Annotated in this window: 235 protein-coding genes and 3 tRNA genes (2 of these 238 cut by a window edge); 136 read left to right on the top strand and 102 right to left on the bottom strand. The window is 61.7% G+C overall.

The genetic code is table 11. From position 1 onward, the window contains the following. The 3 genes in view from KYK83_RS01495 to KYK83_RS01485 are tightly spaced (each overlapping or abutting the next) and all read left to right on the top strand, a layout consistent with a single transcriptional unit that may run on beyond the window. A protein-coding gene (locus tag KYK83_RS01495; RefSeq protein WP_196847212.1) for an endonuclease/exonuclease/phosphatase family protein crosses the window boundary here: on the top strand, window positions 1–780 show its 3' portion. It extends 156 nt beyond the left edge of the window; the window shows 780 of its 936 coding nt (coding positions 157–936); the start codon falls outside the window, past its left edge; the stop codon is at window positions 778–780. Continuing rightward, window positions 770–1774 (top strand): glycosyltransferase family 2 protein, encoded by a 1005-nt coding sequence (locus KYK83_RS01490; protein WP_196847213.1) that lies wholly within the window; start codon window positions 770–772, stop codon window positions 1772–1774. The genes KYK83_RS01495 and KYK83_RS01490 overlap by 11 nt, the downstream gene beginning before the upstream one ends. Then, window positions 1752–2186: a GtrA family protein gene (locus KYK83_RS01485; RefSeq protein ID WP_196847214.1), complete on the top strand. Its 435-nt coding sequence runs from the start codon at window positions 1752–1754 to the stop codon at window positions 2184–2186. Before KYK83_RS01490 ends, KYK83_RS01485 begins: the two co-directional genes overlap by 23 nt. Here KYK83_RS01485 and KYK83_RS01480 read toward each other — a convergent pair. Then, window positions 2119–3306, bottom strand: coding sequence for a glycosyltransferase (locus KYK83_RS01480; protein WP_248284187.1), 1188 nt, complete (start codon window positions 3304–3306; stop codon window positions 2119–2121). The genes KYK83_RS01485 and KYK83_RS01480 overlap by 68 nt on opposite strands. Beyond that, on the bottom strand, window positions 3303–4922 hold the full coding sequence (locus KYK83_RS01475; protein ID WP_196847216.1) for a hypothetical protein: 1620 nt from the start codon (window positions 4920–4922) through the stop codon (window positions 3303–3305). The genes KYK83_RS01480 and KYK83_RS01475 overlap by 4 nt, the downstream gene beginning before the upstream one ends. A gap of 51 nt (window positions 4923–4973) precedes the next feature. On the opposite strand from KYK83_RS01475, the gene KYK83_RS01470 reads away from it, so the two are divergent. Then, entirely contained in the window at window positions 4974–6293 is a 1320-nt protein-coding gene (locus KYK83_RS01470) for a lipopolysaccharide biosynthesis protein (RefSeq protein ID WP_255548747.1), read from the top strand. On the opposite strand, the gene KYK83_RS01465 is transcribed toward KYK83_RS01470, so the two are convergent. Further along, a complete protein-coding gene (locus tag KYK83_RS01465) occupies window positions 6211–7119 on the bottom strand; it encodes a nucleotidyltransferase family protein (RefSeq protein ID WP_222826943.1) in 909 nt (302 codons plus the stop codon). The two genes, KYK83_RS01470 and KYK83_RS01465, sit on opposite strands and share 83 nt — an antisense overlap. 63 nt (window positions 7120–7182) lie before the next feature. Then, window positions 7183–7722 carry a phosphatase PAP2 family protein gene (locus tag KYK83_RS01460; protein WP_222826942.1) on the bottom strand — a complete coding sequence of 180 codons (540 nt, stop codon included), beginning with the start codon at window positions 7720–7722 and terminating at the stop codon, window positions 7183–7185. Window positions 7723–7827: 105 nt separating this feature from the next. On the opposite strand from KYK83_RS01460, the gene KYK83_RS01455 reads away from it, so the two are divergent. From KYK83_RS01455 to KYK83_RS01440, 4 genes are all read left to right on the top strand, one after another. Continuing rightward, entirely contained in the window at window positions 7828–8352 is a 525-nt protein-coding gene (locus KYK83_RS01455; RefSeq protein WP_222826941.1) for an RNA polymerase sigma factor, read from the top strand. A 20-nt stretch (window positions 8353–8372) separates the two neighbouring features. After that, window positions 8373–9317, top strand: coding sequence for a FecR family protein (locus KYK83_RS01450; protein WP_222826940.1), 945 nt, complete (start codon window positions 8373–8375; stop codon window positions 9315–9317). Beyond that, window positions 9299–11686 carry a TonB-dependent receptor gene (locus KYK83_RS01445; protein ID WP_222826939.1) on the top strand — a complete coding sequence of 796 codons (2388 nt, stop codon included), beginning with the start codon at window positions 9299–9301 and terminating at the stop codon, window positions 11684–11686. The genes KYK83_RS01450 and KYK83_RS01445 overlap by 19 nt, the downstream gene beginning before the upstream one ends. Before the next feature lie 127 nt (window positions 11687–11813). Next, a complete protein-coding gene (locus tag KYK83_RS01440) occupies window positions 11814–12836 on the top strand; it encodes an IS110 family RNA-guided transposase (RefSeq protein ID WP_222826938.1) in 1023 nt (340 codons plus the stop codon). 366 nt (window positions 12837–13202) lie between these two features. Here KYK83_RS01440 and KYK83_RS01435 read toward each other — a convergent pair. Continuing rightward, window positions 13203–13279 (bottom strand) — tRNA-Arg (locus KYK83_RS01435). Window positions 13280–13574: 295 nt separating this feature from the next. Here KYK83_RS01435 and KYK83_RS01430 point away from each other — a divergent pair. Continuing rightward, window positions 13575–13973, top strand: a complete 399-nt coding sequence (locus tag KYK83_RS01430) for a hypothetical protein (RefSeq protein WP_222826937.1) — start codon at window positions 13575–13577, stop codon at window positions 13971–13973. A gap of 3 nt (window positions 13974–13976) precedes the next feature. Here the strand turns inward: KYK83_RS01430 and KYK83_RS01425 are convergent, their stop codons facing one another. Continuing rightward, window positions 13977–14498, bottom strand: a complete 522-nt coding sequence (locus KYK83_RS01425) for a Csu type fimbrial protein (RefSeq protein ID WP_222826936.1) — start codon at window positions 14496–14498, stop codon at window positions 13977–13979. Window positions 14499–14644: 146 nt separating this feature from the next. Here KYK83_RS01425 and KYK83_RS01420 point away from each other — a divergent pair, with 146 nt between their 5' ends. The 8 genes from KYK83_RS01420 to KYK83_RS01385 all read left to right on the top strand — a co-directional run bounded on the left by KYK83_RS01420 (window position 14645) and on the right by KYK83_RS01385 (window position 22458). After that, window positions 14645–15109 carry an MmcB family DNA repair protein gene (locus tag KYK83_RS01420; protein WP_248284186.1) on the top strand — a complete coding sequence of 155 codons (465 nt, stop codon included), beginning with the start codon at window positions 14645–14647 and terminating at the stop codon, window positions 15107–15109. A 48-nt stretch (window positions 15110–15157) separates the two neighbouring features. Next, window positions 15158–15874, top strand: coding sequence for a sterol desaturase family protein (locus KYK83_RS01415; RefSeq protein ID WP_222826934.1), 717 nt, complete (start codon window positions 15158–15160; stop codon window positions 15872–15874). Beyond that, entirely contained in the window at window positions 15871–16323 is a 453-nt protein-coding gene (locus KYK83_RS01410; protein ID WP_346729398.1) for a DUF2141 domain-containing protein, read from the top strand. The genes KYK83_RS01415 and KYK83_RS01410 overlap by 4 nt, the downstream gene beginning before the upstream one ends. 104 nt (window positions 16324–16427) lie before the next feature. After that, window positions 16428–18281 (top strand): PAS domain-containing protein, encoded by a 1854-nt coding sequence (locus KYK83_RS17510; protein ID WP_222826932.1) that lies wholly within the window; start codon window positions 16428–16430, stop codon window positions 18279–18281. Between the two features lie 58 nt (window positions 18282–18339). Next, complete coding sequence (locus KYK83_RS01400) at window positions 18340–19443, top strand: App1 family protein phosphatidate phosphatase (RefSeq protein WP_222826931.1); 1104 nt, start codon at window positions 18340–18342, stop codon at window positions 19441–19443. After that, on the top strand, window positions 19440–20360 hold the full coding sequence (locus KYK83_RS01395; protein WP_248284185.1) for an alpha/beta hydrolase: 921 nt from the start codon (window positions 19440–19442) through the stop codon (window positions 20358–20360). Before KYK83_RS01400 ends, KYK83_RS01395 begins: the two co-directional genes overlap by 4 nt. Window positions 20361–20371: 11 nt before the next feature. Continuing rightward, window positions 20372–21751 carry a M48 family metalloprotease gene (locus tag KYK83_RS01390; RefSeq protein ID WP_222826930.1) on the top strand — a complete coding sequence of 460 codons (1380 nt, stop codon included), beginning with the start codon at window positions 20372–20374 and terminating at the stop codon, window positions 21749–21751. A gap of 17 nt (window positions 21752–21768) precedes the next feature. Then, the gene (locus tag KYK83_RS01385) at window positions 21769–22458 is read left to right on the top strand and encodes a DsbA family protein (RefSeq protein WP_222826929.1); all 690 of its coding nucleotides are present in this window, start codon (window positions 21769–21771) and stop codon (window positions 22456–22458) included. A 4-nt stretch (window positions 22459–22462) separates the two neighbouring features. Here KYK83_RS01385 and KYK83_RS01380 read toward each other — a convergent pair whose 3' ends face one another. After that, window positions 22463–23077 carry an HD domain-containing protein gene (locus KYK83_RS01380; RefSeq protein ID WP_222826928.1) on the bottom strand — a complete coding sequence of 205 codons (615 nt, stop codon included), beginning with the start codon at window positions 23075–23077 and terminating at the stop codon, window positions 22463–22465. Between the two features lie 82 nt (window positions 23078–23159). Here KYK83_RS01380 and KYK83_RS01375 point away from each other — a divergent pair, with 82 nt between their 5' ends. The 5 genes from KYK83_RS01375 (at window position 23160) to KYK83_RS01355 (ending at window position 27284) form a co-directional block, all read left to right on the top strand. Continuing rightward, window positions 23160–24395 (top strand): sensor histidine kinase, encoded by a 1236-nt coding sequence (locus KYK83_RS01375; RefSeq protein ID WP_103025195.1) that lies wholly within the window; start codon window positions 23160–23162, stop codon window positions 24393–24395. Then, window positions 24392–25189: a LytR/AlgR family response regulator transcription factor gene (locus tag KYK83_RS01370; RefSeq protein WP_103025196.1), complete on the top strand. Its 798-nt coding sequence runs from the start codon at window positions 24392–24394 to the stop codon at window positions 25187–25189. Before KYK83_RS01375 ends, KYK83_RS01370 begins: the two co-directional genes overlap by 4 nt. Beyond that, window positions 25189–26049 (top strand): carboxylating nicotinate-nucleotide diphosphorylase, encoded by an 861-nt coding sequence (nadC, locus tag KYK83_RS01365; protein WP_222826927.1) that lies wholly within the window; start codon window positions 25189–25191, stop codon window positions 26047–26049. Before KYK83_RS01370 ends, nadC begins: the two co-directional genes overlap by 1 nt. Before the next feature lie 42 nt (window positions 26050–26091). Further along, entirely contained in the window at window positions 26092–26517 is a 426-nt protein-coding gene (locus tag KYK83_RS01360) for a hypothetical protein (RefSeq protein ID WP_103025198.1), read from the top strand. An 86-nt stretch (window positions 26518–26603) separates the two neighbouring features. Then, window positions 26604–27284: a ribonuclease T2 family protein gene (locus tag KYK83_RS01355; protein WP_248284184.1), complete on the top strand. Its 681-nt coding sequence runs from the start codon at window positions 26604–26606 to the stop codon at window positions 27282–27284. A gap of 56 nt (window positions 27285–27340) precedes the next feature. Here KYK83_RS01355 and KYK83_RS01350 read toward each other — a convergent pair whose 3' ends face one another. Beyond that, window positions 27341–27796 (bottom strand): nucleoside deaminase, encoded by a 456-nt coding sequence (locus KYK83_RS01350; protein ID WP_103025200.1) that lies wholly within the window; start codon window positions 27794–27796, stop codon window positions 27341–27343. A 157-nt stretch (window positions 27797–27953) separates the two neighbouring features. On the opposite strand from KYK83_RS01350, the gene rpmB reads away from it, so the two are divergent. Beyond that, a complete protein-coding gene (gene rpmB / locus KYK83_RS01345; protein ID WP_103025201.1) occupies window positions 27954–28241 on the top strand; it encodes a 50S ribosomal protein L28 in 288 nt (95 codons plus the stop codon). A gap of 54 nt (window positions 28242–28295) precedes the next feature. Here the strand turns inward: rpmB and KYK83_RS01340 are convergent, their stop codons facing one another. From KYK83_RS01340 to xseA, 4 genes are read right to left on the bottom strand one after another with little or no spacing between them, the layout of a single operon-like run. Further along, window positions 28296–29276: an esterase-like activity of phytase family protein gene (locus KYK83_RS01340; protein WP_222826926.1), complete on the bottom strand. Its 981-nt coding sequence runs from the start codon at window positions 29274–29276 to the stop codon at window positions 28296–28298. Window positions 29277–29320: 44 nt separating this feature from the next. Continuing rightward, a complete protein-coding gene (locus KYK83_RS01335) occupies window positions 29321–30226 on the bottom strand; it encodes a M23 family metallopeptidase (RefSeq protein ID WP_222826925.1) in 906 nt (301 codons plus the stop codon). After that, window positions 30223–30432: a DUF2093 domain-containing protein gene (locus KYK83_RS01330; RefSeq protein ID WP_196847237.1), complete on the bottom strand. Its 210-nt coding sequence runs from the start codon at window positions 30430–30432 to the stop codon at window positions 30223–30225. Before KYK83_RS01330 ends, KYK83_RS01335 begins: the two co-directional genes overlap by 4 nt. A 24-nt stretch (window positions 30433–30456) precedes the next feature. After that, window positions 30457–31914, bottom strand: a complete 1458-nt coding sequence (gene xseA / locus KYK83_RS01325; protein ID WP_222826924.1) for an exodeoxyribonuclease VII large subunit — start codon at window positions 31912–31914, stop codon at window positions 30457–30459. Between xseA and purD the strand changes: the two genes are divergently transcribed. Further along, complete coding sequence (gene purD / locus KYK83_RS01320; protein WP_222826923.1) at window positions 31913–33187, top strand: phosphoribosylamine--glycine ligase; 1275 nt, start codon at window positions 31913–31915, stop codon at window positions 33185–33187. The two genes, xseA and purD, sit on opposite strands and share 2 nt — an antisense overlap. 2 nt (window positions 33188–33189) lie before the next feature. On the opposite strand, the gene KYK83_RS01315 is transcribed toward purD, so the two are convergent. Next, window positions 33190–33987, bottom strand: a complete 798-nt coding sequence (locus KYK83_RS01315; RefSeq protein WP_222826922.1) for a COG4705 family protein — start codon at window positions 33985–33987, stop codon at window positions 33190–33192. Between the two features lie 84 nt (window positions 33988–34071). On the opposite strand from KYK83_RS01315, the gene KYK83_RS01310 reads away from it, so the two are divergent. Next, window positions 34072–34578 carry a helix-turn-helix transcriptional regulator gene (locus KYK83_RS01310; protein ID WP_248284183.1) on the top strand — a complete coding sequence of 169 codons (507 nt, stop codon included), beginning with the start codon at window positions 34072–34074 and terminating at the stop codon, window positions 34576–34578. Window positions 34579–34588: 10 nt separating this feature from the next. Here the strand turns inward: KYK83_RS01310 and KYK83_RS01305 are convergent, their stop codons facing one another. Then, a complete protein-coding gene (locus KYK83_RS01305) occupies window positions 34589–35584 on the bottom strand; it encodes an adenosine kinase (RefSeq protein WP_222826921.1) in 996 nt (331 codons plus the stop codon). 109 nt (window positions 35585–35693) lie between these two features. On the opposite strand from KYK83_RS01305, the gene KYK83_RS01300 reads away from it, so the two are divergent. Beyond that, window positions 35694–36386 (top strand): EI24 domain-containing protein, encoded by a 693-nt coding sequence (locus tag KYK83_RS01300; protein ID WP_222826920.1) that lies wholly within the window; start codon window positions 35694–35696, stop codon window positions 36384–36386. Beyond that, the gene (locus tag KYK83_RS01295; protein WP_103024775.1) at window positions 36379–36792 is read left to right on the top strand and encodes a hypothetical protein; all 414 of its coding nucleotides are present in this window, start codon (window positions 36379–36381) and stop codon (window positions 36790–36792) included. The genes KYK83_RS01300 and KYK83_RS01295 overlap by 8 nt, the downstream gene beginning before the upstream one ends. Window positions 36793–36860: 68 nt before the next feature. Here KYK83_RS01295 and KYK83_RS01290 read toward each other — a convergent pair whose 3' ends face one another. The 10 genes from KYK83_RS01290 to KYK83_RS01245 form a co-directional block, all read right to left on the bottom strand. Continuing rightward, window positions 36861–37226, bottom strand: coding sequence for a HesB/IscA family protein (locus KYK83_RS01290; protein WP_222826919.1), 366 nt, complete (start codon window positions 37224–37226; stop codon window positions 36861–36863). Then, window positions 37223–37744 carry an SUF system Fe-S cluster assembly protein gene (locus KYK83_RS01285; protein WP_103024773.1) on the bottom strand — a complete coding sequence of 174 codons (522 nt, stop codon included), beginning with the start codon at window positions 37742–37744 and terminating at the stop codon, window positions 37223–37225. Before KYK83_RS01285 ends, KYK83_RS01290 begins: the two co-directional genes overlap by 4 nt. Next, a complete protein-coding gene (locus tag KYK83_RS01280; RefSeq protein ID WP_222826918.1) occupies window positions 37741–38958 on the bottom strand; it encodes a cysteine desulfurase in 1218 nt (405 codons plus the stop codon). The genes KYK83_RS01285 and KYK83_RS01280 overlap by 4 nt, the downstream gene beginning before the upstream one ends. After that, window positions 38955–39707, bottom strand: coding sequence for a SufD family Fe-S cluster assembly protein (locus KYK83_RS01275; RefSeq protein WP_346729397.1), 753 nt, complete (start codon window positions 39705–39707; stop codon window positions 38955–38957). The genes KYK83_RS01280 and KYK83_RS01275 overlap by 4 nt, the downstream gene beginning before the upstream one ends. Beyond that, complete coding sequence (locus tag KYK83_RS01270) at window positions 39704–40096, bottom strand: hypothetical protein (RefSeq protein WP_222826917.1); 393 nt, start codon at window positions 40094–40096, stop codon at window positions 39704–39706. Before KYK83_RS01270 ends, KYK83_RS01275 begins: the two co-directional genes overlap by 4 nt. Continuing rightward, complete coding sequence (gene sufC, locus KYK83_RS01265; protein WP_103024770.1) at window positions 40093–40836, bottom strand: Fe-S cluster assembly ATPase SufC; 744 nt, start codon at window positions 40834–40836, stop codon at window positions 40093–40095. The genes KYK83_RS01270 and sufC overlap by 4 nt, the downstream gene beginning before the upstream one ends. A gap of 1 nt (window position 40837) precedes the next feature. Beyond that, on the bottom strand, window positions 40838–41368 hold the full coding sequence (locus tag KYK83_RS01260) for a DUF559 domain-containing protein (RefSeq protein WP_222826916.1): 531 nt from the start codon (window positions 41366–41368) through the stop codon (window positions 40838–40840). Then, window positions 41365–42846 (bottom strand): Fe-S cluster assembly protein SufB, encoded by a 1482-nt coding sequence (gene sufB / locus KYK83_RS01255; RefSeq protein WP_222826915.1) that lies wholly within the window; start codon window positions 42844–42846, stop codon window positions 41365–41367. The genes KYK83_RS01260 and sufB overlap by 4 nt, the downstream gene beginning before the upstream one ends. Further along, window positions 42843–43253: an SUF system Fe-S cluster assembly regulator gene (locus tag KYK83_RS01250; protein WP_196847973.1), complete on the bottom strand. Its 411-nt coding sequence runs from the start codon at window positions 43251–43253 to the stop codon at window positions 42843–42845. The genes sufB and KYK83_RS01250 overlap by 4 nt, the downstream gene beginning before the upstream one ends. Before the next feature lie 86 nt (window positions 43254–43339). After that, window positions 43340–44263: a helix-turn-helix domain-containing protein gene (locus tag KYK83_RS01245; RefSeq protein ID WP_222826914.1), complete on the bottom strand. Its 924-nt coding sequence runs from the start codon at window positions 44261–44263 to the stop codon at window positions 43340–43342. Between the two features lie 341 nt (window positions 44264–44604). Between KYK83_RS01245 and KYK83_RS01240 the strand changes: the two genes are divergently transcribed. From KYK83_RS01240 to KYK83_RS01230, 3 genes are all read left to right on the top strand, one after another. Further along, on the top strand, window positions 44605–45633 hold the full coding sequence (locus tag KYK83_RS01240; RefSeq protein ID WP_222826913.1) for a quinone-dependent dihydroorotate dehydrogenase: 1029 nt from the start codon (window positions 44605–44607) through the stop codon (window positions 45631–45633). Between the two features lie 10 nt (window positions 45634–45643). Then, window positions 45644–47359: a gamma-glutamyltransferase gene (gene ggt, locus KYK83_RS01235; protein ID WP_222826912.1), complete on the top strand. Its 1716-nt coding sequence runs from the start codon at window positions 45644–45646 to the stop codon at window positions 47357–47359. Window positions 47360–47423: 64 nt separating this feature from the next. Continuing rightward, window positions 47424–49250 carry an AMP-dependent synthetase/ligase gene (locus KYK83_RS01230; protein WP_222826911.1) on the top strand — a complete coding sequence of 609 codons (1827 nt, stop codon included), beginning with the start codon at window positions 47424–47426 and terminating at the stop codon, window positions 49248–49250. A gap of 80 nt (window positions 49251–49330) precedes the next feature. Here the strand turns inward: KYK83_RS01230 and KYK83_RS01225 are convergent, their stop codons facing one another. From KYK83_RS01225 to KYK83_RS01215, 3 genes are all read right to left on the bottom strand, one after another. Beyond that, window positions 49331–49855 carry a hypothetical protein gene (locus KYK83_RS01225; RefSeq protein ID WP_103024763.1) on the bottom strand — a complete coding sequence of 175 codons (525 nt, stop codon included), beginning with the start codon at window positions 49853–49855 and terminating at the stop codon, window positions 49331–49333. Between the two features lie 175 nt (window positions 49856–50030). Next, a complete protein-coding gene (gene thiS, locus KYK83_RS01220; protein WP_222826910.1) occupies window positions 50031–51014 on the bottom strand; it encodes a sulfur carrier protein ThiS in 984 nt (327 codons plus the stop codon). Window positions 51015–51024: 10 nt separating this feature from the next. Continuing rightward, complete coding sequence (locus tag KYK83_RS01215; protein WP_103024761.1) at window positions 51025–51429, bottom strand: MerC domain-containing protein; 405 nt, start codon at window positions 51427–51429, stop codon at window positions 51025–51027. Between the two features lie 144 nt (window positions 51430–51573). Here KYK83_RS01215 and KYK83_RS01210 point away from each other — a divergent pair, with 144 nt between their 5' ends. The 3 genes from KYK83_RS01210 to rpsI all read left to right on the top strand — a co-directional run bounded on the left by KYK83_RS01210 (window position 51574) and on the right by rpsI (window position 53889). Then, window positions 51574–52599, top strand: a complete 1026-nt coding sequence (locus tag KYK83_RS01210; protein ID WP_222826909.1) for a COX15/CtaA family protein — start codon at window positions 51574–51576, stop codon at window positions 52597–52599. A gap of 286 nt (window positions 52600–52885) precedes the next feature. Continuing rightward, a complete protein-coding gene (rplM, locus tag KYK83_RS01205) occupies window positions 52886–53365 on the top strand; it encodes a 50S ribosomal protein L13 (RefSeq protein ID WP_103024759.1) in 480 nt (159 codons plus the stop codon). Then, window positions 53365–53889: a 30S ribosomal protein S9 gene (gene rpsI, locus KYK83_RS01200; RefSeq protein WP_103024758.1), complete on the top strand. Its 525-nt coding sequence runs from the start codon at window positions 53365–53367 to the stop codon at window positions 53887–53889. Before rplM ends, rpsI begins: the two co-directional genes overlap by 1 nt. Before the next feature lie 75 nt (window positions 53890–53964). On the opposite strand, the gene KYK83_RS01195 is transcribed toward rpsI, so the two are convergent. From KYK83_RS01195 to KYK83_RS01170, 6 genes are read right to left on the bottom strand one after another with little or no spacing between them, the layout of a single operon-like run. Then, window positions 53965–54825, bottom strand: coding sequence for a metallophosphoesterase family protein (locus tag KYK83_RS01195; RefSeq protein ID WP_103024757.1), 861 nt, complete (start codon window positions 54823–54825; stop codon window positions 53965–53967). Next, window positions 54815–55669 (bottom strand): diacylglycerol/lipid kinase family protein, encoded by an 855-nt coding sequence (locus KYK83_RS01190; protein ID WP_222826908.1) that lies wholly within the window; start codon window positions 55667–55669, stop codon window positions 54815–54817. Before KYK83_RS01190 ends, KYK83_RS01195 begins: the two co-directional genes overlap by 11 nt. Before the next feature lie 39 nt (window positions 55670–55708). Then, complete coding sequence (locus KYK83_RS01185; RefSeq protein WP_221596770.1) at window positions 55709–55975, bottom strand: hypothetical protein; 267 nt, start codon at window positions 55973–55975, stop codon at window positions 55709–55711. Between the two features lie 57 nt (window positions 55976–56032). Beyond that, the gene (locus KYK83_RS01180) at window positions 56033–56782 is read right to left on the bottom strand and encodes a LytR/AlgR family response regulator transcription factor (RefSeq protein ID WP_103024754.1); all 750 of its coding nucleotides are present in this window, start codon (window positions 56780–56782) and stop codon (window positions 56033–56035) included. Beyond that, window positions 56775–58010: a sensor histidine kinase gene (locus KYK83_RS01175; protein WP_103024753.1), complete on the bottom strand. Its 1236-nt coding sequence runs from the start codon at window positions 58008–58010 to the stop codon at window positions 56775–56777. The genes KYK83_RS01180 and KYK83_RS01175 overlap by 8 nt, the downstream gene beginning before the upstream one ends. Window positions 58011–58070: 60 nt before the next feature. Beyond that, entirely contained in the window at window positions 58071–59588 is a 1518-nt protein-coding gene (locus KYK83_RS01170; protein ID WP_430298983.1) for a fumarate hydratase, read from the bottom strand. 161 nt (window positions 59589–59749) lie between these two features. On the opposite strand from KYK83_RS01170, the gene KYK83_RS01165 reads away from it, so the two are divergent. From KYK83_RS01165 to KYK83_RS01150, 4 genes are read left to right on the top strand one after another with little or no spacing between them, the layout of a single operon-like run. Then, window positions 59750–60346 (top strand): protein-L-isoaspartate O-methyltransferase family protein, encoded by a 597-nt coding sequence (locus tag KYK83_RS01165; RefSeq protein WP_222826906.1) that lies wholly within the window; start codon window positions 59750–59752, stop codon window positions 60344–60346. Next, window positions 60346–61863: a TolC family outer membrane protein gene (locus KYK83_RS01160; protein ID WP_222826905.1), complete on the top strand. Its 1518-nt coding sequence runs from the start codon at window positions 60346–60348 to the stop codon at window positions 61861–61863. The genes KYK83_RS01165 and KYK83_RS01160 overlap by 1 nt, the downstream gene beginning before the upstream one ends. 17 nt (window positions 61864–61880) lie before the next feature. Next, window positions 61881–62369: a DUF2497 domain-containing protein gene (locus tag KYK83_RS01155; RefSeq protein ID WP_103024751.1), complete on the top strand. Its 489-nt coding sequence runs from the start codon at window positions 61881–61883 to the stop codon at window positions 62367–62369. A 16-nt stretch (window positions 62370–62385) separates the two neighbouring features. Continuing rightward, a complete protein-coding gene (locus KYK83_RS01150; protein ID WP_221596776.1) occupies window positions 62386–62760 on the top strand; it encodes a (2Fe-2S) ferredoxin domain-containing protein in 375 nt (124 codons plus the stop codon). Here KYK83_RS01150 and KYK83_RS01145 read toward each other — a convergent pair. Beyond that, on the bottom strand, window positions 62757–63047 hold the full coding sequence (locus KYK83_RS01145) for a hypothetical protein (protein WP_103024749.1): 291 nt from the start codon (window positions 63045–63047) through the stop codon (window positions 62757–62759). The two genes, KYK83_RS01150 and KYK83_RS01145, sit on opposite strands and share 4 nt — an antisense overlap. A 112-nt stretch (window positions 63048–63159) precedes the next feature. Here KYK83_RS01145 and KYK83_RS01140 point away from each other — a divergent pair, with 112 nt between their 5' ends. The 3 genes from KYK83_RS01140 to xth are packed head-to-tail and all read left to right on the top strand — an operon-like array spanning window position 63160 to window position 64776. Then, window positions 63160–63591, top strand: a complete 432-nt coding sequence (locus KYK83_RS01140) for a CBS domain-containing protein (RefSeq protein ID WP_222826904.1) — start codon at window positions 63160–63162, stop codon at window positions 63589–63591. Between the two features lie 31 nt (window positions 63592–63622). Then, entirely contained in the window at window positions 63623–63952 is a 330-nt protein-coding gene (locus KYK83_RS01135) for a HesB/IscA family protein (protein ID WP_103024747.1), read from the top strand. Window positions 63953–63990: 38 nt separating this feature from the next. Continuing rightward, entirely contained in the window at window positions 63991–64776 is a 786-nt protein-coding gene (gene xth, locus KYK83_RS01130; protein ID WP_222826903.1) for an exodeoxyribonuclease III, read from the top strand. A gap of 56 nt (window positions 64777–64832) precedes the next feature. On the opposite strand, the gene KYK83_RS01125 is transcribed toward xth, so the two are convergent. The 9 genes from KYK83_RS01125 to KYK83_RS01090 all read right to left on the bottom strand — a co-directional run bounded on the left by KYK83_RS01125 (window position 64833) and on the right by KYK83_RS01090 (window position 70753). Beyond that, window positions 64833–65492, bottom strand: a complete 660-nt coding sequence (locus KYK83_RS01125; RefSeq protein WP_222826902.1) for a cell wall hydrolase — start codon at window positions 65490–65492, stop codon at window positions 64833–64835. Between the two features lie 202 nt (window positions 65493–65694). Further along, window positions 65695–66033, bottom strand: coding sequence for a DUF1491 family protein (locus KYK83_RS01120; RefSeq protein WP_222826901.1), 339 nt, complete (start codon window positions 66031–66033; stop codon window positions 65695–65697). Window positions 66034–66038: 5 nt separating this feature from the next. Then, entirely contained in the window at window positions 66039–66503 is a 465-nt protein-coding gene (locus KYK83_RS01115) for a PaaI family thioesterase (protein ID WP_103024743.1), read from the bottom strand. A 15-nt stretch (window positions 66504–66518) separates the two neighbouring features. Continuing rightward, entirely contained in the window at window positions 66519–67088 is a 570-nt protein-coding gene (gene hpf, locus KYK83_RS01110) for a ribosome hibernation-promoting factor, HPF/YfiA family (protein ID WP_103024742.1), read from the bottom strand. 78 nt (window positions 67089–67166) lie between these two features. Continuing rightward, on the bottom strand, window positions 67167–67862 hold the full coding sequence (dnaQ, locus tag KYK83_RS01105) for a DNA polymerase III subunit epsilon (protein WP_103024741.1): 696 nt from the start codon (window positions 67860–67862) through the stop codon (window positions 67167–67169). A gap of 41 nt (window positions 67863–67903) precedes the next feature. Continuing rightward, window positions 67904–68518: a dephospho-CoA kinase gene (gene coaE, locus KYK83_RS01100; protein ID WP_222826900.1), complete on the bottom strand. Its 615-nt coding sequence runs from the start codon at window positions 68516–68518 to the stop codon at window positions 67904–67906. Continuing rightward, window positions 68515–69369 carry a shikimate dehydrogenase gene (gene aroE / locus KYK83_RS01095; RefSeq protein WP_346729396.1) on the bottom strand — a complete coding sequence of 285 codons (855 nt, stop codon included), beginning with the start codon at window positions 69367–69369 and terminating at the stop codon, window positions 68515–68517. Before aroE ends, coaE begins: the two co-directional genes overlap by 4 nt. Further along, window positions 69366–69971 carry a Maf family protein gene (locus KYK83_RS17175; protein WP_248284181.1) on the bottom strand — a complete coding sequence of 202 codons (606 nt, stop codon included), beginning with the start codon at window positions 69969–69971 and terminating at the stop codon, window positions 69366–69368. Before KYK83_RS17175 ends, aroE begins: the two co-directional genes overlap by 4 nt. Then, window positions 69968–70753: a pyruvate, water dikinase regulatory protein gene (locus KYK83_RS01090; RefSeq protein ID WP_234003251.1), complete on the bottom strand. Its 786-nt coding sequence runs from the start codon at window positions 70751–70753 to the stop codon at window positions 69968–69970. The genes KYK83_RS17175 and KYK83_RS01090 overlap by 4 nt, the downstream gene beginning before the upstream one ends. Before the next feature lie 379 nt (window positions 70754–71132). Here KYK83_RS01090 and hemE point away from each other — a divergent pair, with 379 nt between their 5' ends. The 4 genes from hemE to KYK83_RS01070 all read left to right on the top strand — a co-directional run bounded on the left by hemE (window position 71133) and on the right by KYK83_RS01070 (window position 74527). Then, on the top strand, window positions 71133–72158 hold the full coding sequence (gene hemE / locus KYK83_RS01085) for a uroporphyrinogen decarboxylase (RefSeq protein WP_222826898.1): 1026 nt from the start codon (window positions 71133–71135) through the stop codon (window positions 72156–72158). 33 nt (window positions 72159–72191) lie between these two features. After that, window positions 72192–72635, top strand: coding sequence for a CopD family protein (locus tag KYK83_RS01080; protein WP_222826897.1), 444 nt, complete (start codon window positions 72192–72194; stop codon window positions 72633–72635). A gap of 160 nt (window positions 72636–72795) precedes the next feature. After that, on the top strand, window positions 72796–74061 hold the full coding sequence (rho, locus tag KYK83_RS01075; protein ID WP_103024735.1) for a transcription termination factor Rho: 1266 nt from the start codon (window positions 72796–72798) through the stop codon (window positions 74059–74061). Between the two features lie 67 nt (window positions 74062–74128). Beyond that, entirely contained in the window at window positions 74129–74527 is a 399-nt protein-coding gene (locus tag KYK83_RS01070) for a BLUF domain-containing protein (RefSeq protein ID WP_222826896.1), read from the top strand. Window positions 74528–74539: 12 nt separating this feature from the next. On the opposite strand, the gene KYK83_RS01065 is transcribed toward KYK83_RS01070, so the two are convergent. Genes KYK83_RS01065 through KYK83_RS01055 form a run of 3 tightly spaced genes read right to left on the bottom strand, consistent with a single transcriptional unit; the run spans window position 74540 to window position 77249 of the window. Next, the gene (locus KYK83_RS01065; protein ID WP_222826895.1) at window positions 74540–74938 is read right to left on the bottom strand and encodes a nuclear transport factor 2 family protein; all 399 of its coding nucleotides are present in this window, start codon (window positions 74936–74938) and stop codon (window positions 74540–74542) included. Continuing rightward, window positions 74935–76551 (bottom strand): FMN-binding glutamate synthase family protein, encoded by a 1617-nt coding sequence (locus KYK83_RS01060; protein ID WP_430298946.1) that lies wholly within the window; start codon window positions 76549–76551, stop codon window positions 74935–74937. Before KYK83_RS01060 ends, KYK83_RS01065 begins: the two co-directional genes overlap by 4 nt. Continuing rightward, window positions 76551–77249 carry a dienelactone hydrolase family protein gene (locus KYK83_RS01055; RefSeq protein ID WP_222826894.1) on the bottom strand — a complete coding sequence of 233 codons (699 nt, stop codon included), beginning with the start codon at window positions 77247–77249 and terminating at the stop codon, window positions 76551–76553. Before KYK83_RS01055 ends, KYK83_RS01060 begins: the two co-directional genes overlap by 1 nt. 97 nt (window positions 77250–77346) lie before the next feature. Between KYK83_RS01055 and KYK83_RS01050 the strand changes: the two genes are divergently transcribed. The 10 genes from KYK83_RS01050 (at window position 77347) to KYK83_RS01005 (ending at window position 87585) form a co-directional block, all read left to right on the top strand. Beyond that, window positions 77347–77610, top strand: a complete 264-nt coding sequence (locus KYK83_RS01050) for a DUF6489 family protein (RefSeq protein ID WP_222826893.1) — start codon at window positions 77347–77349, stop codon at window positions 77608–77610. Between the two features lie 14 nt (window positions 77611–77624). Then, window positions 77625–78890, top strand: a complete 1266-nt coding sequence (mnmE, locus tag KYK83_RS01045; protein ID WP_222826892.1) for a tRNA uridine-5-carboxymethylaminomethyl(34) synthesis GTPase MnmE — start codon at window positions 77625–77627, stop codon at window positions 78888–78890. A 58-nt stretch (window positions 78891–78948) separates the two neighbouring features. Continuing rightward, window positions 78949–80802 (top strand): tRNA uridine-5-carboxymethylaminomethyl(34) synthesis enzyme MnmG, encoded by a 1854-nt coding sequence (mnmG, locus tag KYK83_RS01040; protein ID WP_222826891.1) that lies wholly within the window; start codon window positions 78949–78951, stop codon window positions 80800–80802. Beyond that, on the top strand, window positions 80799–81425 hold the full coding sequence (gene rsmG / locus KYK83_RS01035) for a 16S rRNA (guanine(527)-N(7))-methyltransferase RsmG (RefSeq protein ID WP_222826890.1): 627 nt from the start codon (window positions 80799–80801) through the stop codon (window positions 81423–81425). The genes mnmG and rsmG overlap by 4 nt, the downstream gene beginning before the upstream one ends. Then, window positions 81422–82213 carry a ParA family protein gene (locus tag KYK83_RS01030; protein WP_222826889.1) on the top strand — a complete coding sequence of 264 codons (792 nt, stop codon included), beginning with the start codon at window positions 81422–81424 and terminating at the stop codon, window positions 82211–82213. Before rsmG ends, KYK83_RS01030 begins: the two co-directional genes overlap by 4 nt. Next, a complete protein-coding gene (locus tag KYK83_RS01025; RefSeq protein WP_222826888.1) occupies window positions 82210–83184 on the top strand; it encodes a ParB/RepB/Spo0J family partition protein in 975 nt (324 codons plus the stop codon). Before KYK83_RS01030 ends, KYK83_RS01025 begins: the two co-directional genes overlap by 4 nt. 75 nt (window positions 83185–83259) lie before the next feature. After that, complete coding sequence (locus tag KYK83_RS01020) at window positions 83260–83757, top strand: Csu type fimbrial protein (RefSeq protein WP_222826887.1); 498 nt, start codon at window positions 83260–83262, stop codon at window positions 83755–83757. A 170-nt stretch (window positions 83758–83927) separates the two neighbouring features. Beyond that, a complete protein-coding gene (locus KYK83_RS01015; protein ID WP_222826886.1) occupies window positions 83928–84413 on the top strand; it encodes a Csu type fimbrial protein in 486 nt (161 codons plus the stop codon). A 51-nt stretch (window positions 84414–84464) separates the two neighbouring features. Further along, complete coding sequence (locus KYK83_RS01010; RefSeq protein WP_222826885.1) at window positions 84465–85202, top strand: fimbrial biogenesis chaperone; 738 nt, start codon at window positions 84465–84467, stop codon at window positions 85200–85202. Between the two features lie 40 nt (window positions 85203–85242). Continuing rightward, window positions 85243–87585 carry a fimbria/pilus outer membrane usher protein gene (locus tag KYK83_RS01005; protein WP_222826884.1) on the top strand — a complete coding sequence of 781 codons (2343 nt, stop codon included), beginning with the start codon at window positions 85243–85245 and terminating at the stop codon, window positions 87583–87585. On the opposite strand, the gene KYK83_RS17170 is transcribed toward KYK83_RS01005, so the two are convergent. Both KYK83_RS17170 and KYK83_RS00995 read right to left on the bottom strand, forming a co-directional pair. Next, window positions 87582–88463, bottom strand: a complete 882-nt coding sequence (locus KYK83_RS17170) for a glycine zipper 2TM domain-containing protein (RefSeq protein ID WP_248284179.1) — start codon at window positions 88461–88463, stop codon at window positions 87582–87584. The two genes, KYK83_RS01005 and KYK83_RS17170, sit on opposite strands and share 4 nt — an antisense overlap. A 117-nt stretch (window positions 88464–88580) precedes the next feature. Beyond that, window positions 88581–89063 (bottom strand): GAF domain-containing protein, encoded by a 483-nt coding sequence (locus KYK83_RS00995; RefSeq protein WP_222826883.1) that lies wholly within the window; start codon window positions 89061–89063, stop codon window positions 88581–88583. On the opposite strand from KYK83_RS00995, the gene KYK83_RS00990 reads away from it, so the two are divergent. After that, window positions 89062–90594, top strand: a complete 1533-nt coding sequence (locus KYK83_RS00990) for a PQQ-dependent sugar dehydrogenase (protein ID WP_346729395.1) — start codon at window positions 89062–89064, stop codon at window positions 90592–90594. The two genes, KYK83_RS00995 and KYK83_RS00990, sit on opposite strands and share 2 nt — an antisense overlap. A 1-nt stretch (window position 90595) precedes the next feature. Here the strand turns inward: KYK83_RS00990 and KYK83_RS00985 are convergent, their stop codons facing one another. After that, window positions 90596–92335 carry an acyl-CoA dehydrogenase family protein gene (locus KYK83_RS00985; RefSeq protein ID WP_346729394.1) on the bottom strand — a complete coding sequence of 580 codons (1740 nt, stop codon included), beginning with the start codon at window positions 92333–92335 and terminating at the stop codon, window positions 90596–90598. Window positions 92336–92381: 46 nt separating this feature from the next. On the opposite strand from KYK83_RS00985, the gene KYK83_RS00980 reads away from it, so the two are divergent. Beyond that, complete coding sequence (locus KYK83_RS00980) at window positions 92382–93311, top strand: L-threonylcarbamoyladenylate synthase (RefSeq protein WP_222826881.1); 930 nt, start codon at window positions 92382–92384, stop codon at window positions 93309–93311. Here KYK83_RS00980 and KYK83_RS00975 read toward each other — a convergent pair whose 3' ends face one another. The 7 genes from KYK83_RS00975 to KYK83_RS00945 all read right to left on the bottom strand — a co-directional run bounded on the left by KYK83_RS00975 (window position 93312) and on the right by KYK83_RS00945 (window position 99498). Next, the gene (locus KYK83_RS00975) at window positions 93312–93638 is read right to left on the bottom strand and encodes a hypothetical protein (protein ID WP_222826880.1); all 327 of its coding nucleotides are present in this window, start codon (window positions 93636–93638) and stop codon (window positions 93312–93314) included. A gap of 55 nt (window positions 93639–93693) precedes the next feature. Next, window positions 93694–94434, bottom strand: coding sequence for a head GIN domain-containing protein (locus tag KYK83_RS00970; protein WP_248284178.1), 741 nt, complete (start codon window positions 94432–94434; stop codon window positions 93694–93696). A 197-nt stretch (window positions 94435–94631) separates the two neighbouring features. Then, window positions 94632–95369 (bottom strand): head GIN domain-containing protein, encoded by a 738-nt coding sequence (locus tag KYK83_RS00965; protein WP_222826878.1) that lies wholly within the window; start codon window positions 95367–95369, stop codon window positions 94632–94634. Between the two features lie 178 nt (window positions 95370–95547). After that, entirely contained in the window at window positions 95548–96081 is a 534-nt protein-coding gene (locus tag KYK83_RS00960) for a CarD family transcriptional regulator (protein ID WP_103024716.1), read from the bottom strand. A 252-nt stretch (window positions 96082–96333) separates the two neighbouring features. After that, window positions 96334–96672, bottom strand: a complete 339-nt coding sequence (fdxA, locus tag KYK83_RS00955) for a ferredoxin FdxA (RefSeq protein ID WP_103024715.1) — start codon at window positions 96670–96672, stop codon at window positions 96334–96336. A gap of 50 nt (window positions 96673–96722) precedes the next feature. Further along, window positions 96723–96980, bottom strand: coding sequence for an RNA-binding S4 domain-containing protein (locus KYK83_RS00950; RefSeq protein ID WP_103024714.1), 258 nt, complete (start codon window positions 96978–96980; stop codon window positions 96723–96725). A gap of 10 nt (window positions 96981–96990) precedes the next feature. After that, window positions 96991–99498: a helicase-related protein gene (locus tag KYK83_RS00945; protein WP_430298942.1), complete on the bottom strand. Its 2508-nt coding sequence runs from the start codon at window positions 99496–99498 to the stop codon at window positions 96991–96993. A 198-nt stretch (window positions 99499–99696) separates the two neighbouring features. Here KYK83_RS00945 and KYK83_RS00940 point away from each other — a divergent pair, with 198 nt between their 5' ends. From KYK83_RS00940 to KYK83_RS00915, 6 genes are read left to right on the top strand one after another with little or no spacing between them, the layout of a single operon-like run. Next, window positions 99697–101301 carry a peptidoglycan DD-metalloendopeptidase family protein gene (locus tag KYK83_RS00940; protein ID WP_346729393.1) on the top strand — a complete coding sequence of 535 codons (1605 nt, stop codon included), beginning with the start codon at window positions 99697–99699 and terminating at the stop codon, window positions 101299–101301. Between the two features lie 43 nt (window positions 101302–101344). Further along, complete coding sequence (gene hemB / locus KYK83_RS00935; protein WP_103024712.1) at window positions 101345–102343, top strand: porphobilinogen synthase; 999 nt, start codon at window positions 101345–101347, stop codon at window positions 102341–102343. Further along, window positions 102336–102899 carry a GNAT family N-acetyltransferase gene (locus KYK83_RS00930; RefSeq protein ID WP_222826877.1) on the top strand — a complete coding sequence of 188 codons (564 nt, stop codon included), beginning with the start codon at window positions 102336–102338 and terminating at the stop codon, window positions 102897–102899. The genes hemB and KYK83_RS00930 overlap by 8 nt, the downstream gene beginning before the upstream one ends. Further along, complete coding sequence (locus KYK83_RS00925) at window positions 102892–103449, top strand: GNAT family N-acetyltransferase (RefSeq protein WP_196847288.1); 558 nt, start codon at window positions 102892–102894, stop codon at window positions 103447–103449. The genes KYK83_RS00930 and KYK83_RS00925 overlap by 8 nt, the downstream gene beginning before the upstream one ends. Beyond that, a complete protein-coding gene (locus KYK83_RS00920) occupies window positions 103446–104033 on the top strand; it encodes a gamma carbonic anhydrase family protein (RefSeq protein WP_222826876.1) in 588 nt (195 codons plus the stop codon). Before KYK83_RS00925 ends, KYK83_RS00920 begins: the two co-directional genes overlap by 4 nt. Beyond that, complete coding sequence (locus tag KYK83_RS00915) at window positions 104014–104307, top strand: DUF167 domain-containing protein (RefSeq protein ID WP_222826875.1); 294 nt, start codon at window positions 104014–104016, stop codon at window positions 104305–104307. Before KYK83_RS00920 ends, KYK83_RS00915 begins: the two co-directional genes overlap by 20 nt. Here KYK83_RS00915 and KYK83_RS00910 read toward each other — a convergent pair. The 8 genes from KYK83_RS00910 to KYK83_RS00875 all read right to left on the bottom strand — a co-directional run bounded on the left by KYK83_RS00910 (window position 104304) and on the right by KYK83_RS00875 (window position 114150). Continuing rightward, window positions 104304–104972 (bottom strand): YoaK family protein, encoded by a 669-nt coding sequence (locus tag KYK83_RS00910; RefSeq protein ID WP_196847291.1) that lies wholly within the window; start codon window positions 104970–104972, stop codon window positions 104304–104306. The genes KYK83_RS00915 and KYK83_RS00910 overlap by 4 nt on opposite strands. Before the next feature lie 30 nt (window positions 104973–105002). After that, window positions 105003–106595: a cisplatin damage response ATP-dependent DNA ligase gene (locus KYK83_RS00905; RefSeq protein WP_222826874.1), complete on the bottom strand. Its 1593-nt coding sequence runs from the start codon at window positions 106593–106595 to the stop codon at window positions 105003–105005. Window positions 106596–106599: 4 nt separating this feature from the next. After that, window positions 106600–107637 (bottom strand): OmpA family protein, encoded by a 1038-nt coding sequence (locus KYK83_RS00900; RefSeq protein ID WP_222826873.1) that lies wholly within the window; start codon window positions 107635–107637, stop codon window positions 106600–106602. A 66-nt stretch (window positions 107638–107703) separates the two neighbouring features. Beyond that, the gene (locus tag KYK83_RS00895) at window positions 107704–108711 is read right to left on the bottom strand and encodes a ligase-associated DNA damage response exonuclease (protein WP_222826872.1); all 1008 of its coding nucleotides are present in this window, start codon (window positions 108709–108711) and stop codon (window positions 107704–107706) included. A 48-nt stretch (window positions 108712–108759) separates the two neighbouring features. Next, window positions 108760–110265: an ABC transporter permease gene (locus tag KYK83_RS00890; RefSeq protein WP_222826871.1), complete on the bottom strand. Its 1506-nt coding sequence runs from the start codon at window positions 110263–110265 to the stop codon at window positions 108760–108762. Then, window positions 110265–111203, bottom strand: a complete 939-nt coding sequence (locus KYK83_RS00885) for an ABC transporter ATP-binding protein (RefSeq protein WP_222826870.1) — start codon at window positions 111201–111203, stop codon at window positions 110265–110267. Before KYK83_RS00885 ends, KYK83_RS00890 begins: the two co-directional genes overlap by 1 nt. 232 nt (window positions 111204–111435) lie before the next feature. Continuing rightward, on the bottom strand, window positions 111436–113820 hold the full coding sequence (clpA, locus tag KYK83_RS00880; protein ID WP_222826869.1) for an ATP-dependent Clp protease ATP-binding subunit ClpA: 2385 nt from the start codon (window positions 113818–113820) through the stop codon (window positions 111436–111438). Window positions 113821–113949: 129 nt separating this feature from the next. Continuing rightward, complete coding sequence (locus KYK83_RS00875) at window positions 113950–114150, bottom strand: DUF1192 family protein (protein ID WP_222826868.1); 201 nt, start codon at window positions 114148–114150, stop codon at window positions 113950–113952. 83 nt (window positions 114151–114233) lie between these two features. Between KYK83_RS00875 and KYK83_RS00870 the strand changes: the two genes are divergently transcribed. From KYK83_RS00870 to KYK83_RS00850, 5 genes are all read left to right on the top strand, one after another. Next, window positions 114234–115271 (top strand): NAD(P)H-quinone oxidoreductase, encoded by a 1038-nt coding sequence (locus KYK83_RS00870; protein ID WP_248284177.1) that lies wholly within the window; start codon window positions 114234–114236, stop codon window positions 115269–115271. A gap of 100 nt (window positions 115272–115371) precedes the next feature. Beyond that, window positions 115372–116256 (top strand): UDP-2,3-diacylglucosamine diphosphatase, encoded by an 885-nt coding sequence (locus tag KYK83_RS00865; RefSeq protein ID WP_103024699.1) that lies wholly within the window; start codon window positions 115372–115374, stop codon window positions 116254–116256. Then, complete coding sequence (locus KYK83_RS00860) at window positions 116253–117335, top strand: glycosyltransferase family 4 protein (RefSeq protein WP_222826867.1); 1083 nt, start codon at window positions 116253–116255, stop codon at window positions 117333–117335. The genes KYK83_RS00865 and KYK83_RS00860 overlap by 4 nt, the downstream gene beginning before the upstream one ends. A 103-nt stretch (window positions 117336–117438) precedes the next feature. Then, window positions 117439–118173, top strand: a complete 735-nt coding sequence (locus KYK83_RS00855; protein WP_103024697.1) for a DUF1013 domain-containing protein — start codon at window positions 117439–117441, stop codon at window positions 118171–118173. A gap of 95 nt (window positions 118174–118268) precedes the next feature. Then, complete coding sequence (locus tag KYK83_RS00850; RefSeq protein WP_222826866.1) at window positions 118269–119942, top strand: long-chain-fatty-acid--CoA ligase; 1674 nt, start codon at window positions 118269–118271, stop codon at window positions 119940–119942. A gap of 106 nt (window positions 119943–120048) precedes the next feature. On the opposite strand, the gene KYK83_RS00845 is transcribed toward KYK83_RS00850, so the two are convergent. Together KYK83_RS00845 and KYK83_RS00840 are read right to left on the bottom strand one after the other, a co-directional pair. Beyond that, complete coding sequence (locus KYK83_RS00845; protein WP_222826865.1) at window positions 120049–120438, bottom strand: bactofilin family protein; 390 nt, start codon at window positions 120436–120438, stop codon at window positions 120049–120051. Window positions 120439–120454: 16 nt separating this feature from the next. Next, on the bottom strand, window positions 120455–121612 hold the full coding sequence (locus tag KYK83_RS00840; protein WP_430298937.1) for a M23 family metallopeptidase: 1158 nt from the start codon (window positions 121610–121612) through the stop codon (window positions 120455–120457). A 252-nt stretch (window positions 121613–121864) separates the two neighbouring features. Here KYK83_RS00840 and KYK83_RS00835 point away from each other — a divergent pair, with 252 nt between their 5' ends. The 10 genes from KYK83_RS00835 (at window position 121865) to wecC (ending at window position 130416) form a co-directional block, all read left to right on the top strand. Further along, window positions 121865–122530, top strand: a complete 666-nt coding sequence (locus tag KYK83_RS00835) for a nicotinate-nucleotide adenylyltransferase (protein ID WP_222826864.1) — start codon at window positions 121865–121867, stop codon at window positions 122528–122530. Between the two features lie 57 nt (window positions 122531–122587). Next, window positions 122588–123007, top strand: coding sequence for a ribosome silencing factor (rsfS, locus tag KYK83_RS00830; protein WP_103024693.1), 420 nt, complete (start codon window positions 122588–122590; stop codon window positions 123005–123007). A 132-nt stretch (window positions 123008–123139) separates the two neighbouring features. Continuing rightward, window positions 123140–123562, top strand: coding sequence for a 23S rRNA (pseudouridine(1915)-N(3))-methyltransferase RlmH (locus tag KYK83_RS00825; RefSeq protein ID WP_222827137.1), 423 nt, complete (start codon window positions 123140–123142; stop codon window positions 123560–123562). Between the two features lie 18 nt (window positions 123563–123580). After that, entirely contained in the window at window positions 123581–124792 is a 1212-nt protein-coding gene (locus tag KYK83_RS00820; RefSeq protein WP_222826863.1) for a murein hydrolase activator EnvC family protein, read from the top strand. A 103-nt stretch (window positions 124793–124895) separates the two neighbouring features. Next, a complete protein-coding gene (locus tag KYK83_RS00815) occupies window positions 124896–126236 on the top strand; it encodes a S41 family peptidase (RefSeq protein WP_196847303.1) in 1341 nt (446 codons plus the stop codon). Window positions 126237–126252: 16 nt separating this feature from the next. Then, complete coding sequence (locus KYK83_RS00810; protein ID WP_222826862.1) at window positions 126253–126729, top strand: disulfide bond formation protein B; 477 nt, start codon at window positions 126253–126255, stop codon at window positions 126727–126729. Beyond that, entirely contained in the window at window positions 126726–127253 is a 528-nt protein-coding gene (locus KYK83_RS00805; protein ID WP_196847305.1) for a demethoxyubiquinone hydroxylase family protein, read from the top strand. Before KYK83_RS00810 ends, KYK83_RS00805 begins: the two co-directional genes overlap by 4 nt. 90 nt (window positions 127254–127343) lie before the next feature. Next, window positions 127344–127916 (top strand): hypothetical protein, encoded by a 573-nt coding sequence (locus KYK83_RS00800; RefSeq protein WP_222826861.1) that lies wholly within the window; start codon window positions 127344–127346, stop codon window positions 127914–127916. Window positions 127917–127957: 41 nt separating this feature from the next. Then, the gene (gene wecB / locus KYK83_RS00795; RefSeq protein ID WP_222826860.1) at window positions 127958–129085 is read left to right on the top strand and encodes a non-hydrolyzing UDP-N-acetylglucosamine 2-epimerase; all 1128 of its coding nucleotides are present in this window, start codon (window positions 127958–127960) and stop codon (window positions 129083–129085) included. 65 nt (window positions 129086–129150) lie between these two features. Further along, window positions 129151–130416 (top strand): UDP-N-acetyl-D-mannosamine dehydrogenase, encoded by a 1266-nt coding sequence (wecC, locus tag KYK83_RS00790; RefSeq protein ID WP_283249897.1) that lies wholly within the window; start codon window positions 129151–129153, stop codon window positions 130414–130416. A 9-nt stretch (window positions 130417–130425) separates the two neighbouring features. On the opposite strand, the gene KYK83_RS17165 is transcribed toward wecC, so the two are convergent. From KYK83_RS17165 to KYK83_RS00770, 5 genes are read right to left on the bottom strand one after another with little or no spacing between them, the layout of a single operon-like run. Beyond that, entirely contained in the window at window positions 130426–130596 is a 171-nt protein-coding gene (locus tag KYK83_RS17165; RefSeq protein WP_248284175.1) for a GFA family protein, read from the bottom strand. Window positions 130597–130626: 30 nt separating this feature from the next. Beyond that, window positions 130627–130824 (bottom strand): GFA family protein, encoded by a 198-nt coding sequence (locus KYK83_RS17365; RefSeq protein ID WP_283249896.1) that lies wholly within the window; start codon window positions 130822–130824, stop codon window positions 130627–130629. A gap of 48 nt (window positions 130825–130872) precedes the next feature. Then, entirely contained in the window at window positions 130873–131676 is an 804-nt protein-coding gene (gene fabI, locus KYK83_RS00780) for an enoyl-ACP reductase FabI (protein ID WP_222826859.1), read from the bottom strand. Next, complete coding sequence (locus tag KYK83_RS00775; RefSeq protein ID WP_103024683.1) at window positions 131673–132695, bottom strand: YihY/virulence factor BrkB family protein; 1023 nt, start codon at window positions 132693–132695, stop codon at window positions 131673–131675. Before KYK83_RS00775 ends, fabI begins: the two co-directional genes overlap by 4 nt. A 3-nt stretch (window positions 132696–132698) precedes the next feature. Next, a complete protein-coding gene (locus KYK83_RS00770) occupies window positions 132699–133652 on the bottom strand; it encodes a DnaJ C-terminal domain-containing protein (RefSeq protein WP_221596876.1) in 954 nt (317 codons plus the stop codon). A gap of 191 nt (window positions 133653–133843) precedes the next feature. Here KYK83_RS00770 and pdxH point away from each other — a divergent pair, with 191 nt between their 5' ends. The 3 genes from pdxH to KYK83_RS00755 are packed head-to-tail and all read left to right on the top strand — an operon-like array spanning window position 133844 to window position 136178. Beyond that, a complete protein-coding gene (gene pdxH, locus KYK83_RS00765; RefSeq protein WP_196847309.1) occupies window positions 133844–134452 on the top strand; it encodes a pyridoxamine 5'-phosphate oxidase in 609 nt (202 codons plus the stop codon). Beyond that, complete coding sequence (locus KYK83_RS00760) at window positions 134449–135384, top strand: cation diffusion facilitator family transporter (RefSeq protein ID WP_222826858.1); 936 nt, start codon at window positions 134449–134451, stop codon at window positions 135382–135384. Before pdxH ends, KYK83_RS00760 begins: the two co-directional genes overlap by 4 nt. A 2-nt stretch (window positions 135385–135386) precedes the next feature. After that, complete coding sequence (locus KYK83_RS00755; RefSeq protein ID WP_221597429.1) at window positions 135387–136178, top strand: PhzF family phenazine biosynthesis protein; 792 nt, start codon at window positions 135387–135389, stop codon at window positions 136176–136178. Here KYK83_RS00755 and KYK83_RS00750 read toward each other — a convergent pair. Then, complete coding sequence (locus tag KYK83_RS00750; RefSeq protein WP_222826857.1) at window positions 136175–137305, bottom strand: serine hydrolase domain-containing protein; 1131 nt, start codon at window positions 137303–137305, stop codon at window positions 136175–136177. The two genes, KYK83_RS00755 and KYK83_RS00750, sit on opposite strands and share 4 nt — an antisense overlap. Window positions 137306–137337: 32 nt before the next feature. On the opposite strand from KYK83_RS00750, the gene KYK83_RS00745 reads away from it, so the two are divergent. After that, window positions 137338–137682, top strand: coding sequence for a hypothetical protein (locus KYK83_RS00745; protein ID WP_196847311.1), 345 nt, complete (start codon window positions 137338–137340; stop codon window positions 137680–137682). Here KYK83_RS00745 and mnmA read toward each other — a convergent pair. Beyond that, window positions 137679–138833 carry a tRNA 2-thiouridine(34) synthase MnmA gene (mnmA, locus tag KYK83_RS00740; protein WP_222826856.1) on the bottom strand — a complete coding sequence of 385 codons (1155 nt, stop codon included), beginning with the start codon at window positions 138831–138833 and terminating at the stop codon, window positions 137679–137681. The two genes, KYK83_RS00745 and mnmA, sit on opposite strands and share 4 nt — an antisense overlap. A gap of 82 nt (window positions 138834–138915) precedes the next feature. Between mnmA and KYK83_RS00735 the strand changes: the two genes are divergently transcribed. From KYK83_RS00735 to KYK83_RS00710, 6 genes are all read left to right on the top strand, one after another. Then, window positions 138916–139230, top strand: a complete 315-nt coding sequence (locus tag KYK83_RS00735; RefSeq protein ID WP_196847313.1) for a hypothetical protein — start codon at window positions 138916–138918, stop codon at window positions 139228–139230. Then, window positions 139227–139526 (top strand): CtrA inhibitor SciP, encoded by a 300-nt coding sequence (sciP, locus tag KYK83_RS00730; protein ID WP_103024674.1) that lies wholly within the window; start codon window positions 139227–139229, stop codon window positions 139524–139526. The genes KYK83_RS00735 and sciP overlap by 4 nt, the downstream gene beginning before the upstream one ends. A gap of 150 nt (window positions 139527–139676) precedes the next feature. Further along, the gene (locus tag KYK83_RS00725; protein ID WP_103024673.1) at window positions 139677–139940 is read left to right on the top strand and encodes a GlsB/YeaQ/YmgE family stress response membrane protein; all 264 of its coding nucleotides are present in this window, start codon (window positions 139677–139679) and stop codon (window positions 139938–139940) included. Between the two features lie 239 nt (window positions 139941–140179). Further along, entirely contained in the window at window positions 140180–141379 is a 1200-nt protein-coding gene (locus KYK83_RS00720) for an efflux RND transporter periplasmic adaptor subunit (protein WP_103024672.1), read from the top strand. Between the two features lie 14 nt (window positions 141380–141393). Continuing rightward, entirely contained in the window at window positions 141394–144864 is a 3471-nt protein-coding gene (locus tag KYK83_RS00715) for an efflux RND transporter permease subunit (protein WP_222826855.1), read from the top strand. A 65-nt stretch (window positions 144865–144929) separates the two neighbouring features. Then, entirely contained in the window at window positions 144930–146141 is a 1212-nt protein-coding gene (locus KYK83_RS00710) for a DUF445 domain-containing protein (protein WP_222826854.1), read from the top strand. A 7-nt stretch (window positions 146142–146148) separates the two neighbouring features. On the opposite strand, the gene KYK83_RS17505 is transcribed toward KYK83_RS00710, so the two are convergent. From KYK83_RS17505 to sucC, 4 genes are all read right to left on the bottom strand, one after another. Further along, on the bottom strand, window positions 146149–147042 hold the full coding sequence (locus tag KYK83_RS17505) for a TonB family protein (protein ID WP_222826853.1): 894 nt from the start codon (window positions 147040–147042) through the stop codon (window positions 146149–146151). Window positions 147043–147104: 62 nt separating this feature from the next. Further along, window positions 147105–148034: an electron transfer flavoprotein subunit alpha/FixB family protein gene (locus tag KYK83_RS00700; protein WP_222826852.1), complete on the bottom strand. Its 930-nt coding sequence runs from the start codon at window positions 148032–148034 to the stop codon at window positions 147105–147107. A 27-nt stretch (window positions 148035–148061) separates the two neighbouring features. Next, window positions 148062–148808, bottom strand: coding sequence for an electron transfer flavoprotein subunit beta/FixA family protein (locus KYK83_RS00695; protein ID WP_222826851.1), 747 nt, complete (start codon window positions 148806–148808; stop codon window positions 148062–148064). A gap of 198 nt (window positions 148809–149006) precedes the next feature. Continuing rightward, on the bottom strand, window positions 149007–150206 hold the full coding sequence (sucC, locus tag KYK83_RS00690) for an ADP-forming succinate--CoA ligase subunit beta (RefSeq protein ID WP_222826850.1): 1200 nt from the start codon (window positions 150204–150206) through the stop codon (window positions 149007–149009). Between the two features lie 116 nt (window positions 150207–150322). Here sucC and KYK83_RS00685 point away from each other — a divergent pair, with 116 nt between their 5' ends. After that, complete coding sequence (locus KYK83_RS00685; RefSeq protein WP_222826849.1) at window positions 150323–151099, top strand: 3'(2'),5'-bisphosphate nucleotidase CysQ; 777 nt, start codon at window positions 150323–150325, stop codon at window positions 151097–151099. A 60-nt stretch (window positions 151100–151159) separates the two neighbouring features. Here KYK83_RS00685 and KYK83_RS00680 read toward each other — a convergent pair whose 3' ends face one another. Next, window positions 151160–151855 (bottom strand): YiaD family glycine zipper/OmpA-like lipoprotein, encoded by a 696-nt coding sequence (locus tag KYK83_RS00680; protein ID WP_103024664.1) that lies wholly within the window; start codon window positions 151853–151855, stop codon window positions 151160–151162. 184 nt (window positions 151856–152039) lie between these two features. On the opposite strand from KYK83_RS00680, the gene KYK83_RS00675 reads away from it, so the two are divergent. After that, window positions 152040–153356 (top strand): hemolysin family protein, encoded by a 1317-nt coding sequence (locus KYK83_RS00675; protein WP_196847321.1) that lies wholly within the window; start codon window positions 152040–152042, stop codon window positions 153354–153356. A gap of 226 nt (window positions 153357–153582) precedes the next feature. Here KYK83_RS00675 and KYK83_RS00670 read toward each other — a convergent pair whose 3' ends face one another. The 9 genes from KYK83_RS00670 to KYK83_RS00630 all read right to left on the bottom strand — a co-directional run bounded on the left by KYK83_RS00670 (window position 153583) and on the right by KYK83_RS00630 (window position 161361). Further along, on the bottom strand, window positions 153583–153993 hold the full coding sequence (locus tag KYK83_RS00670) for a DUF3035 domain-containing protein (RefSeq protein ID WP_196847322.1): 411 nt from the start codon (window positions 153991–153993) through the stop codon (window positions 153583–153585). Further along, window positions 153993–154541 carry a signal peptidase II gene (gene lspA, locus KYK83_RS00665; protein WP_196847323.1) on the bottom strand — a complete coding sequence of 183 codons (549 nt, stop codon included), beginning with the start codon at window positions 154539–154541 and terminating at the stop codon, window positions 153993–153995. The genes KYK83_RS00670 and lspA overlap by 1 nt, the downstream gene beginning before the upstream one ends. After that, complete coding sequence (gene ileS / locus KYK83_RS00660; protein WP_222826848.1) at window positions 154538–157381, bottom strand: isoleucine--tRNA ligase; 2844 nt, start codon at window positions 157379–157381, stop codon at window positions 154538–154540. The genes lspA and ileS overlap by 4 nt, the downstream gene beginning before the upstream one ends. 153 nt (window positions 157382–157534) lie before the next feature. Next, window positions 157535–158467 carry a bifunctional riboflavin kinase/FAD synthetase gene (locus KYK83_RS00655; RefSeq protein ID WP_222826847.1) on the bottom strand — a complete coding sequence of 311 codons (933 nt, stop codon included), beginning with the start codon at window positions 158465–158467 and terminating at the stop codon, window positions 157535–157537. Continuing rightward, window positions 158464–158961 (bottom strand): dihydrofolate reductase, encoded by a 498-nt coding sequence (locus tag KYK83_RS00650; RefSeq protein WP_222826846.1) that lies wholly within the window; start codon window positions 158959–158961, stop codon window positions 158464–158466. Before KYK83_RS00650 ends, KYK83_RS00655 begins: the two co-directional genes overlap by 4 nt. Further along, window positions 158958–160013 (bottom strand): 5-(carboxyamino)imidazole ribonucleotide synthase, encoded by a 1056-nt coding sequence (locus tag KYK83_RS00645; protein ID WP_222826845.1) that lies wholly within the window; start codon window positions 160011–160013, stop codon window positions 158958–158960. The genes KYK83_RS00650 and KYK83_RS00645 overlap by 4 nt, the downstream gene beginning before the upstream one ends. Further along, complete coding sequence (purE, locus tag KYK83_RS00640) at window positions 160013–160495, bottom strand: 5-(carboxyamino)imidazole ribonucleotide mutase (RefSeq protein ID WP_222826844.1); 483 nt, start codon at window positions 160493–160495, stop codon at window positions 160013–160015. Before purE ends, KYK83_RS00645 begins: the two co-directional genes overlap by 1 nt. Before the next feature lie 2 nt (window positions 160496–160497). After that, window positions 160498–161184, bottom strand: coding sequence for a 2,3-diphosphoglycerate-dependent phosphoglycerate mutase (gpmA, locus tag KYK83_RS00635; RefSeq protein ID WP_221596901.1), 687 nt, complete (start codon window positions 161182–161184; stop codon window positions 160498–160500). 33 nt (window positions 161185–161217) lie between these two features. Next, complete coding sequence (locus KYK83_RS00630; protein ID WP_222826843.1) at window positions 161218–161361, bottom strand: hypothetical protein; 144 nt, start codon at window positions 161359–161361, stop codon at window positions 161218–161220. A gap of 112 nt (window positions 161362–161473) precedes the next feature. Here KYK83_RS00630 and KYK83_RS00625 point away from each other — a divergent pair. From KYK83_RS00625 to KYK83_RS00615, 3 genes are all read left to right on the top strand, one after another. Further along, window positions 161474–161548 (top strand) — tRNA-Thr (locus tag KYK83_RS00625). A gap of 105 nt (window positions 161549–161653) precedes the next feature. Then, window positions 161654–162121, top strand: a complete 468-nt coding sequence (locus tag KYK83_RS00620) for a PH domain-containing protein (protein ID WP_222826842.1) — start codon at window positions 161654–161656, stop codon at window positions 162119–162121. A 65-nt stretch (window positions 162122–162186) separates the two neighbouring features. Beyond that, window positions 162187–163653, top strand: a complete 1467-nt coding sequence (locus tag KYK83_RS00615) for a PH domain-containing protein (protein WP_222826841.1) — start codon at window positions 162187–162189, stop codon at window positions 163651–163653. Here the strand turns inward: KYK83_RS00615 and KYK83_RS00610 are convergent. Further along, window positions 163650–163946: a GNAT family N-acetyltransferase gene (locus KYK83_RS00610; protein WP_222826840.1), complete on the bottom strand. Its 297-nt coding sequence runs from the start codon at window positions 163944–163946 to the stop codon at window positions 163650–163652. The two genes, KYK83_RS00615 and KYK83_RS00610, sit on opposite strands and share 4 nt — an antisense overlap. A 54-nt stretch (window positions 163947–164000) precedes the next feature. Here KYK83_RS00610 and KYK83_RS00605 point away from each other — a divergent pair, with 54 nt between their 5' ends. Next, on the top strand, window positions 164001–164996 hold the full coding sequence (locus KYK83_RS00605; RefSeq protein ID WP_222826839.1) for a threonine aldolase family protein: 996 nt from the start codon (window positions 164001–164003) through the stop codon (window positions 164994–164996). Beyond that, window positions 164993–165937: a DMT family transporter gene (locus KYK83_RS00600; RefSeq protein ID WP_222826838.1), complete on the top strand. Its 945-nt coding sequence runs from the start codon at window positions 164993–164995 to the stop codon at window positions 165935–165937. Before KYK83_RS00605 ends, KYK83_RS00600 begins: the two co-directional genes overlap by 4 nt. Here the strand turns inward: KYK83_RS00600 and KYK83_RS00595 are convergent. Continuing rightward, a complete protein-coding gene (locus tag KYK83_RS00595; protein ID WP_222826837.1) occupies window positions 165921–166706 on the bottom strand; it encodes a Rossmann-fold NAD(P)-binding domain-containing protein in 786 nt (261 codons plus the stop codon). The genes KYK83_RS00600 and KYK83_RS00595 overlap by 17 nt on opposite strands. Window positions 166707–166910: 204 nt before the next feature. On the opposite strand from KYK83_RS00595, the gene pepN reads away from it, so the two are divergent. From pepN to KYK83_RS00550, 9 genes are all read left to right on the top strand, one after another. Continuing rightward, window positions 166911–169562, top strand: coding sequence for an aminopeptidase N (pepN, locus tag KYK83_RS00590; RefSeq protein WP_222826836.1), 2652 nt, complete (start codon window positions 166911–166913; stop codon window positions 169560–169562). Between the two features lie 7 nt (window positions 169563–169569). After that, a complete protein-coding gene (gene pgeF, locus KYK83_RS00585; RefSeq protein ID WP_222826835.1) occupies window positions 169570–170232 on the top strand; it encodes a peptidoglycan editing factor PgeF in 663 nt (220 codons plus the stop codon). A gap of 228 nt (window positions 170233–170460) precedes the next feature. Beyond that, the gene (gene petA / locus KYK83_RS00580; RefSeq protein WP_103024650.1) at window positions 170461–171033 is read left to right on the top strand and encodes a ubiquinol-cytochrome c reductase iron-sulfur subunit; all 573 of its coding nucleotides are present in this window, start codon (window positions 170461–170463) and stop codon (window positions 171031–171033) included. Window positions 171034–171056: 23 nt separating this feature from the next. Continuing rightward, the gene (locus KYK83_RS00575) at window positions 171057–172352 is read left to right on the top strand and encodes a cytochrome b (protein ID WP_103024649.1); all 1296 of its coding nucleotides are present in this window, start codon (window positions 171057–171059) and stop codon (window positions 172350–172352) included. Between the two features lie 18 nt (window positions 172353–172370). Further along, a complete protein-coding gene (locus tag KYK83_RS00570; protein WP_196847338.1) occupies window positions 172371–173222 on the top strand; it encodes a cytochrome c1 in 852 nt (283 codons plus the stop codon). An 80-nt stretch (window positions 173223–173302) separates the two neighbouring features. After that, window positions 173303–173833 (top strand): adenine phosphoribosyltransferase, encoded by a 531-nt coding sequence (locus KYK83_RS00565; protein ID WP_222826834.1) that lies wholly within the window; start codon window positions 173303–173305, stop codon window positions 173831–173833. Window positions 173834–173935: 102 nt separating this feature from the next. Continuing rightward, window positions 173936–175789 carry a cation:proton antiporter gene (locus KYK83_RS00560; protein WP_222826833.1) on the top strand — a complete coding sequence of 618 codons (1854 nt, stop codon included), beginning with the start codon at window positions 173936–173938 and terminating at the stop codon, window positions 175787–175789. A 4-nt stretch (window positions 175790–175793) separates the two neighbouring features. Next, window positions 175794–176405 (top strand): OmpA family protein, encoded by a 612-nt coding sequence (locus KYK83_RS00555; protein ID WP_222826832.1) that lies wholly within the window; start codon window positions 175794–175796, stop codon window positions 176403–176405. A gap of 46 nt (window positions 176406–176451) precedes the next feature. Next, window positions 176452–176525: transfer RNA gene (locus tag KYK83_RS00550), tRNA-Gly, on the top strand. A gap of 68 nt (window positions 176526–176593) precedes the next feature. Here KYK83_RS00550 and panC read toward each other — a convergent pair. Together panC and KYK83_RS00540 are read right to left on the bottom strand one after the other, a co-directional pair. Further along, window positions 176594–177442, bottom strand: a complete 849-nt coding sequence (gene panC, locus KYK83_RS00545) for a pantoate--beta-alanine ligase (RefSeq protein WP_222826831.1) — start codon at window positions 177440–177442, stop codon at window positions 176594–176596. A 75-nt stretch (window positions 177443–177517) separates the two neighbouring features. Further along, window positions 177518–178291: a CsgG/HfaB family protein gene (locus tag KYK83_RS00540; RefSeq protein WP_222826830.1), complete on the bottom strand. Its 774-nt coding sequence runs from the start codon at window positions 178289–178291 to the stop codon at window positions 177518–177520. A 225-nt stretch (window positions 178292–178516) separates the two neighbouring features. Between KYK83_RS00540 and KYK83_RS00535 the strand changes: the two genes are divergently transcribed. The 5 genes from KYK83_RS00535 to KYK83_RS00515 all read left to right on the top strand — a co-directional run bounded on the left by KYK83_RS00535 (window position 178517) and on the right by KYK83_RS00515 (window position 184431). Then, complete coding sequence (locus KYK83_RS00535; RefSeq protein WP_103024627.1) at window positions 178517–179326, top strand: division plane positioning ATPase MipZ; 810 nt, start codon at window positions 178517–178519, stop codon at window positions 179324–179326. Continuing rightward, window positions 179323–179625 (top strand): J domain-containing protein, encoded by a 303-nt coding sequence (locus tag KYK83_RS00530; RefSeq protein ID WP_221596917.1) that lies wholly within the window; start codon window positions 179323–179325, stop codon window positions 179623–179625. The genes KYK83_RS00535 and KYK83_RS00530 overlap by 4 nt, the downstream gene beginning before the upstream one ends. After that, window positions 179622–181025 (top strand): phosphoglucomutase/phosphomannomutase PgmG, encoded by a 1404-nt coding sequence (gene pgmG, locus KYK83_RS00525; protein WP_196847344.1) that lies wholly within the window; start codon window positions 179622–179624, stop codon window positions 181023–181025. The genes KYK83_RS00530 and pgmG overlap by 4 nt, the downstream gene beginning before the upstream one ends. Window positions 181026–181053: 28 nt before the next feature. Continuing rightward, window positions 181054–181899 (top strand): DUF2059 domain-containing protein, encoded by an 846-nt coding sequence (locus KYK83_RS00520; protein ID WP_222826829.1) that lies wholly within the window; start codon window positions 181054–181056, stop codon window positions 181897–181899. Window positions 181900–181962: 63 nt separating this feature from the next. Next, window positions 181963–184431 (top strand): ligase-associated DNA damage response DEXH box helicase, encoded by a 2469-nt coding sequence (locus tag KYK83_RS00515; protein ID WP_222826828.1) that lies wholly within the window; start codon window positions 181963–181965, stop codon window positions 184429–184431. A gap of 100 nt (window positions 184432–184531) precedes the next feature. On the opposite strand, the gene KYK83_RS00510 is transcribed toward KYK83_RS00515, so the two are convergent. The 4 genes from KYK83_RS00510 to KYK83_RS00495 all read right to left on the bottom strand — a co-directional run bounded on the left by KYK83_RS00510 (window position 184532) and on the right by KYK83_RS00495 (window position 187142). Next, window positions 184532–184969, bottom strand: a complete 438-nt coding sequence (locus tag KYK83_RS00510; protein ID WP_103024622.1) for an ExbD/TolR family protein — start codon at window positions 184967–184969, stop codon at window positions 184532–184534. 38 nt (window positions 184970–185007) lie between these two features. After that, complete coding sequence (locus KYK83_RS00505) at window positions 185008–185538, bottom strand: ExbD/TolR family protein (RefSeq protein ID WP_173830083.1); 531 nt, start codon at window positions 185536–185538, stop codon at window positions 185008–185010. Between the two features lie 83 nt (window positions 185539–185621). Continuing rightward, window positions 185622–186419, bottom strand: a complete 798-nt coding sequence (locus tag KYK83_RS00500) for a MotA/TolQ/ExbB proton channel family protein (protein WP_196847346.1) — start codon at window positions 186417–186419, stop codon at window positions 185622–185624. 57 nt (window positions 186420–186476) lie between these two features. After that, on the bottom strand, window positions 186477–187142 hold the full coding sequence (locus tag KYK83_RS00495; RefSeq protein ID WP_103024620.1) for a TonB family protein: 666 nt from the start codon (window positions 187140–187142) through the stop codon (window positions 186477–186479). A gap of 350 nt (window positions 187143–187492) precedes the next feature. On the opposite strand from KYK83_RS00495, the gene KYK83_RS00490 reads away from it, so the two are divergent. After that, window positions 187493–188338 carry a hypothetical protein gene (locus KYK83_RS00490; RefSeq protein ID WP_222826827.1) on the top strand — a complete coding sequence of 282 codons (846 nt, stop codon included), beginning with the start codon at window positions 187493–187495 and terminating at the stop codon, window positions 188336–188338. 72 nt (window positions 188339–188410) lie between these two features. After that, window positions 188411–189718 carry a homoserine dehydrogenase gene (locus KYK83_RS00485; RefSeq protein WP_222826826.1) on the top strand — a complete coding sequence of 436 codons (1308 nt, stop codon included), beginning with the start codon at window positions 188411–188413 and terminating at the stop codon, window positions 189716–189718. Here KYK83_RS00485 and KYK83_RS17150 read toward each other — a convergent pair. Then, window positions 189672–190259 carry a hypothetical protein gene (locus KYK83_RS17150; RefSeq protein WP_248284174.1) on the bottom strand — a complete coding sequence of 196 codons (588 nt, stop codon included), beginning with the start codon at window positions 190257–190259 and terminating at the stop codon, window positions 189672–189674. The two genes, KYK83_RS00485 and KYK83_RS17150, sit on opposite strands and share 47 nt — an antisense overlap. Window positions 190260–190358: 99 nt before the next feature. On the opposite strand from KYK83_RS17150, the gene glpX reads away from it, so the two are divergent. Together glpX and KYK83_RS00470 are read left to right on the top strand one after the other, a co-directional pair. Beyond that, window positions 190359–191333 (top strand): class II fructose-bisphosphatase, encoded by a 975-nt coding sequence (gene glpX / locus KYK83_RS00475; RefSeq protein ID WP_103024617.1) that lies wholly within the window; start codon window positions 190359–190361, stop codon window positions 191331–191333. Window positions 191334–191429: 96 nt separating this feature from the next. Then, window positions 191430–192365 carry a ribose-phosphate pyrophosphokinase gene (locus KYK83_RS00470; RefSeq protein WP_103024616.1) on the top strand — a complete coding sequence of 312 codons (936 nt, stop codon included), beginning with the start codon at window positions 191430–191432 and terminating at the stop codon, window positions 192363–192365. On the opposite strand, the gene KYK83_RS00465 is transcribed toward KYK83_RS00470, so the two are convergent. After that, window positions 192346–193305 (bottom strand): helix-turn-helix domain-containing protein, encoded by a 960-nt coding sequence (locus KYK83_RS00465; RefSeq protein WP_222826825.1) that lies wholly within the window; start codon window positions 193303–193305, stop codon window positions 192346–192348. The genes KYK83_RS00470 and KYK83_RS00465 overlap by 20 nt on opposite strands. 156 nt (window positions 193306–193461) lie before the next feature. Between KYK83_RS00465 and hisN the strand changes: the two genes are divergently transcribed. The 16 genes from hisN to KYK83_RS00385 all read left to right on the top strand — a co-directional run bounded on the left by hisN (window position 193462) and on the right by KYK83_RS00385 (window position 208903). Beyond that, complete coding sequence (gene hisN, locus KYK83_RS00460) at window positions 193462–194262, top strand: histidinol-phosphatase (protein ID WP_222826824.1); 801 nt, start codon at window positions 193462–193464, stop codon at window positions 194260–194262. Between the two features lie 25 nt (window positions 194263–194287). Next, the gene (locus tag KYK83_RS00455; protein WP_222826823.1) at window positions 194288–195043 is read left to right on the top strand and encodes an SDR family NAD(P)-dependent oxidoreductase; all 756 of its coding nucleotides are present in this window, start codon (window positions 194288–194290) and stop codon (window positions 195041–195043) included. 1 nt (window position 195044) lies between these two features. Beyond that, window positions 195045–195791: an SDR family oxidoreductase gene (locus KYK83_RS00450; protein ID WP_222826822.1), complete on the top strand. Its 747-nt coding sequence runs from the start codon at window positions 195045–195047 to the stop codon at window positions 195789–195791. Window positions 195792–195909: 118 nt separating this feature from the next. After that, window positions 195910–196113 carry a 50S ribosomal protein L35 gene (gene rpmI / locus KYK83_RS00445; RefSeq protein WP_050601380.1) on the top strand — a complete coding sequence of 68 codons (204 nt, stop codon included), beginning with the start codon at window positions 195910–195912 and terminating at the stop codon, window positions 196111–196113. 23 nt (window positions 196114–196136) lie between these two features. After that, window positions 196137–196496, top strand: a complete 360-nt coding sequence (rplT, locus tag KYK83_RS00440; protein WP_103024611.1) for a 50S ribosomal protein L20 — start codon at window positions 196137–196139, stop codon at window positions 196494–196496. A 117-nt stretch (window positions 196497–196613) separates the two neighbouring features. Then, window positions 196614–197486, top strand: a complete 873-nt coding sequence (locus KYK83_RS00435) for a helix-turn-helix domain-containing protein (protein WP_248284173.1) — start codon at window positions 196614–196616, stop codon at window positions 197484–197486. Window positions 197487–197570: 84 nt separating this feature from the next. Continuing rightward, complete coding sequence (locus KYK83_RS00430; protein ID WP_248284172.1) at window positions 197571–198491, top strand: helix-turn-helix domain-containing protein; 921 nt, start codon at window positions 197571–197573, stop codon at window positions 198489–198491. 103 nt (window positions 198492–198594) lie between these two features. Continuing rightward, window positions 198595–199716, top strand: a complete 1122-nt coding sequence (gene pheS / locus KYK83_RS00425) for a phenylalanine--tRNA ligase subunit alpha (protein ID WP_222826821.1) — start codon at window positions 198595–198597, stop codon at window positions 199714–199716. Continuing rightward, window positions 199713–202103 (top strand): phenylalanine--tRNA ligase subunit beta, encoded by a 2391-nt coding sequence (gene pheT, locus KYK83_RS00420; RefSeq protein ID WP_222826820.1) that lies wholly within the window; start codon window positions 199713–199715, stop codon window positions 202101–202103. Before pheS ends, pheT begins: the two co-directional genes overlap by 4 nt. Next, a complete protein-coding gene (locus tag KYK83_RS00415) occupies window positions 202100–203083 on the top strand; it encodes a hypothetical protein (RefSeq protein ID WP_222826819.1) in 984 nt (327 codons plus the stop codon). Before pheT ends, KYK83_RS00415 begins: the two co-directional genes overlap by 4 nt. Further along, window positions 203080–203835 (top strand): SDR family NAD(P)-dependent oxidoreductase, encoded by a 756-nt coding sequence (locus KYK83_RS00410; RefSeq protein ID WP_222826818.1) that lies wholly within the window; start codon window positions 203080–203082, stop codon window positions 203833–203835. The genes KYK83_RS00415 and KYK83_RS00410 overlap by 4 nt, the downstream gene beginning before the upstream one ends. Window positions 203836–203936: 101 nt before the next feature. Further along, window positions 203937–205460, top strand: coding sequence for a peptide chain release factor 3 (locus KYK83_RS00405; RefSeq protein ID WP_222826817.1), 1524 nt, complete (start codon window positions 203937–203939; stop codon window positions 205458–205460). Between the two features lie 37 nt (window positions 205461–205497). Next, window positions 205498–206370, top strand: a complete 873-nt coding sequence (locus KYK83_RS00400) for an alpha/beta fold hydrolase (protein WP_103022752.1) — start codon at window positions 205498–205500, stop codon at window positions 206368–206370. 4 nt (window positions 206371–206374) lie between these two features. Then, a complete protein-coding gene (locus KYK83_RS00395; protein ID WP_196847362.1) occupies window positions 206375–207076 on the top strand; it encodes an endonuclease/exonuclease/phosphatase family protein in 702 nt (233 codons plus the stop codon). 145 nt (window positions 207077–207221) lie between these two features. After that, window positions 207222–207560, top strand: a complete 339-nt coding sequence (locus tag KYK83_RS00390; protein WP_103022754.1) for a P-II family nitrogen regulator — start codon at window positions 207222–207224, stop codon at window positions 207558–207560. Between the two features lie 20 nt (window positions 207561–207580). Next, complete coding sequence (locus KYK83_RS00385) at window positions 207581–208903, top strand: ammonium transporter (RefSeq protein ID WP_248284201.1); 1323 nt, start codon at window positions 207581–207583, stop codon at window positions 208901–208903. Between the two features lie 163 nt (window positions 208904–209066). Here KYK83_RS00385 and KYK83_RS00380 read toward each other — a convergent pair whose 3' ends face one another. From KYK83_RS00380 to KYK83_RS00370, 3 genes are read right to left on the bottom strand one after another with little or no spacing between them, the layout of a single operon-like run. Beyond that, window positions 209067–210653 carry a GMC family oxidoreductase gene (locus tag KYK83_RS00380; protein WP_222826815.1) on the bottom strand — a complete coding sequence of 529 codons (1587 nt, stop codon included), beginning with the start codon at window positions 210651–210653 and terminating at the stop codon, window positions 209067–209069. A gap of 24 nt (window positions 210654–210677) precedes the next feature. Next, complete coding sequence (locus KYK83_RS00375; RefSeq protein WP_222826814.1) at window positions 210678–211616, bottom strand: sterol desaturase family protein; 939 nt, start codon at window positions 211614–211616, stop codon at window positions 210678–210680. A gap of 5 nt (window positions 211617–211621) precedes the next feature. Next, window positions 211622–212026: a hypothetical protein gene (locus tag KYK83_RS00370; protein WP_248284171.1), complete on the bottom strand. Its 405-nt coding sequence runs from the start codon at window positions 212024–212026 to the stop codon at window positions 211622–211624. A 60-nt stretch (window positions 212027–212086) separates the two neighbouring features. On the opposite strand from KYK83_RS00370, the gene KYK83_RS00365 reads away from it, so the two are divergent. Then, a complete protein-coding gene (locus KYK83_RS00365) occupies window positions 212087–213508 on the top strand; it encodes an amidohydrolase (protein ID WP_196847366.1) in 1422 nt (473 codons plus the stop codon). On the opposite strand, the gene KYK83_RS00360 is transcribed toward KYK83_RS00365, so the two are convergent. Continuing rightward, window positions 213509–213949 (bottom strand): protein tyrosine phosphatase family protein, encoded by a 441-nt coding sequence (locus tag KYK83_RS00360; protein WP_222826813.1) that lies wholly within the window; start codon window positions 213947–213949, stop codon window positions 213509–213511. Window positions 213950–213959: 10 nt separating this feature from the next. Beyond that, window positions 213960–214760, bottom strand: a complete 801-nt coding sequence (locus KYK83_RS00355; RefSeq protein WP_222826812.1) for a TerC family protein — start codon at window positions 214758–214760, stop codon at window positions 213960–213962. A 246-nt stretch (window positions 214761–215006) separates the two neighbouring features. On the opposite strand from KYK83_RS00355, the gene KYK83_RS17355 reads away from it, so the two are divergent. From KYK83_RS17355 to KYK83_RS00320, 7 genes are all read left to right on the top strand, one after another. Then, a complete protein-coding gene (locus tag KYK83_RS17355; RefSeq protein WP_222826811.1) occupies window positions 215007–215768 on the top strand; it encodes a cold-shock protein in 762 nt (253 codons plus the stop codon). Between the two features lie 144 nt (window positions 215769–215912). Then, a complete protein-coding gene (locus tag KYK83_RS00345) occupies window positions 215913–217100 on the top strand; it encodes an aspartate aminotransferase family protein (protein ID WP_196847370.1) in 1188 nt (395 codons plus the stop codon). Window positions 217101–217107: 7 nt separating this feature from the next. After that, window positions 217108–218037 carry an ornithine carbamoyltransferase gene (gene argF / locus KYK83_RS00340; RefSeq protein WP_222826810.1) on the top strand — a complete coding sequence of 310 codons (930 nt, stop codon included), beginning with the start codon at window positions 217108–217110 and terminating at the stop codon, window positions 218035–218037. A gap of 52 nt (window positions 218038–218089) precedes the next feature. Beyond that, window positions 218090–218995: an Hsp33 family molecular chaperone HslO gene (gene hslO, locus KYK83_RS00335; protein ID WP_196847372.1), complete on the top strand. Its 906-nt coding sequence runs from the start codon at window positions 218090–218092 to the stop codon at window positions 218993–218995. Between the two features lie 92 nt (window positions 218996–219087). Next, window positions 219088–219489, top strand: a complete 402-nt coding sequence (locus KYK83_RS00330; protein ID WP_196847373.1) for a hypothetical protein — start codon at window positions 219088–219090, stop codon at window positions 219487–219489. A 44-nt stretch (window positions 219490–219533) separates the two neighbouring features. Further along, complete coding sequence (gene queC / locus KYK83_RS00325) at window positions 219534–220250, top strand: 7-cyano-7-deazaguanine synthase QueC (protein WP_222826809.1); 717 nt, start codon at window positions 219534–219536, stop codon at window positions 220248–220250. A gap of 4 nt (window positions 220251–220254) precedes the next feature. Then, window positions 220255–221462, top strand: partial view of an MFS transporter gene (locus KYK83_RS00320; protein WP_248284170.1) — the 5' portion only. Its footprint extends 382 nt past the window's final position; 1208 of the gene's 1590 nt are visible here — the first part of the coding sequence; its start codon is at window positions 220255–220257; its stop codon lies off the right edge, out of view.

Raw genomic sequence — 221462 nt, 5'->3', positions numbered from 1 at the left:
GGGAAGACCGCAGAGGATTTTATCAGACGCTCGGGGTACCGCAATGTCGTGCGCGGACCTAGCGAAGACGACGCCGAATTTGCTTCATCGGACCTTTGGGATGAACAGTTCGCCGACAACTCAAGTGCATTTTTAGGGGAAGGCGCTGGTCGCTATCTCGATAGCGGTCTCGTAATTCTTTCGGACCGACCGATCGAGTTGGTCGCGAGCGGCGCGTTTCCCCAAAGCGCTTGCGCAGGATACGATTGTCTGGCCGCAAAGGGTGTAGTCCTGGCAGAAGTCTCGCTTGGCGAAGGCTTGCCCGCGCTCTTGATCGGCAACACGCACATGAATGCGAAGAAGAGCTCGGGGGCTCCTCCTGAGCGACAACTGGAAGCTTATCGCAGGCAAGTGGATGTGGCCTCTGCGTTCGTGATCCAGAACCGCGATGATCGGCTGCCTTTTGTCTTCGCCGGTGACTTCAACATGGGTTCAGTGGAAGAGCGGCGGGACTATCTCTTCGCATCACCGCTTGATGTCGGAGATCAAAACGACGGGCTGCGAGTTCTGGCTTCACAAGGTCATAGATCGCTCGGCATTGATGAAGTCATCAGCCACGGCGCGGATTATCAGTTCTATTTCTCATCACCGAAATGGAAGCTAGAGGCGACAAGAACCTCAATTCCCTTCGGCGCGGCCAACGCCGGCAAAGAGTTGTCCGATCACGTAGGGTTCGTTGTCACCTATCGGCTGACGCCTCAAGTCAGCGCTCAAGATGGGGAGGCAGAACATGCTTCTTGAGCGCGAAAAGGCAGAGCACCGTCCTGACCGCAGCTGGCCTGCGAACGACCCGGAAATTGCGGTCCTGCTTCCATGCTACAACGAGGCGGGCGGTATCGCAAAAGTCATCGAAGATTTCCGCAGAGCGCTGCCAAGGGCCACAATCTACGTTTATGACAACAATAGCTCAGACGACACGGTCCAGATCGCATTGGATGCGGGCGCAATTGTCCGGCGCGAACCACGGCAGGGTAAAGGTCATGTAGTCCGCCGGATGTTTGCGGACATCGAGGCTGATATCTACCTGATGTGCGACGCTGACGATACTTATGATGCGAGCGCCGCTGGCCACCTAGTCGAAGCGCTTCAGGCGCAAGGTCTGGATATGGTCGTCGGCGCACGGCAGCAGGAAAAAGAGGGCACGTACAGGCCGGGCCACGAGTTCGGCAATTGGATGCTGAGCGTGCTGGTGCGCAAGATTTTTGGCGATCAGTTCCGCGACATGTTGAGCGGGTATCGGGTTTTCTCGCGCCGGTTTGTGAAGTCGTTTCCGGTTATGGCTGGCGGCTTCGAGATCGAAACAGAGCTCACTATCCATGCCTTGGAGCTTGAAATGCCCGCTTGCGAAATGCCGATCCGATTTAGTGACCGCGCGCCCGGTTCCGAAAGTAAGCTGCGAACATTTCATGACGGCTTCAGGATCCTGGGGACGATCATCAACCTGCTGAAGCAAGAGCGCCCGCTGCAGCTCTTTGCTACCTTTGCACTGGTCTTTTCGCTGGTTTCGATTGCACTGGCTGTGCCGATTGTCGGAACCTATCTTCAAACCGGGCTTGTTCCGCGCTTCCCCACGGCAATCCTATCCAGTGCATTGATGCTTCTTGCATTCCTGTTCTTCTTCAGTGGCCTCATCCTCCAGACCGTGACAAGGGGCCGACAGGAGGCAAAGCGTATGCGATATTTGGCCGTGCCCGGCGTGCACACGACTTTGGGTGGCCCAGAAGGCCAAGACTAAGGTGCAGTTCGGACGGTTTGTGCGCTTTGCGCTCGTCGGCGCGGCGGGATTTCTCGTCGATGTTGCCGCGCTCTATAGTGCCTTTGCAATCGGCCTTGGACTCTATTCCGGGCGCGCTGCATCCTATCTGAGCGCCGCGACCTTCACCTGGGCCGTCAATCGGCGTTTCACTTTTGCCGCAAAGACGCCTCCCACCATCATAGAATGGTTACGATACGTATTTGCAAACACTAGCGGTGGATTGGTCAATTATCTGACCTATGTCGCGCTTGTTACATGGGGATCAGGATTGCTGTCTCATCCGGCGCTAGCAGTCGCATGTGGCTCGATCGCTGGTCTGGTTGTCAATTATATTGCAAGTGCGCGGCTGGTGTTCGGGGAGAGCGATGAGAAGGACGCTCAGCCAAACTGAGTTGCTCTGTGAACATTTGGCTGTACCTATCGAGTGTCGAGCTCAGACCGAAGTCACGTGCTCGTTCGATCAAACCATCTGAACCACGAGGTTGGCCAAGGCGTGTCTCGATAGCCCGTGCCAACGCATCTGGATCGCCTACTGGCACCAGAATGTCTCGGCCCAGGGGGAGCAAAACCTCTTCAATTCCGGTAGGGGCTTTCGTCGCGACAATTGGTGTCCCGCAAGCCAGCGCCTCTAGCACCGCGTTGCTGGCGCCTTCCCAGCGTGAGGATGAAACGAACAGGTCCGCGCGGCGCAAATGTATGGCCACATCATCGACATGACCAAGCAGTTCAAGTTGGTCTCCAATGCCCTTGCTCTTGGCATGATTTGTCAGTTTGGCCTTCCACGCATTGGTGCCTCTTCCAAGGATACGCAGGATTGGTCTTTGTGAGGTGCGCAACTTTGCCACGGCATCGATCAACGTGCCGAAATCCTTTTGTTTGGACAGTCGGCCAATGCCCAGAATGACTGGGCGTTCAATTGCTGCCGCTCCGTCCTGCCCGCCCGAAAACCGGTTCACGTCGATCCCGTTGGGAATGCACGAGACGCGCTCTGCTTCCAATCCAAGGCCTCCGACCAATTGATTTCGTAGTTCCTGCGAAACCGCCACGACATGGTTCATCGCCTGATACTGGAATCTCTCCTGCGGCTTGATGACAGCCCGAAAGAGCGGGTTTGCCTCTCCAAGCGAGACGACAGCATTGCTCACTCTGCCCACAACGCGGGGGCGGACATCGGACGGGAGTTTCTGGAGAGCTTTCGCCAAGTGCCAGTGCATCTGATTGCCCGCGGAAAAGACTAGAGCTGGAGCGCGCTTTCCAAGAGCTTCCGCCAACGCATCTTGATGGAAAAGTGAATCCAGATCGCGCTGTGCATTGACTGGCACAGACAGGATTGGGTTGACCGTTGCGGCGTCCTTGGCCTGAATCACAAATTCGCCCTGGGCTCTCAGAGGCCAGATTTCGAAGTCAAACCCATCGCTGCGGGCACGCTCAGCGATGCGCAGAAGATTGCGAACTACACCGCTCGCTCGCAAGTCGTAGACGACTGCGCCGATCTTGCCCCTTAGGGTCATTCCTGGTCGGTCCTCAACCAGAACACGGCTTCGCCGAATGGGCTTGCTACACGAAGATAGCCGTTCGCCTTGGCATAGGCCTCAATCGGGGTCTCCAATCCTAGGGCGTCGACATGATCGAAGTTCTCGTAGCCCGTTACGATGGTATCGGGCCGAGTTTGCTCAAGATAGGCCCGCACGCTTTCGACCGACGTCACCTTCATTGTCCGGCGATCTGCTGGCGCAATCATTGAACCAGTCCGATAAGCAAACGGGCCTGTGGCAAACGTGGGATCTAGCGGTAAGCCACTCGCCAGCACGACTTCAGGGCTCAGGCTCACACTCTCGCCGTCGAGACCTGCATTTCTAGCCTCCTTAGCGAGATAAGCTCCCTCTTTGCTGATCGTCAGTGGAGACACTTCGGAACCCAGTGTTCCCTGCCAAACTTGAAAAAGGGGCTGCCCAATTCCGACGATCGCAGCGATCAGCATGGCCGCTTTGGCGATTTGCAGCGTCTTAGACGGCTTCTTGCCAGCGTCCTGCCAAACGAGGCCAAGTCCGATGAATAGCGGCGGCAAAAGAGGCATCGCATATTGTCGCCAAGTCGGAGTGGGGGCGACGGTGGCAGCGAGCCCTGCCAAAACGAGCACATCGATAAAGATCAAGGATGGCGATTGCACATTCCGATTTCTGAACGAGCGCAGCCGCAGCCAGCCATAGATCGCTAGGGCAACAAGGGCCGGACCCCTGACAAGCGTGAGCAGTACGTCTCGTACCTTCGCCAGCAGTGTTAGCCGGTCCTCCAACCCATTGGCTGCGTACCAGGCCAGCGGTGCCTTAGCGTGGTATTCGAAGTTTCCGTAATCGAACGCAAGCGGTGCGATGTCGCGAAACCAGAGAAGTGGCAGGAGCGCGAGGACCAATCCAAACCCGATTGATGCTGATCGCGTAAGTGCTTCGCGAGGCGGAAAGGCTTTGAGCAGGAACGCCCATAAGGGGAACCCGACGAAAGCAAGAGCGGGAGCCAGATATGAGATCTTGGTGCCTGCAGCGAGGCCGAGCAGGGCACCCGCAACAAACCAGGGGACCGCACGTCTCTCGCCTTCGGATTTGTCCGATAGTTGGCTCGCGGCAATCCAGATGGCGATAGTGAGCAGGAATGCAGACAGCGCGTCATTGCGAACGACTGTCACGCTGAAAACAAAAGTGTGGCACAGCCACAGCAGAATGCAGCAAATGGCCGCTCGCGATTTTTCAACCCTCGCTGTTCGCAGCGCAAAGAAGGTGGTCGCAAGTATCCCAGCGCCCAGCATTCCCGACGCCACGCGCGCAGCGATAAAACCGCTTCCTCCGAATATGCTGAAAAGCGGCGCGAAGAGATAGATCTGATAGGGCGTCTGAAGATGGAGGAAGTCACGGAACGGGACCAAGCCTTCGCTCGCCAGTTGAGCGGCTGCGATGTACTGTGTCTCGTCGTGATTGATGGGCGAGATGATAGCCAGAAGCGGGAGCGCGGCAGCCAGAAAGCCTAGCCACCCGACCTTGTCACTCAATGCCGGAAAGTAGGAATCGTCAGTACGAACCGGTGCACTCTCAGATCCTCGCACCGCTTCACGCATTTCCATTTGCTTGCTCATGCTCGCGCACTCCCATAGTGCCCGAGCGTAGTTCGACTTTTGGAATCATTGATGCGCGTTTGGCTTAAGGATGATGTCTTACGCAGAGTGCTCCGTAACACCGGTAAGATGGGCGCCGGTAAAGTTGCCGGCGCAGTACTGCACCTTGCATCCATTGCGGTCACGGCGCGCATTCTCGACCTGACAGATTTCGGTCTGTTGATGCTGTTTCGGAGCGTCGCCCAGAGCGTCGCGGCAATCGCGAAATTCCAATCGTGGCAGGCACTTGTCCATTTTGGGGCCGAACCGTACGAGCGAGACGACCTCGGTTCAGTCCGCAGACTGTGGCTGAAACTTGCTGCTATCGATTTTGTCGTGGGCTTGGCAGCGATGGCGCTTGGCGGCGCTTTTGTACTAAGCTTCGCGTCGATCGTCAGCATACCGGCAGACGTAGCGCACCTTGCCGCCGCGTACTGTCTCATTGTTCCCCTGCAAGTGGCGGGGACACCGACAGGTATTCTCCGCCTCACAGATCGGTTCGATTTGATGGCTTGGCAAAGCCTGGTGACCCCTGGCGTACGATTGATCGGCGTGTGCATCGCGTATCTTATGGGCGCTCCGCTTTGGGCGGTTGTGATAGCCTGGGTGCTTTCTGACATCCTAGGTGACGCATTCCTATGGGTCTGCGCGCTTGCCGTCGCCAAGAGCAAAGACCTTTTGCGGAGCAAGGCGGGATCCATACGTTCCGCCATATCCGGCTCAGTCCTGTGGAGATATCTGCTCGGAACAAACTTTAACGCTTCTCTGCAACAAGGCGCTCTTCCTCTGATGACGCTGGTCATTGGTGGCGTTCTTGGCCCGTCTGCCGCAGGGGCATATCGGTTGGCGCAGACGCTGCTGGACGCCGTTCTTGCTCCCGCTGAACTGGCGATGCGCAGCCTCTTTCCGGAGATTTCAAAGCTCCAGGCGGCAAAAGGTGAGCGGCTCAAGGAAGTCATGCGCCACGTAGGGCTAACCTCTCTATTGGTCTCGGTCCCGGCGGGCGCTATACTTTTCTTGGGAGCAGGTATCTTTGTCAGCATTCTTGCCGGTGAAGAGTATCTGGGCGCTGGTTCTCTTCTGTCCGTCATTGCTTGGACGCTTCCCGCCCTGTTTCTCGCTGCAATCTGCGAAACCTTCATGCTGGGAAGCGGTCGGGCATTATCTCCGGTCCTGGCGCGAGCAACTATCGTGGGTTTGTCGGTGACGGCCATACTTACGCTCGGCGACCAGATGAGTCTCGGTGACCTTGGTCTTGCCCTCCTGATCGCTAGCTACGCTGGGCTACTCGTGCTGGCGGTGCCGACGCTGGCGATGTTGCGCCGGAAGCAAGAACCGGTTTCTTCTGACTAGAAGGAAGCAGTTTGGTTGGCCTTTGGGCAAGAATTCGCTCAACCAATTCTAAGTCATCATTCTTGTCGACATCGATAGGGGCTTCGGCGTCGAGCACGACGGTTTTGGCATCAAAGCCCATCTTCTTTCCCGACTTGGCCAAGCCATCCTTTAGGCCAATCGTGCGTGTCAGCACTCGCAACAAGAGGATCGGCCCAAAGCTAGCAATCAGCTTCAGTCCCTTCTTGCGGTCTTGCTCGACCGCCTGCCAATGCCGCAAGGCTGGAAGACAGCGCTCGGTTGTAAGTGCGAAGAGATTGGCTCCCGAAAAGTGCCCGTCAGAGAACTTGAGCCAAGTTCGCTTTGTGTCTGGGAAATCCTGTTCGACGATCGAACGTTCGCCCAATCCGACCGCAACATCGGCCCCTTCTGACTGGGTAAGAAAATCATCTACGCGCTCAGAGGTAAGCAGCGCGTTGTCTGCGGTGGTGACGAGAACCGGCCACGGCGCTTGGCGTGTGCCAATTACCGCCTCAATGCTTGTTGCAATGCCATTGCCGCTGCGCGCCGTGTCGACGCGAGGATCATTCAAGACATCGGATGGTTCCGACACTGCGATCTGATCGATCTGCTGTGCAAGGACCAAGACGCGCTTGATCTTCGGACTGTCCAACAGAGCTTGCAGGACCCTCGACAGCATTGTCTTGCCGCCAATTTCGATCAGTGCCTTGGCGGGGACGCCAAGCTCCCTTGCTAAGGGATCGCCGTCGGGCCTTTCGCCAGCGAGAACGATTGCTGTCCATTCTCCGCAATCAGTAGGGGCGTTTGTCTCTGTCCAAGATGCCAAGATGCGCTCCGAAAGTGTTGTTTCGGAGCAGAGACGACACGGGGCAGGTTTTGCCTCAGTCGTTCAGAGCAAGAGTTCGAGTGCCACAACCGAGTAAGCCAAGCCTAACGCGTATCCGGCAAGCACATCGCTTGGCCAGTGTATTCGAAAAATCAGACGAGTGCTTCCGACGAGCGCCGCCAGGACAGCACCGCAAGCCAGAGCGACACCGGCGTTTCCTTGAGAGGAAACAAAGCCAAGGGCGGTAAACAAGCAGGAGGCATTAAACGTGTGAATACTCGGAAAACTCGAAGTGAAGGTCTCGACGCCTGCCACTGGATCCGAGGGTCTTTTGCGCCGGAAAATGGCTTTGAGCGCCCATGCAGCGCCTCGTCCTAAAGCAAGAAAAGCGAACAGTTTTGCTGCCGCGACTGGACCTGCAAGCGTCGCTTGAAGCGCACAAGCTAGCAGTCCGCCGACAATGAGAAACGCATCTCCGCCTAGGGCCGTGATGTCGCGGACAGCCGTGAAGCGCTTGCGCTTTGCGACCAATCGGGCGCCATTCAGCCCATCAAGCAATGCCCGGTCAAACTTGCCCACAGTCGACGAGAATTTCTTAGGCAAAAGTGGCTCATTCCTGTTTGTTTCGCTACAGCTCGGATAGATGGCTGATCGTGCATTTTTTCAGGCCTCTAGCCACATTAGCGTGCCTTGCACAGGTGCGCGGTCGTGAACGCGCCGGAAAACAGCCTCCAAGCCCTTCTGCTCCTGAATAAGGACGCAATCATACGCTTCCTGAGGGTTCGCATGCGGGGCGAGACCGATGAAGTCGAAGATCGCTTTCACGACACCTGGATCAAGCTGGGTCGGATAGAGCCGAGCGGGCCCATACGCGATCCCTTGCCCTACATATACAAGGTCGCCGACAATGTCGTGCTGGATGCGCGTAAAATGCGCCAGCGGCGGGAGAAGCGCGACGAAGCATATGGGGAAACAACAAGTCAGCAGAATTCCGAAAGCGGTGAGCGGAGCATCGATGCAAATGTCGAGCTGCGCGAGGTTGAGACTGCACTGGAAGATCTGTCTGAGCGCACATTGATGGTATTTCGGAAAGCGAGAATCGAGGGATACACGCAAAAGGAGATTGCAGCCGAGCTGGAGATCTCAGTCAGCGGCGTGGAGAAGCACTTGCTGAAAGCTTACGCGCGCATTGCAGAACTTCGCACCAGACAAACTGAGGATTTGCCATCGTGATGGCGTCAAAAGACACAGATATGGCAAATCAGCGACCATCCGATGCAATCATGAAGCGCGCTGCTGAATGGCGCGCCAAACTCCATGCTGGCGAGGCCTTAGCCGGGGAATGGGCCGCATTCACGGACTGGATGGATGGCGCGCCCGAACATGCCGTAGCGTATGACATCGTCTCGGAAAACGAGAGCGCTTTCGTCGATTATCTTGAACAGTATCCCGAAGAGACAGTTGAGGAAGAATTTGCCGAGCCTCGCTGGAAGCCTTGGGCGATCGCCGCTTCCGTTGCTCTTATGCTGGTCGCTTCGCTTGCTCTGATACCTGGCGTTCTCCCATCGAAAGATGAACCAGTTCGCCTCGCAACAGGATCGGCAGAACTACGCGAGTTCGAGATTGCGAGCGGGCTGAATGTGACGCTTAACGGCGATACGGAGCTTGTCCAAGCATCGAGCGGTGCTTCCGAGTTTGAGCTCATCGAGGGTGAGGCGCTTTTCGCTGTGGGTCCGGAGTACTCGTCTGGCATACGCGTTATTGTAGGCAATCTAACAATTGTCGATCGTGGCACGGTCTTCAACGTTTCCAAGGGCACTAACGAGCATCGCATCTCGGTTTCGGAAGGCGCAGTGGACCTGCTCCATGCCGACCAGGCAATCAGCCTTGAAGCCGGGCAGATCGGGCTTTTTGACATAGTGGCGGGTTCGCTCGAGGTGGCCCGTTTTGATCCGGCAACGATCGGCGGTTGGACTGAGCAGCGTCTGGAATACACCGGGGCGAGCGTCGATCAGGTCTTGCTCGATGCCTCACGGATTGTCGGAGTATCCCTAGAGAAAGGAAGTTGTAGCCCGCCAGCAGACTTTGCGGGCACAATCCAGCTTTCCGGCGACCCAGAAGAAGACATCTCGTTGATCGCCGACTTGCTTGGCTGCACCGCACAAACTAGTCCCGATGGATGGGTCTTCGCCAGCTAATCCTAGGCTTTCTGAGCGCCTTTGCGCTCGCGTTTGTGCCGAGCGCTGCCAACGCCGGCCACGATGAACCGCGCCAGATCGATGTACCGGCAGGCAATCTCATCGCTTCGATCAACAGCCTCGCACGTCAGACCGGCGTGACGATTGGCGGCGCCCAGTCAGGCATGAGTCAAATCAGAACAAGGCGGGTCCGTGGTCGCATGACAGCGGAGACTGCGCTTCGCCGGTTGTTGAACGGTACTCCCTATACCTACCGGAGACTATCGGGGCATGCCTTTCGGATCGTCGAGCGTCCAAGGTCAGCGTCGCGTCGCGCTCCGTCACGGGCGACACAGACGCAGACGCCTCGTAGAACGGCGCCCGAAGTACGACAGACGGTCGGGCCACCGATCATTGTTACAGCTTCCAAGAGTGATGCGGAACTTCAGACCTACCCTGGCGCTGCGACGGTGCTCGATCTTGCTGATGTATCTCCAGCCAGGATGTCAGGAGGCATAGAAGACATTGCCGCTAGCCTTCCTGCCTTCACGACGACGCATCTGGGGCCGGGCAGAAACAAGATATTCATCAGGGGATTTGCCGACAGCAGCTTCAACGGCCCTAGCCAATCGACAACCGCAATCTATCTCGACGAATACCGCCTAGTCTATTCTGCACCCAATCCGGACCTTCGATCGACGGACTTGCGAGCCATTGAACTCCTCGAGGGACCGCAAGGCACGCTATATGGAGCTGGCTCGATCGGAGGGACACTACGGATCGGGCAAAATGGGCCTGACCCTAGTGACCTGTCTGCCTTTGCCAGCGCAGAGCTGACTTCGGTCGAAGGCGGAGGAACCGCCGGATCGTTCGCCGGGTCATTCAACCTGCCGATCGGCGACAGCAGCGCGCTTCGTGTGGTCGGCTACCGCCAGAATTTGCCTGGTTATATTGATGATGTTGGCCGTGATCTAGAAAATGTGAACAGCAGCACTGTCGGGGGTTGGCGGGCGAGCTTTGCAACAACCGCTTTTTCGGATTGGGATGTGCAGCTCGACGTCTTGCAGCAAGACCTCGACACGCAAGACGGGCAGTATTCACAGCCCGACATCGGCATCTATGTGCGCAGCTCGGCGGTGGCTCAGCCCTTTAGCAGCGATGTATCTCTCGCGGGTCTTACGATCTCTCGCAGCTGGGACAGCGTGGACCTCGTCTCTGCTACGAACTGGACAGAGAGCGACCTTGAGGCCCGCTTTGATTTCAATTCCGAGACCTCTCAGGGCCTGCCGGAACTGTTCGAAGAACAACGCAACGTGCAGCTTCTCAACCATGAGACCCGCATCAATGGCACAACCGGAAGTCTCAAATGGTTGGCCGGGATTTCGGCTCTTCAAAACGCTGACAGGCGCAGCCAGTTTATCGGCACTGAGGCTGATCTTGACAAGTTCGAAGTCCTGAAAGTCGGAACAAGAGAAATCGCAGGCTTTGGCGAAGTGAACTTCGAACCCCTCGACCGGCTCGATCTTACTCTTGGACTCAGGCTGGTTCACACCGAAACAGTCACCGAACTCGACTTGGGTGAGCAGGGGGATATCGAGCCAAGGCGCGGGCAATTTAGGGCCCTTCCGACTTTCGCATTGGGATATCGCCCGCGCGACGGTTGGTATGCCTATGGGCGCTATCAGGAAGGGTTTCGCGCAGGAGGCTCGACCATTGTCGTGGATGATATCAACGACCCTGACATTGAGAACTTCGATGCAGATGAAGTGACATTCTATGAAATTGGCATCCGTGGCACGTTCCCGGCTCTGAGCATTACACAATTCAACTTTTCGCTCTCATACGCTGACTGGGAGAACATCCAATCAGACCTCATCGATGAGAATGGATTCCCCTTCACTACTAACGTCGGAAATGGTGAGATTTACTCGGTCAACCTCTCCTTGACCGCAGAACCTTGGGACGGCTTCGAGGTCGAAACGAGAGCCTTCCTTTCACGTTCGGATACGATAGCGATTGAGCAAGGAGCAGTTGGCGAAGAGGGCGAGTTTCCAAACATCCCGGAGCTCGGGATTACACTGACCGCACGACAATCGCTGTTTGAACGCGAGCAATCAAACTTAAGGATCGGGGCGGATTACACCTTTGTGGGCGAATCTGTCTTAGCGCCTCAACCTAACCTGGAACTGGATCAGGGCAACCTCTCGATGGTCAGTGCTTGGCTTGATTACCGCCTCGGACACAATCGATTGACCCTCACAATCCGCAATCTTTTTGATGAATCCAACAACCGTTTCTCGTTCGGAAATCCATTCACTGTCTTGGAGCAGGAACAAGCCACACCGCTTCAGCCTCGAACATTTAGCATTGCAGTTTCGAGAGAATTCTAGCTTCGATTTTGTTGAGCGAGAAGCGAGCAGTCGCGGGCCGGTGCTGACGTCCGCAACTGTTGCCGTGGACGGCTCTCCATCCCTTGGGGGATAATTCCCTCGAGTGAGTCGGAAAAGGAGAGCGAAGATGGAGACAGTTGCGGTAGTAGGCGTGGACCTGGCGAAGTCGGTTTTCCAGATGCACGGGGTAGACGAGAGCGGCGCGGTGGTTCTGCGCAGGCGCGTCTCGCGGGGTCAGTTCGTGAAGCTGTTTACAAAGCTGCCGCCGTGTCTGGTGGGGATGGAGGCGTGTTCGTCCTCGCATCACTGGGCCAGACAGCTGATGGCGCTGGGCCACGAGGTGAAGCTGATGCCGGCCCAGTATGTGAAGCCCTATCTCAAGCGCGGCAAGAACGATGCCGCCGATGCCGAGGCGATCTGCGAGGCGGTAACCCGGCCCACCATGCGCTTTGTCGGCGTGAAGACGCCCGAGCAGCAGGCGGTGATGATGCTGCACCGGGTGAGGAAGATCCTGACCCGCCAGCGCACGCAGTTGACCAATGCCCTGCGCGCGCACCTCGCCGAGTTCGGGATTACGGCACCGGTCGGTCGGATCGGCCTCGATCGCCTTCTCGCTGTAGTGGCCGACCCCAACGATGACCGTCTGCCTGCACAGGCACGCGAGAGCCTTGCCGTGCTCGCCAGCCAGCTGGAGATGGTCAAGGAGCAGATCCTCGACAACGACCGGCGGATCATGGCCGATGCCCGCAAGAGCGAGGCAGGTCGCCGCTTGATGAAGATCCCGGGGATCGGACCTCTGCTCGCCAGCGCGATCCTTGCCTCGGTCGCTGACCCGGCGATGTTCTCCAATGGCAGGAGCCTGTCGGCGTGGATCGGGCTCACCCCGCGTCAGAACTCGAGCGGCGGCAAGGAGCGGCTTGGCTCGATCACCAAGGCGGGCAACACCTATCTGCGCGAGCTGCTGGTGGTGGGCGCGATGGCGGTCGTGCGCCATGCGCAGCGCAGCAGCGCCAAGCGGCCCTGGCTGGGACAGCTGCTCGAACGCAAGAAGCCCAAGGTGGCCGCGGTGGCGCTGGCGAACAAGAACGCCCGGATCATCTGGGCAATGATGACAAGAGGCGAGAGCTATCGCGAGATGCAGGCTGCCTGAAGACACGCGCCCGGTGGCGCTACCAGAGTTGGAAAGGGCATGAATGAACTGACGCAACAAGCCGGTTGAAACCGCCGGAGCAGGACAACCCGAACGACCCGAGCACTTTGAAGTGCGTGCAATTGGACAGGGACCTGAACCGCGCGAAAGGCATCAAGGCCAGCGGTCCATGTGAACCGCACACAAAGGCCGGACACATGGGCGCCTCAACACGCTACGCTAAGTTCAAACTAACCCTTGCCAACGGAGAGCCGTCCACACATGGGTCGTGAGCGGAATGTCTGCTTCGGTAATTTAGTCGTATGAAACCAGACGGTCTGCAATCGGCCCTCTTGCAGCTTAAGTTGGAATTTCAGAATTTGGGGGTGGCGCACCCGACAGGATTCGAACCTGTGACCTTCGCCTTCGGAGGGCGACACTCTATCCAGCTGAGCTACGGGTGCCTGTGCTTACGCGATGCTTACGCGGAAACAACGGCTGTGTGAAGCCGTTGTAGCGCGTTTCGGTAAGCTATTGAAATCTAATCCATTCCCTTCAAAAATCGTCATTCTTTAGGGCTTGACACCTGCCTTCGGAGGGCAGCGCTCTATCCAGCTGAGCTACGGGTGCTTTGTTCACCTTATGGCGAGCGGGGCGCTTAGCAAAGCGTGGGGCGGCTCGCCAGTCTTAAAAGGTCGGGTGGGTTCGTAGCGGCGTCGTTAGCGATTTGGCAAGACGGGGTTTGTACTCTTCGCAGCCATGAACGCATTGTCCCACGAATTCGACCTGGCGCATGCCATGATGCTTCCTCCGGAAAGCTGCGGGCCGCACGAACTGCCGGAACTGGGCAGGCTTTGCGAGCAGTGGGAAGCGGTGCACGAGGCCGCCGCGGCCGTGGCCAATCTGGCTCAGCTAGGTCGCGAAGCCGAGTCAGAGCAGATCGCCAAGCTGCCGCTTCGCGCTGCCGAACTGAGCGGCTGGCGCTTCGAGACGATTGCCCGCGGTATCGATGATCTGGCAGCGATCATGCAGCCAGGGCTGCGTGCCTTGCTGTCATTGACCGCGCGTGGCCAGGACACGACCGCAGCGGCGCTCACGTTGTGGCGCGAATTTCATGCTTCGCGTTCGGCGATCGTCGATCTGGCCTACGATCGCTGATTTTCAAAAATTGACGGTTACAACGACCGCGTCGGAATAGGTTCCGGCCGCCACGCGTTCTACATTCGCGAATGTTGCGCCATACGCGGTTAGCGTGGCTTTTCCATTCGCGTCTGCCGCACCTGCAACTGTATCGACGCCCGCGGCGTTGCCCCACCGCACACTGCGTGCTGCATCACAATAGATTTCGTAAGCGAGCGTCTGCCCGCTCGCTGAATCCAACATGCGCCGCGCACCGTTTTGCCCCGTATCCAAGGCTATCTCGAATGCGGTTGGTCCCGAACACGACAGGTCGATTGACGCTTGCCCATGTGCGCTTGCGCCAACGGTAGTATCGAGAACGAAGTCCAATGGATCGGCGCTCGCGCTGCAGCTTTCCTCTACCACTGCGCTGACGTGCAACACGGCTTCGGCCTGGCGCGCCTCGGCCGGTGTGCAAAGCGTCATCGCCGTGATGGCGGCGGAAAAGGCGAAAATCGGCTTCATCTCATTCCAGTTGTGCCCAAACGTGCTTTGGTCATCCATTGGTTAGAACGCTGCCGGTCTGTTTAACAGCTTGTTTACCACGTTGGACTGCTCGCTGTGCGATAAGCGGCCAGATATTTGCGCAACAATTCGATCTTGCGTGCGTTCGCGATCTGTTCCAATCACGGCGCATGATGGACTCGATAATGGAAGCGCAAAAAGCCGGAGTAGTCGCAAGGGGCATTGCGCGGCTCTTTGCGCGTAATGACATCTGGTGCCTGTCGGAAATGCCGCTCAGAAATGGGCGCAGAGCGGATCTGATGGGCGTGGATTCCAAGGGCCGCGTCATAATTGTCGAGATCAAGGTCCAGCGCGCAGATCTGCTGGGCGACGGGAAATGGCCCGATTATCTCGATTTCTGCGATCGCTTCTTTTGGGGGGTACCGCCGGGCTTGGATCGCAGTCCTCTGGAGGGCGAAGGCTACCGTCCGGATTGCTGCGGGATTATCGTGGCAGATGGTTACGATGGCGAGATCCTGCGGCCTGCTCCGCTACACCCGCTTGCCGCGGCGCGCCGAAAGGTCGAGGTCGAACGGCTTGCCCGTGCCGCGCTGCGCCGCGCGACCGTTGCACTCGACCCACAATGTGCACCTTGGGGTACACCGGAATAGCTTTTCGTTGTTTCCGGAAGGTGCATTGCCGCCTACCATCAACGCAATATGCTCGGCGCCATAATCCTTTCGGTACTCGCGATGACCGCTATCGTTTCGGTCCGCTACCTCGCCGCGAGCGGATTATTCGCTTTTGTAACCAACCGCGTCCGGCCCGGCTATCACGCCAAATTGGGGACGCAGATCCGCAAGGAGATCGGCTGGTCGCTCGCCTCTGCCGCGATCTACGGGATACCGGCAGGTGTGGTTGCCTGGGGCTGGCAGGCGCTCGGATGGACGCGGATCTACACAGAGTGGGACGCTTACCCACTGTGGTATTTGCCCGTCGCTCCGATGCTGTACCTATTGGCTCATGACAGCTGGTTTTACTGGACCCATCGCCTGATGCATCGGCCAGCGTGGTTTCGCACCATGCACGCCGTCCACCATGCCAGCCGCCCGCCTACGGCTTGGGCAGCGATGAGCTTCCATCCGTGGGAAGCGCTGACCGGCGCGGTGGTGATCCCGGCGCTTGTCTTCCTGATCCCCATCCACGTGGCCATGCTTGGCGTGGTTTTGCTCGTGATGACGGTAATGGGCGTCACCAATCACATGGGATGGGAGATGTTCCCGAAGTGGCTGGTTCATTCCAGGTTGGGAGGCTGGTTGATAACGGCGAGCCACCATCAGCGTCATCACGAAGAGTACAAATGCAATTACGGCCTCTATTTTCGCATCTGGGATCGGCTTTGCGGCACGGATCGCGGGCTAAGTCCGGACGCGTGAATCATGTCTTTGCACTGATTTCACTGGTCTTCGCACCGTTGCTCATCGCTTCAACTGCGCCAGCGCAGGAAGGGGCCACCGTGACGGTCACGGTTACCGATCTGCGCAATTCCAAAGGTATCGTCCGTGCCTGCATGACCGCGGGCGAAGCGACGTTTCCGCGCTGCCGCGGCGTGCCGGGCGCATATGGTGCGACGGCGCAAGCTAGAGAAGGCAGCGTCACCTTCACGTTTTCCGGCGTGAAACCAGGGCAGTATGCCATAGCCTTGCTCCATGACGAGAATTCGAACGGCAAGGCCGATCGCGCCCTGGGGATGATGCCGAAGGAAGGCTTCGGCTTTTCTCGCGACGCCAAGGTCCGGATGGGCCCGCCGCGCTTTTCCGATGCCGCAATCGATATCGGTGCGCAGGACCGCAAGCTGACCATCCGGATGCGCTACATGCTCTGACGCCGCTTTTGGCGCAGCCTCATGGTTAATTTCTTTAACCCGATCTTTACCGCACCCGCTTCATACCGCCTTCGATTGGGCAGAACTCTTCGGGGGCTAATGCAGTGATAGACAGGCTGGGCGGCTTTTTCGGCTTCCGTGATCGAGAGGAGGACTTCGACGACGATTACGTCGAGGAGGACGACACCGATCTCGATCCGCCGCCATCGCCGGTCGGCCAGGACGAACGCCGCATGCAGGTTCGCGCCTACAATCACTGGGCGACGCTTCTCGGCGATCTCAACTTCCCACACATTTCCGACCTCGAACCCGACACGCTCGACGACTTCGGGCCCTATTCGGTTCTGCTCGACCTGTCGGACGATATCGACGATCCAAAGGTTGCGTTCGTCGGCTCCGAACTGACGGTCGAGTCCGGTCAGGACAGCACGCTTTCCCGTCTGTCTGCCGTGCCCAGTCGATCGGTGCTGAGCCGCATTACCGATCATTACATGCAAATCATCGCCAATCAGGCACCGATCGGATTCGAAGCGGAATTCTCCAACGAACGGGGCGCGAACGTCCTCTATCGCGGTATATTGCTCCCCTACTCGAGCGATAACGAGACGATCGATTTCATCTATGGCGTGATCAACTGGAAGGAAATGGCCGACCAGCAGACCGCCGACGAACTGCTTCTGGCGATAGACCAAGCTCTCGGCCCGGTAGATGATGGCGAAAGCGATCTTGATACCATGGTCGAGACGGCCGAAATGCTCACGTCGGGCATGGACGCGGAACACTCCGACAGCATACTTGAACTCGGACACGACACCATGACCGACAGCCCTGCGCACAATGCCTTGCCACAACCTTCTTTCGGCGCGGCAGATGATGATGAAGACCGATTCGCAGAACCGAGCGTCGCTGATCAGCCCGCAACGCGTGTCGATGCATTGGGCAACCCGATCGGCAACTACGTTCCAGACGACATGGGCGAGCCGGAATACGAAGACGATTTCGATCATCCTATCAAGACTGCCGCAGATTATGGCTTGCCGGATTGGGACGACGAGGAAGAGGGCGACGAGGACGTTGACGCCGTGGTCGATCCGCTTGCCGACGATGAGACGTCGAGCAGTCTGATCTCGCTGGTCAGCCGTGGCGGCCGGACAAAGAAGAGCGTCGACCTTTCACATCAGGAACCCGCGCCTGCCATTCCGCAGGCTTATGAAGGCGAAGGCTTCGCCCCTCCGCCGCGCGTTCCCGAGCCCTACGAGGCACCTGCCGAAGAACCGCAGCTCACCGATATTCCACCAGAGGACGTCGAAGAAGTGGCGGCTGCGCCAGATGCCAACTCGGAGGACGCTTCGCCTGAGGGCCTCTACGATTGTCTCGCTGCGGCGCGCGAAATGGCGCAGGCTGCGCAGAACACCGAGGATCGCAGCCGCAAGACACTTTATTCGGCGGTCGCAAGGGCTTACGACTTCAGCCTTGAAGCGCAGAGCGCTCCCGGAGATTTCAACGAACTGCTTATCGACAACGGCCTGACCGTTCAGGATCGCGCGCCGATGACGCCGATCGTCAAGCTGGTTTTCGGTGCCGATTACGACAAGACTCGCCTGACCGAATACGCCGCCGTGCTGATGCATGCCCACCGTATCGGTGTGGAACGCGGCAAGCTCGCAACGTTCCTGCGCGAAGCCGAGGGCGGCCTCAAAGGGATCGTCAATGCCGAACGCGATGCGCGTAAGGAAGAGCAGGGTAAGGCCGTCGCGGACAAGAAAACCGTTCGCCCTGCCCTTGCGAAGAAGCTTCGCGCCCTGGAACCGCTTTCCCTCGCCGATCTAGACGAGGACGGCACGGAATTCGCATTGGTCATGATCCGGCGCACCGCTGCCGGTACGTTGGAAATCGTCGGCGAAATACCTGACGACGTGCCGCTGGTGGAACGCGCCGCGCGCAAGCTGCTCGCCTAGGACAACGCTGCTACAATTCGCTTGTCGCCCCCGCGCTCGATTGGCTAGCGCGGGGGCGATGCCGTTTTTCCCTACTGCACCCGTCCGCATTCAGCCCTATTTCGGCTATAGAAACCGTGAACGGCTGCGCATTTCGGCCAGGGCCTTGCGTTCGCGCGTCGGCAAGTTCGAGCAGCGCAGCAAGTGGCGTGCAGCGAAAACCATGCTGAGCCAGTTCGTCAGCCATGAAGTCCCCGATCTACCTGTCGAACTGGAAATCGCCCTTCCCGACGGAAAGGCTCAACGCCATCTGGGGCGAACGGACAGCGAAGGCTTCGTCAATTTCGATATCCCGCTCGAACCCTGCTGGGATTACGGTACCCACCCTGTGTGGGATACGGTCGTTTTCCACTGGCGAGCGGGCGAGGAAGAACAATGCGTCGATGCGCATGTGCTTGCGCCAGGGGCCGATACCGGTCTGGCAGTTATTTCGGACATAGACGACACAATCGTCGAAACCGGCATCACTGGCGATTTTCGCGCAGTATTGCGTAACTGGCGCAGGATCCTGATCCAAATGCCGGAAGAACGCATCCTCGTTCCGGGCGCCGACGTATTCTACAACGCGCTGGGCGGTGGAGAAGCGCTCACCAGCGGAGAAGGTCATGCCGGCGAGACGCAGCCTGCGACTCATCGGCCGTTTTTCTATGTTTCCTCGAGCCCGTGGAACCTGTTCAGCTATCTGGTGACCTATATTCGTGGCCGGGGCCTGCCATTGGGGCCCATTGCGCTGCGCGACTGGGGCCTTAACCGTGCTACCTTCGGATCTGCCAGCCACGGTGCACACAAGCGCGCCGCCATCGAAGCCATTATTGAAACCTATCCCGAGATAAAATTCGCGTTGATCGGGGATGACAGCCAGGGCGATCTGACCGCATTTGCCCAGATTGCGGTCGACCATCCCGGGCGGGTTCGCGCAATCTTCATCCGAAAGGTTGGCGATGCGATGAGCTCGGAGGAACTGACGGCTACCGCAAATCTCGAAGCGGCCCAAATACCGTTATGGCTGGGCGATGGCTATGATACTGGTCACGAATTCCTCGCCTCCATCGGCCTCCTTGGCGACGGAGAGGCAAAGGCGATCGTCGACACGGTAGAAGCAACGAAAAAGCGGAAGGCATGAAGCGCGCGATGAAGATCGGTCTCGGCATCGTTCTGTTCCTGTTGTTGGCCGGCGGCCTGCTGTTGTTGGCCATACGCACGAACGGTCCCGCAGTGTTGAATGGCATCGACCGGCTTACAGGTGGCGGCCGGGGCGTCACGCTGGTTTCGAACACCCAATATGGCCCGCACCGAGACCAGAAGTTGCGAATTTATGCGCCTGCGAAAGCCGACCATGACCAACCCTTACCGATCATCCTTTTTGTTCATGGTGGCAGCTGGAGCTGGGGCGACCCGGATGATTACACATTCATCGCGCGCGCTCTAGCTCCGGAAGGCTTCGTTGTTGCGCTGGCCGGTTACCGGCTGGGCGAGGACGGACGCTATCCCGCCATGCTGGAAGATACCGTAACCGTCATCGGCCAAACGGTTCGGATCGCGCCGCAATTCGGCGGTGATCCGGGCCGCGTGATCCTGGCCGGACATTCGGCAGGCGCGTACAATGTGGTTCAGGCGGCTTTGGAGGAAAAGTGGCTCTCCCGCATCGGAGTGACGCCGCGCGGCGTGGTCGGCCTGGCCGGGCCCTATGATTTTTACCCATTCGATAAGGATTCGAGTCGGGACGCATTTGGTTCGGTAGGCGCCGGACCCGAGAGCCAGCCGGTCAATCACGCGCGCGCCGACGCGCCGCCTATGCTGCTTATACATGGAGAGCGCGACACGCTGGTAAAACCGCGCAATACCCGCGGTCTGGCAAAAGCCCTGAGAGATGCGGGAGCGCCTGTGGAAACTCGGTTTTACGACAGCTTCGACCACAATGCCCCGCTCATTTCCTTCGCCAGCCCGTGGCGCAATTCGCGCGATGTGGATGATGCCGTGGTCGAATTCGCCCGCCGGGTGAGCAAGGTTTCAGTTCCGGTTCAGGCCGAAAGCCCTTAGGCTCGCCGCCAATGCGCCTATTTGCCCGCCTGCTCGCCATGCTTGCTGCCGCCATGCTCGCGGCGCAGCCGGTTGCTGCCCAGTCCATTCTGCGCGATGCAGAAACCGAAGCATTTCTTGATGAAATATCGGCTCCGCTAATCGAGGCGGCCGGACTGCAGCCCGACAACGTCGATATAATTCTAATCAACGATCCGTCGATCAACGCCTTCGTGGCGGGCGGTCAGGCGGTCTACATCCATTCTGGTCTGATCGACGCCGCCGATACGGCCGAAGAGGTTCAGGGCGTGATTGCGCACGAACTGGGCCATATCACCGGTGGGCATATCCTTCGTTATGGCGAAGGTATGGCGTCGGCCACCAAGATCACGGTGCTTTCGCTCTTGGCCGGCCTTGGCGCTGCGCTGGTAGGTGCTGGCGATGCGGCCATGGGCATCATGATGGCCGGGCAGCAGGCGGCGATGGGCAAGTTCCTTTCATTCAGCCGGACCCAGGAATCGTCTGCCGATTTTGCCGGGGCTGAATATCTGTCCAAGGCGGGTATTTCCGGACAGGGTTCGCTCGATTTCTTCGGCAAGCTGCTCAATCAGGAATACCGCTATGGCTACAGCCAGAGCGATGAGGCAGGTTTCTATCGCACGCACCCGCTTTCGGGTGACCGTATTTCGGCATTGCGCGGCGTGTATGAAAAAGACCCCGCATGGCAGCGTCCCGCGAACGCCCGCAACCAGGCGAATTTCGAACGGGTGAAGGCCAAGCTCATCGGTTACATATCGAAGCCGTCGACGACACTGCGCGATTATCCCGAAACCGACCAGACGATACCCGCGCTCTACGCCCGCGCCTATGCCTACCACCAGAATGCCCGCGTTGATCTCGCGCTCGAGACGGCGGACAAGCTGCTGGCAAAGGATCCCGACGACCCATATTTCCTCGAACTCAAGGGACAGGTCTTGCTTGAATCGGGCCGCCCTCGCGAATCGCTCGAGCCGCTGCGCCGGGCGACCGATTTGACCAATTCCGAACCGCTGATCGCCAGCCTGTTCGGTCATGCGCTGATCGCTACCGAAGACAAGAGCAATTACGAAGAGGCCGAGCGTGTGTTGCGAGCCGCCGTTGGGCGGGATCGTCGCAATCCCTTCGCCTGGTATCAGCTCGGCGTCGTCTATGCAGCGCGCGGCGATACCGCACGGGCCCGCCTCGCTTCCGCGGAACAACAGGTGATGAACGGCGAATACGGGCTGGCCATACGCAGCGCGCAGGCAGCGGAAAGCGGACTGGACCACGGCAGCCCGGACTGGATCCGGTCACAGGATATCGGGATGCAGGCACGCGCCCTGCTCGAACGGCAGTGCGAAATGCAACGCAAACGCAACTGTGCGCCCGGCTGACGAAACGAAGGAACGTCATGAAAAATCATCTGCTGACGGCGCTGATAGCGCTGGTGTGCGGTTTCGCCGGTGCAGGCCTCTGGTCGCTATCGGGCCTGGGTCACAATCAGACACGCAACTATCTGCTGTCGAACCCTCAGATCCTGCCGGACATGGCCGAGGCGTACCAGCGCGAACAGGCGAAAGATCGTCTTGCTCAGGCGCCTGAAGGGGTCAAGCAGCCCTTCCCTGGCGCGGTGCTCGGCAATCCCGAAGGCTCCCACGTCCTGGTCAAGTTCACCGATTACGGCTGCACCTATTGCCGTCAGTCGATCGCGGGAACGGACGAGCTGATCGCTGCGGATCCGGAACTGAAGGTCGTCGTGCGCGAATGGCCCATCTTCGAAGGCAGTGAAGCGGCTGCGCGCATGGCACTGGCCGCCGCGAAGCAGGGTAAATACGCCGCATTCTATCACGCCATGTTCGAACAGGGACCGCCCAGCGACGCGACGATTGCTCGCGCAGCGCAGATTGCCGGACTGGATCAAGCCGCGGCAAAGGCGTTCGCCCAGTCCGATGAAGCCACGGCAGAGCTGGACCGGAACATGGCGTTTGCCCGGTCCATGCAGTTCAGCGGCACGCCCAGCTGGATCGCAGGCGACGAAGTGATCGAAGGTCTGGTGCCGCCCGAACGGCTGGCGGAAGCGCTGAAATCGGCAGCCGGATAGTGGCTTAGCCCTCTTCCTCCATTGCCTTGGCGTACATGGAAGCCAAGGGGCGTTCCATCACGCGGCGCACCATCGGTTCGAAGAACTCGAGCGGTTCGCTTTCATAGTCGGGATCGAAGGCGGCCTGATCGTATTTCTCGCAGAATTCGCGGCACGCTTCGAAATGCGGATGCTCGGCAAACTTGTCCCGCGCGTTCTGATCCATCCCGAGGAAATGGAAGTAGTAATATCCCTGAAACGCGCCGTGGTTCTGGCATATCCAGTGGATTTCGTCAGTGACGAACGGCTTGATGATGGAAGCGGCGACTTCGGGATGATTGTAGCTGCCGAGCGTATCGCCGATGTCGTGCAGCAGGGCCATCACTACATATTGTTCGTCGCGCCCATCACGGTGCGCGCGCGTAGCGGTCTGCAGCGAATGCTCGAGCCGGCAGACGGGAAAGCCGCCGAAATCGCCATCGAGAAGCTTAAGATGGTCCAGCACACGGTCCGGCAGTCCCTTGGCAAAAGCGCGGTATTCGCCGCCGATGATCGCCCAGTCTTCGGCCGTGCCTTCCTTCATCTCGCGGAATTTTGCCCGTTCGGCGGCCGAATGTTCGATGTTTTCCTGAATGCCCATCGCGTCTCTCTCTCGTTTTGCCTGTTACGGTGAGTGTAGCGGCTGGTGCAATTCGTCGCAATTGCGCTAGAGGGGCGTTCCAATGGCAGTCTTGCCCATTCGCCCCACGCCGTTCTTCGCCAACAAGAACCAGGCGTTTTGGAACCTCCAGCTGGCCGGCTGGGGCGGTGCAGCCATGCTGCGCGCGATGTCTACCCTGGCGAACGGCCAGTCGCCCGACCGCCTGGTCATCATCCTGATATCCAGCATCACCGGGTTCTCGATCAGCCTGATCCTGGCGGTCATCTACAGCAAGCTGATAAAACAGCGGCCGGTCATCACCTGGAGCGCGACGGCAGTCGTGCTGGCCTTCGCCGTCGCCTTGCACGCTTTCATCGACAGCTGGGTACTCAATGTGGCGGGCGGCGCCACGGGCAGCGGCAATTTCGTCAGCCTGTTCGTCGGCATCTACTTCATCGACCTTACCCTGCTCGGCGCCTGGTCCGCATTGTATTTCGCGATCAACTTCTTCCTTCAGATCGAAGAACAGGCCGACCGGCTCGAACGGCTGGAAGCGCAGGCAACCAGCGCGCAGCTTGCGATGCTGCGCTATCAGCTCAATCCGCACTTCCTCTTCAACACGCTCAATTCGATCAGTACGCTGGTGCTTCTCAAGCAGAGCGAGACCGCCAACGCCATGCTCACCCGGCTGTCCAGCTTCCTGCGGCATACGCTGGTCACTCAGCCGGGCGGCAAGGTTTCGGTGGCGCAGGAAGTGGAAACGCTGAAGCTTTATCTCGGTATCGAGCAGATGCGGTTCGAAGAACGCCTGCGCTCCACATTCCGGATCGAACCCGAGGCGGCAGGAGCGCAATTGCCCGCCATGCTGCTCCAGCCTCTGGTGGAGAATGCGATCAAATACGGCGTCAGCCCGCAAGAAGAAGGCGCAGAGATCGCCATCGTTGCGCAGATCGTCGGCCCGCGCCTGCGCGTGACCGTCTCGGACACCGGGCCCGGCATGACCATGAACGGCACGGAAGAGGGCCTGCCTGCTGTCCGGCCAACCCATGCCCGCCGCGATTCGACCGGGGTGGGACTTGCCAATATTCGCGACCGGCTGGCGCAAGCATACGGTGAGGAGCACAGGTTCGAAATCCGCTCACCGGAAAGCGGCGGCTTTTCCGTGCTCGTCGAGCTGCCGTTCGAGCCCGATTCGGAAGATGCGTTAAGCCAGGGGCAATCAGCGCCCGCCCAGCAGGCCGCGTTTTCGCAGAAACCCACGCCCCCCACGGCCGTTATACCCCCACACCTACCCCCGAAAGCACCCCAGACGACATGACCATCCGCACCATACTCGTCGACGACGAGAAGCTCGCCATCCAGGGTCTCCAGCTTCGCCTCGAACCGTTTGAGGATGTCGAAATCATCGACACCTGCCAGAACGGCCGCGAGGCGATCCGCGCGATCAAGACCCAGAAGCCCGATCTGGTCTTCCTCGATATCCAGATGCCCGGTTTCGACGGATTCTCCGTGGTGCAGGGCGTCATGGAAATCGATCCGCCCCTGTTCGTGTTCGTTACCGCTTTCCAGGAACATGCCATTCGCGCCTTCGAGGCGAATGCGGTCAACTACCTGATGAAGCCGGTGGACGAGGACAAGCTGGCCGATACGGTCGAGCGTGTGCGCCAGCGTCTGGCGGAAAAGAAATCGACCGAAGAAGCTGAAAAGCTCAAGAACGTTCTGTCCGAAGTGGCACCCGAAGCAGCCGAAAATCTCGCTGGCGAGGATACCGAAGCGGCAAGCCGGTTCGAAAAGCTCATCAATGTGAAGGACCGCGGCCAGATATTCCGTGTGGAAGTCGGCACGATCGAACATATCGAAGCCGCCGGCGATTACATGTGCATCTACACGGGCGACAATTCGCTGATCCTGCGGGAAACGATGAAGGATCTCGAACGTCGGCTCGACCCGCGCAAGTTCCAGCGCGTCCACCGTTCGACCATCGTCAATCTCGATCAGGTGCGCCAGGTAAAGCCGCACACCAATGGCGAATGCTTCCTCGTCCTGGACTCCGGGGCGGAGGTGAAGGTGAGCCGTAGCTACCGCGACGTCGTGGCGCGTTTCGTCCACTGATGGCATTCGAGCTAGAGGGCTTCGACCTCATCAGGTTCGTGAACGACACCCTTGCCGAGGATCTCGGTACGGGCCTGCCGGGTGGTGGGCGCGATGTGACCAGCGAAAGCGTAATCCCTGCCGATGCAGGCTTTGCAGGCGTCATGGATACGCGGGATGCCATCCATGTAGCCGGTCTGCCCATCGCCGAAGCATTTTTTCGCGCTCTCGATCCTGACATGACGGTCGAGATTCTCGTCGAAGAGGGCGCGAGCGTACCTGCGAACACCGATCTCATGCGGTTCGAAGGCAATGCTCGCGCGATGCTGACCGCCGAACGCAGCGCGCTCAACACCGTTCAGCACCTTTCCGGCATCGCCACGATGGTTGCCCGATATGTTCGCGCGATGGACAATCCGGGCTGCACATTGCTGGATACGCGCAAGACCATTCCCGGTCTGCGCCAACTTGAGAAATACGCCGTGCGCATGGGCGGCGGGTCGAACCACCGGATGGGTCTGTGGGACGCCGCGATGATCAAGGACAACCACGTCCTTGTCGCAGGATCGGTCGCCGAAGCGGTGCAGCGTGCGGTCGCGGCAGGGGTGCAGGAAATCATTTGCGAAGTCGACCGGATCGACCAGATCGAACCGGCGCTGCAGGCGGGCGCCACGCGGCTGCTGCTGGACAACATGGGGCCTGCAGTACTGCGTGAAGCTGTCGCGCTTGTGGCTGGTAGGGTCCCGACCGAGGCGAGCGGCGGGATCGATCTCGACACCATTCACGCCAAGGCTGCGACAGGGGTCGATTACGTTTCCGTCGGTCGGCTCACGCAAAGCGCGCCCGCTGCGGATATCGGCCTCGACTTTACGCCGCTGTAATTTCGGATATTCCTGTCTCCGACATTTGCGAGAGGGGAATTCATGAAACCGGGCTCCATCAGAAAATTCGACTGGCTCTATCTCGGGTCGATCGCCGTCAGCCTGCTGGGTTTTGTCTTCAATTACGACACGATCGCCGCCCAGACCAATGCAGAACTCGCCGCCCAGGGTGTCGAGGGCCTGAGCACCGGAGTGCTGATCGGCGGCCTATTGTTCGGAACGGCGATCAGCCTGGCACTATGGTTCATGATCTCTATCTTGCGCATCGAACTGGCCAAATGGCTACTCCTCCTGCTGACGGCCTGGTCCGTCCTGACAACCGCCACTGCGGCCGCATCCGTTTTCGATTCCAGCGTGGCGTGGGGCCTGATCAGCACGATCATGACGATCGTCGCTCTCTGGTTCCTGTTTCAGCCGGATGCCAAAGCATGGTTTGCCGAAAAGAAGGGCGGCGACGGGCAGCCATAAGCTGGCCGCTGACGCTTCGCTTCGAGCGAAGCCCCGCCGAACTCATGCTCTCGTCAACCCGTCCAAGGATGCTGGCCGCCTTCGCAATGGCTGGCCTCGCGTATCAGGCGGCCCCGCTTGCGGCCCAGCATTACCAGTGCAGCCCGCCACGCACAGTGGCGGTTCCCCGTATCGAACGCGAAGCACGCCCACGCCCATTGCCGATAACGGGATACACGCTGGCACTGAGCTGGAGCCCCGAATTCTGCAAGCCGCGTAAGGGGCGCCCGCAACATGCGCGTCAATGCAACGGGCGGGACGGTCTGTTCGGCCTCGTGGTCCATGGATTGTGGCCGAACAGCGGACGCAGCTGGCCACAGTGGTGCACGGCACCGCGTCAGCCGCTTGCGCGCGAGATAGCCGCCAATATGTGCCTTTCGCCCTCGGCCGCGTTGATAGCGCGTCAATGGGCCAAGCACGGCTCCTGCATGGCGCAGCGACCGGCAACCTATTTCAAGGTCACTCGCATCTTGTGGCAGGGCCTGCGCTTTCCCGACTTCGATCGCGTGAGCCGTGAGGATGATCTGACCGCCGGTACGATCCGCACGCGGTTCGTCGATGCAAATCATGGCTGGAAACCAGACGCGGTTGGCGTGCTGTTGAACAGTCGCGGATGGCTGGAAGAATTGCGGCTGTGCTATGACAAACGCTTCATGCCCACCGCCTGCGACCGACAAAGGTTCGGCGCGCTAGACGAGACTCCGGCAAAAATCTGGCGAGGGCTTTGATACGCACTACAGTCGAACGCGCTCTCCAGGTACCGAGCGCGAACATATCCTGATGCTCACCGGCGCTGTCTGAAAAACTCCCGCAGGATTTGTGCCGCCTTTGCCTCCCCCATGCCCGAATAGATGTCGGGCTTGTGGAGGCATTGCGGTTGGTCGAACACCCGCGCGCCATGTTCGACCGCCCCGCCCTTGGGATCGCTCGCGGCATAATAGAGCTTGCCGATCCGCGCATGGACGATCGCACCGGCGCACATCGCGCAAGGCTCCAGCGTGACCCACAATTCGCAATCTGTGAGGCGCTCTTCCCCAAGCTTCCTTGCCGCAAGGCGAATCGCCTGAATCTCGGCATGGGCTGTCGGATCATGCTGTTCGCGCGGGGCGTTATGGGCTTCTGCCACGATCGTCCCGCCGCGCACGATCACTGCGCCCACAGGCACTTCGCCGACTCGGGCGGCTTCTTCGGCGAGGGCGAGCGCACGGTGCATGGGTTGCGGAAGGGTCCAGGAAGCCATAGCGGAACTGCGCTAGCTCGCGTGCACTTGGGGCGCAACGTGCTTGACGATTCGCACCCTCGCAGCTATGCGCGCCGCTTTCCGGGATTAATGAGCCCCGCAACCGCGCCGAGCGGCCAAGGGAACTCGCCCGTCCATTCGAACGAAGAGACTTATCATGTCGCGCATTTGCGAACTCACCGGCAAGGGCCGCCAGGTCGGTCACAATGTGAGCCACGCCAACAACAAGACCAAGCGGGTCTTCCTGCCCAACCTTCAGAACGTGACGCTGATGAGCGAAAAGCTCGATCGCAGCTTCAAGTTCCGCGTGTCGACACAGGGCCTGCGTTCGGTTGAACATAATGGCGGTCTCGACAATTGGCTGCTCAAGACCAATGACGACAAGCTTTCAGCCAACGCGCTCAAGGTGAAGCGCGAGCTGAAGAAAGCTGCCGCCGCCTCTTAAGGCATGGCGTTGCGCCTCGGCGCAGCAGCTTGAAAGAACGAAAGGCGCGCGGGACTACTCGCGCGCTTTTTCGCGTCTGTCCCAGCGTAGCTTGAGCAGCAGTGTGCGCTGGATCGCCATGAAATTGTCGTCGGAAATCAGCCAGACGAATTGGCCGTCTTCGTCCGTGGTGACGGCAATGCCCTCATAATTGTCGCGCGGAATCGCATCCCCGAATTCGGCGAGCAGGCGTGTGGGGATGGATCCATCGGCGTTGCGCCGGTCGATATCGATCTCGACAATTGCCGTCTCGAATCCCGGTGGAATGGACCAGGCAAGACGGCGCAGCAGGAGCAGTGCCCGGCCGCCGCCAATCGGGGTGGCATCGACCGGGCTGTAACTTTGCGGAATGTCGATCAACACGCTTTGCGGGCGCTTGTCCTCGATCGGGTCGGTCGCAAATATCAGCGCTTCGTGCTCACGCCCCATCCAGCGCTGGGCACTCTCCTCGATCACCAGAAAGCGGCCGTCGCTCAAGCGCGCCAGCGATTCGGCGCCGCCATTGCCTTCCCAATTGCGCATCTGCGGTGGCCGGACTTCGGCATTTCGGCGATGGTCGGCATCGAAGCGGACGATGGCTTCGCGGAACTCGTATCCCCCCCACAGGATGCCAGAGCTCGGATCGATGGCCAGCGATTCCAGATCGCGGCTTTCTTTCGGGCCGTCATTCGCATCGTCGAACGAACTCAGAACTGCTGGCAGATTGCTGCGGTCGGGACGGCCAAATATCAACTTCTGGCCGGTGTCGCTCCCGGCCAGAAAGCGCTCCTTGTCCAGTACGACCAGCGCCGAAAATCCACCGAACTGAGCCCTGTCGCCCGTCAGTTCCCACCCGGCCATCAAAGTGAATGGACCGCGCTGCGATTGCGTCACGTCGATCGGCTCGAGGGTGGCGAACCGTTGGAAATCCTGTGGGGGCTCGGCTGTACGAAGCCAGGTTCCGGGCACGATGGCCGCAGTCAGCAGGGCGGCCAGGACAAGACGCGTCGGGCGCATGGGAAAGGTGCTCTCCTGATTGCGCCGTTGTGCGCGTCACGCGCTCAGCGCATCGGTCCGGTGAACAGCAGCGGATCCAGTCGGGCATTGCGCCATTTCAGGCTCCAGTGCAGGTGCGGCCCGGTGGCGCGGCCGGACGAGCCGACATCGCCGATATGCTGCCCCTGCCTGACGCGATCGCCTTCCTTCACATAGAGGCGGGAGGAGTGCAGAAACGCGCTGTTGAGCCCCTGTCCGTGATCGATAATCAGCAGATTGCCTTCGAGGCTGTACCCTTCGACTGCCAGCACCACGACACCGTCTGCCGGGGCCACGTAGGGTACGCCATTGCCAGGCGCGATATCGATCCCGGAATGATAGCTGCCCGGTTCGCCGCGATACACCCGCTGCGAGCCGAACCGGCCCGAAATACGCCCCGTTACCGGCCAGATGAAATCCTGCGTCCAGCCGGTGCTGCCCGTGTCCTTCAGCCGCGCATCCCAGATCGCGTCCAGTTCAGGCTGGCGGATTTTCATGAAAGCGGCCGACGCGCCGCCGGGCGTGCGCGCTGCATTTATATGCTCGATATTCCATGCCCGCGGCGCAATCGTAAGGGGGCTTTCGATCATGCGCCCATCGGCCAGCCGCGCTGTCAGTGTCATCGCTGCCGGCGCATCGCGATTGAAGGCGGCGAAGAACCGCCCCTCGTCATCGAAGGTCAGCTTCTCCTCGCCCAGCTTCGCTTCCCTGGTCCCGCCGGGCACGGTCCCGCGCATCCAGCCGCCCTGTTCCAGTTCGCCGTCGAAGGTAAACACGGCGGGCCGCGAGGGCGTGGGCGTCGGGGAAGGCGCAGGCACGGGCGCGGCGCGCACCGGCTGCACCACTTCGGGCGATGCCGCCCGCTCCGGCCCTGCCGATGGCACACAGGAGGTCGCAAGCAGAAGAAGCGGCGCGACCCTCGCGTAACTCACGGCGCCAGCCGCTCCGTGGCGAGCTGCGCGCTGGCATAGGGCTCCTGATACTCCACCGACCAGTAGCGCAATTCGTCGAGCGCGATCGGCACCCCGCTCATCGCGCAGATTACGTGGCTTCCCGGGCGCAGCACCCGAAAGCCCGAAGGCCCGTACTGCAGCTTGGCCTCACCATTCGAGGGCGAAGAATTCTTGTTCATCAACATGGCGCGAATCCTAGCAGGTCCACCTTAACCGAACAAATCTTCCTGCTTGGGGGCAGTTCCGGACCTCGCCGGCTTGCGGCGCGGCGCTGTAGGCGCTGCCGCTCCACCGGTCGAAACGTCGAGATCGCCGTCGCGAAACTTCAGCGTCAGCGCCGCTTCCTTTGCCGCGCCCACCCTGTCGGTGATGGTCCTGCCCTCCGCATCGGTGACCCGGACATAGCCGCGCGCCAGCGGGCGGTCGGGATGCAGTTGCTCCGCCAGCCGCCCCAGCGCCGCCAGCCGCTCGCGCCGTTCGGCCAGCGGACGTTCGACCAGGGCAGGCGCCAGCTTCTGTCCCGCCAGCGCACGCTGCGCCTCGCGCAGGTTGCGTTCCAGCACCGCAGGCGCAAGGCGGAGGTTGGACAGCCTCTCCCGCCCCTGGGCCGCGCGGTCGCGCAGGCCCCGCCGCAGCCTCTCGGCCAGATCGTCGAGCCTTTGCGCATGCGGCTCTAACAGCGCCTCCCGCTTTGGCAGACGGTCCGCCCGTGCTTGCAGCCGCTCCCGGCCAAGCTGCACCGGGCGCAGGATCGCCCGCTTCTTGCGTGCCTCGAAATCCGCCAGCGCCGCAGCCAGTTCCGCTCGCACCGGCACTGCCATTTCGGCTGCCGCGGTGGGCGTCGGCGCGCGGCGGTCCGCGGCATAGTCTGCCAGAGTGGTGTCGGTTTCATGCCCCACCGCGCTGATCGTGGGGATCGGGCAATCGGCGATGGCGCGCACCACCACTTCCTCGTTGAAGCTCCACAGATCCTCGATCGAACCGCCTCCGCGCGCCACGATGACGAGGTCGGGGCGATCGGCATGGCCCTGTGGCAGGGCGGAAAACCCGCGCACCGCGCCTGCCACCTGTTCTGCCGCGCCTTGGCCCTGCACCAGCACCGGCCACACGATCACACGGCTCGGGAAACGGTCTGCCAGCCGGTGGAGGATATCGCGGATCACCGCCCCCGTGGGCGATGTAACCACCCCGATGGTTCGCGGCAGATAGGGCAGCGGCCGTTTGCGCGCGGGATCGAACAGCCCTTCTGCCTCGAGCCTTGCCTTGGTCTTTTCCAGCAGCGCCAGCAGCGCCCCTTCGCCGGCCAGCTCCATCCGTTCGATCACGATCTGGTATTTCGAGCGCCCCGGATAGGTCGTGATCTTGCCCGTCGCCACGACTTCCAGCCCGTCTTCCGGGCGGAACGGCAGGCGGCCCGCATTGCCGCGCCACATCACCCCGTCGAGCACGGCGTTCTCGTCCTTGAGCGCGCAGTACATATGCCCGCTCGCAGCCCGCTTCACGCCCGACAATTCGCCGCGCAGCCGCACGAAGCCGAACCGGTCTTCCACCGTTCGCTTGAGCGCCTGCGATATTTCGCTCACCGTCAGCGGCTCGGCGTTGTCGCCTGCGTAGGGCTTCGCTACCAAGCTCGCATCATCTGAATCTGACGGGAAATCGGCGGTCATGAATATCCTTTTGCTCGGCAGTGGCGGGCGCGAACATGCTCTTGGCTGGAAACTGGCGCAATCGCCGCTGTGCGACAAGCTGTGGGCGGCGCCCGGCAACCCGGGCATAGCACAGCTTGCCGAATGCACATCCCTCGATGCGACCGATCACGATGCCGTTATCGACTTCGCGAAGGACAACGCCATCGGCCTCGTCGTGATCGGCCCCGAAGCGCCACTGGTCGACGGGCTGGCCGATTCGCTGCGCGCAGCCGGGATCGATACCTTCGGTCCCTCGAAACTGGCCGCCCAGCTCGAAGGGAGCAAGGGCTTCACCAAGGAATTGTGCCAACGCGCCGGCATCCCCACCGCGCGGTATGAACGCTGCACCTCGCTGGAGGCTGCGTGGGGCGCGCTCAAGCGGTTCAAGCCGCCCTTCGTGCTCAAGGCTGACGGTCTCGCCGCAGGCAAGGGCGTGGTCATCGCCGAAACATACGAACAGGCGCAGGAAGCGCTGGGTGAGATGTTCGATGGCAGGTTCGGCAGCGCCGGCAGCGAAGTGGTGATCGAACAGTTTCTTACCGGCGAGGAAGCCAGCTTCTTCGCGCTGACCGACGGCACGGCCATCGTCCCCATCGGCACTGCGCAGGATCACAAGCGCGTGGGCGAAGGCGACACCGGCCCCAATACCGGCGGCATGGGCGCCTATTCCCCCGCCCCCGTCCTGACCGATGCCCTGCAGGCGCAGGTCATGCGCGAGATCGTGGAGCCGACCGTGCGCACCATGGCAGCCGAAGGCACGCCCTATTCCGGCGTGCTCTATGCCGGCCTGATGCTCACGAAAGACGGCCCCCAACTGATCGAATACAATGCCCGCTTCGGCGATCCGGAATGCCAGGTGCTGATGATGCGGCTGGAAAGCGATCTCGTCGAACTCATGCTGGCCTGTGCGCAGGGGCGGCTGGCCGAGGTCGACGCGCCCAAACTGTCCGATGATTTCGCGCTGACGGTGGTCATGGCGGCCGAAGGTTATCCCGATACGCCGAAGAAGGGCGGCCGGATCGATCTTGGCGAGGCCGAGGCCAATGGCGCCAGGGTCTTCCATGCAGGCACGAAGCTGGATGGCGATACGCTGACCAGCAGCGGCGGCCGCGTCCTCAACGTAACCGCCCGCGGCACCAGCGCCACCGAAGCGCAGGCCAGAGCCTATGCCGCGGTGGACGCCATCGACTTTGCCGACGGTTTCTGCCGCCGCGACATCGGCCAGCGCGAGGTGCGGCGGGAGCAGGGATAGGTCTAGGCCGCACTTTCCCTTCGTTCGGCCCGCTGCGGGAGAAGGACGATAAGTAATACGATCGCCACCGCCAGCACCAGAGATGCAATGGGGCGGCTAAGCTCCAGCCCTCCATGCGCCACTGGCTTGTCGAGAAAGTCACCCACTACCGCACCGAGGGGCCGTGTCAGAACGAAGGCGATCCAGAACAGCGTCACACGGCTGACCTGCGTCCAGAAATATGCCGCTGCGACGAGCGCCAGCAGGCTTCCGAAAATCACTGCGGCACCGAGATAACCCAGTCGGCCATCGGCGACCCAGTCGCCCAGCGCCGTCCCCAGCGTCTGTGAAAAAGTGATCGTCAGCCAGTAATAAAGCTCGGCACGCGGCTCGTGTACGGTGCCGACCGATATACTGCCTAGCGCCCTGCGCCAGACCAGTAGCGAGGCAACAACCATCGCCAGCAAGAGCGCGGAGCCGCCCGGATAGCCGATACCGAGCGAGCGAGTAGCGAAATCGGCCAGCGTCGTGCCCGCGGTCGTGGAAGCGATGATCGTGGTCCAGTAAAGGAAGGGATGGAACCGCCGCGCCCTGATTTGCGCGGCGACAAGCAGCGCCAGCAGTCCTCCGAACAGGGCCGTTCCCACAAGATACCCGTCGAACCCCGACTGACCGGCGTTTGCGGTCGTCTCGCCCAGCCAGCTCATGCTGACCGTATCGCCCATCGTTTCCCCGAAAGTGGTGGCCAGGATCTTTATGATCCAGAACCCCAAAGTGACCGCAGGCACTTTGGCCAGCGCATCTTTCACTTGATCGTTCATTCCTTTACTCCTGACGCTCGATGCGTGCGGGAGGGGTAAGACCGGCGCGCCGGATAAGGCCATAAGCGGAAGTCCAAAACAGCCATGACCAGCCAAAGTGCCATGTCCCGGAAGGCGGCCGATCGCGACCTCATCCCCATTGCACTCGTCATTGCCGTGCAATTCATTGCTGTGGTGTATTTCCTCTACGACGCGGTGCGCGAAGAAGCCGGCGTTCCCGCCATGCTCGACCTTCTGGTGGGTCTGGCGCTTTTCGCCGGAATTGCATTCGGCGCGCTGGCGATCCAGCGCCTGCGCGCCGAAGCACATCGACGCGAAGAAGTGCTCGCTATCGCGCGTGGGGCGCTGGGCGAGTTGATGCACAAACGCTTTGCCGAATGGAAATTATCGCGTGGCGAGGCCGAGGTCGCTCTGTTCGCCCTCAAGGGCTGCTCGATCGCCGAGATAGCCGCCATGCGTGGCTCGTCTGCCGGAACAGTCCGGTCCCAGCTCAGCCAGGTCTACACCAAAGCCGAGGTGACCGGCCAACCGATGCTGATGTCGCTATTCCTCGACGATCTGCTCGACGAACCGGCCAGGTTGGCAGACTGAGGCGCAGGCCTCAGCCCAGCTTATCGGCCATCAGCGCTTTCAGATCCACTTCCGGCCGCGCGCCGTAGTGGGAGATGATTTCGGCGGCGCAGATCGAGCCCATGCGCAGGCAGGTCTCTAGGTTTTCGCCGCGGGCATGGCCGGTCAGGAAGCCTGCCGCAAAAAGGTCGCCTGCACCGGTGGTGTCGATCACCTTTTCGACCGGCTCGGCGTTGACTTCGGCGCGCTGGCCATTGGCGATACCGACGGCGCCCTTGGCGCTGCGGGTCGCGACCAGCACCGGGATCTTGCCGTCGAGCGCGGCGAGGCCTGCTTCGAACTCGCTTTCGCCCGTCAGCGTCGCCAGTTCGGTTTCGTTGACGAACATGATGTCGATCAGGCCTTCCTCGATCATCTTGCGGAAGTCATCGCCATGGCGATCGATCACGAAGCTTTCCGAAGCGGTGAAGGCGACCTTGCGGCCGGCCTTGCGCGCAACTTCGATCGCACGGCGCATTGCGCTGCGCGGCTCTTCCGGATCCCACAGATAGCCTTCGAGATAGAGAATACCCGCGCTGGCGATGAGCTCGTCATCGAGCGCGGCAGGCGGCAGGAACTGGCTGGCGCCGAGGAAAGTGTTCATCGTGCGCTCGCCATCGGGCGTCACGAAGATGAGGCAGCGTGCGGTCGAGGGCTGGCCGTCGCGCGAAGGCGTGTCGAAATCGATACCGACGGCGCGGATGTCGTGCGTGAACACATCGCCCAGCTGATCCTTGGCTACCTGGCCCACGAAGGCGCACTGCGCACCCAGCGCGCTCATGCCTGCCAGCGTGTTCGCTGCCGAACCGCCCGAAATTTCCCGCGCCGGGCCCATCGCTTCGTAAAGCCGCTGCGCGCCGTCTTCGTCCACCAGCGTCATCCCGCCCTTGTTCAGATCGAGCTCGTCGATCAGCTCTTCGGTGCAGGGGGACATTACGTCGACGATGGCATTGCCGATGGCGATCACGTCGTAGCGGGGTTCGGTCATGGATACTCCGGGAGGGATTTCGGTATGTCGGGCGCCGTTAGCGGTTCGTCGCCCGCGCGCCAAGGGCGGCGTTGACTTGGAACGGCGGCGCGCGCATCCCCCGCCTCGCATGAATTCGCTGCCAGCCGCCCTCGCCCTGTCGCTACGCCAGCTCGGCGACCGGGCGATCCTCGGCGTCCTGGTCAAGACCGCCTTGATAACGCTCGGCATTTTTCTTGCCGGCGGCGCGGCGCTTTATGTCGGGGTGGAACGGGCGATCGACAGTTTCACCCAGGCCGATACATCTGCATTCGGTGCCCTTGTTGCTGCAGTCGGCATGATCATCGCAGGCTGGTTCCTGTTTCGCGTGGTCGCGCTGTTCGTCCTCCAGTTTTTCGCCGAAGACGTCGTGCGCGCGGTGGAGGCGAAACATTATCCTCACACCGCGCATGGCGTACGCGACATCCCTTTCACCGAAGAAATCGGCAATGCGCTGCGCTCGCTGGTGCGCACCGTGCTGGCCAATGCCGCGGCTTTGCCGGTCGCCGCGCTGCTGCTTTTCACCGGGATCGGTGCCGCCGCCGTGTTCTGGGCGGTGAACGCCTTCCTGATCGGGCGCGAATTGCGCGACATGGTATGGATCAGGCATCGCAGCGATCCAGCAGAACGCGCCCCCATGGGCGGCGTGAACCGCTTCCTGCTCGGCGGTGTCGTGGTCGCGCTTCTCGCTGTCCCTTTCATCAACCTGCTCGCCCCGATAATAGGCGCTGCCGCCGCGACCCACATGGTCCACCGCGCCCGACAGAGAGTTCCGAATGCGTAAATCTGCCCTCCTCCTGCTCCCCCTTCTCGGTGCCTGCGTCAGCACGCCCTCACCCTCTGGCCCCGGCCCGTCGCGTCCATCTGCCGGCACGCCGCCGCAGCAGGTCCGCCCCGCGCCGACGACGCAGGCCTTCCGCGCCCCGCGCATCATGAACATGCCAGGGCTGGAAAATGTCATTGGGAAGAATGAAACCGCGCTCGCCAATCTCTTCGGCGCACCGCGGCTCAATGTGAAGGAAGGCGACGCGAGGAAACTGCAGTTCGCCGGCGATGCCTGCGTGCTCGACGTCTATCTCTACCCGCTTCAACCGCGCGGAGAGCCAAGCGCCACCTATGTCGATGCCCGGCGGGCAAGCGACGGCATCGATGTGGACCGCGCCGCCTGTGTGCGGGCGCTCAGGCGGTAGGGACCGAATTGCGTACGGCTGGGACGCCGCGCTCCGGCCGCAGACGCCGGTAGCGATTTACCCGGTCATCAGACCATGAAGCTCTCGCCGCAGCCGCAAGCGCCCTTGGCATTGGGATTTTCGAACACGAAGCCGGCGGTGAAATCGTCTTCCACCCAGTCCATCGTGCTCCCGATCAGATAGAGGACGCTGGCGCCGTCGATGTAGAACACACCGCCCGGGGTCTCGATCTTCTCGTCGAATTTGGTTTCCTCGCTGACGTAGTCGACCGAATAGGCCAGACCCGAGCAGCCGCGGCGCGGGGTCGACAGCTTCACGCCGATCGCATCTTCGGGAGCCTTGGCCATCAGATCGGCAACGCGCTGCTCGGCGGCGGCGGTCAGGATCACGGCGGCCTTCGGTGCGGAGCGGGTTTTCGTTTCGGTATCGCTCATAGCATTCCTAACTCCAGCCGCGCCTCGTCGGTCATCTTGTCCGGGCCCCAGGGCGGATCCCAGACCAGATTGACTTCGGCATCGCGGACACCCGGCACGCTGGCAGCGCGCAGTTCAACTTCGCCCGGCATGGTTTCGGCCACCGGGCAGTGCGGCGTGGTCAGCGTCATGGTGACGGTCACGTCGCTTTCGTCATCGACCTCCACGCCGTAGATCAGCCCCAGATCGTAGATGTTCACCGGGATTTCCGGATCGTAGATTTCCTTGAGCGCGGAGATCACGGCCTCGTACAGATCGCCTCCGGGCGCACCTGCGGGCACGTTCTCCGGCTTCTTCTGCAGGAACCCTTCCAGATAATCGCGCTTGCGCTCCATCGTCTCGCGCGGGGATTCTTCCGTATCGACGGCATCCTCCACCCGCGCACGCGGGGGCTTGCCGCCTGAACTGTCGGCAGGCGCCACATCACCCGGCAGGGGCGCCGCGATGAAATCAGTATCGGTATTCGTTTCTTCGCTCATCCGAAGATCCTCTGGGTACGTTCGATGCCGCGCAGCAGGGCAGCAATGTCGCTTTCGTCGGAATACAGCCCGAAGCTTGCGCGGGCGGTGGCGGGGACGCCGAGATGGTCCATCAGCGGCTGCGCACAGTGATGTCCAGCCCGGATCGCGACATGTTCTTCGTCCAATATGGTGCCCAGATCGTGCGGGTGAACCCCCTCCATCGCAAAGCTGACGATGCCGGCGCTCTCTTCCGGCCCGAACAGACGGATCGAATTGTGTGCAGACAGTGCTTCACGCAGTGTTCGGGCGAGCTGACGCTCGTGATCATACGCTTGATCGACACCCATATCATCGATGTATTCGATCGCCGCATGCAGCGCGATCGCTTCCGTGATCATCGGCGTGCCGGCCTCGAACCGCTGCGGAGGCGGGGCGTAAGTGGTCTTTTCGAAGGTAACGCGGTCGATCATCGCCCCGCCGCCCTGCCACGGGGGCATGCCATCGAGGATCTCTTCGCGTGCCCACAGCACGCCGATTCCGGTGGGCCCGTAGATCTTGTGTCCGGAAAAAGCGTAGAAATCACAATCGATTGCGGCCATGTCGAGCGTCATGCGCGGCGCCGCCTGGCATCCATCCAGCATCAGCTTCGCACCGACCGAATGCACCAGATCCGCCGCGGCCCGCGCATCGAGCACGCTGCCAAGGACGTTGGAAACATGCGCCAGCGAAACCAGCTTGGTTCGCGGCGTGAGGATCGCTTCGAGCGCACCGAGGTCGATCTGGCCGTCTTCCGTCAGCGGACAGACATCGATCTGCGCTCCCGTACGCTCCGCCACCATCTGCCAGGGTACGATGTTGGAATGATGCTCGAGCGTGGACAACACGATCCGGTCGCCCTCGCCGATATTCACCATGCCCCAGCTTGCAGCGACCAGGTTGATCGCTTCTGTCGCGCCGCGCACGAAAACCACTTCGTTCTCGCTTTTCGCGCCGATGAACTCCGCAACCCGCCGCCGGGCGGATTCGTAGCCGAGCGTCATCTGCGCGCTGCGCCCGTACACGCCGCGATGTACCGTGGCATAGTCAACGCCGAGCGCGCGGCTCATCGCATCAACCACCGCCTGCGGCTTCTGCGCGGATGCCGCTGTATCGAGATAGTGCCAAGGCTCGCCATCGGCCGTGACAAGTCCCGGGAAATCGGCCTTGCGGGAAAGGACGGCTGTATCGCTCACAGGTACTTGTCCACCTTGTCGAGCGCGACTTTCATCAACTCCTCGCGCTTCGCCTCATCCGCCAGCGACACCAGCGCATCGCCAAGAAAGGCCTGCACCAGCAGACGGCGAGCCACATCGGGCGAAAGCCCCCGCGCCGCCATATAGAAGCGGGCCGTTTCATCGAGCTGGCCGACGCTGGCGCCATGCGCGCATTTCACGTCGTCGGCAAAGATCTCGAGCTGCGGCACGGCATTCACGCTGGCGCCCTTTTCCAGCAGCAAGCCTTTGAAATCCTGCGCTGCGTCGGTCTTCTGCGCATCGCGAACCACATCGATATTGCCAAGGAAATTCCCGGTGCCATGCCCCCAGTGCACACTGCGCACGGTCTGGTTGCTGGTCGCTTCGGCCTGGGCATGGATGGTACGCGTGACGAATTCGCGCACCGTGTCGCGCCCGCCAACCGTAATCCCGCCGAATTCGAAATGCGCGCCCTTGTTCAAGGTCACCTCGATTTCGAGGCGGGCGTATTCGGCCGAGGCAAGCACGGCGAACAGTTCACACGTCGCGCCTTCGCCGACGGTCACGCGCCAACGATGCAATTCCGTCGGGTTGCTGGCGCCGTCGGCAATCACCAGTATCTCGCGAAAGCTATCGCCAGCCTCGACTTTGATCTCGCGCCAGTCGTCCAGTGCTTCGCCCTGCAGCCTCTCGACCGCGGAATAGCGCCAGGCTTCATCCTTGCGGGTAGGAAGGGTTGCAGTCGTCACGATTTGGTCCTTTCCGCGGCCAGTCGGGCGATGGCAGCGTCTTCGTATTCGTCGAGACAAGGCTTGGTCCCGGCCAGCATCGCGTTGAACTTATCGCGCTTTTCCAGGCGGGAAACGTCGGAAGACATCAGCTTGTCGATCCGCGGCTCCAGCGGCTTGATGCAGGTCAGCATGCCCCCGCACCGGATTGCGTCGAGCTGCTTGTCGCCCGTGCTTTCCTTCGTGCGACACATGAGCCGCCCATTCTCTTTCGTGACGCCGCCCTTCCATGTCTTCAGCTTCTCGCCGATGACGACGATCTGGTCATCGACAGGGTCGGCCGATGGCGCTGCATCCTGTGCATGCGCGGCGCCGGCCATCAGCATCAGTATGATTGCAATGTTTTTCACGCCGCGACCGCCTCATACCCCTCGGCCTCGAGCTTCTGCGCGAGCTCGGGTCCGCCAGTCGTGACGATCCGGCCGCCTGCGAGAATATGCACCTTGGCCGGTGTCACGTAATCGAGCAGTCGCTGATAGTGGGTGATCAGGAGCACCGCTTTCTCCGGCGAGCGCATGATCGCGTTGATGCCGTCGCCGACAACGCGCAGCGCATCGATATCCAGTCCGCTGTCGGTTTCGTCCAGCACTGCGAACCTGGGATCGAGAATGCCCATCTGCACCATCTCTGCGCGCTTCTTTTCGCCGCCCGAGAAGCCGACATTCACATGGCGCTTGAGCATTTCCGGATCGAGCTTGAGCAGCGCGGCCTTGTCCTTGGCCAGCTTGAGGAATTCACCACCCGTAAGCGGCTCTTCGCCCCGCGCCTTGCGCTGCGAATTGAGCGCCTCGCGCAGGAATTGCAGGTTGGAGACGCCGGGTATCTCGACCGGGTACTGAAAGCCCAGAAACAGGCCGGCTGCGGCGCGTTCGTGCGGCTCCATATCGAGCAGGTCGATACCGTTGAACTCGACCGATCCCTGCGTAACCTCGTAACCCGGGCGTCCGCCCAGCACATACGCCAGCGTCGATTTGCCCGCGCCATTGGGGCCCATGATCGCGTGGACTTCGCCCGCGGGCACTTCCAGCGAAAGGCCGTTGAGAATGGTCTTGCCGTCGATTTCGGCGTGAAGATTATCTATTTTCAGCATGTTACTTCCTGTCGTCTCGACGCGGGGCGCGGGGGCGCTTGGGCGTCGGTCCGTATTTCGATTGATGGGCGCGGCGCGCGGTTTCCTTGTCGCGGTAGCGAGCATTCATGGCACCGAAGATCGGCTGCATTGCAGCGTCCACGTCCTCGAGGATAGTTGCTGCTGGTATCCGCAGCACTTCGATGCCGACGCTGGCGAGGCTCTTGTCGCGGCGCTTGGCCAGCGCATCGTTCTGGTCTTCCTCGTCGATCGCTATGGCGAGGCCAAGTGGGTGCGATACGAAATCGAGGATCGCCGAGCCGACCACCGTGTGGCGCGAAAACTTGTATTTCCCGAAATCTTCTTTTGCGAAACGGGCCGCCAGCGCCTTGTGCGCCGGAGAGGAGTGCCGGCGCATTTCGCGGGCGCGGTCGTGCAGCGCATCGAGCCGCTTTTCGGAGATTTCCCAACCGCGACCCTTCTTCTTGATCGCAGGCGCTTCGTCGCTGACCTCTGAGGGATCGCGAAGCTGGAGAGTTTTGCGTTCGGTCACCCCACGCTCCCTTCGAGAGAAATCGCCAGCAGCTTTTGCGCTTCGACTGCAAATTCCATCGGCAGTTCTTTCAGCACGTCCTTGGCGAAACCGTTGACGATCAGCGCCATAGCTTCCTCGTCATCCAGGCCGCGCTGCATTGCATAGAACAGCTGGTCGTCGCTGATCTTGCTGGTGGTCGCCTCGTGCTCGATCTGCGCGCCGGGGTTCTTCACCTCGATATATGGCACGGTATGCGCGCCGCACTGGTCGCCGATCAGCAAGCTGTCGCATTCGGTGCGGTTGCGCACGCCGTCGGCATTGGCCGCCACGCGCACCAACCCGCGATAGGTGTTGTTCGACTTGCCCGCCGAAATGCCCTTGGAGATGATCGTCGAGCGGCTACCCTTGCCGTTGTGGATCATCTTGGTGCCGGTGTCGGCCTGTTGGTAATTGTTCGTCACCGCGACCGAGTAGAATTCGCCCACGCTGTCTTCACCGTTGAGAACGCAGCTGGGATATTTCCACGTAACTGCGCTGCCGGTCTCGACCTGTGTCCAGCTGATCTTTGACCGCGCGCCCTGGCAGAGGCCGCGCTTGGTGACGAAATTGTAGATCCCGCCCTTGCCTTCCGCATTGCCGGGATACCAGTTCTGGACGGTCGAATACTTGATCTCGGCATCTTCCAGCGCGACCAGTTCGACCACGGCAGCGTGCAGCTGGTTCTCGTCGCGCATCGGTGCGGTGCAGCCTTCGAGATAGCTGACGTAGCTGCCCTTTTCGGCAATTATCAGCGTGCGCTCGAACTGGCCGGTATTTTCGGCATTGATGCGGAAATAGGTGCTGAGTTCCATCGGGCAGCGCACGCCTTCAGGCACATAGACGAAGGTACCGTCCGAAAAGACCGCACAGTTGAGTGTCGCGAAGAAATTGTCATGCTGAGGCACGACCTTGCCCAGCCATTTTTTCACCAGTTCGGGATATTCCTTGATGGCTTCGCTGATCGACAGGAAGATGACGCCAGCCTTCTTCAGCTCTTCGCGGAAGGTGGTGGCGACAGACACGCTGTCGAATACTGCATCGACTGCGACCTTGCGCGCGCCCTCGACACCGGCAAGCACTTCCTGCTCCGCCACAGGTATGCCGAGCTTGTCGTAAACCGCCTTGATGTCCGGATCGAGCTCGTCGAGCGAGGCGAGCTTTTCCTTCTTTTTCGGTGCCGCGTAATAATAGGCGTCCTGGTAATCGATGGACGGATAGCCGAGCTTGGCCCAGTCCGGCTCTTCCATTTCCTGCCACAGACGAAACGCTTTCAGCCGCCAGTCGAGCATCCATTCCGGCTCGCCCTTCTTGGCGCTGATGAACCGGACGGTGTCTTCACTAAGGCCCTTTTCGGCGAATTCGGTGTCGATTTCAGCCGACCAGCCGTGTTCGTATTCGGCGGCCTTTTCGGCAGCTTCCTTCGCTTCGCGATCCTGAATGTCGATATTTTCGCTCATGCAATCTCTCTTGTGCGGGCCAGCTGGGTCAGCGGAATCGCCGCCAGCGCGCCTCGCAACGCTTCGTTGACGACCGGCCAGTGAGGTTTGACGGTGCAGTCATGTTCGACAGAACAGTCCGTGCCTTCGACGCAGGCGGTCAGTGCGATTGGTCCTTCGACCGCCTCGACGATGTCGGCAACGGTAATCGCCGCGGCAGGTCGTGCCAGTTGCAGCCCGCCGCCGGCACCGCGCGTGGATCGCAGTAGCCCTGCAGCAGACAGCTTGCTTACCAGCTTTTGCACCGTCGGAACCGGCAATCCGGTCTCGGCGGCCAGCTCTGCCGCACTGGTGCGTGCACCGCCGCAATGGCGGGCAGCGGCACTCATCGTGACCACGGCATAATCGGCAAGGTTAGAAAGGCGCATATCAAATCGGACCAAATCGTTCCGATTGGTCAGCTAAGAGGCTTGCCTGGCCATTTCAACGGAAAACGCCTTGCTGCGAGTCGTTATCAATCGCCCCCATCGCGAGGTGTCGCATTCTCCGTGCGCGCGGTCGCGGCGAACGGATCGAGCGGCGTCCGACCATCAGGGCCCAGCAGATAATCGGCAAACGATCCTGCATTCTGCTGAAGACCCTTGGGAGTGAGCCCGGTGAAGTAGCGGATTTCCTTGATCATATGCGCCTGATCGTAAAACGCGGCCTGGATACCCGTTTCGATCGGCTCGGGTATGTCGGGCCGCAGCATATGGGCCGCCGCGCGAATGGCGCGGAACCGGCGGGCGAGCCTTACCGGCGACTGCCCGAAAAACCGCGCTACCAGCCGTTGTGCCTGGCGTTTCGAATAGGGCAGCGTCGCATAAAGGTCATTGATGTCCGGACGGATCGAGCTTGCCAGCCATTCGACTGTTCTTTGAATTACGGCCATCTGCCTGTTCGGCAACGGTCTTAGCGCCTTTCTGGCAACATCGCACATGGCGCCCGCCAGTCCCGCGTCGTTCAGCGTCCCGGCGTGCCAACGCGGTATCAGCGCTGTCAGTTCGTCGCTCAATCGTTCGCCCAGAACGTAGTCGGGTTCGAGAAAGCGATCCTGATGTTCGTCTACCGCAAGGCCTGTCAGCGTAGCCCAGCCCAGATGGTTCAGCGAAAGGCCGCATACGAACGCCGGGCCTTCAACCATGATTCGCCGCGACTCGCCCATCGGGGCAAGGAAACTGGCCACGCCGGCATCTTCCAGATCCCTTGAGCCGAACTGCATCCGACCGCGTCCTTGTGCGATCACAACCATCTGACCTGAATAGGCCGGTATGTGATCGTCGATCACGGTCTCGGCGGTACGCCAGACATATATCCCGTTCAGATAAGGCGCGAGATCAGTCGGCAGATCGAGATATTCGAGCGAGTGCGGAGGGTCGTCTTTTTGCAGTCGCGACAATACCTTCCCCCCGAAGTCCCAACTTTGCGGCCCCCTCGTATAATTACGCAGACGGGCTGCAATTCGTAATCACACCACTGTGCGAAGCGCCACCAAATATGGAAGCGGGCGACAAAAAAAGGGGGTAGCCCGTTAAGGCTACCCCTTTGAAGTCGAGAACTCGTTGCAGAAATGCTCCGAGCCCTTCGGGTCGCAAGGATGTGTTAGATCGAATCTCCGCGGGTTGATTGTATGCAAGCGACAGACCTTCCCGAAGCGGCCCACTTTTTCTCGGATTCGGCGCCCGCCAAGCGTCATGAAGCGTCTCGACATGGTATCTGCGCCGCGCCATGGCGCAGGGCATGATATTCGATCTGGCCCGCCCACTGCTCTTCAAGATTGATCCCGAGCTTGCCCACCGCCTTACTGTGAGGGCGCTTGCCGTTTCGCCCCGGGCCGGTCCGCCAAAAACAGGCCCCCTCGCAGTCGAGGTGGCAGGGCTGCAGTTTCCCAATCCGCTCGGAATGGCCGCGGGTTTCGACAAGGATGCGGAAGTACCCGACCAGCTCTTGGGTCTGGGTTTCGGATTTGCCGAAGTCGGCTCGATCACGCCTCGTCCGCAAGCTGGCAACCCCAAGCCGCGGCTGTTCCGGCTGGTGGAAGATCGGGCAGTCATCAACCGGATGGGCTTCAACAATCGCGGAGCCGATGTTGCCGAAACCCGGCTCGTAAGGCGATCGGGACGCCCTGGCATCGTCGGCGTGAATATCGGCGCCAACAAGGACAGCGAGGACCGGATCGCCGATTACGAAGTCATGGCGCGAACCATGGCGCCGTATGCTTCCTATCTCGCGGTCAACATATCGAGCCCCAATACGCCGGGCCTGCGGGCACTGCAGGACGAAGATGCCTTATCCGGCCTGCTGGACGCCGTGATCGATGCGCGCGGCGCGAACACCGTGCCCATTTTCCTCAAGGTGGCACCGGATCTGGAGCCAGCCGATATCGACGCTATTTCGCGGATCGCGATCGACAAGGGGCTGGGCGCTCTGATCGTGTCCAACACAACCATTTCACGCCCCATCCTCAAGTCGCGCCAGGCTGGTGAAACCGGCGGGTTGTCCGGTGCACCCTTGCGCGACCTTGCCCAGCAGCGGTTGCGCGATTTCCGCCGGGCAACCGGTGGGGCCGTGCCGCTCATCGGTGTCGGCGGCATTGCCGATGCGGCCGACGCCTGGGCCCGCATTCGCGCCGGCGCCAGTCTCGTCCAGCTCTACAGCGCAATGGTCTTCGAGGGGCCGGGGCTACCGCGCAGAATTCTGAAGGGTATGGAGCAATTGATGCAGCGCGACGGCTTCGCTTCAATTGCCGAAGCGGTCGGAAGCGAATAGCACCATGCGCATGACCAGAACCTTATCCACATCGCTACTCGCGCTGGCGCTTGCCGCCTGCACGACGAATAGTCCGCTTTCTTCGACGTCTACAGACGCGCCTCGCAATCTGGCTGGCGCTGTATCGGCCGCTGACCCACGCGCTCAGGCAGCGGGTGAAGAGATGCTCGCCCGTGGCGGCAGCGCAACCGACGCGGCAATCGCGGTCATGCTGGCACTGGGCGTCGTCGAGCCGCAAAGTTCGGGCATCGGCGGCGGCGGGTTCATGGTCCGCGGTACGGCAGACGGGTCGGTCGGCACGTTCGATGGACGTGAGACTGCGCCTGCCAGCGCCACGCCCGATTGGTTTCTGGATGAAAACGGTCAGTTGCCGCCCTTCATCGAATCGGTACGCAGCGGATTATCCGTCGGGGTACCAGGCAATATCGCTTTGGCCGCCAAAGCACATGCCGCCTACGGAAAGCTGCCCTGGGCCAGCCTGTTCGAGCCCGCGATCAAGCTCACGAGGCAGGGTTTCGAAATGAATCCGCGCCTTAACGGAATGCTCGAGTCAGCCAAGAACCGCTCCGCACACTCGGCACAGGCGCGCAGTATTTTCTTCGATGCCGAAGGTCAGCCCCTGCCGGTGGGCACCGTTGTGAAGAACGAACAGCTTGCCCAGACGCTTGAGACGATCGCCAGGCGTGGCCGTGCAGCCTTCTATTCAGGAGACACGGCCCGCGCGATCGCAACGACCGTCGCCAGCGACACGCCGCATGCTGATGCAATGACCTATGGCGATGTCACCTCTTACGACGCGAAAGCGCGCGATGCCGTGTGCGGAAGCTATCGCGAATACCGCGTCTGCACCATGGGGCCGCCGACCTCGGGCGGGGTGGCTGTGCTACAAATGCTCGGTCAGCTTGAGCGTTTCGATCTTTCCGCGCTCGGGCCGCGCAATCCTGTCACGTGGCACCTCTTCGTGGAATCCCAGCGGCTCGCCTATGCGGACCGCGAACTTTATCTTGCCGATACCGATTACGTGTCGGTGCCAGTGTCCGGCCTGCTAGCACCCGATTACATTACCAAGCGCAGTGCGCTGATCCACGAGCGCGGCACGCTTGCCCAAGCCGTTGCGGGCGTGCCTGTCGGCGCATCGACGGCATTGGCGGATGGCGACGAACCCGAAGAACACGGGACCACGCATTTCGCTGTGGTCGATGCCGACAATACCATGGTCAGCTATACGTCGACTGTGGAAGGGCCGTTCGGATCGGGCCTGATGGTGGGCGGATTCTTTTTGAACAACGAGCTCACCGATTTCAGCCGTTCGCCCGAGATTGACGGCAAGTTGGTCGCCAATCGCGTGGAAGGCGGCAAACGCCCGCGCAGTTCCATGTCCCCGACAGTGGTTTGGGATCCCCAAGGCAGGCCATTCCTCGCGATCGGCGCTGCGGGCGGCAGTACCATCCCCGTCCAGACGGCACGTAGCATCATCGGCGCGATCGATTTTGGCTTATCGGCAGAGGAGATGCTCGGCCTGCCGTTCATCATGGCCTATGGCGACCGCGTTATGCTCGAAAAGGGTACTTGGCTGGAAGGCGCACAGGCTGCGTTCCGATCACTGGGCCACAAGGATGTGTTTCTTCAAGAAGCGCCAGTCAAAGGCGGCGCCGTCTTATATGGAGCGTCCGGGTGGCAGTCCGCGCGTGACCCGCGTCTTGCCGGACAGATCGAGGCACCCTGAACACTGGTGCAGACCAACTTGCCGATGTCAGGGCAGGGGCCTAAGCCCGGCACATTGTTAAATAATGACGTGCGTTGAGGAGCCTGCCGTGCTGTCGGATATCGATTCCGCCAACAATCTTGTCGAACTTTTCCTGAAACGTGCTGACGAAAAGGGCGATCTGCCTTTTCTCGGCGCGAAATCGGGCGGGGTGTGGCAAACGACAAACTGGAGTGCAGCAGCCGAGCAAGTTTGTCTGCTGGCGGAAAGCTTGCGGGAACTGGGCCTGAAGAATGGCGACCGCATCTGTCTCGTCGCCGAGAACCGGCCCGAATGGTGCATCGCAGACTTGGCCATCATGGCAGCGGGGTGCATCACCGTCCCGACATACATCACCAACACAGAACGCGATCACGTTCATATTCTCGACAATTCAGGTGCCAAGGCGGTGATCGTCTCGACCGAAAAACTGCTGAGGCCGCTCCACGGTGCCTTGCAGGCGACGGGCGTCGCTGAACATGTCATCGGCATAGACGATCTGCACCGTCAGCAGTCCGGGAGCTTCGCCTATCACAAATGGGATCGCATGCTCGAGGGCGATGCGAGCGCGGCGCGCCGGGCGGTAGATGAGAGGATCGCAAGGGTTGGGCGCGGCGATACCGCATGCATCATCTATACGAGCGGCACAGGCGGAGCCCCACGCGGCGTCATGCAGCACCATGGCGCAATCTTGTGTAATGTCGCCGGCGCGGCCGAAATTCTCATGGAGGATTTCGGAATCGAGCAAGACGAGCGCTTCTTATCCTTCCTGCCACTGAGCCACGCCTATGAACATTCTGGCGGTCAGTTCTTGCCCATCGCGGTCGGCGCCCAGATTTACTATTCCGAGGGACTGGAAAAGCTCGCCAGCAATATCGAGGAAACGCGCCCGACCATCATGGTCGTCGTTCCGCGCTTGTTCGAGGTCTTGCGCACCCGAATACTCAAGCAGGTTCAGAAGCAAGGCGGCCTTGCCGAAAAGCTCATGAACACAGCTCTCGAGGTCGGTGAACGCCGCGCTTTGGGCAATCCGAAATTCGGCGACCAATTGAAGGATTTCGCGGTCGCTCGTTTGTTGAAACCCAAAATCCGCAAGCGTTTCGGGGGGCGCATGAAAGCGATGGTGTCTGGTGGCGCGCCGCTCAACCCCGACGTCGGGATATTCTTCGAATCGATGGGGCTGACCATGCTTCAGGGCTATGGGCAAACCGAAGCAGGGCCTGTCATAAGCTGCAACCGGCCCTCCGCCGGCATTGCCATGCATTCCGTCGGCCCGGCCTTGCGCGGTGTAGAGATCAAGATCGCAGAGGATGGAGAAATCCTCTGCCGCGGCGAACTCGTCATGCATGGATACTGGCAGAACGAAGGCGAAACTGCGCGGACGATCCAGGATGGCTGGCTGCACACCGGCGATATCGGACACCTCGACGACAAAGGCCGGATTGTCATTACCGACCGCAAGAAAGACATGATCGTCAACGACAAGGGTGACAATATCGCGCCGCAAAAGGTCGAGGGCATGCTGACGTTGCAGCCCGAAATCGGTCAGGCAATGGTGGCCGGCGACAGAAAGCCATACATTGTCGGCCTGATTGTGCCCGACGCGGAGTGGACGCTTGAATGGTGCCAGGCCCAAGGCAAGCAGTTCGATTGCAAGCAACTTCAAGAACTGCCTGAATATCGTAATGCTGTGCGCGCTGCTGTGGACCGTGTTAACAAGGATTTATCGGTCGTGGAGAAGGTGCGCCAATTCGCTTTTGCCGACGAGCCTTTCACCATCGAGAACGAAGAAATGACACCCTCCATGAAAATCCGTCGCCACAAGATCAAGGAACGTTATGGCGAACGGATGGATCGCCTGTATCGCGCGTGAAGCGCGAAACAGGCTCGACGGCAGGAGGCGGTCGGTGCGTAATTATCTACGCTGCAGTTCACGCCTGATTTCTGGGGATTTCAAGCGGCTTCTTCAATAAACTCCGGATAGAAGCTTGGTTCGCGATCGCTCCATCCAGGAGCAGTCGCCGCGGCTTCGCTGATACTTTGCAACAGCATCTTGCGCCGGTCCGGCCGGATTTGCGGCAGCGCGGCAGCGGCACAGAACGCACTTGGCAGCCAAGGTCGCGCATCGGCCGAAATCAGCCGTTCGTAAAGAAAGCGAAACGCCGAAAAACTGTCTATGCGCTCCTGCGCCAGATCGAACGCCGCGACGCGCGTCAGTTTGCCGACAAACCCTTCGATGCTGTCGAAACCCGATTGCTCCGGAATGGACTGCCGTAATGCTTTGAGTTCCTGGTAAGCGACATACTGGCTGCGAATGGCCGCGTTTTCACCTGCGTTGCGACCCCATATGCGGAACGCGTCACAGCGACCCAGTCCGATATCGAGGCTGCGGCGGATGTAGCGCTGTTCGGCGGCGGTAAAGCCAGCAAACTCGCGCATTTCGGCAATGGTCAGCGAAGCGGTTCCCGTGACAGCCATGATGGCGTTCCCCCTGTTACAAGAAGGAGTTTCACCCAAGATGGTTAACAAGCGGTTTGCGCAGTCGAAATTTCACCGCAGCGAGCCAACTGTTGTGCCACATGCCTGCGATTTGAAGACGGGGAAGGGGTTCACCTTTGAAAAGGTCAAGTTCCGCAGGGCAGCCCTTCTCGTGTTAGATAAGGCCCGCGAGCGGGCTCGACGGGTCGGCATATTTGCGGGTGCCCATGCGCCCGGCAAGATAGGCATCGCGGCCCGCTTCGACCGCCAGTTTCATGGCACGGGCCATGCGGATGGGATCCTTGGCTTCGGCAATCGCCGTGTTCATGAGGACACCGTCACAGCCAAGTTCCATCGCCACTGCGGCATCAGAGGCAGTGCCAACACCAGCATCCACCAGCACCGGAACGTTTGCGCCTTCCTTGATCAGGCGAATGGTCACGCGGTTCTGAATGCCCAACCCGGATCCGATTGGTGCACCCAGCGGCATGACCGCAACTGCACCGGCATCTTCCAGCTGTTTGGCCGCGATAGGATCGTCGACGCAGTAGACCATGGGCAGAAAACCGTCCTTGGCGAGCGTCTCGGTCGCAGTGAGAGTTTCGCGCATATTCGGATAAAGAGTGCGCGCTTCGCCAAGCACTTCCAGCTTCACCAGATCCCAACCGCCCGCTTCCCGCGCCAGGCGCAGCGTACGGATTGCGTCATCGGCGTTGAAACAACCGGCCGTATTGGGGAGATAAGTGACCTTCTTGGGGTCAATATAATCCGTGAGCATCGGCGCCTTCGGGTCGCTGACATTGACCCGACGAACGGCGACGGTAACGATTTCGGCACCCGAGGCTTCCAGCGCGGCGGCGTTCTGTTCGAAATCGCGGTATTTCCCGGTTCCGACGATCAGACGGCTGGTAAAGGTTCGCCCCGCGACGGTCCAGCTGTCGCTTTGCGGTTCGACGCCTTGGCCGCCGCCGACGAAGTGTACGATTTCCAGATTATCGCCTGAGGCAATGGTGTGTCCGCCCAGTTCGCTGCGCGGCGCAATCGTGCCATTATGTTCGACCGCGACCTTTGCGGGATCGAGATCGAGCTCACGCACGAGTTCGGCGATGGTGGTAGCGGCAGTTCGGCGGGTTTCGCCATTTACGGTCAGGGCAATCATGCCGCCCGACTTAGTCCCCGCAGCGATCCTTGCAAGCGGCGGAATGAACATGACGCAGATTGAGTATGTGACCAAGTGACACGAGCGCCACGCCGATGATCGTCAAAACGGCTTCCTTGATGCCATGCGGAACGGCCAGCGCACCGCCCATGAAGGTCAGGCCCGTCATCGCGACCACAAAGGGTGCGGCAACACGATGCCGCACCGCGCCCCAACCGATGGCAACACCGGCAATGAGGGTCGCAGCGACGAGGCCGATCCGATGGACATCGGGCGCAAAGAATAACTCGCCCCCGATACCGAAGGCCGACACAAGCAGGATCGAGAGCACGCAATGCACCGCACATGCCGCGGAAAGAAAAATCCCGGCACGGTCAAGCCTCCGACGAATCGGCGAGATTGCGCGTTGCAACATGACATTGCAGTTATGTTATGGTGTATCCTATTTCAAGGGAAACCGTCCGCGCCCGGCATCTTTCCTGTCTTTTGCGCGAACCGAGCGAACACTTTCCCTATTAGCGCTTGCACTGCGCGAATGGCGGAACCAGAGACGCTAGCCATGTCCAAGATTAGCAAGCATGCGCGCCCGAATGCGTTGGCCACCTGGCTCTTCATCGTCGCAGCCATGGTGGTTTTGATGGTTGCGGTGGGCGGCATTACGCGCCTGACCGAAAGCGGGCTATCGATCACACAGTGGAAGCCGATCACCGGTGCGATCCCGCCGCTTTCGGAAACCGCGTGGCAGACGGAATTCGACCTCTACAAGGCGACGGGCGAATACAAGAACGTGACCGGACCAGCGGGAATGGATCTGGAGGCGTTCAAGTTCATTTTCTTCTGGGAATGGTTCCATCGTCTTCTAGGCCGCCTGATCGGTCTCGCGTTCGCGCTCCCGCTCGCTTGGTTCTGGGTCAAGCAGGCGATTCCCTCGGGATATAAGTGGCGGCTCGTTGCTTTGCTGGCGCTGGGCGGTCTGCAGGGGGTGTTCGGCTGGTTCATGGTGCGCAGCGGCCTTGCCGGTACGATGACCGATGTGAGCCACTTCTGGCTTTCCATCCATTTGCTGACTGCATTCTTTACGCTTGGCGGTCTGGTCTGGACTGCGCTCGACCTCAAACGACTCGCTCACGGCCAGAGGAAACCATCCCGGTGGACCGGCCTGGCCAGCGTCGTCGGCGCCATCCTGTTCGTCCAGTTACTTCTCGGCGCCTGGGTCGCCGGCCTCAATGCCGGACTGGCATCGGACACCTGGCCGCTGATGCAAGGTCGCCTCGTTCCAGAATTCGGCAGTTCTCACGGAGCGCTCTGGGCAGTCACGCATGACCCCTTCCTGCTCCACTTTCTTCACCGCTGGTGGGCCTGGATCGCGCTTGTCGCACTGATCGTCTTGGCAAGAAGAGTTAAGCCGGTGGAGCGGAAGGCTTCCGTCGCGATACAGGCGGTCGTGGGAACGCAGATCATTCTCGGCATCATCACGGTTCTCACTGGCGTCGCCCTCTGGGTTGCGGTGGCACATCAGGTAGTGGGCGCCTTGCTAGTGGCGAGCTTCGCATGGGGCGTTCATGCGTTGGGCAGACGGACCTGACGGCGAATTATGCCCGCCAATAATGGCTGGGCATTGCTCTCCTGTAGCCAGGACGACGCGGATGTGGCTCGGGGCGGTATAGTTCCAAGGTAGAATTCCGGACTCTCGAGCCTTTAAATCCACTTGTGGTTTTATTTTACCTCACTCGAGAACCGCGGAATTGCTTGACTAACGAGCGATCTCCAGCCATTTGGCGCGCGCTTCGCGGGTCCACAACTGGGGATTCGCCGATTGGCGCCACCGCCTTTTTGGGGTGGGGCACGAACACTAGGAACGGAAACCAGCCATGAAGGCTCTTACGAAGGCCACCCGGTCGATCAAGCCGGCCGAGGTCGAAAAGAAGTGGCACATCATCGACGCCGAAGGTCTCGTCGTCGGTCGTGTTGCGGCGATCATCGCCAACCATCTGCGCGGCAAGCACAAGCCGAGCTACACTCCGCACGTCGATTGCGGTGACCATGTTGTCGTCATCAATGCCGGCAAGGTGAAGTTCACCGGCAAGAAAATGAATGACAAGGTTTATTACAAGCACACCGGTCACCCGGGCGGCATCAAGGAAACTACTCCGGCCAAGGTGCTGGAAGGCAAGTTCCCCGAGCGCGTGCTTGAAAAGGCTGTCGAACGCATGATTCCGCGCGGCCCGCTTGGCCGTGCGCAGATGCGTGCGCTGCATGTATTCGCCGGCACCGAGCACCCGTATGACGGCCAGAAGCCCGAAACGCTCGACGTTGCCTCGATGAACCGCAAGAACAAGGTTGTCGCATAATGGCCGACGAAACCAAGAACGAAACCGTTTCGGATCTCGCCGATCTGAAGGACATCGCCGGTGACGCGCCTGAAGGCGACGCTTCCGATATCGCGGCAACTGCCGACGTTCCGCTGCGTGAGCAGGAACTGGACAAGGAAGGCCGTGCGTATGCAACCGGCCGCCGTAAGGATGCGACTGCCCGCGTGTGGCTCAAGCCCGGCAGCGGCAAGGTCATCGTCAATGGCAAGGACCAGGAAGTGTACTTTGCACGTCCGACGCTGCGCCTGATCATCGACCAGCCTTTCACGATCACCGATCGCCAGGGCCAGTACGATGTCGTCGCCACCGTCAAGGGCGGCGGACTTTCGGGACAGGCAGGCGCCGTGAAGCATGGCATCAGCCAGGCTCTGACCAAGTACGAACCGGCCCTGCGCAGCACCGTCAAGGCTGCTGGCTTCCTCACCCGCGACAGCCGTGTGGTCGAGCGTAAGAAGTACGGCCGTGCCAAGGCACGCCGCAGCTTCCAGTTCTCGAAGCGCTAAGCTTTATTCGATCTTTGGATCACCAGGGGGGCGGTTCCGCAAGGAGCCGCCCTTCTTCTTTGTCCGCAACGCGCGTCAGTGCACTGGCGGATCGACGCGCGGGACCTGCCGCACAGGCGCCACCGGCTCGCCCTCGTGACGCGGCGGCATGGCATTTTCGGGGACGTCGTCGATTTGCATGTCGCGGGTTTCGATATGCTCGAGATTGCGCACGCAGACTTTCAGCGTGCTGCCATCCCATTCGATTTCGTTGAAACTGGGCGGTGTCGAACGGGTCCGCTTGGACAGGGTACCTGCCCCGACCATGCGTACCGCACCTTCCTGCGTTTTTTCCAGAATATCGAACGCGTCATGCACATGGCCCGACAGGACTGCCTCGACGTTCCGCTTCGCCAGTTCCCGCAAGGCGTGGTCACCATGCTTTGTAAGAGCCGTCCCCTCCGTACCGACTTCGCGAAGGGGGTGATGGACGGCAACCAGAACCCGCGTACCCTTCGGCAGGGAATCGATCTTTGCCAGGCACCGTTCCAGCGCGCGCGGGCTGACCCAACCCTTCGACCAATTGAGACGCGGCTGCATGCGAACCGCAGTCTTCAGCGGCACGATGGCAAGCGAGCCGAGATCCAGCTCTCGCTCGACCTTTTCCTGCATTCCGCGAAACCGCTTGTACGGTGTGGCAAACCGCTCAAACAGATTGAAGTAAGGCAGGTCGTGATTGCCCACGCCGACGGTAACGGGCGCATCCAATGAATTGATCCACCGCGTCGCCGCAGCAAATTCCCGATGACGCGCGCGCATCGTCAGGTCCCCTGTTATCGCCACCGCATCGGGGCATTTATCGGAGATTTCCTGCTTCACCCAGTCGAGTGCGCGGTTGTTCTCAAGTCCGAAATGGATATCGGAAAGGTGGAATATGCGGCGAAATTCAGTAGCCATGCGCAGTCGCTAGCAGATCGACCGGGCATTCAGCCACCGTGAATTCGGCACGGGATTCCAGCTGTGCCGGCTCCCCGTCGATAAGGATGTTCAAAGGTTCGCCGGCACAATTTTCGATCACGAGCCGGTCAAGCAGGCCAAGGCGTTCGTGCGGACCTTCGCGAAATCGGCGGCGCAACACGGCCCAGCTCTGCTGCAGGAATTCGCCTGCGTTCTCGAGCGGATAGCCATCGGTCTGCATGCCGCGGTGGCTGGGGGTCAGCTCGATCAGCGGGTAGCCTTCCTGATCGCCGATGGCGGGATCGACCATACGGACGCGCGCACCGCCCGTCGTTTCGGCCAAGGCATCACTGGCACCTTGTGCAAGGCTGGCGACGTCGAAATCCCGCATGGCTTCGCGCACGCCGGCCCAGGCCGTGCCCGGCCCGACAAGCAGACCGGCATGCGCCCGCCCGGCGTCGCAGCATGCCATTAGCGGCCGGATCGCCCGGTAAGCACCCCGCGCAATGCGATCGAGAACATCTTCGCAGGTGGCTTCTTCGCCGTGGAGCCTGACACTCAGCAGGTTCATCGTACCGCCGGGCAACACGAGGATTTCCCCATCCCAGCCGGAAGCGACCTCGATCACCGCATTGAGACTGCCATCGCCGGTAAAAACGATCAGACGCGATACGTTTCCGTCTTCGAGTTCACGGGCGGTCGGCAGATCATCCGCAGGAAATTCAATCCTTCTTTCTTCACCAAGACCGTGAGCAGCGAGGGATTGATCGAGAGCTCTCAGGCCAGCATCGTCATTGCTGCCACTGCGTGAATTGACCACCAGCCAGGTTTTATGGGACGACATGCCGAGAAAGCGCGGAACCGACGTCGCAGTTCCCGACGCTCAGACTCTACCGTTGAGTAGCAGCCATGCCGTTACCGCGTTGAGCGCGCTATAACAGCCATAGACCCATGCTGCAGCGGGCCAGCCATTATCGCTCAGGGCCATTGCGACAATCAGCACGCAGAACTCTATCACTAGGGACAGCTTTCCGCCGTTCGCAGTGAAAGATTGCGGCAGAGTATCGAGCATCGGGTGGTTCGATTCCAGAACCGCCTTGTGAACCGCAAAGTTCACGGTGCCGAGAACAAATAGGATGCCAAGCAGCATGACGGACGTTCTAGGCCATTCCGGACCGTGCTGCCAAATCCCTTCTTTTCGCGAGCCTTAGCGCCCGGCCATTGCCTTGACCTTTGGCAGATAGGTCCGCCCGATACGCAGGGTTTCGCCATCGTCCAGTTCGACCGACCACACGCCAAGACCGTCGTGGCGCAGGCCCGTTATACGATCTTTGCGAAGGATGGTGGACCGATGGATACGAATGAATTTGGCAGGATCGAGCCGTTTTTCCAGGCCCGCGATGGTTTGCAGCAGGAGATAGGTCCTGGCAGCGTCGTCACTACCGACATGCAGGCGGACGTAGTCGCGCTCGGCATCGATCCGATCGACTTCCGACGTCGCGATGCGAATGAGTTCGGAACGATGCGGAATCCATAGCTCATCCAGCCAGGCGCTTTCCGACCTGCTTCCTTCACCGCGCCGCCCTGCGGCCCGTGACACCGCCCGCTCCAGCCTTTCAGGCTTCACCGGCTTCAGCACATAATCGACCGCATCGAGATCGAAGGCTTCGACTGCGTAATTGTCATGTGCCGTCACGAAAACCACGGCCGGACGCTCCGTCTGTTTGGCCAATGATTTCGCCACCGAGATACCATCCACTTCCGGCATAGTCATGTCGAGCAGAATAAGGTCGGGCTTGAGGGCATCGACCAGCCGGAGCGCCTGCGCCCCGTCGCTGGCCGTGCCGACGACCTGAATGGCGGGGATCTTGGCGCAGATGACCTGCATCCGCTCCACAGCCAGAGGTTCGTCATCGACGATTAGCGTCTTCAGCGTTTCGACCGGATTTTCAGCCATGCTTCACCATCGGTAGTCTCAGTTCGGTTTCATAGCCGGTCAGCGTTGCACCAGACACGATCGTTGCGGCGTTGCCGAAGCGCGCCTCTATCCGATCCCGCACATTCGCCAGGCCGATACCGAACCCATGCTTATCGCCCGCGCTTCCCGGACCGTCGTCGCTCACCGTCAGTACGAGGCGCCCGTATTCTTCGCGTGCGGTAATCGAAATCGTCACGGGCTTGCTGGAAACCGAAACGCCGTATTTGACCGAATTTTCGACAAGGGGCTGCAGGATCATGCCTGGCACCTTGTAGCCTGCAAGTTCGCTGGGAAGATCGACCCTGACCCGAAGCCTTTCGGGGAAACGAACCGATTCGATTTCGAGGTAATGCTCCTGCAGATCGATCTCGTCTTCGAGGGTCACATCGCCGGTCGAATCGTCGGCCAGACTGTGGCGATAGAAACGGGAGATTGTCTGGATCATCTGTTCCGCCCGTTCGGCCTTGCCGGTCATCACCAGTGCGGACAGCGAATTGAAGGTGTTGAAGAGAAAATGCGGATTCACCTGATATCGTAACGAGCGCAGTTCGGCCGCCTTTGCCGCGCTGCGGAAGCGCTCGCCCCGGCGTTCGGCAGCGCGTGCCTGCGCCCCTGCGAGCAAGGCGAGAAACAGCGCGGCCCATGCCAGCAGCAGGAAGTAGCGCCCGATCGCGAGATCGAAGGTCATCTTCCATTGGTCGAGCGCCGTCGGCGCCGGCGCAATCAACACGCTCTGGGGCAGCACGTCCTCGACATCCTCGTTCATTTGCGTGCGCGGAAGGTCGATCAGGAGATTACCGGCATCGTCGCGCCTGAGAGCGATCCCCCGATCCTTGCCCATCTGCTGCTCGACCTTCTCCTCGATCGAATCGAAGACCCAGCGGTTGGCCTGCGCGATCATGATCGCGCCCGGCATCGAAGCGATAAGCGCCACCGCGATCTTGATGCCGAGTGATCGCTGCTCGACGACGCGCAGGCATAGCCAGAGCAAAGCGGTGACGCCTACCCCGATCAGACACACGAGGGCACGGCGCCACAGGAGCTCATCCTGGAATTCGAGGCCGACGATCGCGCCGCGCAAGGTGATGAGCAGGAAATAGCACAGCCACACGCCGACCATGGACGCGAACACGACCTTTACCGGTACGGGCTCGTCATCGGGACTTATCTGGGGTTCATTGGTCGACACGATTGAACGTGTGCCCATTCGCTCCCGCAATTGCCAGAGCCGCGGTCGACAGCCCTGTGTGGTTGGTCGACTGGCCTGCTATTCGGCAGGCTCGAATTCCCCTTCGGCGATCCGGCGACGCCATTCTGCCGGGGCAAGCGTGTGGACATTATTGCCCGCGGCATCGACCGCTACGGTGACAGGCATGTCCTCGACCTCGAATTCGTAGATCGCTTCCATGCCGAGATCTTCGAAGGCGACGACCCTGGCGCCCTTGATGGCGCGGCTGACGAGGTAGGCCGCGCCGCCGGTTGCCATCAGATAAGCCACCCTGAACCTGCTGATCACCTCGACTGCGTTATGGCCACGCTCCGCCTTGCCGATCATGGCGAGGAGGCCGAGGTCGAGCATCGTTTCAGTAAATTTGTCCATACGCGTGGCGGTGGTGGGGCCGGCGGGGCCGACGACTTCGCCCATGACGGGGTCGACCGGGCCGACGTAATAGATGGCGCGGCCCTTGAAATCGACCGGCAGCGGCTCGCTGGCATCGAGCATGTCCTTGATCCGCTTGTGCGCCGCATCGCGCCCGGTGAGCATCTTGCCCGACAGGAGAAGGCGGTCGCCATGCTGCCAGCTGGCGACTTCTTCCGGGCTCAGGGAGTCGAGATCGACGCGCTTGGCCGCGGCGTCCGGCTTCCATGTCACCTGCGGATATTCGTCCAGCCTGGGCGGCTCGAGATAGGCCGGCCCCGAGCCATCCAGCGTGAAATGCGCATGCCGTGTGGCGGCACAGTTCGGTATCATCGCCACCGGCTTGCCGGCAGCATGGCATGGCGCGTCCAGGATCTTCACGTCGAGCACGGTCGAGAGACCGCCGAGCCCCTGCGCACCTACACCCATGGCATTGACCGCATCGAATATGTCGATGCGCAGCTGTTCGATATCGCTTTGCGCGCCGCGCTGCTTGAGCTGGCCCATGTCGATGGGATCCATCAGGCTCTGCTTGGCAAGCTTCATGCAATGTTCCGCGGTCCCGCCGATGCCGATGCCCAGCATCCCCGGAGGACACCAGCCCGCGCCCATGGAGGGGATCTGTTCCAGCACCCAGTCGACGATATTGTCCGACGGGTTCATCATCTTGAACTTCGACTTGTTCTCGCTGCCGCCGCCCTTGGCTGCCACGTCGACGCCGATCGAATTGCCGGGGACCATCTCGACCGAGAGCACGCACGGCGTATTGTCGCGTGTATTGCGACGCGTGAACGCCGGATCGGCAAGGATCGACGCGCGCAGCTTGTTGTCCGGATGATTGTAGGCACGGCGAACGCCTTCATCGACGACCTCCTGCAAGGAGCGTTCGCTGTCGAGGCGGCAGTTCATGCCCCACTTGACGAAGACGTTGACGATACCGGTGTCCTGACAGATCGGCCGGTGCCCTTCGGCGCACATGCGGCTGTTCGTCAGGATCTGGGCGATTGCATCCTTTGCCGCAGGGCCTTTCTCGGCCTCGTAGGCATCGCCCAGGGCGCGGATGTAATCCATCGGGTGGTAGTAAGAAATATACTGAAGGGCGTCGGCGACGCTCTCGATAAGGTCGTTTTCGCTGATGACAGTCATGTCGCTCATCGCCGCAAATTCCCATGTTGCAGATTTGCGCTCCCCGATAGGCGCGTTACCGGCCATCGGTCAAAGCGCTTGGCCCAAACCGGCCATGCGCCTAAAGGCATCTGATGCTTGCACAAGCGTATTATTGATGTAATACAGTTCGCGGAATGACCATGACATTGACCTCTACCCGCCCCGATTATGCCGCCGCCCGGAAGGCGATGATCGATAGCCAGCTGCGCACGAGCGGCGTGAACGAGACTTTCGTGCTCGATCGTATGAAGGCCGTTCCGCGCGAAGATTTCGTACCTGAAAGCGCAAAGGCTACGGCCTATATGGATAGAGCCATCCGCCTTGAAGGTGGCGGCTTCCTGCCCGCTCCCCTGTTTCATGGTGCAATGCTGGCAGAAGCGCGGCCGGCATTGGACGACCGGGTTCTGATCGTGGACGCCGGTAGCGGATATCTGCCGGCGCTGGTCACACCGCTCGCCGGCAAAGTCGATGTGATCACTCCGGAAGAAGCCGCCAACGGTGACAAGCGTGGAAAGTACACGCTTATCCTGGTCGATGGCGCGATCGAGCATGTGCCCGCGGCGCTGGCCAAAATGGTCGAAGAAGGCGGCCGTGTCGTTACCGGCATGGTCGAACGGGGGGTCACGCGGCTCGCCACCGGGCGCAAGTCCGGCAAGGCGCTGGCACTGCTTCCACTCGCCGAAATGGGAATTCCGCGGCTCGGCGCGTTCGACCGGCCACAAAGCTGGAGCTTTTGATGCGCCGCGCCGGGTTTGTCAGTGTTCTGGGCATCGGGGCGAGTGCCTTCGCGCTCGCGGCATCCAACCCTGCGCAGGCAGACACACTGCAGGAAGCGCTGACCAGCGCTTACGAAAACAACCCGATCCTGCTGGCAGCAAGAGCAGGTCAGCGCGCGACCGACGAAGAAGTACCGATCCAGCGCGCCCAAGGCCTGCCCACCGTCAGCGTGGCGGGCGCCTACACCGAATTTCTCAAGCAGAGCGCCGTCCAGTTCGCCGCACCTGATCGAGTGGTCCAGATTGGCCCCACGTTAGAAGTACCGATCTATTCGGGTGGCGCCGTCAAGAACTCCCTGAAGGCAGCGAAGGAGCGCGTTTCGGCCGGACAAGCCGATCTGCGTGCAACCGAAAGTTCGGTCTTCAGCCAGGTCGTCGCCGCTTACATGGACGTCTTGCGCAACGAAGCGATCGTGTCGCTGTCGGCCAATCAGGTCGAAGTCTTGGGCGTCAATCTTCGGGCCACGAGCGACCGGTTCGAAATAGGCGATCTAACGCGCACCGACGTGGCGCAATCGCAATCCCGGCTCGCGCTGGCGCAGAGCGATCTGGAAAGCGCGCGGTCGAACCTGATCAGCGCCCGCGAAACATACATTCGGTTGGTGGGCGAGGCGCCGCAGGATTTGCAGGCGCCCCCCGACCTTCCGGGCATCCCCGCTGACGTGGAAACAGCGGTCGATGTGGCGCTGGCCAACAATCCCGACCTGATCGGCGACAAGGAACGCGCCGTAGCCGCGGGTTTCGACAGCGAGGTGGCGGGATCGGGACGAACCCCGCGTGTGTCGGTTTTTGCCGGCGGCAATTACACCGATTATCTGGGCACGCTGGGCGGCAATCTGGCCGGCGTGTCGCAATCCGAAACAACATCCAATGCCGGCGTCCGTCTGAGCATCCCGATCTTCCAGGGCGGTTTGCCCGCGGCGCGCCAAAGGCAGGCGCAGGCTCGCGAGTCGGCCGCGCTGGAACAGGTCATCGCTACCGAACGCGACGTGATCGCGCAGGTTCGCGCCGCGTGGGCAAGCTGGCAGGCATCGCTGGCGGTGATCGATAGCAGCCAGGTGGCCGTCGATGCCGCATCGCTCAGCCTGGAAGGCGTGCAAGCGGAAAATTCGATCGGTACGCGCCAGATTCTCGACGTGCTGAATGCCGAACAGGAATTGCTGAACGCGCGCGTGCAGCTCGTGACGGCCCGACGAAACGCCTATGTTGCGGGCTTTTCACTGCTTGCCGCCATGGGCCGGGCTGAAGCGCGCGACCTTAACCTGATGGGCGAAGGAATGCTGTATAATCCGGCGCTCAACTACGAACGCGTCCGCGGCAAGATCTGGGATTGGGACCGCGATCCGGACCCTGAAGCCGAAGCGACCCGCACAGTCGACGTGCCTGCGCCGGACGCAAGCTATCCGACCGATGGTGAAAACACTCTGGAATCAGGCTATCGCGTTCGTGTACCGAATCGGGAAGAACCGATTCGTTAACAGGGGCCTGACAGACAATGCAGCAACAGGGTGAACCGTCGGTCGAAGAAATTCTGGACTCGATCAAGAAGGTCATCGCACGCGACAATCGCGAAGGCATGATCCTCGAGCGCCGTCGGCGTTCTTCGACCGGAAGTACCGAAGAACGCGCATCCCCGTCTGACGAATGCGAAACGGACGAAGTCCTCGAGTTGGCCGAAGAGATCGCGCTCGACGATGCATCTGCAACCTCCGGCGATGATGGCGAAAGCGCCGATTCCGATACGGACGCGCTGACTCGCGGCGATACACGCGACGCGATGCGGCAGAATTTCGCTGCTCTGGCGATGCTGGCCAAGCCCGGTAAGCAGCCGCAGATCGTACGGTCCGGCGAAACGTCGCTGGAAGGTCTGGTGCGGGAAATGCTGCGACCGATGCTTGCCCAGTGGCTGGACGACAATTTGCCTGGCATGGTCGAAGACCTGGTGAAGGCGGAAATCGCGCGGATCGCCGGCAAGCGCAGTTAAGGCCATCAGTCTCCCTTTGACCGCCAGTTCCAAATCCACGCGCAAGGCCGAAAAGGCGCTGGCGAAAACCGGTGGCGCATCAGCAGAGCGTCAGATCTTCCTGTGCGCCATTTCGGAAAAGCAGAAATGCTGCCGCCGCGAAGAAGGCAAGGAAGCCTGGAACTACCTCAAGAAACGTTTGAAGGATCTTGGCCTTGTCGGGCGCAAAGGGACAGTCCAGCGGACCAAGGCCGATTGCCTGCAGATCTGCGAAGCCGGGCCTATTGCAGTCGTCTGGCCCGATAACGTCTGGTACCATTCCTGCGGACCGGAGGTGCTCGAGGCGATCATCCAGCGCCATCTGATCGCTGGCGTCCCGGTCGAAGAATACCGGCTGCGCCCGGCCGATTAATCGTCGTCGCGAAGACGGTCTTCGATGGATTCGTCGTGACCCGTCCCGGACGACAGGAAAACCAGGCCCATCAATGCGCTGGTCAGCAGCATGGTGAACCCGATCCCCAGGGCAGATGCGATGTAATAATGGATCGAGATTTCCTCGTGTCCATATTTGTACAGCAGGGCCAGGGCGATGGCGACGACGCCGACAGTCAGCAGGAACATGAACCGCATGATCCGCCGATAACGCGCCCAGGCAAACGCAGCCTGTTCAGGATCGTCGAGGGGAGATTTCTGAACCATCGCCACCGCACATGGCCGTCATCGCACCGCGATTCAACGCCCGCCTGCTTCCGATTCGCTTTTTGCCTGTGAAACTGGCATTCTAGGTGAACAGCAACGGAGGAGATCTCGCATGGAAATCAGCCGACTGATCGAGGGGCGGGCAAGTTCGAACGTCATATCCTCGACTGTGGACGCGCCGGTCCGCGAAGCGATCGCGCTCCTTGCATCGAAACGCATCGGCGCGGTCCCCATCATGGAAGGCGGCCGAATCGTCGGCATCTTTTCCGAGCGCGACGTGATCTATCGTCTGGCCGACGAAGGCGATGCGTGCCTCGAGCGCCCGATCGGCGAGGTAATGACCGCCCCGGCCATCACCGTCGAAAAATCGGCGACCGTTCTCGATGCGCTGGCACTCATGACGAAGCGCCGGATCCGCCATCTGCCTGTTGTCGACGGGGAGACGATGTGCGGGTTCATTTCGATCGGCGATCTGGTCAAGGCACGTCTGGACGAGATCCAGCACGAGGCGGAAGCCATGCGCGAATATATTCGCACCGCTTGAGACCGGGCTCGGGACAACCTACATCCTGGCCATGACAACAGCACCCACCCTGACCGACGCTGCCGCTGCCCGTATTGCGGCAATCGCCGAAAAGCAGGCCAAGCCTGCGATTCTGCGTCTGTCCGTCGAAGGGGGCGGCTGTTCGGGTTTCCAGTACAGGTTCGGGCTCGCCGAAGACATGGACGACGAGGATTCGATCAGCGAGAATGCCGGCGTGAAACTGGTGGTCGATGCCGTCAGTCTCGACCTGGTGGCGGGGAGCACCGTCGATTTCGTCGAATCGCTGGGCGGAGCCGCGTTCCGGGTCGAAAACCCGCAGGCGGCTGCCGGCTGTGGGTGCGGTTCCAGCTTCGGCATTTAGATTAGACCCGCGCTGGCGTTTCGGGCATCAGGTCCGCCATGCGTATCGCCAGCTTCAACATCAACGGTATCAAGGCCCGCCTGCCTCGTCTCAAGGAATGGCTTGAGGAAACCCGTCCGACCGTCGCCTGCCTGCAGGAAATCAAGACGATGGACGAAGGCTTCCCCGCGGACGAATTCGAGGCGATCGGTTACAAAGCCATCTGGCATGGCCAGAAGGGCTTCAACGGCGTGGCCATTCTGGCCGACGGTGTAGAGCCCAAGGAAATACAGCGCGGCCTCGGCATCGACGGCCCGAAAGAAGGGGAGGGTGAACAGGCCCGCTATCTGGAAGCCGACGTGAACGGCGTACGGATCTGCAACCTCTACCTGCCCAATGGCAATCCGCATCCGGGGCCCAAGTTCGATTACAAGCTGGTCTGGATGGAAAAGCTGCGCGAGCGGACACGCCAAATCTGGGACGAGGAAGTCCCGGCGCTCGTCCTCGGCGATTTCAATGTCATCCCCGAAGACAAGGATGTCTGGTCCGTCCGGTCCATGGCGGACGATGCGCTGATGCAACCCGAATCACGCGATCACTATGCGCGCTTTCTTTCCGATGGCTGGACCGATGCGATCGACACGCTCAACCCCCGCGGCGGCGTGTGGACCTTCTGGGATTACCAGGCCGGCGCCTGGCAGCGTGACCACGGCTTCCGCATCGATCATCTCTTGCTGTCGCCCGAACTGGCCGACCGCATGACGGCCGCAGGTGTCGACAAGGCCTATCGCGGCAGGGAAAAGTCCAGCGACCATACCCCGGTCTGGGTGGACCTGCGGGACTGAGGCTGCGCGAGGGGGCCCTGTTCGGGCTTCCCCTGCACAACAGACGTTACAGCCGCTCAGCGATAGAAGACATGCGTGTCGATGGTGGCGAGGGCGACCTTGCGGTGGCTCCAGCGCGGTCGCACGTAATTTGCATGGAAGAACAGCGCGTCGCCCGCCTTGCTGTCCCACAGACCGCGATGGGCAATGCGAGCGATCGCTTCTGCCCGTTTCCACGCGGCCGAGCCGGTGCGGACCTTGGGCATGCGGCCGCCCTTCACGAAGGAGAATTGCGAGCGCTGGTAGACCACACCGCAATAGCTGGAAGGGAACCGGCGATCTTCGGCGCGGTTGACGATTACCTGAGCGACCGCAAGCTGACCTTCGAGCGGTTCGCCGCGTGCCTCGAAATAGACGGCACCGGCAAGGCAATGCAGCTCGTCGGAGAGCCGGCCCGCGGTGGGTATGGTCGAAACCAGTTCGCGCAGACTGCTGGCACTGGAGGCGGAATCGGTTGAATCTTCAGCTGGGAGTTCCGCGTCGCCGGGAAGCTCCTGCACTACGGCCTTCTCTACGAAGACGGGCACCACTTCTTCGGTAAGCTGTGCCTCGGTAGCATTCTGATCGGTTGCATGTGCCGCAACCTGGGCATTGGCCCCGGAACCTTCGGCTCCGGCAAGAATAGTAAGGGTAATTGCCGCGATAATCGCGGTGAAACCGGTAGTCTTGCGAATCATTTGTCACTGACAACTAAGCGGTTGGCAGTCTGTCGCAGGTCGGGGTCCTTGGCGCGTTGGTTGCGTCCTGAAATGCGGATCCGTTTACTGGCCTGCCGACCACCCCCCGTCTGCGTGCATGCGTACCGACCCCATTGCCGTCCTACGCCGCCTGCGCATCGAAGTTGAGCGGCCAAATAGTCTCAATTGCAATCAAGTCAAGTTAATGCGCGCCCTGTGCGATGAAGCGTTCTGCGTTTTCGACGTCCAGCTCGATCACCCAGCAATCCGGGTCGGAATTGCGTCTGCGGGTAATATACTCATCAAAATCGGTTTTGTTTTCAGTATCTTGCTCACGGGTGCAAGTGAAGGCGCGGGAGCCGTCACGCTGCGGCATACGCTCCCAGAGCATTGTATTCGCGCCATTATGTGTGGTTAATACGAGGATGACGCCCGCGTCTTTTTCCCCCTTCTGGATAACCATTCCAAAGCCGCCCGCCGACTCCACGGTGCGCACGAGGCCGGATACTTCCAGATGCGCAGGCAGGCGGGCATCGGACATCGCCGTCAACCTTCGGCCAGATAACCGGGCAGGCTGGACAAGGGGATGTGCGAGCGCATGAATGTCCCGGTTCCCCGGCCGATCTCGTCGCCTTCGGCGTCGACCAGCCGCGATTCCGCCACGAATACCCGCTTGCGCCCGCTCACCCAGCGCCCTTCCGCGACCACTTCGCCGATCCGCACCGGCTTGGTGAAATGGAGATTGAACGATGTCGTCAGCAGGAAACGGTCGGAAACGAAGGTGTTCGCTGCATAGAAGCCGGCATCGTCGAGCATCTTGAAATAGATCGTGCCGTGGGCTGCCCCAGCGGCGTGATAGACGTCTTCGGTCACGTTGAAGGTAATGCGCGCAGCCCCTTCGCCCGTGATTTCGAGGCGGGATGCGAAGAGCGCATTGACCGGCGCCGAAGCGTAGAGGCTTTCCAGCGCCCGGTGATGGCGCTGTGCCCCGCTGGATGCGGCCCCGGTCATTGCTCCCTCTCTCCCCTAGCGCGGCTCGACCCAGCCGATCGACCCGTCGTGCCGGCGATAGACCATATTGTGGGCCCCGCTACCGGCATTCTTGAACAGCAGACCATTGGCGTTCTGCAGATCCAGCAGCATGACCGCATCGGCAACGCTGCATTCGGGTATCATGGCCTTGGTTTCGGCGACGATGGGCGGGCTGTCCGATGTGACTTCCTCGTCATTGTCGGGTTCGGGCGCTGCCAGGATCGTATAGGCAGCTTCCGTTTCGCGCACCGCGTGGGCGGCCTGTTCGTGACGGTCCTTTATCCGGCGTTTGTACCGGCGCAACTGCTTTTCGATCTTGCTCGCGGCGGCATCGAATGCCTGATGCACATCATGCGCTTCTGCATGACCCTTCAGGATGAGGCCCTGCATCACATGCGTCACGATATCGGAGGTAAAGGCGCCACCCGGCCCCTTGCCGAAGGTGACGTGCGATGAAATTGCGCGGTTGAAATATTTATCGACGATGGAGTTCAGTCGATCGTCGACATGTTCCTGCAGGGCGGAGCCAGTGTCGATCTGGTGGCCGGAAACGCGAATGTCCATCTTGTCGTTTTCTCCTTTATCGTCCCCCGTGCGATCCCAACTCTCCGGCCCGTCTGCCGGTTTCCACCTGCCGGGAATCTAGCCCCAAAGAGGATTTTCGATTCCCGCCATGAATTCCCGATGCCGCGCAAGTTCCGCCTGGCTGGCGAAATGCGGACGCGGTTCGCGCCGCGGCCCCGTGGGAGCTTTTCGCACCGCAACGATAGTCTGCTCGCCGGCGATCTCGGCCATCGCCGCTTCAGCTGCCAGTTCCAATCCGATCTGGCGGCCGCCCTTCAGTTCTACATAGACCTGCGCCAGCAACTCGGCATCGAGCAGCGCGCCGTGTTTGACCCGGTGGCTGCGATCGATCCCGTAGCGGCTGCACAGCGCATCGAGCGAAAGCTTGGCACCCGGGTGACGCTTGCGCGCAATAGCCACCGTGTCGACCATGCGCGTCGTACACACCGGTTCCATGGCGATCAGGGCCAGTTCCGCATTGAGAAAGCCGAAATCGAAACCAGCATTATGCGCGACAAGCGGCGAATCCCCGATGAAGTCGAGCAATTCCTGCGCCACTTCGCGAAACAGTGGTTTGTCCGACAGGAATGCTGCCGAAAGACCATGAACGGCTTCGGCGCCGGCCGGCATGTCGCGTTCGGGATTGAAATAGGCGTGATATGTTGCGCCCGTCGGCACGAGATTGACCATCTCGATGCAGCCGATCTCCACCATTCGGTCCCCCGTCTTGGGATCCAGGCCGGTTGTCTCGGTATCGAATACGATCTCACGCATCCATACTTCTATCGGCCCCGTGACCGCAGATTACAAGGGGGTTACAGCGAGCCTTGCCGCCTTGGCGCTGACTTCAATTCCTCGATCAGCATGCGGACCGCATCTTCCGTCTCGGCAAGGCTGGTGCCGGTATCGATCACATGGTCCGCCCGCTCGCGCTTTTCGCTGTCGGGAGTCTGGATGGCGAGGATCTGGGTAAATTTTTCCTCGGTCATGCCGGGCCGGGCAAGAACCCGCTGGCGCTGTTTTTCAGCCGATGCCGAAACGACCACCACCCGGTCCACTGCAGCGGCGCCACCTTTCTCGAACAGGAGCGGAATGTCGAAGACGACGACCGGCGCTCCCGAATGTTCGATCATGAAGGCCTGACGCTTCTGTGCGACGGCGGGGTGGACGATGGATTCCAGCCGAGCCAATTGTGCGGCATTGCCGAAGACCAGCGCGCCGAGCATTTCGCGCGAAACGCCGCTTTCTTCCGTAGTGCCGGGGAACGCATTCTCAATGGCAGCAACCAGTTCGCCGCCGGGTCCCTGCATGGCCCTCACTTCGGCATCGGCATCGAATACGGGCACCCCTGCAGCCTCGAACATGGCCGCTACGGTCGATTTTCCCATGCCGATTGAGCCGGTAAGGCCGATGATGAGGGGGCGGCTCATGCGATGAGTCTTTCCCGTAATTCCTCATCGAATTCACGCGGCGGCTCTATTCCGAAGAAGTGCGTAAATGCTGCGGCCGCCTGCCCGATCAGCATCGCCAGTCCATCGATGGTCTCGAACCCGGCTTCGCGAGCGGATTTCAAAAATGGTGTATCCACGGGGTCCGTGACGATATCGTAAGCAATCGAACCCGGCGGAGCATGACTCCAGTCGAAGGGCAGCGGCGGCTTGCCTTTCATTCCCAGGGGCGAAGCGTTGACGACCAGATCGCAGCAGCCCTTGCGGTCGTCGAAGACGAAGTCCGTGGCCGCAGCAAAGTGGTCGATCTGTGCTGCATGGTGTTCCCCGCTTGGGTCCAGTTCCTCCAGCAGGGCGTCGGCCTTGGCCCGGTCCCGTCCCGCGACGACGAGGGTGAAGCCCTCTCTTGCGAGACCCGAAACGATCGCCCGTGCAGCGCCGCCTGTTCCGATTACTCGCGCCATGCGGAAATAATGCTGCTGGCGAAGTCGATCGGTCAAGGGTTCGAGAAATCCCGCCACATCGGTATTGCGCCCAACCAGCTTTCCATCAGCCGCTTTTACGACGGTGTTCACCGCGCCAACCTGCTTTGCCAGTGGTTCGAGGCGGTCCAGCAGTGGCATGATTGCCTGCTTGTGGGGCATGGTAACATTGCATCCACACCAATCCGAGGCCGTGCGCCTGTCTGCAACATAGTCCGCAAGTCCGCCCGCATCGACTTGCGTCGCACGATAATCGGCGTCCAGCCCCAGCCGTTCTATCCAGAAACCGTGGATCGCGGGCGATTTGGATTGCGCGATCGGATCGCCGATCACCTCGGCATGGCGCGTCACGACAGCAAGGCGCCTTCTTCCCGCAAGGCATCGAGCACCTGCAGCAGGGGCATCCCCAGCACGGTGAACTGGTCTCCCATGATACCGTCGAAGAGCTGCGCGCCCGGGCCTTCTATACGGAATACGCCAACGCACTGGCTTACTGCGGGCCATTCCGCATCGAGATAGATTTCGATGAACGCGTCGCTCAATTCACGCACATGCAACCTTGCAAAGTCGGACCCGACCCAAAGGATCTGGCCATCACGCGCCAGCGCTGCAGCGCTGTGCAATGTCATCACCCCACCGGAAAAAGACCGCAGATGGTCTGCCGCGTTCTCGCGGCTGGTGGGTTTGTCGAACCGCTTGCCATCAATCTCGACCAGCGAATCCGATCCCAGCACAAGATCGCCGGGCCGGATTGCGGAAACCGAGGCTGCCTTCGCCGCGGCCAGCGCCTGTGCAATCTCGGCGGGGTCGGCATCGTCCATCTCCGCTTCGAGCGCGCGCTCGTCCACATCTGCCGCTTGCGCGGTAAACGACACGCCCGCTGCTTCGAGCATCGCCTTGCGCGACGCGCTGTTCGAGGCGAGCACGATGCCGGTTCCGCCGAGTTTCGTCATATGGGCTTTGCTCCCTGGCGCGTACCCCGCGCCTTTCGTTCGTTGTGGAGCCGAATAATCGCGGCGGCAGTTTCCTCGATCGAACGGCGCGTTACATCGATTACCGCCCAGCCATTATCGGCAAACATGCGGCGGGCGAACTTCAATTCGTCCTTCACGCGCTCGTTATCGACATAGTCGGTTTCCCGTTCCTCGTTCAGAGTAAGCAGCCGGTTGCGGCGGATCTGGATGAGCCGCTCGGGCGCGGTCGTGAGCCCCACCACCATCGGGTTCTGCAATTCGTACAGCTTGGGCGGCGGCGGGCTTTCCACCACCAGCGGAATGTTGGCGACCTTGTACCCGCGATTGGCGAGGTAGATGCTGGTCGGGGTCTTCGAACTGCGCGAGACGCCCGCCAGAACAATGTCCGCTTCCTCCCAGTTCTCCCACCCGATCCCGTCATCATGGGCGATGGTGAACTGGATTGCCTCGACCCGATTAAAATAAGCCTGGTCCATGGCGTGCTGCCGGCCCGGCCGACCATGCGCTTCCTGGCCGAGCGCCTTCTCCAGCGCCTCCGTCACCCGGTCGAGGATCGGGACGGCGGGCAGACCCAGTTGGCCGCATGCTTCTTCGAGCCGCGTGCGAGTGTCCAGATTGACGAGCGTGAACAATACGAGCCCCGGATTGCCCTTGAGCTCGGGCAGGATCCGTTCGAGATGCTGCCGGCTGCGGACCATCGGCCAAAAATGGCGTACGACATCGGCATCCTCGAACTGCGCGAGGGCCGCTTTGGCGAGCATTTCGAGCGTTTCGCCGGTCGAATCTGACAGCAGATGGAGATGCACGCGATTGGAGATTTTGGCGGTCCTGCAGCCTGTGGAGAACGGGTGGCATAAACCACGGGAGAAAGCTGGCGACAAGTTCGGGACGAAAAACCCTCCCCGAAACGAGTCTTTCACGGGCCGATTCCCGCACAGCAAATCCGATTTATGCGCAGGGGTGGGGACAGCGAGGATAAGTTTGACTCGACTCAACACGGCGGGCGAGTCGCATTGCAGAGGTTGCCCTTTGCAGCGCGGGAGAAATCGGGCAGGGGCCAGTTATCCCTGAAATCCACAGGGCCAACAGACTCCTTCAACCTCTATATAAATAATATTATTTATTGGATTGGACTCATCGATGCCCGGTCTTCTTCTCGATACGCTTAACGGCAAGCGCGGTGCGCAGGTGCCTCTCTGGCTCATGCGCCAGGCTGGTCGTTACCTGCCCGAATATCGCGCGCTGCGGGCGGAAAAGGGCGGCTTTCTCGCCATGGCCTACGACAGCGAAGCGGCTTGCGAAATCACCTTGCAGCCGATCGACCGCTTTGGCTTCGACGGGGCGATCCTGTTTTCCGATATCCTGATCGTGCCGCACGCTCTGGGGCAACATCTGGAATTTCTGGCGGGCGAGGGTCCCAAGCTGTCGCCGCCGCTGGTCGATGCAGCACTCGATGCCCTGACCTGCGACCGTTCGCGCTACGATCCGATCTACGAAACCGTCCGGCGCTGTCGCCAGCGACTTCCCGATGGTGTGACGATGCTTGGCTTTGCAGGCAGCCCCTGGACGGTTGCGACCTACATGGTGGCGGGCGAGGGCAGCCGCGACCAGCACGATGCACGAGCCATGGCTTATCGCGATCCAGCCAAGCTCGACGCGATCCTGGATGCGATCGTGGGCGAAACGATCGAATATCTTTCGGGACAGATCGATGCTGGCGCCGAAGCGGTCCAGCTATTCGACAGCTGGGCAGGCAGTCTTGCACCCGACGAATTCGAACGGCTGGTGATTGCGCCGAATGCGCGGATCGTCGCCGCACTGCGTGCGCGTCATCCCGATACGCCGGTGATCGGTTTCCCGAAGGGGGCAGGGGAGAAATTGCCGGCCTACGCCCGCGAAACCGGGGTGCGGGCGGTGGGAGTGGATGAAACGATCGACCCGAACTGGGCGGCCCGCGAATTACCCGCCGGCATGCCCGTGCAGGGCAATTTCGATCCGCTGCTGCTGCTCGCCGGCAGCGATCGGCTGGAGCCACGCGTCCGGTTGATCCTCGAAGCCTTTGCAGACCGCCCGCATGTCTTCAATCTCGGTCACGGGATAGACCGGCGCACCCCGATCGAACATGTCGATCGGCTGATTGCGACGGTTCGTAGTTTCAAGGGGTGACGAGGGCGTGAGCGGTCATTACATGTTCGGGCAATGCAGGATGTCCTCGCCATGACCTACTACTGGCTGAAGGCCGGCCACATCATTTTCATGGTGTTCTGGATGGCCGGTCTGTTCATGCTGCCCCGCCAGATGATCTATCTGCATGCAGCGGCGCCCGGATCCGAAGAATCGGCTCTGTGGGCGAAAAGGATGGGTCTGCTGCGCAAGGTGATCCTCACACCCAGCCTGATCGTTGTCTGGGTTCTGGGCCTACTTCTGGCGATGTCGATCGGTGCATGGGACCAGGGATGGTTTCACGCCAAATTGTTCTTTGTGGTGCTTCTGACGGCGTTCCACGGCATAATGGTCGCACGATCCAAGAAAATGGCAGCGGGCGAGCGCCCGATGACGGAAAAGCAATTGCGGATCTGGGGTGAATTTCCCGGGATCGCGCTCGCCATCATCGTCGTGCTGGTTGTCGTCAAACCGTTCTGAGCTTCGATACGTCGCTTTGTGAATTGACGCCCCCCTGACGCGGGCGTAACTGCGCATCATCAACCGGCTACGGGCTTCGCATCCTGACGAGGCCGGGTCTGCTTTCTCCAAGCCCCTACCGACCCGCCGGCCATCCCAACCGAATACCGAGTATAACCACATGCATCTTAAAGACCTCAAAGCAAAAGCTCCGGCAGATCTGGTCGCGATGGCCGAAGAACTGGGCGTCGAAGCGGCGGGCACAATGCGCCGCCAGGATCTCATGTTCTGCATCCTGCGCGAACTGGCGGACGATGAAGAATACAATGAAGAAATCATGGGCATCGGCACGATTGAAGTGCTGCAGGACGGCTTCGGCTTCCTGCGTTCGCCCGAAGCGAATTACCTTGCCGGCCCGGACGATATATACGTTTCGCCCAACCAGATCCGCAAATGGGGCCTGCGCACCGGCGATACGGTCGAAGGCCAGATCCGCGCACCTCAGGAAGGCGAGCGCTATTTCGCCCTGACCGGCCTCACTTCGGTCAATTACGAAGATCCGGCCAATGTGCGCACACGCACCAATTTCGACAATCTCACGCCGCTCTATCCCGAAGAAAAGCTGACGCTCGATACGCTCGATCCGACGGTGAAGGACAAGAGCGCGCGGGTGATCGACATCATCTCGCCGCAGGGCAAGGGCCAGCGCGCGCTGATCGTTGCGCCGCCGCGTACCGGTAAAACCGTGCTGCTGCAGAACATCGCCAAGGCGATTACCGACAACCATCCGGAAGTCTTCCTGCTGGTGCTGCTCGTCGACGAGCGCCCGGAAGAAGTCACCGACATGCAGCGCAGCGTGAACGGCGAGGTCATCTCCTCGACCTTCGACGAACCGGCCAATCGCCACGTCCAGGTTGCGGAAATGGTCATCGAAAAGGCCAAGCGCCTGGTCGAACACAAGAAGGATGTCGTCATCCTGCTCGATTCGATCACCCGTCTCGGCCGTGCCTACAACACCGTGGTTCCCAGCTCGGGCAAGGTGCTGACCGGCGGTGTCGATGCGAACGCCCTGCAGCGGCCCAAGCGTTTCTTCGGTGCGGCCCGTAATATCGAGGAGGGCGGCTCGCTTTCCATCATCGCCACGGCGCTGATCGATACCGGCAGCCGCATGGACGAAGTCATCTTCGAAGAATTCAAGGGCACGGGTAACTCCGAAATCGTGCTCGATCGCAAGGTCGCCGACAAGCGCATCTTCCCCGCTCTCGACGTCGGCAAGTCCGGCACGCGCAAGGAAGAACTGCTGGTCGAGAAGGACAAGCTCTCCAAGATGTGGGTCCTGCGCCGTATCCTCATGCAGATGGGCACGATCGACGCGATGGAATTCCTTCTCGACAAGATGAAGGATTCCAAGACCAACGAAGATTTCTTCGCCAATATGAACCAGTAAATACAACCATTTGCGGTTAACGACCTGTTAGACACGTCGGACGTATCAGTTGCTGCAAGGAAGATTTATGCAGCAACTGATTTACGTTTCATACGCGAGCGACGATTTCCAGTCGGGCGATGTTTTCAAGATTATCGAGACGTCCGCGCGGAACAATCCCACGCGGGATGTGACCGGTTTCCTGGTCTACGCCCACGACACATTCGTTCAGTTCGTCGAAGGTCCCGCCGCGTCGCTCGACGCTTTGCTTAACGATCTCAAGGCCGACAGCAGGCACGAGCGCCTCGAGGTTCTGGAACGCCGGGAAGGGCGCGGTCGCTGTTTCCCGAACTGGCGGATGGAGCGGCTGGCCGTATCTGGCGGTGACGCCCGGATACTCGAGCAGAAACTGCGGCAGACCGAAATTTCGCAGGCGACGATAGCGCGTCTGGTCGAAACCATCATGACGCCGCGCATGGCTGCGTAAGAGCTTGATAACTCAGACTTTCTGGCGCTCCAACATCGCCGCCATCTGTTCCCAGACCTTGTTGACGGCCTTCAGGGGCCGCACCATCACCTTGAAGTCGGCAATCATGCCATCCTTATCGAAGCGGATGAGGTCGATGCCGTTCACATGGATGCCATCCATCTCAGTCGTGAATTCGAGCATCGCGTTATCGCCATCGACGAGCTCGCGTACATATTCGAAACTGTCGTTGCCGAGCGTCTGCCCGGCCGCCGCTAGATAGGCGACAACGATCTGCCGACCTTCCTGCGGCGTATGCACGACCGGCGAATGGAATACCGCATCTTCGCGGATGATCGTTGCCAGCGCGTCCGGCGCGCTGCCTTCTTCCATGGCCGTGTGCCACTTCTGCAGTCCGAGTTCTGCGCTCATGCTACCTCCCTGAACGTGTCCGCACGCGCGGCTGCCCAGGCTTTGGCATAGGGGGTGGATTCCGGAGAGTCGAGCAGCTCGCCGGGTTCTAGGAAGCGATAGAGATGCTCGAAACTGTCCGACTGCACCCCGTTGATCCGCTCCGACATCAGATGCGGCGCGATCTGCCAGGGATTATCGAGCCCCATGGCGATCACCATTTCGCGGAAGGAATGCAGCGTGTGGCGCTGGAAGCGCGTTACGCGTTCGGCCTTTTCCATCGGCACGAGCCCGCGCTGCCGGGTCGAATCCTGCGTGGCGACGCCGGTAGGGCAGGCATCGGTATGGCATTTGAGCGACTGGACGCAGCCAAGCGCGAACATGAAGGCGCGGCCGGCATTGCAGAAATCCGCGCCGAGCCCGAAATTCATCGCCATGCCCGCGCCGGAATGCACTTTTCCCGCCGCCGCCAGCTTTATCTCGGGCTTCAGCCCAGACCCGACCAGAGCGTTGCGAACCAGGATCAACCCTTCGCGCAAAGGCATGCCAACCCGGTTCGAAAACTCGACCGGCGCCGCACCCGTGCCGCCTTCTGCGCCATCGACGACGATGTAATCGAGCACGATGCCGGTTTCCCGCATCGCCTTGATCACGGCAAAGACTTCGTGCGGCTTGCCGACACACAGTTTCATGCCGATCGGCTTGCCTCCGGAAAGGTCGCGCAGTTTTGCGGCCCACTCCAGCATGCCGGTCGGCGTCGAAAAGGTCGAATGCGCCGCGGGCGAGATGCAATCCGTGCCCACGGCCACGCCGCGTGCTTCGGCGATTTCTTCCGTTACCTTGGTGCCGGGCAATACACCGCCATGACCCGGCTTTGCGCCTTGGCTGATCTTGATTTCGATCATCTTGACCTGGTCGTCGCGCGCATTGTCGGCAAACCGGTCCGGGTCGAACGATCCGTCGTCCTTGCGGCATCCGAAATAGCCGCTGCCGATTTCCCAGACGAGGTCCCCGCCATGCGAACGGTGATAGCGCGAAATGCCGCCTTCGCCCGTGTCGTGGTAGAAATTGCCCGCCGCTGCGCCTTTGTTCAGGGCCATGATCGCGTTGGCCGACAGCGATCCGAAACTCATTGCCGAGATGTTCAGCAACGCTGCGGAGTAGGGCTTGGCACACTGGCTGCTGCCCACATTGACGCGCCACTCGGCGGGTACGTCGGCATTCGGTGTCATCGAATGGGCAAGCCACTCGTATTCGTCCGAATATACGTCAAGTTCCGTGCCGAACGGGTGGCTGTCGAGCTGGCCCTTCGATCGCGCATAGACCAGCGCACGCTGCTGGTGGTTGAAGGGCCGCCCTTCGAGGTCACCCTCCACCAGATAGGCCCGCGCATAGGGGCGCAGGTCCTCCATCATCCAGCGCACATGGGCGAGCAGCGGATAATTCCGCCACAAGGTATGGCGGCGCTGACAGAAGTCATACACGGCTACGACTAGTAACGGGATCGTGAAGACCAGGCCCCAGCGCAGCGATCCGACCATACCGAACAAGGCGGTCAGCAGCACCACGACCAGCGTCGGGCCAAACCGCATGAACAGTTCGGACGATTCGCGCATATGCGCGAGATTGCGCATCAGCCGAGGTGTTCGGCGAAGAACTCTGCCGTACGCTTGTCGGCCAGTTGGGCGGCTTCTTCGCTACGCCGCTTGCCGAATTCGGTAGCAAAGCCGTGGTCCAGCCCTTCATAGTCGTAGAGCGTCACCTTGGGATGATCGTCCAGACCGTCATGCATCGCTTTCTGCGTGTCCTTGGCGACGAAGCCGTCTTCGGTCGGAATATGCAGCATCAGCGGATTGGCGATGGCATTCTTCTCGCGCAGCAATTCGTCGATACCAACCCCGTAATAGCCGACCGTGGCGTCCGCATCGGTTCGCGCTGCGGTCATATAAGCCAGGCGGCCGCCAAGGCAGTAGCCGACGGCACCGACCTTCTTCACACCTTCGCGTTCGCGGATGTGATGAATGGTCGCCTCTATATCGCGAATGCCCTGATCCTGGTTGAACTTGCCCATCAGGTCGAGCGCGCGCTGGAATTCCGGTTCGACGTCGGGGTCGAGCTCGATGCCCGGCTCGAGCCTCCAGAACAAATCCGGCGCAACGGCAAGATAGCCGTCTTCTGCCAGCTTGTCGCATTTGCGCCGGATGCCGGCGTTCACCCCGAAGATCTCTTGAATCACGACGATGGCCGCCTTCGGCGTGTCCGCAGGACGCGCGACATAGGCGTCGAATTCTTCATTGTCGGTCAGGCTCGTTACGGTGACGGTTTCGCTCATGGGTGGGGGGCTCCCTCGATTTGATTGGTGTCTGTGCTTGCGTGACGCGGTGTGCGGACCCAAATAGGATCTCGCATACCATAACGGAGGAAACGCGATGAAGGTCCATGTCGAAATCGATTGCACGCCTGAAGAGGCGCGGACTTTCATGGGTCTTCCCGACGTGGGAAAGGCGAACGCCGTTTATGTCGACATGATGTCGAAAGCGATGAAGGGCGTGAGCAGCACCGATCAGCTGCAGGAATATGCCAAGCAGCTCGCCCCGATGGGGCAGGCCGGCTTCAAACTGTTCCAGAGTTTCATGGAAGGGGCCAACGCCGGTCGATCTTCGTCGCAAAGCAAGCATTCAGATAGCGACTGAGGTAAACTTGCCTGATGGCTGACACGATTTACGCGCTGTCCAGCGGCGCGCCACCTGCAGGCATCGGCGTAATACGGATCAGCGGTCCTCGGGCAGGGGAAGCTCTGTCGCGAATGGCAAATGGTCTTCCGCCAGCCCGCTCGCCCCGGTTGCGGATAGTGCGGAATGGCGAAGGTGCAGCGCTGGATCAGGCGCTGGTGATGTGGTTCGCGGGTCCGAATACGGCCACGGGTGAGGATCTTGCGGAAATTCATTGCCACGGGGGGCGGGCGGTGGTTGCGGCCCTTCTTGCGGCATTGTCCAGTATCGACGGGCTACGGGAAGCGGAACCGGGTGAATTCACCCGCCGCGCCTTCAGCAATGGCCGTATCGATCTGGCTGAAGCCGAGGGTCTGGCCGATTTACTTTCAGCTGAAACCGAATTGCAGCGCCGCGGTGCGCTGCTCGCAGCTGGGGGAGATTTGTCCCGCCGGATTGAAGGATGGCGCGACCGTGTACTTGGCCTCGCCGCGTCGATCGAAGCGGTGATCGATTTCGCGGATGAGGATGATGTAACGCTTCCCGCAGCCTTTTCACGTGAACTCGACGAACTGGTTCGCGAAATCCGGGCGGCATCGCAGCGACCGGCGACCGAGCGGTTGAGGGACGGCATTCGCGTCGTACTTGCGGGCCCACCGAACGCCGGAAAATCTTCGCTATTCAACGCATTGCTGTCCGACGATGCGGCGATCGTGACGAGTGAGGCGGGGACCACGAGGGATGTCCTTGAACGCCCGGTGTCTATCGGTGGCGTACCCCTCATTTTGGTCGATACAGCTGGTATGCGCGATAGCGGTGCGGGTGCGATCGAAGAGCTGGGCATCGAACGCGCGCGCAAGGAGGTTGCGAATGGGCACATTGTTCTGTGGCTCGGCGCTCCGGATGATCTGCCCGTTGGCGCGATCCAGATCAGCGCGAAATCCGACCTTGGGGCAGGGCAATCGGAGGGCTTGGAAGTTTCGGCTGTAACTGGATTTGGCTTGTCTGAACTGACGGACATGCTGGTTGAGAAGGCGCGGGAAATTTTACCTCCGGTCGATCAGATCGCCTTCAATCGGAGGCAGCGGGAATGGGCCCAGACCGCGGCGCAGAGCCTGGAGGCTGTAGATACACATTCGGATTTGTTGATCGCTGCCGAGAATCTTAGGGCCGCGCGTAGGGCGCTTGATCGTCTGGTCGGTCGGGATTCCACGGAAGAGATGCTCGACGCGTTGTTCGGTCGGTTTTGCATCGGTAAATAGTGTTTCACGTGAAACATGGGCCTTTGACGCGCAAGCGTGCCTTCATTAAAGCGCCAGCATGCACCAGTTCGATGTAGTTGTAGTCGGTGGCGGTCACGCCGGCGTCGAAGCAGCCTGCGCTGCTACGCGCATGGGTGCGCGCGTTGCGCTTGTCTCGCTTGATATCGACAAGGTCGGATCGATGAGTTGTAACCCTGCTATCGGCGGCTTGGGCAAAGGTCATCTGGTTCGGGAGGTGGATGCTCTTGACGGAGTCATCGGACGGGCCGCGGATGCTGCGGCGATTCATTATCGCATGCTCAATCGGTCCAAGGGCAGTGCGGTATGGGGCCCCCGTGTACAGGCGGACCGGCATCTGTTTCACCAGGCCGTCCAGCAGGTGGTTCGCAAGGACCCCTTGCTCGAACTGGTAGAGGGAGAGGTAGCCGCACTTCGGTTGGAGGGAGATCGTGTTGCCGGAATTGATCTGGCGAGTGGCGACAGGCTCGAGGCTTCCGCGGTAATATTGTGCACGGGCACGTTCCTCGGCGGCGTTCTTTATCGAGGGGAAGAGCGGTTCGAAGGCGGCCGTATCGGGGAGGGCGCAGCGCACCGGCTCGCTTCACAGATGCGGGATGCAGCGCTTCCCATGGGCCGGCTAAAGACTGGCACACCGCCCCGGCTGGATGGTCGGACCATCGACTGGGCGCGTCTGGAAGAGCAAGCTTCGGACGAGGAAGTCTGGACGATGAGTGCGCTTTCTACTCGGCGCGTCAATCCGCAGATTTTCTGCGCTATCACGCGCACCAACGAACGCGCTCATGAGATTATTCGCGCCAATCTCGATCGGTCGCCGCTTTTCTCTGGGGCTATCGGCGCTGCGGGGCCCCGCTATTGTCCGTCGATCGAAGACAAGATTCACCGCTTTGCCGATCGGGATGGTCACCAGGTTTTCCTCGAACCGGAGGGGCTGAATACCAGCCCCGTTTATCCCAACGGCATCTCTACCTCGCTGCCCGCGGACGTGCAGCTAGCTATGTTGCGGGAGATGGATGGTCTGGGAAGGGTCGAGATGGCGGTTCCAGGCTACGCCGTCGAATACGATCACATCGATCCGCGCGCTCTCACGTCATCCCTTGAGTTACACGCGATTCCCGGTTTGTATTGTGCGGGCCAGATTAACGGGACGACCGGTTATGAAGAGGCGGCCGCGCAGGGTCTGGTAGCCGGAATGCACGCCGCCGCGTGTGTCACTGGCGGCGAAGCCGTCCAGATGGATCGGTCCAATTCTTACATCGCGGTTATGCTGGATGATCTGACCCTGCAGGGCATTACCGAGCCATATCGTATGCTGACGTCGAGGGCGGAATATCGCTTACGGCTCCGTGCGAGCAATGCGGATACGCGGCTGACTCCCTTGGGTATTGCCAGTGGCATCGTTGGCGCAGAGCGGGCGGAGTGGTATGAACGACGTGAAGAGCGCAGGGTGCGCTATTCCCGGCAGTTCGAGGCTCCGCTTCATTCGAAAACACTGGCAGATGCGGGGTTTCACGTGAAACGTGATGTGGGTCCCCGTCCAGTTTCGGAATGGATTGGCGGCGGTCATGCTACTCTGGAAGAACTGCGCCCATGGATCGGCGAGGTTGATGCGTCGGATCCTCTGGCCGTGGAGATGGCAGAAGACGCTTTCTATGCCCCCTACCTTTCGCGACAGGATGCAGAGTTGGCCGATTTGCGCGCAAACGAGGCGCAATTTCTGTCCAGCGACTTTCCCTTCCATCAGGTTCCTGGCCTGTCGAATGAAATGATAGAGCGGCTCTCACGGGCGAAGCCGGAATCGCTGGCAGCAGCCGGTAGGATTCGCGGCGTAACGCCCGCAGCCATGGCAGCTTTGCTCGTTCATGCGCGCAAGCTGGAAAGCAGAGCGGCATGATCACCAACGAAGATCAGGCAAAGCACTACGTGTCCGATCTGTGTGACGCCGCTGCTATGGATAAGCTCGAAACGCTCACGGCTGAACTGGCTCAGGAAAATGAGCGCCAGAACCTTGTTGCACGTGCAACACTACAAACAGTGTGGCAGCGGCACATCGCGGACTCCGCCCAACTCCTGAAATGGGGCGGGGAGGGTTCGGCATGGCTCGACCTCGGTAGTGGGGCCGGGTTCCCCGGTCTCGTCATTGCTGTCATGCGCCCTCAACTTTCGGTTGTGCTCGTTGAATCCCGCAAGCGACGGGTGGAATGGCTTGAGCGCATGATTGCCGAGCTCGACCTGCAGAACTGTCGTATAGAAGGCGCTCGTCTCGAGAGTGTGGGGGCCTTCCCTGCCGGCACAATCTCTGCCCGCGCTTTTGCGCCTTTGGATCGGTTGCTCGCGTTATCCGCACGCTTCTCCACAAAGGATACCTTTTGGGTGTTGCCGAAAGGGCGGTCTGCATCGCAAGAAGTAAAAGACCTGCCGAAGAATCACGGTAAGATGTTTCACGTGGAACAATCTCTCACCGATCAGGACGCAGGAATTGTCGTCGGCCGCGGACAATGGAGCAAGAATCAATGATCACCATCGCCATAGCCAACCAGAAGGGCGGGGTCGGCAAGACGACCACCGCGATCAATATCGCCACGGCGATGGCGGCAACCGGGTGGAAAACGCTGCTGATCGATCTCGATCCCCAAGGAAATGCTTCGACGGGCCTCGGGGTTGCCAGTTCCGCACGTGAAAACACCAGCTATGATCTACTCCTTCAGCAGGCGACATTGTCCGAATGCGCCCAACCCACCGAAATTCCCGGTCTCGACATCGTCCCGGCCACCCAAGACCTTTCCGGCGCCGAAGTCGAACTGGTTTCCGTCGACGATCGAACCGCTCGCCTTACGCATGCACTTCATCAACAAACTGCCGGTAGTTTCACCGGTTACGACGTTTGTTTTATCGATTGCCCGCCGTCGCTGGGGCTTTTGACACTCAACGCCCTATGTGCTGCCGACACCCTGCTCGTACCCCTGCAGTGCGAATTCTTCGCCTTGGAGGGGCTCAGCCAGCTCCTTCAGACGGTCGAGCGGGTTCAACAGGGTTTCAACTCCTCGCTGGGCATCGTCGGTGTCGTTCTGACAATGTTCGATCGACGCAATCGCCTGACCGACCAGGTTGCCGACGATGTTCGCGATTGCCTCGGCAATCTCGTGTTTGAGAGTGTAATCCCGCGCAACGTCCGTCTGTCGGAAGCACCGAGCCACGGCATGCCGGCTCTCGTCTATGACCACAACTGCCCGGGCAGCCGTGCTTATATCGGTCTCGCTCGTGAACTCATCGGGCGTTTGCCTGAAAATCGGAAAGCCGCATGAGCCAGACACACGCTGAACGAGGAGCGCATCCTATCGACCGCAAGAAGAAGCTCGGCAAAGGTCTTGGCGCCCTGCTCGGGGAAACGCGTCGTGAGGAACCGCTGGTGGCGCGGGAATCAAGTAACGACAGTAATCAGTCGTCGATCTCGGACAGTTCCGGGCGCACAACCATGTCGGAAGGCCTGGCTTCGATCCCGGTGGCCGACATCGAACCGCTACCCGGACAGCCAAGAACCCGCTTCGACGAAGAAGCGCTAGATTCGCTCGCGTCGTCGATCGCCGAGAGGGGTGTCATTCAGCCGATCATCGTATCGCCGCTGGGCAGGGGGCGTTACCGCATCGTCGCCGGCGAACGCCGCTGGCGCGCTGCGCAGAGAGCGCGGTTGCACCAGATTCCGGCACTCGTCCGTGAACTCGACCAACGCGAGGTCATGGCTCTCGCACTCATCGAGAACCTCCAGCGCGAAGACCTCAACCCTGTCGAAGAAGCGCGGGCCTATCAGAAACTAACCGACGACGAGGGCATGACCCAGGCTGAAATTGCCAAGCTGGTCGACAAGTCACGCAGCCACGTCGCAAACTTTCAACGTCTTCTGGCGCTTCCGGATACCGTGCTCGCCTTTCTGGCAGAAGGTTCGCTCTCCATGGGCCACGCGCGCGCGCTTATCGGACGTGAAGATGCGCCGGAGATGGCTCAAAAGGCTGTCTCCGAAGGCCTGTCCGTCCGTCAGATGGAAGCCCTGACGCGAAAACCGCGTAAGAGTGGCAGTGGCGAAAAGGCGCGACCGGAGCAGACAGCGGAGGGAAATGCGGATATCTCGGCCGTGCAGGGGCATCTCGAAGAATTCCTCGGCATGCCGGTAAAGATTACCACGGATGCCACACCGAACACCGGAAGCGTGACAATCCGGTATCGCACGCTAGATCAATTAGATCTGATCTGTCAGAGACTTACGGGCGGAGACATTTAGCAGGCCTGCGCGCCAACGCGCCGTCAAACCCTTTGTTTACCTTAATGGTGCAGTACGGGTCACTACTGACCCGCTATGGCACTTCCCTTTCGCCTTTGCCCGATACTGATCGGCATGGCAGCTCTTGGCGCTGTCCATACTCCCGCTGAAGCGCGGGAAAATGCAGCAGATCTCCAGGTCAATGTGGCAATCGTCGACGGGTGCACCGTCACGACCACAGACGTCGGATTTGGCTTGATCATCGGAACGAGAGGTACCCTTCGATCGACAGGTGCGGTCGATGTCCAGTGTACCGCCAATCTTGATTTTGCGATTTCCATGGATCGTGGCCAGCACAGCCAAGGCATCAACCGCCGAATGCGCAATGCGGCGAGCGGTGCGTACATGCGGTACAATCTCTACTCCGATCCAGCCTATTCCCGCCGCTGGACCGATCAACGTGCAGGGCAGGTTCGCGGAAATTCAGGCGCGACCGGATCGATCGCTTTTCCCGTCTATGGCGAACTGACCTTCGACGGGTCTGCTGTGACCGGACGCTATGAAGACAGCGTCACAGTAACCGTCGAATTCTAGCGCATCTCTTGCGCCGCACCTTTCTCCACTCGTAGAATCAACAATTTAATGGAGAGATGCACTCGGACGCGCTGTCATTCCGAACCCCCGCGGCCTGCTTAACGGAATCTATACCGCCAGTAAGTATTTTCCGAATCACCCGCTTGGAACAGGGTTTAGGAGATCAACAAATGCGTAAGATTATTCTGGTCGCCGCCAGTGCTGCCGGTGTGGTCGCTGCAACGCCCGCCGTTGCTGGTACCAACTCGGCCACTCTGACCGTCACTGCCGAAGTCCTCGAATCATGCGAGGTAAGCGACGCTACACTGGCTTGGACTGGACTGGGCGTGCTCAACGGCGCCAACCACGACACCAGCACCTCGATGTCACTCACATGCACCGACGGTTCCGACTTCAACGTAACTATGGGGGCCGGCGGAAACGCAAATGCGGGCCAGCGCTACATGGCTGGCTCGGGCACGGACAAGATCCCGTACAGCCTCTATCTCGGTGTTCCAGCTTCGGGCACGCTTCTCGCGGTCAACACTGCAATCGCCGCTGGAACCGGGACTGGCAGCGCGCAGACGCTCACCATTGGCGGACGCATTCCTTCGACTGCAGGCAACGTAGCGGCCGACACCTATTCGGACTCGGTTGCCGTCACGGTTACCTTCTGATCCTCGTCCGGCGGGTTTCGGCCCGCCGGTCGCCACTCCGGATAGCCTATCATGAAAATATGTCTCGCAGCCATACTGGCTACGGCTTCCCTCATACTGTCTAGCGGAGTGCTTGCCCAGGAGGCGCCAGCCAACGCTGCCTCATCGGCTCCGTCGGCGCGCGTAACGGTAGCGCCGCTCCGCCTCGAGATGGACGGTGAGAAAATGCAGGAGACGCTCCGGGTTATCAATCCTTCGGATCGACCGATCGGTATCCAGGTCAGAGCATTCGACTGGACACAATCCCATGGCGAAGATGTCTATGCTCCCACGACGGATGTACTCGTTTCACCGGCGATCGTGGTCATTCAGCCCGGCGATACGCAATTCTTTCGCGTACAACGCCGCGCGCTCCCGCCTGAGGGTGAACGCCGTTATCGAGTGGCGATTGATCAGCTACCTGATCCCGAGCAGGCGCAAAGCGGTACCGCGATGACGCGTATCCGTTTTACTATTCCAATGTTCGTGGACCGAGCGGCGGCAAGCCCCGCCGATCTAGAATGGACCGTTAAGGGCGATACGTTGCGCGTCGCAAATCGCGGTCAGCAATCCGCTCGTATGGTTAGTTTGGCCCTTACCAATACGGTTAATTCACCGGTCGAAATCGATGGAGCATCGCTCCATTACGTGCACGGCGGCTCATGGCTCGAATGGAAGCTGCCAGCGGGGTGTCCCACAGGACCGCTAACCCTTCAGGCGCGTATCGAGGGCGACACGCAGCGTGTCCAGGTCCCTGTTATCTGCAGCTAAATCATTCGCTGCGGCTTGGCTGGTTGCGACGGGCGTCTTCATGGCGCCCGTCAGCCTGTTCGCCCAAGCGAACGATCCGTTTGCGATCGAAAGGGATCTCACTCTCAAGAGTGCCGTGGAGGCCGAAAAAGATGGGCCCGGGCTGAGTGCGATCTTCGTCGACGGCGTTGAGCAAAAACGCATGGTCGACCTCAAGTGGATCGATGGTGAGCTTGCCATTCTGGCCGAATCCGCGGTGGCTGCTGGCCTACCTATAGAAGAGGAAAGTAGCGGATATCTCAAACTCAAGACAATGCAGATAGCTCGGTTCGAATTCGACCGGATTACCCAGCAGCTCACGGTAAAGAGATATCGAAAAGGCGATGGGCCCAACGACGTAAATGTTGCGCGGCGCAACTATGACCTCGGAGAGATGTCGCCTCTCCTCGCCGGGATCGTCGATTACAGCCTGACCGCCACCCGATCCGGTGGCAAAAGCGATTTGGGCGCATATGTCGCGCCACGGGTGACTTACGGAAATCTCATCCTTGGCAGTGCCTTCACCTATCGCACGAACGTAGACGCTTCGGAGGACAAATTGGTTCGCCTCAACACAACGGCGACACTTGCCCTGCCCGAAAAGGCTCTTCTGATCAGCGCTGGCGACGTGATCACCCTGGGTAGCGAAGTGCAGCGCCCGCTCCGAGTTGGCGGCATACAGATCGGCTCAGATTTCGCGCTCAGGCCAGATCTCATCACCAATCCGCTGCCACAATTTCAAGGGCAGGTGGCAGTACCGACATCCGTCGATCTTATCGTCAACGACCGCCGCTTCCAGTCTTCGGAGATCGAGGCGGGCGAGTTTCGCGTCCACAACATCCCGATGGCCGCGGGGCGTGGCGAAGTGTCCGTCGTCTTGCGCGATGAACTTGGGCAGGAGACGGTCCAGACAGCGCGAATATATACCGCCCCGGAAATGCTGGACAAAGGCCTCAGCCAGTGGGGGGCGGCCGTAGGCTGGATCCGACGAAGATTCGGTACACGTAGCAATGACTATCGAGACCTTGTCGGAACGTTCTACGTCCGAAGAGGACTGACAAGGTCACTCACCGTCGGCATGTCCGGCGAAGCAGGGGTAGGACTGTGGAATGTGGGCGCCCACGCGCAAGGCACGATTGGCGCGCTAGCCATGCTCTACGGCGAGGCGCGGTACAGCCGCACTTCGCATGATCGGGGGGCTCTGCTGAAGCTTGGCGCTGAATCGGTCGGGAGGGGTATTTCCGGCCGCTTAGAAGCGGTTCTGCCGACCAAAGGATATCGCGACATAGCGGCCCAGTCCGGCGATGGCCCGGTCCCCAGACAATTCATAGGGTCTCTGGATTTCGATCTTGCCGATTCAACGCGATTTCAGCTCTCTGTGGCTCGCCTGTCGAGGCCTTCCGATCCGTCGCAACTGATTTCGGCGGAGAACACATCCGTTCTGCGCGCGGCGGCGCGTCATGAACTGACCGACCGGATGACGCTCGCAGCCGATGTCAGCTTTCGCAAGTCCGCGGGTCGTAGTGAACTTGTGGCGGGGCTCAATCTCAACATGAGGTTCGGGCCGCGCACGAGCGCCAGCGCATCGTTGCAGCACACTGCGGCGGAGACTGTGGCCGCGCAGCTCAGCTATTTCCGGCCAGATACCGAAATCGGCGAGTTCGGCTATGCCGCACATGCAAGGGTCGGCGAGCGTTCGCGGTATGCGGGGACGGTTGCGTATCGCGCGCCGTTTGCGCGCGTGGCAGCGGATGCCGAATATGCGGCGGGGAATGTTGCCGCGCGCGTGCGCGCGGAGGGGTCGCTGGTCATCGCCGACAAGCGGATCTTTGCCAGGGACAGGGCATCGGATGCCTATGCGCTGGTGCGCACCGGCAATGTTGGGGGCGTTACGGTGACCCATGAGCATCGGGAAGTCGGCCGTTCGGACGACAGTGGGCGGCTGCTCGTTACGCGCATCACCCCTCTCGTACCGATGCAGTTCGATATCGCCCCTGACAAGCTTCCTTCGGCCGCCGTAGCAAGGTCCACATTCCGCAGGATGCAGGCATCGCGCGGTGGCGTGGTTCTGGTCGATATGGAGATAGAGGCGTATCGGTCCGTGCTGCTGCGAGTAGTCGATGAACACGGCGAACCGTTACCGGTCGGCAGCACCATCGTGGCCTTGCCATCGGGCCGTGAATACATGGTCGCGTTTGATGGACTGGTGGACTTTAACGGCCTGTCCACTGATGACTGGATAGCCCCTGGTGCAGATGTGCGCGACAATTGCCGGACTGCCTTACCGAAATTGGATCCCGACAGCTTTGAAATGCCCGAACTTGTGGCGCATTGCACATCACGCGCCATCGCGCTCAAGGATTAGTTGCCCGCCGTACGCTCGCGGTAAATTACTCGTTGAGGCACCGAAACGGTAACCGGCACCAGCATGTACTGCCCGGGCTGAACGTACTGAACGCTTCCCGCTTCGGCGGTTACACTGCGCATGTAATCGTCGAGATAGGCTTCACATTGCCCGTAGCTGTCGCTGCGCGATCGGTTGCGATCGTCGATGGCATCGCCAACGGCCATGCCTGCGGCAACGCCTGCGCCTGCACCGATGAGCGTACCTGGGGTGCGATTGCCCGCGCCGGCGATGCGGTTGCCCAGAACGCCTCCGGCGACACCTCCGATCAAGGCACCCATAACCTTTCCGCGCTCGCTTTCATTGTCATACGTGTCCAGGCGAGCGCGGCATTCATCCAGCCAGGCTAACCGATCGAAGGCAACAACCTGACCACCCGCCGGCAGATAGGTCGCGGCATTGTAAGTGGTCGTCCCCGGGACATTTTCCGTCCGACGGGCACTAGGCATCGGCGCGCTACGGGACGCATCGCGATAAATCACGGGAGCGGACCCTGCTGCCGGTGTTGGCGTGGTAACGAAATCGGCACCTGCGCGGGCAGGGATGGAGCGAGCCGCCGGCACGGTTTCATTGCCAGCATAGGCTGAATCCGACGGATCGATCGTCTGGATCGTCGGATTGCTCACGAAGACGGGGGCTGCGTTGCTCTGCACAGCTTGTTCGGCTTCCGCTGCGTCCTCTGTCACCGTTTCCGTGACGACATCATCATCGAGTTCCGGCAAGGGCTGTGCGAATTCATACTGCCCGACCTCATAGGGTATGGTGTTCTGTGCCAAGGCGCCGAACGGAATCAACGCCAGACTGGAGACGGTAAGAACAATGGCGGCGCGGGCGTTCATGATGCGTGCTCCTTCGGGCGACTCGGCTCGAGCCCGTTCGTGATCGCCATTCGTTAGCAGCCGCTAACCCGCGCGCAAAAGCGCGCTCGCGGGTGTGCCGTGATGGGGCAGGGGTCGTCAGATCCGCGTAGATAACATGGCTGCGACGGCCTCGATGCCCGCGGCGTCTTCAGCGTCGAAGCGGGCCGGTTCCGGACTGTCGAGATCAATCACCGCAATGACATGGCCATCGCGCGCAACGGGCACAACGAGCTCGGAATTGGTTACCGCATCGCAGGCGATGTGGCCGGGGAAGGCGTGCACATCTTCTACGAGCTGAGTCTTGCCTTCGCTCGCAGCTATGCCGCAGACACCCTGACCGAGCGGAATGCGGATACAGGCCGGGCGACCCATGAAGGGGCCAAGCACCAATTGCCCGTCCACGACCCTGTAAAAGCCCGACCAGTTCAGATCCGGCAGGAAATCCCACAACAAGGCCGCGATATTCGCCATATTGGCCACCGCGTCCGGTTCGCCCGCGGTCAGCGCATCGGCTGCATCGAGCAGCTGGCGGTAGGTTTCGGGCTTGGGCGTATCGGGAGCAGGGCGAAAATCGTACATGCCGGGCGATGTAGCGGCGAACTGGCGGCTCGCAAGCCCCATTGCTCCGCGGCGCGCGGTCGCTTATCCGGTGCGCATGAGTATTCTCAAGAAACTGGGCATCGCGCTCGTTGTCATCCTGCTGGTCGTTGCCGTCGCAGGTTATTTCCTCACACGCGGCGATACGGCTGATGTTCCGTTCGATGATGTCGTCGGGACCGACCCGACATTGCAGGAAGCGAATGCGGAAAGCATTCCCACTGTCGCGGTCGCCAAGCCGGTGGGATGGGCTGCCAACGAAGTTCCCGCTGCTGCGGAAGGGCTTGCAGTCAACCGGTTTGCGGAAGGGTTGGATCATCCGCGTACCCTGCAGGCGCTGCCAAATGGCGACATCCTCGTTTCGCTGACCCGCGCCCCGAAAAGCGAAGAGAGCGGCGGTATCACCGGATGGATTGCCAATCTGCTGATGTCGCGCGCAGGTGCCACTGGAGAATCGCCGAACCAGGTCGTTCTGCTTCGCGATGCGGACGGCGATGGCAAAGCCGAAATTCGCCAGGTACTGCTGGATGGCCTCAACTCTCCATCTGGTCTGGCTTGGGGTGATGGCACGCTCTACGTCGCCAACAACGACGCTGTGCTTGCCTATGCTTACGAGCTGGGGGCCACTCGTGTATCGGGCCAACCACGCAAGATCGCCGATCTTGCGCCTGGGGGCGGACACTGGATGCGCAACCTGGCGCTGCATCCCGACGGCAACCGCCTCTACGCGGCTGTCGGGTCGGATACGAACATTGCCGACAAGGGACTCGAGGCCGAAGAAGGCCGTGCGTTGATCTGGGAAATCGACCTTGAGACTGGCCGCCAGCGCATGTTCGCAGGCGGCTTACGAAATGCCAATGGGCTCGATTTCAGCCCATGGTCGGGAGAATTATGGACCACCGTCAACGAACGCGACATGCTCGGTTCCGACCTGGTGCCGGATTATCTAACCAATGTGCCGATCGGCGCGAATTACGGTTGGCCCTGGGTCTATTACGGCAACAACTTCGATCGCCGCGTGAAATATCCGATCCCCGAATATATCAATTACGTACGTACCCCCGAATATGCCCTGGGACCGCACGTGGCTGCCCTCGGCTTTGTCTTCAGTAAAGAAGGCGCAAAGATGGGCGACAGGTTCGGCAGCGGGGCATTCGTCGCCCAGCATGGATCCTGGAACCGCAGGCCGCCGTCGGGTTATGACGTCGTCTATGTTGCATTCGACGAGCGTGGGAACCCTACCGGCAAGCCCGTGCCCGTACTGACCGGTTTCCTCAAAAACGACGGGACGACGCGCGGCCGCCCGACCTGGGTCGAATGGGCGGGCGATGGGTCTCTGCTCGTGTCCGACGACACCGCCGGAATCATCTGGCGTGTCTTCGCCCCCGGTGCACAGGGGCAGGGCGCAATCGGTCGGATCACCGGTGACCGTTTGCCCCCGCAGCGCGAACTGCGGGGACAGGAAGCTACCTTCGGTGCAGACGATTACGCGCGCCGGGTGACGGCGGAATAGCCTACCCCGCCAATTGTTCGGCGGTCAGCGTGTAAAGCGATTCGGCTCCTGCGGTCGCTGCCGCGGTCAGGCCACGTGCTTCGGGCACGATCCGGTCGAGAAAGAACCGAACGCTAGCGGCCTTGGTGGCCGCCAACTCCGGCGCAGCACCGTCCTGTATCGCCCGCAGCTGGCGCAGCAATTGCCACCCGGCAACGGCCACCGCGAGCATGGTGCAGAAGGGAACCGACCCGGCAAGGCGATCGTCTACGCTGGCATCAGCGCGCATCCATTTCGCCACTGTGTCGCAATCGGCAGCAAGCGCAGCAAGCGTCGGTTCGTCCTGCGCATCTCGGGCAATGTCGGCCGTCAGCGTCGCCAAGGCAGCACCATCGTCGAGCGCGAGCTTGCGGGTGACGAGATCGGCGGCCTGAATACCGTTCGTGCCTTCGTAAATCGGCGCAATGCGCGAATCGCGCCAGTGTTGTGCGGCCCCCGTTTCCTCAATGAATCCCATGCCGCCATGGACCTGGACACCCAGACTTGCCACCTCGATTCCGATATCGGTTCCCCAGGCCTTGATCAGCGGGGTGAGAACCTCGCCGCGCGTACGCGCGCCGGCATCGCCCAGCGTCCCGCGATCGACCTGTCCCGCCGTATAATACAGCAGCGCACGCGCGCCTTCGGTGAGGGCCTTCATTCGTAGCAGCATGCGGCGGACATCGGGATGATCGATGATGGCCACCGATGATCTGTCGGGCGATCCTGCGCGTGCGGATTGCACTCGTTCTTGCGCGTACGCAAAAGCTTGCTGCGTCGCCCGTTCGCCGATCTGGACCCCCTGATTGCCGACATTTATGCGCGCATTGTTCATCATGGTGAACATCGCCATCAGCCCGCGATTTTCAGCGCCAACCAATTCACCGATGCATTCGTCATTGTCGCCATAGCTCATGACGCAGGTGGGCGAGGCGTTGATGCCGAGCTTGTGTTCTATGCTCACGCATCGCAAATCATTGTGGGATCCGAGCGACCCGTCCTCCTTCACATGGTACTTCGGCACCACGAACAGCGAAATACCGCGCGTACCTTCAGGCGCGTCGGGCAGCCGGGCGAGCACGAGGTGGATGATATTCTCGGCAAGATCGTGTTCACCCCAAGTGATGTAGATCTTCTGACCCTTGATCAGATATTTGCCTGCGTGCTCTCCCTCCGAGATGGGTCTGGCGGTCGTACGCAGTGCACCAACATCCGAACCAGCCTGAGGCTCGGTCAGGTTCATAGTTCCCGACCATTCGCCGCTCACCAGTTTGGGAAGGTATTTTTCCTGAAGTTCCGCAAAGCCATGATGGTCGAGCGATTCGATCGCGCCAACGCTCAGCATTGGAAGCAGGTTGAAGGCCATGTTCGCCGTGCCGAGGTTTTCGAGAACATTGCATGACAGGGTAAACGGCAGGCCTTGTCCGCCGAACGCCACGGGTCCGGAAATGGCATTCCAGCCCTGTTCGACATAATGTGCATAGGCTTCGGCAAATCCGTCAGGAAGGCGGACCACGCCGTTCTCCAGCTTTGCGCCCTCGATATCGCCGATGCGATTGAGCGGCGCCCATTCCCCAGCAGCAAATTCGCCAATGCCGGCCACGATGGCCTCGACCATATCCGGTTCGGCGGCGGCAAATTTTTCGCTGTTCGCCAAATCGTCGATTCCGGCGTTTACGCGGATGGCGAGCAACTGGTCCTGGGTGGCGGGGGTGTAGGTCACGGGTAATCCTCTTGGCTTTGTGCCGAACGAGATATAGCGCGCGGGCATGAGCGGCAAATACGTTACGGAAACGATAGGGACCGATGCGCACGAAATTACACGCGCTGCACGGATATTGCGCGATGGAGGTCTCGTCGCCGTACCTACCGAGACGGTCTATGGCCTTGCCGCGCGCGCAGATAACGACGAGGCGGTGTCGCGGATCTATGGCGCAAAAGGTCGACCCGATTTCAATCCGCTCATCGTCCATGTGGCATCGCTGGAACTGGCGCGCAAGCTGGCCGACTTTTCCGACGTAGCGGAGAAGCTGGCGGCAGAGCACTGGCCGGGACCGCTCACCCTTGTGCTCCCGCGCCGCCGAGATGCCGGTCTTGCCGAGGCCGTGACAGCGGGGCTTGAAACGGTCGCGATACGCATGCCCTCACACGCCGTGATGCGCGCCTTGCTCGAGGAAAGCGGCCTGCCGATCGCCGCGCCATCCGCGAATCGCAGCGGTTTCATCAGCCCGACCTCGACGGCACATGTACTCGCATCGCTCGACGGCAGGATCGACGCGGTGATCGACGGCGGCATGTGCGAGCAGGGCCTGGAATCGACGATTGCGGCGGTGCGTACGGATGGATCTGTTGTCGTTTTGCGCCCCGGGCCCATACTTCTCGCGGCCTCGGCGGCAGATGGAAAGAATATCGAAGCGCCGGGGCAGCTTGCAAGCCATTACGCACCGGGCAAGCCCGTTCGGCTAATGGCTTCAGAAGTTGCGCCAGACGAGTTCTTGATCGGCTTCGGTGATCTGGCTGGCGATTGCTCGTTGTCCGAGAAGGGCGATCTCACGGAAGCGGCGTCACGCCTCTATGCCTGCCTTCACAATGGCGCCTTGTCGGCCAAACCCCGCATTGCGGTTGCAGAAATTCCGGAAGTGGGCGTGGGAATTGCGATCAACGACCGGCTACGCCGTGCCGCCACTCCGCCCGATTGATCACTCGGGCTCGACCGGTATCGATGGAATGATCTGCTGCATCTCGGCATAACTGTTGCGTGCATCGTCGCAGGCCCGGCGATTGCCATCCTTGCAGCGGTCGAGCTGCTTGTCATAGTCCCGTTCCAACTGGGCAAGCCGGGCTTCCCGACGCCGAATTTCGCGGCCGCGCTTCTCGTCGGCTTCAGATTGGCTGGTAGTGGCCATATCGACACCCTTGCCAACTGCCTTCACCGGCAGCGTGGCAACATCCACCACGGTCTTTGCAAAGCAACCGGGCAACGCAAGGGTTACAGGCAACAGAATGATTAAGGCTAGGCGGCGCATGGCGAAATCCTCTCGCCGCGCCGCCTAGCCTAAATAGCGTGAGCCGTCGATGAACTTACGTATCGGGCGCTGCGGGAGCATCCGGCGCAGTCGGGCTCGAAGGGGCGTCAGGTGCAGGGGGTGCCTGTGTCGCCGTCCGGATATCGCGGCAGTTGAGCGTGCCCGACCCCATCGCGCTTACCGTGCAGTCTGCGCGGCCGTTTACCGTGATCGTTCCCGAGCCCATGATGCTCGCATCAACCTTGCCGTCCGAGGCGAATTCGGCATCGCCCGAACCGGCGACGGATATGTCGGCATTGCCGACCTTGAGGCCGGCCATATCGGCCTTCCCGGATCCGGCTACGGTCATATCCAGCATATCGACGGTTCCGGCGCCTTCGAAGCTTCCCGATCCAGCAATGGTCAGATCCAGTGAATCAGCGTCGAACCGGGCAACCTTGGCTTTCCCCGATCCAGCGATGGTGACATCGGCTTTGCCTCGCATAGAGGCTGCCTCGATATCGCCCGATCCTGCAAGCACCATCGCCGTAAGGCTGGGCATCGTCACCCGAACGGTGGCCACACCACCAATTTTTCCCATATCCTTGGCGCGGCTTATGCCCAAAGAGCCCTCGTCGAGCGAAAAACGCACCGCGTCGACTGCCGCGTCTTCTCCGGACACGGCAATGTCCAGCTTTTCGCCTTCGGTCACAATAACCTTGTCCGGTCCGGCAAGAACAAGTTCGGTCGGCGCCGCACCGCTCATATCCAGCTCGGCCAGCGGCACACCGTCGCCATCGCCGATGTGGATGTTCATGTTGTCGCACCCTGTTACAAGTGCTGCTCCAGCCAAGGCTGCGAGCGGGGCAAGGCCTTTCAGAATTCGGTGGATCATCGGTGTAGTATTCCTCTCGCTGCGGCAGTCCGTATTGCTGATATAATACAGTACTCGATCATCATCAAGGCAGGAAAGATGTATTCGGTCATCCGAGCCCATTCGGTGATCGATGCGGCTCAGCGTGAGCAGGTCAGACGTCCAGATCCCATGCGGGTCTGGGAGCAGTCAGTGGTACCCGTAACGATGGCGCTGCCGCTACCCACGATACTTGCCTTGACCGGGCCGTCGGCGCGGAACCTGGCACCGCCCGATCCCGCGATCGATACGGCCGATCGACCGACACGAAGGCGCGTTGCATCGATATCTCCGCTCCCGGCGATATTGATACTGCTGTCGTCTGCATTGCCGGCGATCTTCAGGTCGCCTGACCCTGCAATTGCTGCTGACAGATGCGAAGCTTTCACCCGGCCGATCTCCAGCGTACCGGAGCCTGCGACCGTGGCGCCGATATCCGATCCGCTCATACTATCGACAATGAGATTGCCCGATCCAGCAAGCGTGGCAGAGGTGACCGACGGCGCGGTGACTTCGATTCTGGCTGTGCCCTTTATCGGTTCGCGGCGCCAGCGGCGGCCAATGACCAATTGCCCGTCGTCGACGACATAACGTAGTTCGGCCACCACGGCTGGGCTGCCGGAGGCGCGAATTCGCCACTGATTGCCTCGCGTGACCGACACCGTGTCGTTGCCTGCCAGAGTGACCTTTTCGAAGCGCTGCGTGGCAGTGCTCGTCTCGCCGATCGAGCGGCCGTCATCCAGTGTCGAGCGCCATGTCTTTTCTGCAAGCAGGGGCGTTATCGGGATGGCGGTAACGGTTGCCAGCGCGAGTGCAGCTATCGTCAAAGTGCGTACCATGTGCAGTCTCCAAATTGCAGACTGCATCATTCGCACCGCCGAATAACCACGTCCAACGCGTTCGTCGACAAATGTAATCGTTTGGCGGATTATTGGCCGGAGTGGCGCCAACGAAAAGGGGCGCCAACGAAAAGGGGCGCCGCATGGCGCCCCTTACGTGTTCGATTAATCAAGCGCGTTACGCGTCTTCGGCATTCTCGTAATATTGCGGCGCATGTTCGCGCAGCACGTCGAGGATTTTCTCGAGCGCAGTCGGCTCGTCCGTCTTCTCCATCGCGGCGAGTTCGCGCGCGAGCCGGCTGGACGCGGCTTCGAAGATCTGCCGTTCGGAATAGCTCTGTTCCGGCTGGTCGTCCGGACGGAAGAGGTCGCGAGTCACTTCAGCGATCAGCACGATTTCACCCGAATTGATCTTGGCTTCGTATTCCTGCGCACGGCGGCTCCACATGGTCCGCTTGACCTTGGGTTTGCCCTTGAGAGTTTCCATCGCTTCCTTGAGCGTCTTGTCGGAAGACAGCTTGCGCATGCCGATGGATTCGACCTTGTTGACAGGAACGCGCAGCGTCATGCGTTCTTTTTCAAAGCGGAGGACATAAAGGTCGAGCTGCATGCCGGCGATTTCTTCGCTCTGGAGCTCGATGACACGGCCCACACCGTGCTTGGGGTAAACAACGTAATCGCCAACGTCGAAGGCATCAGGCTTGCTAGCCATGCAATCTTTCCTTTCGTCGGAGCGCGGCGCGAAGGCAGCAGCGTCAAGAAAGGCCCGACTGCGACCCATGCGAGGGTGCAGTGTAAACCCGGTTGTGACGTTGCTGGAAGCGGCGTGCCCTTTCAATTATCTCACCTGGCCGGGAGCAAGCCGGCTCAGTTGTTGCATTATATAGCACAGCCGCAACAAAATTGCGAATCGCAATTGGCAAGGATGCAGCGTTCAACTGAGAGCGGCCACGGCCGCGAGCGATCAGTCGCCTTCGCCGGGCTCGGCCGAGAAGTACTTGTCGTACTTGTCTTCTTCGTCCTTGTGCTCGTCGGCATCGGCCGGCGGTTCTTTCGACTGGGTGATGTTGGGCCATTCGGCGCTGAACTTGGTGTTCAGCTCAAGCCATTTTTCCAGGCCATCTTCCGTGTCGGGGAGAATCGCTTCAGCGGGGCACTCGGGCTCGCAAACGCCGCAATCGATGCATTCGCTGGGATTGATGACGAGCATATTGTCGCCCTCGTAGAAACAATCGACCGGACACACCTCTACACAATCGGTGTACTTGCACTTGATGCAGGCGTCGGTGACGACATAGGTCATTGGTGGCGTGATCCCTAGAACTGTTTGCCTGATCGCGCTGCTAGGGCGGATTATCCGTTGGGGTCAAGCTCCCGATAACAGGCTTGTGCTTCCCGGGGCGGCCCGCGGCGTTCCGGCAACGCGAGGATTTCGATCAGTTTTACTGTATTGCCGAGCGGCAAGGTGAGGATGTCGCCCTCGACGATGTCGCGCGAACAACGCCTGACTCGTTCGCCGTTGCGGCGAATATGGCCCTCGTCAATCAGCCGGTGTGCCGCGCTCCTCGTTCGTGTGAAGCGCAAATGGCACAGCAGCCTGTCGATCCTCACACGGGCCCCGTCATGTACGCACCAGATCGGCAAGTGCGGCAAAGGCACTTCCTTCACGGGGTTTCACGGGAGTAGGCCGCTCCTGTTTGCGGCGCGATGGCCGCCATTCCCAGCGATCGGGTCGCGGCGGACCGAATTGGCTTTCGGGCAGCGGCTTCGCTTTCTGCACCCGAAAACCAGCATTCCCCAGCAAGCGGGAGATGTTATCTTCCTCCAAACCGATGGATATCGGCAGGGCATAGTCGAGCACGAATTTGCGTCTGCGGTCCTTGCTTTGCGCCTTCGCCCGCGTTTCATGCGCCGCGCGCAGTATCTTCTCGGCCAGATCGATACGGATGGCCTGCGTACCCGCGGCGCGATAGCCAGAGGGGAGTTTCTTGGTCTCCGCAATCACCGGCAGCATCGCTTCCTGCAAGGGTCGGCGATCCACGCCGAGCATGTTTAGCAATTGCCGCGGAGCGGGTTTCAGCAAGGCTGGCGCGAAGACGTCCAGGGCTCCGAAGGTCACCCCTATCTTTCGCAGGAACGGTCGCATCTCCTTGGGCAGATGCTCGATCCCCGCCCTGTCACGCGTAACGTAACCATGCCCCGAAATAAGATTGAGCAGCAGAGCGCGCGCTTGCGACCCGGCATCCGGATTGCTTGCCGCATGGTGCATCTTTTCGAGCGGCTCCAGAGGCTCGAGCTTCTTGTCGAGCCATTTTTCCAGCCCGGTCATCAAATTGGTGCGCGCATTTTCGGGCAATGCAGACACTTCACGACTGGGTTTCAGCAGTGGCTTTATGCTCCCGTCGCGACGTTCGAGTTCGGCCAGAACCTCGCCCTTCCACCGTATGGCGCCGCGTGCAAGCTCGACGCCTTCCATGTCTGCAGCCACCAGCTGGTCAGCCTTCGTCCCAAGCAGTTTGGGCAGCGCCTTTTCCGCGGCCGCGAGAAGCATGCGCCGGTCTTCGTGGCGGGCAGAGGAATCCACCTTGAACCGCAATCCTTCAACGTGGCCCATCACTTCGCCTTCCACGCTAACCTCGCCACTGTCATTCAATTCAATCGGCAGCATGCCTGCATCCTGTCCTAGCGACTTCATCAATATCGCCGTCCTTCGGTTCACGAATCTTTCGGTCAGCCGCGCATGGAGCGCATCCGACAATTTGGCTTCGACGGCGCGCGCCCGCGACGCCATTTCGTCACGCGCCAGCACCCAATCTGGTCGCTGGCAAATATAGGCCCAAGTGCGAATCGCCGAGATCCGCCCCTGCAGCGTATCGATGTCCCCGGACATGTTGTCGAGTTCGCTGATGCGCGCCGCGACATAATCGGCGCCGAGATAGCCTTGCGCAAGGTCCTGCCATAATCGCGCGACGAAACGGGCGTGAACATCGGCGCCTCGTTGACGGAAGTCCGGCAAAGAACAGGCTTCCCAGAACCGGCGCACCATGCCTGCGCCCCGGACATTGGCTCCAATCGGCTCGTCCGCCAAGCGCTTGAGCGTGGCCAGGTCGATGGCTTCCGGGGCAAGGCGCAATGCAGGATCGCCCGGTGGCGTCTCCAGGTCCGTGATCAGCGTCGCAAGCGAATCGAAGCGCGGTTCCGGCTCGCGCCAGTAGAGGTGGGTGAGCGGCGCGAATCGATGTTCCTCGATCGCATAGACTTCTTCTTCGGTAAATTCGGGCGCCGTGCCGTGCTTGTTCGTCCCGGCGAGCGTGCCGAAAGTCCCGTCACGTTGGTGACGGCCAGCCCGCCCGGCGATCTGGGCCATTTCCGCAGGGAAAAGCCGGCGCATCCGGACCCCGTCGAATTTTGACAGGCCGGCAAAGGCGACATGGTTGACGTCAAGGTTCAGCCCCATGCCGATCGCATCGGTGGCAACGATGTAGTCGACTTCGCCATTCTGGAACAAGGCGACCTGCTTGTTGCGCGTCTCCGGGCTGAGTGCACCCATGACCACTGCGGCGCCCCCACGAAATCGCCGCAGCATTTCGGCCACGCCGTAGACCTGCTCGGCACTGAACGCCACGATCGCGCTTCGGGGCGGAAGGCGCGACAGCTTGCGCGGCCCGATGTGAGTAAGGGTGGAGAACCGGGGGCGATCGGAAATCTCTGCCTCGGGCACCAGCTGGCGGACCAGCGGTTCGAGCGTGGCCGCGCCCAGCAGCATCGTTTCCTCGCGCCCACGCGTATTGAGCAAATGATCGGTAAAGATATGCCCCCGCTCGCGATCCGCTCCGATCTGGGCTTCGTCCAGAGCAACGAAGGCAGCGCCCGCTCCATCGCGCGGCATCGCTTCGGCGGTACAACACATGTAACGCGCCCCTTTGGGCTCGATACGCTCTTCGCCGGTTATCAGCGCCACGGCGTCATCGCCCTTGATCGCGCGAACGCGGTCATAGACTTCGCGAGCAAGCAGACGAAGCGGGAAGCCCATACAGCCGCTGGAATGCGCGGCCATGCGCTCGATCGCCAGATGCGTCTTGCCGGTATTGGTGGGTCCGAGGACTGCCTTGATAGCGCTTCTCTGCACGCGCCCTAGGTGGCAGTGCGCGGGCGTCAGGGCAACCGTGCGGCGTGCCGGAAGTTCGATTCACCGCAATCCGGACTCGCGTGGCCGCAAGTTAAGCCCGTCTTTACTTTGTTTTGGCAGGCAAAGCGGGCACAGGCTCTTTAAGCGGGATTGGGTCGCACCGAACACGCATCGGGCGACCAACACGGAGGGACAGGCGTGTATACGTCCCATACGGACAGTAACGAAGCGGATCTGCAGTCGGCGACGGGTGGGCGAAATGGCTCGGCCGCGGCGCTTGCGCACGACCAGATTCTGCCTAACCTGCCTCTTCCCAAGTTTTCGTGGTCCGCCATGCGCGAACGCCTTTTGGGTCGCATCGCCGGACTGGACTTGGCACCCGACCTTGGCAGCGAAATCGGCAGCAAACGCTGGTTCCGCGGCCTAGGAACCTTTCTCGGCCTGAGTGCGGCCGCTCTAGCTTTCTGGCCGACTTTCGCGCCGCTCGAGGCTGCGCCGCCTGCGCATATCGATGACGCCGTACGCGACGAGTTTCGTAGCCAGATGATCCTGCCACTGGGGCTCGGTGCAGACAGTGGCCGCCACATGGGGGCGACCGCTCTCGTCGCGCCGCTTGCCGCAGCGCCGGAGCGACCCACGATCGAGATGGTCGCGACGCTGGCCAAGGGCGATAGCTTCGAGCGCATGCTGCGCCGGGCAGGTGTCGGTGTGGGAGACACCGATCGCGTAGCCGCGCTGGTCGCAGGGGCAATCCCCCTGTCGGACCTGGAATCGGGCACGCAGTTCGACATCACCTTGGGGCGCCGTACGGCCCCTGGCCAACCCCGGCCGCTGCAGTCGATCGCATTTCGCGCGCGGTTCGATCTCGAACTGGACGTTGGCCGCCTTGACGATGGCGCCGATCTTTCACTTACCCGCAAGATTATACGCGTTGACGATACGCCTTTGCGGATACGCGGTGTGGTGGGCGACAGTCTGTACCGCTCGGCGCGAGCGGCGGGAGCACCGGCGAGCGCCGTTCAGGCCTATCTCAAGACGCTGGGCCAGCACGTGAACCTCGACCGGGAAGTACGGTCCGGAGATACATTCGATTTCATCGTCGCGCATCGCCGTGCCGCCACGGGCGAACGGCAGGCGGGCCAGTTGCTCTATGCAGGTCTGGACCGGGGCGAAAAACCTGCCGTCCAACTGATGCGCTGGGGCAAGGATGGCGAGTTTTACGAGGCATCGGGCGCCGGGGAGCAACGCGGCGGCCTGATGGCGCCCGTGCCGGGTCGCATGAGTTCGCGCTTCGGCATGCGCCGCCATCCGATCCTCGGCTATCGCCGGATGCATTCGGGGCTCGATTTCAAGGCGGGCCACGGCCAGCCCATCGTCGCAGTCACGGATGGCCGCGTGCTGTCGGCAGGGCGCGCTGGCGGATGCGGCAATGCGGTGAAGCTGCGCCACGGTGGCGGCATCGATACGCGTTATTGCCACATGAGCCGCATCGCCGTGGACCGCGGGCAGAATGTACGGCGTGGGCAGGTGATCGGCTATGTCGGCTCGACCGGCCTGTCGACCGGGCCCCATCTTCATTACGAGATGTATCGCAACGGTCGCGCCATCGATCCCGCATCGGTCCAGTATGTGACGCGGGCGCAGCTTGCGGGGGCTGAACTGCAGCGGCTCAAGGATACTCTGGCCAAGATGAAGACGGTCGAGCCCGGGGCTGCGCTTGCCGAGCTGGAACAGACGGCCACCGAGGTCGCTGCCGAAGCGCCCGTGCGCGAAATCGACAGGCTTGCGCTGCCGAAGAAGTAGCCCGGCGATTGCGCCGCGTGCGTGCTTGCGGCAGAGCGCGTGTATGACAAACGCAAGCTATCCCAACACCCGCATGCGCCGTACCCGTGCGAGCAGCTGGAGCCGCGCGATGTATCGCGAAACCGTGCTGACGCCGGCGGACCTCATCTGGCCGCTGTTCGTCACCGACGGCAAGGGGGTGGAGGAGCCGGTCGCGAGCCTGCCCGGAGTATCTCGCTGGTCCGTCGACGGTATCGCAAAGCATGCGAAACAAGCGTTTGATCTGGGGATTCCATGTGTCGCATTGTTCCCGAACACCCAGCCGAACAAGCGCAGCGACGATGGGGCCGAGGCGTTCAATCCCGACAATCTGATGTGCCGCGCCATCAAGGCGATCCGCGATGCCTGCGGATCGGACATCGGTATTCTGACGGACGTCGCGCTCGACCCCTATACCAGCCACGGGCAGGACGGCCTGCTGGACGACAGCGGCTATGTCCTCAACGACGATACGGTCGCGGTCCTGGTGGACCAAGCCGTGAACCAGGCGAATGCCGGGGCCGATATCATCGCGCCGTCGGACATGATGGACGGGCGCGTGCGGGCAATCCGCATGGCGCTGGAGATGAACCAGCATCCCAATGTCCAGATCATGGCTTACGCGGCCAAATATGCCTCTGCTTTTTACGGCCCGTTCCGTGACGCCGTGGGGTCGGGCGGCCTGCTGAAGGGCGACAAGAAAAGCTATCAGATGGATCCCGCCAATGGCGACGAGGCCATGCGCGAGATTGCGATGGATATTGCCGAGGGAGCGGATAGCGTGATGGTCAAGCCGGGGCTGGCCTACCTCGACATCATCTGGCGCGCGAAGCAGGAATTCCACGTCCCCGTTTTCGCCTATCAGGTGAGCGGAGAATATGCGCTGATCGAGGCCGGTGCGGCAGCGGGCGTGGGCGACCGCGATGCCTTGCTGATGGAAAAGCTGCTCGCCTTCAAGCGCGCCGGATGCAGCGGCGTGCTGACCTATCACGCCCCGCGCGCCGCACAGCTCCTCAATGGCTGAGTTCCGTCTGGAGACCGAAAGGCTGATCCTGCGCGACTGGCGCGGCGATGCCGACTGGGACGAGTTCTTCCGCGTCACCAACACCCCCGCGGTCATGCAATGGCTGGGCGACGTGCTCGACGATGCAGGCTGCGCCAAGCAGCGCGCCCGGGTCGAGGCCTGCCGCGCGAAGAACGGATTCTGCTTCTGGGTCGTCGAGCGCAAGGAAGACGGCGCCATGCTCGGCTTCTGCGGGATCAAGCGCGCCGACGCGCCGGGATCGACGCTGACGGGCGAGTTCGAGGTGGGCTGGCGCCTGCGCGAAGATGCCTGGGGCAGGGGCTATGCCAGAGAAGCGGCCACGGCGACGCTGGATGCCGCTTTCGACACATTCGGCTCAGAAGAAGTCTTCGCCCTGACGGTTCCTGGCAACACGGCGAGCTGGGGCCTGATGAAACGGCTGGGCATGACCCGGCGCGAAGAGCTCGACTATGTCGACAACCGCTATGAAGAACCGTGGAACCCGACCATCGTCTATTCGATCGACCGCGATGCGCGGAGCACGGACCGTGGCTGACATCATTGCCGAAACGGACCGGCTGATCCTGCGCACGATCGAAGAAGGCGATGCGGCGGAACAGGATCGCGTGCTGAATACGCCGACCGTAATGGCGCGTCTCGGCGGCGTGAAAGAGCTGCACGAGATCGAAGCAAAACATGCGAAATCGCGCGCGCTCTATGCGCAGCATGGTTTCAGCTTCCTGTTCATGATCGAAAAGGCCAGCGGTGAAATGGTCGGCCACTGCGGCATCAAGCAGGTCGACAATCCGCTGGCGCAGAACCAGGGCGATCACGAGATCGGCTGGCTTGTGCGGGAGGATCGCTGGCGGCGCGGCTATGCCGAAGAAGCGATGCATGCCGTGCTCGACTGGGCTTTTACCCGTGTCGGGGCGCCCCATGTGGTCGCGCTGACCAGCCATGCCAACATCGGCAGCTGGAAACTGATGGAAAAGCTCGGCATGGTGCGCCGCGAAGATCTGGATTTCTCCGACCCCGCCTATCCGGCCGAGGACAATCCGACGATCCAGTATTCGCTTTCACGCGAGCAATGGGAGAGCACACGATGACCGCGAGCCGCCCCCCTGTGTCCCGACCGGGCGTCACCATCATTCCGATTCACGGCCACACGCCGAAAATCCATGACAGCGCCTTCATCGCGCCCGGCTGTACCATCATCGGCAATGTCGAGATCGGTGCCGACAGTTCGGTGTGGTACAATTGCGTGCTGCGCGCCGATGTCAGCCGGATCGTCATCGGCGAACGGACGAATATCCAGGACGGCAGTGTCTGCCATTGCGATCCGGAGCGCCCGGGCGACCCTGACGGATCGCCGCTGATCATCGGCGACGACGTGCTGATCGGGCATATGGCCATGGTGCACGGCTGCACGATCGAGGACCGCGGCTTCGTGGGACTGGGTGCCATCGCGATGAACAAGGCGGTTATCGCCAGCGATTCGATGCTGGCTGCAGGCGCCATGCTGACCGAGGGCAAGGTGATGGGGCCGCGCGAATTATGGGGCGGGCGGCCTGCACGAAAGATGCGCGATCTCGACGATGCGGCAATCGCGGGCATGCGGATGGGCGTGGCGCATTACGCCGAAAACGCCAGGCATCACGCGGCAGCGGTTGATGAAGCGCTTACCCGCTGACCTGCCCGACGCGGACGCCCTGCGCGCCCTGATCGACGAGCAGGGACGCCTTGCCGTTCGGGCCACCCCAGGCGCACGAAGCGAAACCATCACGATCATCGGCACCGGCACCGGCACCGGCGTCGGCGTGAAAGTACGCGCCAAGCCGCAGGACGGGGCCGCCAACACGGCCGTGATCCGGCTGGTCGCGCGCGCGCTCGATCTGGCGCCGTCACGTGTGGAACTGTTGCGCGGCGCAACTTCGCGCGAGAAACTGCTGCGGATTGCGCTCTAGATCCCCTCGTCCGCAGGCGGATCGTCCGTTCGACCTTTTTCGACCAGGGCGGCGTAGCAAAACAGCAGGAAGGCCATCGCGCACAGGATCGCCGGCGAGTGATCCTGCGCAAGCTTGTGGAGCATCCCCCCGGCAATCGCGCCCAGCGCGAGCGCCATCCAGAGCCACCCGTAGCCGCGCGAACCTTCCTGAGAACGGCCCGACATGCGCGCGGCAAGGCCTTGTCCGAACCGGACCAGTGCGCCGGTCATGTAGGTCACGCCGACGGTCACTTCGCCATCCTTGGTAAAGACGTTGTTCGCCATCCCCATCGCGAGCGCCGATGCGGCGAGAAACCCGACCGTCGATCCGAGCATGCTGGCGATCGCACCGGCGCCGAGGACCAGGGTGACGGCGGCGAGCAGCGCTCTCTTGCGCCAGTCGGGCCAGCGCGATGCGAGCAGCGATCCCAGCACCACGCCGGTGACGAAGCCGCAGATCAGCGCAAACGGGATGTAGGCGATCGACGGTTGCCCGGCGATATGCAGACCCAGCCGGGTGGTGTTGCCCGACATGAAGGAGGCGAAATATCCGCCGGTCCTGATGAAGCCTGTCGCATCCACCGTGCCTGCCAGAAAGGCGAGGCCGAGCGCGAGTTTCCTGCGGGCGGGATCGTAACGGTGCACGCCGGCACCATGCCCACCGCAGGTTTGAAATCAATCCTTGATCAGCGCCTTCAGCGCTTCGATGCGATCGGCTTCGTGCGGCGGTTTGTCCCAGCGGATGCGGTGAATGCGGGGAAATCGCATGGCCAGGCCGGATTTGTGGCGCTTGCTGTCATGCACGCTGTCGAAGGCAACTTCGAAGACCAGGCTCTTGTCCGTTTCGCGTACCGGCCCGAAGCGGTTGACCGTGTTCTGCCGCACATGGCGATCTAGCTTCTTCAGTTCCTCGTCCGTAAAACCGGAATAGGCCTTGCCGACCGGGAGGAGATCCGCCCCGGCATCGGGATCGCCGTCCCAGCATCCGAAGGTGTAATCGGAATAGAAACTCGATCGCTTGCCGCTGCCGCGCTGGGCATACATCAGCACGCAATCCACCAGCAGGGGATCGCGCTTCCACTTGTACCAATATCCCACGCGGCGTCCGGCGATATAGGGGCTGTCCTTGCGTTTCAGCATCAGCCCTTCGATGGCGTCGTCCCGGCTGCCTTCGCGGATTTCGCCCAGATGTTCGAAATCGCGCGCGTCGACCACCCGGCTGAGGTCGAAATGGCTTTCGGGCAGGCGATCCATCAGTTTTTCCAAGCTTTGGCGTCGCTTGGTCCAAGGCAGGGCGCGCAGATCTTCGCCGTCGAGAAGCAGCACGTCGTAAAGCCGCACGAACGCGGGTGCTTCGGCCAGCATCTTCTTGGACACCGTCTTGCGGCCGAGTCGCTGTTGCAGCGCGTTGAAGCTGGCTGCGCCCCCTTCTTTCCCACCCTGATGCGTTCCGCGCACCAGCAGTTCACCATCGAGAACGGCGGGAAAGGGCAGCACATCGAGCAGTTCGGGGAAGGTTGCGGAGATATCGTCGCCCGAGCGGGAGAACAGTTTCGTTTCGTCCCCCGCCCGTACCAATTGCACGCGGATACCGTCCCATTTCCATTCCGCCGCATAATCCGCCAGATCCAGCACCGTTTCTTCGAGCGGGTGGGCCAGCATGAAGGGGCGGAAGGTCGGCAGGTTCGCCATGTCGGGCGGCGCTTCGCCATGGGCGGCCCAGTCGAACAGTTCGGGGTAGGGCGGGGCGAGGCCGTGCCAATATTCCTCCACCTCGTCGACCGAGACGTCGAAAGCCTGCGCAAAGGCAGTCTTGGATAGGCGGCTGGAAACGCCGATCCGCATACCCCCGGTGGCGAGTTTGAGCAGGGCGTAGCGGCCGGATGCGTCGAGCCGGTCGAGCAGCCGGGGCAGTTCGGTGACGACGGTCTTGCGGTTCATCGCTTCGAGCAGTTCGACCGTTTCGGTCACGCCCGGGGGCGAGGGGGGATGTTCGGGCGCGGGCCACAACAGGCTGGCCGTTTCCGCGGTATCGCCCACAAAATCGCGGCTCAGCGTCCATAGCACCGGATCGATCCGATCCTTGAGCAGATTGCGGATGGTGGAAGATTTGACGGCCGAAAAATCCAGCCCGTCGGACAGGGCGGCCAGTGCCCAGCCGCGATCGGGATTGGGCGTCGCCTGAAGATATTCGGCTATCAGCCGCAGTTTCTCGTTGCGGCTGCGCGTATAGACCAGCGCATCGATAAGGGCGGCGAACTGCTCCAAGCCGTCAGCTCTTGGCTATGACCACTTCGACGCGGCGGTTCTTCTGCATGCCACTGGCATTTTCCTTCCCGTCCGGCGTCATGTTCTGCGCCACCGGCCGGCTTTCGCCTAGGCCCTTTACGGTCATCCGGTCTGCCGGGACCTGGCGCACATCCTTCAGATAGTCGCGGACCGCCTGCGCCCGCCGTTCGGACAGACGCTGATTGTAGGCATCGTCGCCCTGGCTGTCGGTATGGCCTTCCACGGCCACCTTGGCCGAGGAATCGGATTTGATCAGTTCAGCCAGCTTGTCGAGCGTGGGCCGGGCGGCAGCGCGGATTTCGGCCTTGTCCGTATCGAACAGGACGTCGCCGGGCAGCGACACGAGCGTACCGCGATCGGTTTCCTTCGCTTCCAGTTCGGAGCGCAGCGTGGAGACCGAACTGGCCGATCGCGCGGACGCGCCCGGCGCGGAGCCGATCAGCCGAAGCGAACTAGATTTTTTTTTTGCTCCGTCTTCGGTGAAGGCGGCGCTGGTCAGCTGCATCGGAATGCGGAAGCCCGGATAACGCGAATCGTCGTCTTCCAGATACTTTGCTTCGTTGAAGAAGAGAGTTGCGGGCCCACCCTGGCTCAGACGGCCCTTGAAGACGAGTTCTGCCCGAACCTGCTGGCCGGGAGGAATCTCGAGCCTTTCGTTATTGGCGGGGGCCTGGACTTCGAGCTTTCCGCCATCCGGACCGAACAGATAGGCGCCGCCGAAGCCGTTCAGCGTCACCGGAAAATCGGCGCCATTGTTGATCGTCATGGTGACCAGCGTTTCGGTAGGCGTTGCGCGGATCGATTCGAGCGCGATGCTGGTGCCGGTGGGGTGCGTCTGTTCGATATCGAGCGGCATTGCTTCGCCATCGGCATATAGCGCGCCATCGTCGGAGGCGGATGCTTCGTCAGCCTGATCGCTTGTCGAAATGGTGGAGCCTTCGGCCTGGTTGTCGTCTTCCTTTACCGAACAACCGGCCACCAGAGTTGCGGCCATCGATAGTGTTGCCAACGTCTTACGCATCGCAATCTCCCTTTTTCGCCTTACGCGAATGGTTGGAAAAACTGTCGAACCGCGTGCTCGTTCCGGTCAATCGTCCTCGTCCTCGTAGCCGACCATGGCAAGCGCGCGTGCGCGCTTCTGGTGCAACTGGCACCAGCGCAGCAGGGCATCCTCGCGCCCATGGGTGATCCAGTTCTCCTGCGCGCCGACTTCCTGGATCGTGCGGGTAAGCTCGCCCCAGTCGGCATGATCGGAAATGATCAGCGGCAGTTCGACATTGCGCTGGCGCGCGCGCTGGCGAATGCGCATCCAGCCGCTGGCCATGGCGGTGATCGGTTCGGGCAGACGGCGCGACCAGCGATCGTTCAGGGCCGACGGCGGGCAGATGACGATCGATCCGCGCATATCGTCCTTGGCATGATCGGCAACCAGTCGCAGCTCGCCGAGGTCGATCCCGTGTTCTTCATAGAGCCGGCACATCTTTTCCATCGCGCCGTGGAGATAGATCGGGTCCCTGTGCCCCGCGCGCCGCAATTCGGCGATGACACGCTGCGCCTTGCCCAGAGCGTAGGCGCCGACCAGCACGCAACTGTCCGGGTGCGCGGCGAGGCGATCGAGCAGCTTGGCCATCTCGTCCTTGATCGGCGGATGGCAGAAGACCGGCAGGCCGAACGTCGCTTCGGTGATGAAGATGTCGCACGGTGTGACTTCGAAAGGCGGGCAGGTGGGGTCGTGGCGTCGCTTGTAATCGCCGGTGACGATCACGCGCTCTCCCGCATGTTCGAGGAGGATCTGCGCGCTGCCGAGGACGTGCCCTGCCGGAATATAGGTCGCATCGACGCCGCCGGGGAGGCGGATGGTCTCGCCATAGGCGACTGGCGTCGCTCCGTCGCGAGTCGCGTAGCGCAACTCCATGATGGCCAGTGTCTCGGGTGTGGCGACGGTCTGCCCATGCCCGCCGCGCGCATGATCGGCATGGCCGTGAGTCACCAGCGCCCGGTCGACCGCGCGGCTGGGATCGACCCAGCAATCGGCAGGGACGATATGAATACCGTGCGGTTCGGGCTTGATCCAGGAGAAGGGGGCGGCGGCCATCCCCGATTCAAGCGCGGGAACGCACAAGCGTTCCCGCGTAGGTGCCCGCTATCGAGCAGGAGACGCGCGCAGACGCTCGATAACGCGCTTCAGGCTTGGTTTCTGGCCGGTGGACAGCAGGCTGGCCCGGAACAGTCGGCCGATCAGCACCAGCTCGATTACGATGGCACCGGCAAGCAGCACGCCCGAACCGACCATTTCCCACCACTCGATGCCCATGCCGAGGCGCGCCAGTACGGTGAACGGCGTCCATAGCGGAACCCAGGTGAGAACCTGTACGATCCAGCCCGAATTACCCGCCAGGATCGCCTGAATCAGGAAGGTCACCGGCAGCAGGATCAGGAGCATTACGGGCATGAGGTAGCCTTGCGCCTCGCTCATCGAATCGACCATCGCGCCGATTGCCACGAACAGGGCTGAAATCGCGATATATCCGGCGATGAAGAAAAACAGGATCGCAGCGATGATGCCGGGGCTGGAGACCGGATCGAGCGCGGGGCGGATCATATCCGATATCGCGCCCTGCGTCGCATAAGCGGCAACGCCTGCACAGGCGCCCCAGACGAGGATCATCAGCAGACCGACGCTGAGCGAGCCCAGGAGCTTGCCGTACATGAGGTCTTCCGGTCGAATACAGGCAAGCAGCGATTCGAGGAGCTTGTTTGAGCGCTCCTCCACCGAGCCCTGCAGCATCCAGCTGCCCGAGAGCATCAGGCTCATCACGAGGATATAGGCGAGGGCCAGCGGCACGATCGAGCGTACCAGCAAAGCCTCGCGCGCGCCGCCGCCGGGAGGAGGTGTATCGACCGCGATGACGGGGGCTGCGCTCTGCACGGCCGCCGCATTCGCAGGTGAGACGCCCTGAGCGGCCAACAGGCGCGCCCGCAGATCGGTTGTCAGCACTTCCTGCATGGTAGTGACGAAGCTGCCGCGGGGCTGGTTGGCGGAGAAGAGCTGGATACGCGGATCGGCGGGGTAATTCTCGCCGATCAGAACAACGATTTCCGGGGAAGTATCGTCATCTGCATCGAACAGGGCACGGGCCTCGGTACCGAAATCCTCTCCCCTTGCGGCAGAGAGTTCTGCTGACGGAGCGGAAAAGGCATAGGCGGGCGGATCGGGCTCGAATTGGGGGACGCCCTCTGGCCGGACGGCAGCGATCTTTTCAAGAGCGGCGTCCAGCCCGCCCGCACGCTCGAACGCCGCGATGTCCGCGTCGGTATACCAGCGGTCATATTGTGCCCAGCTTGCTTTCGGATCGGCCTGTTCCAGTCCGTAGCGCTGGACGTAGCGCGACAGGTCGCGCAGCAGCCATTGGGCATCTTCGGCCGCAAACCGCGCCTCCAGCGCCTGCGCCGCGCCGCCCCCTGACCGATCCACCACAGTCACCCGGGTTGGTTCATCGTCATCCAAACTCTCGGCAAAGATCGGCCCGAGCGCGAATGCGACGGGCAGGATCAGCAGCGTGAGCCAGAAGCTCTTCATCTTGAGGATCTGCCGAATTTCCCGACCGGCTACCAGCAGCACATTATTCATGTCGATCGACGGGCTCATCAGGCGGCCTCCCTTTCCATCGCCGCTTGATCGGGATCCGCCCCAACCAACTGAACAAACACATCGTGCAGGCTCGCCCGGTGTTCGTCCCAGCGGCGTAGGGCAATCGCATTGGCACTGCAGTGTTCGAGGACCGAAGCGGGATCGACGCCATCGGATAGATGCAGGGTCCAGTCGTGCCAGCCATCGCCATGTGCCTCGCCCCGTTCGGCGCGGGCGACGCCGGGGATCAGCGAAAGATCCGATTTGGCCATGGCGACCAGCCGCGCGGGCAAGGCCGCGCGCGCTTCATCCAGCGTGCCTTCGAACCGCTTACGGCCCTTGCGCAGCAGCAGCAGGCGATCGCACAGGCGCTCGGCGTGCTGCATCACATGGGTCGAGAAGATCACCGCTGCGCCCCGATCGGATGCGCGCAGGATTTCGTTTTCCAGCAGCCCCTGGTTCACCGGGTCGAGACCTGAAAACGGCTCGTCCAGCATCAGCAGTTCGGGATCGTTGACGAGCGAAGTGGCAAGCTGGACCTTCTGGGCCATCCCTTTCGACATGTCGCCGATATCGCTCTTGGCGCGGTCGGCGAGATCGAATCGGGAAAGAAGTTCCATTCCGCGATTACGGGCATCGGCGGGCTTCATCCCCTTCAGTCGTCCGAAATACACGATCGTGTCGATCGCGCTCATTCCGGTGTACAAGCCACGCTCTTCCGGGAGGAACCCGACGGCTTGCGCATTGCGTCGGTCGGGCGGGCTGCCCAGCACACTGATCGTCCCTGACGTCGGACGGATGATGTCGAGCACCATGCGCAAGGTCGTTGTCTTGCCGGCGCCGTTACCACCGAGAAATCCGAAAATCTCGCCTGGGGAAACCGAGAACGACAGGTCGTCGACAGCGACCACGCCTTCGAACCGCTTGATCAGATTGGATATTTTGAGAACCGACATGCACTCCCCCCGACTATGTACCGGTAGGGCGTAAGTGAAGCTGTCCACCTTCACAAGCGTGGCTCGGTGAACGATCAACAGAGCCCCATCGAGGGGTCTCGCTAGCTGGTATTTGCGCCGAAAAAATTCCCGACGGCCCGCCCTCGGAAGATATTTACCCAATGACCGTCGCGGATAGAAAAAAGGGCACCGACCGTTCCCGGTGGTGCCCCTTCATCGATTGCAGGCTTGATTAGCCCTTGGTTTCGTCGGCGCCTTCCGGCGTATCGGCTTCGGGTTTTTTCGGAGCCGACTTGCGTTTCGGGGCCTTTTTCCTGGCCGCTGGTTTTTTCTTCGCCTTGGGCGGGGCGGGGGTCAGTTCGAAGGACGGTTTGCCGTCTTTCATCGTTACCGACACCTCGCCGCCATCGGCCAGTTTGCCGAACAGCAGTTCTTCGGCGAGAGGCTGCTTGATCTTTTCCTGGATCAACCGGCCCATCGGACGGGCTCCATAGAGGCGGTCGTAACCCTTGTCCGCCAGCCAGGACCGGCTTTCCTTGTCGAACTGGATGTCGACATTCTGTTCTGCCAGCTGGAGTTCGAGCTGGAGAATGAACTTGTCGACCACGCGGCCCACCGTCGATTTGCCGAGATAGGCAAACGGCACGATCGCATCGAGACGATTGCGGAATTCCGGTGTGAACATCCGCTTCACCGCTTCTTCGCTCGCATCTTCCTTGCTGACATCGCCGAAGCCGATACCGCTGCGCGCCATGTCGGCTGCCCCGGCATTGGTGGTCATGATCAGCACGACATTGCGGAAATCGACCGTCTTGCCGTGATGATCCGTCAGGCGGCCATTATCCATGACCTGCAACAGTATGTTGAAGAGATCCGGATGCGCCTTTTCGATTTCGTCGAGCAGCAGCACGCAATGCGGGTTCTGGTCGACTGCATCGGTCAGCAAACCGCCCTGATCGTAGCCGACATAGCCCGGAGGCGCACCGATCAGCCGCGAAACGCTGTGACGCTCCATATATTCGGACATATCGAAGCGCTTGAGTTCGATCCCCATGATGGAGGCAAGCTGGCGGGCGACCTCGGTCTTGCCGACGCCGGTGGGGCCGGAGAACAGGAAAGAGCCGATCGGCTTGTCTGGATCCCGCAGCCCTGCACGGCTGAGCTTCATCGCGGTGGACAGCTTGTGCACCGCCGCATCCTGCCCGAAAACCACATGCTTCAGGTCGCGTTCGAGATTCTCGAGCGCCTTCTTGTCGTCGCTCGATACCGACTTGGGGGGAATGCGCGCCATGGTCGCGATAACCGCTTCGATTTCCCTGGCGGTGATCTTCTTCTTGCGGCGGCTGGGCGCCACGAGCATCTGCATTGCGCCGACTTCGTCGATCACGTCGATCGCCTTGTCGGGCAGTTTGCGATCATTGATGTAGCGCGCCGACAATTCCACCGCCGTTTTCAGCGCATCGACCGTGTAGGTCACCTTGTGGTGATCCTGGAATGCGGACTTCAGACCCTTCAGGATCTTGATCGTATCCTCGATCGTGGGTTCGTTTACATCGATCTTCTGGAAGCGCCGCAGCAGGGCGCGGTCCTTTTCGAAGTGATTGCGGAATTCCTTGTAGGTGGTCGATCCGATGCAGCGGATCGCACCGCTGGACAATGCGGGCTTGAGCAGGTTCGAGGCGTCCATCGCCCCGCCGCTGGTCGCACCGGCACCGATCACGGTGTGGATTTCGTCGATGAACAGGATCGCTTCGGGCATGCCTTCGAGTTCGTTCACGACCTGTTTGAGCCGTTCTTCGAAGTCGCCGCGATAGCGGGTACCGGCAAGCAGAGCGCCCATGTCGAGCGAATAGATCACTGCATCCTGCAGCACTTCGGGCACGTCGCCTTCCACGATCTTGCGGGCGAGACCTTCGGCGATCGCCGTTTTGCCGACACCCGGATCGCCGACATACAGCGGATTGTTCTTGCTGCGGCGGCAGAGAATCTGGACGGTGCGGTCGACTTCGGGTCCGCGGCCGATCAGCGGATCGATCCGCCCGTCTTCGGCCTTCTTGTTGAGATTGACGGTGAACTGGTCGAGCGCGGTTTCCTTCTTGCCCTTTTCGCCGGCCTTTTCCTCGGCCTGCGATTCGCCGCCTTCCGCGCCGTCGGGCGGCCGGTTTTCGATCTGCTTGCCGCCCTTGCCGATGCCGTGGCTGATGAAACTGACCGCATCGAGCCGGCTCATGTCCTGCTGCTGCAGGAAATAGACGGCGTAGCTGTCGCGTTCGGAAAACAGGGCGACGAGTACGTTGGCCCCGGTCACCGTATCCTTGCCGGAAGACTGCACATGCAGGATCGCGCGCTGGATGACGCGCTGGAAACCGGCGGTCGGCTGCGGGTCGGCGCTCTCGTCCGACTGCAGCGACTGATATTCCTGTTCGAGATACTGCTTCACCACGGCCGTCAGTTCGCTCAGATCGACGCCGCACGCATTCATCACCTGCGCGGCATCGTCATCGTCGATGAGCGCGAGAAGGAGATGCTCCAGAGTCGCGTACTCGTGATGGCGCTCGCCTGCGTCGGTGAGCGCTGCGTGGAGGGTCTTTTCGAGGTTGGCTGCAAAGCTGGGCATTCAGTTGTCTTTCTTGGGCGACTCGCTTGGGGCGAACTGGAAACAGCCTACGGGCCGGAGGTTAGCCATTGCTGTATGCATGGCGAATATGGGTGCGGAGCCGGAAAATATCAGCCCCCGCATCGCCAACTATTCCTTTCGCCCGAACAACGCTTCTGCCGCATCGCGGTGGGCAGCGGCGGAGAGGCGGTGTTTCTCGACGCGGACGATTTCGGATTCGAGAAACCTGATCCGCTCCTGCAGTTCGTCCTGCGAATAAGGGCCGAGGTCTTCGGTGGCGAGTTTGCTCGCGGCATCGCCTCGGGGGCGTGGACGGTCATCGTCATCCATCGATTGGCAATCTCGCAAGGATGCCCGGTTGCTGTCAACGGGTACGAACGGTATTGCACCGCAAAAGTGGCAGTAGCGCCACTATGACCAGACAGATAACGGGGGCGCGAGTGGCAGCAGATTTGCCCGAGACGATGACCGCAATGGGCTTTGACGATCCGGGAGGCCCGGATGTTTTGCGTCCCGAAACATTGCCGGTGCCCGAACCGGGCGAGAATCAGGTTCTCATCCGCGTTTCCCATGCCGGCATCAACCGGCCCGATGTGATCCAGCGGCAGGGCTTCTACCCGCCGCCGCCGGGCGCTTCGCCCATTCCTGGACTCGAAGTGTCAGGCACGGTGGTGGCCGTCGGCGAGGGCGCAGCGCCCGAACTGATCAATCGGCCGGTCTGCGCGCTGGTGTCGGGCGGCGGCTATGCCGAATATTGCCTCGCCCATTCGGCCCATTGCCTCCACGTTCCCGAAACGATGAGCATGGCCACCGCTGCGGCCATTCCGGAAACGCTGTTCACGGTGTGGCACAACGTCTTCGAACGCGGCTGGGCGAGCGATGGCGACACGCTGCTCGTGCATGGCGGCACCAGCGGGATCGGCACCATGGCGATCCAGCTCGCCAAGGCATTCGACATCACGGTGATCGCAACCGCGGGGAGCGAGGAAAAGTGCCAGGCGATCCGCGACCTCGGGGCGGATCTCGCCATCAATTACAAAAGCCAGGACTTCGTGGAGGAGGTCAAGGCCTTCACCGGCGGCAAGGGCGTCAATGTGGTGCTGGACATGGTGTCGGGCGACTATGTGGCGCGCAATATCGAATGCCTGGCCGATGATGGGCGCCATGTGACCATCGCCGTGCTGGGCGGCCTCAAGGCCGAAATCAACATGGCGACCGTGATGCGCAAGCGCCTGTCGCTGACCGGCTCCACGCTTCGGCCGCGCTCCGACGATTTCAAGGCCCTGCTGGCCGACGAGATCCACAATCACGCTTGGCCTCTGTTCGAGGATGGCACCATCGCGCCCGTCATGGACAAGACTTTCCCGCTGACCGAAGCGGGGGCGGCCCATGCCCGTATGGAAGGCGGCGATCACATCGGAAAGATCGTGCTGGAGGTCGCCGAAGGCTGACGCGCAATCGTCGCAATGTCGCCATTCCGTAACGGCACTGTGAATCGCCTGTAACAATCATGGGCTAGGGCATACCCGACAGTGATCGGGGGTCTGGCCCATGAACGATTTGCCCAAACACTTCGACGCCGCCCACAAGGTGGCGAATTTTCCATCGATCAGGCCCAGCGTGCCGGAGCGCACGCTGGGGGAACGGCGCCGCTTCCGCACGATCTGGATAAGCGACGTCCATCTCGGCACCAAGGGGTGCAACCACGAACTGCTGATCGACTTTCTCGACCACACCGACAGCGAAACCATGTATCTGGTCGGCGACATCATCGATGGCTGGCGGCTGAAGAAGAAGTTTTACTGGCCGGCCGAACATAACGACATCGTGTGGCGCATTCTCAAGCGCGCCAAGCGCGGTACGCGCATCGTCTATATCCCGGGCAATCACGACGAGATGATCCGCCCCTTCGCCGGCATGAACTTCGGCGGGGTGGAGATCATGCGTGCCGCCTTCCACGAAACCGCCGACGGTCGGCGCCTGATGGTGCTGCACGGCGATGAATTCGATACCATCATGCTGGCGCATCGCTGGCTCGCCTTCATCGGCGATGCCGCATATCACCTGATGATGAAGCTCAACAATTGGGTGGCCAGCCTGCGCAAACGGCTGGGCCTGCCCTATTGGTCCATTTCCCGCGCGGCCAAGCACAAGGTCAAGAACGCGGTCGAGTTCATTTCCAAATACGAGGAAGTGGTTGCCCGCGCAGCCGCCGAACGCGGCGTCGACGGGGTGGTATGCGGCCACATTCACACCGCGGAATTTCGCGACTTCGACGGCGTCGAATACTGGAACGACGGCGATTGGGTCGAAGGATGCAATGCACTGGTCGAACATTTCGACGGAAGCATGGAAATCCTCAACTGGCCCGAAGAAGTCGCGCGGCGCGACGCCGGGCGTCATGACGTCGCCGTGACGGTGCCCGAGGCTGCATGACCCTGATGCAATCCATTCCCGGGCCGGCCCGGTCGATTGCTCCCCAGACCCCGCAGCGCATCGCCATCGTCACCGATGCCTGGCACCCGCAGATGAACGGTGTCGTGCGCACGCTGACGACGACGTGCGAGCAATTGCGGGAGGATGGCCACGAGGTGATTGTGGTCTCTCCCGATCAGTTCGCCAGCATTCCCTGTCCGACCTACCCGGAAATCCGCCTTGCCTTCACCAGGCCGGGGGCTGTCGCCAGTCTTCTGCGATCCTTCGCGCCGGAGGCCATCCATATCGCTACCGAAGGCCCGCTCGGCATGACGGCACGGCGCTATTGTGCCAGGCATTCGATCTGCTTCACCACGGCCTATCATACGCAATTTCCGGATTATCTGGCGAAACGCACGCGCCTGCCCGCGCAATGGTTCTGGCGCTATATCCAGTGGTTCCACCGCCCGGCGAAACGGGTGCTCGTCGCTACAGAAAGTATCAGCGACGAACTGCGCGCGCATGGCCTGACACGCCTCCATCGCTGGAGCCGCGGGGTCGACCTGTCCTGCTTTACGCCCGACGCGCCGCCGCCGCCCGAATTCGCCGATCTCCCCAAGCCGATCCAGCTCTATGTCGGCCGGGTCGCCGTGGAAAAGAACATCGAGGCATTTCTTGCAGGCAGCTATCCCGGCACCAGGGTGGTGGTCGGCGATGGTCCGGCGCTGGCTTCCCTGAAGGCGCGATATCCCGATGCGCATTTCCTCGGGCGCCGCACGGGCCGCGAACTGGCCGGCTGTTATGCGGCAGCCGACGTCTTCGTCTTCCCCAGCCGAACGGATACGTTCGGCCTCGTGATGATAGAGGCGCTGGCCTGCGGCACGCCGGTTGCCGCCTATCCCGTGGCAGGGCCATGCGACATCATAACGGACGATGTCGGTGCAATGTGCGAAGATCTCGACCGCGCCATAGCCGCGGCGCTGTTCTGTGACCGGAAGGCCTGCGCTGCCTATGGTGCGGGCTTTACCTGGGCTAGTGCGACAGGGCAGTTTCTGAACGGTCTCGCCGCGTTCGACGCGGAAGAACTGCCCATCGTCTAGCGAAACGCTTGCCGAATCCGGGACTGTCGCCTACATCGGCAAGGTAACGGCCGTCCCGCGAGGGGCGGCCCTTCTATTTTCGGATACGAGAAAAGGCACATTCATGGCCGACCAACCCAAACCGCTGATGCCGCATGCGACCGCCACCTGGCTGGTCGACAATACCGGCCTCTCCTTCGAACAGATCGCCGAATTCTGCGGTCTGCACATCCTCGAAGTACAGGCCATGGCCGACGATCTGGCGGGCAGCAAATATACCGGGCGCGATCCCGTCCATTCGGGCGAACTGACGCTGGCCGAAATCGAAAAGGGCCAGGCGGACAGCGACTATCGCCTGAAGATGCAGCGCGCACCGGTGGCAGTCAGCCGGACCAAGGGGCCGCGCTACACCCCCGTTTCCAAGCGTCAGGACAAGCCCGACGGCATCGCCTGGATCCTTCGCAATCATCCGGAAATCTCGGATGCGCAGATCGGCAAGCTGATTGGTACCACCCGCAATACCATCGGCGCCATCCGCGAACGCAGCCATTGGAACATCCAGAACATCCAGCCCAAGGATCCGGTTACGCTGGGCCTTTGTTCGCAGCGTGAACTCGACGCCGTCGTTGCCAAGGCCGCGAAAAACCTGCCGGTCAGCGAAGAAGAAGACGATGCGCTGCCCGTTGAGGTCAAGGGTTCGAGCGATCGGGAAAAGCTGATCGAAGAACTGCGCGCCGAACGCGATGCCAACGAAAAGGCCGCTGCCGAAGCCGCGCAGGAAGCGGAAGCGGCAGCCTGGCTCGAAGCGAAACGCGTGTCGCAGGAAGCCGGCGAAGGCGAGCCTACCGACGAAGCCTGAGCTCGTCTTTCTGAAGAGTTGACGAAGGCGGGGGAAGCAGCGGCTTCTCCCGCCTTTTTGCTTGCCTTTATAGCACAATACTCCATGCTACTGACATGGATGTAAGCAAGCTGCCGAACCATCACCCGACTGCATGGGATACGCATTTCGAAGCGATGTCCCTGCCCGATATGTTCGGGCGCAGCGCCAAGGCATCGCCGCAGGCACCGCTGCTGCATTTTCTCGGGCGTACCTATCGATATTCCGAACTCTATGCCGATGCGCAGGCATTTTCACGCGCGCTGCACGCACGCGGTATCGGCGAAGGGGATCGCGTCGGCCTGTTTCTGCCCAATGTGCCGAGCTACGTCGCTGCCTATTACGGAGCGATGATGGCCGGTGCGGTGGTGGTCAATTTCTCTCCACTCTACACGGTGGACGAACTCGCGCAGCAGGTGGCGGATTCGGGCACGCGGCTTCTGGTGACCGTCGATGTGCCTGAACTCTATGCCACCGCCACCAAGGTGCTGCGCGGATCGGCGCTCGAAACTCTGGTTGTCAGCTCGCTGGCGAAGATGCTGCCGACGCTGAAGGGAATTGCGCTGCGGCTCTTCGCGCGTAGCAAGGTTGCCAGGGTCGACTATGGTCGTGACATTCTACGCTGGAACGACTTGCTCGACGAAGGGGCGCGGCTGGAGGGCGGCGTTGCTGCGCAAGATCCCCACGCGCTGGCGCTTCTGCAATATACCGGCGGGACAACCGGGACCCCGAAAGGGGCCATGCTCACCCATGCGAATCTGTCCATCAACGCCCAGCAGACTGCGGGCCTGAACCCGTTTGGCGATCCGGCAGGCGAAGTCCTCATGGGGGCGCTGCCCTTCTTCCATGTTTTCGCCAATACCACGCTCCTCAACCATGCCGTGCTGACCGGCGCGTCGATCGCCATGGTCCCGCGCTTCGAAACCAGACAGGTCCTCGAAACCATCGAAAAATACGGCGCAACCGGGTTTCCGGGCGTGCCGACCATGTTCCAGGCACTGGTCGATCATCCCGATCTGGCCAAGACGGATCTCTCGACGCTTAAGGTCTGCATATCGGGCGGCGCACCGCTGCCCGGGCCATTGCGCGAGAAATTCGAAGCGGCCACCGGCGTGCGGCTGGTCGAAGGATATGGCCTGACCGAAAGCTCCGGTGTGGTTTCGGCCAATCCTTACGAAGGCATGCGCAAGCCGGGCACGATCGGACAGGTCGTGATGCGCACCGAAGTCCTTCTGCTCGACAAGGAAGATCCCACAGTCATCGCACCCGACGGGGAGCCGGGCGAACTGGCGATCAACGGCCCGCAGGTGATGCAGGGCTATTGGAACAGGCCCGAAGCGGCAAAGGACGTATTCGTCGAACACCACGGCAAAAGCTGGCTGCGCACCGGCGATGTGGCGACGCTGGATGAAGACGGCTTTCTGGAAATCGTCGATCGCATCAAGGACATGATCGCCGTGGGCGGATTCAAGGTGTTTCCCAGCCAGGTCGAAGACGTCCTGCTCGAACATGAAGCCGTCAAGGAAGCGCTCGTGATCGGGCGGCCCGATGGGTATCGCGGCGAAGTGCCCGTGGCCTATGTCACGCTTGAAAACGGGGGTGAGGCAACCGGGCCACAGCTACGTGAATGGCTCAATGCGCGTGTCGGCAAGCATGAACGCGTTGCCGAAGTCGTCATACGGGACGAACTGCCCAAGACGATGATCGGCAAACTCGATCGCAAGGCATTGCGGGCCGAAGTCCTCGACTGACGCGTCGCCAACCGTAAATCCGCGCTGACGCGTGTCTGCGGTCAGATAAGAAAAGGCCGCCCCACGTCTGCGCGGGCGGCCTTTCTGCTTTTTGGGAAATAAGGTCTCAGCCGGCGACGGTGAGCTCGGGCTTTGTGCCACCTTGCGGGGTTGCGGCCGCCTTGGCTTTCGTATCGCGGTGGGCGAACCGGCCTTCGACCTGGGCTCCCTGTTCGATGGTCAGCGCGTCGTAGAAAACGTCGCCCATGATCCGCGCGGATTTCAGGATTACCAGTTCGCGTGCGGTGATCGATCCCTCGACAGTGCCCGCCAGCCGGGCTGACTCGGCCTTGATCGCGCCTTTAACGGTGCTGGTTTCGCCCTGCACCAGAGAGGAACAGGCGATGTCGCCTTCGACCGAACCATCGATGTGCAGATCGGCCGATGCCTGGATGTCGCCGGTGATCGTCAGATCGGACCCGAGGACGGAGAAGGTGGAATTGCTCTTGCTGGCCATACGATCTCTTCCCGGATTAGCTGGCGGAGTCGAGCTGGGAAGTTCGTCGGATTTCTTCGAGAACATGGGGGGCTGTCTCCAGAAAGGTGCGCGGATTGACCGCGCGGTTGTTGATTCGCACCTCGAAGTGCAGGTGCGGGCCGGTGGAGCGGCCGGTAGACCCGATCGCACCGATCGTCTGCCCGGCTTCGACCGTCTGACCGACCTTCGCGTTGAATTTCGACATATGGGCGTAACGGGTCATCAGCCCGTTACCGTGGCTGATTTCCACCACATTGCCATAGCCCGACTTGCGACCGACAAAGCTGATGCGGCCATCGGATGCGGCGTAGATCGGCGTACCTGTCGGCCCGCGGAAATCGAGACCCTTGTGCATGGCGGCGACGCCGGTGAACGGGTCGCGGCGATAGCCGTAGCTCGATGTTACCATCTGGACATTGGCCGGGGCGACCTGCGGTACGCCGTCAAGGCCGCGCTCGAGCGCATCCATACGGGCAATCGAAAGACCGAGACGTTCGAAGCGCGGATCGATGGTATCGCCGGCACCGGTCGTCAATTTCTCGAGCGGACCACCCATCGCGCCGCGATCGGCATTGCGGATCATCGAATCGGGATTGAGGCCCAGTTTCTTGAGCGCGGCTGCGGCGCGCTGTGAACGCCAGTCGGCATAACGCGTAAGGCCTTCGACAAAAGCCAGCTGACGCGCTTCGATCCGCGCCAGCCGTCCGGCTTCGGGAATGGATACGCTGACCTTGTCCACCATAGCCGCCGCTTCACCCGACGAATCGCTGACGTTCTGTACCGCTTTCACGTCCTCTGGCAGCGAGGCGACCATGTCTTCGATGAATTCCTGCCGTTTGACGAGGTCGCTGGCGACGGCGTCGATATCGTTGCGATAGGCGTCCACGCGCTCGGTCGCAGTTGCCACCTTCGCTTCGCGGTCCAGCAATGACAGCCGGTCGGCGGTGGCGCGATATTGGGTCCAGCCCGCAACGGCCATCGATGTCATCCAGATAACGAAGACGGCCAGCGCAATAGCGGCGGCCGTCATCTGCAATCTCGACGATATGGTGATGAAGCGGACCTGGCCTTCCGACCGCATGAAAAATTCGCGGTCCGGGAACCAGCCGCGCACACGATTCCCCAAGCCAGTGGTGGCAAATGGTTTGCTCAAAACGACCCGTCCCTTATGGTCTTTAACGTCCCGGGCGTGTCGCTAGCGAAAGATGTTAATGAAATCGAATCGAGGTTCCCGAAGAATCCACGAGTCGAACCCTGAACGGGACGAGTCGTTTCGCCGCGCACAAATTTTCGAACGAGTGCGGGAACTAAACCCCATGCCTTTGCTTTTCGCTCCCCATCGATTCGCTGGGCGCAGGGCTGTTTTTCGCTCGCATGTGTTTCCTGAACGAGACAGGCTCCCGGTTTGACCGGCATCAACAAACGGATCGGCCTGCTGGGTGGCAGCTTCAATCCGGCACATGGCGCCCATCGTCGTATTTCGCTGTTCGCGCTGCGCTCGCTGCGGCTCGATGAGATCTGGTGGCTGGTATCCCCCGGCAATCCGCTCAAACCGGCAGAAGGGATGGCGCCGCTCGCCGCCCGTGTGCTCTCGGCGATGGCGCAAGCGAAACGGGCGCGTATCCGCGTGACGGCGATCGAACGCGAACTGGGCACGCGGTACACCGCGGACACATTGCGAGCCCTCACGCGGCGATACCCCAAACGGGAGTTCGTCTGGCTGATGGGCTCGGACAATCTGGCGCAGTTCCATCGCTGGCGCGACTGGCGCGGCATTGCACGCACGATGCCGATTGCGGTTATCGCCAGGCCCGGCTATGATGCTGCTGCTATCGCGAGCCCCGCGATGGCCTGGCTGAGGCGCTTTTCCGTACCTCTTCCCAGCTTTGTGAATAGGGGCGAATGGAGCGCACCGGCACTGGTGACATTGCGTTTCGATCCCGATGAAAGATCGGCCACGGCCATCCGCCGTGCTGATCCCGATTGGGCTTTACGCTATGCCGGGCCGTCTCCGAGGGACCAGCTGACGCATCGAAGGATACCGTCCGGGGAGGAAACCACCGCGCCATGATGCGCGTTGTATCCTTCATGGCCCAAGCCTCTCAAATCAGGAGTAACATATTCGCCTATGACTCAGGCGCAAACCAGCCCGGCTTCGTCCGGGACTGCTTCGGCAAAGGTGATTGCCTTGGCTGATGCAAAATCCGATCCGCTGCTCAAGCTTGTGCTTGAACAGCTCGATGACGATCAGGCTCAGGAAGTCGTGACCATCGATCTCGAAGGGAAAAGCTCCATTGCCGATCACATGGTGATCGCATCGGGCCGCTCGACCCGTCAGGTCGCCGCGATGGCTCAGAAGCTTGCCGAAAAGGTGAAGCAGGAAGGCTTTGGTCCGGTTAAGCTCGAAGGGCTGCCTGCTGCCGACTGGGTGCTGATCGATGCAGGCGATGTCGTCGTCCACATCTTCCGCCCGGAGGTTCGCAGCTTCTACAATCTGGAGCGTATGTGGGCATTCGGTGATGCGCCGCCCGTCGCCGGGATGGCGTAATCATTTTCCCGTTCTCGAGATAGAGAGCGGGGGCCTTAGACCGTCCTCGAGAAATGGCTCCGCGCGGGCCCTTACCTTGGCTTTGCCGGGATCGACCGAGCCGAGCCTGCCACCATTTCGGGAGCGTTGATCATTCTGCTTCATGTCATCGCTCGCGGGAAAATTGCGCGCTCGCCAGAGGCGGAGTTGGTGGCACGCTATGAGAAGCGGCTGACATGGCCGGTGAAATTCACCGAACTGCCCGAAACCGGGGGCCGCATTCCCGAGCCGCAAACGCCGTACAAGACCGTCCTGCTCGATGAGCGCGGGAAAGATCTCCCGTCCGAAGATCTGGCGGACATTCTCGGACGCTGGCGGGACGACGGTATGCGCGAATGCCGCTTCATACTGGGCGCCGCCGACGGGCATTCGGAAGACGAGCGCCGCCAGGCCGACTTGCTCCTGGCTTTCGGCAAAGCGACCTGGCCGCACCTGCTTGCTCGTGCCATGCTGGCGGAGCAACTCTACCGCGCTACGACCATCATTGCCGGTCACCCCTATCATCGCAGCGGCTGATCGGGCAGGACGGACGCCATGAGGTGCCGCTTCGCCGTCATTGCTGCATTTGCCGTCGCAGGTCTGTTGGGCCTGCCTGCGATTGCGCAGGCACCCTCTCGGTTCGACAGCGCGGATGAAGCGCGCGCGGCGCTCGATGCTGCGCGCCAGCAGCAGCGCAACGCCCGCGCGCGCAGCGAAAGACTGGAACGCGAGGCGGCCAGTTCGCGCGAGACTTCGGCCAAGGCCCGCGCCGATGCGGCTGCTCTGGCCGCGAGGGTGCAGCAGGCAGAGGCATCGATTGCTGCTGCCGAAGCCCGTCTGGCGCTTACCGATCGCGAAAGGCGACTGCTGGATCGGCGCCTGTCTGCGCGGCGGGCTCCGCTCGTTCGCCTGACCGGGGCGCTCCAGTCGATGTCGCGCCGCCCGTTGGCGTTATCCGCGCTCCAATCCGGTTCATTGCGCGACCTCGTCTATACGCGCGCCGTGCTCGACAGCACGATACCTGTAATTCGCAACCGCACAGCGGCATTGCGGGGAGATCTCGACAGAGCCAAATCGCTTCAGGCCGAAGCACGCCAGGCGGTGGCCGATCGGCGCGACAGCGAAGCCGCCCTGATCCAGCGCCGCAAGCAACTCACGGCCTTGGCGGAAAGCGAACGCCTGAAGGCAAGACGCGCTGCCGGTGGTGCCGATCGTGAAGCGCAGCGGGCCCTGGTCCTGGCGGAACAGGCGATCGATCTCGATCAACTCGTAGGGCGGCTCGAAGTGGCCGGATCGCTCCGCACGCAGCTTGCTGCTTTGCCGGGGCCATTGCCGCGGCCCGCCGATCCACGGATGGCGCGCGTTTCTTCTGCCCCGTCGCCGCGGCCAAGCGCCACTGAACCGCCCACGCAGTACCAATTGCCGGTCGCGGGCAAGATCGCGGCCGGTTTCGGAGAGGCAGCGGCCAGCGGACAACGGCAGACGGGGATTGTATTGTCGGCGCGCCCACGCGCGCTGATCGTCGCCCCGGGCGCGGGCAGGATTGCGTTTGCCGGCCCTTATCGGGGATTCGGTAGGATCGTGATTGTCGAGCATGCAAATGGGTGGATCAGCCTCGTGACGGGTCTCGGGACGCTCGATGTCGATGTGGGGCAAAATGTGGGTGCAGGGTCGCCGCTCGGCCTTGCACCGACAGCGCCGGGCGAGGTCACCCTTGAGCTCAGGCAGAATGGGGAACCGGTGAACCCGCTCGACCATTTGCGGTGACACGCTGGCGATAAATCGCTCCATGCCGGGTTGGTAGCAATGCTCATCTGGCATTCAGCGCAGACAGACTATAGATTGCGCGCCCAAAGGAGTTGTTCCGCCAATGAAATTCGCCGCCCTGGCCCGTTCGGCCGCCCTCGTGACCGCCGTGGCGCTAATCCCTGCGACTACCGCCAGCCTTGCGCAGGTCGATGGCCGTGCCGGTCCCGAATTCGCCAAGGTTCTGGCGGTGTATCAGCGCATCAAGGCCAGTTATGTGGAGCCGGTCGAAGACGACGTGCTCATTCGCGGCATGATCGATGGCATGCTGTCCTCGCTCGATCCGCACTCCGGCTATCTCGACGGCAGCGATCTCCAGCGCCTCGAAACAATGATCGACGGTAATTATTCCGGCCTCGGACTTTCCGTTGTCGAGGACGATGGTGCCGTGAAGATCATCTCGCCGTTCCGCGGCAGCCCCGCCGACAAGGCCGGTCTCAAGGCGGGCGACTACATCACTCATCTCGATGGCAAGTTCATCGTTGGCCAGTCGCTCGATGAGGCAGTGGCGCAGATGCGGGGTCCCGAAGGTTCGTCGATCCAGCTGACGATATTCCGGCCCGGTCGGGATGAACCTTTCGATGTGTCGGTGACTCGCGGCGTGATCGAGCTCGAGCCGGTCACCTGGGAGCTTGAGGATGGCAATATCGGCCACATCATGGTCAATGAATTTTCGCGCGATGTTGGCAGCGATGTGTTCGGCGCATGGGAAGACCTTCAGAAGAACGCTACGGGCCGACTGAACGGCCTGGTGCTCGACCTGCGCTCCAATCCAGGCGGTTCGCTGGATGAGGCGGTCGCGCTATCCGACCTCTTCCTCAGCGACGGCCGTATCGTCTCTCAGCGCGGCCGGGCGCGGGGCGAAAACATTTCCTACGATGCGGAAACGGTCTTCCGCGGCGATATCGCCGAGGGTCTGCCCATCGTCGTGCTGATCGATGCCGGTTCGGCTTCGGCCTCCGAAATCGTCGCCGGGGCGCTGCAGGATCATCGCCGGGCCGTCGTCATGGGGCAACGCAGCTTCGGCAAGGGCAGCGTTCAGTCGTTGCTGCCGCTCGGCAATGATGCCGCGCTCAAGCTCACGACGGCGCGCTATTACACTCCCTCGGGCCACTCGGTTCAGGAAGGCGGGATCACGCCCGATATCGCTGTGCCGCAGCTTTCCGATCCCGATCTGGCAAAGCGCGCACGTTTCCAGATGCGCGAATCGGACCTGCGCGGGCACCTGGTCAACGAAATCGGTCTTGCCGACGAGGCGATCGAAAAGGACATGCGCGAAGACCCGCGTTTCCAACAGACCGCCGAAGAGCTGAAGGAAAAGGGTATCGAGGATTTCCAGCTGCATTACGCACTGGAAACACTGCGCCGTACCAGCCCCAAGAGCATTGCCGCCCGCGCCAAATAAGGTACACCGCGGCTCCATGAGCCTTTCGCAGCACGTTCGTCTCGCCCGCGTCCTGGCGCTCGCCGTTCCAGCCTTGCTGCTGGGCGGCGCCTATCTGTCGCAATATGGTTTCGGGCTATATCCTTGCGAGATGTGCTGGTGGCAGCGCTGGCCACATTTCGCCGCCGTGGCGCTTGCTTTGATGGCTTATGCCATTGCCCCAGTTCGTTTGTGGACCGGTCTTGCCGCTTTGGCCATTCTGATTTCGGGCGGGATCGGGCTGTTTCATGCGGGCGTCGAATATGGCTGGTGGCAGGGTGTGACATCCTGTGCGGTGGTGACGGGGGGCGGCACAGGCAACGCGCTAGACGACATCATGAACACGCCGCTGGTCCGATGTGACGAGCCTGCGTGGACCCTCTTCGGCATCAGCCTGGCGGGATTTAATTTCCTCATCTCGACTGTGGCGGGGCTCTCCATTCTGGCGCTGCTTGGCAAGGACCGACGTGTATGACAGCTGTTCCCGACCATATCGAACGTATGATTCGCGTCGATCAGGCAGGCGAATTTGGCGCCACCCGCATTTACGCGGGACAATTGGCGGTCATGGGCGACCGTGGCCCGCACTCTGCCGAAATCGCAGGAATGGCCGAACAGGAGGCTGGTCACCGGGCGAAGTTCGATGCGCTCATGGCCGAACGCGGTGTCCGCCCGACGGTGCTTCAGCCCTTCTGGGACAGGGCAGGGTTTGCCCTGGGCGCAGTTACCGCCCTGATCGGACCGGAAGCCGCCATGGCCTGCACCGCGGCAATCGAAACCGAAATCGACGAACATTATTCGAAGCAGCTCGACCGCCTCCACGAGACCGGCGAGGATCCCGAACTCGCGGGAATGATCGAGCAATTTCGCGATGACGAGCGCGAACATCGTGATGCCGCACTAGCCGCCGGAGCGGAACGCGCTCCAGCCTATCCGCTGCTTTCCGGGCTGATTCGATTGGGGTGCCGGACTGCAATCCGTATCTCCGAACGCGTATAACGGGAACCGGCAGGGCCCGGCGCGCGCTTCATAGACAGTTCACCCCGCAGAGCGCTAAGCTCTGCGTACCTATTCGCCGAGAGGACGACCATGTCGAAGCCCCTGATTGCCATCGCCAGCCTTGCGCTTGCTTCCCCCCTAGCTGCACAGGAGCAGGTACCGGAAGCGTCGGATGACAATTACAATATGGTCATCGTCTATGGCGATGATGAATGTCCGCAAAGCACGGCGGATCAGATCGTCGTCTGCGCGCGCAAGGCGGAGAGCGAGCGGTACCGCATTCCTGAAAATCTCCGCTTTTCGGACAGCCCCGATAACAAAGCCTGGGCCGAACGCGTAGAGAGCTTCGAAATGGCTGGGGCGTTCGGAATCATGTCTTGCTCGCCAACGGGCGCCGGCGGCTTCACCGGTTGTACGCAGCAGATGATCGACGCTGCTTATGCCGACAAGGCGAACAACGCCGGTGTGCGCTTCGGTGAAATCATCGCGGCAGAGCGTGCCAAGCGTCTTTCGACGATCGATGAAGACGCCGCCTCTGAGCAGGAACGCGTCGAAATGATCGAGCGTGACTACATGGAACGCCTCGAACGCGAGCGTGCCGCCGAAACGCCGGACGCCTCCGCGTTACCCCAACCGAGCACCAGTGAAGAAGACCCGCTGTAATTTCTATCGCCATTTAACCTTTTGCGGGTAGGCATGCGCGCATGACCGCGCGCCAGAAAATCCTCACCGTCTTCGGCACTCGACCCGAAGCGATCAAACTGTTTCCCGTGATTCACGCCTTGGCCGACGATGCGCGATTCAAAAGCCGCGTCTGCATTTCCGCTCAGCATCGCGAAATGCTGGACTTGGTGCTGGATATCACGGGTGTCATCCCTGACCACGATCTCGATTTGATGCAGCCGGGCCAGACCCTCGATGAGCTGACCGCACGTGCTCTGCTCGAAATCGGCAAAGTGCTTGATGACGAACAGCCTGATTGGGTGGTGGTGCAGGGCGACACGACCACGGTCTTGGCGGGGGCACTTGCCGCCTATTACCGCAAGATCCCGGTTTGCCATGTCGAGGCAGGCCTGCGCAGTGGCGATATCTACCAGCCATGGCCGGAGGAGGTTAACCGACGTGCAGTCGGGACCTTTGCCACCCTCCATTGTGCGCCGACAGCGACCGCGCAGGCGGCCTTATGGCGTGAGAGCGTCGACCCGAAGAGCGTGCATGTGACCGGGAATACGGTCATAGACGCTCTGCATTGGGTCACGAAACATGCCCAGGCGCACCCGGAAATTGCCTCCGGTCTTGCTTCGCTGGAATCCCGCTTCGCCGGCAAACGCATAATCGGCGTAGCGAGCCATCGCCGCGAGAATTTCGGTGACGGGATGAGGAGCATAGCTCGAGCTGTTGCACGGATCGCCGCGCGACCCGATGTGGCGGTCATCTTTCCCGTGCATCTCAATCCGAACGTCCGGGCAGTTATGAACGATGAGCTCAGTGGGCTCGACAATGTCGCTTTGATCGATCCGCTCGACTATCCGCATTTTGCGCGTTTGCTCGATATCAGCCATCTGATGCTTACCGACAGCGGGGGCGTTCAGGAAGAAGCGCCCGCGTTGGGAAAGCCGGTGCTGGTCATGCGCGAAACCACCGAACGGCCCGAAGGCGTGGAAGCCGGAACGGCCAGGTTGGTGGGCACAGACACAGATAAGATTGTCTACGAGACCGAACGGCTGCTTGACGACGACGCGGCTTATTCGGCCATGGCCCGTGCACATAATCCTTTTGGCGATGGGCACTCGGCAGGAAGGATCATCGACCTTCTGGTGCCACGGAAATAGCCGTTACTGTTAAATTTACCACCCGACGCTAGGCATGCTCGGCAAAATTCAGGGATTGAAATACCATGCGTGGTGACATGAAGCCGGACGTCTGTGTGATCGGGCTGGGATATATTGGCCTGCCGACTGCTGCGGTCATCGCGCGTGCTGGTTGTCCGGTGCATGGTGTCGACGTGGCGCAAGGCGTCGTCGATACGATCAATCGGGGCGAAATTCACATTGAGGAAGTCGATCTGGATGGTCTGGTACAGGCCGTTGTCCAGCGTGGCCTGCTCAAGGCATCGATCGAAGTGGCGTCTGCCGACGTGTTCGTCATTGCGGTGCCCACGCCTTTCGCAAAGGACGGCAACCACACGCCTGATACGAGTTACGTCATGGCGGTGGCAAGAAAGGTCGCTCAAGTTCTTAAGCAGGGTGACACGGTTATTCTCGAATCGACGTCGCCCGTCGGCACGACCGAAGCGGTGCGCGATGCGATCGCCGCAGTGCGCCCCGACCTGGCCATGCCGGGAATAGCAGAAGGTCGCCCCGACATCAGCATCGCCTATTGTCCGGAACGGGTGCTGCCGGGCAAAATTTTGGAAGAACTGACGCATAACGATCGGTCGATCGGCGGAATTACGCCTCGCTGCGCACGGAAGGCGCTCGCCTTCTACAAACGGTTCGTGAAAGGCGAATGCGTCACGACGGATGCGCGCTCTGCCGAAATGACCAAGCTGGTCGAAAATGCCTTTCGCGACGTCAATATCGCCTTCGCTAACGAGCTTTCCATGATCGCCGACCGGCAGGGGCTCGATGTTTGGGAGGTGATACGTCTCGCCAATCGGCATCCGCGAGTTAATATTCTTACGCCCGGACCAGGCGTGGGTGGTCATTGCATCGCCGTGGATCCGTGGTTCATCGTTCACGGCGCGCCCGAGGAAGCGCGGATTATTCGCCAGGCTCGCGAAACGAACGACATGAAGATGCATCATGTGCTTGCCCGTGCAAGAGCACTGGCCGAAGCCAATCCGAGTGAGAAAATTGCCTGTTTGGGCCTCGCCTTCAAGGCGAACATCGATGATTTCCGTGAAAGCCCCGCGCGTTACGTGGCGGCATCCCTTGCACGCGAATATGGGGACAGGGTGTGCGTTGTGGAACCTTATGCAGGCGAACTACCGCAGGAATTTGCCGGCACGAACGCGGAACTGGTCGATATCGACACCGCGCTCGAGGAGTGCGGCGTACTCATTGCTCTCGTCGACCACGACGTGTTCAAGGTGATACCCGCCGAGGAACGGCAGGGCAGGATCATTTATGACACGCGCGGGATATGGCCTGACGTGGCCTGATCGCGGGATTTACGGGCCCGGGTACCGTTCGAACTGGGGCATGGCCGCGAGATCGGACATGTAATCGAGGCGTTCGGCCGTCTGGATCTGCGCTGCCGGGGGATGAGCCTGCGCGTCATCGAGGGTAGCGGACTGGATGTCCACGATACCCGGCAGCATCTGTTCGTTGATGAAATACATACCGGTGCCGCATTGGCCGCAAAAGTGCCGCTAGGAGGCCCCGGACGAGTTGTAGGAAACTGCTTTCCCCTTGATTACATTGAATTTTTCGGCAGGAAAGGCCATCCAGGCTGTTGCCGGAGCACCGGACGAGGCGCGGCAATCCCTGCAATGACACAGCGCATGATGCGCCGGATCGCCCGACACCCGATATCGTACTTCACCGCACTGGCATCCACCTTCGAGCATCGCACGTCCTCCTCCGAGTCGAGGCAGAACATACGATGAACGAAAATATCAGACAAGCCCGATGTCGGGCGCGTCTTCCTGCTTCATGCCGACGACATGGTAACCGGCATCGACGTGATGGGTTTCGCCGGTGACGCCCGAGGAAAGATCGGACAGGAAATAGAGGCCGGATCCGCCGACATCGTCGATCGTGACATTGCGGCGCAGCGGCGAGTTGAGTTCGTTCCACTTGAGGATGTAGCGGAAGTCGCCGATGCCGCTGGCGGCCAGCGTCTTGATCGGCCCGGCGCTGATCGCGTTAACGCGAATGTTCTGCGGACCCAGGTCGTTGGCGAGATATTTCACCGACGTTTCCAGGGCGGCCTTGGCGACACCCATGACGTTGTAATGCGGGATGACCTTTTCCGCGCCGTAATAGGTCAGGGTAAGGATCGAGCCGCCATCGGGCATCATGGCCGCAGCCCGCTGCGCGACCGCGACGAGCGAATAGGCCGAAATGTTCATCGTCATCAGGAAGTTGTCGAGACTGGTGTCGACATATTTCCCGCGCAGTTCGCTCTTGTCCGAAAAACCGATGGCATGAACGACGAAGTCGATCGTGTCCCAGCGCGATCTGAGCGTGTCGAACGCCGTGTCGAGCGCGGCCATGTCCGACACGTCGCATTCGATGAGGAAATCACTGCCGAGCTGTTCGGCAAGGGGGCCCACGCGCTTCTTCAACGCGTCACCCTGATAGGAAAACGCCAGTTCGGCGCCGTGTTCGCGCAATTGCTTCGCTATTCCCCAGGCCAGCGATTTGTCATTGGCCAATCCCATGATCAGCCCACGCTTTCCTGTCATCAACCCGCTCATTCGGCGTGCTCCTCTTCTTGCATTTCACGGGCCAGAGAAGCCCGGCGGCGTTCGTCTTCCCGCCCGATAAAGTTCATTTCTTCCTCGGGCGTTTCGGCCAAGGCGGCGTTCAGTTCGGCGCCGATAACCACACCCAGCCCGACAAGCCAGAAAAAGAACAGCGCAATCATTACCCCTGCAAGCCCGCCATAGGTCAGGTCGTAGGAGAAGAAGTTGCGCAGCACCGCGGGCATCAAGGTCGTTACGGCGATCCACCACAAAGTGGTGAGCAGGACGCCGGGCCATTTGGGATAGCGCTTGCGCCGGTATTTCGACGGCGTGAGCGAATAGAAGATGAGGTAGAGCGAGCCAAACAGTCCGAGCGCTGGCACGATACGCGACAGGCGCAGATCCGACACACGATCAACGAGCTGCGGGAAATAGGCTTCGATCACTTCCTGCGCGGTACCGATGAGGAACTGCGCGATGAGGCTGAGCATCAGCAGGAATACCGCGCCGAGAATCACACCCGAAGAAAGCAGGCGATATTTCCAGAAGGCATGTTCGGCATGGGTGCCGTAGGCACGGCGCAGAATATCGCGGATCGTCTCGATCAGGCTGCCCACCGTCCACAGGCCGACCAGCCCGCCGACCCACAAAAGCCAGCCGCTGCGCGCTTCGATCGCGTCGCGGGCGACAGGTTCGATGACATTGCCGACCACGGGCGGCATGGCGCTGAGGACGGCATTGATCGTGGCCGCGCGTTCGGCTTCTTCACCGAAGGCCGAAAAGACCGCCGCCCCCAGGATGAAGAAGGGGAAAATGGCGAGCATCGAGAGGTAGGCGAGGTTGCCCGCGTGGATGAAGCCATCATTATAGGTGCCGACGAGCGTACGCTTTGCCACTTCCCATGCGCGCGTGCCGGGCCCGACCTGATCTTCCAGACGATCGCGCAGGTGGCGTGCGTCCTTGCGCCGCTGTTCGGGCGACAGCGAACGAACCTCGCGGTCCTGATCTTCTACCAAGTCCTGCTGCGACAAAAACTAAATCCCGAGCTTGCTGCGCGGATCCCCATCGTCCTTCCACCCATCGAGCCGCTTGGCAAGTTCCGCGAGATCGGCGGGAAGGTGGATTTCGAGCGTCACGAGCTGATCGCCCCGGCTTCCGTTCTTGCGGGTAAAGCCCTTGCCCTTCAGGCGCAGCACGGTGCCGCTGTCGGTGCCGGCCTTGATGGTCATCATGACCGGGCCATCGACCGTGGGCACCCGGACCTTGCCGCCGTTCACTGCCTCGTCGAGCGTGATCGGCAGATCGAGCCGCACATCGTCGCCTTCGCGCCGATATACCTTGTGCCGGTCGATCGCGATGGTGACGAGGCCATCGCCCGCGCCGCCGGGACCCTGCTGACCCTTGCCCTTGAGGCGCATCTGCGTGCCGTCTTCGACACCCTTGGGCAGCTTGAGATCGATCGTCTTGCCGTCTGCCAGCGTAATGCGCTGATCTTTCAGCGTCGCTGCATCGGTAAAGGGGACGCGCAGCTTGTAGCCGATATCCGCGCCCTTCTGGGGTGGCTGACGGCGCTGCTGCTGGGCGCCGCCGAATGGTCCGCCTGCGCCGCCGCGCGGTCCACGCCCGCCGAACAGGCCTTCGAAGATGTCGCCCAGATCGACTTCTTCACCGCCGAACCCCTGGAAATCTTCCGTCCGGTATCCGCGCTGACCGCCATTGGGGCGAAATCCGCCACCGCCGCCCATTCCCGCAAAGGGATTGGCCGGGTTGCCATCGCCATCGATTTCGCCGCGATCGAATTGCGCGCGCTTGTCCTTGTCGGACAGCAGATCATAGGCGTTGGTCACCTGACTGAAGCGTTCGGCCGCATTGGGATTATCCTTGTTGCGGTCGGGATGCAGTTCCTTGGCGAGCGTGCGATACGCGCTCTTGATGTCTTTTTCGGACGCGTTACGCGCTATGCCAAGTGTGGAGTAGGGATCGGCCATGGTGTGTTAGCTAATTGCTACGCCATGCGCATGCAAGCGCGCGTGGTTTCCTGCAGAACATATTGGCGATAGAGAACATCCCATGGTCGATGGCTATTTCCTGTATATAGGCCCTGTCGGGCAAAAACGGGCTCCGGTGAATTTTGCTCCTGAACCCAGTTCCAACTTCTTCCCAGTGTAGGAAACGTCCGATGCAGAACGACACCAGCGCCATTCCGCAGAGCGATCCGTTCATGCTGTTCGAAGTGTGGTTTGCCGAGGCGAAGGAAAGCGAGCCCAACGATTCCAACGCCATGGCACTGGCCACCGCATCGCCCGACGGATTCCCGTCCGTGCGCATGGTGCTGCTGAAAGATCATGGCAGCGACGGCTTCGTATTCTATACCAATGCCGAAAGCCGCAAGGGTGAGCAGATCCGCGCCAATATGCGCGCGGCCCTGCTGTTTCACTGGAAAAGCCTGCGCAGGCAGATCCGGATAGAAGGCCCGCTGGAGGAAGTCAGCGCGGAGATGGCCGACGCCTATTTCCATTCGCGCGCCCGGGTCTCGCAAATCGGTTCCGCTGCCAGCGACCAGTCCCGCCCGCTGCCGGATCGCCAAGTCTATCTCGACCGGGTGGCCGCTCTGGAAGAACATTATCCCGAAGGCAATTTGCCGCGCCCACAACACTGGACGGGCTTCCGGCTCAGTCCACGCCGGATGGAATTCTGGCAGGATCGCGAATTCCGCCTTCACGACCGGCGACTGTTCTCGCGCGATAGCGCGGAAGAAGCGTGGTCCAACACGCTGCTTTATCCATGACGGCGCCCACCGCCAAACTCGCCCGTTCCGCGGCGATGGCGTCCATCACCGTGGCGGTGATACTGGTCGCGCTGAAGACCTGGGCCAGTTGGCGCACCGGATCGACGGCCATGCTCGGCAGTCTGGCCGATTCGGCACTCGACCTGATCGCCAGCCTCGCCACGCTGACCGGCGTATGGGTCGCCTCCATGCCCGCCGACGAGGACCATCGGTTCGGTCATGGCAAGGCGGAGGCGCTGGCGGCGATCTTCCAGGTCATGCTGATTGCGCTTTCCGCATTCGGGATCGCGGTGCGCGCCATCATGCAGCTTGCCGGGCAGCACCAGACCGCTGCTGCAGGGGACGGTATCGCCGTATCGGTGATTGCCATTGCGCTTACCCTGGCCCTGCTCGGCTGGCAGCGTTATGTGATGAGCCGGACGCGCAGCCTGGCGATCCAGACCGATCACCTGCATTACAAGTCCGACCTGCTGCTGAACCTGTCGGTGATCGCAGCCCTGATGCTGGATCAGTATGCGGGCCTGGGCCTGGCCGATCCGCTGTTCGGCCTCGCCATTGCCGCCTGGCTCGCCTTTGGGGCGTGGCGCGGCGCGAGCGAGGCGGTGGATGCGCTGATGGACCGCGAATGGCCCGAATCGCGCCGGATCGCCTTCGTCGAGGCGGCGGCCAGGCATCCCGAGCTTTCCAACCTGCATGACCTGCGTACACGGACCAGCGGCAACCGCGATTTCGTCCAGTTCCATGTCGACCTGCCGCCGGCAATGACGATCGAGCAGGCGCACGCGATCATCGAACGGGTCGAAGAGGATTTGTGCGGACAGTTTCCGGGCATGGAACTGCTCATCCATATCGACCCGGAAGGCCATGTGGACAAGCCCGGCAATCCGCTGGTCGAGGATGACGAATTCGCCAAGCTGGAGAAAGATGCGTGAGTTTGAAGCTGCCCTATTTCCATGTCGATGCCTTTGCCGAGCGCCCCTTTACGGGCAATCAGGCTGCGGTGATGCCGCTGGAGCGCTGGCTGGACGATGCGACACTGCTGGCCATCGCCGAAGAGAACAATTTCGCCGAGACCGCATTCGTCGTGCGCGATGCGAGCGGCGAGGCTGACTGGGAACTGCGCTGGTTCACCCCGACGGAAGAAGTACGCCTGTGCGGCCATGCGACGCTTGCCAGCGGACATGCGCTGCTGATGCGCGATGGCGGCGATAAAGTGACGTTCCGTACGCGCCGGGCAGGGCTGCTCGCGGTAACCCGCGGGGCTGCCGGATATGAGCTGGCGCTACCGTTGATCCCGACCGAGCCGGACGCCTGGGCGCAGGCGGTAGACCTGTTGCGCGCGAAGCCGCAGGACGTCTGGCTAAGTCCCGATCGGTACGGCATCTATCTGTTCGAAAACGAGGAACAGGTGCGTGCGCTGGACCCCGATCTGCGCGGTCTGGCCGCGCTGGGGAACGACCAGTTCATCTGCACGGCGCCGGGGCTGGAAACCGATGTGGTGAGCCGGGTCTTCGTGCCGGGCGGCGGCGTGGATGAAGACAGCTTCACCGGGTCGGCCCACGCCGCGCTGACCTATTTCTGGACCGAGCGGCTGGGGCGGAACAGCTTCACCGCGTTCCAGGCATCGAAACGTGGCGGGCATGCCGTTTGCCGCCGGGATGGGGACCGGGCGATCCTGTCCGGATCCTGCATCACCGTGGTCGAAGGCAGTTTCGTCCTGCCCTAGCTTGCAGGATAGAGTTCGATCACGTCGGCCAGCTGCTGGAGCATGGCCTTGCGTTCTTCGGCGTTGGAATGGCCGAGCCGTACGACGGTGAGTTTCTGCGACGGCGAGACGAAGACATACTGACCCATGTGACCGATCAGCGAGAAGGCGCTGTGGGGAGCGCGGTCGGGAAAGAGCGGGTGTTCCTCGCCTTCGGAAAGGGGGCGGTTGAGCCAGGTCTGGAGCCCGTATTGCGGGCTGCGCGGGCTGGGTTCGACCATTTCGTCCACCCACTGGCGCGGGACGAGCTGCTCGCCGCGATAGGATCCCTTGTTGCGCAATAACTCCCCGAATTTCGCCCAGTCGCGCGCAGTCGCATGGATCAGACTGCCGCCGATCAGCGTTCCCGCACGGTCGAATTCGGGCACGGCGCTGGTCATGCCGAGCGGTTCGAACAATCGCGCCTTGAGATAGTCGGCCACCGCCTTGCGGCGCACGTCGGGATCCTTGCTGTCGGTGAGGGCGCGGGCCGCGATCGCGGCGAGAATCACGGTGGTGTTGGAGGAATATTCGAATTTTTCGCCGGGTTCCGCCTCCAGCGGCTGGGCGGTGGCGTAATCGGCCATGTCGTCGCGCCCGTCGAGGAACAGCATGCGCACTTCGCCGCTTTGCCACGGCGGATCGCCGGCTTCGGTGTGTTCGAGGCCGCTGCGCATCTGGAGCAGATGGCGCAGGGTAATCTCGGCACGCGGATCGCCGGTGCGCTGCCAGCGCGGGACCGGGGCGGGGGCATCGAGCCGCAGCTGCCCGTCCGCCACCAGCATGCCGATCATCACGGCGGTGACCGTCTTGGCCATCGACCAGCTGACGAAGCGCGTATCCTTGTCATAGCCCGGGGCGTAGCGTTCCAGCGCCAGCTTGCCGCCATGATAGACCACCAGCGCGCGCGTTTCGCCGAGCCCGTCCAGCGTGAACAATTCGTCCGCCGCGCGGGCGAGGGCCTTGGTCGGGGCGCCGGGATCCTTGCTCACCGCGGCCAGAGCCTCTTCGCTCAGCGGGGGTTCTTCGACCGGACCCGGCGAGCCGCAGGAGACGAGGCTTGAGGTGGCGAGGGCAAGCGCGATAAGGGGGGCGAAACGCAGGGTCATGGCCCGGCGTCACTCGCACGAAGGAATCCCGCTTGGCAACGGCCAAAACACACTCCCGCAACCCGCGCCGCTGGCTGTGGCTGATCCTGCTGGTCGCCGCGCTGCTGGGCGCTGCCTGGCTGGCGTGGGGCGATGGCCTGCGCAAGACGGGCGCCACCGGATCGGCCTATGCCGCGCGGGTCGCCTGTTCGTGCCGCTTCGTGGCCGGACGCAGCCTGGACGATTGCGCCAAGGACAAGCTGGACGGCATGGAACTGATCTCGCTGAGCGAGGATGCCGAAGCGAAAAGCGTTACGGCGTCCATCCCGCTCATCGCGTCCGACACCGCCACATACCGCGAAGGCTATGGCTGCCTGTTGCAGGAGTGGCAGGACTAGGCCGCGACCTGCTTGGTCGAATCGATCCAGCCGCCACCGACGACCCTGTCGCCGGCATAGATCACCGCCGCCTGGCCCGGGGCCACGCCGAATTCGGGCTGGGCGAAGCGTATCGCCACGGGCTGTCCGTCGCCCAGCGAACCGTCGAGCACGATCGGCACCGGCTTGGCGAGACTGCGGACCTTGGCCGTCAGCGGCACGTCGGGAAGCGGGCCGATGCGATTGGTCTCGATGATATGCGCTTCGGCCACCGCCAGCATGCGCTTGGGGCCGACCTTCACCTGCGCTTCGGCGGCGTCGATGCCAACGACATAAAGGGGTTCGGGCTGGCCGCCGATTTCGAGACCCCGGCGCTGGCCGACCGTGTAATGGATGACGCCCTTGTGTTCGCCCAGGGTTTCGCCCGTGGCGGCATGGACGATCGCGCCCGGCCGTGCGCCTTCGGGCCGCATCTTCTTGACGATCTTGGCGTAATCGCCGTCGGGCACGAAGCAGATGTCCTGGCTGTCGGGCTTGGCTGCATTGCGCAGACCCGCCCCTTCGGCAAGATCGCGAACATCGGTCTTGGGCATGCCGCCAAGCGGGAAGCGCAGGAAGTCGAGCTGGTCGTCGGTCGTGGCGTAAAGGAAATAGGACTGGTCGCGCGCAGGATCGGCCGCGCGGTGCAATTCGGCCCCGGCCGGACCGATGACTCGCCGGACATAATGGCCCGTCGCAAGACAGTCCGCCCCCAGTTCGCGCGCCATGTCGAGCAGATCAGTGAATTTGGGGCCCATGTTGCACCTGATGCAGGGGACCGGCGTGCGGCCGGCGAGGTAATCGTCCGCGAAGGTTTCCACCACGTCTTCGCGAAAGGCGCTTTCGTGATCATGCACGTAATGCGCGATGCCGAGACGTTCGGCGACCGCGCGCGCATCGCGAATGTCGTCCCCGGCGCAGCAGGCACCCTTGCGCCCGGTGGCCGCGCCGTAGTCGTAGAGCTGCAGCGTGATGCCGATGACTTCGGCCCCGGTGCGCGCGGCCAGCGCTGCCACGACGGAACTGTCCACGCCGCCCGACATGGCGACGACGATACGGCATTCGGAAGCCGGCCGCGGCAGGTCGAACAGTGCAGCGGCCTGGTCCGGCGATAGGGTTTCGGTTGCGTGCATTGCCGCCCCATACACGGCTTGCGCGCCTGCCACCAGTAGGACCCCGTAAGGCCCACAATCATGGTTTCACGGATCGTTTACCATGGCGCGCTATCCATCCTGCATGTTCGAGGGGCACATCAACAGGGCGCAGGTCCAGGATCAGCGTGAAACTACGGTTTTGCGGCAGTTCCGCTGGACCGATCTGGTCGCAAAACTCGCCGCGACTCGCGATTTGCGAGACGAATTGGGCAAGGTCGACGGCGGCTTCAACGCATTCGGCGAAGCTCGCCGCGAGGTCGGCGAGGAAAGTAAACCGGCGTTTAACCATGAAGATTTAAGCCATGGCAAACCCACCGGGTTAAGTGCTGCGGATGCCGCAAGCGATGCGGTGCACGGCGATAGAGAGAACAAATGATCGAAAACCAGGACATCCGCCCTGCACAAGTTATCGGCCCGCTCGGGGAGCCGCTGACCGTTGACGACTTGCCTTCACCCAAGACGAAGCGCTGGGTCGTGCGCCGCAAGGCGGAGGTCGTGGCTGCCGTGAACGGCGGTCTGCTGACCATCGATGAAGTGCTCGAACGCTATTCGCTCAGCCTCGAGGAATTCGCGTCATGGCAACGGTCGGTCGACCGTTCGGGCATGCAGGGTCTGCGGGTAACGCGCATCCAGCATTATCGCGACCTCTACGAGCGTCAGCTGAAATATTGATCCCGGCCGGTTCCCCGGGATCGCTCCGCGGGAACCAAACACCCATCCACACGCTCATCTTGCATTCCTGCACCCAACGCAGGGAACCGTATGACACGACGGTCCGTTGAAGGACCAAAGGGTTTGACGGGGTAAACAGGAGGAATTGTAATGGGTTGGATTATCGCAATCATCGTCGGCGGTATCATCGGCTGGCTCGCAAGCCTTGTGATGAACCGTGATGCCTCGATGGGCATCTTCTGGAATATCATCGTTGGCATCGTCGGGTCGTTCATCGGCGGCTTCATCGGCTCGCTCATCGGCATCGGCGCGACGCTGACCGAATTCAGCGTACCGGGCCTCCTGATGTCGCTGCTGGGCGCTATCGTGCTTCTCGGCATCGCCAATATGGTTCAGCGCGGACGCGTCCGCTAAGCCGAACGATACACTTATTCCGCGAAGGGCGGGGCGCTGCCAGGCGCTCCGCCCTTTTCGTGTCTGCTCCCCGTTGTGGTTTGACGGTGACATTCGTCAAGCCATGCATGCCATCGGTCGAACCCTAGATTGCCCTAATCATGACCCGGGTATATCGCCCGGATTGCGAAAATCTTGCGCTAAGTGATATAGGCATGTAATACACCGCATATCCGTGGCGCTACTGGGGCAGGGAAAAGATGAACTACGAATCTGGAGTGATGGCTGAAAAGGGCGAGCCGATTGCGGTCGAACTCGACCGTGAGTCCGCCGAATTCGAAGGGTCCGCGCGCAAGAAGCGCCGGATCATCATCATTGCTGCTCTGCTCGTTCTTGCCGTGGCGATCGTGGCGTTCTTCGTCCTGCGCGGCGCGGGCACGACGACGCCGGCGGGTGACGAAAATGCACAGGCGCCGACCGTGACCGTGATCACCCCCGGCCGGACGACGGTCGATGGCGAAATCACAGCCACGGGTACTTTGTCTGCGCGCCGCGAAATGCCTGTGGGCGTTGTCGGTGAAGGCGGCCGCGTCGTGTCCGTTCCGGTGGAAGCCGGCGACTGGGTCCGCAAGGGACAGGTGCTCGCGAGCATCGACCAGTCCGTACAATCTCAGCAGGTCCAGAGCGCCGCGGCCAATATCCAGGTGGCCCAGGCCGATGCAAATCTGGCGCAGGCCAATCTCGACCGTGCGCTCCAGCTGGTCGATCGCGGCTTCGTTTCGAAGGCAGATGTCGATCGTCTGACGGCCACACGCGATGCTGCGGTCGCCCGCGTCCGCGTGGCGCAGGCACAGCTCGGCGAATTGCGCGCCCGCAACGCCCGCCTCAATATCGTCGCACCCGATTCCGGCTATGTCTTGGAGCGCAGTGTCGAAACCGGCCAGACGGTCAGCGCAGGGGCTGCCCCCCTGTTCCGCATCGCGCGCGGCGGCGAAATGGAAATGCTGGCTCGTCTGAACGAAGATGCTCTCAGTTCCATCTCCGTCGGAACGAGGGCGCAGATCCGCCCTGTCGGCACCAACCAGCTTTATACCGGTCAGGTCTGGCAGCTTTCGCCCACGATTAGCCCTGAAGACAGGCAAGGCACTGTGCGCATAGCGCTGTCTTACGCTCCCGGGCTTCGGCCGGGTGGATTTGCTACCGCGACCATCTCCAGCGGCACCGTCGTTGCCCCGATCCTGCCGGAAAGCGCCGTCTTGTCCGATCGCGAGGGGCCATACGTCCTGATCGTCAATGCCGAAAACAAAGCGGAGCGTCGTCCGGTCACGACCGGTACGGTTACTTCGAAGGGCATCGTGATTACCGACGGTCTTACGGGCAGTGAAAAAGTCGTGCTGCGTGCCGGTGGGTTCCTGACCGAAGGCGAAACCGTGAAGACGCGCGCGGCCGAGGCCGAGTGAGCGGAGACAAGTAGATGAGCTTCCGGAACATTTCTGCCTGGTCGATCCGCAATCCTGTCATTCCGCTGGTCGCGTTCACCGCCCTCCTGCTTGCGGGACTGATCAGCTTTGCCCGCATGGATGTGGTCAACAATCCGGACATCGAATTTCCGGCGGTCAGCGTATCGATTTCCCAACCCGGCGCGGCACCGACCGAAATCGAAAACCAGATTACGCAACTGGTCGAATCCGCCGTTCGCTCGATCAACGGGGTCAATTCGATCAATTCGACGGCGAGCGAGGGTAATTCCAATACTTTTATCGAGTTCGAGATCGGTACGGACCCGAACGACGCCGTTGCCGAGGTTAAGAACGCGGTCGACCAGATCCGCGGGTCCCTGCCTGACGGGATTATTGAACCGCGCGTAACCAAACAGGAAGTCTCCGGCGGCTTCCTGGCGATCTATGCCGTCGAAGCGGACGACATGACGATCGAAGGCTTGAGCTGGTTCATCGACGATAATGTCGCCAAGCAACTCCTGAGCATCGAAGGCATGGCGGAAGTCAGCCGGTTCGGTGGAGTGGATCGCGAGATAGAAGTCATCCTCGACCTGCCTAAGATGCAGGCGTTGGGTGTTACCGCGAGCCAGATCAACGGAGTGCTGCGGCAAAGCAATATCGACGCCGCTGGTGGCGCGACCGAAGTCGGCGGCACCAAGCAGTCGGTTCGCGTACTCGGCAATAGCGAAGACGCCTATGCGCTGAGCCAGCGCCAGATTCAGCTGGGTGGCGGCCGCACCGTCAAGCTCGCCGATGTCGCCAAGGTGCGCGACGGATATTCCGAACGGACGTCGATCAGCAAGGTCGGGGACAAGGAAGTCGTCAATTTCGCCATGAGCCGCGCCAAGGGCGCTTCGGACGTCACCGTCTATGAAGACGCTCTCGAAAAGATCAAGGAGATCGAAGCCGAAAATCCGGGTGTGAAGTTCATCCCGCTGTTCAACACGGTAAAATACACCAAGGAACAGTACGAAAGCGCCATGGCCGCCATGATCGAGGGCGCCATCCTCGCCGTGGTAGTGGTGTTCTTCTTCCTGCGTGACTGGCGTGCAACGGCGATTTCCGCCGTCGCCATTCCGTTGTCGGCTATCCCGACATTCTGGTTCATGGACCTGCTCGGGTTCAATCTGAACCAATTGTCCCTTCTCGCCCTGGCCCTGGTGGCAGGGGTGCTGGTGGACGATGCGATCGTCGAGATCGAAAACATCGTCAGACACATGCGCATGGGCAAGACGGCCTATCAGGCATCGATCGATGCTGCCGATGAAATCGGCCTGCCGGTGGTCGCCACCAGCTTCTGCATCGTTGCGGTCTTCTTCCCGGTGGGCGCCATGCCCGGTATTTCGGGCCAGTTCTTCAAGAATTTCGGCTTCACCGTCGTCGTCGCCGTGCTCATGTCGCTGGCGGTCGCACGTATGATCACGCCGATGCTCGCGGCCTATTTCCTCAAGGCGCATGGCGAAGCCGCGCACGGTGAAGGTCCGTTGATGGACCGCTATATGGACGTGCTGCGGTGGTCGCTCGATCGGGGCAAGATGTATGCTGCGCGCGAAGGGCTGGAAGGGCCGCGCCATCGCTGGCTCTACGTTCTGTCCCTGTTGCTGGTCGTGCTGCTCGCCCTGGCCGTTTCCGCTGGTGTCACGATGACGGTCTCGGGATTTTTGCAGGGGTTTGGCATTTCGGCAATGATCGCTGGCCCCAATGCCAGCCTGCCTGCTGAGATCCTTTCAAAATTTGTCGGCGTGATCCAGCTGGCGCTGGCCCTCGCTGCCGGACTGCTGGCCACACTGGCCGCCTTCGCAATCCTGGGTTTCATTGTCCGGCGTTTCGGCGATCACATGGCGCAGGTGTGGCAATATCTCCGTGCCCGCTTCCTTGATCACCGGGTGTGGATGCTGGGTGTCGGCTATTTCGCGCTGCTGCTGACCATCCTGCTGTTCGGCATCGTGCCTTCACAGTTCCAGCCGAATATCGACGATGACAATAGCCGGATCGAAATCGAGATGGTCCCGGGGACCACTCTCGAGACGACCGAACGGGTAGCCGATCAAGTCGCAGCGATCCTCTATCAGCAGCAGGAAGTCGACCGGGCGCTTGAACGCGTGCGCGAAGGGCAGGCGACGATTTACATCACGCTGCGCCCCGACCGTGAGCGTACCTCCATTCAATTTGAGCGTGCCCTAGCCCCGACCTTTGCGCAGATCGCGGATGCGCGCGTCCGGTTCGCGTCGCAATCGGGTGGGTTCGGGTCTGGCCGCGATATGACCGTCATGCTTGCCGGGTCGGATCCAGAACTTCTCAACGAAACCGCTGCCAAGCTGGTCGAACAGATGAAGGGCATCGACATGCTGGTCGCGCCGCGCATCAGCGCGGACATCAACCGCCCCGAATTGATCATCACCCCGCGCGAGAATATTGCCGCGGAACTCGGTGTGACAACCGTCGCGCTGAGCCAGACGATCCGCATCGCGACCATGGGTGAGATCGAACAGAATGCCGCCAAGTTCTCGCTCTCCGATCGCCAGATTCCCATCCGGGTCAAGCTGCCGGAGCAATCGCGAGAAGACCTGACCACCATCCGTAATCTGCCGGTCCAGACCGCCAGCGGCGGGTCGGTGCCGCTATCCCGCGTTGCTGACATTACCTTCGGTTCGGGTCCGACCACGATCCAGCGTTACAACCAGAACCGCCGCGTTCTTGTCGGCGCCGATCTGGCGCAGGGCGTGGTGACGGGCGAAGCGCAGGCGAAGATCGATGCCTTGCCGATCCTGCAGGATCTCCCGCAGGGGGTGAATCGCGACGTCGTCGGTCAGGATGAATGGCAGGCCGAGCTCATGACCAGCCTGACAATCGCAATCGCATCGGGTGTCCTGCTGGTGTTTGCCGTCCTAGTGCTGCTCTACAAGCGCCTGATGAGCCCGCTGGTCAACATGACCAGTCTCGCTCTGGCTCCCCTCGGCGGCATTCTGCTGGTGTGGCTGTTCGGCCAGCCGCAATCGATGCCGGTCTACATCGGCATCCTGCTGTTGCTGGGTATCGTCTCGAAGAACTCGATCCTGCTGATCGACTTCGCCATCGAGGAAATGGACAAGGGCACGCGCAAGCTGCACGCCATCATCGATGCCGGGCACAAGCGTGCACAGCCGATCGTCATGACGACGGTCGCGATGACGGCCGGCATGGTGCCGACAGCCCTGTCGGGCGTGTTCGGCGGAGGCGACGGGGCATGGCGTGCGCCGATGGGTACCGTGGTGATCGGCGGACTGATCCTGTCGACGATGCTTACGCTGCTTATCGTGCCGGCAGGGTTCAGCCTTGCCGACGGCTTCGAAAAGCGGGTCGGCCCATGGCTGCGCACCCGCATGCTGACCTACAAGGAAGGCGATGATACGCGCGGGATCGTGCGGAACGGCTCGCAAGAGCCGGGGGTCGAACCCGCGGAGTGAAGGGCCGCTCGCCAGCGGGTCTGCCTTCCGGAGACCCTCCCATCGCGGCAGACCGTGCGCGCACCATGCGGCGCACGGCAACCGGGCTCATCGTGCTGATGGCCGCGCTGTTCCTGTGGTCCGGTCGCTTTCTCGAGGCGCATCCGGCCTGGGGCTATCTCCACGCCTTTGCCGAAGCGGCCATGGTCGGCGGCCTCGCCGACTGGTTCGCCGTGACCGCGCTGTTTCGCCGCCCTCTCGGCCTGCCGATACCGCATACGGCGATCATTCCGGAGAACAAGGACCGCATCGCCGACACGATGGCCGGCTTCCTGCGCGAAAACTTTCTGACGCCAGCCGTTGTCGGCCGGCGGATGGGCTCGATGAACCTGGCACACGCCGTCGGCAGTTACCTGGCAGATCCCGGGGCGATGAAGGATTCGCGTATCCGTTCGGGGGCGGGGGAACTTGCCGTCGAAGTACTCGAATCGCTCGATCCGGAACGGCTCGGCACACAGGTCCGCAGCGGGATAAAGACCCAGCTCGGCAAGCTCGAAGTGGCACCGTTACTGGGCGGCATGCTCGACGCGATGATCGCCGACGGGCGCCACAAGCCGCTGATCGACAAGATCATCCGCTGGGCCGGGCTGGTGCTCGAAGACAACGAAACGATGGTGCGCGACATGGTGCACAAGCGCGCCAACGCCGTACTGCGGTTCACCGGCCTCGACGAACGGCTCGCCAATTCTGTGCTCGACGGGCTCTACAAGCTCCTGGCGGAGGTTCTGGTCGATCCCGAGCATCCTCTGCGCAGCAAGGTGGAGGAAGGCCTGCACGAGCTGGCCAGGGGCCTGCGCGAAGATCCGGAGATGCGGGACCGTGTCGAGCGGATGAAGAACGAACTGCTCGACAATCCTGCCATCGGCGAATGGTGGCAGGGTGTGTGGGAAAGGCTGCGGGCCAATCTGATCACGTCGATCCGCAATTCCAATGGACCGGGCGGTGGCTATCTCGGTGAGACGCTGGGCGAACTGGGCGCCGCCCTGCGCGACGATGCGCGGCTGCAACGCCAGGTCAACCGCTTCGCCCGCCGTACCGCGGTCGGCGTCGCAACCCGCTATGGCGACCAGATCGTGCGGCTGGTATCGGAAACCGTCCGCCGCTGGGACGCCCGGACGATCACCGACCGGGTCGAGGGCGCCGTGGGCCGCGACCTCCAGTTCATCCGCATAAACGGTACGATGGTGGGCGGCTTGGTAGGGCTCACCATCCATACCGTCGACATGTACGTCATTTAGGGACGTATCAATGCAGCCGGTACGACACGCGTACCGTGTAATAAGATGGAATGGGTCGATCCTGAAGGTCGGTGGCGGGCTTGAACTTGGCGTTCTCAACGAAAACCACACACGCCGTGTTATCGAATCCTTCCGCTGCGGTCATCGATTCCATATGGCATCTCGCAACCGTTCCATCAGCTTCGACCATTACCCTCACGAGCAAGTTTGCCTGCGCGCCTTTTCTTTCAGCTTTTCCAGGGTAGTGTTCCTGAATAAGCCGTGCCACCCTTTGAAGGTTAACGATTTCAGGTAAAGTCTTGCGAGTTTTCAATATCTCTGGGTTTGCCCCCCAATGGGTTACGAGATCCGCCATGCACGCGTTTAGCGCTTCGTACACCGGCCCAAGGTTGCCTGTCTTCAAGCGATAAGAACGACCGGAACGAGAGAGTTCGACCCAGTCGATCCCCGCGCCTTGTTCGACCGGGAGGCTTGGAAGTCCGACTGGACCGGCGTAATTCTCGCCTTTTTTCTCGTCCTTCTCGCTTGAAGCATCCTCAACACTTCCTCCGCCAATTCCAGTGCCGAAATCACCCAAGGTCAAAGAAATTTCCGGCCTGAAAGCGTACGGCAATTGGCCGGGCCCAAATTGTACGCCGATTTTTTGGCCAGAAGAGTAACGATGTAACAAGGGTCCAGCAACAACCCAATCAAACTGCTCCGATGGAGAGTATTGCTCGAAGTACAAGACGCTTTGTTGGTCGTCTTCGCCAAAAGTCCGGAGGATGCGGCAACGTGTTTCGCCGTAATCAAGCTGCCAATTCGAACTAGGCTCTAGTACCACGGTTCCACTTGCTCCAGCGAAGCCCGACTGTGCGGCAAGCGCAAATGATAATATAAACGAAACTATACGACCAAGCACTGAAAAACCCTCCCGCCCCAGATAAGGGCGGAAGGGTTACAGAATTGCTAGAGCATTGCAATTCAAAGCTTTTCGGTCAGCTCCGGCACCGCCTTGAACAGGTCGGCCACCAGGCCGATGTCCGCGACCTGGAAGATCGGAGCGTCCTCGTCCTTGTTGATGGCGATGATGGTCTTGGAATCCTTCATGCCTGCAAGGTGCTGGATCGCACCTGAAATACCGATGGCGATATAGACTTCCGGCGCTACGATCTTCCCGGTCTGACCGACCTGGTAATCGTTCGGCACGTAGCCTGCATCGACGGCTGCACGACTGGCACCGATCCCGGCTCCGAGCTTGTCGGCGAGCGGGGTGATGATCTGTTCGAAGGTTTCGGAATCCTTCAGCGCACGGCCACCCGACACGATGACCTTGGCACTTGTCAGTTCGGGACGATCGCTTTCGGCAATTTCTTCGCTGACGAAGGTCGAAAGACCGGCATCGGTGGGGCCCGAAACTTCTTCGACGCTTGCCGAGCCGCCTTCGGCAGCGGCCTTTTCGAAGGCCGTACCGCGCACGGTGATCACCAGCTTCTCGTCGGACGATTCGACAGTCGCGATCGCGTTCCCGGCATAGATCGGGCGGGTGAAGGTCTTGTCGCCTTCGACCGAAAGGATGTCAGAAATCTGCATCACGTCGAGCAGCGCGGCGACACGCGGGGCGATGTTCTTGCCCGTGGTTGTTGCAGGCGCCACGAACGCATCGTGATGGCCCATCAGATCGGCCACCAGCGGGGCGACGTTTTCCGGCAGCGCATGCTCGTAGGCCGCATCGTCGGCGAGATGGACCTTGCCCACGCCTTCGATCTTGGCAGCTTCGTCGGCGACCGCGCGGCAGCCCGAGCCTGCGACCAGCAGGTGGACTTCACCCATCTTGCCGGCAGCGGTTACGGCGGCGAGCGTCGCATCGGCGAGGCTCTTGTTGTCGTGTTCGACCCAAACGAGGGTTTTCATATCTGTCTTCCTTCTCGTCTGTCTGGCTTATGCAATGCCGAGGGCTTTGATCTTGGCGACCAGCGCGTCGACGTCCTCGACCTTTTCGCCTGCCTGGCGAACCGGCGGTTCGGAGACGTTGGTGGTCTTGAGGCGCGGCGCGGTGTCGACACCGAAATCGGCCGGAGCCTTGGTATCGAGCGGCTTCTGCTTCGCCTTCATGATATTGGGGAGCGACGCATAGCGCGGCTCGTTCAGGCGCAGGTCGGTGGTGACGATTGCCGGCATGGTCAGCTTGACCGTCTGCAGGCCGCCATCCACTTCGCGCTTCACGGTAACGCTGTCGCCGTCGACTTCGACGGTGTTGGCGAAGGTGCCCTGCGGACGGCCCATCAGGGCCGCGAGCATCTGGCCGGTCTGGTTCGAATCGTCGTCGATCGCCTGCTTGCCCAGCATCACGATGCCGGGCTGTTCCTCGTCCGCGATGGCCTTGAGGATCTTGGCAACGGCGAGCGGTTCGACTTCGTCATCGGTCTGCACCAGAATGGCGCGGTCGGCGCCCATGGCCAGCGCGGTGCGCAGCGTTTCCTGCGCCTTTGCCGGGCCGATGCTGACGGCGATGATCTCTTCGGCCTTGCCTGCTTCCTTCAGGCGGATCGCCTCTTCGACGGCGATTTCGTCGAACGGGTTCATGCTCATCTTGACGTTCGCAAGATCGACGCCCGAACCGTCGGCCTTGACGCGCGGTTTGACGTTGTAATCGATCACCCGCTTGACGGGGACGAGGATTTTCATGGGTTCTGCCTTCCTCTCGACTGGAAACTGTGGCGCCCGCCTATCTTGCGTTTACGTAAACGTCAAGTGAGCGTTCGACGGGCTTTCGCTTAGATAAGGCTGGCCGCGAACGAGTGTTCCCTGGCGCCGGAAATAGAAAGGCGGGCCGCGTTTCCGGGGCCCGCCTCTCAAAAGCTGCAGATCATCTGTGCCGGGCGATCATGCCGCCTTCTTGACCTCGGCAACGATCTTCTTCGCCGCGTCGCCCAGATCGTCGGCGCTGACGATGGCGAGGCCAGAATTGTCGAGGATGGCTTTGCCTTCTTCGACATTGGTGCCTTCCAGGCGTACGACGAGGGGCACGGAAAGGTTCACGTCCTTGGCCGCCTGCACAATGCCGTTGGCAATCACATCGCATTTCATGATGCCGCCGAAGATGTTGACGAGGATGCCCTCGACCGCCGGATCCTTCAGGATGATCTTGAATGCGGCCGTCACCTTCTCGGTGGTGGCGCCGCCGCCAACGTCGAGGAAGTTGGCCGGAAACGCGCCGTTCAGCTTGATGATGTCCATCGTCGCCATGGCAAGGCCCGCGCCGTTCACCATGCAGCCGATGTTGCCGTCCAGCTTGATGTAGGCGAGGTCGTATTCGCTCGCTTCGACTTCGGCGGGATCTTCCTCGGTCACATCGCGCAGCGCTTCCACGTCCTTGTGGCGGAACAGCGCGTTGCCGTCGAAGCTCATCTTGGTGTCGAGCACCAGAAGGTTGCCGTCCTCGGTTTCGACGAGCGGGTTGATCTCGAGCATTTCGCAGTCGAGATCCATGAAGGCGGTATACAGTTGCTTCGCCAGCTTCTGCGCCTGCTTGTTCAGATCGCCCGTCAGCTTGAGCGCGAAGGCCATCGCCCGGCCGTGATGCGGCATAAAGCCCTGTGCCGGATCGATGGTGATGGTGGTGATCTTTTCAGGCGTCGAATGGGCAACCTCTTCGATGTCCATGCCGCCTTCGGTCGATACGATCATGGCAACGCGGCCGGTAGCGCGGTCGACCAGCATCGACAGATAATATTCGCTGGCAATGTCGACGCCGTCGGTCACGTAGAGGCGGTTGACCTGCTTGCCGGCATCACCCGTCTGTACGGTTACCAGCGTATTGCCGAGCATTTCCTTGGCATTGGCTTCCACGTCTTCGATGCTCTTCGACAGGCGTACGCCGCCTTTCGCATCGGGACCCAGTTCGGTGAACTTGCCCTTGCCGCGGCCGCCGGCGTGAATCTGTGCCTTCACGACGTAAAGCGGTCCGGGCAGTTTCTTCGCACCCTCCACGGCCTCTTCGACCGTCAGCGCGGCATGCCCTGCAGGGATGCCGATGCCGTATTTCGCGAGCAGTTCCTTGGCCTGGTATTCGTGGATGTTCATGGTGGAGCGTCGTCCTTCGCGTCATGCGTTGGGGAAAGTGAGTTGCGAGGGCCCTAAGCATGTCTGGACGCGCTTGAAAAGGCCCGCTTTCGGGTGCAGGCAGCAGGCATTCTTTCATGATCGATAGTCAGCGCCTCGAATCCATCGTCTCCGAAGCAGGAAGGATCGCCTACGACCTCTGGCCGGGGGCGGGGAACGATCTGAATGCGTGGGAGAAAAAGCCCGGGGATCCCGTGTGCGAAGCCGATCTCGCAGTGGACGCTTTTCTCAAGCGGGAACTGGGGGCGCTGCTGCCGTCGGCAGGCTGGCTGTCGGAAGAAACCGCCGACGATCCAGCGCGGCTGGACAATGATCTCATCTGGCTGGTCGATCCGGTCGACGGGACGCGCGATTTCATCCGCGGCCGTACCGGCTGGGCGGTTTCCGTTGCCCTGATCAGTGGCGGGCGCCCGCTCATCGGCACCTTGTGCGCCCCCGCGCGCAAGGAAACCTGGCAGGCGGTGGCGGGGCAGGGCGCCTATCGCAACGGCGACAGGCTTGCTGCCAGCACGCGCCAGGAATTCGCCGGCTCGCGGGTGCCCGCGCATGTCTTGCCGAAAGCGGATGCCGATCTCGTGACGGTCGATCAGCCCAACTCCATTGCCTTGCGCATCGCGATGGTCGCTGCAGACGAAGCGGACCTCGTGGCGACGGTACGCTGGGGTTTCGAATGGGATATCGCCGCAGCGGGCCTGATCGCGCGCGAAGCAGGGGCGGCGGTCAGCGATGCCTTCGGCAAGAAGCTCGACTATAACAAACGCGATCCCCGCGCTTTCGGCATACTCGCCAGCGCCCCCGGCATCCACGCCGCCGCGGTGGCACGGATCGCAACACGCGTCGCGGCTGCACAATGAAAAAGGGGCCGGCGTAAACCGGCCCCAGTTGGTTGCGACAGCTCGAAGGGTTGTGGAGTATTACATTCCCTGCGATTGCGCGGCTTCGATGTCCCGCTGATCGAACGGAACGATCTTGATTTCGACGCGCCGGTTCAGCGGTTCGTTCACATTGTCGCCGGTCGAGACCTTGAGGCGGGTTTCGCCGAAGCCCATCCAGCGCACGCGCGAAGAGCTGACGCCCTGGGAGATCAGGTAGTTGGCCACGGCCTGAGCGCGCTGTTCCGACAGGCGCTGGTTCGTGGTGGCCGAGCCGGTCGTGTCGGTGTGACCGTATACGTCGATCAGGCTGTTGGGATACTGGCGCAGGCTGCCGGCCACGCGGTCGAGCAGATCGCGGAAGCCCGGCGAAATGGTGTAGCTGCCGGTCGAGAATGTGACGCCGTCGGGCAGGTTGACGAGAATGGCTTCGCCGCCATCGGTTTCGGAAACGTCGACGCCGGTGCCGGCGGTCTGTTCTTCCAGTTCCTTGATCTGCTGGTCCATCTTGTAGCCGATGACGCCGCCACCGATGCCGCCTGCTGCGGCGCCGATGATGCGGCCGGTCTTGCCGCCGATGAGACCGCCGAGCAGGCCGCCTGCAACAGCGCCGCCGGCGCCGCCGAGTACGGTGCGCGAGACCTTGCGTTCGCCGGTGTTCGGATCGGTGACACAGGCCGAGACGGTCAGCAGCGAAACGGCTGCAAGGCTGGCTGTGAGAATGCGTGAGTTCTTCATCTATTCTTCCCCTTTTCTGCGCGGCATCCGACCCATGGGGCGGCTCCGGGCGAGTGGTACCGGACGCGCCCACCCGCGTCGCTGTTCCTCAAACCTTTCAACGCCCCTGCCGTTCCACAGCCATGTCAGATAAGTTTCACGCGGGGCGCTGGCAGCGGCGCACTTTTGTGCTAGCCGTTGCCGCGTGACACCCTTTCCCTGGACAGACCTGCTGATCATCATCGGGCTGATCGTGCTCAACGGCGTCTTCGCCATGAGCGAGCTTGCCATCGTGTCGGCCAAGACATCGCGCCTCCAGCAGGCCGCCTCCAAAGGGAGCAAGGGCGCCGCCACGGCCATCTCCCTGGCATCCGATCCGGGCAAGTTCCTGTCGACCGTGCAGATCGGCATCACGCTGGTCGGGATCATTTCGGGTGCCTATTCGGGCGCGAGCCTCGGCGGACCCACGGGCGAACGGCTCGCCATGCTGGGCGTGCCCCAGCAGTATGCGGCGGAAATCGGCTTCGCGTCTGTCATCGCCATCACCACCTATGCCACGCTGGTCATCGGCGAGCTCGTTCCCAAGCAGATCGCGCTGCGCGCGGCGGTGCCCATCTCGCTGGTCATGGCGCGGCCCATGGCGATTCTGGCGCGCGTGGCGGCGCCGCTCGTGTGGCTGCTCGATGCGTCCTCGGGCGTGCTGATTCGCCTGCTCGGCGTGCGTCCCTCGGGGCAAAGCTCGGTCACGGCGGAAGAACTGCACATGCTCTTTGCCGAAGCCACCCGCAGCGGGGTGATCGAAAGCGAACAGCACCAGATGCTGCAGGGCGTCGTGCGCCTCGCCCAGCGGCCCGTACGCGAACTGATGACCCCGCGTACCGAAGTCGACTGGATCGATGCCGATGCGGACGCGGCGGCCATTCGTGCGGCGATCGACACCAGCCCGCATTCGCTTATGCCGGTGGCGGAAGGCTCGGCCGACAGGGTGCTGGGCGTGGTCAAGGTGCGCGATATCCTGACGCGCCTGATCGCCAAGGAACCGATCGATCTGCGCGCCCTGATGGTCAAGACCGAGGTCGTGCCCGATCAGCTCGATGCGGTCGATGCGCTGCGCGTGCTGCAGCAGGCTGAAATAGCGATGGCCATGGTGCATGACGAATACGGCCATCTCGACGGCATCGTCACTCCGGTCGATCTGCTTACTGCGCTGGTCGGCAATTTCCTCAGCGATCAGGACGGTGCCGAAGGGCCCGGCGTGGTCGAGCGGGAAGACGGCAGCCTGCTGGTCTCCGGCTCGCTCTCGGCCGATGTGCTCGCCGACCGGCTGGGCCTCGAATATGGCGACGATCGCGAATTCGGCACGGCGGCGGGTTACGCGCTGCATGTGCTCAAGCGCCTGCCCGGCGAAGGCGACTATTTCACCGATCAGGGCTGGCGTTTCGAAGTGGTCGACATGGACGGTCGCCGGATCGACAAGCTGCTGGTGAGCAGCGAAACGAAAGCCAAGAACCCGGCCGCCTAGAGGCTCCCAGGATTATCCGCCGGCGCCTCCGGTTTTTCCTTCAGACCCTCAAACGCCAGGCGTTCGTCCTTGCCTCGCCCTTGGCTCGGAAACTTTCGCCACGTTTAGATCTCGCGCGATGAATCCGGGCCGGCGGAGGGCCGGCAAGGGCGACTGCCCGCCCGCAGCGGGTGCAGCTTGCTGCACATCTAGCGAGGACGCACCGACGGAGGTCGGTGCGAAAAACTTAGGAAGGTATCACCGCGCTTGCGGTTGCGCCGTCGCCTTCGGGGGCGGCGATGATGTCGCGGGTCACTGCGCCCTTGGCGACGGTCGCGGTCTGCGGGTCGCCCACAGCGCTGCGAATGCCGGGTTCGGCGGCACCGGCGCGTTCCAGCATGCTGGTTTCCACGCCGCTACGGGCCTGCGGACCGCCGAACAGCACGTCCAGCGTCTGGGCAGCGGCGCTGCCTTCGCTCGGGCGCGGGGCGCCGGGCTGCGGCGGCTGCAGGTTGAAATCGGGCGGAACCACCAGCGGCGCCTGGCGCTGCACGGCGAATTCATCGGGCCGGTTGCGGTCGAGAAGGCCCCCGCTGCCGCAGGCTGCGGTCATGGCGCCGAGGCCGGCCATCAGGGCGATTCGGGCGAATTTGATCATCACTTGCTCTCCGCGGCATCGGCCGCCTTGCTGTTCATGAGGCCATCGACCTCCGCCTTGTCCTTGTCGCCCATGAAGAAGGCACGCGCAAGGACGATGACGACACCGATGGTGATAGCCGCATCGGCTACGTTGAAAATGAGGAAGGGGCGGAATTCCCCGAAATGCAGATCGGCGAAATCGACGACATAGCCGAGATCGTAGCGATCCTTGATATTGCCCAGCGCCCCGCCAAGGATCAGCGACAGTGCCAGGATGTCCGCCAGCAGCTTCTCGCGCATCATCCACACCGTCACCACCAGGGCGATCAGCGCGGTCACCAGCACCAGGCCCCAGCGCATTTCCGGGCTGGTCGCTTCGAACATGCCCAGCGACACGCCGAAATTGCGGGTGAAGCGCAGGTCGAAGAAGGGCAGGATTTCCATCGCATCGCCGACACGGTCGATGCCCAGCCCCTTGGTGACGTAATTCTTGGTCAGCTGGTCCACCACGAAGATGGCCAGTGCCGTCACGCAGCCGATGATGCGGTTCTTCATGATCGGGTTCATCGGGCGGCATCCAGTTGGGCGACGACGGGCTCGCAGCGGTCGCATAGATCGCCGTCTTCCGTCACGGAAGGAAGCAGGCGCCAGCAGCGCCCGCACTTGTTTTCGGATGTCCGTGTGACCGTCACATCCGCGCTATCGCTACGCGTCACTGACGCGGTGATGAACAGTTCGGCCAGATCATCGTCGCTGAAACCGTCCGGCACAGCGTCGGCGGGAACGATTACATCGGCTTCCAGGCCGGACCGGATGACCTTTTCGCGCCGCAGCGGTTCGATCGCTTCCATCACGTCTTCGCGCAAGGCGCGCAGCTTGTCCCACTTCGCCCCGTCCGCGGTGACGCCCGGCACGCCCGGCCATTCCAGCAGGTGGACGCTGCCGCCATCCGGATAGCGCGTGCCCCACACCTCTTCCGCCGTAAAGACCAGCACCGGCGCGGCATAGCGGACCAGTGCGTGGAACAATATGTCCAGCACGGTGCGATAGGCGTTGCGGCGCACCGAATCCGGTCCGTCGCAATAAAGGCTGTCCTTGCGGATATCGAAATAAAAGGCCGACAGGTCTTCGTTGCAGAAATCGACCAGCAAACGGGTATAGGCGTTGAAGTCGTAATCCTCGACGGCCTTGCGCAGCTTGCCGTCGAGATCGGCCAGCAGGGCGAGGACATAGCGTTCCAGCTCGGGGATTTCGCCGGCATCGCCCATGTCGCCCACGAAACCGTCCAGCGCACCCAGCAGATAGCGGAAGGTATTGCGCAGTTTGCGATACTGGTCGCCCACGCCCTTGAGGATTTCATCGCCGATGCGGTGATCCTCGGTGAAATCGACGCTCAGCGCCCACAGGCGGATGATGTCGGCGCCATATTGCTCCATCACCTTCAGCGGGTCGATGGTATTGCCCAGGCTCTTGGACATCTTGCGCCCGTCGCTGGCCATGGTGAAGCCATGGGTCAGGATCTGGTCGAAGGGCGCGCGGCCGCGCGTCGCGCAGCTTTCCAGCAGGCTCGACTGGAACCAGCCGCGATGCTGGTCGCTGCCTTCCAGATACAGGTCGGCGGGCCATTGCATGTCCGGCCAGCGTCCCGATTCGAGGACGAAGGCATGGGTGCAGCCAGAATCGAACCAGACGTCGAGAATGTCGGTGATCATCTCGTAATCGTCGGGATTGTGTGCGGAACCGAGGAATTCGGCCTTGCGCGCCTCGTCCCAGGCATCGACGCCTTCTTCGCGCACGGCGGCGATCACGCGGGCGTTCACGTCTGCATCCTGCAGATATTCGCCCGTGCCGTTCTTTACGAACAGCGTGATCGGCACGCCCCAGGCGCGCTGGCGCGACAGCACCCAGTCGGGGCGGCCCTCGACCATCGAACCGATGCGGTTGCGGCCCTTTTCGGGGACGAAGCGCGTGTCGGCGATGGCTTGCAGGGCGCGGCTGCGCAGCGTGCCGCCACCGGCAAGGTCCTTGTCCATTGGCACGAACCATTGCGGCGTGCAGCGATAGATGACCTTGGCCTTGCTGCGCCAGCTATGCGGATAGGAATGCTGGTAATCGTCGCTGGCGGACAGCAGCCCGCCCGCTTCGCGCAGGTCCGAACAGATCGGGCCTTCGGGCGAATTGAACGGCTTGTTGATGACGCTGCGGCGGCGTTCCCTGCCGTCCGCGTCCACATCGCCCGCACCCAGCCATTCCCAGTCGTCGCGATAACGCCCGTCGGCCATGACGGCGAACACCGGTTCGATGCCATGCTTGCGGCACAGCAGGAAATCGTCCTCGCCGTGATCGGGCGACATGTGGACCAGACCCGTACCGCTGTCGGTGGTGACGAAGTCGCCCGGCAGGAAGGGGCGGGGCTTGGCGTAGAATCCGCCGAGCTTGTGCATCGGGTGGCGCGCGACCGTTCCGGCGAGGTCGGGGCCTTTGAATATCTGGAGATTCTCATCCCACTTATCGGCGTCGGGCCATGGTTCGGACGGTTGTCCACTCGGAACGGTGGTTATGCGAGTGATAAACTCAGTAGCGAGCTCGCGGGCCACCAGATATTTGGCGTTCGGCCAGCTGATAAGCGCGTATTCAATGTCCGGCCCATAGGCCAAAGCCTGGTTGACCGGGATCGTCCAAGGCGTCGTGGTCCAGATTACCGCATGCGCGCCGACCAGTTCCTCGATCGGGCTCTCGGTGATCTCGAACGCGACATCGATCTGCGTGCTGGTGATGTCCTCGTATTCGACTTCGGCCTCGGCCAGTGCGGTTTCTTCCACCGGGCTCCACATCACCGGCTTCGACCCGCGATAGAGATTGCCCGCTTCGGCAAATTTCATCAGCTCGGCCACAATGGTCGCCTCGCTGTCGAACTGCATGGTCAGATAGGGATTGTCCCAGTCCGCCATGATGCCCAGCCGCTTCAGCTGTTCGCGCTGCACATCGACCCAGTGCTGCGCATAGGCGCGGCATTCGGCGCGGAATTCCTTTGCCGGGACCGCTTTCTTGTCCAGCTTCTTCTTGCGGTACTGTTCTTCGACCTTCCACTCGATCGGCAGGCCGTGGCAGTCCCAGCCCGGAACATAGGGCGCGTTCCTGCCCAGCAGGTTCTGCGTGCGGCAGACCATGTCCTTCAGCGTGTGGTTCAGCGCATGGCCGATATGCATGTCGCCATTGGCGTAAGGCGGGCCATCGTGGAAGATGAACTTCTCGCGGTCGGCGCGCGCTTCGCGCAGCTGCTGATACAGCCCGTCCGATTCCCAGCGTGCGGCAATACCCGGCTCCTTCTGGGGAAGGCCGGCCTTCATGGGGAAATCGGTCTTCGGCAGGAAGACGGTATCTCGGTAATCGCGCTTTTCGGACATAGGTGCTGGCCGTTAGGGCAAAGCAGCCGTGTAGGAAAGTGCGGAGTGGCCTGCCCGCCCGCCTCTCACCGTCATCTCCGCGAAGGCGGGGATCCGGCGCGGGGCCACGGCATTTCCAAGCTGGATTACAGCCTGCGCGCAAATGACGAATCGCTAAACCTGCGCCAGCAGCCGCCGCGCTTCGTCGCAATCCCTGTCCATCTGCGCCACCAGCGCGTCGAGACTGTCGAACTTTGCCTCGCCGCGCAGGAAGTGGTGAAACGCGACTTCGATCTCCTGCCCGTAGAGATCGCCCGAAAAATCGAAGAAATAGGGCTCAAGCAGTTCCTTGGGCGGATCGAACTGAGGCCGCACGCCGATATTGGCCGCGCCCTTCAGCTCCTGCCCGGTCGACAGGATGCGCCCGGTCACGGCGTAAATGCCGTATCTGGGGCGCAGGTAATGTTCCACCGGCAGGTTCGCCGTGGGATAGCCGATCTCGCGCCCGCGCTTGTCGCCATGCTGCACCACGCCGCGAATGGCGAAGGGGCGGGTCAGCAGCCGGGCCGCTTCCTGCGGATCGCCTTCGCGCAGGGCATCACGCACGCGGCTCGACGATACAGCCTCGCCGCCATCCAGCACTGGCGGCACCGCACGCGCCTCGATCCCGACGTCCTTGCCCAGGCTGACCAGTCTGTCGAAATTGCCGCCGCGCGCCTTGCCGAAGGTGAAATCCTCTCCCGTCACCACCCCTGCCACGCCCAGATGGTCGCCCAGCAGGCGTTGCACGAAATCCTCTGCGGTGGTTCCGGCCAGTTCGCCGTCGAAATGGAACACCAGCATCGCGGTCGCCCCGGCGGCGAGGTACAGTTCCTGCCGCTGTTCCAGCGTCGTCAGCCGGAAGGGCGGGGCATCGGGCTGGAAATGGCGCACGGGATGCGGATCGAAAGTGGCGATGATGGCCGGGCGGCCTTCCTCGCGTGCCCAGCGGATCGCCTCGCCGGCCACGGCCTGGTGGCCCAGGTGAAAGCCGTCGAAATTGCCCAGCGCCACGATCGCGCCGCGCAGGCTTTCGGGCAATGGCTCGCGGTGGTCGAGGAACCTCACGCGGCATACTCCCGCGCCCGTTCCAGCGTGACGAAGCTGTAGGCGGGGGCATCGCCTTCGGCAGCGTGGTCCTCGCGGGCGATCTCGCGCCATTCGGGTCCGGGGGCGGGCATGAAGGTGTCGCCTTCGAAATCGGCATGGATGTCGGTCAGCTCGATCCGGTCGGCCAGCGGCATGAAGACATCGAAAATCGCCGCGCCGCCGATCACTGCCGCCTGTTCGGCAGTGTTCGACGCCAGATCAAACGCTTGATTGACATCCCTCGCCAGTTCGGCGCCGGTCGAATCCCAGCGCTCCCGGCGCGTCAGCACGATGTGCCTGCGACCCGGCAACAGGCCCGGAAGGCTCTCGAAAGTCTTGCGTCCCATGATCATCGGCTTGCCCATGGTCAGCGCCTTGAACCGCTTCAGATCGGCCGGCAGATGCCACGGCAACGCCCCGTCCCGACCGATGCAGCCATTGGCCGCGCGGGCATAGATCAGGAACAGCTTCACCGTTCCAGCTTCGTTACATGGCCCATCTTGCGCCCCTCGCGAACCTCGGCCTTGCCATAGTCGTGCAGATGCGTGTCGGGCTGGCTAAGCCATTGTTCGGTTTCGAGAATATCGCGCCCGATGATGTTCGTCATGGTCACCGACCTGGCGACCGTGGCTGTGCTGCCCAGCGGCAGTCCGGCCACAGCGCGGATGTGATTTTCGAACTGGCTCGTGGCCGCGCCTTCGATCGTCCAGTGCCCCGAATTATGGACCCGCGGCGCCATCTCGTTGAACACCGGTCCGTTCCGCGTGGCGAAGAATTCCAGCGTCAGCACGCCTACATAGCGCAGCGCATCGGCCACCTGCCGCGCCAGCTCCCGCGCCCTATCGACCTGCGCCGCAATCGCGTCGCCAGCGGGCAGGGAGGACGTCGCAAGGATGCCATGATCATGCGAATTGCGCGTCGAATCCCAGAAGCGGATTTCCCCGTCCTGCCCGCGGACCAGGATAACCGAAAACTCGGCCTCGAATTCGACGAACGCTTCGTAAATCGAGGGCATGTCCGGCAGGTTCAGACCTTGGGCATCGCGGTCCGAACCGATGCGCCACTGGCCCTTGCCGTCGTATCCATCGCGCCGCGTCTTGAGAATGCCCGGTGCACCCAGAGTGTCGATCGCGGCTTCCAGATCGGCGCGCGAATCGATACGCGCATACGCCGCCGGTCTGCCGCCGAGCCCTTCTACGAAGCGCTTCTCGTTCAGCCGGTCCTGCGCGGTTTCGAGCGCGCGCGGATGCGGGAATATCCGGTCTTCGGGGATAGACGCCGCCGTTGCGACGGGCACGTTCTCGAATTCCCAGGTGACGGCATCGCATTGCGCCGCGAAGGCAGCGACTGCGGCTGCATCGTCCCATTTGTTGGTGAAGATGTCGTCGCACACGTCGCTGACGACATTGTCGCCCTCGGGCGCGTAGGCGATGCAGCGATAGCCGAGCTGGGCCGCGCTGACCGCCATCATCCGGCCAAGCTGGCCGCCACCCAATATCCCGATCGTGCTGCCCCGCTTCAGCATCAACCGACGGGACGCTCGGTCACGGCCGCACTGCGGGCCGCGCGCCAGTCCTGCAGGCGCTGCGACACGGCGGTATCGTGATTGGCAAGAATGGCCGCGGCGAGCAGCCCTGCATTGGTCGCCCCTGCCTTGCCGATGGCCAGCGTCCCCACGGGAACCCCGGCCGGCATCTGGACGATCGACAGCAGGCTGTCCTGCCCCGAAAGCGCCTTGGACTGCACCGGCACGCCGAGCACGGGAATATGGGTGAGCGCTGCGATCATGCCGGGAAGGTGGGCCGCACCGCCGGCGCCGGCGATGATGACTTCGAAACCAGCGTCCGCCGCACCCTTGGCAAAATCGTACATCCGCTCGGGCGTGCGATGCGCGGATACGATGCGCACGTCACTTTCCACGCCGAGCTCGTCGAGCACTTCTGCGGCGCAGGTCATGGTTTCCCAGTCGGACTGGCTACCCATGACGATGGCAACTTTGGCGCCCATCCTTACGAATCCTTGAGGTAGTAGCGTTCGCCCGACACCTTCGTGCCCTCGAACTCGTAGACGATCGGCTGACCGGTCGGGATTTCGAGCCCGGTAATCTCGTCATCCGAGATGGCGGACAGGTGCTTGACCAGCGCGCGCAGGGAATTGCCGTGGGCGGAGATGATGACCGTCTCGCCTTTGCCCAGCAGCGGCAGAATAGCTTCTTCCCAATAAGGCAGGACGCGTTCGATCGTCAGCTTGAGGCTTTCGGTGCGCGGTACGTCGATCCCGGCATAGCGCGGATCCTCGGCAAGATCGAATTCGCTGCCGGCTTCCATTTCCGGCGGGGGGACGTCGAAACTGCGGCGCCAGACGTGGACCTGTTCATCGCCGTGCTTTTCGCGCGTCTGCTGTTTGTCGAGCCCGGTCAGACCACCGTAATGCCGCTCGTTCAGGTGCCAGTCGCGCGTCACCGGGATCCACAGACGGTCGCAGGCTTCGAGTGCGATGTTGAGCGTCTTGATCGCCCGCTTCTGAAGGCTGGTGAAAGCCGTGGTGGGCAGGACGCCCTTGGCTTTCATCAATTCGCCGGCTTCACGCGCTTCGGCTTCACCTTTTTCGGTCAGGTCGACATCCCACCAGCCGGTGAAACGGTTGGCGAGGTTCCACTCGCTCTGTCCGTGGCGAACGAGGATCAGTTTCGACATGATTACTCCGGTTTCCCCTAGGAGCAGTGCGCGTTAGCGCTCTGTTTCTTCATTGGGAAGGCCTGTCTGGCCCGATTCGCTGATTTCGCGTCCCTGCGCTTTCCTGCGTCGCAGGTTCTCGCGAAGTTTTGCGGCGAGGCGTTCCTCACGGCTCGATTTGTTTTTCTCACTGGCCATGCCGAAAGCCTTCGCCAATTTTGCCTCCGGGCTCAAGCGAAGGTTGACTTATGCTCCGCGTCTGCCAATAGCGCGCGCCTCCACCCCGCGAGCCTTTCTCGCGGCGACATGTGCTGCTGTAGCTCAGTGGTAGAGCGCACCCTTGGTAAGGGTGAGGCCGGGAGTTCAATCCTCCCCAGCAGCACCATTTTCCCGGAAAATGGAATGTCCAGTGTTCGTCCCCCCCGCAGGGATGCCGGCGCGATGCGAAAGCCGATTGTATCGGCGCGCTGTATTGCCTAGCTAGCACGGTATGGATGAAGCCGACGATCTGATCCCGCTCGACCCTGCTTACAAATCGATGCTGCGCGTGCAGTTCGCGATCGTGGGGGTTGTATTGCTGTTGGCCGCCACCATTGCGGAATTCGCAATCCCGGGCTGGACCGGGGCGGTTTGGATCCCGGCTCTGCTCCTTGTCACTTATGCGCTCGTCCGCGTGCCGTTGAGGCGTTACAATGCGCGCGGATATTCACTGGCACAGGAAAGACTGCGCGTGGTGCGCGGCGTTTTCTTCCGTGCCGATACGGTCGTTCCGTTCGGCCGCGTCCAGCACATCGATGTAGGGCAGGGGCCGCTGGAACGCGCTTACGGCCTTGCTACCCTGACCGTCCACACGGCGGGCACGCACAACGCCTCCGTATCGCTTCCCGGCTTGCGCCATGCAGATGCGACAGCCATGCGGGAAGATATCCGCGCGGCAATCAGGCGCGACACGCGGTGACCGAACCGTTGGAGCACACGCCCCGCAGGACAGACCCGCGCACGTTTGCTGTGCGGGCTGTCGCCATGTTTTCCCAGCTTGTCCTGCCACTCGTCGTCGGCGGATTCACCATCCTAGACAAAGGCGATTTCGGTGATGCCTTGCTCTATTTCCTCCCCCTCGTCGTGCTGGCGGTCGGAGCGAACATATTCTTCGCCTATCTGCGTTGGGCGCGCTTCACCTATACGGTCGGAGCAGACGACATCCGGGTTGAAAGCGGGGTTCTGTCGCGCGAGGCGCGGTCGGTACCGTATGAGCGAATTCAGGATGTCAGCATTGAACAGAAGTTCGTGCCGCGGCTGTTCGGGCTCGTGGAGGTAAAATTCGAGACCGGGGCGGGCGGGGGCGACGACCTGAAACTTGCCTATCTGCCGGAGGTCGAGGGCGAGCGCCTGCGGGAACTCGTCCGGTCCCGGCGCGATGGCAGTTCGCTACCCGAGCAGGATATCGACACCGACATCGCGCCCGAGCCGGATGCCCGACTCCTCTATGAAATGGGGCCGGGGCGCGTGCTCACTTTCGGCCTGTTCGAATTCTCGCTTGCCGTCGTGGCGGTCGTCGCGGGCGCCGCGCAACAACTCGATTTCCTGCTGCCGTTCGAAGTCTGGGACTGGCGCTCGTGGCGCGAACAGATAGCCGGACCGGGCCAATGGCTGGCTGGCCTTGGAGTGCTCGCCCAGCTTGTCGGGGGTGTGATCGCCGTGGGTTCGCTGATCTTCATCGGTGTCGCAACGGGAGTGGTCCGAACGGTCCTTCGCGAATGGGGCTTCCGGCTGGAGCGAACCGACAAGGGTTTGCGGCGCAGGCGCGGTCTGCTGACGCGCACCGATCTCGTCATGCCAGTGCACCGGGTGCAGGCGCTGCGGCTCAGCACGGGATTGGTCAGGCGGTGGTTCGGCTGGCATTCCCTGAAGCTCGTCAGTCTCGCCAGCGATAGCGGGTCGGCCAATCACGAAGCGGTGCCTTTCGCCCGGCTCAAAGAGATTTCCCCGGTAGTGGTCGAAACCGGGTTCGAGCTGCCGGGCGCGGAAATCGAGTGGCATCGCTCATCCCGGCGCTATCGGATCGACGGCTTTCTCATCGGATTTTCCCTGATGATCGCAATTGCCGCCGCGCTGTTCGTATCTAGCAATGCATATCTCGCATTGCTGCCAATAATAGCCGGAGGCGGATGGTTTGCCCTGCACGAATATATGCGCTGGCGCTGGGATCGGCATGCGCTGGGGCAACGCCAGTTATATACCCGGCACGGCTGGTTCGCGCCCAGCATGGCCATTGCATCGCGCGAAAAGCTGCAATCGGTCGAAATCGTCCGTAATCCCCTGGCGCGCGTGCGGGGCTATGCCGACATCAGGTTCGGGCTTGCCGGGGGACACCTGCGAATGCGGGGTATCGCGCTGGCGGACGCAATGCGCATCCGCGACGCGGTTCTTTCAAGCATGGGCGAGCAGGATTTTTCCGAGGTTGTGGAAGCCGGTTCGCAATCTGCCTAGGCGCGCAAGTCTTCCCATTCGGGATGGCGGTCGAATTGCTTAGCGACATAGGAGCAGCTTGGGATGATCTTGAAGCCTTTGTCGCGTGCATCGTCTATAAGGGCATCCACCAGTTTTGCGGCAATACCCTTCCCGCGCATGTCCGGCGCAACGATGGTGTGCTCCGCGTCACGCGCGCCATTGCGCAGTGTCCATGTCAGTTTGCCTGCGTGCGTACCATCGCCGTCGCTTGCGACATACTGACCGCTCGTTTCGTTATCCTCTTTGCGTATAGCAATCGGTGAAGTTTCCATCGTTCCGTTATTCCTTCCTGTGCAAGCAATGCGCCGGTGGTTATGGGCGTTCCGATGCAGTTCCTATCCGATAATGCCGCCTCGGTTCACCCGGCCATCTGGGATGCCCTGAAGGCGGCGGACGCACCCGATTCGCCTTATGACGGGGATGGTCTGAGCAATGCTCTCGACCAAAGATTTTCCGACCTGTTCGGCAAGCCATGTGCGGTTCTGTGGGTAGCTACGGGGACGGCAGCCAACTGTCTTGCCCTGGCAACCATGGTTCAGCCGCATGGGGGAATCATCTGCCACGAAGAAGCCCATATCGAAATGGACGAAGGGGGCGCGCCTGGCTTCTATCTTCACGGCGCAAAGCTGCTGCTGGCGAAGGGCGATGGCGCCAAGTTGACGCCCGATGCGATCCGCGCTGTCGTCGACCCGATCCGCGACGATGTGCACCAGGTTCAACCGCACGCCATCTCTATCACTCAGGCCAGCGAATATGGCAGGACCTATCGGCCCGAAGAGGTTGCAGCCATCGTGGCGCTGGCACGTGAGCGCAAACTCGCAATCCATATGGATGGCGCCCGTTTTGCCAATGCCGTTGCCTTTCTGGAATCCACTCCGGCTGAAGCAGCAGGCGATGTCGATGCATTAAGCTTCGGATTCATCAAGAACGGGGGTCTCGGGGCCGAGGCAATTGTGTTCTTTGACGCCGCTCTTGCCGATGTGGCCCGTTACCGCCGCAAGCGTGCCGGGCACTTGCAATCCAAGGGCCGGTTTCTTGCCGCGCAGCTTCACGCCATGCTGGACGGCGATGTCTGGCTGACCAATGCGCGCTATGCCAATGCTGCGGCTCAGGAAATCGCCGCTGGTTGCGAAGAGCGATTGATGCATGCAGTGGAAGCGAACGAAATGTTCGTGCGCTGCACTGCAGACGAACGCCAGGCGCTGCGCGAAAAGGGTTTCGGCTTTTACGACTGGGGCGACGATGCTGCCCGCTTCGTTACGGCATGGAATACGCCTGAAGAAGACGCGTCTGCTCTGGCAAAGGCGCTCGCCGCGCTATGAGTACGCCTGTAGAGGGCGAAAGCCTGTTTACGCCCCGTAATTTCGCCGCATTTCTGCTTGTCAGCGTGATCTGGGGTGGGACCTGGCTGGTGATACGCGACCAGATCGCCAGCGTCCCGGCGAGCTGGTCGATCTCCTATCGCTTCATCGTGGCGGCCCTCGGCATGTTCGCCCTAGCTGCAATCCGGCGGGAAAGACTGTCTCTCGCCCCGGGTGGCATGCGCTGGGCCTGCCTGCTGGGCCTGTTCCAGTTCACGCTCAATTTCGCCTTCGTTTACAATGCCGAAAGCTATATCACCTCGGGTCTCGTGGCAGTCATGTTCGCCCTGCTGGTCGTTCCCAACGCGATCTTCGGGCGCATTTTTCTGGGCCAGCAGATCACCGGGCCGTTCGTTGTCGGCTCGGCGATCGCGGCAATTGGTGTCGCGCTGCTTTTCGCCCATGAATGGCAGTCGTCGCCTGCGACCTTGAGCGAAGTGCTGCTCGGTGCCGGGCTGACGGTTTGCGGGATTCTTTCGGCCAGCGCTGCCAATATCACGCAGGCAATGGAGGGCGCGAAGAAGCAGCCCTTTCTCGCCCTGCTGGCGTGGTCGATGGCCATTGGCGTGGTGATCAACAGCGTGTTTGCATGGACAACGTCGGGGCCGCCGCAATTCGATACACGCACCTCATACTCGCTCGGTATCCTGTATCTCGGGCTTGCCGGTTCGGTGGTGACTTTCCCGCTGTATTACGGCCTGGTTCGCAAAATCGGGGCCGGTCAGGCGGCCTACAGTTCGGTAATCGTACCGGTAGTGGCCATGGTCCTTTCGACCCTGTTCGAGGGGTTCGTGTGGGGACCGCTGCCGGCAGCCGGGGCCGTCATTACGCTATCGGGAATGGTGATCGCCATGCGTGGACGGGCAAGCCCGCCGCCGCGCCGTGCTACGCCTGAGCCCTGATCGCGGCCAGACCTTCGCGATACGTCGGATAGCGCGGCGTCCAGCCGAGCAACCGCTTCGCCTTGCCGTTGGCCACACGGCGATTTTCGGCGTAGAAACCGCGCGCCATCGCCGAAAGGTCGGCCTCCTCCATCGTCTGTAACGGCGGAGGCAGCACGTCCAGAAGCCGCGCAGCCTCTTCGATCACTGCGTTCTGGCTGGTCGGCAGATCGTCCGCGAGATTATAGGCTCCCGGCGGGGCCTCGCTTTCGAAAGCAGCCACCACCCCTGAAACGATATCGTCCACGTGGACCCGGCTGAAGACTTGGCCCGGCAGGTCGATGCGGTGTCCTTTGCCCTCTGCCACCCGGTCGAGTGCGCTGCGCCCGGGGCCATAGATGCCAGGCAGTCGAAACACCCGCGCCTCCATCTCAAGCCACCGCGCATCGCAATGTGCCCGGGCAGTTCGCCGCCCAGTTCCGGTTGGAGAAGCTTCGTCGACCCAAGCGCCGCCGGCATCGCCGTAGACGCCGGTGGACGAGAGGTAGAAGAGCGACTGTCCATGCAAGGCATGGCCATAGGCTTCAAGCACCGGATCGCTATCCGCGGACGGCGGAACGGAACTCAGGATGTGGGTTGCCCGAGCGAGGGCTGCAGTCACTGCGTGCGAATCATCGAAACTGACATTGCCTGCGCTCCCCGTCGCGTCGACGTGCCAGCTACGCGCTTGCACCAAGCTGGCGATGCGGGATGCCGTATAACCAAGACCGAAGATAAGCAGCCTGCTCATTCGCTGCCGGGTTGGCCGCATAAAGGGCCTTCGAAAGCGCGAAGGAAGGTGGCAATCAAGTTCAGCATCGGACGCGTTCGGTGCGGGAGCAGGTCGTTGCTGTCAATCGGACAGAACCTGCGACCTTCCGATTGAACGCAAGGCCTCGACGGGCGTTGCATTGGGTGACAGAGCATTTTCGCCCGGAAAAACGACAGGACATTCATGGATATTGCGCGCACTCCCGCTTCGCCCGACGGCAACCCCGAAATGGCCGATGCAGCGTTTGAACCCAAGGCGCCGCCCGAAATACAGCGCTCAGATTACACGCCTTTTGCGTGGTTGATCCCGACGATCAGGATGGAGTTCGATCTGGGCCTCGATAAAACGCGCGTGGTCACCAGGCTCGATGTCGAACGCAATCCGGATGCCGACGCTTCTCCGACAATTCGCCTGAACGGCGATAGTCTCGAACTCGTGTCGATCACTTGCGACGGAGGCGATTGCGCAGGGCATATGATGGACGGCGACGATTTGGTCGTCACGCTGGAAGGCGAGCGGCATACACTCGAAATCGTCACCGAACTGGACCCGTCCGACAATTCGCAACTGATGGGGCTGTACGCTTCCAATGGCATGCTTTGCACCCAATGCGAGGCGGAAGGCTTTCGCCGCATCACATTCTTCCCGGATCGCCCGGATGTGCTCAGCACCTACACGGTGCGAATGAGCGGGCCGAAAGCGCAGTTTCCTGTACTGCTGTGCAACGGCAACCGCACCGATGCTGGCGAAGAAGGTGGCACGCACTGGGCGGAATGGCACGATCCCTGGCCCAAGCCTTCCTATCTCTTCGCCCTGGTGGCCGGCGACCTCGTCGCTCGGACAGACAGTTTCACAACTGCCAGCGGCCGCAAGGTGGAACTGAACGTCTGGGTCCGCGACGGAGATCTCGATCGGACCGAGCATGCGATGGAGAGCCTTAAGCGATCCATGATATGGGACGAGGAGACGTTCGGGCGCGAATACGACCTCGATCTGTTCAATATCGTCGCGGTTTCGGACTTCAACATGGGGGCGATGGAGAACAAAGGGCTCAATATCTTCAACACGAAGTATGTCCTCGCCGATCCCGACACCGCCACCGACGGCGATTACGACGGGATCGAGGGTGTGATCGGCCACGAGTACTTCCACAACTGGTCGGGAAACCGAATCACCTGCCGCGACTGGTTCCAGCTGAGCCTCAAGGAAGGCTTCACCGTGCTACGCGACCAGTTGTTCAGCCAGGATATGGGCAGTGCGCCGGTCAAACGCATCGAGGATGTCCGCGTATTGCGCGGCGTACAGTTCCCCGAGGATTCCGGTCCCCTCGCGCATCCGATCCGGCCCGATTCCTATCGCGAGATAAGCAACTTCTACACGGCGACCATCTACAACAAGGGCGCCGAAGTCATTCGCATGATGCGGACCATGGCTGGCGAAGAGCGGTTCCGCCGCGGGACCGACCTCTATTTCGATCGCCACGATGGCGAAGCCGCGACATGCGAGGATTTCGTCAAATCCATCGAAGATGGCACCGGCATGGACCTGACCCAGTTCCGCCGCTGGTATTCGCAGGCGGGCACGCCGAAGGTAAGGGTGGCGCTTGAGCATGCGGGCAACAGCGCGACGCTGAAGCTTTCGCAAACCATTCCTGCCACTCCCGGTCAGCCCGACAAGAAACCGATGCCGATTCCCCTGAAGGTCGCGCTGTTCGACCGTCAGTCGGGTGAGAACGCGGGCGAAGAACTGATCGTTCTCGACCAGGAAAGCGCAACGTTCACATTCGACGGCTTTGCGCAAAAGCCGGTGCTTTCGATCAATCGGACATTTTCAGCCCCCATTTCGATCGAGCGCGACGTATCGCGGGATGATCTCGTGTTTCTTGCTGCGCAGGACGATGATCCGTTCGCCCGGTACGAAGCAATGCAGGAACTCATGACCGGCTATCTCGTCGGCGCAGTGACGGGTGATCTTGATGGCAGTGGCTGCAAGGCGGCGCGCGGCGACATAGCGCAGGCAATGAAATCGGTGATTGAAGACGATCGCCTCGAAGATCTCATGCGCGGCGAACTGATGTCGATGCCAAGCCAGGCCTATATCGCAGAGCAGATGCTGGTTGCCGATCCTGGCCGAATTCATGCCGAGCGGGAGGCGCTGAAGGCCGATCTCGGCGATCGGCTGGCGTCACAGTTTCACGCTCTTTACGATCGGGTCGAGGGCCTGCAGTTCTCGCTGGATGCACACGCCAAGGGAGCGCGCAAGGTCAAGACGCTGGTGCTAAGCTATGCCGCTGCCAGCGATCCCGCAAAGGCAGCCGAACTCGCTGCCTATCAGTACGACAATTCGGATAATATGACCGATCGTCAGGGCGCTTTGATGGTCCTTGCCGGCTTGGACAGTCCGGAACGCACCGACAAGCTGCAAGATTTCTACAATCGCTACGCAGGCAACGCGCTGGTCATCGACAAATGGTTCGCATTGCAGGCCAGTTCGCTTCATCCGCACGCGATCGACCATGTGAAAGCGCTGCGCGGTCACCCGGACTTCACGCTGAAGAACCCGAACAGAGTGCGCTCGCTCTATATGGCCTTCGCGGCAAATCCTTCCGCATTTCACGCGGCGGATGGCGAGGGCTATGACATGATCGCCGACCTCGTTCTGGAACTCGATCCGATCAATGCGCAGACGGCAGCCCGTTTTATCCCTTCCCTGGGGCGCTGGCGCCGCATCGAAGAAGGGCGCGCCAAGTTGATGCGCGACGCACTCGAAAGAGTTGCTGCTGCGCCAAAACTCTCGCGCGACACGTTCGAACAGGTCACGCGTTCGTTGGGATGATCGCGTGGTGAGTGGTTTTCTGAAGGCCGACCTGCTTGATGGCATTCCCCATGGCTTCTCGACGTCGGCTGGTCTGGAAGCCGACGACATAATCCGCGGCGCGAAATTGATGTGTCCGCGCCAGATACATTCGGCGACGGTCGTGATCGTCGATGAGCCATGGCCCGAACCGCCGCAAGCCGATGCGCTCGTCACCGCCAGGCGGGGTATCGCATTGGGCATTGTCACCGCCGATTGTGCTCCGGTCTTGCTGGGCGATGCCAAAGCCGGCGTTGTCGGTGCAGCGCATGCTGGCTGGCGCGGAGCAGTGGGCGGCGTGCTGGAGCACACGGTGGCGGCGATGGTGTCGCTGGGTGCACATGCACCCGATATAAAGGCGGCAATCGGCCCCACGGTCGCGCAGGGCAGCTACGAAGTCGATCAGGGATTTCGCGAACAGTTCGACAATCGCGATGCGCGATTCTTCGCAACCGGGCGTCCCGGCCATTACCAGTTCGATCTACCGGCCTATGTGTACCAGTGCCTCAGCGATACAGGCGTCCGCGATATCGAGGATCTGCGCGAAGACACTTATGCGCAGCCCCATCGCTTCTTCTCGTTCAGGCGCGCAACGCATCGGGGCGAGGAAACCGGGGGCAGGCAGCTCAGTGTCATCGCACTACCCGTGTGATCCCTGCCGCGATTGCACCTTGACGTACAAAGCTTGCCAAAATGGCGGTTGGCAACCTGCCGCATAGCGGCTAGAGGCGCGTCCAAACCGGGCACACTGGGGGCTTCCGCGCACGTACCGTATATTCGGGCGTACCGGCTTTCGGATAGGTCCGGCCATGGATTCGCACTCTGCGCCTAACCCGTCCGGGCCACGGCGCAATACCAAGGCAGGCAAGGCAAAGCGCTGATGGCAGACACCGCTGCAACCGCAACTTCCGAAACGGCAGTCGTTACCGATGACGGTATCCGCCGCCGTGACTTTCTCGACATCGCTGCAGTCAGTGCTGCGGGTATCGGCGGTCTTGCCGTCGTATATCCGTTGATCAGCCAGATGGCGCCGTCGAAAGACGTCCTTGCCGCCAGTTCGACGGAAGTCGATGTCTCGGCGATCGAGCCGGGACAGGCCATCAAGGCAGTGTTTCGCAAGCAGCCGCTGTTCGTGCGTCGCCTGACGGGTGCTGAAATCCAGGCGGCCAACGCCGTCGATACCAGCAGCTTGCGGGATCCGCAGACTCTCGAGGAACGGACGAAGGAAGGTCACGAAGACATGCTCGTGACCATGGGCGTCTGTACTCACCTCGGCTGTGTTCCCCTCGGTGCCGCCGAAGGCGAAGTCAAAGGCGAATACGGCGGCTATTTCTGCCCCTGTCACGGGTCGCATTACGATACGGCTGGCCGTATCCGTAAGGGTCCCGCGCCGGCAAATCTCGAAGTGCCGGAATACGAGTTCACCTCGGACACCGTCATTCAGGTCGGCTGAGCGTAGAGAGAAGAGACGATACGATGAGCTTTCCCTGGGCCAAGGAATATACCCCGACCAATCCGGTCATGAGGTTCTTCGACGAGAAGCTGCCGCTGCCGCGCCTCGTCTATAACGCTGTCGGTGCAGGCTATCCTGTTCCCCGCAATCTGAGCTATTTCTGGAATTTCGGCGTTCTGGCCGGCTTCTTCCTGGTGCTTCAGATCGTGACCGGCGTGGTGCTGGCGATGCATTATGCTGCCAACGCCCAGGTGGCATTTGCCACGACCGAACATATCATGCGCGACGTAAACTGGGGCTGGATGATGCGCTATGCGCACGCCAACGGCGCCAGCTTCTTCTTCATCGTCGTCTACCTGCACATCTTCCGCGGCTTCTTCTACTCCTCGTACAAGGCCCCGCGTGAAATGATCTGGCTGCTGGGCGTCGTCATCTTCCTGCTGATGATGGCCACCGCCTTCATGGGCTACGTGCTTCCCTGGGGTCAGATGAGCTTCTGGGGCGCCAAGGTAATCACCGGCCTGTTTGGCGCAATCCCACTGGTGGGCGAGCCGATTCAGGTCTGGTTGCTGGGCGGCTTCGCTCCGGACAATGCGGCGCTCAATCGTTTCTTCAGCCTCCACTTCCTGCTGCCCTTCGTAATCGCAGGGGTTGTTATCCTGCACATCTGGGCGCTCCACATTCCGGGATCGTCGAACCCGACGGGCGTGGAAGTGAAGCAGGAAAGCGACACGCTGCCCTTCCACCCGTATTACACGGCGAAGGACGGCTTCGGTCTGGGTGTGGCGCTGATCCTCTACTTCGCGCTGGTATTCTTCCTGCCGAACACGCTGGGTCACCCGGATAACTACATCGAAGCGAACCCGCTTTCGACGCCGGCGCACATCGTGCCCGAATGGTACTTCTGGCCCTTCTACGCGATCCTTCGCGCCTTCACGGTCGACTTCCTGTTCATTCCGGCCAAGCTGATGGGCGTGATCGCGATGTTCGGTTCGATCCTGATCTGGTTCTTCCTCCCCTGGCTCGACAAGTCGCCTGTGCGCAGCGGCCATTACCGTCCGATGTTCCGCAAGTTCTTCTGGTTCGGTCTCATCCCTGCCATGGCCGTGCTGTTCTATTGCGGCGGTGCGCCGGCCGAAGAACCCTTCGTGATGTTGAGCCAGATCGCCACGGCTTACTACTTCCTGCACTTCCTGGTGATCATTCCGATCGTCAGCCAGATCGAGAAGCCGGAACCGCTGCCCTATTCGATAACCGAAGCCGTGCTCGGCTCGGACGACAAGGCAGTGCTCGGCAAAAACGCCAAGACGGCTGCCTAAGCGAGTACGAGAAAAGAAATGACCAAGCTTCTCAGCATCCGCCTTGTCGCAATTCTCGTCGGCCTCGGCTTCGCGGTCGTAGCGTTGTATTCCTTCGTGGTCGGCGCCTACGCCGCGATTACGGAAGAGGCACCCGCTCACCTTCCTTATGAAGAGCCGCGGGATATCGCCTATTCGTTCGATGGGCCTTTCGGAAAATGGGACGTTCAGCAGCTTCAGCGTGGCTTCAAGGTCTACAACGAAGTCTGCTCGGCCTGTCACAGCCTCAAGTTCGTCGCGTTCCGCGATCTCGAACAGATCGGCTATGACGAAGGTCAGGTGAAGGCTTTCGCGGCATCCAAGCAGGTGCCCGGTATCGACCCGAACACCGGCGAAGCGACCACGCGTCCTGGCCTGCCTACGGACTACTTCCCGTCGCCTTATCCCAACAATGTCGCAGCGGCTGCAGCCAACAACAATGCCATTCCGCCTGATCTCTCGCTGATGACCAAGGCGCGCCATGATGGCACGAATTATGTCGCCTCGCTGCTGATGGGCTATCAGGAACCGTCCGCGGAACTGTTGGCAGAACATCCCGAAGCCGCGCCGGCTCCGGGCCTGCATCACAACCCCTATTTCCCGAACCTCAACCTTGCGATGGCTCCTCCGCTGACGACTGCCGGTCAGGTGACCTTCGATGATGGCACCGAAGCCACCATCGAGCAGATGGCCACCGACGTAGCCGCATTCCTGACATGGACAGCCGAACCCACTCTGGTGAAGCGCAAGCAGACAGGTTGGCCGGTATTGATCTTCCTGCTTTTCGCGACTGTGCTTGCGTACTTCTCCAAGAAGCAGATCTGGGCAGCGACCAAGCGCAAAGCCGCCTAGATTATCTCTGATCTCAAGATGATATGCGCCCCTTGCATCTTTAGGATGCAAGGGGCTTCTTTGTTTAGAGGGTCGACGCCATGACGCCTGCCGAGCTCAAAGCCCTTGTCCGGACAATCCCGGACTTTCCCAAGGCAGGAATCCAGTTCCGCGACATTACCACCCTCATCGGTCATGGGCCTGGCTTTGCCGCGACCATAGAATGGCTTGCCAGGGAAAGTTCGGGTGCTGAGGCAATCGCCGGCATGGAGGCGCGCGGTTTCATCTTTGGTGCGGCCGTCGCCGCGCGGCTGGAATTACCGTTCATTCCGATACGCAAGCCCGGAAAGTTGCCTTGCCGCGTTATAGGCGTAGATTACGAACTCGAATATGGAGTCGACCGTTTGGAAATGGACCCGCAGTCCATTGCACAGGGCCAAGCGGTAGCGATCGTCGACGATCTTCTTGCAACAGGCGGCACCGCTGCAGCGGCGACGGAATTGTTGCGAAATGCGGGCGGGTTGGTCACTCGCGCCGCATTCGTTATTGATCTGCCCGAACTTGGTGGTCGGGCAAAGCTCGCCGAACGCTCGGTCGACGTAAGCGCACTGATGAATTTCGCCGGCGCATGAATCGCGCATAGCGATGGAAATAATGCTGGGGTCGGGCATTGGTAAGGCTGGCGCCGTGTGGGCGCCCGGACTAGCGATATAGTCGCGCAGCCAGAGGGGGGCATGGAACAGTCATTAGTCATCGCGATGGTGGGCATGTTGGGCATAGGTGCCCAATGGCTTGCCTGGCGTACCGGGTGGCCAGCAATCGTCCTCATGCTGGCCGCTGGATTTCTGGCCGGTCCGGTATTCGGGCTCTTCGATCCCGAACATGCTTTTGGCGAATTGCTCGATCCAATGGTGGCGATCGGCGTTGCGCTTATCCTCTTCGAAGGCGGCCTAAGCCTCGACCTCCGCGAACTGCGGCACGCAGGCGAAGCTGTCTGGCGCCTTGTTATCCTGGGCGGTCCGATCGCCTGGGTCTTTGGGGCCTTCGCCGCACATTCGATCGGTGGGCTCGAATGGCCCGTTGCGATCCTGTTTGCGGGTATTCTTGTGGTCACCGGCCCGACCGTCGTCATGCCCTTGTTGCGGCAATCATCGGTGAAATCGCGACCAGCAGCGATCCTCAAATGGGAAGCTATCGTCAACGATCCGATCGGCGCCCTGTTCGCGGTTGTCGCCTATGAATATTTTCGCGCAGTCACCGCGTCGCCGGGTTCGGGCCTGTTCGAAGTCGTCCCGCCGCTGATCTTCGCAGCAATCCTTGCCGGCGTAATCGGTTATGTAGCTGCGGCAGCGATCGCATGGGCCTTCCCGCGCGGTACCGTCCCGGAATTCCTCAAGGTTCCGGTGTTGCTGACGGCGGTAATCGTGGTCTTCGTCCTGTCCAATCAGATCGAGCATGAGGCAGGCCTTGTTGCCGTCACCGTCATGGGTGTGGCGCTGGCAAACATGAACGTGACGTCCCTGCGGAGCATCCATCCGTTCAAACAGAACGTGGCCGTTCTCCTGATCTCTGGTATCTTCATTCTCTTGTCGTCGAGCCTGAAATTCGAGGAACTCGCATATCTCAACTGGAATTTCGGCCTCTTCCTGCTCGCGCTGCTGTTCGTGGTCCGCCCGGCCACGATACTGCTCAGCCTGCTGGGGAGTTCGGTTCCATGGAACGAGCGGCTTTTTCTTGCGTGGATTGCCCCTCGCGGGATCGTGCTCGTCGCAATCTCCGGCCTGTTCGCACTTCGCTTGGAAGAAATCGGCTATGACGGGACTGCCCTGATCGGTCTCAGCTTTGCCGTGGTCGTTGTAACGATCGTCGCCCATGGTTTCACGATCGATCTGGTCGCCAAGCTGCTCAACCTGAAGGGCAGCAATCGGCCGGGCATCATCATAGTCGGCAGCACGCCGTGGACCATATCGCTGGCGATGATGATGAAAGAACTCAAGGCGCCGGTCATGGTCGTCGATGCGAGCTGGCAACGTCTCGCACTAGCCCGGCAGAATGGCCTCCCGTTCTATCACGGCGAAATCCTCAACGAAGCGACCGAGCATAATCTGGATCTTACCCCCTACGCCGTCCTGGTCGCCGCGACGGAGAACGAGGCCTATAACGCCTTGGTTTGCAACGAGTTTGCATATGAAATCGGCAGAGACACCGTCTTCCAGCTCGGTGACGCTGTGGATGAAGATGATCGGCATTCGCTTCCCAGCAGCATTCGTGGCCGCGCGCTCTTCGAAAGCGGGTTCGGCGTCGAAGACGTCAACGAACGCCTCTCGCGCGGATGGGTCTTCCGCAAGACCAAGCTCTCGGACGAATTCGATTTCGAAGCAGCTCGCGAGCGTTTGCCGGATGCGGCAGCAATGCTATTGCTGCTGCGAGAGAATGGGACGATCCGCTTCTTCACCCATGCGGCAAGACCCGAACCGCGGGCTGGCGATGTCATAGTCAGTTTCGCTCCACCACAAGAACGTACCGCACAGGACGCGGCCGCGAAACGCGAGCGAAAGCGCAGCAAGACCGCCGAGCAAGGAACATGAATTGATGAACCGGCATGGACACCACGTCGCAATCGTTGTTTCGACGTTACTCTTGGCGGCGTGCAACAGCGAACAACCGCCAACCACCCCGGAAGAACCCGCTGAAGGTAAACGATCGATCTTCCGTCCAGAATTTCAGGTCGAGCCGATCGATAGCCTCAGCCCACCGGAATCCTTGGAAACCCGGATCATCTTTCCGGATGGCGCCGAACTTTCTCAGGAAGCCCGGGCTGAGCTGGCGACCGTACTTGCCTCGCCGCAGGTGACCGGCGGAGGGGCGATCGTTCTTCGTGGACACAGCGACAGTGGCGGTAGCGACGATGCGAACATGCGAGCCTCTCGTGCCCGCGCCGAAGCCGTTCGAGACTGGCTTGTCGAAAACGGTGTGGAAGCGAGCCGTATTTCCGTCATCGCCTTCGGTGAACAGAATCCGGCAGCGCCCAACGCGCTTCCCGACGGTTCGCCCAATGAAGAGGGCAGGCTGGCAAATCGCCGCGTCGAGATAGAGGTGTACACCGCAGAACAGCCGGCGGAGGTCGAAAAACCTACCTTGGCCGAAAGCTTGGCGACGGAAACAGAAGATGAGGACGGCGAAGCAAGCGAAGAAACGCAATAGCGTGTTGACGCAGGCGCGGCTTCGGTGGCAATGGCGCCTGACCCGAGCGGGTATAGCATAGTGGTAATGCTCCAGCCTTCCAAGCTGGCTAGAGGGGTTCGATTCCCCTTACCCGCTCCAACTTCTCTCACTAGCAGATGATCTTCGAAGGCCGCTTCGCAAAGTAGGTAGGGCTGGACAAGCTGGCGCTATGCAACCGGCATATTGTCGATCAGCCGCGTCCCGCCGATTCGTGCAGCTACGAAAAATCGGTCGCCAGGACCAGGCTCACTCGCAGGGGCAAGGTCGCGGCCATCGCGAATTTCGGCGTAATCGATGGAATCGAACCCTGCATCGAGCAGCCGGTTACGAAAGGCTGCGAGAACAGACCCGGTCGCATCACCTGCACCGATGCGCTCGATTGCCAAGCGCAGCTCTCGTGACAGAGTTGCGGCGATCGCGCGATTCTCGACCGAGAGATAGGCGTTGCGACTGCTCATCGCGAGCCCATCGTCTTCTCGCACGATTGCGACGCCGTGGATCGCGTCGACATGGGGCCGGGTAAGGTCCAGGTCTCTCGCCATCCGGCGTATTACGGCCAGCTGCTGCCAGTCTTTCTCACCGAAGAAAGCCATGTCGGGTCGGACCTGATTGAACAGCTTGCAGACAACCGTCGCGACACCATCGAAATGGCCGGGGCGATTGGCCCCACAGAGGCCTACGCTAACACCTGAAACCGATACGTTGGTCGCATAACCTTCGGGGTAAACTTCTCCCGGGGGAGGGGCCCAGAGCAAGGAAACCCCCTCTGCCTCCAGCAAAGCGGCATCTCGCGCAAGCTGTCGCGGGTAGGCGTCCAGGTCTTCGTTCGCGCCGAATTGTCGAGGGTTTACGAATATCGATACTGCGACGTGGTCGGCCGCCCGGCTAGCCTCTCGTACCAGCGTCAGATGGCCTTCGTGCAGTGCCCCCATCGTCGGCACCAGTGCGAGTGTACCGGTGGCCTGAAAGGCATCAGTTTCACGACGCAGTTCGGATAATTGGGTGACGGTTTGCAAGGAGCCTGCTCCCGGTTACGATAAAGGGCGGGCGTCCTGTGCCGTCCCGCCCCATAACTTGCAAGCCGGTGCTTCTCAGCGCGCCTCGGGTGCTGCCGCCGCCGCATCGAGCGGCAGGCCGCCCAATTGGGTTACCATATCGGTATAAGCGTTGAGATAGGCGAGCACGATGATCTGGCCGATAGCGGTATTTTCGTAGCCGCCGAAACCCCCGGCAGCCCCTCCTCCCCCGCCGAACAGGCCGCCCCCAGCGGCCCAGCCAAGATCCTTTTTCTGGAAATACCCTTCGACCAGCGCCTCTTCGACAGTAGTGCGCGCATTGACGAGCGACAGCACGACGTTCGCTTCGCCTTTTTTCACCCGAATGCCGCCCGCGTGTGCCCCTGCAGCGCGGCCGAACAGGCCTCCGACGACACCGCCCAAGGCGCCGCCCCCACCGCCGGAATTGCTATTCGCACTGACAATATCGGGTTGCAGGAAGTAATCGGCAGTCACCACCTGGCCCAGCCCGACATTCTGTCCGTCCTGAAGCTCCCCCTGTTCCTGCAATGCCCGTTCCATCGCACGGCTCTGCATCGCACGACCTCGGCTGACCATGGTGAAACAACCCGAACGCTGAACGAAGACGCGGATGATCTGTTCTGGGCTGCCGAGATTGAGTTCACGCCACCATTTGTCGTCCGGCTCGACGACCGCAATCGTACCGAGATTTCGGGTGCACCGTGGAATTTCCGTCGTCGCACGATCCTGTGCCTTCCGACCGGACGATTTGCCTTGTGCCAGAACGGGCTGGCACACGAGGCCGGTCATCGACAGTACGGCTAGTGCCGCGAGAAATGCCTTTTTCATAATCCGGGGTCCCCCATTGTGAAAACAGTTCACGGCTGCCGACTTGCTGTCGTGTCTCGCCCGTCGCACGCGACCCGGATCGGCGAAGATTATCAAATGATCGGCATCGCGCTAGTAGGGATGCGTCATTCTGGAAAAAAACGCCTTCCGGGCACTAGGCGCGTTGCCGCCGCGTGAAGGGGCGGATAGGGAATTGCGCAGCATGATTTTTCCAGCTTTTTCCTGATGGTTTCGCAACCTCACCGCATTGTCTTCGCCAATGAAAAGGGCGGAACGGGCAAATCGACGACAGCAGTGCATGTCGCCGTCGCCCTCGCGTTCCAGGGTGCCAATGTCGTCACTTTCGATCTCGATCATCGACAGCGGACGATGCATCGCTATCTCGAAAACCGCGCAGAAACGATGCGGCGTCGTTCGATCACTCTGCCGACAGCTCGCTGTCATGTCGTCGAAGATATGGACGAAGGCGCCATGGAAGCCTTGATCGAAAAGCAGGCGGCCGGTGCGGACTTTATCGTCATCGATACGCCGGGGCGTGACGACCCGCTCGCTCGGCATTCCGCGACCACTGCCGACACGCTCGTCACCCCAATGAACGACAGTTTCGTCGATTTCGATCTCATAGGTCAGGTCGAAGGGGAGAGTTTCAAGGTAAAGAAGCTGTCCTTCTATGCCGAACTGATCTGGGAAGCGCGGCTGAAGCGCAGCAGGACCTCGATCGAACAGCAGCGCGCGCAAATGGACTGGGTCGTTGTCCGCAACCGCACGGGTTATACCGAAGCGCGCAATATGGCCCGGATCGAGCAGGCCCTGGGCGAAATGGCGAAACGTGTTGGTTTTCGCGTGGCCAAGGGACTGTCAGAACGCGTCGTCTATCGTGAGCTCTTCCCCTCTGGATTGACCTTGCTGGACAAGGGACAACTGGGCGATCTTGGCACCAGCCACCTTGTTGCACGGCAAGAGCTACGCGGCCTTGTCGCGAGTCTGCGTTTACCGGGTAGCGGCAACGAAAATTCCGAAGGCGGCACGCAGTGATCCGGCTCATAGCGCTTTTGGTGCTGCTTTCGGTTGCATGTCGCTGGATATTCGGAAAATGGCCATGGGAATACCTCCAGGCAAAGCCAGCCAATCAGATCGGTATAGAAAAAGCGCGTTCGCTCCTGGGCGTAGGTGTGGGGGCCGATCGCCGCGAAATACGCGAGGCGCATCGTCGCAGAACTGCCATGATACATCCCGACAGAGGCGGTTCGAACGCGGCAATGCAGGAACTCAACGCTGCCCGCGACTTATTGCTAAGTGACACAAATCACGAAAAACCGGAGCGTCCAGAATGAGCCATGCTTTCGATCCCACCGTTCTGCGCGAGTATGACATTCGCGGCATTATCGGGGAGACCTTGGGCCCGGACGATGCGCGGGCAATCGGCCGCGGGTTTGCAACCATGCTTGCTGAGGCCGGTGGGAGCAAGGTTGCCGTCGGATATGATGGTCGGGTCAGTTCGCCTTTGCTCGAACACGCTTTGATCGAGGGACTGACCGCATCGGGCATGGACGTCGTCCGGATCGGCATGGGGCCGACACCGATGCTATATTATGCGGAAGCTTCCGCCGATGATGTCGATGGCGGCATCCAGATCACCGGCAGCCACAACCCGGCAAATTACAACGGTTTCAAAATGGTGTTCCAGGGTCGGCCGTTCTTCGGCGCAGATATCCAGGAGCTGGGCCGCCGCGGCGCAGAAGGCGAATGGGCCGACGGATCGGGCGAAGTTGAAAGTCGCGACGTAATCGACGCGTATATCGAACGTATGATCGAGGCACTCAACGGCGTTGAACCAGGTGTGCTGGACAGTCTCAAGGTCGGGTGGGACGCAGGCAATGGCGCTGCCGGCCCCGCTCTTGAAAAACTGACGGCGCGGCTTCCGGGCGAACATCACCTCTTGTTTACCGAGGTCGATGGGAATTTCCCCAATCACCACCCCGACCCGACGGTAGAGGAAAATCTCGAGGACCTGCGAAAGCTTGTCGCCGACAAGTCGCTCGATTTTGGTGTGGCGTTCGACGGGGATGGAGATCGCATCGGTGCAATCGACGGCGAAGGGCGCGTAATCTGGGGCGATCAGTTGCTCATGATCTACGCGGAAGACCTGCTGGCACGGACGAAGGGCGCGACGATCATTGCCGATGTGAAGGCCAGCCGAGCGCTGTTCGATCACGTGGCAACGCATGGCGGCAATCCCGTGATGTGGAAGACCGGCCATTCGCTGATAAAATCCAAGATGAAGGAAACAGGTTCGCCGCTCGCAGGCGAAATGAGCGGGCATGTCTTCTTCGCGGACGAGTATTATGGGTATGACGATGCACTCTATGCGGGTGTCCGACTGATGACCGCGGCAGCGCGGCTTGGCCGATCGGTTACCCAGTTGCGCGGAGCGATGCCGCCCATGGTCAACACACCTGAAATGCGGTTTCAGGTCGATGAGAGCCGCAAGTTCGCTGCGATCGAAGAGATCGCCGGTAGGATCGCTGCGAGCGATGCGGTTGCCGACACAACCGATGGTGTGCGGGTAACGACCGACGATGGCTGGTGGCTGCTACGGGCTTCGAACACGCAGGATGTCCTTGTCGCTCGCGCCGAAAGCGAGAGCCAAGAAGGCTTGGACCGACTTGTTGCACAGATCGATGCGCAGCTTGAAGCGTCCGGTCTTCAGCGGGGGCCACAGGCCGGCCATTGATCCAGCGGTAACATCAGGGAGGGAAGTGATGCGAAAATTGATCAGGACAACGATAGCGATCGCAGCACTTGCTGCTGCGAACCCGCTGTTTGCGCAAGATGTGGACAGCGATGAGTCCGCAAGTTCGACGCCTGAGAGGATGGAAGAATTCGCGGGTCTGATGGCCGGCCTCTTTCAAACCGAGCCCCTAACTTCAGAGCAGCAATCGCGGCTGCCCATGGCCGAGGCAGTCGTTGGCCAAATGATGCCCGAAGGCTTCTATGGCAAGATGATGGGCGACATAATGGACAAGATGGTGCGTCCGATGGTCTCCATGTTCGCGACACCGGAATTCATCCTGGGTTCGCGGCTCGAGGTTGAACAGGAGGCGATCGCGCAGCTTGGCGAAGCCGAGCAGGTCGAGATACTGTCCATGCTCGACCCTGCGTATGATCAGCGCGTCGATGTCATCTTGGACGTCCTGACCGGCAAGATGGGTGGCATGTTCTCGGCGATGGAAGGTCCGATGCGGGACGGCCTTTCCAAAGCCTATGCCGTGCGGTTCGACGAGAATCAGTTGAACGACATTTCTGCATTTTTCGCCACACCTACCGGCGGCGTTTATGCGAAAGAATCGATGGCGTTGTTCTCCGATCCACAGGTGATGCAGACCAGCATGCAGGCATTGCCTTCCATGATGAGCGGGTTCGGAGACATGGAATCGTCGATGAAAGAAGCGATGGGTTCGCTCCCCGCCGAACGTGCGTATGCGGATCTTACCTCCGCCGAACGGAGCCGGCTGGCTGAACTTCTGGATGTGGATGCGGATAGCTTGGGCGAAATCGTAAAGCCGCCGAAGCCTATAGATGAAACGGCCCTCGACCCAGAAATGTAGAGTGGACACGCGGCAAACGCGCGGGGGCGGAACCGATACCACGGCTCCATCGCTTCTGTCCTGATGCAGTCCGTTGTGCCACCAGAACTGGAAGGTTGGTTTGCCGGACGCGGCTGGCGTGTCAGGCGCCATCAGATTGATATGCTGGGCGCCAGCGATGCGGACCGGCACGCCTTGTTGGTGGCCGACACAGGGGCCGGGAAGACGTTGGCGGGCTTTCTCCCGACGCTGGCCGATTTCACGCCCTCGCGCCTTGATGGTGGTAAGCCGCCCGAGGGTCTGCACACCCTTTATGTGTCTCCGCTCAAGGCATTGGCACATGACGTGCAGCGCAATCTTCTGACGCCGATCGAAGAGCTCGACCTGCCGATCCGGGTCGAAACCCGTAGCGGAGATACGCCTTCCGACCGCAAGAAGCGCCAGCGGACGCGGCCACCGCATGTCCTGCTGACGACACCGGAAAGCCTGTCTCTGCTGCTTTCCTATCCCGACAGCGTCGAACTGTTCCGCGGGTTGAAGCGGGTGGTGATTGATGAAGTACATGCGTTCGCGACTGGCAAGCGGGGCGATCTGCTCGCCTTGGCGCTGGCGCGGCTACAGGCGATTGCGCCGGGCATGCGGCGAGCGGCGCTGTCGGCAACGCTGGCCAATCCGGAAGGGTTTCGCGAATGGCTGGCGCCGTGGGGGGATATCGACACTGTTCGGTTGGTCGAGGGCGAGGCCGGGGCACGGGCGGAGGTCGAAATCCTGCTGCCGGACGAGGAGCGCGTGCCCTGGGGCGGGCATGCGGCGACGTGGGCCATACCGCAGCTATACGAGCAGATCAGGGCCAACAGAACAACGCTGATCTTTACCAACACGCGGTTCCTCGCCGAGTACATCTTCCAGAATTTGTGGGATGTGAATGAGGAAAACCTACCGATCGGCATTCATCACGGTTCGCTGAGCAAGGAAGCGCGGCGAAAGGTGGAGGGAGCGATGGCGCGCGGCGAGCTGCGCGCATTGGTGGCGACCGCCAGCCTCGATCTGGGGGTCGACTGGGGCGATATCGATCTGGTGGTGCAGATGGGGGCCCCGAAGGGATCGTCGCGCCTGCTGCAACGCATCGGGCGGGCCAACCACAGGCTCGATCAGCCCAGTCGCGCCTTGCTCGTGCCGGGCAACCGGTTCGAATTCCTCGAGGCAACGGCCGCGAAGGAGGCGGTCGACGAGGGCAAGCGCGACGGCGAGGAATTCAGGCCCGGCGGGCTCGACGTGCTGGCCCAGCACGTGATGGCCTGCGCCTGCGCAGCACCGTTCCAGGAAGCCGAGCTGCTGGCGGAAGTCCGCTCGAGCCTGTCCTATGCCTGGCTGGACGAAGAGATCTGGGAGCGTGTCCTCTCTTTCGTGGAAACCGGCGGATATGCCCTGAAGGCCTACGACAAGTTCAAACGCATCGTGCGCGACGCAGACGGCGTCTGGCGCCTGAGCCATCCCGAGCAGGCACAGCGCCACCGCATGAACGCCGGGATCATTATCGATGCGGAAATGCTCGATGTACGCATTAGCGCGGGGCGAGGGCGCGGAGGACGGTCCCTTGGCAAGGTCGAGGAGCGCTTTGCCGCCTCGCTAAGTCCCGGCGATACCTTCGCATTTGCGGGGATGAGCCTCGAGGTGATCAAGGTGCAGGACATGGAAGTCGTCGTGAAGGCAGCCAAGGCCAGCGCCATGATCCCCAGCTACGGCGGCGCGCGGCTGCCGCTGACGACGCACCTTGCCGACCGGGTACGCACGATGCTTGTCGATCGCGCCGGCTGGGCGCGCTTTCCCGACGACGTACGCGAATGGCTGGAAGTGCAGGATTGGCGCTCGCAGATGCCCGGACCGGGGCAGTTGCTAGTGGAAAGCTTCCCACACGCGAAGCGCCATTACAGCGTCTATTACACTTTCGAAGGCTGGAACGCGAACCAGAGCCTGGGAATGCTGATCACGCGGCGAATGGAAGACCGGGGCCTGATGCCGGGCGGGTTCGTCGCAAACGATTATTCGCTCGCCGTATGGGGCTTGAAACCGGTGAAGGATCCGGCCCCCTTGCTGTCGCCCGACATCCTGCAGGATGAATTCATCGAATGGGTGCAGAATTCGCACCTGCTGCGCCGCGCGTTTCGTGAGGTTGCCGTTATCGGCGGGCTGGTGGAGCGCCAGCATCCGGGAAAGCGCAAGACCGGCAAGCAGGTCACCTTCTCGACCGACCTGATCTACGACGTCCTACGCAAATACGAGCCGGACCACGTTCTTCTCGAAGCGGCGTGGGCGGATGCGCGAACCCGGCTGACAGATGTCGGGCGACTGGGTGATCTTCTGGACCGTTCCGCCGAACAGCTGGTGCATGTCGAGCTCGACCGGGTGAGCCCGCTTGCAGTGCCGGTCATGGTCATGATCGGCCGCGAGGCGACGCCGCAGGGTTCGGTCGACGACGAGCTGCTACTGGAGGCGGAAAGCCTTGCCGGTGCAGCCATGCGGGTGGACGAGGTGGATTTGCCTGCCGACTGAACGGCATTGGCCGAATGCCAGCCAATGTTCCGGCTATCGTAAAAAGAAAGGGGCGGATCGCTCCGCCCCTTTCCGAGTATTCTATCGACGTTCCGCAGGATCAACCGGCCTTGCCGAATGTCCTGTAACGTTCGTTGCCGACGAAGCCGAACTTGGTCACGCCGCTCACCTTGATCAGCTGCAGGACCTTTGCGGAAAGGTCGTAGCTGGCGAGGGGTTCGGGTTCGAACTGCAGTTCCGGTTCGACAGCCATCTGTGTCGACTGATCGAGCAGCGTACGCAGCTGGCCCTGATCGATGGAATTGCCGTTCCACAGGATTTCGTCGGTTGCCGTCAGCACCAGCTTGTTCTTGTCCGGCTCGACAGTGACGTCGGGCGGGGTTTGGCTGGGTGCCGGAAGGTCGATGTCAACCGAGTGGGTTGCGACCGGGATGGTGATGATGAACATGATGAGGAGAACGAGCAGGACGTCGATCAACGGCGTCATGTTCATTTCCATCATCGGGGCGCCATCATCGCTACCGCCTGACATTGCCATAGTGGATTACTCCCTAATCTGCTTGGCGAAACGCACGATCAACCGTTGGGGTCGACCGGGTTCGAGATGAAGCCGACGGTGGGATAACCCGCCGCCTGGACGTTGTAGATGGCACCTGCAACGCACGACCACGGAGCATTGACGTCACCACGAATATGGACCTGCGGAATCTTTTCCGGGTCGTTCATGATGACTTCGGGACCGCCGGCGCGCTGCACGATGTTGTCGAGGCGTTCAAAGGCCCGATCGTACAGTTCTTCCGACGTCACCGCGGTGGTGTTGTTGAAATATACCCGGCATTCGCCATTGCGCGATGCGCCCTGGAAGCCGGGTTCGCCGGCGCTAACACCGTTATCGTCACTGGTGCTGACGGTCAGGAGAAGGTTTTCGACCTTGTCCTGAGATTCGACCGATTCGAAAACCGGAATTTCCAGCTTCTCGATGGTCTGGATCGCGACCGGAACCGCGATGAGGAAGATGATCAGAAGCACCAGCATCACGTCCACGAGTGGCGTGGTGTTGATGTCCGACATGGGCGCATTGCCGCCACCTCCTGTCGAAATCGCCATGGTTCAGTTCCTAACGTTCGAAATTCTTGGGTTCGATGCGAGGGTGTCGGGGACGGCCGAAGCCGCCCCCGGGTTCCGATCGATTACTTCTTGACCGTAGTCGTGGTCGTGGTGGTCGCGCCTGCCGGTGCCGTACGAGCAGCCTTGGCGGCCTGCTGCGTCGACGTAGCGGTCATGGCAGCCGGCTTCACCGTGCCGTTCGAGTTGATGTAGGCGAGCAGGTCGGTCGTGAAGGCGCCGAGCATTTCAGCGATGCGCTTGTTACGACCCTGGAGCCAGTTGTAGGCGAACACGGCCGGAACCGCGACCAGAAGACCGATGGCGGTCATGATCAGTGCTTCACCAACCGGGCCTGCGACCTTGTCGATCGAAGCCGAACCGGCGATGCCGATGTTGATCAGGGCGCGGTAGATACCGATAACCGTACCGAGCAGTCCGACGAACGGTGCGGTTGCACCGACCGTTGCGAGGAACGGCAGGCCACCAGCAAGCTTGGAGTTGATGGTGTCTTCCGAACGCGCGAGCGAGCCGTGCATCCAGTCGTGGGCTTCGAGCTTGTCGGTCATCTTGGCGTGCTGATCTTCTGCGAGGATCGCATCGTCGACGAGCTGGCGCCATGCGCTGTTCTTGTCGAGCTTGGTAGCGCCGTCACGAAGGCTGTTGGCCTTCCAGAAGTTGGTGCGCACGGCCTTGTACTGGCTCATCACCTTGCGCTGTTCGAGCAGCTTGGTGAAGAGAATGTAGAACGAGCCGACCGACATGATCACCAGAACGGCGAGGATCGACCAGGCAATGATGCCGCCCTGTTCCATGGCTTCCATGAAGCCAAAGGAGTTCTGCGGCGCTGCTTCACCCGCAGCAGCAAGAAGTTCGAAGGTCATAACGAATAATCCTTTTGAAAATTCCGATATCCGCCCGCCGCAGCAGGCGCGGGATAATTAATTCAGCTGATAGACGATGGTGGTCGATACCGTGTCCTGCACGGGATCGCCTGCCGCATTGGTGGCGGGGTTGTAACGAGCATAACGCGTCATCCCGTCACACGCTGCCGCATCGAGATCACTCGATCCGCTCGAACGCGAAACACTGCAGGATGATACGCGGCCATCAGGGCTGATGGTCACTGTTACGCCCACAGAGCCTTCGGTGCCTTCACGTTCGGCACGACGAGGGTAGTTGCTCTGAATGCGGCGCGCCCAACCAGACTGACCCCGTGGGGTAGCACCGGAAGTCCGGTCAACGGCCGGCGGTGGCGGCGGTGCCGGGGGTGCCGGCGGCGGAATGACGAGCCGCGGGGGTGCCGGCGGCGGAATCGTCTGTTGCGTCCGGATCGGAGGCGGAGCCGGCGCGATATTGATCGGCGGCGGCGGTGCGACCGGCGGCGGCGGCGTATCCGGAATATCTTCCGGCGGCGGCGGCGGCGGTTCTTCTTCGGGCGGCGGGGGTTCCTCGATATCGATCGTAGTCACACGCTCGACCACCTGCTGGACCGCATTATATGCGAGGCCGGTGATGAGGGCGTAACCGAGAGCGATATGGATGAGGGCAACAATGATGATCGCGACGACGCGATTGCCGCTCATCTGTTGGTCAGCATAAGCCATTCGGTTGCATCACTCCATCGGCGCCCCGGTAACCCGGGGCAGATTGACACCCATTGCGACCCGCCTGAATGGCAAGAAATGGGTGCCGTTAAGGCGTTTGCGCCACCTGGGCACGAAATGCCAAGCGGCAAAGACGCACCGAAGTTCCCGATAAGAACCCGGACGCCTCCCCCCAAGCAACAATGTATCATTTACTCGGGTCCGGGGCGATCCTTACCCAAGGAGCCCCCCCTCCGCAAACGCTTTATCGGTTAACCGCGGATTCAGTGCTTCCCGGGAAGGAACCCTGAATGGCCCCGGTGGTTTTCCGAATCGCGAGCACCGACGCATCAAAAGAAAGATTCTTGCCCATGTCGAATTCCCGAGTGCCTTCACGCCTGCTCCTCGCCTGTGCGGCGCTGGCGATGGCGCCATCCGCAGCGGGTGCTCAGCAGGCGGCGGCGACGGCACCGGCGCTGACCTATGCCGATCTGGTCGATCTGGCCGACACGGCTCCCCTGGTGGTGCGCGCGGAGATCCGCAATCAGGCTACTGTCGAGCGGGAACGCTCCCCGGGTCTCGCCCCGGGTTTCGTAAGGCTTTACGTCGAGGCGCGCACGTCTGCGCTGATCGCGGGCACGACTCCGGTAGGCGAGTCCCTGCGCTATCTCGTCGACGTGCCCATGACGGCTAAAGGCAAGGCGCCCAAGCTGAAGAAGCAGGATGTCATTCTGTTCGCGCGGCCCGTGCCGGGACATGCCGATCAGATCCAGCTGATCGATCCACAGGCCCAGTTCCCTTACAGCGAGGCGTTCGAGACCCGGCTACGGCCGGTGCTCTCGTCCCTGCTGTCGCAGGATGCGCCGCCGAAAGTAACGGGGATCCGCGACGCGCTGGCGGTGCAGGGCACGCTGGTGGGGGAATCGGAAACGCAGCTGTTCCTCGATACGGAGAACGACGGTCCGGTATCGGTGACGATCGTGCGCCGCCCGGGTCAGGAGCCGCGCTGGGGCGTGTCGTGGACCGAGATCGTCGATCAGTCCGCCACCGCCCCGCAGCGCAATACGCTGGAATGGTACCAGCTGGCCTGCGCACTGCCGGAGACCCTGCCGACCAATGCCAATCTGTCGCAGGACCCGCGGTCGCGGGAAATTGCGGCGGCGGACTATGCGCTGGTGCGCCAGGCGCTCGGGAAATGCGAGCGGACCCGCGGCTGAACAGGCCCGGCTTCACCCTTTCCAAGACAAACTGGTTCCAACTGACAAGCATGCTGCGCTAGGCGGTCGGGCATGTCTGATCCTTTACGCATAGCCCTCGCCGGGCTCGGCACTGTCGGCACCGGCGTGATCGAGCTGCTCGAAACCAACCGTTCGACGATCGAACGCCGCGCGGGGCGGGCGCTTCAGATCGTTGCGGTCAACGCCCGCGACCGCACGCGCGACCGCGGCGTGGACCTTTCGCCTTTCGCCTGGGTCGATGACATGCAGGCGATGGCTGCCCGGGCGGATGTGGATGTCGTGCTCGAACTGGTCGGTGGCTCGGACGGACCTGCGCTGACGCTGGCGCGGGCGGCGCTGGACGAGGGCAAAGCTTTCGTGACGGCGAACAAGGCGATGATCGCGCATCACGGCCTGTCGCTGGCGGAACAGGCCGCCCTGCGCGGCGTGCCGCTGAAATTCGAGGCCGCGGTTGCGGGCGGCATACCGGTGGTGAAGGGCCTGCGCGAAGGAGCGGCGGCTAACCGTATCGAGCGGATCTACGGTATTCTCAACGGCACCTGTAATTACATCCTGTCGGAAATGGAGCGGACGGGCGCCGACTTCGACGCCATGCTGGCGGAAGCCCAGGCGAAGGGTTTTGCCGAGGCCGACCCCACATTTGACATCGAAGGTGTCGATGCCGCGCACAAGCTGGCCATCCTGTCGGCCATCGGCTTTGGCGCGCGGGTCGATTTCGCCAATGTCGATGCGACCGGTATCGGCGAAGTGCGCGCGGCGGACATCACCCAGGCCGGGACGCTGGGCTATGTCGTCCGGCTGGTCGGCATCGCTTCCATCGACGAAAGCGACGGCACGCCGGCCTTGCTGCAACGGGTTCGCCCGTGCCTGGTGGCCCGCGGCCATCCGCTTGCCGCCGTGACGGGCCCGACCAATGCCGTGGTGGCGGAAGGCAATTTCTCGGGCCGTCTGCTGTTTCAGGGCGCCGGTGCCGGTGCCGGGCCGACCGCCAGCGCGGTCGTCGCCGATCTGATCGACATTGCGCGGGGAGATCTGGGCGCGCCGTTTTCCGTTCCGGTGGAGGAGCTGGAAACCTTCCCGCCCGCCGATCCGGGCAATCGCATCGGGCGCGACTATATCCGCTTTACCGTCACCGACCGGCCCGGCGTGCTGGCCGAGATTACCGCGGCGATGCGCGATGCGGAAGTTTCGATCGAGAGCCTGATCCAGCGCGGGCGTGACCACGAAGGCGGCGAAGTGCTGGTGGCGATGGTCACGCACGAAGGACCCGAGCGTTGCGTCACCAAGGCGCTCGAGCTGCTGGACGGATCGCCTAGTCTGACGGCTCCGCCTCTGGTGATGCCGATTCTGAAGGACTGACACTGCTGCCTGGCACGGGGGGTAGGCCGAGCTGCCTGGCCCGCGCGGCGCTTTCCGCCTCGGTGGTTGCGGCGCCGCGGCCCAGGGGCGGCAATCCGCGCGAAATCCGGTCTGCGTCCGATCCCGGCGGGGCTTCGGGCAGGGTCGAGAAATCGATGATATAGGCAGGCGGGGGCGGACAGGGGTTGAGGCCGATGCCGCAGACACCGCCAATCGTCGCGGGCCCCTGGAAGATGCCTGGCCCATCGACATTAGGAGTACGCAGGTCACCCTTGTTCATGGTCTTGGCAGCATATTCGCGTTCGGCCCGTTCCTTGTCGTAGCCGTATTCGCCGCCGTCCGAGCGCCTGCGGCACACGATGATCTCGCCCGAGATCGACGCGGCCTCCTCCTCGGCACTGCAATCTTCGGACGGAGGAAGGTAATCTTCGGGAGGGACGAGAATGTCGATCGTCTCTCCGGATTCGTCCTGCGCGGCAAGCGGGGCGGGCAGTAAAAGGCCCAGCACGATGTACGGCCCGACGCGCCAGTGTCTCGACAATGCAAAGCTCCCTGTCTATCCGGCCGCGCATACGAATTCTTGCCAGCGGGTGGATCGCCCATCCATAGCCCTACCAGCTTTCCGAGGACTGAACCCATTATGAACTCGCCTGCCGACAACCCGCTCGATCGCGTCCTCGTCCTTGAAATGGTCCGCGTGACCGAAGCTGCGGCGGTGGCCGCCTCAAGGCTCATCGGCCGCGGCGACGAGAAGGCTGCCGATGCCGCAGCCGTGGAAGCGATGCGCAAGGCCTTCGACACACTCTACATGGATGGCACGGTCGTCATCGGCGAAGGCGAACGCGACGAGGCGCCCATGCTCTTCATCGGCGAAAAGGTCGGCGGGGCGCAGGGCAAGGGCCCCAAGATCGATATTGCGCTTGACCCGCTCGAAGGCACGACGATTACCGCCAAGGCCGGTCCCAACGCGCTGGCGGTGCTGGCCGCGGCGGAGGAAGGGTGCCTGCTCAATGCGCCCGACGTCTATATGGACAAGCTGGCCGTCGGTCCCGGCTATCCCGAGGGGATCATCGACCTGGCAAAGTCGCCCACCGAAAACGTTAAGGCCGTGGCCGCTGCCAAGGGTGTCGAGCCTGGCGACATCATCGTCTGCGTGCTCGATCGTCCGCGCCATTCCGATCTCATCGCGGAACTGCGCGACCTCGGCTGCGGCGTGGTGCTAATCGGCGATGGCGACGTCGCCGGCGTGATCGCGGTTACGGACGAAGATACGACCATCGATATGTACATGGGCCAGGGCGGCGCGCCGGAAGGCGTGCTGGCCGCTGCGGCCCTGCGCTGCGTAGGCGGCCAGTTCAACGGTCGCCTCGTTTTCCGCAACGACGATGAGAAGGCGCGCGCTGCCAAGTGGGGGATCGACGATCTCGACCGGATCTACACCCGTGACGAGCTGGTGAAGGGCGATTGCATCTTTGCCGCTACCGGAGTCACCTCCGGTTCGCTGCTAGAAGGCGTGAAATATCTGCGTGACGGCCGCATGACGACCGAAAGCGTCGTGATGCGGGCCAGTTCCGGCACGGTGCGCTGGATCAAGGGCGAGCACCGGGCAAAATAAGCTGCGCCGGGCGGGGAAATGCCCGTCTGACATGTTGCATATCCATGACGCTCGGCTAGGCGGGGCGCTCAGCCAGCTTTCCCAAGGATTCGCCGCATGAAGATCATGGCCGCCAATTCGAACCTGCCGCTCGCGCGTGCGATCGCAGCCTATCTCGAAATGCCGCTTGTCGATGCGCAGGTGCGCCGCTTCGCCGACGAGGAAATCTTCGTCGAAATCCACGAGAACGTGCGCGGGGAAGACGTGTTCGTCGTCCAGTCGACGAGCTATCCGGCGAACGACAACCTCATGGAACTGCTGATCTGCATCGATGCGCTCAAGCGGGCATCGGCGCGGCGTATCACGGCGGTCGTACCATATTTCGGCTACGCCCGGCAGGACCGGAAACCGGGGCCACGGACCCCGATTTCAGCCAAGCTGGTTGCGAACCTGATCACCGAGGCAGGCGCCGATCGCGTTCTTGCAGTCGATTTGCACGCTGGCCAGATCCAGGGTTTCTTCGACATCCCGACCGACAATCTGTTCGCCGCGCCCGTCATGGCCGCGGACATTCAGGCGCGGTATGGCGATCAGGACCTGATGGTCGTGTCGCCCGACGTGGGCGGTGTGGTGCGCGCCCGTGCGCTGGCCAAGCGGCTCGACAACGCGCCGCTGGCCATCGTCGACAAGCGCCGTGACCGTCCGGGCGAGAGCGAGGTGATGAACATCATCGGCGACGTGTCGGGCCGCCACTGTATCCTTATCGACGACATCATCGATTCGGGCGGGACACTCTGCAACGCCGCGCAGGCTCTGCTCGATCAGGGCGCGAAGAGCGTGACTGCCTACATCACCCATGGGGTGCTGTCCGGCGGTGCGGTTGCCCGCGTCGACGGGTCGGCGCTGGAAGAACTGGTCATTACCGATTCGATCCGTCCGACGGATGATGCCAAGGATTCGCAGCGCATCCGCATCCTGACCATCGCCCCGCTGATCGGCGAGGCCGTTCGCCGCATCGCAGACGAAAGTTCGGTCAGCTCTCTGTTCGATTGACGCTGCGCGGTTCGGCATTCGGATCGCGCCAGGGCCGGGGATTTTCGCTGGTCCCTCCAGCCAGAATTTCGACCCTGCGCGACTGGCGGATTTCCATGGTAATCCGCAGTAGCGGATGACTTCCCTTCTGGAGGCGCCCGGGCGTGGTATCCAGCAGGCTGCGCAATTCGCGCGTCACATGGGACTGGTCGAAATAGCGCAGGCGCATTTCCGGCTCGTCCTCTTCAAGCGCAACTTCGAGCAGCGCCGCCGCCATGTCGAGCGCCCGCGCCCGGCGCATGGCGAAATGCGGGGTGACCCCCCAACTCTTGCGGATCACGCGTTCGAGCGTCCGTCTCGCGATACCCCTGTCATGCGCAAATTCGGCGATCGACGCGCCCGGATCGGTCAGGCACAGCCGTTCGAATTCCGCGAGAAGATCGTGGGGTCGTTTCGGGGAAGCCGCTGAGAAGGACGTCAACAACTGCGTTTCGGCTGCCTCCAGCCACGCCTTGGCATCGTCGCGGGGGATGTAGGCTTCGTGCGGGCGGGCGGCACGATCGAAGGGGTCGAAGGGAAGGATGCGGTCGATCGTCTCTTCGACGGAAGGCAGGTCGAGCCCGAGCGTGCCGCCGGGTGCGAAATTGACGGTGACTACCTTGAAGGATCCGTGCGCGGTAAGCCGCATCATCTTTGTACAGGGCCCGAAATAGAGTGCCAGGCCCCGTTCGCCCGGACTGAATGTCTGCAAGCCTTCGGCTGTGTGCGCAGACCACTGGGAGCCGAAGATCATTCTCAGGATCGGCTGTTCGCCGAACGTGCCGCATTCGATCGTCTTTCCCTCCGGCAGGTTTACCGAAGTGACGCCCAATCGGGTGATCCAGGGCTTGAGTGTATCGCAAGGCGCGCGATTATAGGCGAGCGGCATCCCGCCGGGGGTCGAGCCGGTCGTGGATGTCATTCCCTGCCATGTCTGGTCGCCCCGATCCTTGCCGGATCGTTGTGGTTTTTCTTCTGACAATGCGGATCATTTCCCCCTTCGATGCGACCCGAAGGGCATGACATTGTCACTATGTGTCGTCTTGACCGGGCCGAGCATTGAGCCAAATGGGTTCAAATGCAAAGAAATTCCGATCTCGCGCTCGCCAATCGTCTCGCCGATGCCGCAGGGGAAGCCATTCGGCCCCTCTTTCGCGGCGAATGGTCGCAGGAGCGTAAACCAGACCAGAGCTTCGTAACCGAAGCCGACCGTGCAGCCGAGGCGGCTATGCGCGCAATTCTCGAAAGCGAACGGGCAGACGATGGGATCATCGGCGAGGAATATGGCACACGCAACGAAGGTGCCGCACGGCAGTGGGTTCTCGATCCGATCGATGGAACGACCAGCTTCATCGCCGGGCGCCCGATCTTCGGCACGCTGATTGCCCTGGTGCAGGATGGCTGGCCGGTGCTGGGCGTGATCGATCAACCCATCGCGAGGGAACGGTGGGTCGGGCAGATCGGCGAAGGGACGACCTTCAACGGGAAGCCCGTGCGCGCCGCACCATGCAAGGACCTTTCCGACGCAGTGCTGGGGACCACCAGCCCGCATCAGTTTTCCGGCGACGACGTCGATGCATTCATGGGCGTCGCCAAGGCGGTGGCCGAACGGAAGATTATATATGGCGGCGATTGCTACAATTACGGATTGGTCGCGAGCGGCCATGTCGACGTGGTCATCGAAGCCGGGCTCAAGCTGTATGATTTCGCGGCGCTCGTCCCCGTGGTCGAAGGCGCCGGTGGGGTGATGAGCGACTGGCAGGGCAATCCGCTGGACGCGGGAAGCGACGGCCGCGTGATCGCGCTCGGCGATGCGGCCCGCCTCGACGATGTGCTGGAAGCGATGGGCGGTTCTTCGGCGCACGATCACGGGCACTGATCGACCCCGTTCTCGTTTCCGCTGCATGCGAACGATACTGATAACCGGCGCAGCCAATGGCATCGGACGCGCCATCGCAATGCATTTTCACGGCCTCGATTGGCGCGTCATCGGGCTGGACCGGGACGCGGAGGCGCTGGCGGAGCTGCGCGATGCGCTGCCGCGCGAAACGGCATTGTTCCTGACAGCCGATGTCGGCAGGGAAGGCGCCGTTGCGAGCGCTTTCGAGCGCGTGGAAGACTGGTTGGACGGCGATCCGCTAGACTGCGTAGTGAACAATTCCGGCATTGCCGATCCCTATGCAGGGCCGCTGGAAAAGCTGGCGCTGAAGGACTGGCAGGCGTGGGTAGATGCCAGCCTGACGGCCGCGTTTCTCGTGACCCGATCGGCCCTCCCGCTTCTGCGGCGCGCGCAAACCGCCAGCATTGTGAACATGTCCTCCACCCGTGCGGTGATGAGCGAACCGGACACCTTTGCCTATGCGGCCGCAAACGGCGGTCTCGATGCACTGACCCATTCGCTTGCCGTGTCCCTGGGCCCCAAGATCCGCGTCAATGCGATACGTCCGGGCTGGATCGAAACGGGGCCGTGGCAGAAGACGGGCCAGCGCAGCAATCCGGATCACCGTGCAAGAGATCGCGATCAGCATCCCGCTGGGCGAATCGGACGTCCCGAAGACATTGCCCAGGCGGTCGCCTATCTGCATGAGGCCGGCTTCGTGACGGGGCAGCATCTCAACATCGACGGTGGCATGACGGTCAAGATGATCTACGAGCACTGACATGAGTACGGAGGGTTCACTGGAAGGGCGCATAGCGCTTGTCACCGGGGCTGCGCGCGGGCTGGGGTTTGCGATCGCGCAACGCCTGGCGCGTGCCGGGGCGAGCGTCTGGCTGAATGGTCGTGACAGGGCCGCGCTGGGCGACGCGGCCGACCGGATCGGCAGCGATGCGCGCGTGCTCGCATTCGACATCGGCGATGACGACGCAACCGCAGCGGCCTTCGTAACACTGGCCGAAGACGGGCTCGATATCCTCGTAAACAATGTCGGCCAGCGGGATCGGCGTTCGCTTGCGCAGCTGCGGCGAGAGGACATGGCGGCCATGCTGGCGACCAACCTTGTCGCTCCCTTCGATCTCGCGCGGCGGGCTGTCCCGTTGATGGAAGCGCGCGGCTATGGGCGGATTGTCAACATAACCTCCATCGCTGCCGAAATAGCCCGCGGCGATATTCTCTACACGGCCAGCAAGGGCGGGCTTGCCGCCCTGACGAGAGCCTTCGCGGCAGAACTTGGCGGCACCGGCATTACCGTCAACGCAGTGGCGCCGGGCTATTTCGCGACCGAGGCGAACGAGGAAATGTCCACCGATCCGGGCATTGCGCAGCATCTGGAGCGACGGACATCGCTGGGCCGGTGGGGCGATCCGGGCGAGATCGGCGGGGCAGTGGCGTTCCTCGCCTCCCCCGAAGCGAGTTACATCACCGGGCACACATTGGCGGTCGACGGGGGCTACCTGACCCACTTCTGACTTGCTTTTGCCCGCAGAATCGCTAGACGCGCGCCCTTCACCGACACGTGATTCACCGCCGGTCTGGCCGTAAGGGCTGCCAGGGCTGGCGCGACGTGTCTCTGTAAAGGAGATGAAAATGCCCAAGCTGAAGACCAAAAGCGGTGTGAAGAAGCGCTTCAAGATCACCGCAACCGGCAAGGTCAAGCATGGTGTCGCCGGCAAGCGCCACCGCCTGATCAGCCACAATGCGAAGTATATTCGCCAGAACCGCGGCACCACCGTCCTGTCGGAAGCCGACAGCCGTACGGTGAAAAAGTGGGCCCCCTACGGCCTCGACTGAGCGCGATTTAAGGAGAATACGAAATGCCTCGCATTAAACGCGGCGTCACCACGCGCCAGAAGCACAAGCGGATCCTCGATCAGGCGAAGGGCTATCGCGGCCGTCGCAAGAACACCATCCGCATCGCCCGTCAGGCGGTCGAAAAGGCCGGCCAGTACGCTTACCGCGACCGCAAGATCAAGAAGCGGAATTTCCGCGCTCTGTGGATCCAGCGTATCAACGCGGCAGTGCGCGCCGAAGGCCTGACCTATTCGCAGTTCATGCACGGTACCAAGCTGGCCGGCATCGAGCTGGATCGCAAGGTAATGGCAGACCTCGCCATGAACGAAGGCGCGGCCTTCAAGGCGATCATCGAGCAGGCCAAGAAGGCGCTTCCCGCCTAAGGTCCTTGCCTCAAACGACTTTTCGAAAGGGCGCACCGCAAGGGGCGCCCTTTTTCGTGTGCGCCTTGTCGCTCGCCTACAACCGGCTATACTTCTGGTGTGGAGGGGAGGGGGAGATTGACTGCACATAAAGCTATCGACGTGCGTTTTTTTGCGCCGCCTGCCGACCTCGCTCCGTGCTTCACCAGCTTCTATCGCGTCGAGGTCGATTTACCCGAAGGCGAGATCCTGGAAGATTGGCTGCAGCCGGAATGGGCCAATTTGCGCTTCTTTGCCGGTAATGCCCCGGCGGCCGATTTTACCGATGGTTCGCGGGTGGAAGGCATGCGCTTTCAGGCAACCGGCCCGAGTTCGTGCCCGACGCATTTTACCATCGGTCGTACCCGCATGTGGGGCATCGGACTGTTTCCTCTCGGCTGGGCGCGCTTTGTCGGGCTCGACGCATGCGAACATGCCAATACCGTCGTCGATGGTGAACGCAGCCCGGCCTTCGCCCCGTTCGTTCCCTTATGCGAAAAGCTGTGTACGCCGGATCATTCGGACGAAGAGCAGTTCGAATGGCTCACCGACTTCTTTCGAAATCTGGCCGATCCACCGCGGGACTGCGCCCGTATTCAGCGCATACACGAAGCCATGGTGGATCCGTATATCGTTCAGGTCGAAGAGCTGGCCCAGAAATGCGGCCTTTCGAAGCGGACGCTGGAGAGGATCTGCCTGCGGCATTTTGGCTTTTCGCCGCGCCTGCTGCTACGGCGGCAAAGACTGATGCGCAGCCTCGCCGCTTTCATGCTGGAGCCGCGGGCGAACTGGTCGCGCGTGATCGACCGGCATTATCACGACCAGTCACATTTCGTGCACGAGTTTCATGCTTTCATGCAGTGCGCGCCGAGCGAATATGCCGCAAAGCCCCACCCTGTGCTGAGTGCCTTCATGGCGGAACGAAAGAAGGTCTGGGGGTCGCCGGTGCAGACGCTCGACAAGCCCGGATAGCTTTGGCTGCGGGACTGGAATTGCCAAGGGGACAACTAGAATGTGTGCGGGGGCGCAAATGATACGGGCTATCGGCCGGGCAGAATGGCGATGACTAAGGGGGGCGCGCTCGATGCGATTTCCTTGCGGTTCTTCCTGCCGCCGCCAAGGCTGAGCCCCTATGTCACCACCCTGTATCATCTGGAGGTATCCGGATGCGGGCAGGAACCCGTCGAGGACTGGTTGCATCCCGAATGGGCCAATCTGCGCATCATTCCCGATCGGAACATCGAAGCGGCACTGGGCGGCGGTCCGCTCGAGCGAATGCCGCGGGCCCTGCTGACCGGACCGACGAGTGTCACCACGCGGTTCCGCGCCGCCAATGGCAGATCATGGGGAATCGGTCTGATGCCGCTCGGTTGGGCGCGGCTGACATCTGCCCCTGCAAGCGACTATGCCGACCGCCATGCCGATGTCGACACCGATCCGGCCTTGTCGCGGCTGCGGGCCCTGTGCGATTGTATCCCGGAGAAAGGCCGCGATCTCGTGGCGGAGCGGGACGCCCTCCTGCGTCACCTCGCGGGAATTTTCGCGGAGCCGGCGGCGCATGAGGCGAAAATACTGCGCTGCGAGCAGGCTCTGGTCGATCCGCACATGCATAACGTGGCAGAGCTTGCGGGGGCGCTGGGTATGGGAATGCGCACGATGGAGCGGTTCTGCGGCCGCGTGTTCGGTTTCAGTCCGCAGCTGCTGCTGCGCCGTCAACGCTTCATCCGCAGCCTGGCGAAATTCATGCTCGACCCTTCGCTCAAATGGATCGACACGCTCGACACGCATTATCACGATCAGGCCCATTTCGTGCGCGATTTCAAGCGTTTCATGACCATGTCGCCGAGCGAATACGCCCGGTTGCCGCACCCGATCCTGGCCGCGGCGGCGCATGCGCGTATGGCGGTCGCGGGCGAAGCGATGCAGGTGCTGCACAGCCCCGCGGGGCAGATGAAGGCGAACCGCCCGAAGGCGTGATGCGGGCGCGCGCCGCCGGTCGGCGGGAAACGGGGCTTTAGCATTTGTGCACATGCGGCTAGGGGCTGCGCAGAGACAATTCCTACAGTTCCAAGCGGATCAGATGACCGACCTCGACCAACTCAAGACCGATGCGCTGACGCGGATCGAAAACGCTCCCGATGCAGCGGCGCTCGAAGCACTGCGGATCGAATTCCTCGGCAAGCAGGGGTCGATTTCGGGCCTGATGAAGACGCTTGGCGGGATGTCGCCGGAAGAGCGGCAGGTGCAGGGGCCGCTACTCAACGGACTGCGCACGGAGACTGCCGATGCGATCGCGGTGCGCAAGGAAGTGCTTGAAAATGCAGAGCTTGAAGCGCGGCTTGCGGGCGAGAGCATCGACCTGACGCTGCCGGCGCCGGAAGCGCCCCGGGGTTCGGTCCACCCGGTCAGCCAGGTGATGGACGAGCTGGCGGAAATCTTTGCAGACCTTGGCTTTTCCGTCGCGACGGGGCCGGAAGTCGAGGACGACTGGCACAATTTCACTGCGCTCAACATGGCCGAAACGCACCCCGCCCGGGCCATGCACGACACGTTCTACTTCCCGCAAAAGCATGTCGATCATACGTTTGATAATGCGCCGAACACACGCATGCTGCTGCGAACACATACATCGCCGGTGCAGATCAGATCGTTGGTCGAGCGCGGCGCGCCGATCCGCATCATTGCGCCGGGCCGCGTCTATCGCAGCGACAGCGATGCGACCCACACGCCGATGTTCCACCAGGTCGAAGGGCTGGTGATCGACAAGGGCATCCACCTGGGCCATCTGAAATGGACGCTGGAGACCTTCCTCAAGGCGTTTTTCGAGCGCGACGATATCGTCCTGCGCCTGCGCCCCAGCTATTTCCCCTTCACCGAACCATCGGTCGAGGTCGATGTGGGCTGGGAAGACGTGAACGGCCGCAAGGTTCTGGGCGGCGACGGCGATGCGCCGGGTCATGGCTGGATGGAATTGCTCGGGAGCGGCATGGTCAATCGCCGCGTGATCGAATCTGCGGGGCTCGACCCCGATGAATGGCAGGGTTTCGCATGGGGGCTCGGCGTCGACCGGCTCGCCATGCTCAAATACGGGATGGACGATTTGCGCGCCTTCTTCGACGGCGACCAGCGCTGGCTTGATCATTACGGCTTTTCGGCCTTCGACCAGCCGACCCTTTCCGCAGGCGTGGGAGCGAAGGCATGAAGTTCTCGCTCGAATGGCTGAAGGATTACCTCGAAACCGACGCTTCGGTCGCCGACATTGCGTCCGCGCTCAACCGGATCGGCCACGAGGTCGAAGGCATGGAGGACCCGGCCGACAAGCTGGCGGGCTTCCGCGTCGCGCATGTGCTGACGGCGGGGCCGCACCCCGATGCCGACAAGCTGCAGGTGCTGAGTGTCGATACCGGCGAGGGTGACCCGCTGCAGGTCGTCTGCGGTGCGCCCAACGCGCGCGCGGGAATGAAGGGCGTGCTCGGCCTGCCGGGCGCGGTGGTCCCCGCGAACGGGATGGAACTGCGCAAGAGCGCGATCCGCGGCGTCGAATCGAATGGCATGATGTGTTCGGTTCGCGAACTGGAACTGGGCGACGAGCACGACGGTATCATCGAACTGCCCGAGGATGCGCCGACGGGCACCAGCTTTGCCGAATACAGCAATGCATCGCCCGTGTTCGATGTGGCGATCACGCCGAACCGGCCCGACTGCATGGGCGTGATGGGTATCGCGCGCGATCTGGCCGCAGCAGGGCTGGGCACATTCAAGGCGCCCGAAGTGCCCGCGATCGAGGGCGAGGGCGCGTGCCCGACCGAGATCCGGATCGACGATCCCGAAGGCTGCCCCGCATTTTACGGGCGTGTCATCAGGGGCGTGACCAATGGCGCATCGCCCGACTGGATGCAGCGCCGCCTCAAGGCTGCGGGCCAGCGCCCGATCAGCGCACTGGTGGACTGCACCAATTACCTGATGCTTTCGACCGGCCGTCCGGCCCATGTCTACGACCTTGCCAAGCTGAGCGGGGCCGTGACCGCGCGCCGCGCCAAGAATGGCGAGACGGTCGAGGCGCTGAACGAGAAGACCTATACGCTCGACGACACGATGACCGTGATCGCCGACGATGCCGGGGTGCACGACATCGCCGGGATCATGGGCGGTGAACATTCGGGCGCGGGCGAGGATACCAGCGACGTGCTGCTGGAGATTGCCTATTTCGATCCCACGCGTATCGGCGTGACGGGGCGCAAGCTTGGTCTGGCATCCGATGCGCGCACGCGCTTCGAACGCGGGGTCGATCCGGCGTTCCTCGACGACGGGCTCGCACTGCTGACCGACCTGATCGTGCAGACCTGCAGCGGTACGCCGACACAGGTAGTGCGCGCCGGCGAAGCGCCGAACCAGCCGAAGGTCGTCGCGTTCGACCCCGGCCTGACGGCACGGCTCGGCGGGGTGGATGTGCCGCAGGACGAGCAGCGCGCGATCCTGGAAGCTCTGGACTTCCAAGTGGCAGGCGACTGGCAGGTGACCTGCCCGCTGCGCCGCCACGATATCGAAGGCCCGGCCGATCTGGTCGAGGAAGTGGTCCGCATTTACGGCCTCGACAAGGTCGAAAGCGTCGCGCTGCCGCGCGTCGAGGGCGTGGCCCGGCCAACCGCCACGCCGCTGCAGCAGGTCGAGCGCAAGCTGCGCCGCGCCGCTGCCGCGCGCGGGCTGAACGAAGCGGTGACCTGGTCCTTCCTGCCGACTGCCGACGCGGAATATTTCGCCGACGGAGCGCAATTGTGGGTGCTGGACAACCCGATCAGCGAGGACATGAAGGCCATGCGCCCTTCGCTCATCCCCGGGCTGCTGTCTGCCGCCAAACGTAATGCCGATCGCGGTGCTGCCGGTGCGCGCCTGTTCGAGATCGGGCGACGGTATTTTGTCGGGAAAGACGGCGCGAGCGACGAGAAGCCGACGCTTGGCGTGGTGCTGGCGGGCGAAAAGACCGCGCGCGGCTGGAGCACGGGTAAAGCCGTGCCGTTCGACGCCTATGACGCCAAGGCCGAAGCCATGGCGCTGCTCGAAGCGGCCGGCGCGCCGATCGACAATCTGATGGTGATGGGTGAAGCGGGCGACCAGTTCCATCCGGGCCAGTCCGCCACGCTGCGGCTGGGCCCCAAGAACGTGCTGGCCCGGTTCGGCGCGCTGCATCCGCGCACGCTGAAGGAATTCGACGCGGACGGTCCGGTGATGGCGGTGGAGATATTCCTCGACGCGCTGCCCGCGAAGAAAGGCGGCGGGAGTTTTGCGCGCGCTGCCTATGCACCGCCCGCCTTGCAGACGATCAGCCGCGACTTCGCCTTCCTCGTACCGGGCGAACTGGCCGCCGCCGATCTGGTCCGCGCGGTAAAGGGCGCGGACAAGCAGGCGATCGTTTCCGCGCGCGTGTTCGACGTGTTTGCCGGGCAGGGCGTGCCGGAAGGCAAAAAGTCGGTAGCGGTGGAAGTGCTGCTGAAACCCGGCGAGAAGAGCTTCACCGATGCGGAGATCAAGGCGATTTCCGACAAGATCGTGGCTGCTGCTGCGAAGCAGGGCGCGGAGCTGCGGGGGTGACACGCGCGCGCAGCCCGATCCTTGCGCTTGGCCTGCTGCTTTCCACGGCCTGCACCGGCGCGGCGGCGCAAGAGGATGGCTGTGTCATGACGCAGGGCGACCGGACGTGGCTGAAAGGCGCGCTGGACAATTGGCAGGTGTCGGCGCGGCGCGATCTGGGCATCGATCCGGACCCGCTGCCCGACGTGGTGACGCTGGACGACCGCTGCCTTTACATCATGCCGGCGGGGCGGTTCGATCGCATGGTCGGCACGCCGCATGAGGGCCGCCCCAGCCTGCCCGACGGGCGCGAGTTGCCGCTGGGGCCCGTATCCTTTGCGACCGGCAGTGCGACGGATTATTTCGTGATGAGCCTGCCCAGCGTATGGCGCGCCGCCAATGTGCAGAGCGGCCTTGGCGTGGAAGGGCTGATGGACGGGGTCCTGTTGCACGAGATCATGCATACGCGGCAGGGCGGACTGGCCGGACCGCTGCTCGACCGGCTGGGGCGGGCGAACGGCGTTTCGGAAGACGACCTCAACGACGACATGGTGCAGAACCGGTTCGGCGATGATGCAGCCTATCGCGCGGCCTATGAGCGCGAGCGCGATCTTCTGTTCGCCGCCGCTGCTGCGCCCAGCGATGCGGAAGCACGCCGTATCGGGCGCGAAGCGCTGGCGGCGATGCGCGACCGGCGGGCGCGCTTCTTCACCGGCAAGCGGCGGTTCTATCGCGCGTTCGACGACATTTTCCTGACGATGGAAGGCATGGGTCAATGGCTCGCCTATCGTCACTATATGAGTGCGCGCGGCGGATCACTGGATGCGGAAACGGCGCTGCGGGAAGTGCGCCGCGACGGTAGCCAGTGGTCGCAGGATGAAGGACTGGCGCTGATGCTGCTGGTCGACCGGTTGCTGCCGAACTGGCAGGTGCGCGCTTTCCGGGATCCGCAGTGGCGGGCCGAGGCGCTGCTGGCAGCCGCTACAGGAGTTCGAAGATGACACAGACACGTACCGCATTCGTAACCGGCGCCACCGCCGGGATCGGCGAAGCCACCGTCCGCACGCTGGTGGCGAACGGCTGGCGCTGTGTCGCGACCGGGCGGCGGCAGGAACGGCTCGATGCGCTGGTGGCGGATCTGGGCGCGGACAAGGTCCACCCGGCCTGTTTCGACGTGCGCGATGCAGATGCGATGGATGCCGCGATCGCCGCGCTGCCCGAAGATTTCGCCGGAATCGATCTGCTGGTCAACAATGCCGGGCTGGCGCAGGGCCTGTCGCCCGCACAGGAATCCAATCTCGACGACTGGCAGACGATGATCGACACGAATGTGACGGCCATGGTGGTGCTGACCCGCAAGCTGCTGCCCGTGCTGATCGAGCGCAAGGGCGCGATCATCGCTATCGGTTCGGTTGCGGGCAGTTACATCTATCCGGGCGGCAACGTTTATGCCGGGTCGAAGGCCTTCGCGAACCATTTCACCCTGGCGCTGCGGGCCGATCTGCACGGCACCGGCGTGCGGGTGACCAGCATCGAGCCGGGCATGGTCGAAACCGAATTCACGCTGGTGCGCACCGGCAGCCAGGAAGCGAGCGACGATCTGTATCGCGGTGCCAATCCGATGACCGGGCAGGACATCGCAGACACGATCCTGTGGATCGCGCAATTGCCCCCGCATCTCAACATCAACCGCCTGGAACTGATGCCGGTGAACCAGGATTTCGCAGGGTTCCGGGTGGCCAGGGAGCCCTAGCGAGCGCGTCGGTCCCGCGAAGGCGGGAATCCCGTCAAGCGCCGCGCTTGCCCGACCCTGGATCCCCGCCTGCGCGGGGATGACGACAGCAGAGACATGACATGACTTCCAATCGCCGTACCTTCGCCATCATTTCCCACCCCGACGCGGGTAAGACCACGCTGACCGAGAAGCTGCTGCTGACCGGCGGCGCCATCCATCTGGCTGGCGAGGTCAAGGCGCGCGGGCAGGCGCGGCGGGCGCGGTCCGACTGGATGAAGATCGAACAGCAGCGCGGCATTTCGGTGACCAGTTCGGTCATGACGTTCGAGCGCGAGGGGATCACCTTCAACCTGCTCGACACGCCGGGACACGAGGATTTTTCCGAAGACACCTATCGCACGCTGACGGCGGTCGATTCGGCGATCATGGTGATCGACGCGGCCAAGGGCATCGAACCGCAGACTCGCAAGCTGTTCGAAGTCTGCCGCTTGCGCAGCGTGCCGATCATCACTTTCGTCAACAAGGTCGACCGTGAAGGGCGGCCGGTGTTCGAGCTGCTGGACGAGATCGCCGACATGCTGGCGCTGGACGTCAGCCCGCAGGCCTATCCGGTGGGCATGGGCGGCGAGTTCGAAGGCGTGCTCGATTTCGAGACCGGCTGCATCGCGCGGCCCGAGGGGCCGAGCAAGGAGTTCAGGGGCACGCGCGATTGCGACGCCGAAATCCCCGAACGCTTTGCCGAGAACATCGAACTGGCGCAGATCGGCTATCCCGAATTCGATCTTGAAGCCTATCGCAATGGCGATCTGACGCCGGTCTATTTCGGATCGGCGCTGAAGAATTTCGGCGTGACCGAGCTGATCGAGGCAATCGCGAAATACGCCCCGCCGCCGCGCCCGCAGCCCGCAGGCGAAGAACAGATAAGCCCGGAGCGCGACGAGGTGACCGGCTTCATCTTCAAGGTGCAGGCCAATATGGACCCCAACCACCGCGACCGCATCGCCTTCATGCGGCAGGTATCGGGCACGTTCAAACGCGGCATGAAGCTGACGCCGTCGGGCCTCGGCAAGCCGGTGGCGATCCATTCGCCGATCCTGTTCTTCGCGCAGGACCGCGAGGTGGCCGACACGGCGGAGCCGGGTGACATCATCGGGATCCCGAACCACGGCACGCTACGCGTGGGCGATACGCTGAGCGAGAAGAATGCGATCCGCTTTACCGGCCTGCCCAATTTCGCGCCGGAAATCCTGCGCCGCGTCGCGCTGGTCGATCCGACCAAGACCAAGCAGTTGCGCAAAGCGCTCGACGACCTTTCCGAAGAAGGCGTGATCCAGGTGTTCTATCCCGAGCTGGGCGGGCAGTGGATCGTCGGTGTGGTCGGCCAGCTGCAGCTCGACGTGCTGATCAGCCGGCTGTCGGCCGAATACAAGGTGGAAGCCAAGCTGGAAGCATCGCCCTTTGCCACTGCGCGCTGGATCAGGGGCGAGGACAAGGCGATGAACGACTTCGAGAAGTTCAACCTGTCCAACCTCGCCAAGGATCGCGACGGGGACCTCGTCTTCATGGCCAAGAGCCCGTGGGACGTGAACTATCAGCAGGAAAAGAACCCGGACCTTACCTTCTCCGCCACGAAGGAGCGTTGAGGTTGCGCGGCAGGCGCCTTCGCGGCAAAGCCATGGCATGACGTTACATGCCGGACCGACATCGCAGACCTTCATATCGCAGCGCCTGCGCCTCAATTATGTCGATTGGGGCAATCGCGACGCGCCGCCGCTGGTGCTGGTGCACGGCGGGCGCGACCATGCGCGCAGCTGGGACTGGGTGGCGGAAGACCTGTGCAGGGACTGGCACGTCACCGCTTTCGATCACCGCGGGCACGGCGATTCCGACTGGGTCAGCGACGGCAATTACATGGCCAACGACATGGTCTATGACCTTGCCCAGTTCATCCACCAGCTCGACCGGGGGCCGGTGACGATCGTGAGCCATTCGATGGGCGGAAACGTCGCCCTGCGTTATGCCGGGACCTTTCCCGACATGGTGCGCAAGATCGTGGCGATCGAAGGGCTCGGCCCGAGCCCGGCGCGGCAGGCCGAGCAGCGCGAAACGCCATACCCCGAACGGATGGCCGAATGGATCGGCAAGAAACGCGCTGCATCGGGCCGCATCCCGCGCAAATACGAAAGCATCGAGGCGGCCTTTCGCCGGATGATCGAGGAGAACAAGTTCCTCACCGAAGACCAGGCGCGCCATCTGACGCTGCACGGCGTGAACAAGAACGAGGACGGCACCTATAGCTGGAAGTTCGACCCGCATCTGAATGTATGGGGCGTGGAAGATGTGGCGGACGAGTTCCAGCACCAGACCTGGGCCGCGATCACGGCGCCGACATTGCTGCTGTATGGCGCGGATAGCTGGGCCTCCAACCCGGAAGGGGATGGCCGGCTGGACCATTTCAACAATGCCGAGGTGATCGAATTCGAGAATGCCGGCCACTGGCTGCATCACGATCAGTTCGACCGTTTCATGAAGACGATCCGCGAGTTCCTCTGATACGGTGCAGCTTACTTTCGCCAGCTACAACATCCACAAGGGCGTCGGGCTCGACCGCAGGCGCGACCCCGAACGCATCCTGTCGGTCCTGCACGAGATCGATGCCGACATCATTGCGCTGCAGGAAGCGGACCGGCGCATCGGCGAGCGCGCCAGCGTGCTGCCACGTGCCGATATCGACGATACGCGCTGGCGTGTGATCGAGGTGGCGAAGCGGCCGCGCAGCATCGGCTGGCATGGCAATGCCCTGCTCGTCCGCCGCGGGATCGACATCGTATCGGGCGAGGCGCTGGATCTGCCGACCATCGAGCCGCGCGGCGCGGCCTGCGGAGAAATCGTTGTCGAGGGGCGCAGCCTGCGTGTGATCGGAACACATCTCGACCTGTCGGGTCTCCGGCGACGCGACCAGATCCGTTCGTTGCTGGGGTTCTGCAATGCCTGCGAGCGCAACTTACCGACGGTGATCATGGGCGATTTCAACCAATGGGGCCGCCAGACAGGGGCCATGCGTGAATTTGCGCAAGGCTGGCATATCGTCACGCCGGGGCGCAGCTATCCGAGCAGGCAGCCGGTGGCGACGCTCGACCGGATCGTGGCCAGCACCCATTGGAACGTCGTTTCTTCGGATGTTCATCACACGGCGCTTTCGACGGTTGCGTCCGACCATTTGCCGGTGAAGGCCGTACTTTCCCTGATCAAAAAATAGGCATACGCCTAATTATCGGGCAACGAATGTTGCGTCGGTCCCGCGCCTATCGTCCAAATCTTACCGAAAACGTGTTTGGCACGCACTTTGCTGCGTCTGCGAATGCCGGTGCTTGGGCCGGTAGATCACACGAGGGGGTGAGCGCGTGAAATTCATCATCGCCGTCATCAAGCCGTTCAAGCTCGACGAGGTCCGCGAGGCCCTGGGGGGCATCGGGGTGGCTGGAATGACCGTTACCGAGGTCAAAGGCTTCGGCCGCCAGAAGGGCCAGACCGAGATTTACCGCGGCGCGGAATATTCGACCAATATGCTGCCGAAGGTAAAACTCGAGATCGCCGCGAGCGACGACCTCGCCCCGCAAGTGGTCGAGACGATCCAGCAGACTGCCACCACCGATGCGATCGGCGACGGCAAGATCTTCGTTTTCGACCTCGCCAGCGCCACCCGCATTCGCACCGGCGAAACCGGCGACACCGCGCTCTGACGGACAGGATGGGACCCATGATGTTTCGAACACTTTCTCGCAGCGTTGCTACCGGCATCGCGCTGCTTACGCCGGTCGCGGCTTTCGCCCAGGAGGCTGCCGAAGCTGCCGCTGCCGTGCCCAACCCCGGCAACAATGCCTGGATGATGACGGCCACAATCCTGGTACTGCTGATGATCCTGCCGGGGCTCGCGCTGTTCTATGGCGGTCTCACCCGCTCCAAGAACATGCTTTCCACCATTACGCAGGTCGGCGGGGCAGCGTGCCTTGCGATGCTGATCTGGGTGATGTGGGGCTATTCGACCGCCTTCGGGCCGGAAGGCAATGCCTTCTTCAGCTGGGGCAATCTGTTCCTGAGCCAGGTGACGACCGACAGCACTGCAGCGACATTCAGCGATGAAGTGATCAGCGAATATGTCTTCGTCAGCTTCCAGATGACTTTCGCCGCGATTACCGCTGCGCTGGTGCTGGGCGCGACGGTGGAGCGGCTGAAGTTCTCTGCCGCCATGCTGTTTACCGCCATCTGGCTGACGATCGTCTATTTCCCGATCGCGCATATGGTGTGGGCGGGCGGCGGCCTGTTGTTCGAAATGGGCGCGCTCGACTTCGCCGGCGGTACCGTGGTGCATATCAATGCCGGTGTCTCGGCACTGGTGCTCGCCATGTTCCTTGGCAAGCGCAAGGGCTATCCCGGAGAGCCGATGCCGCCGCACAGCCTGACGCTGACGCTGGTGGGCGCAGGCCTGCTGTGGGTCGGCTGGTTCGGTTTCAATGCCGGCTCGGAACTCGAAGCGGACGGAACCGCCGGTCTCGCCATGATCAACACCTTCGTCGCCACCGCAGCAGGTGCCCTGGCCTGGATGCTGATGGAACGCTTCGCCGGGCACAAGGGATCGGCCCTGGGCTTTGCCTCGGGCATCATTGCAGGTCTCGTCGCCGTCACTCCGGCGGCCGGCAACAGCGGCCCGTTCGGAGCGCTGGTCCTTGGTATCGTGGCTTCGGTGATCGCGTATTTCGCAGTCGCCAAGCTCAAGCCGAAGCTGGGTTACGACGATGCGCTGGACGTGTTCGGGATCCACGGCATTGCGGGCATCGTCGGCGCGATCGGCACGGGTATCGTCTACTCGCCCGCGCTTGGCGGACCCGGCGATGCAGCAGAATATGCGATGGGGGCTCAGGTAACGACGCAGGTCGTCGCCGTGGTCGTCGCCATCGTTTGGGCAACGGTCGGAACCGTGATCGCGACGCTCATTACCAAGGTCATCACCGGTCTGCGGGTCACCCCGGAAGTCGAAAGCGACGGCCTGGACATCGGCGAGCATGGGGAACGTGCCTACAACTGAATTCGAAGCTTGGCGGGGGCGCCTACTCTCTCTCTCCTCTCCTCGGGTGCCCCCGTCTAACCGTGTTCCTCCTGCGAACACCGACTTTACCGGGCCGGAGATTAGTCTCCGGCCCCTTTTTTCGTATCCGCCGGGCTTTCGGATAGAGAAGGGCGGTGGCGTCCTAAGCGGCCAGGGCTGCCATCACGAAATCGGCGCAGCGTTCCCCGATCATGATGCTGGGCGCATTCGTGTTTCCGCTGACCAGCCGCGGCATGACGCTGGCATCGGCCACATAAAGCCCATCCACCCCGCGAGCCTTCAGGGTCGGATCGACCACGGCATCTTCATCCGCCCCCATCCGGCAAGTGCCGACGGGGTGATAGACCGTATCGGCACGATTGCGGATGAGATCGTCGAGCTGCGCATCATTGTCGAGATCGATGGGGTAGCGGTCCTGTGGCGCGTATTGCGCCATGCTGGGCGAAGCGACGATCCGATGGGACAGCCGCACGCCTTCGCGCAGGATTGCCATGTCGCGATCATCGTCGAGGAAATTGGGATCGATCAGCGGAGCGTGCTGCGCATCTCGCCCGGCAAGGCGAACGGTCCCGCGACTTTCGGGACGCAGCACACAGGCGTGCAGCGAGAAGCCGTGGCCTTTCACCTTGGTTCGGCCATGGTCTTCCAGCATGGCAGGGACGAAGTGCCACTGCACGTCCGGGGCCGGGGCATCGGGCATGACCTTCCAGAAACCGCCTGCCTCGGCATAGGGCGTGGTCATGATACCCGTGCGCTTGCGCCGATGTTCGAGAATGGCCTTGGCCATACGGATGGTGCCGGCCAGACTGTCACCGATGAAGTCCCGGCTTTCGGTCTGCCAGCTGGAGACGTAGTCGACATGATCCTGCAGGTCGCTGCCCACGGCCGGCTTGTCGATCACCACGTCGATGCCATGATCCTTTAGATGGGCGGCGGGCCCGATCCCGGAAAGCATCAATATCTGCGGCGAATTGAAGGCGCCAGCCGACAGCACCACGGCGCCGCGGGCCTTCACCTGTCGCTGCCTGTCGCCGACCGTATAGGTCACGCCGGTGACACGACCTTCCTCGATATCGAGCTTTTGCACGCTGACGCCGATGCGGACGTCCAGATTCCGCGAGCCCCTTAACGGCTCCACATAGGCTCGCGCGGCCGACCAGCGTTCCCCGTCCTTCTGGGTAACCTGATAAAGGCCGAAACCTTCCTGCCGGTCATCGTTGAAATCGGCGTTGCGGGGCAATTGCAGTTCGGTCGCTGCCTCGACAAAGGCAAGGCTGCCCGGATTGGCCCATTTCTGGTCGCTCACCCACAAGGGGCCCGAGGCGCCGTGAAATTCATCAGCGCCGCGCACATTGTGTTCGGCCTGTTTGAAATAGGGGAGCACGTCGTCATAGGCCCAGCCGCGGCAGCCCAGCGCTGCCCAATTGTCGTAATCCCAGCGATTGCCGCGGATATAGATCATGGCATTGATCGCCGAGGATCCACCCAGGCCCCGCCCGCGCGGCTGGTAGCCAACCCGTCCGTTCAGGCCTTTCTGCGGAACGGTTTCGAACCGGTAATTCTGCGCGTCGCGCAGGAAGGGCATGAAGCCGGGCGTCTTGACCAGCATGCCGTTGTTCCGGCCTCCGGCCTCCAGCAGGCAGACGCTCTTGCCGGCTTGCGCCAACCGCCCTGCAACGGCGCTCCCGCCGCTGCCGCCGCCAATCACGATGACATCGAATTCGTCCATGGGTACTCCTCTCCACCGGAGAGGTTAGGCAGGCTCCGCCTCGCCCGCAATCGGGTTTTCCGATGAAACGGAATTTTCCTGCATGCCCTGCCGTTCCAGCCAGCGCGCCCTTATCTGGTCGGACGTTTCGCGGCTTCCGTCATGGGTCCAGCCGGGTTCGCGCAAGAGATAGGACAATTTGTGCTTCCATGGCGCTCGCCACATATCCTGCACAATGCCCACCCATTCATGGAACACCGCCCAGACCAGATTGAAGCTGCCGAGTTGTTTGACGATGCCGTACCGGATCTTTTCGCCTTTCACCTCCGGCTCGAAGGTGCCGAACATCTTGTCCCAGACGATGAAGACGCCGGCATAGTTGCGATCGAGATAGCGCGGATTGGTCGCATGGTGGACGCGGTGATGGCTGGGCGTGTTCATCACTGCTTCGAACCAGCGTGGCATGCGATTGATCGCTTCGGTGTGAATCCAGAACTGGTAGATCAGGTTGAACCCGCTGCAGATGGCTATCATGACGGGATGAAAGCCAAGAAGGACCAGCGGGAGCGCGAAGGCGAACCCCAGCGTGAGAAAGCCGGTCCACGTCTGCCGCAGTGCGGTTGAGAGATTGTAGTGCTGGCTCGAGTGGTGGTTCACATGGCTCGCCCAGAACCAGCGGACGCGGTGGCCGAAACGGTGTACCCAGTAATATTTCAGGTCGTCGAGCACGAAGCACAGGACAAAGGCCCACCAGGTCCACGGCACATCGAACAGGCGAAACTGCCAAAGCCAGATGAACAGCGCGAGAAACACCCCGCCGGAGAGCAGGCCAGCCACGGTGCTGCCGAGACCGAAGGCAAGGCTGGTGAGCGTATCCCTTGGTTCATAGGCGTCGGGGCGTTTACGCCAGGCCCAGACCATCTCCATCAGCACGAGAGCGATGAAGCCGGGTACTGCCAGTTCGGTAGGCGAGAAATCGGGCATGGCGATCAGCTCTTTACCGCTTCTATTGCATCGACCCAAGCGGAAGCGTCATCGAGCGCCAACCGCGCCGCGCCGTAACGCCTTTCCGCAGTGTCGATGACGAGCATGTCGCCATCGCGCCGAACACTGGCGGCGCCCGACAGGATCCGGCCCGCGAAATGCACGCCATGCGGGCGCAGGAGCAGTACGCGCCCGGCAGCGTCGCGCAACAATGCGCCGCGGCCATCGCGATCCAGCCCGATCGCGACCGGTTCAAAACCGCTGACGGCCTCTTCGGCAGCAATCCGGGCTTCCGTTTCATCGGCGAGGCGGGGGGCGGGGCCCAGTTTCAGCCACACGGCCACGCCGGCCAGCGCGAAGATCGCCGCCAGGGATCCGAGGAACTGGAGCAGGGCCGGTGGCAATTCCATGCGGCAGACGTTGGCACGCGCCGCGCTTTGCGGCAAGCAGGCCGCAACAGGGAGAAAAACATGAAACCGATCGCCATCCTCGCTGCCGGCGCGGCGCTCATCGCAGCGCCCGTGTGTGCGCAGACCGCCGACCCCATCGCGCAGGTGGAAGCGGAGGCAGAACGCACCGAGCGCGTGGCCCAGCAGATATGGCAATTTGCGGAACTGGGTTATCTCGAAACGCGCTCCAGCGGGTTGCTGGTCGACGAACTGCAAAAGGAAGGATTCACGATCCGGCCGGGCGTTGCCGACATTCCGACCGCCTTCATCGCGGAATGGGGCGAAGGCGGTCCTGTCATCGGGCTGCTGGCGGAATTCGACGCCTTGCCCGGAATCACCCAGTCCGCCGAGCCGACGCGTGATCCGGTTGCGGACAAGCATGCCGGCCATGCCTGCGGGCACAATCTGTTCGGCGCCGGCTCTCTCAGTGCGGCAATCGCCATCCGCAACTGGCTGGAGGCGACCGGCACACCGGGACGCGTACGCCTGTATGGGACGCCTGCCGAAGAAGGCGGATCGGGCAAGGTCTATATGGCGCGGGCGGGCCTGTTCGACGATGCCGACTTCGTGATCGACTGGCATCCGGCGGACCGCAATTCCGCCGCATCGCGGATGAGCCTCGCCAACCGGTCGGGCAAGTTCCGGTTCCGCGGTGTTTCGGCCCATGCCGCCGGTGCACCGGAGCGTGGGCGAAGCGCACTCGACGGGGTCGAGGCGATGAACATGATGGTCAATATGATGCGCGAACACACATCGATGGATACGCGCATCCATTATGTCATCACCGATGGTGGCAAGGCGCCCAATGTCGTCCCCGATTTCGCCGAAGTATTCTATTACGTGCGTCATTCCGATGCGGACGAAGTGCGGGCCTTGTGGCCTCGCCTGGAGGCGGCGGCCAAGGGTGCCGCGATGGGGACGGGGACCGAAGTGGACTGGGAGATCATCCACGGCAACAACCCCACGCTGCCGGTCGAATCGCTGCAGAAAATGATGGACGCCAAGCTGCGTCAGCTCGAGCCGCTCAAATACACTGCAGATGAATTGGCCTGGGCCGCCACGATTCGCGAAAGCCTAGGCGACGACGCGCCAGAGCTGGCGGAAGCGGCGCAGATCGAAGATTACGCGGTACTTACGGGATACGGATCGACCGACGTCGGCGATGTCAGCCGGGCCGTGCCGACCGTCAGCGTGCGCACCGCCACTTGGGTTCCGGGAACGGCGGCGCATAGCTGGCAGGCAGTCGCCGCAAGCGGCCACAGCTATGGTGCCAAAGGCACCCAGCATGCGGCGAAGGCGATGATGCTCGCTGCGGTAGAACTTTATACCAACCCGCAATTGCGCGAGACCGCCAAGGCGGAATTCATTGCGGCGCGCGGCGAGGATTACGTCTACGAATCGCTGCTCGGCGATCGCGCCCCGCCGCTCGATTATCGCAAATGATCAGCTGCGGGCGCTGGCGGCGAACATGTCCATGGCCGGGCGAACCGGGCTGACGTCGTAACCGGCCGAGGCTGCAGCTTCGCTGATTTCTTCCGGGTCCTCGCCCGTCCGTGCGCGTGCGAGCGACCAGAGCAGGGTCGAGCGCGTGCCCGAACGGCAAAAGCCGAGCACCGGCCCGCTTGCAGCGGCAAGCGCATCCTGCAACTGCTCGACCTGCGGTTCGCTGAAGCCGGCGCTACCGATCGGGATGGCGAGGTAATCCATCCCGGCTGCACGGGTTGCCGCCTCGATAGCCGCGCCCTCAGGCTGGTCCGGCGCTTCGCCGTCGGGACGATTGTTGACCACCAGCGTGATGCCCATCGCTGCCGCTTCGGAGATTTCCTGCGGCGTTACCTGGGGGCTGGCATAGAAGCTGTCGGACAGTTTGCGGAATTCGCTCATGATGGGGTTCCTAGACAGGATTTGATTTCGCCGCACGGCGCTTGCGCTGAACGATGTTGAGAATTTCGACTCCGACCGAAAAGCCCATGGCGGCATAGATATAACCCTTGGGCACATGAAAGCCGAAGCCATCGGCGATCAGCACGAGCCCGATCATGACCAGGAAGGCAAGGGCGAGCATGACCAGCGTCGGGTTCTTCTCGATGAATTTGGCCAGCGGGTCGGCTGCCACCAGCATTATCCCGACCGTGATGACGACCGCGGTGACCATGATCGGGATCTGGTCCGTCATGCCGACGGCCGTAAGAATCGAATCGACCGAGAATACGATATCGATAGCGACGATCTGCGCGATGACGGTGCCGAACGTCGCCTTGGCCGCGTCGCCCGCGCCGGGCGTCTTGTCCAGCAGTTCGCCCGAATTGTCTTCCGGTTCCATCGCGTGATGGATTTCCTTGGTCGCCTTCCACAACAGGAAAAGGCCGCCCACCAGCAGGATAAGGTCGCGCCCGGAAAAGGCGGTTTCGAAACTCGGCTTGCCGTATTCGTTCGGCGCACCGACCAGCCCGAGATCGAAGATCGGCGTCTGCAATGTGACGAGCCAGCCGATGAGCATCAGCAGGCCGATCCGCATGACGAGCGCGAGTGTCAGCCCGATCCGGCGAGCGCGCTGCTGCTGGTGTTCGGGCAACTTGTTCGAAAGGATCGCGATGAAGATCAGGTTGTCGACGCCCAGCACGACCTCGAGCGCGATGAGGGTCAGGAGCGCCAGCCATGCAGACGGGTCCGAAAGAAGGGTCAAAAATTCCATCGATGCGCCTCTGCCTGCGCCCTTCGCTTCGTTCAAGATGTGTTTTGCGCAATATCTTCTATGCGAAAATGTCACAATTGTAGGGTTTGCTCACTGTTGCACGTAAATCATTCGCACCTGACGATCTTTCGCGCTATGATGGCTCCATAAAGGGAGGGTTACGTGCCCGCCCGCGTCGATACGGCATGCAGTCCTCGTATCGGTGGCTTCTGATTTGCGGCTGCACGACAAGGTATTGTTCGAGTTATGGGTTACGACAGAGGACGCCGCCGCGGAAAGGACAAACGCGACGGTTTCGGGGAAGATAATTTCGATAGTTTCGGTGGCCCCCCGGGCGATTTCACTCCGCACGAGGCGTTCCAGGGCGATCGGTTCGGCGGCGGTGATCGCGGCGGCTTTGGCGGCGGGAATCGCGGTGGCGGTTTCGGTGGCGGCAATCGCGGCGGCGGCGGCGGCGGTGGTGGCGGCGGCTTCAACCGCATGCCGGCACAGGTCGTCGGCACCGGCAAGGGTACGGTGAAATTCTTCAACGGCCAGAAGGGCTTTGGCTTCATCCAGCAGGATAGCGGCGGCGAAGATGTGTTCGTGCACATCAGCGCAGTCGAACGTGCAGGGCTCGAAGGCCTGGCCGAAGGGCAGGAACTGGAGTTCAACCTCGTGGATCGCGGCGGGAAGGTATCCGCACAGGATCTTCAGGTCGTTGGCGACGTCATTCCCGTGCAGTCGCGCGGCGGTGACCGCGGCGAGCGTGGCGGTGAACGCGAGGCGGCACCCCGGCGCGAACTGACCGGCGAAAAGGCAACGGGCACGGTCAAGTTCTTCAATTCGATGAAGGGCTTCGGCTTCCTGACCCGCGACGATGGCCAGCCGGATGCGTTTGTTCACATCAGCGCAGTCGAACGTTCGGGTCTTGCCGGCATCAACGAAGGCGAACGGTTCGAATTCGATCTCGAAGTCGACCGACGCGGCAAATATTCGGCGGTCAACCTCGTCCCCGCACAGGACTGAGAAGAGCAGGCCGTCTTGGGGGTTTGACCCGCAAGGCGCGACGCAATAGATCGCTGGCAAACACGCAGATGGCGGTTCCTCAAGGGACCGCCATTTGTCTTTGAAGTTGAAACGCGCCCGCCAAGAGGCGCAGCAGGAGGCCCTATGTCGATTTCACCGCTAATGCCCGTCTATCCCCGCTGCGGCGTTCGCCCGGTCAAGGGTGAGCATTGCCATCTGATCGACGAAGACGGCACGCGTTACCTCGATTTCGCCAGCGGCATTGCGGTCAATCTGCTCGGTCACAGCCATGCGGGCCTGATCGGCGCAATCCAGCAGCAGGCAGAGACGCTGATGCACGTCTCCAACCTTTACGGCAGCCCGCAGGGCGAGGCGCTGGCGCAGCGTCTGGTCGACAAGACCTTTGCCGACACAGTCTTTTTCACCAATTCCGGCGCCGAAGCGGTCGAGGCCGCGATCAAGACGGCACGTGCCTACCATCAGCATGAAGATGGCGATGGCAATCGGACCGAACTGATCACCTTCACGAATGCTTTCCATGGCCGCACTATGGCGACCATCAGCGCGTCCAATCAGGAAAAGATGCACAAGGGTTTCATGCCCCTGCTCGCAGGCTTCCAGTATGCCGAGTTCGACAATCTCGAACATGCCAAGTCGCTGATGAGCGACAAGACGGCCGGCTTCCTCGTCGAACCGATCCAGGGCGAAGGCGGTATCCGCCCTGCCAGCGATGAATTCATGCACGGTCTGCGCGCGCTTGCCGATGAGAACGATCTGATGCTGATCTTCGACGAGGTTCAGTGCGGCGTGGCGCGCACCGGCAAGCTGTACGCTTACGAGCACTACGGGATAGAGCCGGATATCATGGCGACCGCCAAGGGTATCGGCGGCGGGTTCCCGCTCGGGGCCTGCCTTGCGACCGAAAAGGCCGCGCGGGGCATGGGCTTCGGCACGCACGGATCGACCTATGGCGGTAATCCGCTCGCCATGGCCGCAGGCACCGCGGTGATGGACGCTGTAGCGAATGATGAATTCCTCGCCGAAGTTACGGAGAAAGGCGAACGGCTGCGTTCGCGCCTTGAGCAGTTCATTGGCAACTATCCCGACCTGTTCGAACTGGTTCGCGGCAAGGGGCTGATGCTGGGGCTCAAGATGAAGGTCGAGAGCCGCCCGTTCTTCGTGCACCTGCGCGACAATCACCAGCTTCTGACGGTGGCCGCAGGCGACAACACGCTCCGCGTTCTTCCGCCGCTGGTAGCCGGTGATGCAGAATTCGACGAATTCTTCGACAAGCTTTCGGCTGGTGCCGCAAGTTACGATCCGGCAGGCTGATAGGGTTATGGCAATGCGGCACTTCCTCGATCTTTCCGATGCAGGCGGGGACGCGATTGCCGCCATGATCAACGATGCGCAGGACCGCAAGGCGGCGCGATTGGGCTGGGCCAAGGGCAGGCCCGATGCCGATGCGCCGCTTGCTGGTCATGTGCTGGGGATGATCTTTGAGAAGAGCTCCACCCGTACGCGGGTGAGTTTCGATATCGCCATGCGCCAACTGGGCGGATCGGCGCTTATCCTGGATTCCGGTACGAGCCAGCTGGGCCGGGGTGAAAGCATCGCCGACACGGCGCGCGTGCTCAGCCGGATGGTCGATGCGATCATGATCCGGACCGACGATCACGACAAGGCTCTGGAAATGGCGCGCCATGCGACCGTTCCGGTGATCAACGGCCTGACGGACCGCTCGCACCCGTGCCAGATCGTCGCCGATCTCCTGACCGTGGTCGAACATGGCAAGGCATTGCCCGGGTTGGAAATGGCCTGGCTGGGCGACGGCAACAATGTGCTTCATTCCATTCTCGAAGCTGCGGGACTGATGAAGTTCAACGTCCGCGTCGGCATTCCGCAGGGGTATGAGCCGGAAACCGAATTCGTCGAAAGGGCGCGCAGTGGCGGTGCCACGGTAACATTGACGCAGGATGCTAAAGAAGCGGTAGTCGGGGCCGACATCGTGGTCACGGATACCTGGATTTCCATGGGGCAGGAGCACGTCCACAACAAGCTGGCGGCGATGGCGCCGTTTCAGGTTTCGCAAAGCCTCATGGGGGCGGCCAAGCCCGATGCGAAATTCCTGCATTGCCTGCCGGCCCACGTCGGCGAAGAAGTGAGCGAAGAGGTCTTCGAGGGCGAGCAATCCGTCGTTTTCGACGAGGCCGAAAATCGCATTCACGCGCAAAAGTCGGTCCTCCTCTGGTGTTTCGACCGTATCTGACGCGAAATTTCCGAACCCTACCATTTTCCACAGCCCGCCCCATATGGCGGGCATGAACGCTACCTCCTCCAAAAACGAAGAAACCTACACTGGTCGTCTGCTGGCCTTCACGATCCCTGCGCGCCACGCGCGGGGCCGTCTGGTGCGGCTCGACGATGTGCTAGACGAGATCCTTGCCGCGCATGACTATCCGGCGCCCGTTACTCATCTTCTCGCCGAAGCGCTTGTGCTAGCCGTGCTGATCGGCGGGCTGGTGAAGGATGACGGGTCGCAAGTTACGATGCAGGCCCAGACCGAAGCGGGCGCCGTAAGCCTGCTGGTCTGCGATTACAAAGGCGGCGAACTGCGAGGCTATGTCGAGTTCGACGAGGGTAAACTTGCGGAACTCGGTGCCAACCCTTCGCTTTTCGCGCTATTCGGCAAAGGATATCTTGCCATAACCTTCGATCTCGTCGGGGGGCAGGGGCGATATCAGGGTATCGTTCCCCTCGAAGGCGATAGTCTTGCGGAAGCGTGCGAGCGCTATTTCTACCAATCAGAACAGGTGCCGACGCTGATCAGATGCGCCGTGCGCTCAGATGGCGCCGGGGTAAAGGCGGCAGGACTGCTCGTGCAGCATCTCCCCGAGGGCGAAGAAGGGCGCGAGCGGCTTCATGCCAAGCTGGATCATCCCGAATGGGAACATGTTGCAATTCTCGCTGGATCGCTACGGCACGAAGAACTGCTCGATCCCGAACTTTCGCTTGAAGCGATCGCCTGGCGGTTGTTCCACGAAGAAGATCAAGTTCTCGTTCAACCCGGGGCCGCCATCGGTCGTGGATGCAGGTGCTCGGTCGAACATTACAAGGATGTTCTGGAGCGCTTTCCCGAAGACCAGCGCGCCGAGATGCGCGATGAAAACGGGATCGTCCTCGTAGACTGTGCATTCTGTTCGAAACAGTTCGGCATCGAAATTTGATCGGCGTGTCGTTGCTATACAACGGTTCATCGCTATCTTGATGTACGAAAGATCAGAGACAACACGCGTCGTCTGACGAAAGGTGGAATGATATGGCTCGTACCCGGGCTGTCCTGATGGCTGCTTTACTGGTCCCGTTTGCGGGGCTGGCATCGCCTGCACTGGCGCAGGCATCGCTTGCCATGCTCGACACGCTGGATCGCGGCGGATGGGAAGTCCGTTTCCGCGACGATAACAGCATGCGCAAGGTCTGCATTCGCTCGGGGCGCGAATTCATCCGGCTTCGCCACAGCGGCGGCAATTGCAACCGCTTCGTGGTTGAAGACGCGGATCGTAATGTGACGGTACAGTATACGTGCCGCGGCAATGGCTATGGCCGCACTCATATCCGCAAGGAATCGCCCAGCTTGGTGCAGATCGATAGCCAGGGAATTGCCGACGGGAAGCCATTCCAGTTCACGGCCGAAGCACGCCAGACGGGTAGATGTAACTGAGCGGCCCACTTGCAGGTCTGCTGCTTCGCGCATAGCGGAGCCCTATGAGTGAAACAGACACATCCGGCCCCGCCGTGGTCCTGCTTTCCGGCGGGCTCGATTCCATGGTCACTGCTGCTATCGCGCGCGAACGCGGGATGGCGGTGCACGCGCTGACGATCGATTATGGTCAGCGGCATATCCGCGAACTGCAATCGGCGCGCTCGATTGCAGAAAAGCTCGGCGTGAAACGTCACGTCGAATTGCCGCTGGATCTGCGGCAGTTCGGCGGATCGGCCCTGACTGACGACATCGATGTACCCAAGGGCGGTATCGGCGAGGGGGAGGATATACCCATCACCTATGTGCCGGCGCGCAACCTCGTTTTCCTGGCACTGACGACGGCGTTCGCCGAAACGTCGAACTCTCGCGACATATTCATCGGCGTCAATGCGCTCGATTATTCGGGCTACCCGGATTGCCGGCCGGAATTCATTGCCAGCTTTGCAGAAACGGCACGGCTCGGCACGAAGCAGGGTGTTGCGGGACGGCCATTCACGATCCATGCGCCGCTTCAACATATGTCGAAAGCGGATATCGCACTGGAATGCGATCGGCTCGGTCTCGATCCTTCATGGAGCTGGTCGTGCTACGATCCGACGCCAGAGGGCGAGGCATGCGGCGCGTGCGATTCGTGCCGGCTGCGCCGAAAAGGCTTTGCCGAAGCGGGACTAGCCGATACCACCACCTATTCGAGGGATGCACCGGCTTTGACGGAGTGAGGATTTGACAGAACTAAAGGACGCCGCCCCGATCAAGGGAGAGGCGGCAGGCAGCGGCCCGGACAAGGTACCTGCCTATAGCTGGTATGCCTTGGGCGTCCTCGTTCTCATCTATGTTCTGAACTTCATCGACCGGCAGATCCTTTCGATCCTTGCCAACGATATCAAGGCCGATCTCGGGGTCGAGGACGATTATCTCGGCTTTCTGTATGGCACGGCGTTTGCGGTATTCTACGCCCTGTTCGGCATCCCGCTAGGCAAGCTGGCCGATAGCTGGAAACGCGTCCGCCTGATGAGTTTGGGTCTTGCGCTGTGGTCCACCATGACGGCGCTGTCCGGATTTGCGAAAAATGCGACTACACTCACCGTGGCGCGTATCGGTGTCGGGGTGGGCGAAGCCACAGCCAGCCCGTCGGCTTATTCGCTGATTTCCGACTGGTTTCCCGCTCGCCTGCGCGCGACTGCACTGGCGATATATTCCTCGGGCCTTTACATCGGCGGGGGCATTTCGCTTCTCATCGGCGGGCTGATCGTCGAAAACTGGAATGCAGCCTATCCGGGCGGCGGTCCGCTTGGCCTGGTCGGATGGCAGGCCGCGTTTCTCGCGGTCGGCATTCCCGGTCTGGTGCTGGCACTATGGGTTCTGACCTTGCGAGAGCCGGTCCGCGGCGCGATCGATGGCCTCCCGACTCCGGAAGATCCCGAACCCTTTCGCGGCTTCGTACGTGAACTTTTTCAGGTCATCCCGCCATTCACCGTATTCGGGGCGGCGGCACGCGGGACCGGTGCGCTGGTCGTCAATTTATGCGGCGCTGCCTTTTTTGCGGCGGTGGCTTGGGCACTGTGGCTTTGGACCGGCGTCTTCGAGCAGTGGCTGTTCCTCGGCGTGGGGTATTATGCTGTATTCAGCTGGACGATGGGGCTGCGCGCGCGCGACCTTCCCACCTATCGCCTGACCTGGGGTTCACCGGCATTTCTCTGCGTAATTCTGGGATACGGCACGGTCGCCTTCATGGCCTATGCGGCGTCCTATTGGGGCGCGCCTTATGCTGAACGGGCACTTGGGGCCGACAAGACGGAATTGGGCTGGTTTCTCGGGGCCCCTGGGGCCGTTGCCGGATTTCTCGGGGTCATCCTTGGCGGACGCATGGCGGACTATCTCCTGGAACGGCGCCCCGAAGGACGCGTTTGGGTGATCTTGTTCGGGCTCGT

The organism is Qipengyuania pacifica (genome assembly GCF_019857205.1).
Taxonomy (GTDB): Bacteria; Pseudomonadota; Alphaproteobacteria; order Sphingomonadales; family Sphingomonadaceae; genus Qipengyuania; species Qipengyuania pacifica.
The sequence above is the reverse complement of the archived record's forward strand: the minus strand, read 5'-3'. Positions and strand labels throughout refer to the sequence as shown.

What these genes read in the sequence shown, in the direction of transcription:
- KYK83_RS00810 (WP_222826862.1), top strand. Translation starts at nt 126,253, where the DNA reads ATGAGCCTTTCGCAGCACGTTCGTCTCGCCCGCGTCCTGGCGCTCGCC.
- KYK83_RS01370 (WP_103025196.1), top strand. Translation starts at nt 24,392, where the DNA reads ATGACCATCCGCACCATACTCGTCGACGACGAGAAGCTCGCCATCCAG.
- KYK83_RS00385 (WP_248284201.1), top strand. Translation starts at nt 207,581, where the DNA reads ATGTTTCGAACACTTTCTCGCAGCGTTGCTACCGGCATCGCGCTGCTT.
- KYK83_RS00370 (WP_248284171.1), bottom strand. Translation starts at nt 212,026, where the DNA reads ATGGAATTGCCACCGGCCCTGCTCCAGTTCCTCGGATCCCTGGCGGCG.
- KYK83_RS00570 (WP_196847338.1), top strand. Translation starts at nt 172,371, where the DNA reads ATGACCAAGCTTCTCAGCATCCGCCTTGTCGCAATTCTCGTCGGCCTC.
- KYK83_RS01190 (WP_222826908.1), bottom strand. Translation starts at nt 55,669, where the DNA reads ATGTCGTCCCATAAAACCTGGCTGGTGGTCAATTCACGCAGTGGCAGC.
- KYK83_RS00490 (WP_222826827.1), top strand. Translation starts at nt 187,493, where the DNA reads ATGTCGAATTCCCGAGTGCCTTCACGCCTGCTCCTCGCCTGTGCGGCG.
- KYK83_RS00555 (WP_222826832.1), top strand. Translation starts at nt 175,794, where the DNA reads ATGAACCGGCATGGACACCACGTCGCAATCGTTGTTTCGACGTTACTC.
- KYK83_RS01005 (WP_222826884.1), top strand. Translation starts at nt 85,243, where the DNA reads ATGGCGCCCGTCAGCCTGTTCGCCCAAGCGAACGATCCGTTTGCGATC.
- KYK83_RS01010 (WP_222826885.1), top strand. Translation starts at nt 84,465, where the DNA reads ATGAAAATATGTCTCGCAGCCATACTGGCTACGGCTTCCCTCATACTG.
- KYK83_RS01115 (WP_103024743.1), bottom strand. Translation starts at nt 66,503, where the DNA reads ATGACCGGGGCCGCATCCAGCGGGGCACAGCGCCATCACCGGGCGCTG.
- hisN (WP_222826824.1), top strand. Translation starts at nt 193,462, where the DNA reads ATGCAAAGAAATTCCGATCTCGCGCTCGCCAATCGTCTCGCCGATGCC.
- KYK83_RS01225 (WP_103024763.1), bottom strand. Translation starts at nt 49,855, where the DNA reads ATGGCTGTCACGGGAACCGCTTCGCTGACCATTGCCGAAATGCGCGAG.
- petA (WP_103024650.1), top strand. Translation starts at nt 170,461, where the DNA reads ATGGCAGACACCGCTGCAACCGCAACTTCCGAAACGGCAGTCGTTACC.
- KYK83_RS00515 (WP_222826828.1), top strand. Translation starts at nt 181,963, where the DNA reads ATGCAGTCCGTTGTGCCACCAGAACTGGAAGGTTGGTTTGCCGGACGC.
- KYK83_RS01295 (WP_103024775.1), top strand. Translation starts at nt 36,379, where the DNA reads ATGCGTAAATCTGCCCTCCTCCTGCTCCCCCTTCTCGGTGCCTGCGTC.
- KYK83_RS01180 (WP_103024754.1), bottom strand. Translation starts at nt 56,782, where the DNA reads ATGGCTGAAAATCCGGTCGAAACGCTGAAGACGCTAATCGTCGATGAC.
- KYK83_RS01430 (WP_222826937.1), top strand. Translation starts at nt 13,575, where the DNA reads ATGAACGCATTGTCCCACGAATTCGACCTGGCGCATGCCATGATGCTT.
- KYK83_RS01175 (WP_103024753.1), bottom strand. Translation starts at nt 58,010, where the DNA reads ATGGGCACACGTTCAATCGTGTCGACCAATGAACCCCAGATAAGTCCC.
- KYK83_RS01240 (WP_222826913.1), top strand. Translation starts at nt 44,605, where the DNA reads ATGATATTCGATCTGGCCCGCCCACTGCTCTTCAAGATTGATCCCGAG.
- KYK83_RS01470 (WP_255548747.1), top strand. Translation starts at nt 4,974, where the DNA reads ATGCGCGTTTGGCTTAAGGATGATGTCTTACGCAGAGTGCTCCGTAAC.
- KYK83_RS00760 (WP_222826858.1), top strand. Translation starts at nt 134,449, where the DNA reads ATGACGGCGCCCACCGCCAAACTCGCCCGTTCCGCGGCGATGGCGTCC.
- KYK83_RS00915 (WP_222826875.1), top strand. Translation starts at nt 104,014, where the DNA reads ATGAAGCGCTTACCCGCTGACCTGCCCGACGCGGACGCCCTGCGCGCC.
- KYK83_RS00895 (WP_222826872.1), bottom strand. Translation starts at nt 108,711, where the DNA reads ATGGCCGCCGCCCCCTTCTCCTGGATCAAGCCCGAACCGCACGGTATT.
- KYK83_RS00595 (WP_222826837.1), bottom strand. Translation starts at nt 166,706, where the DNA reads ATGAGCAGGCTGCTTATCTTCGGTCTTGGTTATACGGCATCCCGCATC.
- KYK83_RS01080 (WP_222826897.1), top strand. Translation starts at nt 72,192, where the DNA reads ATGCAGGATGTCCTCGCCATGACCTACTACTGGCTGAAGGCCGGCCAC.
- KYK83_RS00890 (WP_222826871.1), bottom strand. Translation starts at nt 110,265, where the DNA reads ATGAGCCCGTCGATCGACATGAATAATGTGCTGCTGGTAGCCGGTCGG.
- KYK83_RS00485 (WP_222826826.1), top strand. Translation starts at nt 188,411, where the DNA reads ATGTCTGATCCTTTACGCATAGCCCTCGCCGGGCTCGGCACTGTCGGC.
- KYK83_RS00400 (WP_103022752.1), top strand. Translation starts at nt 205,498, where the DNA reads ATGACGTTACATGCCGGACCGACATCGCAGACCTTCATATCGCAGCGC.
- KYK83_RS01475 (WP_196847216.1), bottom strand. Translation starts at nt 4,922, where the DNA reads ATGAGCAAGCAAATGGAAATGCGTGAAGCGGTGCGAGGATCTGAGAGT.
- KYK83_RS17165 (WP_248284175.1), bottom strand. Translation starts at nt 130,596, where the DNA reads ATGTATTTCATCAACGAACAGATGCTGCCGGGTATCGTGGACATCCAG.
- KYK83_RS01120 (WP_222826901.1), bottom strand. Translation starts at nt 66,033, where the DNA reads ATGTCCGATGCCCGCCTGCCTGCGCATCTGGAAGTATCCGGCCTCGTG.
- KYK83_RS01385 (WP_222826929.1), top strand. Translation starts at nt 21,769, where the DNA reads ATGAAAAATCATCTGCTGACGGCGCTGATAGCGCTGGTGTGCGGTTTC.
- KYK83_RS00620 (WP_222826842.1), top strand. Translation starts at nt 161,654, where the DNA reads ATGGATGAAGCCGACGATCTGATCCCGCTCGACCCTGCTTACAAATCG.
- KYK83_RS00380 (WP_222826815.1), bottom strand. Translation starts at nt 210,653, where the DNA reads ATGGACGAATTCGATGTCATCGTGATTGGCGGCGGCAGCGGCGGGAGC.
- KYK83_RS00850 (WP_222826866.1), top strand. Translation starts at nt 118,269, where the DNA reads ATGGATGTAAGCAAGCTGCCGAACCATCACCCGACTGCATGGGATACG.
- KYK83_RS01285 (WP_103024773.1), bottom strand. Translation starts at nt 37,744, where the DNA reads ATGAGCGAAGAAACGAATACCGATACTGATTTCATCGCGGCGCCCCTG.
- KYK83_RS01315 (WP_222826922.1), bottom strand. Translation starts at nt 33,987, where the DNA reads ATGAACGATCAAGTGAAAGATGCGCTGGCCAAAGTGCCTGCGGTCACT.
- KYK83_RS01060 (WP_430298946.1), bottom strand. Translation starts at nt 76,551, where the DNA reads ATGCGCAATCTCGCGCATATGCGCGAATCGTCCGAACTGTTCATGCGG.
- KYK83_RS00670 (WP_196847322.1), bottom strand. Translation starts at nt 153,993, where the DNA reads ATGATCAAATTCGCCCGAATCGCCCTGATGGCCGGCCTCGGCGCCATG.
- KYK83_RS01135 (WP_103024747.1), top strand. Translation starts at nt 63,623, where the DNA reads ATGACAACAGCACCCACCCTGACCGACGCTGCCGCTGCCCGTATTGCG.
- rplT (WP_103024611.1), top strand. Translation starts at nt 196,137, where the DNA reads ATGCCTCGCATTAAACGCGGCGTCACCACGCGCCAGAAGCACAAGCGG.
- KYK83_RS00900 (WP_222826873.1), bottom strand. Translation starts at nt 107,637, where the DNA reads ATGCGTAAGACGTTGGCAACACTATCGATGGCCGCAACTCTGGTGGCC.
- KYK83_RS00960 (WP_103024716.1), bottom strand. Translation starts at nt 96,081, where the DNA reads ATGGCTAGCAAGCCTGATGCCTTCGACGTTGGCGATTACGTTGTTTAC.
- pgmG (WP_196847344.1), top strand. Translation starts at nt 179,622, where the DNA reads ATGAGCCATGCTTTCGATCCCACCGTTCTGCGCGAGTATGACATTCGC.
- KYK83_RS01400 (WP_222826931.1), top strand. Translation starts at nt 18,340, where the DNA reads ATGCCGTTTTTCCCTACTGCACCCGTCCGCATTCAGCCCTATTTCGGC.
- KYK83_RS00680 (WP_103024664.1), bottom strand. Translation starts at nt 151,855, where the DNA reads ATGAAGAACTCACGCATTCTCACAGCCAGCCTTGCAGCCGTTTCGCTG.
- rsmG (WP_222826890.1), top strand. Translation starts at nt 80,799, where the DNA reads ATGATCACCAACGAAGATCAGGCAAAGCACTACGTGTCCGATCTGTGT.
- hpf (WP_103024742.1), bottom strand. Translation starts at nt 67,088, where the DNA reads ATGGACATTCGCGTTTCCGGCCACCAGATCGACACTGGCTCCGCCCTG.
- KYK83_RS01165 (WP_222826906.1), top strand. Translation starts at nt 59,750, where the DNA reads ATGACATTGACCTCTACCCGCCCCGATTATGCCGCCGCCCGGAAGGCG.
- KYK83_RS00855 (WP_103024697.1), top strand. Translation starts at nt 117,439, where the DNA reads ATGGCCGACCAACCCAAACCGCTGATGCCGCATGCGACCGCCACCTGG.
- KYK83_RS01305 (WP_222826921.1), bottom strand. Translation starts at nt 35,584, where the DNA reads ATGACCGAACCCCGCTACGACGTGATCGCCATCGGCAATGCCATCGTC.
- hemB (WP_103024712.1), top strand. Translation starts at nt 101,345, where the DNA reads ATGACAAACGCAAGCTATCCCAACACCCGCATGCGCCGTACCCGTGCG.
- KYK83_RS01250 (WP_196847973.1), bottom strand. Translation starts at nt 43,253, where the DNA reads ATGCGCCTTTCTAACCTTGCCGATTATGCCGTGGTCACGATGAGTGCC.
- sciP (WP_103024674.1), top strand. Translation starts at nt 139,227, where the DNA reads ATGATCGAAAACCAGGACATCCGCCCTGCACAAGTTATCGGCCCGCTC.
- KYK83_RS01425 (WP_222826936.1), bottom strand. Translation starts at nt 14,498, where the DNA reads ATGGATGACCAAAGCACGTTTGGGCACAACTGGAATGAGATGAAGCCG.
- KYK83_RS00575 (WP_103024649.1), top strand. Translation starts at nt 171,057, where the DNA reads ATGAGCTTTCCCTGGGCCAAGGAATATACCCCGACCAATCCGGTCATG.
- KYK83_RS00405 (WP_222826817.1), top strand. Translation starts at nt 203,937, where the DNA reads ATGACTTCCAATCGCCGTACCTTCGCCATCATTTCCCACCCCGACGCG.
- KYK83_RS00685 (WP_222826849.1), top strand. Translation starts at nt 150,323, where the DNA reads ATGATCGATAGTCAGCGCCTCGAATCCATCGTCTCCGAAGCAGGAAGG.
- KYK83_RS00500 (WP_196847346.1), bottom strand. Translation starts at nt 186,419, where the DNA reads ATGACCTTCGAACTTCTTGCTGCTGCGGGTGAAGCAGCGCCGCAGAAC.
- pheS (WP_222826821.1), top strand. Translation starts at nt 198,595, where the DNA reads ATGACCGACCTCGACCAACTCAAGACCGATGCGCTGACGCGGATCGAA.
- KYK83_RS00930 (WP_222826877.1), top strand. Translation starts at nt 102,336, where the DNA reads ATGGCTGAGTTCCGTCTGGAGACCGAAAGGCTGATCCTGCGCGACTGG.
- KYK83_RS00815 (WP_196847303.1), top strand. Translation starts at nt 124,896, where the DNA reads ATGAAATTCGCCGCCCTGGCCCGTTCGGCCGCCCTCGTGACCGCCGTG.
- ggt (WP_222826912.1), top strand. Translation starts at nt 45,644, where the DNA reads ATGACCAGAACCTTATCCACATCGCTACTCGCGCTGGCGCTTGCCGCC.
- KYK83_RS00455 (WP_222826823.1), top strand. Translation starts at nt 194,288, where the DNA reads ATGCGAACGATACTGATAACCGGCGCAGCCAATGGCATCGGACGCGCC.
- KYK83_RS01125 (WP_222826902.1), bottom strand. Translation starts at nt 65,492, where the DNA reads ATGATTCGCAAGACTACCGGTTTCACCGCGATTATCGCGGCAATTACC.
- KYK83_RS01025 (WP_222826888.1), top strand. Translation starts at nt 82,210, where the DNA reads ATGAGCCAGACACACGCTGAACGAGGAGCGCATCCTATCGACCGCAAG.
- KYK83_RS01210 (WP_222826909.1), top strand. Translation starts at nt 51,574, where the DNA reads ATGTCCAAGATTAGCAAGCATGCGCGCCCGAATGCGTTGGCCACCTGG.
- KYK83_RS00720 (WP_103024672.1), top strand. Translation starts at nt 140,180, where the DNA reads ATGAACTACGAATCTGGAGTGATGGCTGAAAAGGGCGAGCCGATTGCG.
- KYK83_RS01330 (WP_196847237.1), bottom strand. Translation starts at nt 30,432, where the DNA reads ATGTTGATGAACAAGAATTCTTCGCCCTCGAATGGTGAGGCCAAGCTG.
- KYK83_RS00860 (WP_222826867.1), top strand. Translation starts at nt 116,253, where the DNA reads ATGACCCTGATGCAATCCATTCCCGGGCCGGCCCGGTCGATTGCTCCC.
- KYK83_RS17355 (WP_222826811.1), top strand. Translation starts at nt 215,007, where the DNA reads ATGGGTTACGACAGAGGACGCCGCCGCGGAAAGGACAAACGCGACGGT.
- rplM (WP_103024759.1), top strand. Translation starts at nt 52,886, where the DNA reads ATGAAGGCTCTTACGAAGGCCACCCGGTCGATCAAGCCGGCCGAGGTC.
- KYK83_RS00865 (WP_103024699.1), top strand. Translation starts at nt 115,372, where the DNA reads ATGAACGATTTGCCCAAACACTTCGACGCCGCCCACAAGGTGGCGAAT.
- KYK83_RS01380 (WP_222826928.1), bottom strand. Translation starts at nt 23,077, where the DNA reads ATGGGCATTCAGGAAAACATCGAACATTCGGCCGCCGAACGGGCAAAA.
- KYK83_RS00560 (WP_222826833.1), top strand. Translation starts at nt 173,936, where the DNA reads ATGGAACAGTCATTAGTCATCGCGATGGTGGGCATGTTGGGCATAGGT.
- KYK83_RS01440 (WP_222826938.1), top strand. Translation starts at nt 11,814, where the DNA reads ATGGAGACAGTTGCGGTAGTAGGCGTGGACCTGGCGAAGTCGGTTTTC.
- argF (WP_222826810.1), top strand. Translation starts at nt 217,108, where the DNA reads ATGGCAATGCGGCACTTCCTCGATCTTTCCGATGCAGGCGGGGACGCG.
- clpA (WP_222826869.1), bottom strand. Translation starts at nt 113,820, where the DNA reads ATGCCCAGCTTTGCAGCCAACCTCGAAAAGACCCTCCACGCAGCGCTC.
- sufC (WP_103024770.1), bottom strand. Translation starts at nt 40,836, where the DNA reads ATGCTGAAAATAGATAATCTTCACGCCGAAATCGACGGCAAGACCATT.
- KYK83_RS00630 (WP_222826843.1), bottom strand. Translation starts at nt 161,361, where the DNA reads ATGGCCAGTGAGAAAAACAAATCGAGCCGTGAGGAACGCCTCGCCGCA.
- rsfS (WP_103024693.1), top strand. Translation starts at nt 122,588, where the DNA reads ATGACTCAGGCGCAAACCAGCCCGGCTTCGTCCGGGACTGCTTCGGCA.
- purD (WP_222826923.1), top strand. Translation starts at nt 31,913, where the DNA reads ATGAATATCCTTTTGCTCGGCAGTGGCGGGCGCGAACATGCTCTTGGC.
- KYK83_RS00725 (WP_103024673.1), top strand. Translation starts at nt 139,677, where the DNA reads ATGGGTTGGATTATCGCAATCATCGTCGGCGGTATCATCGGCTGGCTC.
- KYK83_RS01215 (WP_103024761.1), bottom strand. Translation starts at nt 51,429, where the DNA reads ATGTTGCAACGCGCAATCTCGCCGATTCGTCGGAGGCTTGACCGTGCC.
- KYK83_RS01055 (WP_222826894.1), bottom strand. Translation starts at nt 77,249, where the DNA reads ATGAGCGAAACCGTCACCGTAACGAGCCTGACCGACAATGAAGAATTC.
- fdxA (WP_103024715.1), bottom strand. Translation starts at nt 96,672, where the DNA reads ATGACCTATGTCGTCACCGACGCCTGCATCAAGTGCAAGTACACCGAT.
- ileS (WP_222826848.1), bottom strand. Translation starts at nt 157,381, where the DNA reads ATGTCCGAAAAGCGCGATTACCGAGATACCGTCTTCCTGCCGAAGACC.
- KYK83_RS00615 (WP_222826841.1), top strand. Translation starts at nt 162,187, where the DNA reads ATGTTTTCCCAGCTTGTCCTGCCACTCGTCGTCGGCGGATTCACCATC.
- KYK83_RS01020 (WP_222826887.1), top strand. Translation starts at nt 83,260, where the DNA reads ATGGCACTTCCCTTTCGCCTTTGCCCGATACTGATCGGCATGGCAGCT.
- KYK83_RS00535 (WP_103024627.1), top strand. Translation starts at nt 178,517, where the DNA reads ATGGTTTCGCAACCTCACCGCATTGTCTTCGCCAATGAAAAGGGCGGA.
- KYK83_RS01420 (WP_248284186.1), top strand. Translation starts at nt 14,645, where the DNA reads ATGGAAGCGCAAAAAGCCGGAGTAGTCGCAAGGGGCATTGCGCGGCTC.
- KYK83_RS01185 (WP_221596770.1), bottom strand. Translation starts at nt 55,975, where the DNA reads ATGCTGCTTGGCATCCTATTTGTTCTCGGCACCGTGAACTTTGCGGTT.
- KYK83_RS00465 (WP_222826825.1), bottom strand. Translation starts at nt 193,305, where the DNA reads ATGACATCCACGACCGGCTCGACCCCCGGCGGGATGCCGCTCGCCTAT.
- KYK83_RS01140 (WP_222826904.1), top strand. Translation starts at nt 63,160, where the DNA reads ATGGAAATCAGCCGACTGATCGAGGGGCGGGCAAGTTCGAACGTCATA.
- pepN (WP_222826836.1), top strand. Translation starts at nt 166,911, where the DNA reads ATGGATATTGCGCGCACTCCCGCTTCGCCCGACGGCAACCCCGAAATG.
- KYK83_RS00975 (WP_222826880.1), bottom strand. Translation starts at nt 93,638, where the DNA reads ATGCGCCGCCTAGCCTTAATCATTCTGTTGCCTGTAACCCTTGCGTTG.
- KYK83_RS00610 (WP_222826840.1), bottom strand. Translation starts at nt 163,946, where the DNA reads ATGGAAACTTCACCGATTGCTATACGCAAAGAGGATAACGAAACGAGC.
- KYK83_RS00330 (WP_196847373.1), top strand. Translation starts at nt 219,088, where the DNA reads ATGGCTCGTACCCGGGCTGTCCTGATGGCTGCTTTACTGGTCCCGTTT.
- KYK83_RS01390 (WP_222826930.1), top strand. Translation starts at nt 20,372, where the DNA reads ATGCGCCTATTTGCCCGCCTGCTCGCCATGCTTGCTGCCGCCATGCTC.
- mnmE (WP_222826892.1), top strand. Translation starts at nt 77,625, where the DNA reads ATGGCTGACACGATTTACGCGCTGTCCAGCGGCGCGCCACCTGCAGGC.
- purE (WP_222826844.1), bottom strand. Translation starts at nt 160,495, where the DNA reads ATGGGCGCCAAAGTTGCCATCGTCATGGGTAGCCAGTCCGACTGGGAA.
- KYK83_RS01360 (WP_103025198.1), top strand. Translation starts at nt 26,092, where the DNA reads ATGAAACCGGGCTCCATCAGAAAATTCGACTGGCTCTATCTCGGGTCG.
- KYK83_RS01300 (WP_222826920.1), top strand. Translation starts at nt 35,694, where the DNA reads ATGAATTCGCTGCCAGCCGCCCTCGCCCTGTCGCTACGCCAGCTCGGC.
- KYK83_RS01290 (WP_222826919.1), bottom strand. Translation starts at nt 37,226, where the DNA reads ATGAGCGATACCGAAACGAAAACCCGCTCCGCACCGAAGGCCGCCGTG.
- fabI (WP_222826859.1), bottom strand. Translation starts at nt 131,676, where the DNA reads ATGAGCGGGTTGATGACAGGAAAGCGTGGGCTGATCATGGGATTGGCC.
- KYK83_RS00970 (WP_248284178.1), bottom strand. Translation starts at nt 94,434, where the DNA reads ATGAACATCCACATCGGCGATGGCGACGGTGTGCCGCTGGCCGAGCTG.
- KYK83_RS00645 (WP_222826845.1), bottom strand. Translation starts at nt 160,013, where the DNA reads ATGCTGAAGCGGGGCAGCACGATCGGGATATTGGGTGGCGGCCAGCTT.
- KYK83_RS00470 (WP_103024616.1), top strand. Translation starts at nt 191,430, where the DNA reads ATGAAGATCATGGCCGCCAATTCGAACCTGCCGCTCGCGCGTGCGATC.
- KYK83_RS00715 (WP_222826855.1), top strand. Translation starts at nt 141,394, where the DNA reads ATGAGCTTCCGGAACATTTCTGCCTGGTCGATCCGCAATCCTGTCATT.
- KYK83_RS01375 (WP_103025195.1), top strand. Translation starts at nt 23,160, where the DNA reads ATGGCAGTCTTGCCCATTCGCCCCACGCCGTTCTTCGCCAACAAGAAC.
- KYK83_RS01155 (WP_103024751.1), top strand. Translation starts at nt 61,881, where the DNA reads ATGCAGCAACAGGGTGAACCGTCGGTCGAAGAAATTCTGGACTCGATC.
- KYK83_RS00375 (WP_222826814.1), bottom strand. Translation starts at nt 211,616, where the DNA reads ATGCCCGATTTCTCGCCTACCGAACTGGCAGTACCCGGCTTCATCGCT.
- KYK83_RS01340 (WP_222826926.1), bottom strand. Translation starts at nt 29,276, where the DNA reads ATGCGCCCGACGCGTCTTGTCCTGGCCGCCCTGCTGACTGCGGCCATC.
- KYK83_RS01160 (WP_222826905.1), top strand. Translation starts at nt 60,346, where the DNA reads ATGCGCCGCGCCGGGTTTGTCAGTGTTCTGGGCATCGGGGCGAGTGCC.
- KYK83_RS00710 (WP_222826854.1), top strand. Translation starts at nt 144,930, where the DNA reads ATGCGGCGCACGGCAACCGGGCTCATCGTGCTGATGGCCGCGCTGTTC.
- wecC (WP_283249897.1), top strand. Translation starts at nt 129,151, where the DNA reads ATGCGTGGTGACATGAAGCCGGACGTCTGTGTGATCGGGCTGGGATAT.
- KYK83_RS01195 (WP_103024757.1), bottom strand. Translation starts at nt 54,825, where the DNA reads ATGGCTACTGAATTTCGCCGCATATTCCACCTTTCCGATATCCATTTC.
- KYK83_RS00605 (WP_222826839.1), top strand. Translation starts at nt 164,001, where the DNA reads ATGCAGTTCCTATCCGATAATGCCGCCTCGGTTCACCCGGCCATCTGG.
- KYK83_RS00505 (WP_173830083.1), bottom strand. Translation starts at nt 185,538, where the DNA reads ATGGCGATTTCGACAGGAGGTGGCGGCAATGCGCCCATGTCGGACATC.
- sucC (WP_222826850.1), bottom strand. Translation starts at nt 150,206, where the DNA reads ATGAACATCCACGAATACCAGGCCAAGGAACTGCTCGCGAAATACGGC.
- lspA (WP_196847323.1), bottom strand. Translation starts at nt 154,541, where the DNA reads ATGAACCCGATCATGAAGAACCGCATCATCGGCTGCGTGACGGCACTG.
- KYK83_RS00820 (WP_222826863.1), top strand. Translation starts at nt 123,581, where the DNA reads ATGAGGTGCCGCTTCGCCGTCATTGCTGCATTTGCCGTCGCAGGTCTG.
- KYK83_RS01450 (WP_222826940.1), top strand. Translation starts at nt 8,373, where the DNA reads ATGGCAAATCAGCGACCATCCGATGCAATCATGAAGCGCGCTGCTGAA.
- KYK83_RS01170 (WP_430298983.1), bottom strand. Translation starts at nt 59,588, where the DNA reads ATGACTGTCATCAGCGAAAACGACCTTATCGAGAGCGTCGCCGACGCC.
- KYK83_RS01395 (WP_248284185.1), top strand. Translation starts at nt 19,440, where the DNA reads ATGAAGCGCGCGATGAAGATCGGTCTCGGCATCGTTCTGTTCCTGTTG.
- KYK83_RS00600 (WP_222826838.1), top strand. Translation starts at nt 164,993, where the DNA reads ATGAGTACGCCTGTAGAGGGCGAAAGCCTGTTTACGCCCCGTAATTTC.
- KYK83_RS00800 (WP_222826861.1), top strand. Translation starts at nt 127,344, where the DNA reads ATGTCGAAGCCCCTGATTGCCATCGCCAGCCTTGCGCTTGCTTCCCCC.
- thiS (WP_222826910.1), bottom strand. Translation starts at nt 51,014, where the DNA reads ATGATTGCCCTGACCGTAAATGGCGAAACCCGCCGAACTGCCGCTACC.
- KYK83_RS00510 (WP_103024622.1), bottom strand. Translation starts at nt 184,969, where the DNA reads ATGGCAATGTCAGGCGGTAGCGATGATGGCGCCCCGATGATGGAAATG.
- KYK83_RS01490 (WP_196847213.1), top strand. Translation starts at nt 770, where the DNA reads ATGCTTCTTGAGCGCGAAAAGGCAGAGCACCGTCCTGACCGCAGCTGG.
- KYK83_RS00520 (WP_222826829.1), top strand. Translation starts at nt 181,054, where the DNA reads ATGCGAAAATTGATCAGGACAACGATAGCGATCGCAGCACTTGCTGCT.
- queC (WP_222826809.1), top strand. Translation starts at nt 219,534, where the DNA reads ATGAGTGAAACAGACACATCCGGCCCCGCCGTGGTCCTGCTTTCCGGC.
- KYK83_RS00565 (WP_222826834.1), top strand. Translation starts at nt 173,303, where the DNA reads ATGACGCCTGCCGAGCTCAAAGCCCTTGTCCGGACAATCCCGGACTTT.
- pdxH (WP_196847309.1), top strand. Translation starts at nt 133,844, where the DNA reads ATGCAGAACGACACCAGCGCCATTCCGCAGAGCGATCCGTTCATGCTG.
- KYK83_RS01070 (WP_222826896.1), top strand. Translation starts at nt 74,129, where the DNA reads ATGCAGCAACTGATTTACGTTTCATACGCGAGCGACGATTTCCAGTCG.
- KYK83_RS00735 (WP_196847313.1), top strand. Translation starts at nt 138,916, where the DNA reads ATGGCGCGCTATCCATCCTGCATGTTCGAGGGGCACATCAACAGGGCG.
- KYK83_RS01355 (WP_248284184.1), top strand. Translation starts at nt 26,604, where the DNA reads ATGGCTGGCCTCGCGTATCAGGCGGCCCCGCTTGCGGCCCAGCATTAC.
- KYK83_RS01445 (WP_222826939.1), top strand. Translation starts at nt 9,299, where the DNA reads ATGGGTCTTCGCCAGCTAATCCTAGGCTTTCTGAGCGCCTTTGCGCTC.
- KYK83_RS01065 (WP_222826895.1), bottom strand. Translation starts at nt 74,938, where the DNA reads ATGAGCGCAGAACTCGGACTGCAGAAGTGGCACACGGCCATGGAAGAA.
- rho (WP_103024735.1), top strand. Translation starts at nt 72,796, where the DNA reads ATGCATCTTAAAGACCTCAAAGCAAAAGCTCCGGCAGATCTGGTCGCG.
- KYK83_RS00695 (WP_222826851.1), bottom strand. Translation starts at nt 148,808, where the DNA reads ATGAAAATCCTCGTCCCCGTCAAGCGGGTGATCGATTACAACGTCAAA.
- KYK83_RS00540 (WP_222826830.1), bottom strand. Translation starts at nt 178,291, where the DNA reads ATGAAAAAGGCATTTCTCGCGGCACTAGCCGTACTGTCGATGACCGGC.
- rpmI (WP_050601380.1), top strand. Translation starts at nt 195,910, where the DNA reads ATGCCCAAGCTGAAGACCAAAAGCGGTGTGAAGAAGCGCTTCAAGATC.
- KYK83_RS00345 (WP_196847370.1), top strand. Translation starts at nt 215,913, where the DNA reads ATGTCGATTTCACCGCTAATGCCCGTCTATCCCCGCTGCGGCGTTCGC.
- rpsI (WP_103024758.1), top strand. Translation starts at nt 53,365, where the DNA reads ATGGCCGACGAAACCAAGAACGAAACCGTTTCGGATCTCGCCGATCTG.
- KYK83_RS00360 (WP_222826813.1), bottom strand. Translation starts at nt 213,949, where the DNA reads ATGAGCGAATTCCGCAAACTGTCCGACAGCTTCTATGCCAGCCCCCAG.
- KYK83_RS00355 (WP_222826812.1), bottom strand. Translation starts at nt 214,760, where the DNA reads ATGGAATTTTTGACCCTTCTTTCGGACCCGTCTGCATGGCTGGCGCTC.
- KYK83_RS00870 (WP_248284177.1), top strand. Translation starts at nt 114,234, where the DNA reads ATGACCAGACAGATAACGGGGGCGCGAGTGGCAGCAGATTTGCCCGAG.
- KYK83_RS00450 (WP_222826822.1), top strand. Translation starts at nt 195,045, where the DNA reads ATGAGTACGGAGGGTTCACTGGAAGGGCGCATAGCGCTTGTCACCGGG.
- KYK83_RS01415 (WP_222826934.1), top strand. Translation starts at nt 15,158, where the DNA reads ATGCTCGGCGCCATAATCCTTTCGGTACTCGCGATGACCGCTATCGTT.
- KYK83_RS01015 (WP_222826886.1), top strand. Translation starts at nt 83,928, where the DNA reads ATGCGTAAGATTATTCTGGTCGCCGCCAGTGCTGCCGGTGTGGTCGCT.
- KYK83_RS17365 (WP_283249896.1), bottom strand. Translation starts at nt 130,824, where the DNA reads ATGCTCGAAGGTGGATGCCAGTGCGGTGAAGTACGATATCGGGTGTCG.
- KYK83_RS00430 (WP_248284172.1), top strand. Translation starts at nt 197,571, where the DNA reads ATGGCGATGACTAAGGGGGGCGCGCTCGATGCGATTTCCTTGCGGTTC.
- KYK83_RS00980 (WP_222826881.1), top strand. Translation starts at nt 92,382, where the DNA reads ATGAGCGGCAAATACGTTACGGAAACGATAGGGACCGATGCGCACGAA.
- KYK83_RS00965 (WP_222826878.1), bottom strand. Translation starts at nt 95,369, where the DNA reads ATGGTACGCACTTTGACGATAGCTGCACTCGCGCTGGCAACCGTTACC.
- KYK83_RS00990 (WP_346729395.1), top strand. Translation starts at nt 89,062, where the DNA reads ATGCCGGGCGATGTAGCGGCGAACTGGCGGCTCGCAAGCCCCATTGCT.
- pheT (WP_222826820.1), top strand. Translation starts at nt 199,713, where the DNA reads ATGAAGTTCTCGCTCGAATGGCTGAAGGATTACCTCGAAACCGACGCT.
- KYK83_RS00995 (WP_222826883.1), bottom strand. Translation starts at nt 89,063, where the DNA reads ATGTACGATTTTCGCCCTGCTCCCGATACGCCCAAGCCCGAAACCTAC.
- sufB (WP_222826915.1), bottom strand. Translation starts at nt 42,846, where the DNA reads ATGAGCGAAAATATCGACATTCAGGATCGCGAAGCGAAGGAAGCTGCC.
- KYK83_RS00700 (WP_222826852.1), bottom strand. Translation starts at nt 148,034, where the DNA reads ATGAAAACCCTCGTTTGGGTCGAACACGACAACAAGAGCCTCGCCGAT.
- KYK83_RS17170 (WP_248284179.1), bottom strand. Translation starts at nt 88,463, where the DNA reads ATGAACGCCCGCGCCGCCATTGTTCTTACCGTCTCCAGTCTGGCGTTG.
- mnmG (WP_222826891.1), top strand. Translation starts at nt 78,949, where the DNA reads ATGCACCAGTTCGATGTAGTTGTAGTCGGTGGCGGTCACGCCGGCGTC.
- glpX (WP_103024617.1), top strand. Translation starts at nt 190,359, where the DNA reads ATGAACTCGCCTGCCGACAACCCGCTCGATCGCGTCCTCGTCCTTGAA.
- KYK83_RS00770 (WP_221596876.1), bottom strand. Translation starts at nt 133,652, where the DNA reads ATGGCCGATCCCTACTCCACACTTGGCATAGCGCGTAACGCGTCCGAA.
- KYK83_RS01350 (WP_103025200.1), bottom strand. Translation starts at nt 27,796, where the DNA reads ATGGCTTCCTGGACCCTTCCGCAACCCATGCACCGTGCGCTCGCCCTC.
- KYK83_RS00885 (WP_222826870.1), bottom strand. Translation starts at nt 111,203, where the DNA reads ATGTCGGTTCTCAAAATATCCAATCTGATCAAGCGGTTCGAAGGCGTG.
- coaE (WP_222826900.1), bottom strand. Translation starts at nt 68,518, where the DNA reads ATGAGCCGCCCCCTCATCATCGGCCTTACCGGCTCAATCGGCATGGGA.
- KYK83_RS01145 (WP_103024749.1), bottom strand. Translation starts at nt 63,047, where the DNA reads ATGGTTCAGAAATCTCCCCTCGACGATCCTGAACAGGCTGCGTTTGCC.
- nadC (WP_222826927.1), top strand. Translation starts at nt 25,189, where the DNA reads ATGGCATTCGAGCTAGAGGGCTTCGACCTCATCAGGTTCGTGAACGAC.
- KYK83_RS01050 (WP_222826893.1), top strand. Translation starts at nt 77,347, where the DNA reads ATGAAGGTCCATGTCGAAATCGATTGCACGCCTGAAGAGGCGCGGACT.
- dnaQ (WP_103024741.1), bottom strand. Translation starts at nt 67,862, where the DNA reads ATGCGTGAGATCGTATTCGATACCGAGACAACCGGCCTGGATCCCAAG.
- KYK83_RS00750 (WP_222826857.1), bottom strand. Translation starts at nt 137,305, where the DNA reads ATGACCCTGCGTTTCGCCCCCCTTATCGCGCTTGCCCTCGCCACCTCA.
- KYK83_RS00805 (WP_196847305.1), top strand. Translation starts at nt 126,726, where the DNA reads ATGACAGCTGTTCCCGACCATATCGAACGTATGATTCGCGTCGATCAG.
- KYK83_RS00875 (WP_222826868.1), bottom strand. Translation starts at nt 114,150, where the DNA reads ATGGATGACGATGACCGTCCACGCCCCCGAGGCGATGCCGCGAGCAAA.
- rpmB (WP_103025201.1), top strand. Translation starts at nt 27,954, where the DNA reads ATGTCGCGCATTTGCGAACTCACCGGCAAGGGCCGCCAGGTCGGTCAC.
- KYK83_RS01480 (WP_248284187.1), bottom strand. Translation starts at nt 3,306, where the DNA reads ATGACCCTAAGGGGCAAGATCGGCGCAGTCGTCTACGACTTGCGAGCG.
- KYK83_RS01030 (WP_222826889.1), top strand. Translation starts at nt 81,422, where the DNA reads ATGATCACCATCGCCATAGCCAACCAGAAGGGCGGGGTCGGCAAGACG.
- wecB (WP_222826860.1), top strand. Translation starts at nt 127,958, where the DNA reads ATGACCGCGCGCCAGAAAATCCTCACCGTCTTCGGCACTCGACCCGAA.
- KYK83_RS00410 (WP_222826818.1), top strand. Translation starts at nt 203,080, where the DNA reads ATGACACAGACACGTACCGCATTCGTAACCGGCGCCACCGCCGGGATC.
- hslO (WP_196847372.1), top strand. Translation starts at nt 218,090, where the DNA reads ATGAACGCTACCTCCTCCAAAAACGAAGAAACCTACACTGGTCGTCTG.
- KYK83_RS00365 (WP_196847366.1), top strand. Translation starts at nt 212,087, where the DNA reads ATGAAACCGATCGCCATCCTCGCTGCCGGCGCGGCGCTCATCGCAGCG.
- KYK83_RS01230 (WP_222826911.1), top strand. Translation starts at nt 47,424, where the DNA reads ATGACGTGCGTTGAGGAGCCTGCCGTGCTGTCGGATATCGATTCCGCC.
- KYK83_RS00845 (WP_222826865.1), bottom strand. Translation starts at nt 120,438, where the DNA reads ATGGCCAGCAAGAGCAATTCCACCTTCTCCGTCCTCGGGTCCGATCTG.
- KYK83_RS01090 (WP_234003251.1), bottom strand. Translation starts at nt 70,753, where the DNA reads ATGCTCGCCAAAGCGGCCCTCGCGCAGTTCGAGGATGCCGATGTCGTA.
- KYK83_RS01310 (WP_248284183.1), top strand. Translation starts at nt 34,072, where the DNA reads ATGACCAGCCAAAGTGCCATGTCCCGGAAGGCGGCCGATCGCGACCTC.
- xseA (WP_222826924.1), bottom strand. Translation starts at nt 31,914, where the DNA reads ATGACCGCCGATTTCCCGTCAGATTCAGATGATGCGAGCTTGGTAGCG.
- KYK83_RS00920 (WP_222826876.1), top strand. Translation starts at nt 103,446, where the DNA reads ATGACCGCGAGCCGCCCCCCTGTGTCCCGACCGGGCGTCACCATCATT.
- xth (WP_222826903.1), top strand. Translation starts at nt 63,991, where the DNA reads ATGCGTATCGCCAGCTTCAACATCAACGGTATCAAGGCCCGCCTGCCT.
- mnmA (WP_222826856.1), bottom strand. Translation starts at nt 138,833, where the DNA reads ATGCACGCAACCGAAACCCTATCGCCGGACCAGGCCGCTGCACTGTTC.
- gpmA (WP_221596901.1), bottom strand. Translation starts at nt 161,184, where the DNA reads ATGTCGAAACTGATCCTCGTTCGCCACGGACAGAGCGAGTGGAACCTC.
- hemE (WP_222826898.1), top strand. Translation starts at nt 71,133, where the DNA reads ATGCCCGGTCTTCTTCTCGATACGCTTAACGGCAAGCGCGGTGCGCAG.
- KYK83_RS00495 (WP_103024620.1), bottom strand. Translation starts at nt 187,142, where the DNA reads ATGGCTTATGCTGACCAACAGATGAGCGGCAATCGCGTCGTCGCGATC.
- KYK83_RS17175 (WP_248284181.1), bottom strand. Translation starts at nt 69,971, where the DNA reads ATGACGAAACTCGGCGGAACCGGCATCGTGCTCGCCTCGAACAGCGCG.